The sequence below is a fragment of the Sorangium sp. So ce117 genome (assembly GCF_051524395.1).
GTDB lineage: Bacteria > Myxococcota_A > Polyangia > Polyangiales > Polyangiaceae > Sorangium > Sorangium cellulosum_B.
Genome location: NZ_CP150309.1, coordinates 9,953,401 through 10,184,086 on the forward strand (window position 1 = coordinate 9,953,401; position 230,686 = coordinate 10,184,086).

Annotated in this window: 186 protein-coding genes and 2 pseudogenes (2 of these 188 running past the window's edge); 89 read left to right on the plus strand and 99 right to left on the minus strand. The window is 70.4% G+C overall.

Annotated elements, in window-relative coordinates:
• Both WMF46_RS37275 and WMF46_RS37280 read right to left on the minus strand, forming a co-directional pair.
• A protein-coding gene (locus tag WMF46_RS37275) for a cytochrome c-type biogenesis protein (RefSeq protein WP_437981567.1) crosses the window boundary here: on the minus strand, window positions 1-54 show its beginning. The gene continues 477 nt to the left of window position 1, outside the view; the window shows 54 of its 531 coding nt (coding positions 1-54); the start codon lies at window positions 52-54; the stop codon falls past the left edge of the window.
• A gap of 86 nt (window positions 55-140) precedes the next feature.
• Window positions 141-368 (minus strand): hypothetical protein, encoded by a 228-nt coding sequence (locus WMF46_RS37280; protein ID WP_437981568.1) that lies wholly within the window; start codon window positions 366-368, stop codon window positions 141-143.
• 49 nt (window positions 369-417) lie between these two features.
• Here WMF46_RS37280 and WMF46_RS37285 point away from each other — a divergent pair, with 49 nt between their 5' ends.
• From WMF46_RS37285 to WMF46_RS37295, 3 genes are all read left to right on the plus strand, one after another.
• On the plus strand, window positions 418-864 hold the full coding sequence (locus WMF46_RS37285; RefSeq protein ID WP_437981569.1) for a hypothetical protein: 447 nt from the start codon (window positions 418-420) through the stop codon (window positions 862-864).
• A gap of 116 nt (window positions 865-980) precedes the next feature.
• Entirely contained in the window at window positions 981-1,220 is a 240-nt protein-coding gene (locus tag WMF46_RS37290) for an addiction module protein (RefSeq protein ID WP_437981570.1), read from the plus strand.
• Window positions 1,217-1,420, plus strand: a complete 204-nt coding sequence (locus tag WMF46_RS37295) for a hypothetical protein (protein ID WP_437981571.1) — start codon at window positions 1,217-1,219, stop codon at window positions 1,418-1,420. Before WMF46_RS37290 ends, WMF46_RS37295 begins: the two co-directional genes overlap by 4 nt.
• A 144-nt stretch (window positions 1,421-1,564) precedes the next feature.
• On the opposite strand, the gene WMF46_RS37300 is transcribed toward WMF46_RS37295, so the two are convergent.
• Together WMF46_RS37300 and WMF46_RS37305 are read right to left on the minus strand one after the other, a co-directional pair.
• Window positions 1,565-2,224: a peptide chain release factor-like protein gene (locus WMF46_RS37300; protein ID WP_437981572.1), complete on the minus strand. Its 660-nt coding sequence runs from the start codon at window positions 2,222-2,224 to the stop codon at window positions 1,565-1,567.
• Window positions 2,221-3,456 carry an RtcB family protein gene (locus tag WMF46_RS37305; protein WP_437981573.1) on the minus strand — a complete coding sequence of 412 codons (1,236 nt, stop codon included), beginning with the start codon at window positions 3,454-3,456 and terminating at the stop codon, window positions 2,221-2,223. Before WMF46_RS37305 ends, WMF46_RS37300 begins: the two co-directional genes overlap by 4 nt.
• 197 nt (window positions 3,457-3,653) lie before the next feature.
• Here WMF46_RS37305 and WMF46_RS37310 point away from each other — a divergent pair, with 197 nt between their 5' ends.
• The 5 genes from WMF46_RS37310 to WMF46_RS37330 all read left to right on the plus strand — a co-directional run bounded on the left by WMF46_RS37310 (window position 3,654) and on the right by WMF46_RS37330 (window position 9,411).
• On the plus strand, window positions 3,654-5,225 hold the full coding sequence (locus tag WMF46_RS37310; protein ID WP_437981574.1) for a sigma-54 interaction domain-containing protein: 1,572 nt from the start codon (window positions 3,654-3,656) through the stop codon (window positions 5,223-5,225).
• A 229-nt stretch (window positions 5,226-5,454) separates the two neighbouring features.
• Window positions 5,455-6,606 carry a zinc-dependent alcohol dehydrogenase gene (locus WMF46_RS37315; protein ID WP_437981575.1) on the plus strand — a complete coding sequence of 384 codons (1,152 nt, stop codon included), beginning with the start codon at window positions 5,455-5,457 and terminating at the stop codon, window positions 6,604-6,606.
• Window positions 6,607-6,632: 26 nt separating this feature from the next.
• Window positions 6,633-7,025: a hypothetical protein gene (locus WMF46_RS37320; RefSeq protein ID WP_437981576.1), complete on the plus strand. Its 393-nt coding sequence runs from the start codon at window positions 6,633-6,635 to the stop codon at window positions 7,023-7,025.
• Window positions 7,026-7,204: 179 nt separating this feature from the next.
• On the plus strand, window positions 7,205-8,599 hold the full coding sequence (gene zwf / locus WMF46_RS37325; RefSeq protein WP_437981577.1) for a glucose-6-phosphate dehydrogenase: 1,395 nt from the start codon (window positions 7,205-7,207) through the stop codon (window positions 8,597-8,599).
• Complete coding sequence (locus WMF46_RS37330) at window positions 8,596-9,411, plus strand: HAD hydrolase family protein (RefSeq protein WP_437981578.1); 816 nt, start codon at window positions 8,596-8,598, stop codon at window positions 9,409-9,411. Before zwf ends, WMF46_RS37330 begins: the two co-directional genes overlap by 4 nt.
• A 40-nt stretch (window positions 9,412-9,451) precedes the next feature.
• On the opposite strand, the gene WMF46_RS37335 is transcribed toward WMF46_RS37330, so the two are convergent.
• Together WMF46_RS37335 and WMF46_RS37340 are read right to left on the minus strand one after the other, a co-directional pair.
• Window positions 9,452-10,051, minus strand: a complete 600-nt coding sequence (locus WMF46_RS37335) for an HdeD family acid-resistance protein (RefSeq protein ID WP_437981579.1) — start codon at window positions 10,049-10,051, stop codon at window positions 9,452-9,454.
• Between the two features lie 350 nt (window positions 10,052-10,401).
• A complete protein-coding gene (locus tag WMF46_RS37340) occupies window positions 10,402-10,791 on the minus strand; it encodes a hypothetical protein (RefSeq protein ID WP_437981580.1) in 390 nt (129 codons plus the stop codon).
• Window positions 10,792-11,008: 217 nt separating this feature from the next.
• On the opposite strand from WMF46_RS37340, the gene WMF46_RS37345 reads away from it, so the two are divergent.
• Window positions 11,009-12,685, plus strand: coding sequence for a right-handed parallel beta-helix repeat-containing protein (locus WMF46_RS37345; RefSeq protein ID WP_437981581.1), 1,677 nt, complete (start codon window positions 11,009-11,011; stop codon window positions 12,683-12,685).
• A gap of 59 nt (window positions 12,686-12,744) precedes the next feature.
• On the opposite strand, the gene WMF46_RS37350 is transcribed toward WMF46_RS37345, so the two are convergent.
• Window positions 12,745-12,882, minus strand: a complete 138-nt coding sequence (locus WMF46_RS37350) for a hypothetical protein (protein WP_437981582.1) — start codon at window positions 12,880-12,882, stop codon at window positions 12,745-12,747.
• A gap of 1,154 nt (window positions 12,883-14,036) precedes the next feature.
• Between WMF46_RS37350 and WMF46_RS37355 the strand changes: the two genes are divergently transcribed.
• From WMF46_RS37355 to tnpA, 3 genes and pseudogenes are all read left to right on the plus strand, one after another.
• Window positions 14,037-14,627, plus strand: a complete 591-nt coding sequence (locus WMF46_RS37355; RefSeq protein WP_437981583.1) for a hypothetical protein — start codon at window positions 14,037-14,039, stop codon at window positions 14,625-14,627.
• Between the two features lie 1,682 nt (window positions 14,628-16,309).
• Entirely contained in the window at window positions 16,310-17,488 is a 1,179-nt protein-coding gene (locus tag WMF46_RS37360; RefSeq protein ID WP_437981584.1) for a DUF3800 domain-containing protein, read from the plus strand.
• A 542-nt stretch (window positions 17,489-18,030) separates the two neighbouring features.
• A pseudogene (gene tnpA / locus WMF46_RS37365) lies at window positions 18,031-18,156 on the plus strand (IS66 family insertion sequence element accessory protein TnpA); the annotation flags it as partial.
• Between the two features lie 40 nt (window positions 18,157-18,196).
• Here the strand turns inward: tnpA and WMF46_RS37370 are convergent.
• The 3 genes from WMF46_RS37370 to WMF46_RS37380 form a co-directional block, all read right to left on the minus strand.
• Window positions 18,197-18,598, minus strand: coding sequence for a hypothetical protein (locus WMF46_RS37370; protein WP_437988039.1), 402 nt, complete (start codon window positions 18,596-18,598; stop codon window positions 18,197-18,199).
• Between the two features lie 149 nt (window positions 18,599-18,747).
• Entirely contained in the window at window positions 18,748-19,653 is a 906-nt protein-coding gene (locus WMF46_RS37375; RefSeq protein ID WP_437981585.1) for a sigma-70 family RNA polymerase sigma factor, read from the minus strand.
• A 31-nt stretch (window positions 19,654-19,684) separates the two neighbouring features.
• Entirely contained in the window at window positions 19,685-20,314 is a 630-nt protein-coding gene (locus tag WMF46_RS37380; protein ID WP_437981586.1) for an NAD(P)-dependent oxidoreductase, read from the minus strand.
• Window positions 20,315-20,649: 335 nt separating this feature from the next.
• Here WMF46_RS37380 and WMF46_RS37385 point away from each other — a divergent pair, with 335 nt between their 5' ends.
• The 7 genes from WMF46_RS37385 (at window position 20,650) to WMF46_RS37415 (ending at window position 31,414) form a co-directional block, all read left to right on the plus strand.
• Window positions 20,650-22,503, plus strand: a complete 1,854-nt coding sequence (locus WMF46_RS37385; protein ID WP_437981587.1) for a hypothetical protein — start codon at window positions 20,650-20,652, stop codon at window positions 22,501-22,503.
• Between the two features lie 135 nt (window positions 22,504-22,638).
• Window positions 22,639-24,864 carry a cytochrome c peroxidase gene (locus WMF46_RS37390; protein ID WP_437981588.1) on the plus strand — a complete coding sequence of 742 codons (2,226 nt, stop codon included), beginning with the start codon at window positions 22,639-22,641 and terminating at the stop codon, window positions 24,862-24,864.
• Between the two features lie 44 nt (window positions 24,865-24,908).
• Window positions 24,909-26,192: a PAS domain-containing protein gene (locus WMF46_RS37395; protein WP_437981589.1), complete on the plus strand. Its 1,284-nt coding sequence runs from the start codon at window positions 24,909-24,911 to the stop codon at window positions 26,190-26,192.
• Window positions 26,193-26,393: 201 nt separating this feature from the next.
• Window positions 26,394-27,467: a cyclase family protein gene (locus WMF46_RS37400; RefSeq protein ID WP_437981590.1), complete on the plus strand. Its 1,074-nt coding sequence runs from the start codon at window positions 26,394-26,396 to the stop codon at window positions 27,465-27,467.
• A 296-nt stretch (window positions 27,468-27,763) separates the two neighbouring features.
• Entirely contained in the window at window positions 27,764-28,171 is a 408-nt protein-coding gene (locus WMF46_RS37405; RefSeq protein WP_437981591.1) for a hypothetical protein, read from the plus strand.
• A gap of 719 nt (window positions 28,172-28,890) precedes the next feature.
• Window positions 28,891-30,216 (plus strand): glycosyltransferase, encoded by a 1,326-nt coding sequence (locus WMF46_RS37410; RefSeq protein WP_437981592.1) that lies wholly within the window; start codon window positions 28,891-28,893, stop codon window positions 30,214-30,216.
• A 67-nt stretch (window positions 30,217-30,283) separates the two neighbouring features.
• Window positions 30,284-31,414 (plus strand): polysaccharide deacetylase family protein, encoded by a 1,131-nt coding sequence (locus WMF46_RS37415; protein ID WP_437981593.1) that lies wholly within the window; start codon window positions 30,284-30,286, stop codon window positions 31,412-31,414.
• A 125-nt stretch (window positions 31,415-31,539) separates the two neighbouring features.
• Here the strand turns inward: WMF46_RS37415 and WMF46_RS37420 are convergent, their stop codons facing one another.
• Window positions 31,540-32,415, minus strand: coding sequence for a helix-turn-helix domain-containing protein (locus tag WMF46_RS37420; RefSeq protein WP_437981594.1), 876 nt, complete (start codon window positions 32,413-32,415; stop codon window positions 31,540-31,542).
• 370 nt (window positions 32,416-32,785) lie between these two features.
• On the opposite strand from WMF46_RS37420, the gene WMF46_RS37425 reads away from it, so the two are divergent.
• Window positions 32,786-33,709, plus strand: coding sequence for an SGNH/GDSL hydrolase family protein (locus WMF46_RS37425; RefSeq protein ID WP_437981595.1), 924 nt, complete (start codon window positions 32,786-32,788; stop codon window positions 33,707-33,709).
• Between the two features lie 164 nt (window positions 33,710-33,873).
• Window positions 33,874-35,211, plus strand: coding sequence for an adenylate/guanylate cyclase domain-containing protein (locus WMF46_RS37430; RefSeq protein ID WP_437981596.1), 1,338 nt, complete (start codon window positions 33,874-33,876; stop codon window positions 35,209-35,211).
• An 83-nt stretch (window positions 35,212-35,294) separates the two neighbouring features.
• Here the strand turns inward: WMF46_RS37430 and WMF46_RS37435 are convergent, their stop codons facing one another.
• Complete coding sequence (locus WMF46_RS37435; RefSeq protein ID WP_437981597.1) at window positions 35,295-36,887, minus strand: FAD-dependent oxidoreductase; 1,593 nt, start codon at window positions 36,885-36,887, stop codon at window positions 35,295-35,297.
• A gap of 92 nt (window positions 36,888-36,979) precedes the next feature.
• Between WMF46_RS37435 and WMF46_RS37440 the strand changes: the two genes are divergently transcribed.
• Complete coding sequence (locus WMF46_RS37440) at window positions 36,980-37,756, plus strand: TetR/AcrR family transcriptional regulator (RefSeq protein WP_437981598.1); 777 nt, start codon at window positions 36,980-36,982, stop codon at window positions 37,754-37,756.
• Between the two features lie 11 nt (window positions 37,757-37,767).
• Here the strand turns inward: WMF46_RS37440 and WMF46_RS37445 are convergent, their stop codons facing one another.
• The 7 genes from WMF46_RS37445 to WMF46_RS37475 all read right to left on the minus strand — a co-directional run bounded on the left by WMF46_RS37445 (window position 37,768) and on the right by WMF46_RS37475 (window position 46,570).
• Window positions 37,768-39,108, minus strand: a complete 1,341-nt coding sequence (locus tag WMF46_RS37445) for a cytochrome B6 (protein ID WP_437987983.1) — start codon at window positions 39,106-39,108, stop codon at window positions 37,768-37,770.
• 595 nt (window positions 39,109-39,703) lie between these two features.
• Window positions 39,704-40,405, minus strand: a complete 702-nt coding sequence (locus WMF46_RS37450; protein WP_437981599.1) for a thermonuclease family protein — start codon at window positions 40,403-40,405, stop codon at window positions 39,704-39,706.
• A 662-nt stretch (window positions 40,406-41,067) separates the two neighbouring features.
• Window positions 41,068-41,748 (minus strand): HAD family hydrolase, encoded by a 681-nt coding sequence (locus WMF46_RS37455; RefSeq protein WP_437981600.1) that lies wholly within the window; start codon window positions 41,746-41,748, stop codon window positions 41,068-41,070.
• Window positions 41,749-41,928: 180 nt separating this feature from the next.
• Window positions 41,929-42,717, minus strand: coding sequence for a class I SAM-dependent methyltransferase (locus WMF46_RS37460; protein ID WP_437981601.1), 789 nt, complete (start codon window positions 42,715-42,717; stop codon window positions 41,929-41,931).
• 189 nt (window positions 42,718-42,906) lie between these two features.
• Window positions 42,907-44,214, minus strand: a complete 1,308-nt coding sequence (locus WMF46_RS37465; RefSeq protein ID WP_437981602.1) for a PH domain-containing protein — start codon at window positions 44,212-44,214, stop codon at window positions 42,907-42,909.
• Between the two features lie 79 nt (window positions 44,215-44,293).
• On the minus strand, window positions 44,294-45,871 hold the full coding sequence (locus WMF46_RS37470) for a S28 family serine protease (protein WP_437981603.1): 1,578 nt from the start codon (window positions 45,869-45,871) through the stop codon (window positions 44,294-44,296).
• A 171-nt stretch (window positions 45,872-46,042) separates the two neighbouring features.
• A complete protein-coding gene (locus WMF46_RS37475) occupies window positions 46,043-46,570 on the minus strand; it encodes a hypothetical protein (protein ID WP_437981604.1) in 528 nt (175 codons plus the stop codon).
• Window positions 46,571-47,180: 610 nt separating this feature from the next.
• Here WMF46_RS37475 and WMF46_RS37480 point away from each other — a divergent pair.
• The 3 genes from WMF46_RS37480 to WMF46_RS37490 all read left to right on the plus strand — a co-directional run bounded on the left by WMF46_RS37480 (window position 47,181) and on the right by WMF46_RS37490 (window position 53,789).
• Window positions 47,181-51,497, plus strand: coding sequence for a VIT domain-containing protein (locus WMF46_RS37480; RefSeq protein ID WP_437981605.1), 4,317 nt, complete (start codon window positions 47,181-47,183; stop codon window positions 51,495-51,497).
• Window positions 51,494-52,747, plus strand: a complete 1,254-nt coding sequence (locus tag WMF46_RS37485) for a hypothetical protein (RefSeq protein WP_437981606.1) — start codon at window positions 51,494-51,496, stop codon at window positions 52,745-52,747. The genes WMF46_RS37480 and WMF46_RS37485 overlap by 4 nt, the downstream gene beginning before the upstream one ends.
• Before the next feature lie 124 nt (window positions 52,748-52,871).
• Window positions 52,872-53,789, plus strand: coding sequence for a Uma2 family endonuclease (locus WMF46_RS37490; protein ID WP_437981607.1), 918 nt, complete (start codon window positions 52,872-52,874; stop codon window positions 53,787-53,789).
• Window positions 53,790-53,847: 58 nt separating this feature from the next.
• Here the strand turns inward: WMF46_RS37490 and WMF46_RS37495 are convergent, their stop codons facing one another.
• From WMF46_RS37495 to WMF46_RS37505, 3 genes are all read right to left on the minus strand, one after another.
• Window positions 53,848-54,744: a dienelactone hydrolase family protein gene (locus tag WMF46_RS37495; protein ID WP_437981608.1), complete on the minus strand. Its 897-nt coding sequence runs from the start codon at window positions 54,742-54,744 to the stop codon at window positions 53,848-53,850.
• A gap of 63 nt (window positions 54,745-54,807) precedes the next feature.
• Window positions 54,808-55,215 (minus strand): response regulator, encoded by a 408-nt coding sequence (locus WMF46_RS37500; protein WP_437981609.1) that lies wholly within the window; start codon window positions 55,213-55,215, stop codon window positions 54,808-54,810.
• Window positions 55,216-55,612: 397 nt separating this feature from the next.
• Entirely contained in the window at window positions 55,613-55,885 is a 273-nt protein-coding gene (locus tag WMF46_RS37505) for a hypothetical protein (protein WP_437981610.1), read from the minus strand.
• Between the two features lie 92 nt (window positions 55,886-55,977).
• Here WMF46_RS37505 and WMF46_RS37510 point away from each other — a divergent pair, with 92 nt between their 5' ends.
• From WMF46_RS37510 to WMF46_RS37520, 3 genes are all read left to right on the plus strand, one after another.
• Entirely contained in the window at window positions 55,978-56,898 is a 921-nt protein-coding gene (locus tag WMF46_RS37510) for a protocatechuate 3,4-dioxygenase (RefSeq protein ID WP_437981611.1), read from the plus strand.
• A gap of 202 nt (window positions 56,899-57,100) precedes the next feature.
• Entirely contained in the window at window positions 57,101-58,384 is a 1,284-nt protein-coding gene (locus tag WMF46_RS37515) for a diaminopimelate decarboxylase (protein ID WP_437981612.1), read from the plus strand.
• A gap of 91 nt (window positions 58,385-58,475) precedes the next feature.
• Entirely contained in the window at window positions 58,476-60,659 is a 2,184-nt protein-coding gene (locus tag WMF46_RS37520; RefSeq protein WP_437981613.1) for a bifunctional metallophosphatase/5'-nucleotidase, read from the plus strand.
• Between the two features lie 32 nt (window positions 60,660-60,691).
• Here the strand turns inward: WMF46_RS37520 and WMF46_RS37525 are convergent, their stop codons facing one another.
• The 4 genes from WMF46_RS37525 to WMF46_RS37540 form a co-directional block, all read right to left on the minus strand.
• Window positions 60,692-61,255, minus strand: a complete 564-nt coding sequence (locus tag WMF46_RS37525; RefSeq protein ID WP_437981614.1) for a DinB family protein — start codon at window positions 61,253-61,255, stop codon at window positions 60,692-60,694.
• A 118-nt stretch (window positions 61,256-61,373) separates the two neighbouring features.
• Window positions 61,374-62,480: a hypothetical protein gene (locus WMF46_RS37530; protein ID WP_437981615.1), complete on the minus strand. Its 1,107-nt coding sequence runs from the start codon at window positions 62,478-62,480 to the stop codon at window positions 61,374-61,376.
• A gap of 426 nt (window positions 62,481-62,906) precedes the next feature.
• Window positions 62,907-65,000: a PPC domain-containing protein gene (locus WMF46_RS37535; protein WP_437981616.1), complete on the minus strand. Its 2,094-nt coding sequence runs from the start codon at window positions 64,998-65,000 to the stop codon at window positions 62,907-62,909.
• Between the two features lie 291 nt (window positions 65,001-65,291).
• Window positions 65,292-66,209, minus strand: coding sequence for a prephenate dehydratase (locus WMF46_RS37540; protein WP_437981617.1), 918 nt, complete (start codon window positions 66,207-66,209; stop codon window positions 65,292-65,294).
• A 91-nt stretch (window positions 66,210-66,300) separates the two neighbouring features.
• Here WMF46_RS37540 and WMF46_RS37545 point away from each other — a divergent pair, with 91 nt between their 5' ends.
• Together WMF46_RS37545 and WMF46_RS37550 are read left to right on the plus strand one after the other, a co-directional pair.
• Entirely contained in the window at window positions 66,301-66,639 is a 339-nt protein-coding gene (locus WMF46_RS37545) for a hypothetical protein (protein WP_437981618.1), read from the plus strand.
• A gap of 103 nt (window positions 66,640-66,742) precedes the next feature.
• The gene (locus WMF46_RS37550; RefSeq protein WP_437981619.1) at window positions 66,743-67,384 is read left to right on the plus strand and encodes an RNA polymerase sigma factor; all 642 of its coding nucleotides are present in this window, start codon (window positions 66,743-66,745) and stop codon (window positions 67,382-67,384) included.
• A gap of 12 nt (window positions 67,385-67,396) precedes the next feature.
• Here the strand turns inward: WMF46_RS37550 and WMF46_RS37555 are convergent, their stop codons facing one another.
• Window positions 67,397-67,843, minus strand: a complete 447-nt coding sequence (locus tag WMF46_RS37555; RefSeq protein WP_437981620.1) for a helix-turn-helix domain-containing protein — start codon at window positions 67,841-67,843, stop codon at window positions 67,397-67,399.
• Between the two features lie 331 nt (window positions 67,844-68,174).
• Between WMF46_RS37555 and WMF46_RS37560 the strand changes: the two genes are divergently transcribed.
• Complete coding sequence (locus WMF46_RS37560) at window positions 68,175-68,756, plus strand: hypothetical protein (protein WP_437981621.1); 582 nt, start codon at window positions 68,175-68,177, stop codon at window positions 68,754-68,756.
• A 48-nt stretch (window positions 68,757-68,804) separates the two neighbouring features.
• Here the strand turns inward: WMF46_RS37560 and priA are convergent, their stop codons facing one another.
• A complete protein-coding gene (gene priA, locus WMF46_RS37565; protein ID WP_437981622.1) occupies window positions 68,805-71,228 on the minus strand; it encodes a replication restart helicase PriA in 2,424 nt (807 codons plus the stop codon).
• Window positions 71,229-71,707: 479 nt separating this feature from the next.
• Here priA and WMF46_RS37570 point away from each other — a divergent pair, with 479 nt between their 5' ends.
• Window positions 71,708-72,307, plus strand: a complete 600-nt coding sequence (locus tag WMF46_RS37570; protein WP_437544903.1) for a DUF2231 domain-containing protein — start codon at window positions 71,708-71,710, stop codon at window positions 72,305-72,307.
• A 64-nt stretch (window positions 72,308-72,371) separates the two neighbouring features.
• Here the strand turns inward: WMF46_RS37570 and WMF46_RS37575 are convergent, their stop codons facing one another.
• Window positions 72,372-73,742: a serine/threonine-protein kinase gene (locus tag WMF46_RS37575; RefSeq protein ID WP_437981623.1), complete on the minus strand. Its 1,371-nt coding sequence runs from the start codon at window positions 73,740-73,742 to the stop codon at window positions 72,372-72,374.
• Window positions 73,743-73,893: 151 nt separating this feature from the next.
• Here WMF46_RS37575 and WMF46_RS37580 point away from each other — a divergent pair, with 151 nt between their 5' ends.
• From WMF46_RS37580 to WMF46_RS37595, 4 genes are all read left to right on the plus strand, one after another.
• Window positions 73,894-74,892 (plus strand): helical backbone metal receptor, encoded by a 999-nt coding sequence (locus WMF46_RS37580; protein WP_437981624.1) that lies wholly within the window; start codon window positions 73,894-73,896, stop codon window positions 74,890-74,892.
• Window positions 74,893-74,996: 104 nt separating this feature from the next.
• Window positions 74,997-75,263 (plus strand): acyl carrier protein, encoded by a 267-nt coding sequence (locus tag WMF46_RS37585; RefSeq protein ID WP_012239660.1) that lies wholly within the window; start codon window positions 74,997-74,999, stop codon window positions 75,261-75,263.
• Entirely contained in the window at window positions 75,260-77,065 is a 1,806-nt protein-coding gene (locus WMF46_RS37590) for a fatty acyl-AMP ligase (protein ID WP_437981625.1), read from the plus strand. The genes WMF46_RS37585 and WMF46_RS37590 overlap by 4 nt, the downstream gene beginning before the upstream one ends.
• Window positions 77,066-77,273: 208 nt before the next feature.
• Window positions 77,274-78,671 (plus strand): MFS transporter, encoded by a 1,398-nt coding sequence (locus WMF46_RS37595; protein WP_437981626.1) that lies wholly within the window; start codon window positions 77,274-77,276, stop codon window positions 78,669-78,671.
• A gap of 57 nt (window positions 78,672-78,728) precedes the next feature.
• On the opposite strand, the gene WMF46_RS37600 is transcribed toward WMF46_RS37595, so the two are convergent.
• The 7 genes from WMF46_RS37600 to WMF46_RS37630 form a co-directional block, all read right to left on the minus strand.
• Window positions 78,729-79,334, minus strand: a complete 606-nt coding sequence (locus WMF46_RS37600) for an HAD family hydrolase (protein WP_437981627.1) — start codon at window positions 79,332-79,334, stop codon at window positions 78,729-78,731.
• Window positions 79,335-79,708: 374 nt separating this feature from the next.
• A complete protein-coding gene (locus tag WMF46_RS37605; protein ID WP_437981628.1) occupies window positions 79,709-80,293 on the minus strand; it encodes a Uma2 family endonuclease in 585 nt (194 codons plus the stop codon).
• A 109-nt stretch (window positions 80,294-80,402) separates the two neighbouring features.
• The gene (locus WMF46_RS37610; RefSeq protein ID WP_437981629.1) at window positions 80,403-81,710 is read right to left on the minus strand and encodes a hypothetical protein; all 1,308 of its coding nucleotides are present in this window, start codon (window positions 81,708-81,710) and stop codon (window positions 80,403-80,405) included.
• A complete protein-coding gene (locus WMF46_RS37615) occupies window positions 81,707-82,624 on the minus strand; it encodes a hypothetical protein (RefSeq protein WP_437981630.1) in 918 nt (305 codons plus the stop codon). The genes WMF46_RS37610 and WMF46_RS37615 overlap by 4 nt, the downstream gene beginning before the upstream one ends.
• Entirely contained in the window at window positions 82,621-83,454 is an 834-nt protein-coding gene (locus WMF46_RS37620; protein WP_437981631.1) for a hypothetical protein, read from the minus strand. The genes WMF46_RS37615 and WMF46_RS37620 overlap by 4 nt, the downstream gene beginning before the upstream one ends.
• Window positions 83,429-84,238: a ParA family protein gene (locus WMF46_RS37625; RefSeq protein WP_272104085.1), complete on the minus strand. Its 810-nt coding sequence runs from the start codon at window positions 84,236-84,238 to the stop codon at window positions 83,429-83,431. The genes WMF46_RS37620 and WMF46_RS37625 overlap by 26 nt, the downstream gene beginning before the upstream one ends.
• A 93-nt stretch (window positions 84,239-84,331) precedes the next feature.
• A complete protein-coding gene (locus tag WMF46_RS37630) occupies window positions 84,332-84,748 on the minus strand; it encodes a hypothetical protein (protein ID WP_437981632.1) in 417 nt (138 codons plus the stop codon).
• A 186-nt stretch (window positions 84,749-84,934) separates the two neighbouring features.
• Between WMF46_RS37630 and WMF46_RS37635 the strand changes: the two genes are divergently transcribed.
• The 4 genes from WMF46_RS37635 (at window position 84,935) to WMF46_RS37650 (ending at window position 89,781) form a co-directional block, all read left to right on the plus strand.
• Window positions 84,935-87,532 (plus strand): TonB family protein, encoded by a 2,598-nt coding sequence (locus WMF46_RS37635; protein ID WP_437981633.1) that lies wholly within the window; start codon window positions 84,935-84,937, stop codon window positions 87,530-87,532.
• The gene (locus WMF46_RS37640) at window positions 87,529-88,266 is read left to right on the plus strand and encodes a hypothetical protein (RefSeq protein ID WP_437981634.1); all 738 of its coding nucleotides are present in this window, start codon (window positions 87,529-87,531) and stop codon (window positions 88,264-88,266) included. Before WMF46_RS37635 ends, WMF46_RS37640 begins: the two co-directional genes overlap by 4 nt.
• The gene (locus tag WMF46_RS37645; protein WP_437981635.1) at window positions 88,263-88,718 is read left to right on the plus strand and encodes a hypothetical protein; all 456 of its coding nucleotides are present in this window, start codon (window positions 88,263-88,265) and stop codon (window positions 88,716-88,718) included. Before WMF46_RS37640 ends, WMF46_RS37645 begins: the two co-directional genes overlap by 4 nt.
• 133 nt (window positions 88,719-88,851) lie before the next feature.
• On the plus strand, window positions 88,852-89,781 hold the full coding sequence (locus WMF46_RS37650) for a hypothetical protein (RefSeq protein WP_437981636.1): 930 nt from the start codon (window positions 88,852-88,854) through the stop codon (window positions 89,779-89,781).
• Between the two features lie 45 nt (window positions 89,782-89,826).
• Here WMF46_RS37650 and WMF46_RS37655 read toward each other — a convergent pair whose 3' ends face one another.
• The 4 genes from WMF46_RS37655 to WMF46_RS37670 all read right to left on the minus strand — a co-directional run bounded on the left by WMF46_RS37655 (window position 89,827) and on the right by WMF46_RS37670 (window position 93,967).
• Window positions 89,827-90,549 (minus strand): DUF4215 domain-containing protein, encoded by a 723-nt coding sequence (locus WMF46_RS37655; protein WP_437981637.1) that lies wholly within the window; start codon window positions 90,547-90,549, stop codon window positions 89,827-89,829.
• Between the two features lie 106 nt (window positions 90,550-90,655).
• The gene (locus tag WMF46_RS37660; RefSeq protein WP_437981638.1) at window positions 90,656-91,858 is read right to left on the minus strand and encodes a hypothetical protein; all 1,203 of its coding nucleotides are present in this window, start codon (window positions 91,856-91,858) and stop codon (window positions 90,656-90,658) included.
• Window positions 91,855-93,330 carry a tetratricopeptide repeat protein gene (locus WMF46_RS37665; protein WP_437981639.1) on the minus strand — a complete coding sequence of 492 codons (1,476 nt, stop codon included), beginning with the start codon at window positions 93,328-93,330 and terminating at the stop codon, window positions 91,855-91,857. The genes WMF46_RS37660 and WMF46_RS37665 overlap by 4 nt, the downstream gene beginning before the upstream one ends.
• Window positions 93,323-93,967 carry an RNA polymerase sigma factor gene (locus WMF46_RS37670; protein WP_437981640.1) on the minus strand — a complete coding sequence of 215 codons (645 nt, stop codon included), beginning with the start codon at window positions 93,965-93,967 and terminating at the stop codon, window positions 93,323-93,325. The genes WMF46_RS37665 and WMF46_RS37670 overlap by 8 nt, the downstream gene beginning before the upstream one ends.
• 286 nt (window positions 93,968-94,253) lie before the next feature.
• Here WMF46_RS37670 and WMF46_RS37675 point away from each other — a divergent pair, with 286 nt between their 5' ends.
• From WMF46_RS37675 to WMF46_RS37685, 3 genes are all read left to right on the plus strand, one after another.
• On the plus strand, window positions 94,254-94,985 hold the full coding sequence (locus tag WMF46_RS37675; RefSeq protein WP_437981641.1) for a transposase: 732 nt from the start codon (window positions 94,254-94,256) through the stop codon (window positions 94,983-94,985).
• A 340-nt stretch (window positions 94,986-95,325) separates the two neighbouring features.
• Window positions 95,326-97,080, plus strand: coding sequence for a thiamine pyrophosphate-binding protein (locus WMF46_RS37680; RefSeq protein ID WP_437981642.1), 1,755 nt, complete (start codon window positions 95,326-95,328; stop codon window positions 97,078-97,080).
• 125 nt (window positions 97,081-97,205) lie between these two features.
• Window positions 97,206-98,294 (plus strand): 3-oxoacyl-ACP synthase III family protein, encoded by a 1,089-nt coding sequence (locus WMF46_RS37685; protein ID WP_437981643.1) that lies wholly within the window; start codon window positions 97,206-97,208, stop codon window positions 98,292-98,294.
• 224 nt (window positions 98,295-98,518) lie between these two features.
• On the opposite strand, the gene WMF46_RS37690 is transcribed toward WMF46_RS37685, so the two are convergent.
• The 8 genes from WMF46_RS37690 to WMF46_RS37725 form a co-directional block, all read right to left on the minus strand.
• Window positions 98,519-99,838 (minus strand): peptidylglycine alpha-amidating monooxygenase, encoded by a 1,320-nt coding sequence (locus tag WMF46_RS37690; protein ID WP_437981644.1) that lies wholly within the window; start codon window positions 99,836-99,838, stop codon window positions 98,519-98,521.
• Between the two features lie 304 nt (window positions 99,839-100,142).
• Window positions 100,143-100,781: a DUF1294 domain-containing protein gene (locus WMF46_RS37695; protein WP_437981645.1), complete on the minus strand. Its 639-nt coding sequence runs from the start codon at window positions 100,779-100,781 to the stop codon at window positions 100,143-100,145.
• Between the two features lie 456 nt (window positions 100,782-101,237).
• The gene (locus tag WMF46_RS37700) at window positions 101,238-102,758 is read right to left on the minus strand and encodes a glycine betaine ABC transporter substrate-binding protein (RefSeq protein WP_437981646.1); all 1,521 of its coding nucleotides are present in this window, start codon (window positions 102,756-102,758) and stop codon (window positions 101,238-101,240) included.
• Window positions 102,755-103,549 (minus strand): ATP-binding cassette domain-containing protein, encoded by a 795-nt coding sequence (locus WMF46_RS37705; RefSeq protein ID WP_437981647.1) that lies wholly within the window; start codon window positions 103,547-103,549, stop codon window positions 102,755-102,757. Before WMF46_RS37705 ends, WMF46_RS37700 begins: the two co-directional genes overlap by 4 nt.
• On the minus strand, window positions 103,546-104,835 hold the full coding sequence (locus WMF46_RS37710; RefSeq protein ID WP_437981648.1) for an SUMF1/EgtB/PvdO family nonheme iron enzyme: 1,290 nt from the start codon (window positions 104,833-104,835) through the stop codon (window positions 103,546-103,548). Before WMF46_RS37710 ends, WMF46_RS37705 begins: the two co-directional genes overlap by 4 nt.
• Window positions 104,832-105,797, minus strand: coding sequence for an L-histidine N(alpha)-methyltransferase (gene egtD, locus WMF46_RS37715; protein WP_437981649.1), 966 nt, complete (start codon window positions 105,795-105,797; stop codon window positions 104,832-104,834). Before egtD ends, WMF46_RS37710 begins: the two co-directional genes overlap by 4 nt.
• A gap of 332 nt (window positions 105,798-106,129) precedes the next feature.
• On the minus strand, window positions 106,130-107,992 hold the full coding sequence (locus WMF46_RS37720; protein WP_437981650.1) for a tetratricopeptide repeat protein: 1,863 nt from the start codon (window positions 107,990-107,992) through the stop codon (window positions 106,130-106,132).
• A 265-nt stretch (window positions 107,993-108,257) separates the two neighbouring features.
• Window positions 108,258-110,156 carry an MYXO-CTERM sorting domain-containing protein gene (locus WMF46_RS37725; protein WP_437981651.1) on the minus strand — a complete coding sequence of 633 codons (1,899 nt, stop codon included), beginning with the start codon at window positions 110,154-110,156 and terminating at the stop codon, window positions 108,258-108,260.
• A 541-nt stretch (window positions 110,157-110,697) separates the two neighbouring features.
• Between WMF46_RS37725 and WMF46_RS37730 the strand changes: the two genes are divergently transcribed.
• Window positions 110,698-111,318 carry a TetR/AcrR family transcriptional regulator gene (locus tag WMF46_RS37730; RefSeq protein ID WP_437981652.1) on the plus strand — a complete coding sequence of 207 codons (621 nt, stop codon included), beginning with the start codon at window positions 110,698-110,700 and terminating at the stop codon, window positions 111,316-111,318.
• Window positions 111,315-111,785 (plus strand): SRPBCC family protein, encoded by a 471-nt coding sequence (locus tag WMF46_RS37735; RefSeq protein WP_437981653.1) that lies wholly within the window; start codon window positions 111,315-111,317, stop codon window positions 111,783-111,785. The genes WMF46_RS37730 and WMF46_RS37735 overlap by 4 nt, the downstream gene beginning before the upstream one ends.
• A gap of 66 nt (window positions 111,786-111,851) precedes the next feature.
• On the opposite strand, the gene WMF46_RS37740 is transcribed toward WMF46_RS37735, so the two are convergent.
• Window positions 111,852-114,098, minus strand: a complete 2,247-nt coding sequence (locus WMF46_RS37740; protein ID WP_437981654.1) for a DUF3160 domain-containing protein — start codon at window positions 114,096-114,098, stop codon at window positions 111,852-111,854.
• A gap of 461 nt (window positions 114,099-114,559) precedes the next feature.
• Here WMF46_RS37740 and WMF46_RS37745 point away from each other — a divergent pair, with 461 nt between their 5' ends.
• Window positions 114,560-114,880 (plus strand): hypothetical protein, encoded by a 321-nt coding sequence (locus WMF46_RS37745; protein WP_437981655.1) that lies wholly within the window; start codon window positions 114,560-114,562, stop codon window positions 114,878-114,880.
• 62 nt (window positions 114,881-114,942) lie between these two features.
• Window positions 114,943-116,115, plus strand: coding sequence for a hypothetical protein (locus WMF46_RS37750; RefSeq protein ID WP_437981656.1), 1,173 nt, complete (start codon window positions 114,943-114,945; stop codon window positions 116,113-116,115).
• Between the two features lie 38 nt (window positions 116,116-116,153).
• On the opposite strand, the gene WMF46_RS37755 is transcribed toward WMF46_RS37750, so the two are convergent.
• Together WMF46_RS37755 and WMF46_RS37760 are read right to left on the minus strand one after the other, a co-directional pair.
• Window positions 116,154-116,339 carry a hypothetical protein gene (locus WMF46_RS37755; protein ID WP_437981657.1) on the minus strand — a complete coding sequence of 62 codons (186 nt, stop codon included), beginning with the start codon at window positions 116,337-116,339 and terminating at the stop codon, window positions 116,154-116,156.
• Between the two features lie 24 nt (window positions 116,340-116,363).
• Window positions 116,364-118,364, minus strand: a complete 2,001-nt coding sequence (locus tag WMF46_RS37760) for a DUF2169 family type VI secretion system accessory protein (protein WP_437981658.1) — start codon at window positions 118,362-118,364, stop codon at window positions 116,364-116,366.
• A gap of 256 nt (window positions 118,365-118,620) precedes the next feature.
• Between WMF46_RS37760 and WMF46_RS37765 the strand changes: the two genes are divergently transcribed.
• The 5 genes from WMF46_RS37765 to WMF46_RS37785 all read left to right on the plus strand — a co-directional run bounded on the left by WMF46_RS37765 (window position 118,621) and on the right by WMF46_RS37785 (window position 128,681).
• A complete protein-coding gene (locus WMF46_RS37765) occupies window positions 118,621-120,531 on the plus strand; it encodes a type VI secretion system Vgr family protein (RefSeq protein WP_437981659.1) in 1,911 nt (636 codons plus the stop codon).
• A gap of 224 nt (window positions 120,532-120,755) precedes the next feature.
• Window positions 120,756-121,829, plus strand: coding sequence for a DUF2169 family type VI secretion system accessory protein (locus WMF46_RS37770; protein ID WP_437981660.1), 1,074 nt, complete (start codon window positions 120,756-120,758; stop codon window positions 121,827-121,829).
• Window positions 121,826-123,235, plus strand: a complete 1,410-nt coding sequence (locus WMF46_RS37775; protein ID WP_437981661.1) for a DUF4150 domain-containing protein — start codon at window positions 121,826-121,828, stop codon at window positions 123,233-123,235. Before WMF46_RS37770 ends, WMF46_RS37775 begins: the two co-directional genes overlap by 4 nt.
• Before the next feature lie 19 nt (window positions 123,236-123,254).
• On the plus strand, window positions 123,255-124,265 hold the full coding sequence (locus tag WMF46_RS37780; RefSeq protein ID WP_437981662.1) for a hypothetical protein: 1,011 nt from the start codon (window positions 123,255-123,257) through the stop codon (window positions 124,263-124,265).
• 360 nt (window positions 124,266-124,625) lie between these two features.
• Window positions 124,626-128,681, plus strand: a complete 4,056-nt coding sequence (locus tag WMF46_RS37785; protein ID WP_437981663.1) for a serine/threonine-protein kinase — start codon at window positions 124,626-124,628, stop codon at window positions 128,679-128,681.
• Window positions 128,682-128,759: 78 nt separating this feature from the next.
• On the opposite strand, the gene WMF46_RS37790 is transcribed toward WMF46_RS37785, so the two are convergent.
• Window positions 128,760-129,191 (minus strand): hypothetical protein, encoded by a 432-nt coding sequence (locus WMF46_RS37790; protein WP_437981664.1) that lies wholly within the window; start codon window positions 129,189-129,191, stop codon window positions 128,760-128,762.
• A 515-nt stretch (window positions 129,192-129,706) separates the two neighbouring features.
• On the opposite strand from WMF46_RS37790, the gene WMF46_RS37795 reads away from it, so the two are divergent.
• Window positions 129,707-130,912: an endo-1,4-beta-xylanase gene (locus WMF46_RS37795; protein ID WP_437981665.1), complete on the plus strand. Its 1,206-nt coding sequence runs from the start codon at window positions 129,707-129,709 to the stop codon at window positions 130,910-130,912.
• 148 nt (window positions 130,913-131,060) lie between these two features.
• On the opposite strand, the gene WMF46_RS37800 is transcribed toward WMF46_RS37795, so the two are convergent.
• The 5 genes from WMF46_RS37800 to glgC all read right to left on the minus strand — a co-directional run bounded on the left by WMF46_RS37800 (window position 131,061) and on the right by glgC (window position 136,048).
• Window positions 131,061-131,942 carry an alpha/beta hydrolase gene (locus tag WMF46_RS37800; protein ID WP_437981666.1) on the minus strand — a complete coding sequence of 294 codons (882 nt, stop codon included), beginning with the start codon at window positions 131,940-131,942 and terminating at the stop codon, window positions 131,061-131,063.
• A 92-nt stretch (window positions 131,943-132,034) separates the two neighbouring features.
• Window positions 132,035-132,793 carry an RsmE family RNA methyltransferase gene (locus WMF46_RS37805; protein ID WP_437711002.1) on the minus strand — a complete coding sequence of 253 codons (759 nt, stop codon included), beginning with the start codon at window positions 132,791-132,793 and terminating at the stop codon, window positions 132,035-132,037.
• Window positions 132,790-133,743 (minus strand): 50S ribosomal protein L11 methyltransferase, encoded by a 954-nt coding sequence (locus WMF46_RS37810; protein ID WP_437981667.1) that lies wholly within the window; start codon window positions 133,741-133,743, stop codon window positions 132,790-132,792. Before WMF46_RS37810 ends, WMF46_RS37805 begins: the two co-directional genes overlap by 4 nt.
• Window positions 133,744-133,866: 123 nt before the next feature.
• Window positions 133,867-134,562 (minus strand): metallophosphoesterase, encoded by a 696-nt coding sequence (locus tag WMF46_RS37815; RefSeq protein WP_437981668.1) that lies wholly within the window; start codon window positions 134,560-134,562, stop codon window positions 133,867-133,869.
• A gap of 217 nt (window positions 134,563-134,779) precedes the next feature.
• Window positions 134,780-136,048, minus strand: a complete 1,269-nt coding sequence (glgC, locus tag WMF46_RS37820; RefSeq protein WP_437544951.1) for a glucose-1-phosphate adenylyltransferase — start codon at window positions 136,046-136,048, stop codon at window positions 134,780-134,782.
• 465 nt (window positions 136,049-136,513) lie between these two features.
• Here glgC and WMF46_RS37825 point away from each other — a divergent pair, with 465 nt between their 5' ends.
• Window positions 136,514-137,218 (plus strand): hypothetical protein, encoded by a 705-nt coding sequence (locus tag WMF46_RS37825; RefSeq protein ID WP_437981669.1) that lies wholly within the window; start codon window positions 136,514-136,516, stop codon window positions 137,216-137,218.
• A gap of 43 nt (window positions 137,219-137,261) precedes the next feature.
• Here WMF46_RS37825 and WMF46_RS37830 read toward each other — a convergent pair whose 3' ends face one another.
• Together WMF46_RS37830 and WMF46_RS37835 are read right to left on the minus strand one after the other, a co-directional pair.
• Window positions 137,262-137,648, minus strand: coding sequence for a hypothetical protein (locus WMF46_RS37830; protein WP_437981670.1), 387 nt, complete (start codon window positions 137,646-137,648; stop codon window positions 137,262-137,264).
• A 99-nt stretch (window positions 137,649-137,747) separates the two neighbouring features.
• Complete coding sequence (locus WMF46_RS37835) at window positions 137,748-138,116, minus strand: hypothetical protein (RefSeq protein WP_437981671.1); 369 nt, start codon at window positions 138,114-138,116, stop codon at window positions 137,748-137,750.
• Between the two features lie 260 nt (window positions 138,117-138,376).
• On the opposite strand from WMF46_RS37835, the gene WMF46_RS37840 reads away from it, so the two are divergent.
• The 5 genes from WMF46_RS37840 (at window position 138,377) to WMF46_RS37860 (ending at window position 145,569) form a co-directional block, all read left to right on the plus strand.
• Window positions 138,377-140,275, plus strand: coding sequence for a chloride channel protein (locus WMF46_RS37840; protein ID WP_437981672.1), 1,899 nt, complete (start codon window positions 138,377-138,379; stop codon window positions 140,273-140,275).
• 341 nt (window positions 140,276-140,616) lie between these two features.
• Window positions 140,617-141,084: a response regulator gene (locus WMF46_RS37845; protein ID WP_012239707.1), complete on the plus strand. Its 468-nt coding sequence runs from the start codon at window positions 140,617-140,619 to the stop codon at window positions 141,082-141,084.
• Window positions 141,085-141,137: 53 nt separating this feature from the next.
• On the plus strand, window positions 141,138-142,766 hold the full coding sequence (locus tag WMF46_RS37850) for a circularly permuted type 2 ATP-grasp protein (protein WP_437544956.1): 1,629 nt from the start codon (window positions 141,138-141,140) through the stop codon (window positions 142,764-142,766).
• The gene (locus tag WMF46_RS37855; protein WP_437981673.1) at window positions 142,763-143,800 is read left to right on the plus strand and encodes an alpha-E domain-containing protein; all 1,038 of its coding nucleotides are present in this window, start codon (window positions 142,763-142,765) and stop codon (window positions 143,798-143,800) included. Before WMF46_RS37850 ends, WMF46_RS37855 begins: the two co-directional genes overlap by 4 nt.
• Before the next feature lie 23 nt (window positions 143,801-143,823).
• On the plus strand, window positions 143,824-145,569 hold the full coding sequence (locus tag WMF46_RS37860) for a class II glutamine amidotransferase (protein WP_437981674.1): 1,746 nt from the start codon (window positions 143,824-143,826) through the stop codon (window positions 145,567-145,569).
• A 199-nt stretch (window positions 145,570-145,768) separates the two neighbouring features.
• Here WMF46_RS37860 and WMF46_RS37865 read toward each other — a convergent pair.
• The 4 genes and pseudogenes from WMF46_RS37865 to WMF46_RS37880 all read right to left on the minus strand — a co-directional run.
• Window positions 145,769-146,365: pseudogene (locus WMF46_RS37865) on the minus strand (glycosyl hydrolase); the annotation flags it as partial.
• 619 nt (window positions 146,366-146,984) lie between these two features.
• Window positions 146,985-147,389 (minus strand): hypothetical protein, encoded by a 405-nt coding sequence (locus WMF46_RS37870; RefSeq protein WP_437324939.1) that lies wholly within the window; start codon window positions 147,387-147,389, stop codon window positions 146,985-146,987.
• 225 nt (window positions 147,390-147,614) lie between these two features.
• Window positions 147,615-148,241, minus strand: coding sequence for a JAB domain-containing protein (locus WMF46_RS37875; RefSeq protein WP_437987984.1), 627 nt, complete (start codon window positions 148,239-148,241; stop codon window positions 147,615-147,617).
• 5 nt (window positions 148,242-148,246) lie between these two features.
• Entirely contained in the window at window positions 148,247-148,900 is a 654-nt protein-coding gene (locus WMF46_RS37880) for an RNA polymerase sigma factor (RefSeq protein ID WP_437981675.1), read from the minus strand.
• A 161-nt stretch (window positions 148,901-149,061) separates the two neighbouring features.
• Here WMF46_RS37880 and WMF46_RS37885 point away from each other — a divergent pair, with 161 nt between their 5' ends.
• A complete protein-coding gene (locus tag WMF46_RS37885; RefSeq protein ID WP_437711015.1) occupies window positions 149,062-149,340 on the plus strand; it encodes a helix-turn-helix domain-containing protein in 279 nt (92 codons plus the stop codon).
• A 365-nt stretch (window positions 149,341-149,705) separates the two neighbouring features.
• Here WMF46_RS37885 and WMF46_RS37890 read toward each other — a convergent pair whose 3' ends face one another.
• Window positions 149,706-150,656: an integron integrase gene (locus WMF46_RS37890; protein WP_437981676.1), complete on the minus strand. Its 951-nt coding sequence runs from the start codon at window positions 150,654-150,656 to the stop codon at window positions 149,706-149,708.
• Between the two features lie 558 nt (window positions 150,657-151,214).
• On the opposite strand from WMF46_RS37890, the gene WMF46_RS37895 reads away from it, so the two are divergent.
• The 6 genes from WMF46_RS37895 (at window position 151,215) to WMF46_RS37920 (ending at window position 155,808) form a co-directional block, all read left to right on the plus strand.
• A complete protein-coding gene (locus WMF46_RS37895) occupies window positions 151,215-152,015 on the plus strand; it encodes a class I SAM-dependent methyltransferase (RefSeq protein ID WP_437981677.1) in 801 nt (266 codons plus the stop codon).
• A gap of 332 nt (window positions 152,016-152,347) precedes the next feature.
• On the plus strand, window positions 152,348-152,551 hold the full coding sequence (locus WMF46_RS37900) for a hypothetical protein (protein ID WP_437981678.1): 204 nt from the start codon (window positions 152,348-152,350) through the stop codon (window positions 152,549-152,551).
• Window positions 152,552-152,586: 35 nt separating this feature from the next.
• Window positions 152,587-153,144 (plus strand): hypothetical protein, encoded by a 558-nt coding sequence (locus WMF46_RS37905; protein WP_437981679.1) that lies wholly within the window; start codon window positions 152,587-152,589, stop codon window positions 153,142-153,144.
• Between the two features lie 173 nt (window positions 153,145-153,317).
• Window positions 153,318-153,779 carry a hypothetical protein gene (locus WMF46_RS37910; RefSeq protein WP_437981680.1) on the plus strand — a complete coding sequence of 154 codons (462 nt, stop codon included), beginning with the start codon at window positions 153,318-153,320 and terminating at the stop codon, window positions 153,777-153,779.
• Entirely contained in the window at window positions 153,779-154,840 is a 1,062-nt protein-coding gene (locus tag WMF46_RS37915) for a serine/threonine-protein kinase (protein ID WP_437981681.1), read from the plus strand. Before WMF46_RS37910 ends, WMF46_RS37915 begins: the two co-directional genes overlap by 1 nt.
• A 248-nt stretch (window positions 154,841-155,088) precedes the next feature.
• A complete protein-coding gene (locus tag WMF46_RS37920; RefSeq protein ID WP_437981682.1) occupies window positions 155,089-155,808 on the plus strand; it encodes a DUF4365 domain-containing protein in 720 nt (239 codons plus the stop codon).
• A 369-nt stretch (window positions 155,809-156,177) separates the two neighbouring features.
• Here WMF46_RS37920 and WMF46_RS37925 read toward each other — a convergent pair whose 3' ends face one another.
• Complete coding sequence (locus WMF46_RS37925; protein WP_437981683.1) at window positions 156,178-156,537, minus strand: EthD domain-containing protein; 360 nt, start codon at window positions 156,535-156,537, stop codon at window positions 156,178-156,180.
• 213 nt (window positions 156,538-156,750) lie between these two features.
• Between WMF46_RS37925 and WMF46_RS37930 the strand changes: the two genes are divergently transcribed.
• The 3 genes from WMF46_RS37930 to WMF46_RS37940 all read left to right on the plus strand — a co-directional run bounded on the left by WMF46_RS37930 (window position 156,751) and on the right by WMF46_RS37940 (window position 158,999).
• Window positions 156,751-157,323: a TetR/AcrR family transcriptional regulator gene (locus WMF46_RS37930; RefSeq protein WP_437981684.1), complete on the plus strand. Its 573-nt coding sequence runs from the start codon at window positions 156,751-156,753 to the stop codon at window positions 157,321-157,323.
• 104 nt (window positions 157,324-157,427) lie between these two features.
• Window positions 157,428-158,000, plus strand: coding sequence for a hypothetical protein (locus WMF46_RS37935; RefSeq protein WP_437981685.1), 573 nt, complete (start codon window positions 157,428-157,430; stop codon window positions 157,998-158,000).
• Window positions 158,001-158,387: 387 nt separating this feature from the next.
• Window positions 158,388-158,999 carry a transposase gene (locus WMF46_RS37940; protein ID WP_437981686.1) on the plus strand — a complete coding sequence of 204 codons (612 nt, stop codon included), beginning with the start codon at window positions 158,388-158,390 and terminating at the stop codon, window positions 158,997-158,999.
• A gap of 333 nt (window positions 159,000-159,332) precedes the next feature.
• Here the strand turns inward: WMF46_RS37940 and WMF46_RS37945 are convergent, their stop codons facing one another.
• From WMF46_RS37945 to WMF46_RS37965, 5 genes are all read right to left on the minus strand, one after another.
• Window positions 159,333-160,190 (minus strand): NAD(P)H-binding protein, encoded by an 858-nt coding sequence (locus WMF46_RS37945; RefSeq protein WP_437981687.1) that lies wholly within the window; start codon window positions 160,188-160,190, stop codon window positions 159,333-159,335.
• A 220-nt stretch (window positions 160,191-160,410) separates the two neighbouring features.
• Window positions 160,411-161,112 carry a helix-turn-helix transcriptional regulator gene (locus tag WMF46_RS37950; RefSeq protein WP_437981688.1) on the minus strand — a complete coding sequence of 234 codons (702 nt, stop codon included), beginning with the start codon at window positions 161,110-161,112 and terminating at the stop codon, window positions 160,411-160,413.
• 289 nt (window positions 161,113-161,401) lie between these two features.
• Window positions 161,402-162,520, minus strand: a complete 1,119-nt coding sequence (locus WMF46_RS37955; RefSeq protein ID WP_437981689.1) for a hypothetical protein — start codon at window positions 162,518-162,520, stop codon at window positions 161,402-161,404.
• 373 nt (window positions 162,521-162,893) lie between these two features.
• Window positions 162,894-163,571, minus strand: a complete 678-nt coding sequence (locus WMF46_RS37960; RefSeq protein ID WP_437981690.1) for an NrsF family protein — start codon at window positions 163,569-163,571, stop codon at window positions 162,894-162,896.
• Complete coding sequence (locus WMF46_RS37965; protein ID WP_437711027.1) at window positions 163,568-164,107, minus strand: RNA polymerase sigma factor; 540 nt, start codon at window positions 164,105-164,107, stop codon at window positions 163,568-163,570. The genes WMF46_RS37960 and WMF46_RS37965 overlap by 4 nt, the downstream gene beginning before the upstream one ends.
• 535 nt (window positions 164,108-164,642) lie before the next feature.
• Here WMF46_RS37965 and WMF46_RS37970 point away from each other — a divergent pair.
• On the plus strand, window positions 164,643-165,233 hold the full coding sequence (locus WMF46_RS37970; protein ID WP_437981691.1) for a hypothetical protein: 591 nt from the start codon (window positions 164,643-164,645) through the stop codon (window positions 165,231-165,233).
• 197 nt (window positions 165,234-165,430) lie between these two features.
• Here WMF46_RS37970 and WMF46_RS37975 read toward each other — a convergent pair whose 3' ends face one another.
• Entirely contained in the window at window positions 165,431-166,054 is a 624-nt protein-coding gene (locus tag WMF46_RS37975) for a superoxide dismutase family protein (RefSeq protein WP_437981692.1), read from the minus strand.
• Between the two features lie 1,299 nt (window positions 166,055-167,353).
• Between WMF46_RS37975 and WMF46_RS37980 the strand changes: the two genes are divergently transcribed.
• The 5 genes from WMF46_RS37980 to WMF46_RS38000 all read left to right on the plus strand — a co-directional run bounded on the left by WMF46_RS37980 (window position 167,354) and on the right by WMF46_RS38000 (window position 172,622).
• Complete coding sequence (locus WMF46_RS37980) at window positions 167,354-168,352, plus strand: AraC family transcriptional regulator ligand-binding domain-containing protein (RefSeq protein ID WP_437981693.1); 999 nt, start codon at window positions 167,354-167,356, stop codon at window positions 168,350-168,352.
• 123 nt (window positions 168,353-168,475) lie between these two features.
• Window positions 168,476-169,936: a hypothetical protein gene (locus tag WMF46_RS37985; protein WP_437981694.1), complete on the plus strand. Its 1,461-nt coding sequence runs from the start codon at window positions 168,476-168,478 to the stop codon at window positions 169,934-169,936.
• Complete coding sequence (locus WMF46_RS37990; protein ID WP_437981695.1) at window positions 169,926-170,564, plus strand: hypothetical protein; 639 nt, start codon at window positions 169,926-169,928, stop codon at window positions 170,562-170,564. The genes WMF46_RS37985 and WMF46_RS37990 overlap by 11 nt, the downstream gene beginning before the upstream one ends.
• Before the next feature lie 8 nt (window positions 170,565-170,572).
• Window positions 170,573-172,057, plus strand: a complete 1,485-nt coding sequence (locus WMF46_RS37995) for a hypothetical protein (protein ID WP_437981696.1) — start codon at window positions 170,573-170,575, stop codon at window positions 172,055-172,057.
• Window positions 172,058-172,202: 145 nt separating this feature from the next.
• On the plus strand, window positions 172,203-172,622 hold the full coding sequence (locus WMF46_RS38000) for a hypothetical protein (protein ID WP_437981697.1): 420 nt from the start codon (window positions 172,203-172,205) through the stop codon (window positions 172,620-172,622).
• Here the strand turns inward: WMF46_RS38000 and WMF46_RS38005 are convergent.
• Both WMF46_RS38005 and WMF46_RS38010 read right to left on the minus strand, forming a co-directional pair.
• Window positions 172,598-174,733: a glucan endo-1,3-beta-D-glucosidase gene (locus WMF46_RS38005; RefSeq protein WP_437981698.1), complete on the minus strand. Its 2,136-nt coding sequence runs from the start codon at window positions 174,731-174,733 to the stop codon at window positions 172,598-172,600. The genes WMF46_RS38000 and WMF46_RS38005 overlap by 25 nt on opposite strands.
• Before the next feature lie 279 nt (window positions 174,734-175,012).
• Window positions 175,013-175,624, minus strand: a complete 612-nt coding sequence (locus tag WMF46_RS38010; RefSeq protein WP_437981699.1) for a peroxiredoxin — start codon at window positions 175,622-175,624, stop codon at window positions 175,013-175,015.
• A gap of 603 nt (window positions 175,625-176,227) precedes the next feature.
• On the opposite strand from WMF46_RS38010, the gene WMF46_RS38015 reads away from it, so the two are divergent.
• Entirely contained in the window at window positions 176,228-177,412 is a 1,185-nt protein-coding gene (locus WMF46_RS38015) for a thiolase family protein (protein ID WP_437987985.1), read from the plus strand.
• Window positions 177,409-178,293 carry an MBL fold metallo-hydrolase gene (locus WMF46_RS38020; protein WP_437981700.1) on the plus strand — a complete coding sequence of 295 codons (885 nt, stop codon included), beginning with the start codon at window positions 177,409-177,411 and terminating at the stop codon, window positions 178,291-178,293. The genes WMF46_RS38015 and WMF46_RS38020 overlap by 4 nt, the downstream gene beginning before the upstream one ends.
• An 87-nt stretch (window positions 178,294-178,380) precedes the next feature.
• On the opposite strand, the gene WMF46_RS38025 is transcribed toward WMF46_RS38020, so the two are convergent.
• Both WMF46_RS38025 and WMF46_RS38030 read right to left on the minus strand, forming a co-directional pair.
• Window positions 178,381-179,856, minus strand: coding sequence for an ATP-binding protein (locus WMF46_RS38025; RefSeq protein WP_437981701.1), 1,476 nt, complete (start codon window positions 179,854-179,856; stop codon window positions 178,381-178,383).
• A gap of 213 nt (window positions 179,857-180,069) precedes the next feature.
• Window positions 180,070-183,873, minus strand: coding sequence for a M23 family metallopeptidase (locus WMF46_RS38030; protein ID WP_437981702.1), 3,804 nt, complete (start codon window positions 183,871-183,873; stop codon window positions 180,070-180,072).
• Window positions 183,874-184,417: 544 nt separating this feature from the next.
• Between WMF46_RS38030 and WMF46_RS38035 the strand changes: the two genes are divergently transcribed.
• Window positions 184,418-185,260, plus strand: coding sequence for a PfkB family carbohydrate kinase (locus WMF46_RS38035; RefSeq protein WP_437981703.1), 843 nt, complete (start codon window positions 184,418-184,420; stop codon window positions 185,258-185,260).
• A gap of 1,093 nt (window positions 185,261-186,353) precedes the next feature.
• Here the strand turns inward: WMF46_RS38035 and WMF46_RS38040 are convergent.
• Both WMF46_RS38040 and WMF46_RS38045 read right to left on the minus strand, forming a co-directional pair.
• Window positions 186,354-186,593, minus strand: a complete 240-nt coding sequence (locus tag WMF46_RS38040) for an MbtH family protein (protein ID WP_437544969.1) — start codon at window positions 186,591-186,593, stop codon at window positions 186,354-186,356.
• A gap of 565 nt (window positions 186,594-187,158) precedes the next feature.
• The gene (locus WMF46_RS38045) at window positions 187,159-188,121 is read right to left on the minus strand and encodes a hypothetical protein (RefSeq protein WP_437981704.1); all 963 of its coding nucleotides are present in this window, start codon (window positions 188,119-188,121) and stop codon (window positions 187,159-187,161) included.
• A gap of 238 nt (window positions 188,122-188,359) precedes the next feature.
• Here WMF46_RS38045 and WMF46_RS38050 point away from each other — a divergent pair, with 238 nt between their 5' ends.
• Window positions 188,360-188,677 (plus strand): putative quinol monooxygenase, encoded by a 318-nt coding sequence (locus WMF46_RS38050; RefSeq protein WP_437544989.1) that lies wholly within the window; start codon window positions 188,360-188,362, stop codon window positions 188,675-188,677.
• Here WMF46_RS38050 and WMF46_RS38055 read toward each other — a convergent pair.
• From WMF46_RS38055 to WMF46_RS38065, 3 genes are all read right to left on the minus strand, one after another.
• Window positions 188,658-189,560, minus strand: a complete 903-nt coding sequence (locus WMF46_RS38055; RefSeq protein WP_437981705.1) for a LysR family transcriptional regulator — start codon at window positions 189,558-189,560, stop codon at window positions 188,658-188,660. The two genes, WMF46_RS38050 and WMF46_RS38055, sit on opposite strands and share 20 nt — an antisense overlap.
• Window positions 189,561-189,680: 120 nt before the next feature.
• Entirely contained in the window at window positions 189,681-190,481 is an 801-nt protein-coding gene (locus tag WMF46_RS38060) for a hypothetical protein (protein WP_437981706.1), read from the minus strand.
• A 324-nt stretch (window positions 190,482-190,805) separates the two neighbouring features.
• On the minus strand, window positions 190,806-194,771 hold the full coding sequence (locus tag WMF46_RS38065) for a serine/threonine-protein kinase (protein ID WP_437981707.1): 3,966 nt from the start codon (window positions 194,769-194,771) through the stop codon (window positions 190,806-190,808).
• Between the two features lie 683 nt (window positions 194,772-195,454).
• Here WMF46_RS38065 and WMF46_RS38070 point away from each other — a divergent pair.
• Complete coding sequence (locus tag WMF46_RS38070) at window positions 195,455-196,051, plus strand: hypothetical protein (RefSeq protein ID WP_437981708.1); 597 nt, start codon at window positions 195,455-195,457, stop codon at window positions 196,049-196,051.
• Window positions 196,052-196,257: 206 nt separating this feature from the next.
• Here the strand turns inward: WMF46_RS38070 and WMF46_RS38075 are convergent, their stop codons facing one another.
• Together WMF46_RS38075 and WMF46_RS38080 are read right to left on the minus strand one after the other, a co-directional pair.
• Window positions 196,258-196,764, minus strand: a complete 507-nt coding sequence (locus tag WMF46_RS38075; RefSeq protein WP_437981709.1) for a LamG domain-containing protein — start codon at window positions 196,762-196,764, stop codon at window positions 196,258-196,260.
• Between the two features lie 65 nt (window positions 196,765-196,829).
• Window positions 196,830-197,120 (minus strand): hypothetical protein, encoded by a 291-nt coding sequence (locus WMF46_RS38080; RefSeq protein ID WP_437981710.1) that lies wholly within the window; start codon window positions 197,118-197,120, stop codon window positions 196,830-196,832.
• Between the two features lie 412 nt (window positions 197,121-197,532).
• Between WMF46_RS38080 and WMF46_RS38085 the strand changes: the two genes are divergently transcribed.
• Window positions 197,533-199,569 carry a hypothetical protein gene (locus WMF46_RS38085; protein ID WP_437981711.1) on the plus strand — a complete coding sequence of 679 codons (2,037 nt, stop codon included), beginning with the start codon at window positions 197,533-197,535 and terminating at the stop codon, window positions 199,567-199,569.
• Between the two features lie 13 nt (window positions 199,570-199,582).
• Here the strand turns inward: WMF46_RS38085 and WMF46_RS38090 are convergent, their stop codons facing one another.
• The 5 genes from WMF46_RS38090 to WMF46_RS38110 all read right to left on the minus strand — a co-directional run bounded on the left by WMF46_RS38090 (window position 199,583) and on the right by WMF46_RS38110 (window position 205,480).
• Window positions 199,583-200,455 (minus strand): DNA-formamidopyrimidine glycosylase family protein, encoded by an 873-nt coding sequence (locus WMF46_RS38090; protein ID WP_437981712.1) that lies wholly within the window; start codon window positions 200,453-200,455, stop codon window positions 199,583-199,585.
• A gap of 90 nt (window positions 200,456-200,545) precedes the next feature.
• Window positions 200,546-203,296, minus strand: a complete 2,751-nt coding sequence (locus WMF46_RS38095) for a hypothetical protein (RefSeq protein ID WP_437981713.1) — start codon at window positions 203,294-203,296, stop codon at window positions 200,546-200,548.
• 229 nt (window positions 203,297-203,525) lie between these two features.
• On the minus strand, window positions 203,526-204,254 hold the full coding sequence (locus WMF46_RS38100) for a phytanoyl-CoA dioxygenase family protein (protein ID WP_437981714.1): 729 nt from the start codon (window positions 204,252-204,254) through the stop codon (window positions 203,526-203,528).
• Between the two features lie 32 nt (window positions 204,255-204,286).
• Entirely contained in the window at window positions 204,287-204,634 is a 348-nt protein-coding gene (locus WMF46_RS38105; RefSeq protein WP_437981715.1) for a hypothetical protein, read from the minus strand.
• 201 nt (window positions 204,635-204,835) lie between these two features.
• Window positions 204,836-205,480, minus strand: coding sequence for a DUF2267 domain-containing protein (locus WMF46_RS38110; protein WP_437981716.1), 645 nt, complete (start codon window positions 205,478-205,480; stop codon window positions 204,836-204,838).
• A 504-nt stretch (window positions 205,481-205,984) separates the two neighbouring features.
• Between WMF46_RS38110 and WMF46_RS38115 the strand changes: the two genes are divergently transcribed.
• Together WMF46_RS38115 and WMF46_RS38120 are read left to right on the plus strand one after the other, a co-directional pair.
• Window positions 205,985-206,224, plus strand: a complete 240-nt coding sequence (locus tag WMF46_RS38115; RefSeq protein WP_437981717.1) for a transcriptional regulator — start codon at window positions 205,985-205,987, stop codon at window positions 206,222-206,224.
• Complete coding sequence (locus tag WMF46_RS38120) at window positions 206,221-206,769, plus strand: sigma-70 family RNA polymerase sigma factor (protein ID WP_437981718.1); 549 nt, start codon at window positions 206,221-206,223, stop codon at window positions 206,767-206,769. The genes WMF46_RS38115 and WMF46_RS38120 overlap by 4 nt, the downstream gene beginning before the upstream one ends.
• A gap of 62 nt (window positions 206,770-206,831) precedes the next feature.
• Here the strand turns inward: WMF46_RS38120 and WMF46_RS38125 are convergent, their stop codons facing one another.
• A complete protein-coding gene (locus WMF46_RS38125) occupies window positions 206,832-208,856 on the minus strand; it encodes a hypothetical protein (protein WP_437981719.1) in 2,025 nt (674 codons plus the stop codon).
• Between the two features lie 323 nt (window positions 208,857-209,179).
• Here WMF46_RS38125 and WMF46_RS38130 point away from each other — a divergent pair, with 323 nt between their 5' ends.
• A complete protein-coding gene (locus WMF46_RS38130; RefSeq protein ID WP_437981720.1) occupies window positions 209,180-210,292 on the plus strand; it encodes an IS1 family transposase in 1,113 nt (370 codons plus the stop codon).
• 309 nt (window positions 210,293-210,601) lie between these two features.
• Here WMF46_RS38130 and WMF46_RS38135 read toward each other — a convergent pair whose 3' ends face one another.
• Window positions 210,602-211,735 (minus strand): PAS domain-containing protein, encoded by a 1,134-nt coding sequence (locus WMF46_RS38135; RefSeq protein ID WP_437981721.1) that lies wholly within the window; start codon window positions 211,733-211,735, stop codon window positions 210,602-210,604.
• A gap of 186 nt (window positions 211,736-211,921) precedes the next feature.
• The gene (locus tag WMF46_RS38140) at window positions 211,922-212,842 is read right to left on the minus strand and encodes a LysR substrate-binding domain-containing protein (protein ID WP_437981722.1); all 921 of its coding nucleotides are present in this window, start codon (window positions 212,840-212,842) and stop codon (window positions 211,922-211,924) included.
• Between the two features lie 90 nt (window positions 212,843-212,932).
• On the opposite strand from WMF46_RS38140, the gene WMF46_RS38145 reads away from it, so the two are divergent.
• Window positions 212,933-213,826 carry an SDR family oxidoreductase gene (locus tag WMF46_RS38145; protein ID WP_437981723.1) on the plus strand — a complete coding sequence of 298 codons (894 nt, stop codon included), beginning with the start codon at window positions 212,933-212,935 and terminating at the stop codon, window positions 213,824-213,826.
• On the opposite strand, the gene WMF46_RS38150 is transcribed toward WMF46_RS38145, so the two are convergent.
• The 3 genes from WMF46_RS38150 to WMF46_RS38160 form a co-directional block, all read right to left on the minus strand.
• Window positions 213,827-214,648: a SagB/ThcOx family dehydrogenase gene (locus WMF46_RS38150; RefSeq protein ID WP_437981724.1), complete on the minus strand. Its 822-nt coding sequence runs from the start codon at window positions 214,646-214,648 to the stop codon at window positions 213,827-213,829.
• 133 nt (window positions 214,649-214,781) lie between these two features.
• Window positions 214,782-216,173, minus strand: a complete 1,392-nt coding sequence (locus tag WMF46_RS38155) for a YcaO-like family protein (RefSeq protein WP_437981725.1) — start codon at window positions 216,171-216,173, stop codon at window positions 214,782-214,784.
• A complete protein-coding gene (locus WMF46_RS38160) occupies window positions 216,170-217,156 on the minus strand; it encodes a TOMM precursor leader peptide-binding protein (protein WP_437981726.1) in 987 nt (328 codons plus the stop codon). Before WMF46_RS38160 ends, WMF46_RS38155 begins: the two co-directional genes overlap by 4 nt.
• Window positions 217,157-217,681: 525 nt before the next feature.
• On the opposite strand from WMF46_RS38160, the gene WMF46_RS38165 reads away from it, so the two are divergent.
• Both WMF46_RS38165 and WMF46_RS38170 read left to right on the plus strand, forming a co-directional pair.
• Window positions 217,682-217,867 (plus strand): hypothetical protein, encoded by a 186-nt coding sequence (locus tag WMF46_RS38165; RefSeq protein ID WP_437981727.1) that lies wholly within the window; start codon window positions 217,682-217,684, stop codon window positions 217,865-217,867.
• A 60-nt stretch (window positions 217,868-217,927) separates the two neighbouring features.
• Complete coding sequence (locus tag WMF46_RS38170; RefSeq protein WP_437981728.1) at window positions 217,928-219,472, plus strand: hypothetical protein; 1,545 nt, start codon at window positions 217,928-217,930, stop codon at window positions 219,470-219,472.
• Between the two features lie 459 nt (window positions 219,473-219,931).
• Here WMF46_RS38170 and WMF46_RS38175 read toward each other — a convergent pair whose 3' ends face one another.
• Window positions 219,932-220,852, minus strand: a complete 921-nt coding sequence (locus WMF46_RS38175; protein ID WP_437987986.1) for a transposase — start codon at window positions 220,850-220,852, stop codon at window positions 219,932-219,934.
• Window positions 220,853-221,188: 336 nt separating this feature from the next.
• Between WMF46_RS38175 and WMF46_RS38180 the strand changes: the two genes are divergently transcribed.
• Both WMF46_RS38180 and WMF46_RS38185 read left to right on the plus strand, forming a co-directional pair.
• Window positions 221,189-222,526 carry a DNA polymerase beta superfamily protein gene (locus tag WMF46_RS38180; RefSeq protein WP_437981729.1) on the plus strand — a complete coding sequence of 446 codons (1,338 nt, stop codon included), beginning with the start codon at window positions 221,189-221,191 and terminating at the stop codon, window positions 222,524-222,526.
• A complete protein-coding gene (locus WMF46_RS38185) occupies window positions 222,523-223,302 on the plus strand; it encodes a nucleotidyltransferase domain-containing protein (protein WP_437981730.1) in 780 nt (259 codons plus the stop codon). The genes WMF46_RS38180 and WMF46_RS38185 overlap by 4 nt, the downstream gene beginning before the upstream one ends.
• 36 nt (window positions 223,303-223,338) lie before the next feature.
• Here WMF46_RS38185 and WMF46_RS38190 read toward each other — a convergent pair whose 3' ends face one another.
• The 5 genes from WMF46_RS38190 to WMF46_RS38210 form a co-directional block, all read right to left on the minus strand.
• Window positions 223,339-225,114 carry a serine/threonine protein kinase gene (locus tag WMF46_RS38190; protein ID WP_437981731.1) on the minus strand — a complete coding sequence of 592 codons (1,776 nt, stop codon included), beginning with the start codon at window positions 225,112-225,114 and terminating at the stop codon, window positions 223,339-223,341.
• Between the two features lie 72 nt (window positions 225,115-225,186).
• Window positions 225,187-225,783, minus strand: coding sequence for a TIGR00725 family protein (locus tag WMF46_RS38195; protein ID WP_437981732.1), 597 nt, complete (start codon window positions 225,781-225,783; stop codon window positions 225,187-225,189).
• A gap of 278 nt (window positions 225,784-226,061) precedes the next feature.
• Window positions 226,062-227,387, minus strand: a complete 1,326-nt coding sequence (locus tag WMF46_RS38200; RefSeq protein WP_437981733.1) for a GDSL-type esterase/lipase family protein — start codon at window positions 227,385-227,387, stop codon at window positions 226,062-226,064.
• Between the two features lie 271 nt (window positions 227,388-227,658).
• A complete protein-coding gene (locus tag WMF46_RS38205) occupies window positions 227,659-228,735 on the minus strand; it encodes a formylglycine-generating enzyme family protein (RefSeq protein WP_437981734.1) in 1,077 nt (358 codons plus the stop codon).
• On the minus strand, window positions 228,732-230,686 hold the 3' portion of the coding sequence (locus WMF46_RS38210; protein WP_437981735.1) for a hypothetical protein. 1,339 nt of this gene lie beyond the right edge of the window; only the last 1,955 of its 3,294 coding nucleotides appear in the window; the start codon falls outside the window, past its right edge — the gene reads right to left on this strand; it ends in the stop codon at window positions 228,732-228,734. Before WMF46_RS38210 ends, WMF46_RS38205 begins: the two co-directional genes overlap by 4 nt.

A 230,686-nucleotide genomic window follows, 5' to 3' on the forward strand; every position in this document is an offset into this window, starting at 1 on the left:
GGCCAGCGCTGCCACGCGGTGCCAGCGCGAGCTCTGCAGCGATCGGAGACGCACCGGTCCGCTTACCTGCCGCGCGCCGTGAGGGAAGCGGGCCGGGTCACTGGCAGGCCCCTGGTCTCGCTGGATCATGGCGAAACAGGCTAGCGTAACCCGCCGCCAGGGTCGTGCGACACGATGTCGCGCTTGTCGCCCCGCAGCGATGTGCGCGCCGAGGGCCGTACAGCACGGTTCGATGAGATGCGACACCTTGACGCATTGCCCACCGGCACCACGAGCCCCCGGCCACGCTCCTCCAGGCACACGAGCTCGGCCTGGATCTTGGCCTGCCCGTACGGGCCCACGCCGTCGAGCCGCGCGTCCGGCATCATGCACCGCCCTTTGTGCTAGGCCATTTGTCGGCTACACAAGCTACCCGACATGACGACACGCCCCAAGTCGGAACACCGTGACTATCGCTGGAGGAGCCTTCTGGGCGACCAGTCGGAACAGCCTACCATCGACGAGCGTCTCGAGGCCGTTCATCACGCGTGGGAGTCGGCCGACATGACCATGACCGATGTACACGATCTGAATTTTGACGTGGCAGTTCACGACGGTATCGATGAGACGCTCAACAAGTTGGAAGAGCCGTGGCGTACGGCACTGCTCGAACAGCTCAAAGGCTGCGCCCTGACGGACCCAGCAGAGAAGCCAATTCGGATCTTCGGCGGGATCTACGGGTGCGAGCGAGAGCGCGATCCCGGCAAGGCGGCGCAGATGAGACGCGAAGTCGAAGCGCAGCGCGCGACAGAGGATGATTACTTCATGAACGTCACGCGGCCCAGGATTCGGGAGTGGTGGACCAGACGCAAGGGCGGCGAATAGCGAGTTGCTGCTTGAACGCGCAGCGGCGCCCATGCATGGCGCGTCGCGGACGTCGTCGGCGCCCAGACTGCCCCGTACGGTCGTCGGGGATGCCCAAATCCTGCTACACTCCCGAGATGTCGTCCAGGAATGCCGTGCTTGCCAAGGCTCTGCGACTTCCGCCGGAGGAGCGAGCAGACGTCGCGAAGCGCTTGATCGCGAGCCTCGACGGACCAGAGGACGAGGACGTTGAGGCTGCCTGGCTCGCCGAGGTTGAGCGACGTCTGCAGGACGTCGACCGTGGCACGGCGAGCGCCGAGCCCTGGGACGTTGTTCGAGAACGGCTCGCCGCACGTCTCCGCACGAATCGCAAATGAAGGTCGTCGTTCTCGACGAGGCAGATGCCGAGCTTACCGCCGCCGCGGACTGGTATGAGCAGGAGCGAGAGGGCCTCGGTGGGGATTTGCTGTCCGAAGCCGATCGCGTACTCAATGCAATCGCGGCGAGCCCAACCACATGGCCGCTCGTTGCGGGCAGCAAGATCGTCCGCCGGTTCCTGTTCACACGGTTCCCGTAGGTGGCCTACTTCGTCATCCGGGACGAGCATGTCCTCGTACTGGCGTTTGGCCACACGGGTCGAATGCCTGGCTATTGGTGGAACCGACTTAAATAGCGAGCGAGAGAGACTACGCCTGCCCGACAAGACGCGAGGCCGCTCCCCTCACCGCCCCTCCGCCACCACGAGCGCGCTCTTCCGCCCCACCCGATACGTCCTCACCGGCTCTCCCCGGACGATCCGGTCGTGCTCGCTCCAGCGCGCGGCCTCCCCTTCCGCGACGCGCCGGGCGGCGCGCTCCGCGAGCCGCTCGGCGATGCGCTCCACCCCGCGGCGGACGTTCGCGCGCTGCGAGCGCTCATCGGCGACACGCACCGTGATCCCGCTCGGCCGGTGGTGGATCCGGACCGCCGACAGGGTCTTGTTCACGTGCTGCCCTCCCGGCCCGCTCGCACGACAGGCCGAGATCTCGAGCTCGCCGAGATCCACGCCCACGCCCTCGCCCTCACCCGCCCCCGCGTCCGCCCCCGCGGCGTGGACCGCCACCCCCGCGAACCACCGCTTGCGCGCCGCCTTCCCCCGCCCCGCGCTCCGCTCGACCAGCGCGTGTGTCCCGAGCTCGCCCTCCAGGCAGCTCCGCGCGTCGCCCTCCACCAGGATCTCGACCGAGGCCGGCGCGTTTTCGTCGCCGTGCAGCGTGACGTCGACCACCGCGAGCCCGCGCTCCTCGCAGAGCGCCTCCATGCGCTCGGCGAGGCGCGCCACGAAGCGCCGCACCTCGATAGGCCCCCTCCCCGCGCTGATCTGCACCCACGACCGGCTCATCGCTTCACCGTGAGCACCGGCACGAGCGGCGCGACCGCCGTCGCCAGGCCGGCCTCGACAAGGCTCTCGATCACCGGCTCGATCGGCTTGTACGCGTCCGGGTGCTCCTCGAGCAGCAGCGCCGGATCGTCGCACACGACGCGGCCGCCGAGCTCCGTGCGGGTGAGCTCGCGCCGCCGGTACCTGGCCGCGATCTTCTCGCGCGCCTCGCTGCGCCCCATCTTGCGGCCCGCGCCGTGCGCGACGGAGCGCAGCCCCGCCTCGGCGTCGCACGAGCGCATCACCCACGACGGCGCGCCGCGCGATCCGAGCACCACGGTGAAGTCGCTGCCCCGGGCGGGCGCCGCGCCCTTGCGGTGCACCCAGGCCAGCTCACCGCCCACGTCCTCGCGCGCGACGTCGTTGTGGGTGAGGTCGAGCCCGCCCGTGATCGTCGACGCCCGCGAGGCCCCGAGCGCGCGCAGCATCCGGTAGGCGAGCAGGAGCCGGTTCGCCCGCGCGAAGCGGCACGCGCCGGCGAGCTCGCCGAGGTACGGCTCGGCCGCGTCCCCCTCGAGCACCGCGCCGCCCCAGCGCTGCCCGAGCGCGCCGCCGAGCCCGCGCGAGCCGGAGTGCGCCAGGACGACGAGCTCCCCCGCGGAGAGGCCGAGGGCCTCCGCCGCCGCAGGGTCCCGCAGCGCGCCGACCCGGGCGACCTCGAGGAAGTGGTTCCCCCCGCCGACCGAGCCGAGCGCGCCCTCGTAGCCTGCGCGGTACGGCGAGGCGTCCCCGCTCGGGCGAAGGCCGTCCTCCGGCTCCGCCGCCGCGAGCCGCGCGAGCGCCTCGGGCACGCCGTCGACCTCGGCAAAGCCGCGCGCGCCGCGCTCCCAGACCCGCTCGAACACCGCCCGCGGGTCGCACTCGGCGAGCGGCTCGTCGTCCATCGCCTGCCGGGCGCGCCGCTCGAGGACGTCCGGCGCCATGCGGCCGATCGACGTCGCGACGAGCCGCACGCCGCAGCCGGCGTCGCCGCCGATGAGCTCCGGGACGACCCGGTCCGCGAAGGCGAAGGCCGCGCCGATGGGGATGCCCCGCCCGGCGTGAAGGTCCGGCATGCCCACGGCGCGGACGCAGCCCGGCAGCGCGGCGACGCGCGCGAGCTGCTGAACGGCGTTGCCCTCGAGCCAGACGTCGTCGCGGGCGACCAGGCGGGCGTGGGCAGGAAGGACTGCGCTGTCGGCGGGGGCTTTCATCGAGATCTCCGGGGCGGGCGGCAAAGGCAGGCGCAAACGCGGATGAGAGTGGGAATGCCCATGGGAATGCCGAGGAGACTTGCGGCTTCCGTGCCATCGCGCGGCCCGCGGCGACGCCGGCAGAACGCCTCAACGTGGTGCGCCACGCACCAGATAAAGTGGTACATCGTGCACCACACATGGTGTACGGTGCACCAGTGAATCGCCTCCTCCTCACCTGGTCGGACGCGGGCACGCTCGGGCCGGCGCCGGCGCACCACAGCCGCCGGCCCGAGGGCGATCGCGGGCCGGTGCTGCGGCTCCTCGACCAGGAAGAGAGCCGCTACGACGCCATCGTGGTCCTCACCATCCCGGCGGGCGAGGCGCCGTCGCGGGCGCTCGTCGAGCGGGCGCGGGCCCGCGCGCCGCGGATCGAGCTCCGGGTCGTGGACGTCGACGATCCGTCGGACCACGCGAAGCTCTTCCGGGCGCTCGGCAAGCTCTCGGCGCAGCTCAAGCGCGCCTTTCCGCCGGCGGCGTGGGCGACGGACGTCCTGCTCTCGGCCGGCACGCCGCAGGCGCAGACGCTCTGGGTCATCCTGGTGCAGGCGGGGATCCTGCCGGCGCGCATGCTCCAGGTGATCCCGGCGGCGTTCGTGCCGCACCCGCACCCGCGGCCGGTGCGCGAGGTCCGGCTCGATATCGAGGGTTTCCCCGAGATCCGCGCGCTGCGCGAGGAGGTCGTGCGCCTGCGGGCCGAGGCGCGCACGCGCGACACGGTGCTCGTGGGCGAGAGCGAGCCGATGCGCTTCCTCCGCGCCCGCATCGCCCGGGTCGCCGCGACCGACGTGCCCGTGCTGATCGTCGGCGAGACCGGGACCGGAAAGGAGCTCGCGGCCAGGGCGATCCACGAGCACAGCCCGCGCGCGAGAGGGCCGTTCATCGCGGAGAACTGCAGCGTCTTCGCCGAGGGCGTGCTCGCGAGCGAGCTGTTCGGCCACGAGGCGGGGGCCTTCACCGGGGCCGCGGGGCGGCGGCGCGGCGTCTTCGAGCAGGCGCACGGCGGGACGCTGTTCCTCGACGAGATAGGCGAGCTGTCGCCGCGGGTGCAGGCGTCGCTGCTGCGCGTGCTCCAGGACGGGACGCTGCGGCGGGTGGGCGGCGAGGCCAAGATCGAGCTGGATGTCCGCGTCCTCGCCGCCACCCACCGCGATCTCGCGGCGATGGTCGAGGAAGGGACGTTCCGCGAGGATCTGTATTACCGCCTGCGCGGCGCGATCATCGAGGTTCCCCCGCTGCGCGCGCGGGGTGGAGACATCGAGGTGCTCGTCAGCGCGTTCCTCGACGAGGTGCAGTCGCGGCGCAAGGGGCGCGGGCTCGAGGTGACACGCGAGGCGCTGAGGAGCCTTTACCAGCACGCCTGGCCAGGCAACGTGCGCGAGCTGCGCGCGGAGGTGCAGCGGTGGGGCGTGTTCTGCGAGCACACGGTCGACGTGGGCGATCTCGCGCCGGAGATCGCGTCGCCGGCGGCGCGGCCGGCGAGCGACGGCGCAGGCGGGATCGCGCGAGCGACGGAGTCGGAGGCAGGCGGCGAGGAGGTCGCGCCGCTCGCGGAGGCCGTGGCGTCGGCCGAGCGCGCCGCGATCGGGCGCGCGCTCGAGGTGCACGAGGGCAATCTCTCGCGCGCGGCGCGCGCGCTCGCCATCGACAGGAACACCCTGAAGCGCAAGATGGCGGCCTATCGCCTCGGCAAGGGCGCGCCTGCGCGCTCGACGATCCGAAGAAGCTGAAGCTGCCGCCGCTGCCGAAGAAAGAGAAGAAGAAGACGAACGATCGCGGATAGCGCAAATGGCGCCCGGGCCGCCGGCGCCAGCAGCGATGTCCTCGATACCCCGAGGCTGGGCGCCCGAAGGCGCTCGAAGCCCGGAGAGCCGATGCCTACGCCAGGTGCACCCACGAGCGCGCGCGCCTGGTTCACCGCTTGCATTGCTCCGTCGAGCAAGCTGGGAGGTCGTGCGAATGCTGGCGCTCACATACCATGGGCCGAAGAACGTCCGCGTCGAGGAAAACCCGGAGCCTCGGGTTCAACATCCGAACGACGTGGTCCTGCGCGTGAGTCGCGCCACGATCTGCGGCTCGGATCTGCACCTCTATCATGGCTACGTGCCTGACACGCGCGTGGGGACCATTTTCGGCCATGAGTTCACCGGCGTCGTGGAGGAGCTCGGGGCCTCTGTGCAAACGCTGAAGCGCGGCGACCGCGTCGTGGTGCCCTTCAACATCGCCTGCGGGACGTGCTTCTTCTGCCAGCGAGAGCGCACCTCCGCGTGCGAGAACACGAACCCGCTCACCACGCTCGCCAGCGGGATCTTCGGTTATTCACACACGACCGGCGGCTACCAGGGCGGCCAGGCCGAGCGCGTCCGCGTCCCCTTCGCCGACGTCGGCCCCATGAAGATCCCCGACGACCTCTCGGACGAGGACGCGCTCTTTCTCTCGGATATCATCCCCACGGGGTACCAGGCCGCGGAGATGGGGGACATCGACCCCGCGGACACCGTGGCCGTCTTCGGCTGCGGGCCCGTGGGCCTCGTGGCCCAGCGGTGCGCATGGATCCTCGGCGCGCGCCGGGTCATCGCCGTCGATTCGGTCGGTTACCGCCTTGATTTCGCGCGCCGGCACAACAAGGCAGAGACGCTCGATTTCAGCGAGACCCCGGATGTCGTGTCCGCGCTCCGGGACATGACCGACGGCCGCGGGCCGGACGTCTGCATCGAGGCGGTCGGCCTCGAGGCGAACGGCTCGGCGCTGCACGACGTGCTGGGCAAGGCGCTCAAGCTCGAGGCCGGATCGCCCGTCGCGCTCAACTGGGCTATCCAGTCGGTCCGCCGCGGCGGGAGGGTCTCGATCGTCGGCGTCTACGGGCCGCCGTGGAACCTCATCGACGTGGGCGCGGCCATGAACAAGGGCCTGACGATCAAGACCGGGCAGTGCGACGTGAAGCGGTACATGCCCCGCCTTCTCGAGCACATCCGCAGCGGGAACATCGACCCGAGGGCGCTCATCACCCACCGCGCCCCGCTCGAGGCGGCCGCGGAGATGTACCGGGTGTTCGCGGCGAGGACCGACGGGATCCTCAAATGCGTGCTCGTTCCGCGGGGGGCCAAGTGAGCTCCGCCATCGAGGAGGAGGCGATCATGGAAGCCGAGAGCGTGCTGCCGAGGGAGCTGCCGTACTGGGGAGTCGACATTTGCCTCGAGGACAGGCCCGGCGTCCCGAGGGAGGTGCCGCCGCGCCTCCTGGAGAGCGCGCACTGGCTCGAGCCCGAGCAGCAGCCGATCGAGGGGCCGCTGCTCAGGCACCCCGGGCGCGCCCGCCCGACGCCGGTGTTCAGCACGGCATTGCCGCCGAGAGGAGCGAGCGGCGCGCTGCGCCGCATCGCCTACAAGGTCCCGGACCACCGGCTCGCCCACTGGGTCGCCCTGTTCATCGCGGATCGGGTCGACGTGATCGAGAGCCTCCCTCTCCTGTTGAAGAGGCGGGCCGTCAGGGCAGGCAAGCCCAGGCGCACGGCGTCACAGCGCGCGTGACGAAAGGCGTGCTCGCGCCGATCCAGCGTGGCACAGGCGATGCCGGATCGGGACCAGGGCCCCCGGGGCCATGGCGAGACGCGAGGAGCCGAGCGCATGCGCACTGGATGGATGGAAGCTGAAGGCCAGGGGAGCTCGGGCATGCGGCGCGTGATGTCCGGCGCCGCCGAGCAGGCGGCATGAACGCCGCCGACGCGCTCGTGCTCTTCGGAGCGACAGGCGACCTGGCCTTCAAGAAGATCTTCCCGGCGCTGGCCGGGCTGATCCGCCGCCGCAAGCTGGAGCTGCCGATCGTCGGCGTGGCCAAGAGCCCGTGGAGCCTCGATCAGCTCTGCGCCCGCGTCCGCGAGAGCCTCGAGCGGGCGGGCGCGTTCGAGGCGGGCGTGTATCGCGAGCTGTGCGCGCGGCTCTCGTACGTGAGCGGGGATTACGCCGATCCGGCGACGTTCCACCGCCTCCGCGAGCGGCTCGGCACCTCCCAGCGGCCGCTCCACTACATGGCCGTGCCGCCCGACCTGTTCGAAGAGGTCGTCAAGGCGCTCGACCGCTCCGGGTGCGTGCGGCGAGGGCGGCTCGTCGTCGAGAAGCCGTTCGGCCACGATCTGGAGTCCGCTCGGGCGCTCTACCGCACGCTCGCGAGCGTCTTTCCGGAAGAGGAGATCTTCCGGATCGACCACTTCCTCGGCAAAGAGCCTGTCCAGAACATCGTTTACTTCCGCTTCGCGAACGCGCTGCTCGAGCCGGTCTGGAACTCCCACCATGTCGAGAGCGTCCAGATCACCATGGCCGAGCGGTTCGGCATCGAGGGCCGCGGCCGGTTCTACGACGCCACCGGGTGCATCCGCGACGTCCTGCAAAACCATCTCCTGCAGGTGCTCGCGTGCCTGGCCATGGATCCACCTCCGTCCGGGGACGCCGACGCCGTGCGCGCGGAGCGCGTCCGGCTGCTGCGGGCCATCACGCCGCTCGATCCGGCGCACGTCGTCCGCGGTCAATACGACGGGTACCGCGGCGAGCCGGGCGTCGCGCCGGGGTCGCAGGTCGAGACGTTCTGCGCCGCGCGGCTCCGCATCCACACCTGGCGCTGGGCGGGCGTGCCGTTCTGCATCCGCGCCGGCAAGCGCCTCGCGGTCACGGCGACCGAGGTGCTCGTCCTGCTGCGGCGGCCTCCGCACGCCGTGTTCGAGGATGTCGGGCGCGGGGCTCCAGACTACGTGCGCATCCGGCTCGCCCCGGCGCCGGAGCTCGCCGTCGGCGTGCGGATCAAGGCGCCCGGCGAGCTGATGGCCGGACAGCCGACCGAGCTGCTCGTGGCGAGCGACCTGTCCGAGGCGCTGGGGCCTTACGAGCGGCTCCTCGGCGATGCGCTCGCCGGCGATCCGACCCTGTTCGCGAGCCAGGCCGAAGTGGAGGCGCAATGGGCCGTTGTCGATCCGGTGCTGGACCAGGCGACTCTGCTCTCGCCCTATGAGCCGGGCAGCTGGGGCCCAGCCGAAGCCGACCGCCTCGTCGCCGACCTCGGCGGGTGGCGTACACCCACCGTGGCCACCCCGCTGGCGAGGAGAGCCGCATGACCGGGATTCGCGTGCTGCTCGCCGATGTGGACGGCGCGCTCCTCACGCCCGATGGCGTGCTCACCCCCAGGGCGGAGCAGGCGGTGAGTCGGCTCCGCGACGCCGGCATCGACCTCGCGCTGATCAGCAGGCGTTCGCCGCGCGGCCTGCGCGTCCTGCTCGGGCGGCTGAGGATCACGACGCCGGTCGCCGCGTTCGGCGGCGCCATGCTGGTGCGGCCGGATCTCTCCGTCATCGAGCAGCACCCGCTGGACAACGGCGCGGCCGCGGTCGTCATCGCGACCCTGGAGCGACACGGCGCCGAGGTCTGGGTCTACCAGGGCGACGACTGGCTGGTTCGCCGCGCCGACGCGCCGCACGTCGCGCGCGAGCGGGCGCTCGTGCAGTGTGTCCCCAGGGTCGTCGAGCGCTGGGCAGGCGTCGTGGACAGCGCGGTCAAGATCGTCGGTGTCAGCGACGACGCCGAGGTGCTGGAGCGCGGCGAGTCGGACCTCCGGGGGGCCTGCGCGTTCTTCTCTGCGTCACGCCCCGTGCCTCATTGCATCGAGGTGATGCACCCGCGGGCCAACTCCGGAGAGGTCGCGAGGGCCCTCTCGGCGCGCCTCGGCCTCTCCGGCGCGGCCATGGCCGCGATCGGCGAGCTGCCCGATCATGTGCTCATGTTCAGGGAGAGCGGGCTCAGCATCGCCATGGGGCAGGCGCGCGCCGTCGTGCAGCGGCAAGCCGACTTCATCACGCTGTCGAACGCCGACGAGGGCTTCGCGCACGCCGTGGAGACCTGGCTGCTCACCACGAGCGGTGGTGGCCAGTGAGGGACGGGCGTTAAGCGCGGCCTTCGGCCCGGGGCGCCTGTCACATGCTGGCCACCGGCCGCTGTCGCGCGGCGGTGCCGATCAGCAGCATCGACGTGCCGCTGACGAGGACGTTGACGCCCACGAGCAGCCCGATCGCCCACGCCGCGGTGCTCGGCCAGCGCCACCAGATCAGGACCCCGAGCGCCAGCGCGAGCAGCCCGTCGAACAGGAGCCAGCCCCAGGCGGGCATCTCGCGATGCTGGAGCGCGCGGACGATCTTGAGGAAGCCTTCCGCGAAGAAGAAGGCCGCGAGGATCAAGGTCAGCGTGACCGTGCCCGTCAGCGGGAAGGCCACGATCAGGACACCCGCGGCGATCTGGAGCAGGGCGCTCGCGAGCGACCAGCCGGAGTTGGCCCATTGCCGGTGCTGGATGGCGTGGAGGCCCTGGAAGAGGCCGCTCGCCACCAGCACGGCCCCGATGGCGACCACCGTGACCAGCGAGGCGATCACGGGCATGAGGATCGCGAGAGCCCCAAGCACCAGAAGGGCGATGCCGAGCCCGATGAACGAGCCGCGGTTCTCTCGCAAGGTATGAGGCTCGACCAGTTGCAATCCGAAGCTCGTCGTATGAACAGGGTCCTCCCAGCGATCAGCCATGTGTGCACCCTCCTCTTCCCGGAGCTGGAGTTTCGCCGTAACCACAACCGCTATTCGAAGCCCAGCGCCTCACCGGCGTGCCCGCTCGCCGCAACGAGCGCCACGCGCTCCGCCGAGAGCGCATGAGCCGGGCGGGGCATGGCAGGGGTCGGGCCACGGCGAACAAGGTGCCGCCCCCGAGCGGTGTCAAGTGACTCCAGAGCGGCCGGCCTCGCGCGTCCGTGATCGGGTTGCTCACCCCCTCACGCCCGGGGGATGGTCGGCGGCCCTCTCCGCGGCGCGGTTCTACCAGCGATCCGCGCGGCCGGGCCGCTCAGCCGGCGAGCCAGCGCAGGAGCGCCCGCCCGCGCTCACTCGTACCACGTCGGCACGATCTCCCGCACCTCGGGCAGCGCGGCGATACGACAGACCTGGTCCCATGCCGCGTCCTCGAGCGCGCCATGGCGCGCCGTGCACTCGGCGTCTCCCGTGGGGAAGAAGTACAGGGTCTCTGCGGGCACATCGCACCTGGCGCGCCCCCTCGACGAGCCGGCCTGGATCGCGGGCGCGATGCCCCGCACGCGCGCGAGGAGCGCCGCGTCGTCCGACGGCAGGCAAAACTCCAGGGATCCATCGTTCACGCACCCCGTTTCCCGGGTGAACGCGAGCTTCTGGGTCGGGCACGTCGGCGCAGGGGGCGGAGGCCCCTCGACGACCCCGTCCCCCGGCGTGGACGGCGGCGCCGACGTACAGCTCGCCAAGCACGCTATCAGCCAATGAGAGATCGCGAATCGTCGCATGGATCCACTCCCCGTGTGCTCCGGCGGCGCACCTGCAGCCGATATCGCATGGACGCTGGACCTGTCAACCCGGAGGTCCTGCAGTTTGGGCTTGACGTCTCCAGGACGCTTGGGTGTGCTTTCCCCGGGCCTCGGCGGGCTTCAACCTCGACGACCTCGGGCTGGTGCAAAAATGAACGTGCGACTCCTTCTCTCGCTGTCCGCGCTGGGCGCGCCGCTGCTCGTCGCGACGAGCGGCTGGGCCAAGGACTACTACGTGGCGCCGGCGCCCGCCGGCGACGACGCGAACGCCGGCACCGAAGGCGCGCCGTTCGCGTCGATGGCCAAAGCGCAAAGCGTGGCCATGGCCGGCGACGTCGTCTACTTCAAAGGCGGCACGTACACGTACACGAAGGGCACCACGACCTGCTCGAGCGGGACGGCGATCATCAGCGGCGTGGTGCTGAACAAGAGCGGGAGCGCCGGCAACCTGATCAAGTACTGGGCGGCGCCCGGCGAGAAGCCCGTCTTCGATTTCGACGGCATCAAGGATTCCTGCCGTATCAAGGGCATCCTCGTCTCCGGGAATTACATTCACCTCAAGGGACTCGAGATCAAGGGCGTTCGCCAGAACAACAACCTGAACCACGAGTCCTGGGGCGTGTGGAATCAGGGCAGCAACAACATCTTCGAAGCGCTCGACGTCCACCACATCATGGGGGCCGGCATCTTCATCCAGCGCGGCAGCAACAACCTCGTGCTCAACTGCGACTCGCACGACAACTTCGACGAGCTCACGTCGAACGGCGCAGGCGAGAGCGCGGACGGCTTCGGCTGTCACGTCGGCGCCCGGGAGACCGGCAATGTATTCCGAGGCTGCCGCGCCTGGTGGAACGCCGACGACGGCTACGATTTCATCAACTCCGGCGCCGCCTGCCTCGTCGAGCGCTCGTGGGCCTGGTACAACGGCTACAAGCCGGGGACGCAGACCGGCATCGGCAACGGCAACGGCTTCAAGGGCGGCGGCTACGGCGCCGATCCGGCGAGGTTTCCGGCCGAACCCGCCGCGCACACGGTGCAGAACTGCCTCGCCGCCTTCAACAGGGCGGCAGGGTTTTACGCGAACCACCACCCGAGCACGCTCTACTTCTACAACAACACGTCGTACGGCAATCGCCCCGACTTCAACATGCTCGGGATGGATTCGAACGGGAACGACATCACCGTCGGGGTTTACCGGAACAATCTGGCGTTCGGCGGGACGCTGTTCTCGAACCGCAACGGCGCCGACGACGCGAACAACTCCTGGACGGCGGGGGGTGTCACGGTCTCGGACGCGGACTTTCAGAATCCGTCCGAAATGGGGCTGGACGCTCCGCGACAGGCGGACGGCAGCTTGCCGGTGCTCACGAATTTCCGCCTCGCGGCGGACAGCGACGCCATCGACAAGGGCGTCGACGTGGGGCTGCCCTACGCAGGCTCCGCTCCGGATTTCGGCTGCTTCGAGGCGGGGTTGGCCGAGACCGAGACCGCCGGGGCTTCCGGCACCGGCGGAGCGGGGAGCGCTGGCTCGGGCGGCGGCGGTACCGCGGATACGGGGTCGGGCGGCGCCAGCGCAGGCGGAGGAGCGGCAAGCGGAGGAGAGGCAAGCGGCGGCGCAACCAGCGGCGGCACGACGAGCGTCGGTAGCGGTGGACCCGTGGGCACGGGCGGCGATGGCGCCGATCCGAGCACGAGCAGCGCCGACGACTCGGCCGGCTGCGCGTGCACCACGCCTGGCGGCCACCGGCCGGATGCAGCGGGCTTTGCGCTCCTCAACCTCGTGCTCTGGTGCTTCAGGGCGCGCCGGAAGCGCCGAGTCCCTGCAAGTGGGTGAGCGCCGGGAGACGGATCGGGGTGGCGCGCCCACGTGGAGGCGCGCCGGCGGGACGGCGCTCAGCCAAAGACAGCGACGTTGTTCTTTACCATCAGGGCCTGGACGCAGGGTCCGAGGTACTGCTCGGGGATCTGCCACGATTGGACGATCTGGTTGAGCATCTGCTGCTCGGCGGGGGCGAGGTGCCCGTCTCCCATCGCGAGGTCGGCCGCGTTGGAGCCGCGTGCCCTGGCGTCGGGGCACACGGAGGGCGCACGGAGACGAGAGAGCTCAGGTCGATGCCCGTAAGGGCGGCGTAGGCGGTCTCGCTTGGCCGCACAGGTCGCGCGCGGTCGGTAGGTGGGGGGCGACGACGCCGAGTTTGCCGACGCGATCCTCGACCCAGCGACGCACCGGACGCGACTTGAGTCGCAGGCTCGATCGCAGCACGGACATAACCACGGCTCAGATCACCGTTGACGCCGCCCTTCCGGTGCGAGAACGGATGCGCCAATTTAGAAAAGGGAGGAAGCATGGGAGACGGCTTGAAGAAGGCGAGCGCACTCGTGCTGTGCGGCGGATTCGTGATGGTGCTCGCGTCGGCATGCGACTTGTCCTACACCTGCGACACAGTGGAGCCGGGAAGCGCGGGTGCTGGATACCCGACAGAATCCGCAGGGGCGGGAGACTACCCCAGCAACGGCGAAGAAGACGAGCCGGAAGACGACGATGTGGGCAGCGCACAGCTTGCGATGGCGGGGGGGTGCTCGCCGAGCAAGTCATGTACCGACATGTACGACGCTTGCTGGGATAAGGGTAGACCTTGCACGCGAGAAATCGAGTTCGGCAGGACTCTATGCGACATCTGTCGTGACGACTGTTACGACAAACGAGACTACTCCTGGGGCGAGTGTTATAAGTGCGGGTTTTATTGAACATGACGGACCTCACCTCCCTTCACAGAGCGACGCACGTCGCCTTCGATGCACGGACGACAGAACGCCTACTGCAGCTCGGAGCTACCAACGTCGTGCGTGCGGCCGATCGTCTTATCGTCGGACCTAACCGGCGGGATACCCTTGAACACGCTCGGGTGCGTGAAGAGTTGTGGAACTCTGATGAGAAGTGGGACCGGCTCTATTCGCCGGAAGTCCGTTGGAAGCCGCCCGTTATCCTGTGGGTGTCAGTGAGCTTACACGAGCGGGTGAACTTATGGAGGACTTGTAGCTGGTTGCGGCACCTGGGGGTCCAGTGCAGTGACGTTCTCATCGCCGAGTTCGAGTTTGTGTCAAGTACAATAGAAAGCTCTCCAGAACCATCAAGCGTTCCGCCCTTCAACTGCTCCGCGTCGGTCGCTCACTACCCTGATGAGGTGCTCCTGGATCGTCTCGACAAGGCGTGCCCTTGGCCAGCGGAACGCTACGATTGTGCCATTCACCTCTGGGAAAGCTACGCCGGTGAGAACCCGATGCCCTTCGTCGACAGCTGCATCGCCGGTGGCGAAGGCTTCCCAGAACTTGCTCCTCTGTGGGCGTTTCTCTCTTGCTTCTTTCCAAGGAAGACCACTGAAGGAGCCCTGCTCCTCAGCCGATTCGACGAACTGCTTCTCACTCTTTTGTCGGCGGAGTGGCAGACTCCGGTGGCCGTGGCCGTCCACAAATCACAAACGGGTATGAATTTGTGGCGGCTTCTCTCCTGTACAGGTGACCTGTTCTTAGGACGCCGATTGGAGCACTGGGCAGGCCACGAGTCGAGCGCGTTCGTAGAGCGCGCACCCGGCCCGAGGCCCGACATCCCAATGAAGTCGTTCGTCTATCGCCTCACCGAACGCGGGGTGCGGCTCCGAGACAAGGGGCTCGATCAGCTCTCGGACGCGCCACGCCTGCCCGTCGCCGGGACCGATGCGTACTCGCCTTCGGCCCCCTGGGTGCTGCTTGAAGACGGTCGGCTCGCTTGGCTGTGAGGGATAGCAGCGGCTCCGGCCAGAGCCTCCTCACCGGCTGCGCGGAGCGGGGCAACGTCGAGGGAAGCTCCGCCGGCTGCTTCTCCTCGGCGTCGGGTTCGGGCGCTTCGACAGATGGTTAGTTCCGCCAAGCCGACCCATCGCCGCATTTACGCTCGATCCGCTGCATGAGCCACGCGCGCAGCTATTACCGCGCGGTCTCGTTGATACCGAAGCTCCTCTTATCGAGCAGGCTTCTTGATGGCGAGGCGCCCTGCCCGGCGAAGCTGGCCATCATGGAGCGTGCTCGCTCCGCACGGGCAACGAGGGCGATGGCGTCCGGAGAGTGGCGGCGCCGTGCCGTCCGGTCAGCTGCTCGAAATTCTCACCACGGACCCCTCCCAGCACATTCGCGTCGGCCGAAGACGCCGCTGATGCCCGATCGCGGCCCCTTCCGTTCAGCCATCGAAGATTTCCAGCTATCGCTGCTCGCACGCCCAACTCACGACGGGGTAGGTCCACCCGAGGAGCGGAGCAGCGGCGCGGGGCCGGCCACAAAATAAGCGCCGAGGAGACCTGATCTTGGCCGACAGTCTCCTCGTCGTCCTCCGGTTCCAGTGCCCAGGAATCGAAGCGGTCGCAGTGTCGTCCAGAGCGCCATCGACAGCGCGCTCGACGGGACCACCGTCAGCCGGGGGGTGGACCATTTTTCGCGAGCAGAGGTGGGTCAATTCTCGCGAGCGCTGAAGCCCGACGCCTCCACTCAGAAGACACGGCGAGAGCCGTGTCTTTCTTCTTTTGTGTGCCCTGCGTGTGGCCTGGCAGATTTTGGGCAGCGCTGGATTTGGGGGGGACCGGTGTGAGCAGGGCCACCGAGAGCGGACACCGCGGGTGACGCCAGGGTATGGGGCTCCACGGCGGACACCCAGCCGGCGGGGCCGACCCCGGGTCCGAGGTCTGCGACCGGCCCCTCCAGCGCGGTCGGGCAAGCGGACGGACGCGGACCCCTTGACAAAGCAAGCACACTGCACAGTTTGAGCGTCCCTGGTGGGCTCAGACCGCAAGGGGTCGTCAGCGGTGGCTCAACTCCACCGGCGTGCGTCTGGTTCTTCGTCGTCCTCCTCGTGATCGTTCACGTTGCTGTTAGCTGGCCAACCCAGGAAGCTGCAAAGGAGGCAGGTATGACCAAGAATCGAATTGCTGCTAACTCGTTTAAAGTAGTTGCTCTTTCCACTTTCCACACATTGTGGGCGATGGGAACCAGCTACGCGGCGGGTGCCCTGGCGATCTGAGCCCACCAGACGTCCAACTTCCTTTCAACGGTCCACACCTATACGGCGCATCGAACGCCGCACCGGGGTGCTGGTTTGCTGGCGCAGCCGGGGGCCAGGCGAGCGAACACGAGGGTGCAAGCGTATAGGTGTAGGTGGGCCATAGCCGGCCGTCCCCCTCCGCTCTGCCGGCGGGCCCCCCTACCGACCGCATGCCCCGTCTTGACACGGGGCGGCATCTCCGCTGGCCTTAGATCGGGGTAGTTATGGGGGTAGCAGGAGCAGTAACTAGGACGGGAGAGACATCTCCAGGCGCGTGCGCGAAGCAGCGTGTACGGCATAGCAGCCTCCGCTGCCTTCAACGCTTTCACCACATCCGACTCCGCAGAGGCTGAAGTGAAGCAGTGAGACCCCTCCAGGAGCGCGATCAATATGACCTCGGGTATTCACGCGTTTGCTGACGAGTACGGCGATACAAACCTCGCAACCGAAAAGTCCGGCGTAACAGACTTCTTCATTGTTACGGCGATTTTGATCGAGGATCATAGCGTTGAAACGCTGAGAACTGCCGTCAACGAGATCCGCCGATCGAAGTTCGGCAATGGCGAGATGAAATCGAGTTCGATTGGATCTGACGACGTCCGACGCATCAAGGTGCTCGAGGCAGCCACCGCGTTACCCTACAAGTCATATAGCCTGGCGGTGGACAAGCGAGAACTAGATCGAGAAAGCGGGCTCGCATACAAGCGCTCCTTCTTCAAGCATCTAAACAAGCGCCTGCACGAGAGAATATACAGAATCTTCGACAACGTTACCACCATCGCAGACGAACATGGAACCGAAGATTTCATGGATGGATTCAAGAGGTACATAGATCGAGAGCTATCACCAACTCTATTTTCACGCCGACACTTCGAATTCAGAAACAGTCATTCGGAACCATTCTTGCAGCTCGCCGATCTAATCTCAGGGAGCATCGCCCGGGGGGTAGATCCCAAGAAGAAGTCGCCAAGGTCAAAGGAAATACTTGACCTGGTCGCCAAGCGATCCATCGGAATAGAATTCTGGCCGCCGATGTCGCTGCCAGAACCGGAGCAAGTCCTAGACGACCCACATCAGAGCAAGCATGACGAATTAGTGCGGCGACATGGCTTGCGTCAAGCGAGGCTATTCTTGCAAAAGCTCGCAGGAACGGGCGAACTGTCTGAAGCTCTCCAGGTGCAATCAGAAATACTTCATTTTCTTTTATTCAACGTTCAATTTGTAAGCGACTCGGACTTCGTCGCTACCGGCGCGATTGCTGATTGGCTCAAGACTAGCATCGGCCTCACGGTGCCCCACCAGCAGCTAAGGTACTATGTAGCATGCCTTCGGGACGCAGACGTGATCGTCGCAAGCAGCCCCAAGGGGTACAAAATACCTGTTTCGGTTGCGGACATGGCATCTTTCGTCGCTCACGCAAACACAATTATCCCGCCGATGCTTAAACGACTCGCTCGAGCCCGAAGCGAACTTCTCCTTGCCAGCTTGGGCGAGTTGGACATATTGCGAAACGACCACTTCGAAACATTGCGTCAACTCCTGGAGGCTGCCGACAAGGACCCGGCGTAAAATCACGTATGGTCGATACCGGCAGCCATGGTTACGCCAAGCAGGTTCATCCTATCACTCCGTCCGATCACCTGGACACCAAAACCGAATGAACCGTCGGCGACCCGGCGCACCGGTTGCACCCGGACGCAGGTTCGACAACGTCGCTTGAGGCCGCAACCGCCGCGCCGAGTTCGCCGCGCAACGGCTGCCCCCGGCGCTCGGCCTCCTCGGCACGGCCGCATAGGACAACTCACTGACCTCACCGACGTGGGCATCACCCTCGCTGGGCCCGCCGGACCCCTCTCCTTGCGCGCCTCCCCGGCCTTGGGCTGGAGCTCGGCTACGACGGCTGCGGCCTGTTCGCTGCGATCGGGCCGGCCGGGTCATGGTGGCGGGCGGCCGAGATCGGGGTGGAAGAGTAGCTGCGGCGTGCTCGCCCGACACTTCCTCGTACACCGTCCGCCCCACGGTGCACCGGCAAGTTACTCCGTACGCGTTCTGCGGACCACATCCTGTCTTCGAGCCTCTGCGCTGCGTAGAAATCCGCGCCGGAGGTGCCGATGGGCGAGAGCACACGCATCTGGCGCGACCACGTGGCGCGCTGGCACACGGGCGGGCACTACGCTCGCGTGTTCGCGGAGCAGGAGGGGGTCAATGCAGGCACGCTGTACTCCTGGAGCCGACGCCTGGGGATGAAGCGGAGATTGGAATGGCCCAACGATTACATCAAGCCGGCTTGTTGCGGAGCGCGAGCCCGATCCCGACCGCGGCCGCGCCGATCACGAACGGCAGGACGCCCATCGAGGCGCCGATGTTCACGCACTGATTGGCCTCCTCCGTGCCGGCGCGCCGGATCAACTCGCGCTGCGTGGCGTCGATCTCGACGCCGGGATAACCAAGCGCCGCTTCCACGCGGGCGATTCCGATGGATCGGCCGAGCAGCCCCACCGAGACGGCGCTGAGCCCCAGCAGCACGGCGATGGCGCCCGGGATCCAGGCCATGCCCCGCGCCTTCGTCGCCAGCATCCCCGCCCCCGCAAGGCCGATCGCGATGCCGGCTATCCCGGCCAGGAGGGCGAGCCACGCCGCCCACCCGCACGCCGTGAACGCTTCCAACACGCTCTGCATGCTGCCCCATTAACGCAGCGCCGACGCAGAGGGAAGCGTCGGGTTCACCGCATGGAACGCCTCGCTCACCCTACCGGCATCGGTTCATCGGCGGAGTCGGGCCCGCCAAGCTCTACGCGCGCACAGTGAGCGCGACGATCATCCCCGATTCATGCCGGGAGTCCACGCCGACCCAGATATCGAAGGCGGCTCAGGTCTGCGTGGAAGAACACCCGCTGGATCTTCCCGTCGGCCACCGCGAGCAGCAGCGCTGCGAAGGGTCGATCCCCGGCCCAGAACACGACTGCCGGTTGCCCGTTGAGCTCGTGCTCTTCGACCTGAAGCTCGCCTTCCCGCGCCGCCGTCGTCGCGGCCACGAACGCCGCGATGCGCGCCGCTCCGTACAGCGGCCGCGGCAGGTTGCGCTGCCGCCCGACGGCGCGGCCCTCCGCCCCTCCGTCGGTGATCATGGTCGCGTCCTCCGCAAGGAGCTCCACGAGCGCCCGCGTGTCCCCGGCCGAAGCGGCGTTCAAGAACGCTCGGAGCAGCCGCCGGTGCTCGTCGGGCCGCGCCATCAGGACGCGCCGCTCCATCGCGATGTGCTGGCGCGCGCGCTCGAGCAGTTTGCGGCACGCCGCCGCGTTGTTGCCGACCAGCGCTGCGATCTCCTGGTGCTCGAAGTCGAACACGTCGTGGAGCAGGAGCACGGCGCGCTCCGCAGGCGTCAAGCGCTGGAGCATCACCAGGAATGCCATGGACACCTCCTCGATCCGCTCGACGCGCGATATACCTCCTTCGTCGAGGTCCACGGGCTCTGGCAGCCTGTCGGCGCGGCTCTCTTCGCGCCGCGCCCTGGCGGAGTCGAGCTCGCTCAGGCACAGGCGTGTGACCACCGTCGTCAGGTACGCCTTCGGAGAGCTCGCCTCGACCTCGTGGCCTTCCCAGCGAAGCCAGGCCTCCTGCACCATGTCCTCGGCGCGCCCCATGTCGCCGAGCATGCGGTACGCGAGCACGACGAGGTCCCGACGACACGATTCGAACGCGGCGAGCCGGCGCGCTGAGGAGCTGGTCGTCATCGGAAGGATCTCGCATCCATGAGCGCGGTGTTCAAGGTGACCGCCGCCTGGCGAGCCCAACGACCTCTCGCGCGTGGGTGCGTTGCTCGACACAATCCAGCAAGAACGCCGCGACCGCGCGGAACGACATGACGGCGGCGCCCGCCGGGAGCGCCTCAGCCTCACTCCGGTAGCCCTCGTCATGCGCGTCGACCAGCCGAGGCGGCCTCGCGATCGTGAAGTTGCAGCCGCTCGCCCGGACGACGGTCTCCATCGCGACGAGATCGCGCAGGTGGTGCGTGAGGAGCCGGCGGAACAGGGCGAAGCGGAGACCTTTCACCGGAAACAGGAGCGCAGCCGACACGACGGCGATGCGCTCCACACCCGCCGTCGTCATCGCGGCCACCGTGCTGGCGGCGCACTCCGCGAGCAACGTGCTCGGCCGAAACGCCTCGCGCGCGGGCGGGCCGAGCGCCGAGAGGACGGCGTCGTGCCCGTCGAGGGCGCGCGCGAGCTGCTCGACCTGTAGCGGGTCGCCTTGGACGACGGTCAGCGCGCCGTCGCGGCGCGCGATCTTCTGCGGAGATCGAACGAAGGCGGTCAGACGATGGCCTCTCGCGAGGCCAAGGTCGAGGATGTGTTTGCCGGTCCGGCCGGTCGCGCCGAGAAGGAGGAGTCGCATGGCATCCTGAAGACCGGACGGGGGGCGAAGATGTGACGAGGATCGTGCAATTTTTCGGAGAGGGGGCGCCCCTTCGGTACCTCGGCTTCCTTCGGCCTGCCCATCCTCCACGCCGACATCGCCACCGGCCGAGCGGCGACAGCGCGGAAGGTCGCCTCTCATGTCGTGAGCGGCGTCCCCCTGACGTGGAGCAGAGCCCCCCACCCTGCGAGCCTTCGCCTCCAGCTGACCACAGGAGGCGCTGGCGCCAGCGCCGGGCACGCGACATCTGCGATTCCGCCCCGATTCCCACGAGGCAGCGCTCCGGCTACGCTCCGCGCTCCGAGGTGCACCCGATGAAGGTTTGGCGAATCGAACGCATGATCGTGATTCCAGCAGCGTTCTGCGCTGCGGCGTGCGCCGCTCCAGGCCCGAACGAAGGACCGCTCACGGCCGCGCGCGCGGCGCTCACCGTCACCGAGGGCCAGAAGCTGACCGAGGAGACTCCGGCCCTCCAGCGCGTGTTCGGGTTCGCGGTCGCGGGCAGCGGCGACACGGCGCTGATCGGAGCGCCGGACGAGAACAGCCTGACCCGCGGCGCTGCGCACGTCTACACCGTGAACGGCGGGGCCGCGACGCTCGACGCCACGCTCGTGCCCAGCGACGGCGAAAACGGCATGGTGTTCGGCCGTCAGGTGGCCCTCGACGGCAATACCGCTGCCGTCATGGCCAGCGCCAATTACGAGGTGCGGCCGTACGAAGAGCGCGTTTATGTGTTTGTCCGGAGCGACGGCGCCTGGTCGGAGCAAGCGAAGCTGACCGTCCCCGAGGATCCGGCGTTGAGCTTCTCGAGGATGGCGGTCGACGTCGGTGGGGACACGCTCGTCGCGAGCACGGTGGGAGAGGACATCGACATCGTGCTGGGCAAGGCATTTGCGTTCACGAGGACGGGCGACGCGTGGTCTCCGCGGGTGGAGCTCGTGCCTCAGGACAGCCCTCGGGGATTCGGCTGGTCGGTCGCTGTGTCGGGCGACACGGCGATCGTGGGCGCGGCGGCGGATTCGCCCGAAGGCAGCGAGTTCGCCGGCTCGGCCTACGTGTTCGTGCGGGATGGGGGCAGCTGGACGCAACAGGCGAAGCTCCTGCCGCATGACATGAGCGCCCGCGCGTCCTTCGGCTTCTCGGTCGATCTCGCCGGGGACACCGCGGCGATCGGAGCCAAGAGCGCGGTGTACATCTATACGCGGAGCGGCGGCGCCTGGACCGAGCAGGCGAAGCTCGTGCCCGCCTTGAGAGGGAGCGAGGCGACAGGGGTGCAGCTCCTGGGCAACGCCGTGGTCGCCGGGTTCGTCGGCGTGGCTGACAACAAGGGGATCGTGTCCGTGTTTCACGGAGGAGAAGGAACATGGACGGAGGCGCGGACGCTCGCGCCGTCGGATGGGCAAACGCTGGACTTTTTCGGGTGGAGCACGGGATACGCTGGCGGGGGCGTGGTCGTCGGGGCGCCGTACCACAGCGCCCCTCTGGACCGAAGCGGCGCGGCCTATGTGTACGCGCTGCCGTCCCTGGACGGCGCGGCGTGCGTGGCCGACACCGATTGCCTGAGCGGCTCCTGCGAGGCCGGCCAGTGCGCGCCCGGGGGCAGCAGCGGCGCGGGCGGCGGCGGTGATGCCGGCGGCGGCGGCTCTGGCGGTGATGCCGGCGGCGACGCGAGCAGCACTGTTGCGGGCGGCGGCGGCGCGAGCAGCAGTGTTGCCGGCGGCGGCGGCACTGGCGGTGAGGCGGGCAGCGGCGGCGCTGGCGGTGATGCCGGCGGCGGTGGCGCGAGCAGCACTGTTGCGGGCGGCGGCGGTGCTGGCGGTGATGCCGGCGGCGGCGGCGCAAGCAGCAGTGTTGCGGGCAGCGGCGGCTCTGGCGGTGATCCGGGCAGCGGCGGCTCTGGCGGTGATCCGGGCAGCGGCGGCGCGAGCAGCAGTGTTGCGGGCGGCGGCGGGAACGCGGGCAGTAGCACGGCGTCGGCCGGTACAGGCAATCCTGGAACCGACGTCGGCGGGGGTGGCGGCTGCCGCATTGGCGGTCCAGGTCAGCCGACGCGCAGCGCTTCCGCGCTCATGGCCTTCGCGCTCGCGCTGGCCGTCTTGCCGGCAAGGCGCCTCAGCGATGCGCGCCGCCGGCGGCAGGCGGCCCGGGATACGGCCCTCCCGGCCTGACACCGCAGCTCGCCCGCTGCGGGCCCTTGCCGGTCGGGATCGCCTCGCCCATGTTCCCGGCCACAAGGCCGTGTCGCGCCGCCGAGCCCGGGCGGCCGGTCCTGCCTCTCCGCGTCGCCAGCTCGTCGAGAGACAATGGACGCCTCTATCCCTGGAATCCCAGCACCGGGCGAGATCCTCGCAGAGAGGTATCGGGTCGAGCGTGTGCTCGGGCGCGGCGGGATGGGCGTGGTCCTCGCCGCGGAGCACGTGGCGCTGAGACAGCCGGTCGCGCTGAAGCTGCTGCTCCCCGGCTGCATGCGCACGGCCGACGCCGTGGAGCGCTTCCTGCGTGAGGCCCGCGCCGCCGCGTCGCTCCAGGACAGGCACGTGGTGCGCGTGCTCGACGCCGGCCTGCTCGACGCAGGCACGCCGTACCTGGTCATGGAGCGCCTGACGGGGCTGGACCTCCGGGAGGTGCTCGGCGCGCGCGATCACCTCCCCGTCGCCGAAGCGGTCGACCTCGTCTTGCAGGCGTGCGAGGCGATCGCCGAGGCCCACGCGCACGGCATCGTCCACCGCGATCTGAAGCCGGCCAATCTGTTCCTGGCGAGGGATGAGCACGGGTCGGCGCTCCTCAAGGTGCTCGATTTCGGCCTGTCGAAATCCACCGTGGATGACGGGACCGGGAGCCTCACGACCTCGAACGTGATCGCGGGCTCGATGCCGTACATGGCACCCGAGCAGGCGCTCAGCTTGAAGTGGGCAGACGAGCGCGCCGACATCTGGGCGCTCGGCGTGATCCTTTATGAGCTCATCACCGGGCACCGCCCCTTCGAGGTCGGGTGGACGCCGGAGAGCCTGCTCGCGGGCGTCGAGGCCCCGCCCGCGGCCATCCGCGCGTGGGGAGTCGACGTGCCGGCGGCGCTCGAGAGCGCGATCCTGCGCTGCCTGGAGAAGGATCGACGCCTGCGCCCACAGACGATCGTCGAGCTGGCCCAGGCGATTGAGCCGTTCGGCACGCCGGCATCCAGCGCCTCTGTCGAGCACATCCGCAGCTACCGCGCGCCGGGTGACGCCTGCGAGCGGCCTGACCGCTGCGATCCATCCCTCGCGGCCACCGAGCAGCTCTCACCCGCGCGAGGAGACAGCGGCAGCACCGGTGAGAGATCGCCCCATGGCGCCAGCAGCGCGCAGCGGCCGTCGGCCGGCGCGCAGCCGCGCTCGCACCGGTCCGTGAGCCCGCTCGTCACGTCCACCCTCCCCGAGGGAGCGGCGGACCTGCAGCACAACGCGGCCGCCAGCCCGGCCGCACCGGCGCGGCCCTGGCGGGGCTTCACCGTGATCCTGGGCGGCGCCGTCGCGGCCGCCGCGCTGCTCGCCTTCGGGCTCACCCGCATGGCGCCGACGGCGCCCTCGGCGATCGCGCCGGAGCGGCTCGCCAGCTTCGCGCCCCTGCCCGCCGGCCCGGCGAAGCCGCCGGACCCGGCCGCCGCGGCGCAGATCAGGCTGGGCCGGATGCTCTTCCACGATCCGCGCCTGTCCAGGAACCACGACCTCACCTGCGCCTCGTGCCACCCGCTCGACGCCTGGGGCGTGGATCACAGGAAGTTATCGCGCGGGAGCGGGGGTCTCGAGCCCCCGCGGAACACGCTGAGCGTCTACAACGTCGCCGGCTACTCCGCGCTGCTGTGGGATGGCCGGCAGAACAACCTCGTGGATCAGGCCAAGGAAGAGCTCCAGTCCCGGAGCGCGATGGCGTCGACGCCCGAGGGCATCGAGGCGGCGCTGCGCTCGTCCAGGGGGTACAGGCAGGCGTTCGCGCTGGCGTTTCCCGGGCAGCCGCAGGCCGTGACGTTCGACAACGTCGCGCGGGCGCTCGCGGCGTTCGAGGCCACGCTGTTCACGCGGAGCCGCTGGGACGTGTTCCTCGAGGGGGACAAGACCGCGCTGAGCGCCGAGGAGAGGGCGGGCTTCAACGTGTTCGTCGAGCTCGGCTGCGTCTCGTGCCACTTCGGGCCCGACCTCGGCGCGACGATGTACCAGAAGACCGGGCTCGTGAAGCCGTGGCCCGACACGAAGGACAGGGGCCGCTACGAGATCACGCGGCGGGACGTCGACTGGATGGTCTTCCGGGTGCCCAGCCTGCGCAACGTCGCCAAGACAGGCCCCTACTTCCATGACGGCTCGGTCTCTTCGCTGGAGGAGGCCGTGAGGATGATGGCGAGACACCAGCTCGGGAAGGAGCTCTCCGACAAGGAGGTGCACCTGATCACCCGCTGGCTCGACAGCCTGACGGGCGAGATCCCCCGCGCCGACATCGAGCTCGACGAGGCGTCGCGCGCGATCGTGCTGGAGCCCGGATACCCAGGAAAATTGTGATCCACCTTAGCCCGTGGCTGGGATAACATCGCCCTGGAAGGGTGATGGACGCGCAGAAGACCATGGCGCTCGAGGCGGAGCTGGACGCGTTGCAGAAGGAAGTGCAGCGCCTGCGCTCCCGCGTCGCCGAGCTGGAGGAGGCCGGCCGCGGCTTCCCGGAGCGCTTGCTCGACGCGCTGCCCAGCCTCGTTTACGTGCTCGATCTCGATGAGGGGCGGTACGTCTACCGGAACCGGGAGCTCGCCGATCTCGTCGGAGAGGGCGGCGGAGCCGCGGCAGGCTCGCCCCGCGGCGACGGCCTGTCCCCGAGAGTCCATCCGGACGATATCGGCCGCATCGAGGAGTACCGGGCTCGCGTGGCCGCCTCGGAGAGCGGGGAGCAGGCGACGGTGGAGTACCGCGTGCGCGGTCGCGACGGCGGCTGGCGATGGTTCGTCGAGCGAGGCGTCGCGCTCGGCCGCGATCCGGAGGGACCGGGGCGGCGGATGCTGGGGTCGGCGCACGACATCACCGCGCGCAAACATACGGAGCAGATGCTCGAGCGGAGCGAGAGCCTGCTCCATGGGTTCCTCGAATACACGCCGTCCATGATGGTCGCGGTGGACGCCGCGGGCCGGCTCCTCCTCGTGAACCGCGAAATCGAGTCGTATTACAAGATGAGCCGCGAGGAATTGCTGGGGCGGGTCGTCTACGACCTTCTCCCGCCGCCGGCGGCCGCCTCGATACGAAAGGCCAATGAAGAGGTGGCGGCCGCCGGACGCCCGGCCGCCTCCGAGCATGTGCTCGTCTTCCCGAGCGGTCCGCGCACCTACCTGTCGACCAAGTTCCCCATCCGCGACGCCGAGGGGGAGATCTACGCGGTCGGGACGATCTCGGTGGACATCAGCCGAGCCAAGCAGGCCGAGGCCGAGCGCGCGGAGATGCAGCGGCAGCTCATCGAGATGCAGCAGGCGACGATCCAGGAGCTCATCACGCCGCTCCTGCCGCTGGCGCCCGGCGTCGTCGCGATGCCGATCGTCGGGAGCGTCGACCCGGCGCGCGCCGAGCAGATCCTGACGACGTTGCTTGAAGGGATCGCCGCCCAGCAGGCCAGGATCGCCATCCTCGACATCACCGGGGTGAAGGTCGTCGACGAGCGGGTGGCGCAATCCTTCGTCGACGCGGCCCGGGCCGCGGGATTGCTCGGCACCCGGGTCGTGCTCACCGGGATCAAGCCGCAGATCGCGCAGACGCTCACGACGATGGGCGCCGATCTGAGCGGCATCGTCACCAAAGGGACCCTGGAGAGCGGCATCGCCTACGCACTGGGACGCCAGCTCCGCTGGTGACCGAGCGCGCTCCCACCGAGCGACCGGGTGTACGCGGATACGCACAAGGCCTTCACGGCATTGGCGAAGCCCGCGAGGACCTCGGGAGAGCAGGTTCCTGGCGCCCCTGACGGTGTACTCTATGGATGACATGCGCCCGCGCCCATAACGGAGCGCGGGGCGCTGTCGATACAACGTGCGATGTGACCCAGGAGGTTGCCTATGAAGCCTGGAGTGATGCCGTTGCGTGGCGCGATCGTGGTGACCATGGCCGTCAGCCTGGTCGCGGGGGCAGCGCTGGCCCGCGGCGTGCCGATGCTGGAGAGTTACGATCCAATGCCCGGTCCCTCGCCGTGGGGCCCTGACGACGAGGCGGGCGCCTCCAACACGCAGACGCCGGACAAGGTCCTCAAGGGAAAGCGCCTGATCAAGGAGGGCAAGGTCTATCGTCTGGGTCACGTCTACGAGCCCGGTATGCCGACGTTCCCGGGCAACCAGGGGCTCTCCGTGGAGGCCGGGCCGACCGCGGTCATCCAGCAGCAGGTCACGAACTCCGAGGTGATGCACGGGGAGTTCGGCCAGATGGGGACGGAGTTCGACGCGCTGGGCCATTTCGGCTACATCCCGCCCGGGAGCACGGACCCCGCCGACGCGCTCTTCTACAATCAGTTCACCGGCGCCGAGATCCTCACGGAGGACGGGCTCGCGCACCTCGGCGTCGAGCACGTGAAGCCGCTCGTCACGCGCGGCGTGCTCCTCGACGTCAAGCGCTACGCGAACGGCGGGCAGACGCTCGCGTTCGGCCAGGAGATCACGCTGGCCATGGTGAAGAAGACGCTGCGCGCGCAGAAGATGGATGAGCGCGACATCGGCGTCGGCGACGTCGTGCTGATCTTCACGGGCTGGGAGGAGAACTGGGAGCTCGGCACCGAGGGGTATTACACGCAGCCAGGCGTGGGGCTGGCCCAGCCGGGGATCGGGCTCGAGGTCGCGAAGTGGCTCGCATCGAAGGGCATCGCCTGCGTCGGGTCGGACAACTTCGGCATCGAGGTCACCCCGCCGAAGCCTCCGGTGGCGCCGGGGGTGGTCTTCCCGGTGCACCATCACCTGCTGGTGAAGAGCGGAATCTTCATGCACGAGGTGATGGTGCTCTCGGAGCTGGCCGCGGATCTGGCCGCGGAGCTCCAGGAGCGGCCCCACGGCCACAAGAGCCCCTACGAGTTCTTCTACGTCTACAGCCCGCTGCCCCTCCGGGGCGCGTCCGGATCACCGGGCATCCCGCTCGCGATCCGGTGAGCGGCTCGGCGCGCCGGCGCCGCGCGCGCCCGCGTCACCCGGCGAAGCGTTGATGCCCCTGGACCATTCTGCCAGCCGAGCGCATCCCTCGCCCCTCCTGTCCAGGGTTTGCCACTGCGCGTCAGAGCGATTCACGCTGTGGGGCTCGCCGGGCTGGTTTCCAGGACGTGTCCGAGGCGTCTCTTCCCGCGGCGTCGAAGGAACAATCAGGCCACGCCGGCGAACTCGGCAGCTCCACCCGGGGTGCCAGGCCTGCTCGCTCCGCTGCTCTGGGTCTGATAGAATGGTCGTTGGCCATGCTCGAGCTCCTCCACAACGCGCACCACACGGTGACGATCGACCCGGTTTCGCAGATCGCCCGGGTCACGAGGAGCGCGCTGCCGTCCGAGTCTGTCGCGCAGTTCGAGGAGCTGTGGATGGAGGTGAGCCGCGCGCTCGACCGGGTCGACCGCCATCGGCTGTGTCTGCTCATCGATCTGCGCGCCGCGGTGGGGCGGAACGACCCGCAGTTCGAGGCGGCGATGCAGCGGATTCGGCCGCCCGTGATGGGCCGCTTCCGGCGCGTCGCCATCCTCGTGCGGACGACCGCGGGGGCGCTGCAGATCCAGCGCCATTTCCGCGAGGACGGCATCGATCGGATGATCGGCAGCGAAGAGGCCCGGCTGCTCGACTACCTCCGAGAAGCACCGGCGCGCGTCCGTTGATGCGGGTCGCGATCGGCGCAGCCCCCCAGACGCGCGCAGCTGCGCCGTCTGCGATCCGCGTCGAGGTGTCCTCCGTCCGGCGATATCCATCGCGGTGTCCCATGCTCCGTGAGGAGACGATGATCCGGAGTCACCCCCGGCGCCGCCGCAGGGGGAACCGCCGCCAACCACGCTCCATCCCAGACCGCCCCCCGGCCTGCCCTCTACAGTGCCCAGGCGAGCCAGACGCGGCTCACCTTTCGTGACCGGCCGGCGACGATTTTTGTAACCTGGCGAAAATAAACGAATTTATGGGCCAGCGACCGCGCCGTCCGCGCGGGCTCTCGGCGAGCTCCTGGGCCGGCGAGAGCCCGCGAGAGACGTGGCCAGTCGAAGACTGGGACGGATCACCACGCCTGGGCCGCTGCCCATGTCCTTATCGAGCTTTGCGGCCCCCTTACTCCGGTCTTCCCGTTTGTTGTGCGATGTGCTTGTCAGTTCACGAATTCGCCGTATAGTGGATTCGAGTCGCGCCCTGCCGTCCGCAATCTGGTCCTGCGGCGTGTCGCAGCGCTCGTGTCGATCCGTCAGGTCCGTCCCGGTTTCGCGCTGGCGATGCCCTGGACGATGTGTTCCGTACCGGAGAAACACGGCGCGACGGGAGGACAGCGAGGCATGCCTGGCGCTCGATGAGCGGTCGAGTCGAGAGATCGACAGTCTACTCGATGGGGGAGAGGGGTATGGTGGTACAGACCGATTGCGGTATCGAGGCTCGTGATCTCAAGGATTCACGGGCCTCCCGGCGGCTCGCCATCGCGCACGTGGTGAGCAGCTTCCAGACCGGCGGCGCCGAGCAGGTGGTCGTCGATCTCGCCGCGTCCCAGCGCGCCGCGGGTCATGACGTGCTGGCGGTCGCGATCGCCGAGGATCCGGACGGCCCGCGCGCCGAGCAGCTCCGGCGGCGCGGGGTCGAGGTGCACCTCGCGCCGAAATGCCCGGGGTTCGACGCGACGCTCACCGCCCGCCTCGCCGCGCTGTTCGCGACGAAGGGCGTCACGCTCGTCCACGTGCACAACCACCTTTCGCTCATCTACGCGGCGCCCGCCGGATGGCTGCACCGGGTCCCCGTCATCCACACGAAGCATGGCGTATCTCAGGACATGCAAGGACGGAGCTGGCTGCGCCGCGCCGCGTCCGCGTTCGTCGATGCTCATGTCGCGGTGTCGCAGCCGACCGCGACGGTCGTCCTCGGCCGGCGCGAGGTCGACCCGCCGAAGCTGCATGTCGTCGTGAACGGCATCAATCTATCGCGGTTCGCGCCGGATCCGGCGGCGAGGGCGCGGGTGCGGGCCGAGCTCGCGATTCCACGAGACGCCTGGGTCGTCGGGAGCGTGGGGCGCCTATCTCCCGTGAAGAACCACGCGTTGCTCGTGCGCGCCGCCGCGACGTCGCTGCCCCGGGACGGGCGGGTGCTCCTCGTCGGCGAGGGCGCCGAGCGCGGGCGGCTCGACGCCCTCGCGCGCGAGCTCGGGGTGTCCGAGCGCGTGCTGTTCGCCGGGGAGCGCCACGACGTGCCGGCGCTCCTCGCCGCGCTCGACGTGTTCGCGCTGCCGTCCCTCTCCGAGGGCCTGCCGCTCGCGCTCCTCGAGGCGATGGCCGCTGGGCTTCCGGTCGTTGCGACCGACGTGGGCGGCGTGTCCACCGTGCTCGTCCACGGGGAGACAGGCTTCCTCGTGCCGTCCGACGAGGCAGCGCCGCTCGCCGCGAGGCTCTCGGAGCTCCACGCCAATCCCGCCCGCGCCGCGCAGATGGGCCGGAGCGGCCGGATGCTCGCGCTCCGGCGCTGCTCCGCGCTCCGGATGGCCGAGCGTTACATGGAGCTGTACGCGCTGCTGCTCCTGCGGCATTCGCGGCGCGCCGCCGCTGTCCGCCCGAGCGCCCTGCTCGCCCGGATCTGGGGCGCGGACCCGGCGCCGCGCGCAACCGCCGCCGCCCCGCACCGCGACGGCGGGCGAGCTCTCGGCGATCACCCGTCGTCGCGCTCGCCGGCGCCGCTCGCGAGCTGATCGGGCGGCGGAGCGCCGCCGTCGCCGAACGCTGCTGCTTTCAAACGCTCTCGAGGGGGGACGACTCATGTCGAACGCAATGCGATGGCTCTCCGATCTCCTGGCCTCGCCCTGGGCGACCCGGCCATTCACACCGATGATGCACGGCCATTCGACCATCATCGTGATGCATCGGCTCGCCGACCCGGATCGCGGGATCGAGGGCCTCGATCCGCGCGCCCTCCGGCGCGCGCTGCAGTTCCTGCGACGCGAGCGGTATCCGCTCGTGTCGCTCGAGCGGGTGTTCCGGGGCCTCGCGGGCGAGGAGCCGCCCATCGACCGGGCTGTCGCGTTCACGATGGATGACGGCACGATCGACCAGGCGACGGTCGCCGCGCCGATCTTCGCGGAGTTCGATTGCCCGGCCACCATCTTCGTGGTGAGCGGCTATCTGGACGGCCATCTGTGGTGCTGGTGGCACCGCGTGGAGCACGTGTTCGAGACGACGCGGCGCCGCGAGCTCAGCGTGATGGTGGGCGGCCTCCGCCACGTCATCCGCCTGCACGACGGCGTCCCGCGGGCGCAGCTCGCGCGGCGCTTCATGGAGCGCTGCAAGCGCGTGCCCGAGACCGAGAAGCTCCGCGCCATCCAGCGGCTCGCCGACGCGGCCGAGGTCGATCTCCCGGCGCGCCCTCCCGCGCGGTACGCGCCCATGTCATGGGATGACGTCCGCGCGTGCGAGGCGCGCGGCATCACGTTCGGTCCGCACACGGTCACCCATCCGGTGCTCTCCAGGACGAGCGACGCGCAATCGAGGCACGAGATCCACGTGTCCTGGGCGCGCCTGCGCGCCGAGGCCAGGCGCCCGGTCCCCATCTTCGGTTATCCGAACGGGCACGTGGGGACGGACTTCGGTCCTCGCGAGTGCGCGACGCTTCGCCGGCTCGGCTTCCTGGGCGCCGTGACCAACTGGCCTGGCGACCATGCGACGGTCAGCGGATTCCGTAGCTCCGCGGACGCGCCGTTCTCTGTGCCGCGGATCGACTTCGGCGCGGATCACCGGAGCCTCATCCGCTCGGTGTCGGGCGTCCTGCGGACCAAGCAGCTGCTGCAGCGGCAGCTCGCCCTGCGAAGCCCGGTGGCGCCTGTCGATCCGGGCCTGACGCCCGATGGATCCCAGGAAGAAGGCGAGGGCCCGCCGGCCCCGCTGGTCCAGTGATCGCGGAGCCCGCGCGCGGCCGCTCATGCAGGTCGCGGACGGCGCGGCCCCCCGGCGCGCGCCGGAGCGCCGGGCCCTGCTCGGCGCGAGGGGATCGCCTGCGCCCGAGGAGCGCGGCCGGGCGCTCACTTCTTCCGATAGGCGCCCGGCGTCGTCCCCGTGCGGCGCTTGAACGCCGTCGTGAGGTGCCCTTGATTGGAGAAGCCACACTCCAGCGCGATCTCCGCGATGGACAGCCGCTCGTCCTGGAGCATGGTCATCGCCTTCTCGATGCGGCGCGAAATGACGTACTGGTGGGGAGTCTGGTGAAAGGCGCTCTTGAACAGGCGCGAGAAATGGTCCGGCGAGTAGCCCACCAGCCCCGCCAGGTCGACGAGCCCGAAGTTCGAGGAGAGCTCGCTGTCCACGAATTTTTCGATCTGAGTTCGCTGGCTCCTCGAGAGGCTCGCGTTGCGCAGCGAGATCTCCGCCCCGGAGCCCGCTCCGTACCGCGCCGATAGGTAGGAAGCCAGCGCCAGGCAGAGCGACTGCACGTAGACGGCCCCGAAGTACTCCTGCCCCTCGGCCTGCGCCTGCAGGCGACGGACCAGGTCGACGACATGGGCGTCGACCAGACCGAACCGCGGCTCCCGCTCCGGGACCAGCACGGCGGACGGAGACGCGCAGAGCGCCAACATGGATGCTTCGGGGAAGTTCACCGACGTGCACACGGAGGGCCGCCCCCGCCACGCGACGCTGTACAGCCTGGTCCTCCGCGGCAAGAGGTCCATCATTCCCGAGAGCCGCTCGAAGCAATGCTCCCGGACCTCGCCCGAGGTCGGCTCCGCGAAGCGAATGTCGACCTGCGAGGGGCCTCCCGTCCACACCAGGACCGCATCGCTCGCCGCCTCGAGCCCCTCGAGCCGGCCGCTCTCGGGCACATACCCGATCCGGAGGGGCACCCCCACCCAGTCCGATCCGGTGAGCGCCGCGCCGTACTTTGCTGAAAACTCCGCGGTCATGCCTGGGGTCGCCCCGGAGCATCGTCGGCGTCGCGGAACACGGGGGTCAAGCCCCTCGTGCGCCAGGCATGTGAGCGCACACACACCTCTGATCGCTGGCGCCGGGTGGATCGGGTCCCGCGCGTCGGGATCCTGAAAACCTTCGCCGGGAATTTGAACGACCTCTCTGCGAGCGCCACGTACCCTTCCCTTCACTTCCTCGCAGAGGCTGTGCGGGTGGTGTGGCATTGCGCCGAGCGCCCGCCCTCTCTGCTTACAACACAATTTTCTTCGGTCGCTGACCGGGAGCGGGGCTCACATGTCTACCTCGACCTCTTCGCTGCTCGTCCGCCGTGGCGCATTCGGCACCTTTGCCCGCGGGATTCCGCTCGTGGGACTTCTCTTGGTCGGTTCCATGGCCTGCTCCAGCGCTTCCGATGGGTCGTCCGACGGCTCGGGCGGCTCCGGAGGAGGGGCTTCTTCCTCCGGCGACGCCCAGACGACGAGCGCGGGTGAGGGCTCGGCAGTCTCCTCGACGACGAGCGGAGCGAGCAGCACGACGGCGACCAGCGGCTCGGGCGGTGGCGCTTCTTCCAGCAGCTCGAGCAGCGCCGGAGGGGATGGGGGCGCGAGCAGCAGCAGCAGCGCAGCGGAAGCATCGAGCGGCAGTGGCGGCTCTCCCGACACAGGGTTCCAGCCTTGCCCTGCGACGGGCGCCTGCAAGATCCTGCCCCTCGGGGACTCGATCACCTTCGGTCTCGGCTTCGACGGCGGCTACCGGGTCGAGCTCTTCCACCTTGCCACGCAGGACGGCCACGAGGTCACCTTCACGGGCACGCAGCAGGCGAACGGCCCCGCGATGGTCGATGGCAAGCCATTCCCCCGCAATCACGAGGGCATCAGCGGAGAGACCATCCAGCAGATCGCCAATCGTATACCGACCCCGGGGCTCCGGGAGATGCCGCACATCGTGCTGCTCCACGCCGGCACCAACGACATGTATCGAGAGCCGAACGGCGCCGACACCCGCCTGGGCGCGCTCATCGACGAGCTGATCGCCGAGGCGCCCGACGCGCTGATCGTCGTGAGCAACATCATTCCTTTCCCGAGCGGCGCGAACGCGGTGAGCACGTACAACGCGAAGATCTCCGCGCTGGTCGAGGCGCGCGCCAGCAAGGGCGCGCACGTCCTCTTCGTCGATCAGTTCAAGGATTTCCCCACGTCCGAGCTCGGCGACGGGGTCCATCCCAACAAGGCCGGCTACGCCCGGATGGCGGGCCGCTGGTACGACGCGATCTCCGACTACCTGAGGTGATCCGGGCGCCAGCCCGATCGAGAGACCGCCGCCCGGTCGGGGCGCGCGGGGCGCGATTGCCCGACATCATGAGCGTTCCGTCCCCGCGCGCGGACCACGGCGCAGCAGCGGCCGATTGACGGCCACGCTTGCGTGCGCCGGCGCGCGATGTGTACGCTCGCCCGGTGCGCGCCTCGGTCGGTGAGATGCAGGAGCACGGCGGGGCCGGCCATCTCGGCGCGTCCGTGCGCGTGTTCTTTCGCGAATTCCTGACGGACACGGGCGCGCAGCGCGCCACGCGCCTGCGGATCCGGACCGCCGCTTTCGTGAAGTTCCTCGTCGCTGCACCCATCCTGGTGCCGGCGGGACTGGCGTTATCGACATTCGCGGAGCGCGCGCCTCACCCGGCGCACGCACGCTTCGTGGTGGCCGCCTGGCTCGCCATGCTGGCGGTCTCCATCGTCGCGAACGGGGCCTTGCTGGCGGTCACGCGGGGCGGAGGGCGGGACGCCTCGATCATCGCTCGCGCGCTGACGTATGTCACGCTGACCGCCGAGCTCGCATCGAATCAGCTGGCCATGCATGCCACCGGAACGCTGGTGTCGCCGTCGGCCCTGTACATCGTCATGTTCGTCGCGCTGTACCGGATCTTCCTCGACTTTCGGTTCGGCCTCTTCGCTGCGATCCTCGGCTCCTGTCTGTACTGTGGCGTGGGCACCCTCGAGCTCACCGGCGTGATCCGGCCGCATCCATTGTTCAGCCCACCTTCTCCACACCTCTTCTATGCTGAGCCCGCGGCCGCGGCGACCGTGATGGCCAACATGGCTGCCGGCATCTTCCTGGTCTTCTTTGCGTCGAACTACGCAGTGAACCAAACCGCCAAGCTCCACCGCTACCTCACGGAGTCCGTCCTCCGACGCTACCTGCCGCCGTCGCTCGTCGAGCGCGCCGCGCACGGAGAGCTGCGGATGGACGCCGAGCCCGAGCGGCGGGTGGTGACCGTGATGTTCACCGACCTCGTGGGGTTCACGTCGCTGTCGGAGAGGCTCGGCGCCGAGGCCGTCGGGCGGCTGCTCAACCGATACCTGTCGACGGCGGCCGACGTGGCGCACGCGCACGGAGCCACGGTCGACAAGTTCGTCGGGGACGCCGTCATGATCGTGTTCGGAGCCCCCGATGCCCTCGACCCGGCCGAGCAGGCGCGTCGCTGCGTCGCGCTCGCGCGCGACCTTCAGGCCACGCTGCCGAGCGTGGGTGACGGTGTTCGCCTCGTCGCACGCGCCGGCATCAACACGGGTGAGGCTGTCGTGGGCAATTTCGGGTCGCTGGCGCGCTCGGACTACACCGTCATCGGACCTGCCGTGAACATCGCCGCGCGGCTCGAGACGGCGAGTGAGCCGGGCCGTATCCTCCTTGGCGAGAGCACGGCGAAGCTGCTGGACGGCGCCGTACCGCTGGAGTCGGCCGGCGAGCTCCGGCTGAAGGGCGTGGCTGAGCCGGTGCGAGCCTTCTACGTCAAGTGAGCGGTTGCCCGTCTGCGTGCCCGGTCCTCCGGATCAATCGATCGTGAGCAGCATCGTCGGTCGACCTGGCTGGCGATGACCGCCTACGTGAGGGCGGCCAGCTCGCCGGTGCGGCGCGCGGCGGACGACACCCGCCCGAGGGCATCGGCGAGCGCGCCGCGCGGATCCGCCGGCAGATCGAGCGAGCGCCACGCCACGTAGCCGTCCGGGCGGACCAGCGACGCTCCCCCGGCCCCGAGGCCAAACGCTTTGCAGAACGCTCCTTCCTCGGATGGCCGCACCTCCGCGCCGATGCAGATGCATTCGAGCTCGATGCCCAGCTGCTCGCCCACCTGCGCTGCGGCGGGGCACCACCGCGCGTCCTCGGTGAGCAGCACCCAGCGTCGCTGGAACAGATCGAGCGTCGACAGCCGCTCTCCGCCCCTCACCACCCACGCGTGCTGCGCGCGCGTGCCGGGCTGACCCGCCCATTGCTCGGGCCGCAATGCCGGCGGGAGCCCGTCGCCGGCGCCGAGCACCGCCGTCGATCGGACCAGCTGCCCGAGCTCCATGGCGTCGTCGTCGAGGATCGGCGCGCCTCCGGCGGTCCCGCCCGCGTGCGCCTTGTAGTCTTCCCGGGTGAAGATCTGGTGATGCCGGAGCCACGCGATCGGGCGCCGCTCGGCGTCATACGTGTCGAGCAGATCCGGCGCCGACGCGCCGGAGAGGACGGCAGAGAGCTTCCACGCGAGGTTGTGAGCGTCCTCGATGCCGGTGTTCGCGCCGTAACCGCCCCGGTTGGGCGGCAGCGTGTGGGCGGCATCCCCGGCGAGGAACACCCTGCCGGACGTGAATCGATCGGCGACGAGGGCGCTGATCTCCCAGCGCCCGGTGGTGACGATCTCGATCTCCAGATCCGTCCTGCCGATCGCCCTGGAGATCAGCGCTCTCAACGTCGCCGCGTCGCGCTCCTCGTCATCCCAGAAGATCAGCACCCAGCGGCCATCGCCGTACGTGGTGAGGAATGCGCTGAAGCCCGGCTGCTCGATCGCGAACTGCGTGACCCCCGTTCGAAGGTACTCCTCGAGCGGAGCCCGGAAGAGGACGCTGCGCACCGTCCGGATGTGCCCTCTGCCGCCGCGCCCGATCCCGAGCGCCTCGCGGATCGCGCTGCGGTGGCCGTCCGCCGCCACCAGGTAGGAAGCGCGCAGCGCCACCTCTCGCCCGTCGCGCTCGCGCAGCCAGGCGGTCACGCCGCTCGGGTCCTGCTCGAAGCGGGTCAGCTCGGTCCCGAGCCTCACGTCGGCGCCGAGCTCGACCGCCCTGTCTCGAAGCCTGGGCTCGAGACGATCCTGGGCGATCGCGGCGCCCGAGCACGGCGAGCGCTCGATCGCGGGCGCCGCCTGCTCCCCGGGCGTCCACGGGACCTCCTCGAACCACGCCCCGGCCAGGCTCTCGACCCGAGCCCGGCGCAGCCGGAAGCCGGGCGGCACCTGCGGGATCTGCTGGCCCAGCCCGACCGCGCGGTAGAGCTCCAGCGTCCTCGGCGTGTAGCCGATCGCGCGTGGATGCGGCGAGCTGCCAGCGTGCCGTTCGACAAGCACCGTGCGCACACCTCGCCAGGCCAGGAACACCGCGGCCGACAGGCCGACCAGGCTGCCCCCGACCACGAGCACCGACGTCGATTCTACGTGCATGAGAACCATCCTTTGATACAGTGTATCACTACGATACAGTGTATCGAGTCGGATTTGTTGTCAACCGGCTGCCGATGCGAACAAGACGAGCGATGACCGCACGGCAGAAAAAACCGCACGCGACCGGCGCCTCCCTCATCTGGGACCGCCCGGAGCCGGCGCTCCGTCCCGCTCCTGGGCCGCTGAGCAGAGACCGGATCGTGCGCGCGGCCATCGCGCTCGCCGACGCGGAAGGCCTCGCCGCGGTGTCCCTGCGCAAGATCGGGGCATCGCTCGACGCCGGCCCGATGCGCCTCTACGGCTACCTGGACACCAAGGAGGAGCTGCTCGAGCTCATGGTGGACGCGGTGTACGGGGAGATGGCGTCCGCGGCGCCGATCCCCGGCGGCTGGCGCGAGGCCCTCCGGACGATCGCCCACCGCACCCGTCGGGCCGCCAGGGAGCACGGGTGGTTCATCGATCTGCTGGGCGGCCGTCCCCATCTGGGCCCGAACGCCCTCGCGCACCTCGAGGCCTCGCTCGCCGCGCTGAGCGGCGCTCCGGGCTTCGAGGACATCGATGCCGTCATGATGGCGGTCGGGACCGTCAACGCGTACGTGATCGGCGCCATGCGCAGCGAGGCGAACGAGCTACGCGCCGAGGTCGCGAGTGGCATGGATAAGACCGAATGGCAGCGGGCGTCGGAGGCGTACATCCGCCGGATGATCGCCACCGGCCGCTTCCCGACGCTCGCCAAGGTGGTCAAGGACGCCACCCACCCGCCGGCCGACGCCGTGTTCGACAGGGGTCTCGACTGCGTGCTCGACGGCATCGCGGCGCGCCTCTCCTGCGGCGCGGCGGCGGGAAAAGGCCCCCGCGAGCGGCGGTAGCCGCAGCCTTTCTAGAGGACCCGCAGGAACGCCGTGAGATCGGCCTTCTCCTGCGCCGTCAGCTTCGTGCCGAGCACGAGGTTGAAGAACTCCACGGTGTCCTCCAGCGTGAGCAGGCGCCCGTCGTGCAGGTACGGAGGGCTGTCCTTGATGCCGCGCAGCGGGAACGTCTTGATGGGGCCGTCCGCCGTCGCCATCCGTCCGTTGATGAGCACGGGCTTGAAGAAGCGCTCCGCCCGCAGGTTGTGCATCAGGTTATCGGTGTAGTACGGCGCGGCATGGCACGTCGCGCACTGGCCCTTGCCGTTGAAGATCTGCTCTCCGCGGAGCTCCTCCGGCGTGGCCTTCGCGGGGTCGAGGCGCCCGTTCAGCGCGAGCTTCGGCGCCGGGGGGAAGTCGAGGATCTCCTGAAACTCGGCCATCGGGTGCACCTGGTGCCCCCGGTCCAGGATGTTGATCCCCTTCTTCACGGCTATAACGATGTCGCCGTCGAAGTACGCCGCTCGCTGCTCGAACTCGGTGAAGTCCTCGACGGTCTTGAGCGCGCGCTGCGAGCCGAAGAGGCGCTGGATGTTCACGCCGCGCAGCGTCGGGGTGTCGACCCGGTGACGGAACTCCTGCGGCCTTATGTCGCCCACGAGGTGGGTCGCGTTGTTCGTGTGCCCGTTCGCGTGGCAATCGAAGCACGAAACGCCGAGGCTCGCCTTCTCCGAGCGCCGGTCCGCGGTCGCGTTGAACTGCATCTGCGGGAACGGCGTGACGAGGAGGCGGAGCCCCTCGAGCTGCTTCGGGTTCAGGATACCGTTGAAGAGCTCGTAGAAGTTGTCGATCGTGACGAGCTGCCCCTTGGAGACGTCGCCCAGGTCAGGCCGCGTCGTGAGGTAGATCGGCGGCGGGAACTCGGAGATCAGATGATCCGGGATATCGAAGTCGAGATCGAAGCGCGTGAGATCCCTCCCCGTCTGGCGCTTCAGCTCCTCGATCTGGAGCTTCGGGAAGAGCATCCCGCCTTCCGGCTGGTTCGGGTGGGGCAGCGGCAGGAAGCCCTGCGGCCAGAGGCCCTGGTCCCGGATGGCGTCGGGCGTGAGCGCGGCCAGCGATTCCCACGTCGTCCCCTTCTCGAGCTTCACACGGACGCCCCCCTGGACGGGCTTTCCGCGCGACATGGTGACCCCGGGCGCCGGGCGGTTCGCGAGGTCGTACCGCGCGTCGAGCAGCGTCTGGTGGCGCTTCATCACGGCGGGTTTGTCGGCCTTCATCCGGGCGAGCAGCGCGGCGAACGGCTCCTTGTCGTCGACCGGCAGGTAGCTCGTGCGCGGCGTGGCGGGGCCGGGCGGCGGATACGCGTTCATGGGCGCCCTCGGGCCCGTGGGCGCGACCGCCTCTGCCGTCCCCGGCGGCGTGCCGCGCGTGCTGTCAGGCTCCAGAGGTACCGCCCCCGGCGTCGAGGCGCAGTTCACGAGGCCGAGCGAGAGCGCGGCAGTGCACGCGACCACGCACGTGATATCCATTCTCTTCACAGGCATACGAGCGGCTCCTTCACGAGGGGTACGTCGTCAGAAATGGCTGGCCGAGCGCCCCGCCTCCCGGCGCGCGGAGCTCCCGCCCGGCGCACACGAATGGCGGCTCGCCGGGCATACAGCCGAGGCGCCATGGGCAGCTCCGCCCGCAGGCGACTCCTGTGCCAGGGGCGCGCCCGCTGTGCGCTCCGTTCCTGATCAGGCGCGGAGCGGGGCAATTTGCGCGGGAGATCGTGCCTCCTCGCTCGGATCGGCGAACGAGCACGCCTCGCGCCATCGCGGGTCACCGTGCCCACGGAGCTCACGAGCGCGCTCCGTCCAGCCGATGTGCGGGCGGCGCGAGGCAAACTGCCACGATCCGTGGCATCATGGCCCGCGTCGCGCCGCGTGCGCGACCGGGGCGCGAGCGCGCCCCACGGCGGTCCGTTCAGCCGCCCTGATCGCCCCGCTCCGGCCTGACGCGGAAGAACGGCGCCCTGACGTCCTTCGCCTCGAAGAAGAACACCCGATCCCAGACGGGGATCCGCTCCCGCTCCGTCAGATCGACCACCTCGCCTCGGGACAGGCTGCCGACGAGCTTCGCGCTCGACTGGCCTCGCATCCTCCACCGGAACTCGTACGGGAGCAGGACGCTGGCGTCGCCGAACATGCCGCGGCGCTCGCCGAAGCTCCGCCGCGCGGCCTCGGAGAGCTCCCGGGCATACCGGAGGTTCGGGGCGACGATGTAGGTCGTCGCAAGGCCCTCCTCCAGCATCTGCCGGTTGATGAGCCGACCGCGCGACAGGACGTATCCGAGGACGCGACCGTAGGCGTCGAACGGCTGTTCGTCCGTCTGGATCTCGACCTCGGCGCCGTCGGGGAGCAGCTCGGAGAGCCGCTCGGCGGCCAGCTCGGCCCAGTAACCTTGCGAGGCGCCGAGGAAGTGCGTCTCCGGCGTATCGATGGAGAGCATACGGACAGGATGGATCACGCCGTTCTCGTCGCGCACGCGGAGCGTGTCGCCGTCGACCGTCCTCACCACCTCGGCGAGGAACCTGTCGCTCGGCAGCTCCCGGCGCGGCCCCCGCCTCCAGGCGACAAGAGACACGTAGTCGATGAACCTCCGGAACTCCGGAAGCAATCCTGCCATCGCCCCCTCCTATGATGGATAGCCCCACAGAGACCGCCGCTCGCGCATCGTAGGGACTTTCGCCCTGCCCAGGCGGCCTGTTCCATGAAGATATAGAGAGGGCCCTGGCCCTAGGAAAGCGCTCGCCGCGCCTGACCCGGGGAGCGCGAGGTGGCCTGAAGCGCCGGTGGGATGGAGCGGGAGATTTGAACGCAAAGACGCAAAGGCGCAAAGACGCAAAGACGCAAAAAGACAAGAGGGAATACTTCCGCCTTCGCTCCCTTGGCACGCTGGCGTTCAAATCTTCTCCTGGCGCCTTCACGAGCTTTTCTCTCTTCTCTTGGCGTCTTTGCGCCTTTGCGCCTTTGCGTTCAAATCTTCTTCTCTTGGCGTCTGGACGCCTCGCAGCTCGCCCCGACACCAGACCGCAGCCGGATGAGCGCTGCTCGCCGTCCCGCTCCGGCTTGGGGCTACGCTTCCTCCGCGCTTTCCCGTTACGACGACCGACGCGATCGCTTCGGTAGATCGCTGGACGGGACCATGCATGTCTGCGACATCACGCCGCCCAGGACGCCTGCGTTGTCACCCGACGACAGAGGGATGGATCTGGTCGCCCTCGACCTTCGCGAGGTTCTCCGCGGTGACGACGTCGACTGAGCTCAGCAGCGCCCGTGCCGTGACGGTCATGGACTTCGTGAGAGATCCGGCACGAGCGTCAGCAGCTCGGTCAGCGTCGCAATCGAATAGCGCGGCTCCGGTGCAGCGCTCGGCCAGTCGTGCACGCCGCGCAGCCACACGGGCGTGAGGCCTGCGGCCGCGGCGCCAAGGATGTCGTTGTGCGGGTGGTCGCCCACGAACCATGCCTCGCTGGCGAGGCAGCCGAGCTCGCGCAGCGCCTGCTGAAAGATGCTGGGATGCGGCTTCTTCACGCCGAACGACTCGGAGATCACCACGCTCTGAAACATCGAGCGGATGCCGAGCCGCTCGAGCTTGCGACGCTGTCTCTGATCGTCGCCGTTGCTGACGACACCGAGCAAGAAGCCGCGTGCGCCGAGCGCCTCGAGCATGCTACGGAAGCCCGCATTGCCGACCGTGGCTAGCGGGTAGTGGGCGTCCCAATGGCCCGCGAGTCGTTCGAGCTCGGGCGCGCGCGTCCAGGCGAGCTCACGCTGGAGCGCTGCAAAGACGCTGCCGCGCGGGGCGTAACCCTTGCCGTCGGCCTCCACGATCAGCGCGCTCAGGCGCTCGGGAGCAACATCCGAGGGCACCTCGAAATCGAGCGCGAACTGTTCGGCGTAGCGCTGGATCGAAGCCACTCGATCCGTGAGCGTGTGATCCAGGTCGAACAAGATGGCGTGCGGCATGCGGTTGGCCGACTGTATATCATAGTAGACGCGCGGCGCACAGGAAGTGCGCGAGGCGCCTCGGATCGAGCTCGGGATGCTGCGCGGCGCGTGCTCCGACGCCCAGCACGCGGATCATCGCTTCGATGCGATACGGCCCCCTGGAAGACCGACGCTATATCAATCAATTTATCCATGCATCTAAGGGGCCGCCTGAACGAAGCGGCCTGCGGGGCGGCTGACGACCAGGCGCAGCGAGCCGTCGAAGCTCGGCTGGCTGCGCAGGGCTCCGTAGCGCCGGTCCCACTCGCCCGATGCGAGCTCGGCTCGCAGCGCATCGACGGCGCGGGCCTGCACGTCCGCGCCGATGAAGCCCCAGGCCGACTGGGCGCGGCGCACCACCGGATCGAGCAAGCGCTCCGGGCGCGCGTAGAAGGCTTCGATGAAGCCGTCCACGCAGTCGTTCGGGATCGGCACCGGCCGCACCTCCGCGTCTCCTCCGAGCAGCTCGGCGATCTGGCTGAGCGGCGGGTAGCGCGGGCGCTCCGCGGCGAGCAGCTCCGGTGCGTAGCGGGTCAGCCAGAAGCGCTCGATCCCCTCCTCGTCGAAGCTCATCACCACCACCGGCCCCTGCGTCACGCGCCGCAGCTCGCGCAGGCCTTGCGCGGCGTTCGACCATTGATGGACGGTGATCATGGCCATAGCGGCGTCGAAGGCTCCGTCGTCAAAGGGCAGCTGCTCCGCGGTGGCGATGACGGCGGGCGCCAGTTCGCGCGGGCGCTGCGCGCGCATCGCGGCGGACGGCTCGACCGCGACGACATGTCGATCGAGCGGCTCGTAGGAGCCCGCGCCGGCCCCCACGTTCAGCACGGTCCGTGCGGGACCGAGCGCGGCGTGCACGACGGCGGCGATGCGCGGATCGGTGCGGCGCTGCAGCGCGTAGCCGCTGCCGTGACATTCGTAGTCGTAGTCGCCGTGACGGGCGTTCATGTGATCTGGCTCCCTTGGTAGGTGGGTGATGTGTCTCCCGCTGTAGTGGACTGTTCGACGAGCCTTTCAACATGATCTTCGCACGGAATCTTCACATCCGCGGGCGAGATCGGCCACGGACCCAGAGCCCGTGCACCGCATCCTCGTTCATCTCACCGGCGTCGCCGCGAGCCGGTCAGATAGCACCGCTCATCCCGTCGCCTTCCGGGCCTCGCCGGCGCCGATCTCCTCCAGCAAATCATCCTCGTCCTCCCCCGCGGACACCTTCTCCAGCGCCAGCCTCAGCTTCGGCTCGGCGCTCGCCTCGGCGGCGACGCGGATCCGTCTCTCCACCGCTTCGCCCCCGTGCGGGCGCGCCGCGAGCGCCGCAGCGACGCGCTGCTCCGGCGGCGCAGAACCGTCCTCGACGATGCGCAGCACCTCTTCGAGGTCGCTCCCCGCCGTCCGGTATCCGATCCTGGCCACGAGCGACTCCAGCGCTTTCTTCCACTCGGCCAGCGGCCGGCCATTGCGCGCGATGACCTCCAGCAGCCGCGCCCGATCCTGCGTCGCGACGGCGGCCTGAGCGGCCTGAATACGCTCGATCAGCGCCGTGGCCTCGGCGGGGCTGGCCGCCGGGACGGTGATCGACCTGCCGTCCCGCAGGCCGATCTCCACAAAATAGTAGGCGCCGCCAACTCCCCCATGGGTGAGAGTGACCTGAACGATGGCCCTGTGCGGGAAGAACCGCCGCCGGAACGCGCCCTTGACCATCACCCCGTCGGTGCCGATATGCACCCAGGTCGGCGTCACCTTGGACCAGAGCCAGGCCGCGACGCCCAGCAGCGGCACGAGCCCGCCCGCTGCCGCCATCGGACCGAGGGGCGCGGTTGACCACTCCGCGATGGCCATGAACAGCAGGATCAGCAGCGCCAGCACACCCGGGGCGAGGATCAGGACGAAGATGGCCAGGAGACAGCCCGCGATCTTGCGACCGCTGGAGTCCTCGCGGTACGTGCGCATCCGCACCGCGCGCGCCTGCGCCCCCGCCCCGGCCCGCGACAAGAGGTCGATCGCCTCCTCCTCGGAGGCTTGCTCGACGGCGGCGACGCGCCCATCCGAGAACGAGAGCACCGCGGCGTGGCCGTTCGGCGTCCGCTCCGTCCAGCCGCCGGCGAGGCGCGCGAGCGGCAGGCTGCTCTCCTTCGCTCCCTCCGCGATCAGCAGCCGCTCGCCCTCGATCTTGACGCTGCCGTCGCGGAGGCGGCGCTCGCCCGGTCCGCGGTCCGCGCCGGCGAACGACAGGGCGCTGACGAAGTAGCTGCCAAGGCCGATCAGCGCGGCGAAGAGCGAGGCCTTCTCCATCCCGAGCGCGGCCAGCCCCCACGGAGCGGCGAACGTGCCGACGAGCGATGCGACGACCACGGACCCGAGGAGGCGCTTGTCGCGGCGGGCGTCCTGCACCTCGACCTTGCAGAGTCGCTCGGGCGAAGCCGCGCCGGGAGCGTCCTCGCTCATTGCTGCGGCCGCATCGCCAGGACGTGCTCCCCGTGGTCCGCGGTGGTCATCGGTCGAGGTTAACCCGGGGTCAAAGAGATCAGAGAGCGAATCGGGGGCGCAGCAGGCGCGGAGAGCGGGGGAGGCCTGCGCGCAAGGGCTGCGCCGTCACGAGCGACGGTGGCACACCCGCCCACCGGGCGAGCGTCGCCACCGCGGCTTCCCTGTCGGCCGGGGCGAGGCCGCCGATGTGCGCGCCGTGGTTGGCGCCCGGCGCGAAATAGCGATACGAGTCCACCGCCGCGCCGAGATCGAGGGCCCCGGCAGACCAGGGGTCGTTCTCGCCGTAGATGAACAGGAGCTCGCTGCCTTCTGTAGCGACCCAGCGCGCGACGTCCTCCATCGCGGCAGGCGAGAACTCCGGCTCGATGGGGATGCTCGGCAGGCGGTCGACCGACCCCCAGTCGAACGTGAGCAGGTCAGCGATATCAGCGGTGTCGGGCAGGGGGGCGCCGAGCTCTGTGTAGGATTGCCAGTAGTACGGCTCGAAGGCGAGGTACGCAGCATCGGCGCCGGCGCTCACGGGAGAGATCTGGCCGAGGGCGAGCCACAGGTCGTCGTCGGACGCCGACACATCCGGGATCTGGCCGCAGGTGGCCTCGTGCGAGTAGAGCCAGAAGTAGGATGGGAGCCATATCACAGCGCTCTCGAGCTGCGCCTCCACGCCGAACAGGTCGTAGGTCAAGCCCAGCGCGTCCGCTTCCGTCTCCGCGCGCTCGAGCATGGCCGGGCGCCGGAGCAGCACCTCGCGCCGGAACGCGGCGATGCGCTCGCGGCAGTCGGCCTCACCGACCTGGTTCAGGAAATCGATGTAGCGTGGATCCTCCACGCCGTAGCTGAGCGGAGTCACGTACGCCACCGTGCCGTCGACGTCATCGGGGTAGAAACGACGATGGTAGACGGAGGTCATTCCCCCCTTGCTGGCACCCGTGGAGATCCATCTCCCGGTGTAGATCGTGCGGAACGCTTCGACGACGCGGTGGTGATCGGCGGCCGCCGCTTCGATCGTCATCTTGGTCCAATCCGCCGGCTCCGGGCGTGACGGCGTGAAGAACCGGTGCTCGACGTAGATCTGGTTTGCGTTCAAGAGCTCAGTGGGCTCTTCGATGTACTGGTCGGGGAGAACCAGCGAGTAGCCGGTCGCGGCGAGCACGAGCGGCGCGCTCGAGTCGCGGTGGTGCAGCGCGAGCCGCTGCCGGAAGCGCTCGCCGCCCGGGGCATCGTGATCGACAGGCTGTTCGAGCTCGATGACGAAGAACCGATAGCCGGGGATCCTGGAGGCCTCTTCCGTGACCTCGGCGACGTCGAGCGCGCGCAGCTGATCCAGGATATCCACTGCGGCGCCGCCGCCGCCGGCCGACCCGCCCACGCCGCCAGCGCCGCCAGCGCCGCCAGCGCCGCCGCCCGTCGCGCCGCCGCTGCCGTCCGTTGCGCCACCGCCGCCTGTCGCGCCGCCGCTAGCACCGCCCTCGGCGGTCGAGCCGCCGCCGGTCCCGGCGGAAGATGTCGTCGAGGCGCTCACCTCTCCGCTGCCGTCGTCTCCGCAAGCGGCGACGGCCGCCAGCGCGAGCGATATCAAGAAGGCCGCGCTGCTGTTCTGCATCGTCCGGTCGGCCATCGTGGCGGCAGCGTGCCCGATCCGCGTTCGGAGCGGCGTGGCGCAGCAAGATTTCCACGTCGCGGGTGAGCCATCCCGGATCATGCGCCCCGATCACCGTGGCGGATCGACTTGCTTGACCCCACTCTTGGGCGTTGGCGGCCCTGGGTGGCGTGTCGAGGCGAGCGCCGGTTATTCACAGGTCCATGCGCCCGCGCGCACGATCATGCCCGTGGCGCAAGCCCATCGCTCCGCCGTGACGGCCTCGATGACGCAGGACATTGCTCTCGCGTCGATGTCAGGATCCTGTATCCCGACGGCGCAGCCCATCTCATCGAACTTGGCCGCTAACCCAGCGCCGCACGGAAAGTTCGTGGCGATGACGCAATCCTCGCCGATCTCCAGCAGGTGCTCCGTCGCAACATCGGCGGAGGTGTCTCCAGCTTCGCAGAACACCGGGCGCTCTGCGCAGGGCGTGAGGCCCTCGTGCGGGATGGGATCGAACTCTCCCTCCGAAGCGATGATCCCACCGAAGTCCGGGTCCCGGGCGTCATCCCAGCCTCCAGCGCCGCCCGAGACGTCCGGAATACCCGTGCCGCCGGCGCTGACGGCTTCCTCGGGGTCGATCGCTTCACAGCCGAGACAGCCCACGACGAGAATTACAAGCAATCGATGTGTCCATTGCATGGACAGAGCATAGAGAGCTTCCAGGCGGAGCACAACGCGACCCGCCGCGCAGGCCCCCCCGCCCCAACCCAGGTTGGGGCGACCCGGACACGCGGTTGGGCGAGGCGAGTCACGTCGCGGATTTTCACGCTGCCCAGGCGACCTGTTTCATGAAGATAGAGAGAGAGCCCTGGCCCTCTGAAAGCGCTCGCCGCGCCTGACCCGCGGGGCGCGAGGTGACCTGAAGCGCCGGTCGGATGGAGAGGAAGAGTTGAACACAAAGGCGCAAAGACGCAAAGGCCCCAAAAGACAAGAGAGAACATTCTCCTCCTTCGCTCCCTTGGAGCGCCGGCGTTGCAATCTTATCCTGGCGCCCTCACGAGCTTTTCTCTCTTCTCTTGGCGTCTTTGCGCCTTTGCGCCTTTGCGTTCAATTCTTCTTCTCTTGGCGTCTGGGCGGCTCGCAGCTCGTCCCCACACCAGGCGGCAGCCAGATGCGCGCCCCTCGCCGTCCCGCTCCGGCTTGGGGCTACGCTTCCTCCGCGCTTTCCCGTTACGATGACCAGCGCGATCGCTTCGTAGATCGCCGGGGGGCATGAGACGTCTGCATGCGGCCCCGCGCAGGGCTCCCGGGGGCGAGGGCCACCGCGGCGAGGAGGTCTTGGATGTCGTCGCACGAACAGGTAGAGCCGGCCGAGACGCCGGCAGAAGAGGGCGCAGCAAGGGCGGGGGCCGAGCTTGCGCGGCGCAGGCGCGGCCTGCGCTTCCGGCTCGCGCTCGGGGCGCTCGCGCTCGCCGCCAGCGTGACCGCGCTCGTCTTGACCCACGAGACGAAGCCCGAGAAGACCAGCGCCATCGGCGCGCGGCTCGAGCTGTCCTCGGGGGAGGTCACGCTCGCGGCGAACGCTCAGGGCGAAAGGAAGTCGACGGTGGTGTCCGGGATCCCGGTCCCGGTCGGGGCGAAGCTCGCGACCGGAAAGGGCGCGCGGGCGCTCGTCCGGCTCGCCGACGGCTCGGCGGTGTTCCTCCGCGCCGACTCGGAGATCGCGCTCCGCGCAGAGGGGCTCTCGATCGCCCAGGGCGAGGTCTGGCTCGACGCGCCGCCCGAAGGGCGCAGCGGGCTCACGCACGCGCTCGGGGACGTCAACGTCTCGGCGGCCGACGCCGGCCTGTCGATGAGGCGCTCGGGCGACGCCGTGAGCGTGTACGTGGCGCGCGGGCTCGCCGTCGTCGCGGCCCCCGGCGGGCGCGTCGAGGTGCACGCAGGGGAGCAGGCGACGGTCGCCGGCGGCGCCGCGCCCAAGGTCGCGCCGCTCGCCTACTGGGAGGACTGGACCGGAGGCATGGGCGACCACCGGCCGCTCGCAGGCGAAGGCAGCGGAGCCGGCCGGATCTACGGCGTCGACCTGCAGGGCGCCCCCGGGACGCAGGCGCGCACGCTCGAGATCAGCCGGCAAGCCGTGCGGGCCGTCCTGCGCGACGGCATCGCCGAGACCGAGGTGGACCAGACCTTCTCGAACCCGGGCGGACGCCAGGTCGAGGGCTGGTACTGGTTCACCGTGCCCGAGCGAGCGATCGTGAGCTCGTTCGCCGTGGAGACCAACGGCGTGCTCGTCGAGGGCGAGGTCATCGAGCGGAAGGAAGCGGCGCAGCGGTACCAGACCGCCGTGCAGACCGGCCACGAGCCGGCCCTGCTCGAGTGGGTCGACGGGCACAGCTACCGCGCCCGCATCTTCCCCGTGCCCGCCAGCGGCTCCCGGCGCGTCGTGCTGCGCTACGTGGAGATGCTCAGCGCGCCATCAGGTAAGCTTGCTTACGTTTACCCGATGCGCGCGAGCGATCCCGTGCAGATCGGCGAGTTCTCCCTCTCCGTGGATCTCGGCCAGGCCGGCCAGGGGCTGCAGATCGCGACGCTGGCCGACGCGGTGATCGAGGACGGCGGGCGGCGGGTGAGCATGCGGCGGAGCGGCTACGAGCCGCGCGCGGACTTCCAGCTCGAGGCCTCCGTCAAGACCAAGGCGTCGCCGCTGAGGGTGTCGCGCTTCGCCGCGGGCGAGGACCGCGCGGACTACGTGATGGCCAGGTACGTGCCCGACGTGGACTGGGCCGAGCTCAAGGAGCTGCCCGCCGACCTGGTCGTCGTGGTGGACACGTCGGCGTCGGCCGACGAGTCGGCGCGGCAGCAGAAGGCGGCGGCCGCCGAGGCGATCCTGCGGGCGATGTCGCCGTCGGACCACTTCGCGCTGATCGCGCTCGACTCGGCGCCGGCGGTCCTTCACCCGAAGGACGGGCTGGCCGAGGCGTCGGACAAGGAGATCTCCGCCGCGCTCACGCGGCTGGCCGAGCACGCGACGGGGGGCGCGACCGACCTCGGCGCGCTGTTCGAGTCGGCGCTCGGGCGGGTGCACGGCAAGGAGCAGCCGGCGGTCATCTACATCGGCGACGGGCTCGCGACGAGCGGCGAGGTGACGGGCGCGCGCCTCGCGGAGCGGCTCCGGCGCTCGCTCACGGGCTCGCGCGCGCGCTTCTTCACCGTCGGCGTCGGCGAGAACTCGAACCACGCGCTGCTCCGCGAGCTCGCGCGCGCCGGGGGAGGACAGGCGTTCCGGATCGACGAGGCCGAGGGCTCGACGTCCGAGGTGCTGCGCCTCGCCGGCGCGATCAAGACGCCGACCATCACCGATCTCGCGATCGACCTCGGCGCAGGGCTCGACGAGCCGATGCTCACCGCGAGCGGCAAGGTGTCGCGCGGCGAGGAGGTGGTGCTGCTCGCGCGCACGCACCACGCGCTGCCCACGAAGGCGATCGTGAAGGGGCGGCTCGCGGGGAAGGAGTACACCCGCGAGCACCCCATCGAGCTCGATCGGGGCGTCAGCGCGGCGCTGGTGCCGCGCTTCTGGGCGGCCGAGAAGATGCGGCGGCTGCTCGCGGACGGCGACGACATCGAGGCGCACCGGGGCAAGGTGGTCGAGCTCGGGCTCGACTACGGGCTGATCACGCCGTTCACGAGCACGCTGGCGCTCGAGAGCGAGCAGGCCTACGTGAACCAGGGGATCCGGCGGCGGCGCTCGCCGCTCCGGGGCGAGCGGCTGACGGCGCTCACGCCCCAGCGAGAGCGCGAGCTCGCGGCGCTGCTCGCGCCACCCTCCGCGGCCGTCGCCGCCGGGTGCTCGCGGAGCGAGCCGAGCGCGGCCTACGAGGAGAGCTCGGCGAAAGAAGGCGGCCACGGCGCGAGGGCGCAGGCCGCGGCGCCAGCGCCCGTGATGGCGCCGGCGATCGCGGAGCAGGGCAACGAGCGGGACCAGGGCCTCAAGGGAGATGTCGCCGCGCCCGGCGCCACGCTGGCGGCCCCGCCCCCCGCGCCCGAGGCGGCGCGCCCGGCCGAGGAGGCGGAGCAAGAGCCCCTGCAGCAGAAGCAGGAGGCCGCGGCGAACCAGCCGGCCGCCCCCCACCGGCTGGCTGCGCCCATGAGCCCACCGGCGGCCGACAAGCTGTCCGAGCTCGCCGCGATCAACTCGACCGGCCTCAAGCGCGCGACGGGCGGCGGCGGTACGCTCGCGTCGTCCGACGCCATCCCGCGCCTGGAGAAGGCCCGCAACACAGCGCCCGCGGCGGCGCGCCCCGCTTCCCGGACCTCCCCGCCGCCGAGGCGCCCGCAGGTCGCGATGGCGCCGTGCAGCGACACCGCGCGGCGGCCGCTCGCCGAGCGCATCGTCGTCTGGTCGAAGCGCCTCGCCCGCGCCACGACGGCGGAGCAGCTCATCGCGCGCTACGAGGGCGCGCTCACGACCTGCGAGCTGCCGGACTGGCGATCGAGGGCCGCGCTCCTCTCGCTCCTCCAGGCGAGGGTGTCCACCGAGGGCGGCGCCGAGGCGCTGCTCGCCCGGTTCGCCGGCGAGCCCGAGGCGCAGCGGTTCATCGCGCACGCGCTCCTCAGGCGGAGCGTGGACCCCGCGATCTCGGCGGCTGTGCGGCGCACGCTCTTCGGGGGCGTCGATCCCAGGGCGAGCTGGGCGCTCCTCGACGAGCGGCTCGCGGCGATCCCGGCGGTGGACGATCGGCTCGCGCTGGTGCGGCAGGCGCTCACCGACCGGCCCGACGATCCGGAGGGGGAGATCCGGCGGGTGCGCCTGCTCGCGGAGGCGGGCCGGAAGGACGAGGCGCTCGCCTACGGGCGGCGGCTGCGCGACCGCGGCTTCATGAGCCCGGCGCTCGCGCTCGATCTCGGCGACGTGCTCGCGTCGAGCGGCTTCGAGGCGGACGCGCTGCGCACGTACTCGGAGGTCGTCGAGTTCGATCCGACGAGCCCCGCGTCGCGCGCGATGCTCGGCGACGTCTACCTCCGGCACGGCTGGTACGCGGCGGCGTACCGCCAGTACACGACGCTCACGGACCTCGCGCCGGCCGAGCCCCAGGGCTGGCTGCGGCTCGCCGCGGCGGCCGCGGGCAGCGGGCGCGTCGACGAGGCGCTCCGCATCCAGCGCAAGGTCGCCGGCGCGGAGGGCACGCCGGGGCCCGACGATCCGCGCGCGTGGGCGCGGCTCCTGTCGGCGGCGCGCATCGGCCGGCTGCTCGCCGGGGGCGGCGGCGCGGCCCCCGCGGCCGGCGCCGAGGCCGAGAGCCTCGCCCGCAAGCTGAAGGAGCTCCAGCTCTTCAGCGGCCCCGGGGCGCTGCGCGTCGTGCTCTGGGAGGACTACGCCGCGGAGCTCGCCCTCGCGGCGCGGGACGGCCAGGTGGACGCGGCGCTCGGCGACGGCACCTTCGCGCCGGCGGTCGGGCTCGCGGCGGTGCAGCTGCCTGCCCCGGAGCTCGCGCGCCTCGAGTGGCGCGTCCGGTTCCGCAGCGATCCGCCGGGGAGGGACGTGCGCTTCGTTGTGACGACGATCGTGTGGGATGGGGCGTCGTTCCAGGTGACGAGCGCGCCGGGGTCGATCGGCGCGAAGGACCGGGAGGTCGCGCTGGCGAGCGGCGCGCTGCCATGATCGACGTCTCGCTGCTCGGCTGGCTCCTCGTCACGCTGACGTCGCCGCTGGCGCTCGTCCTGCTGCTCGTGGCGCTCGGCTCGGTGGCCTACCTGGGCGTGACGGCGCTCGAGGCCGCGCCGCGCCGGCGCGGCGCGCGCGCGGTCGGCACGGGCGCGGCGGCCTGCGCGCTCGCGGCCGGGATGGTCGGGCTGCGCGTGGGCGCGGGCGCGGGCGCGACCGTCCCGACGGCCGCCGTGGGGATCGCCGCCGCTGCCGCGATCGGGGCGACCGCGGCGTGCGCGTGGACCTTCGGCGCGCGCGCCGCGGCGGCGCTCGGGGCGGCGCGGGCCCGCCGGAGCGCCGCGGCGCTGCGGGCCGGCGACGAGCGGCGCCGGCTGCTCGCGGCGAGCCAGCGCGCGTACGCCGAGGGAGACGACCTCGCCGCCGAGACGGCGGCGGCCGACGACGCCGTCGCGCGGCTGCGCGCCGCGGTGGGCTCGCTGGCCGGCGCGCACGCCGCGCTCGAGGCGAAGCGCGCCGGCGCGCAGGACGCGCCGCCATCAGAGGAGCGACCGGAGGCGAGCGGGCTCGCCGAGGACCTCGCGCGCGCGTGCGACGAGGCCGCGCTGAAGCTGTCGATGGGCCAGCGGGTGCTCGCCGCCGCGGAGGCCGCGGCGCTGCGGATCGCGTGCAACGCGCCGCTCCGGCGGCTGCTGCGGCGGCGACCGCGCGAGGCCACGCAGGCGCTCGCGACCCTGGGCGCGGGCGCGCTCGCGCCGGCAGCGGCGTCGATCGAGGCGTTCCTCGGCGAGGTGCGGGCGGCGCGCGCCGAGGTCGTGGAGATCGCGGAGCGGCGCGCGCCGGGCGCGCCCGGCGCCGTCGATGGTGCGACCGGTCCAGAGGGAGCGGAGGGCCCGGCGGCGCTCGCGTTGCGCGAGCTCACCGCGATGGAGTCGGCCTACGGCGCGCTGCTCGAGCGGCTGCGCCTGGCGGAGCTCCACGCTTCGGCGCGCGCCTCAGTCGAGCAGGTCGAGAGCGCCGCGGGCGCGCTCTCCGCGACGGCGAGGGCGGCGGCGATCGACCCGGCGGCGATCGGCGCGCTCGTGACGGAGATAGCGCGCGCCGAGTCGGCCGTCGCCGCCGCCGCGCCGGAGGCCGGGGGCTCGCGCGCGCTCGCCGAGACGCTCGCCGCGGGCTCGGTGGCGCTCGATCGGAGCGACACGACGTCGCTGGCGGAGCTCATCGCAGCGCTGCGCGAGCTCCGCTGAGGCGAGGAGCGACGGCCGCCCCTGAAAATCACACGCAAAACGATGCCTGGCCGTAAGGGGTGCCCTTGGCGCGCGGCGCCCTGGGAGCCTCCCCGAGCGAGGTCGGTTGAGCTAGGCTTTGCATGTGGTTCGGGCCCTCCCTGCCGGTTATCTCTTCGACCCTGCCGACCCGCGCGCGCCGACGAGCGAGCAGTGGGCGCGGATGACCCCGGCCGAGCGCGCGCGCGTCGTCGACATGCTCCCTGCCGAGGTCCCGCTGGAGCTCATGCCTCCCGAGGGAGACGCGCACCGCAAGGCGAAGCGCGACGCGCTCGACGCCCTGGACGGCTTCTTTCGCCGCACCGCCCGCAAGATCTACCTCTCTTCCGAGCTCGCCGTCTTCTACCCCGGCGAGCCGCGGTTCGCGCCCGATCTTCTCGCCGTGGTCGACGTCGAGCCCCACGAGCGCATGCGTTGGGTGGTCGACCACGAGGGCAAGGGGCTCGATCTCGTGATCGAGGTCCACGTCGCCGGCAGCCGCACGAAGGATCACAAGCTCAACGTCGACCGCTACGCCCGGCTCGGCATCCACGAGTACTTCCTCTTCGACCGCGCCCGCCTGCGCCTGCACGCCTACAGGCTGCCCGCGGCCCAGGAGAGCGACCCGTCACGCCCGCGCGCCTACCAGCGCATCGTGCCTCAGGCTGGCCGGTTCGCCTCCGAGGTGCTCGGCCTCGATCTGCTGCTCGACGGCCCTCGCCTCCGCTTCTTCGCGGGCAACGCCCCTCTCGAGGACGCGGACGAGATGATCACCCGCCTTGGCGGGATGCTTGATCAGGTCATCTCCCACCAGGAGGACGCGCAGCGCATCGCCGAGGAGCTGGCCGCGGAGCTCGACAGGGAGCGGCGCCTGCGCGAGGAGGAGCAGCGCCTGCGCGAGGAGGAGCAGCGCCTGCGCGAGGGGGAGCAGCGCCTGCGCGAGGGGGAGCAGCGCCTGCGCGAGGAGACAGAGAGGCAGCTGGCGCAGGCGCGCGCGGAGATCGAGCGGCTCAAGTCCCGCTGAGCGCCTGGCCGGCGAGGAGGATGGCCGCCTGAGCCCTCCTCGCCAGCCACGCCGCTCATCACCCCTTCAGCTTCGCCGCCAGGAACCGCCGCGCCTTCTCCCACGCGTCCGCCGCGGCCTTCGTGTTGTACCGCTCTCCCGACGGGTTCGCGAAGGCGTGATCGGCGTCGTACCGGAGCACCTCGTGCTCGATGCCCGCGTCGTGGAGCGCCTTGTCGAAGTCGTTGACGACCTCGGGCGGGATGCCCTTGTCCTGGTTGCCGAAGATGCCGAGCACGGGCGCCTTGATCGCCTTGAGCTGCGCGGGGTCGGTGACGAGCCGGCCGTAGTAGATCACGGCCGCGTCGAGCTCGGGCTCGTTCAGCGCGAGCTTGAGCGACCACGCGCCGCCGAAGCACCACCCGATCGAGGCCGTGCGCGGCGCGAGGACGCGCGCGTCCGTCGTGAGGAAGCGGTGCGCCGCGCGCACGACCTCGATCCCCTTCGCCTCGTCGACCGCCTTCATCGCCGCCATCGCGTCGTCCGGCGTGGTCGCGACCTTGCCGCCGTAGAGGTCCACGGCGAGCGCCGCATACCCGTCCTCCGCGAGGCGATCGGTCCAGTGCTTGATGTGCTCGTTCAGGCCCCACCACTCGTGGATGACGACGACGCCCGCGATCGGCGGCTTCGCGTCCCGCGGCAGGCTCAGGTACGCCTTCGTGCCAGCCACCTCGACCGTCTGTCCTCGCGCGGGCGGGGCCTTGTCCGCCCTGAGCTCGTGGAGGGCCTTGAAGTCCTCCTCCGAGAGCAGCCCGGTCGGGCCGACTTCACCGGGCGCGCCGGACGACGCCGGCGCGGCGGCTGCGGGCGGCGGCTCGACGCGTGGCGCGGGAGACGAGGCAGAGCAGGCGGTCGCGGCGAGCAGCGCCAGCGACGCAGCCACGCGGAAGCGGCGCATGTGGGACAGGAGCGTCATGGCCCGCACCCTACCAGCTCGGAGCGGTGCGCCGGAAGCCTCGCCGCGAGGCGTCGCGCCCGCCTACGTCGCGACGCGCAGGCCCAGCTGGCTCGACGCGACCCCCCGCCGGACGGCGGCCGCCAGCGTATCCGGGGCGAACGGCTTGGCGACGAACGCATGGGCGCCGAGCCGGAACGCCCGCTCCCGCTCGCGCGGCGAGGACATCGACGACACGATGACGACCGCGACGTCGCGATGGTGCCGGCTCTGCCGGATGAAACGGATGAGCTCCAGGCCGTCGATGTCCGGCAGGTGGATGTCGATGATCACCGCGTCGTAGGCGCCCCCGTGCATCCGCCGGAGCGCCTCGAACCCGCTCGCCGCCTCGGCGACCTCGACCGCCGGCCCGAGCTCTGGCGCCCCCTCCAGCGCGGCTCGCATGTACGTCCGCATCGCGGCGGAGTCGTCGATGAGGAGGATGCGGGTCATGCGGCGGGTCCGGATCGAGCTCTCGAGGGGGCGCCTAGTACACCACAAACGGCAAAATCGGAAGCGTTTGTCGGCCCTCCGACAGGAAAGCGCGTCCCCGGCGGCGCCCCTGGGCCCTCCAGGCCCGGCTGCGCGCTGGTCAGGTGCCCCGCGGCGGCCTCCAAGGACCGGCCTGGCCCCTCCTCGAGCCCGTGCCGTGATCACATCGGCGCGTTCCGGGAATTCGTCTGAGTCACACAGGAAACCTTGTGCGCACCGCGCGCACTGCACTTCTTCACCAGAGCTGCTTCGATGAGAGCCCTGGCTCTGCCACGATAGAGCTGGACGGGGCGAGAGCTTCTCATTCGCGGTACGTCGCTCCGCTACCGCGCACCTCGGCGCGTCGCCCGGATCTTACTTAGGAGGGCCAAGCCCGTATGTCCTTGAAGCACTGCCTCACCGTGAACAGCGGGTGGGGCAGCCTGTCCTCGGGCAGCTTCGGTACCCGTGCTCCCCGACCCCTCCTCGGCGCGCTCATCCCGTCGCTCGTCATGGTGGCGTGCCAGTCCGAGACCGGGAACAGCGATGACGCGCCCGATGACGATGACGCGGCGTCGACGAGCGCCTCCTCGGCGACCAGCGGCGCTGGCGGCGTCGACCACGGCCCCACCGTCAGCCACGGCGCCGGCATGGGCAGCGCCGGGGCGGGACGCCGCTCCCTGTCCGGTCAAGCCAGGGTGGTTGCACGGGTCAGATCAGCGACTCATCGAAGGAGACCGTTGTATGCGCAATAGCCAAGGAGCCGTGCCGCGAGAGCTGCTCGACTGGGTCTTCAACCGTCGGCAGCCTCTCGTCAAGCTCGGGGCGTTCGCCATCACCAGGCCCGTACTCGTGTCCTGCAGGGAGGACGACGAGAGGGGCGGCGACCTGAGCGGGAGCGGCACCGGCGGCGGCGGGGGCACGGGGAGCGGCCCTGGTAGCAAGGGCAGCTGCGCCGCCGGCCCCTTCGCCACCAGCTCGAGCAGCGCCGGCGGCGGCGCGGGCGCAGGCGGCGCCGACGCGCTGGATCCGTCGATCTTCGAGGGCGCCGGCAGCTGCCGACTGACCGCCAAGGACATCGGGGGTCCGTTCTTCATCGACAACAGCGAGATCCCGAACGACATCAGCCTGTTTCGCAGCGACATCCGGGACGACCACCCCGGCTGCGAGCTCCGGCTCCATGTCCGCCTGCTCGACGCCCGGAACAACAACGAGCCCATCCCCGACGCCGAGGTCTACCTCTGGCACTGTGACGCGGATGGACAAACCAGCGGCTCCGAGCATCAGAGCCCCTCCACGCCGTCCACGGGCGCGGCCGAGCACACGCCGGAGAGCCAGGATCGGTTCTGCCGCGGCGTGCAGCTCTCCGATCGCAACGGGATCGTGGGCTTCAAGTCGATCTATCCCGGGTCGGACGCGGGGCGGCCGGTCCACGTCCACATGGTCGCTCGCATCAACGGAGCCACGACCAGGCTGATCACGACGCAGCTCTATTTCGACGCGGACCTCAGCGCGGAGGTCTTCGAGAAGGAGGCGGCCTACGCGGCTCGCTCGGCGAACCTCCCGGCATCCAGCCTCGATCCGCCGCCAGGCAACGTGATCATGCCGACCACGTACACCTCGGGGCTGGTCACCAGCATTCTCAACATCATCGTCGATGCCTGAGCGCACGGGTGTCCCGCCCAGGGGGCCGTGCGTCACGCCCCGGCTCGACCCGGGCCACCCCTCGGTGAGCCGGGACGGCGCCTGCCCGCTGCCCGCCGAGCGTCACGAAAATTCGAGGAAACAGGGCACCTCTTCCGTTCGCCGCGCCGGCGCGGGGCGGACAATCGCCCTCCGGGGCGCCAGACTGCGGCAGGGAGGTTCCATGAGCGACACGGATCGGCTGGATCCCGGGAGCATGGCGCGCGCGTTCCGCGAGGCGCGGCGCCGCGGGATGGATGTGGAGCCGGCGGTCCTGTTCCACGATCTGGGGCGCATGCGGGCGCGCATCGGACGGATCGGCGCGGCGTTTCCGCCGGGCGCCCTCCACACCGTCGCGATCAAGGCGAACCCCCTCGTCGAGGTCCTGCGGGCGGCTGTCGACTGCGGCGCGGGGCTCGAGGCGGCCTCCCTCGAGGAGGTGAAGCTCGCGCTCGCCGCCGGCTGCCCACCCGACCGCATCGTCTACGACTCTCCCGCGAAGTCCCGCGCCGACATCGCGGAGGCGCTCCGCCTGGGCGTGCGGCTCAACGCCGACAACCTCGACGAGCTCGGACGCATCGACGAGCTCGTCCGTCACGGGGGGGTGGCCAGCCGCATCGGATTGCGCATCAACCCGCAGGTCGGGGCCTCGAGCATCGCCCTGACCAGCGTCGCGGATCGGCGCTCCAAGTTCGGGGTCCCCCTCGAACAGGCGGACGCGGTGCGCGCCGCCTTTGCGCGGTACCCGTGGCTCGCCGGGCTGCACGTGCACGTCGGCTCGCAGGGGTGCGCGCTCTCGCAGCTCATCGACGGGATCGGCCGCGTCGAGGCGCTGCGCCAGGAGCTCCGGCGCGCGATGGGCCCGCTCGCCGCCGGCACCATGGATATCGGCGGCGGCCTGCCGGTCGCCTACCGGAGCACGGACCGCCCCCCGGCGCTCGAGGACTACGCGGCCGCGCTGCGGCGCGAGGTGCCGACGCTCTTCGAGGAGGGGACCACGCTGATCACCGAGTTCGGGCGCTGGATCCAGGCGGGCTGCGGCTTCGCGGTCTCGCGGGTGGAGTATGTGAAGAAGGACTCGGCCGGGCGCACCGCGATCCTTCACCTCGGCGCCGACTTCCTGCTGCGCCGCGCGTATCACCCGGAGGACTGGCACCATGACTTCATGGCGCTCGATCCCGAGGCCGAACCCAAGGGGGGGCCGCTCTCGCCGTGCACCCTCGGCGGCCCGCTCTGTTTCGGCGGCGACGTGCTCGCCCGCGAGCTCGCGTTTCCGGAGCTGTGGCCCGGAGATCTCGTGCTCATCCGCGACACGGGGGCTTACACGCTGAGCATGTGGTCCCGCCACTGCAGCCGCGGCATCCCTGCTGTGCTCGGCGTCGACGCCGACGACCTCCGGGTCCTGCGCGAGCGCGAGCTGCCAGAGGACGTCGTAGCGTTCTGGAGCCGCGGCCGCGGCCGGCCATGAGCCCGCCGCGCGGCGTTCACATGACCGTTTCCAGGGGAATCCAGCATGTGGCACCATGGAGCGGCGAGCGCTGCGGCGTGGAGGAGCAGAGATGAGATCGAGTGGAGCTTCGTGGGTCCCCGGGCGATGCGCACAAGCGTGGCGGGTCACGCTCCTCGGAGCCGCGCTGTGCGTGCCGCCGGTCGCCAGCGCGGGCTGCGGCGATGACGGGGCGACGACCACCGCGTCGGTGTCCAGCGGCAGCGGCGGCGGCGGCGCGACGGGTACCGGCTCGGGCGGCGGCGCTGCCGGCTCGGGCGGCTCCGGCGGCTCCGGCGGCGACGCAACCGGCTCAGGTGGCTCCGGCGGCAGCGGCGCTGCCGGCTCCGGCGGCTCCGGTGGCACCGGCGCTGCCGGCTCGGGCGGCTCCGGTGGCACCGGCGCTGCCGGCTCCGGTGGTTCCGGCGGCTCGGGCGGCAGCGGCGCTGCCGGCTCGGGCGGCGCTGCCGGCTCGGGCGGCTCCGGTGGCACCGGCGCTGCCGGCTCCGGCGGCGCTGGCGGTTCCGGTGGAACCGGCGCTGCCGGCTCCGGTGGTTCCGGTGGTTCCGGTGGCACCGGCGGCTCGGATGGCACCGGCGGCACTGGCGGCTCCGGCGGCGCTGGCGGCTCCGGCGGCGACACCGTGAGCGTGCAGATCATCGCCTTCAACGACTTCCACGGCAACCTGGAGCCCCCCACGGGCAGCAGCGGCAGGATCACCGTACCTGCCACACCCACCAACACCACCGTGGACGCCGGCGGCGTCATTTACCTGGCGTCCCGCGTCGCCGCGCTCCGCGCCACGAACCCGAACACCGTGGTGGTCTCGGCCGGCGATCTCATCGGCGCGAGCCCGCTCGTGTCGGCGCTGTTCCACGATGAGCCGACGATCGAGGCCATGAACCTCCTCGGCCTCGACATCAACGGTGTCGGCAACCACGAGTTCGACAAGGGCACAGCGGAGCTCCTCCGGATGCAGTACGGCGGGTGCAGCCCGGCCGACGGCTGCACGGACGGCACCTTCTTCCCGGGCGCGAACTTCAAGTTCCTCGCCGCCAACGTCGTCGTGGACACGACGAGCGGCAGGACGCTCTTCCCGCGCTACGACATCCGCGAGTTCGACGGCGTGAAGGTCGCTTTCATCGGCATGACGCTCGAGGACACGCCGTCCATCGTGACGCCGATCGGCGTCGCGGGGCTGTCGTTCATGGATGAGGTCGACACGGTGAACGACATCGTGCCGGAGCTCCAGGCGCAGGGCATCGAGGCGATCGTCGTGTTGCTCCACGAGGGAGGGCTCCCCACCGGCCTCTTCAACGAGTGCCCGGGCCTCTCTGGCCCCATCGTCGACATCGCCACGAACATCGACCCCGCCGTGGACGTGATCGTCTCAGGGCACACCCATCAGGCGTACAACTGCATCCTCGGCGACAAGATCGTGACGAGCGCGGCGTCGTTCGGCCGTCTGGTGACGGACATCGATCTGGAGATCAGCAAGAGCACGGGCGACGTGACGGCGAAGACGGCGAACAACGTCATCGTGACTCGCGAAGCGCCCGACGCGGGCGTGAGCACCCTGGTGACGCGCTACAAGGACCTCGCGGCGCCGCTGGCCAACGTGCAGATCGGCACCATCACCGCGACGCTCGACCGCACGGTCCCGGCCATGGGCGCCGGGCTGTTCACGATGGGCACGGTGATCGCCGACGCCCAGCTCGCCGCCACGCGCGACCCGAGGACCGGCGGTGCCGAGATCGCGTTCATGAACCCGGGCGGCGTCCGCACGGACCTCACCTATGCGGCCTCGTCCACCGAGGTCAGCGACGGGGTGGTCACGTTCAGCGAGGTGTTCGCGGTGCAGCCCTTCGGCAACAGCCTTGTCGTGATGACCCTCAAGGGGGCGGAGATCGACACGCTGCTGGAGCAGCAGTTCCGGGTGGATGCGGGGGGCGTGCTGCGGAGCGTGATCCTGCAGGTCTCGAACGGCTTCACGTACACCTACAGCCAGAGCGCGCCCGTCGGCGCGAAGGTCGACAACGCCTCGATCCGGATCAACGGCGTACCGATCGAGGCGGAGCGGACCTACCGGGTGACGGTGAACAGCTTCCTGGCGACGGGCGGAGACGGCTTCACCGTGCTCAACGACGGCACCGATCGGCTCGGCGGCGCGCTGGATCTGGACGCGCTGCGGGACTACTTCGCGGCGAACTCGCCCATCTCCCCGCCCGCGCTCGACCGGATCACGATCGTGCCCTGATCGGGCCTCCTGGAGCCGAGCAAGCTCGCCCCCTAGCTGCGCGGCCTTCGTGCGTAGAGGAAGCGTGCATAGCCGATCTCGGCGGCGTTCTTGGTGAGCTCGACGTTGGCCCACGCGACGACGTCACCGAACGGGCGGTCCTGGAAAGGCCATCGCGTCCGTCGTGTCGAGCGCAGATCGTCGTCGGTAGCCTGCTCGAGCACCGCTCGCCACTGGCCCTGAAGCCCTCCGAGCCACGCGCGCACGTCGCCGGCGTCGCCAGGCCACGTCACGTCCTCGCGCGTGAGCGCGCCGTCGCCGAAGGCGTGGTCGAGCGCCATGGACCACCAGAAGCCGAGATGCCACGTCAGCCACGCGATGCTCGGCGGGCCGAGATCGTAGCCCTCGTGCTCCGGCCAGTCGGCGCGCCACTGGCCATCGGGGGTTTGACGAACGTGCAATCCCTGGTCAGCAGGGCGCCACAAGCACTCTTCGGTGGAGAGCCCGTCGAGGTGGAAGCTGGTGAGCTGCCAGGCTATCTCGAACTGCCGTAGCAAGTAGCCGCCGACCTCGCCGGGCATCGACCGGGGAGCGGCGTCAGGGCCATCATGTCTCATGGCCCCGACCCTAGCATGCCCGCTGTCCCTCATCCTGCCCGCGCCGCGCACCGAGATACGACCGCGCGGCCGAGCAGGCCCTTCCGTACTGTTCTTTGAGGGAGCGAGCCCGCCCTGCCTAGCCCGGATTCACCGCGATCTGCATCTGGGCGATCACGATGTCCCCTTCCATCACGGCCTTGGCACGAAGGCCGCTGTTGCCCGCCTCGTCGGCCTTGATGGCGCCCTGGTAGTAATTCGCCAGGTTGCCGGTGGTGCGCGCCTTGTACGGCTCGTACTTGGTATGGACGGAGTCGGTGAAGGCGGGATCGAAGTAGAACTGCGTCGTGAAGATGTGGTCTCCACCCTGGTACGTGGTGCGACCCTTCGACATCGACCCCTTCTTGAAGCAGACGAAGTGGATGTGAACGTCGCGGCCGTTGTACCAGCCGGGGAAGATGCTGCGGAACGAGACGACGCCGTTTGCGTCCGTGGTCTGCACGCCGCGGCAGAAACGGTCCGTGTTGTTGAGATCGTTCTGCCCCGGCCTACCCGCATAGGGCGAGTCGGGCTTCTGCTCGCTGGCAGCACCCCTCGTCCCGAAGCCGCTGTAGAACCCCTGCCCGTCCGTGTGCCAGATGTAGACGTCCACATCGGCCAGACCGACGCCCTTGCCATCGCAGCTGGGCGCGCTCAGGTCGATCACGCGCAGGTGGAGATGCATCTCCACACCCTCCGGGGCGCTCTCATTGTAGCGACCACGAATGTCCTGCCGGATCAGGGAGATGTCGTCGTTCTTCTCGAGCTCGTGAATGAAGAAGGGGCCCTGACCGGCGCCGTCCGTCTTGTTGATCGCCCTGCACGTCGGCACATCGTCGAACGGCGGTGCCTGGAGGCCGTCGCCGCCGCCGCTGCCGCCACTACCTCCCGCGCCTCCCGTGCCCGGCTCGGAGCCGCCCTCGCCCGAGCCGCCCGTACCTGCCGTGGTGGAGGTGGCCGGTCCCGCGCCGCTCGAGCTCGACGTGGCGGTGCCGGGGTCGGACCCGCCGCCTCCGGTACCCGAGGCCGTGGTCCCATTGCCCCCGGAGCTCGCAGAGCCCCCGCCGGCGCCGCTGGGGTCCTCCGACTCGCTGCCATCTCCGCACGACACGGTGACGGCAATCACGCCCAACCCCAGGAGCGCCTGCCGCCGGTCAACGACCTTGAACAACGGGCCCTGGGTCTCGGTATCTCGTTCCTTGCTCATAAAGCAGCTCTCCTCAGGTGGTCGATGACCTGTCCGTCCGGCGGACAAGGCGCCGAAAAGGCGGCAACATCTTCCCAAGAACGGCGACAGTAAAGCATGGCGGCGCGGGGCGTGGAAGATGGGACCCGAGCTGATCCCATATTCCCGCCTTCATGTAGTTATCCTCTGCTGTTTCACGCGCATCGGCGCGTCAGGTATCGAGGGTGACGAGGGCCTGCGCGCCACCCTGGATCCACGTGCGAAGAACCTCGATCAACGCCGGGAATCCCATGGCTCAGGCCGGCATCGGTCGCTTGTTGCACGTCGCCTTGTAGAAGGCCCCGCAGGCAGCGGCTGTTGAGTAAGACGAGGCATCCTTCGATGCATGAGTGCGCTGTGGATACAGCGCACTTTTCCAGGAGGGATGTGAATCGCGCAAGCGACCTTTCACCGCACCATCGCGGGCAGCGGTGGCCACGCCATCCGCTGCTCGGCCGCGGGCGCGGGCGAACGATGGATGGCGGGCGGCGCCGCGAACGACGCCTCCGGCGTGCCGCCGCCGGCCGCGGTCTTCTTCGGCCACCAGTCCATGCTGAGGTGGATGTGGTGGTGGTGATACGGCCACCCCTCGCCATACGCCATCCGGTCCGAGAAGCTCGCGAGCTCGTCGTCGGTGATCTTCCGCCGATCCCGGGCCGGAAGGGCGTTCAGCCTGGCCGCGGTCCTCGACAGGAATGGCGCGATGACCTTGTCCACGCCGATGACGCGCGTGCGGGGCGAGCGGAACAGCCTGGCCATGAAGAACGCCTCCCGCTCGAGGTCGACGATGTGCTTCCGCTTCGCCGCCGAAGAGCAGTACCCGTCCTCGTGCTTCGACCCGTCTCCGCAGATGATCTCCCCATCGTTCGATCCGTCCGTCTGGAAATAGGCGATGTCGATGTTGCCACCCTGGTCGTGCGTCGACTCGGGGTGACGGGGGCTGTCGATGTCGTAGCCGGGCGTGACGCCGTTGATCTGGCAGACGTCGATCAGCGAGAGCGGCGTCGTGCCCGGGAATGCATGCAGCGTCTCCGCGAGGGCGTCCCGGACGAGCATGATGAGCTCGCGCCGGGCAAAGCGGTAATTGCTGAACGTCTCCCAGATGTAACCGCCGCCGACCACCGAGTCGTCGAGGTCGGGGAACGGGAACGGCAAGAGCCCGCCGCCGCGCTCGCCGAAGCCGGCGCACTCGTCGAACGAGAAGCCGGCGTCCACGCAGCTCGGGCCGTCGACATACGGAGTCGACGTCACGTCCAGGCCATAGACGTTCTGCGCGCCGTCGTGGCCGACGACCCGGACGAAGTACTCGGCGCCACCCCGCTCGGAGTAGAACCCGTAGAACTCGGTGTCCGTCTCCTGATCGCGGTACGAGTACGGGTACTGCGCGCCGTCGCGGGCGCCGAGCAGGCGGCCCACGCCGTCATAGACCACCAGATCGATGTCCCCGGCGGCCTGACGGAACCGGATGCCCACGCGGACGATGGTCCGCTCCGGCACCACGATCTTGAACCAGTCCTCGTCCCCCTCGCAGAGGGTGATGTCCTTCGTGACGCCCATGGGCGCTGTCACCGCGGCTCCCAGGTCGTCGTTGGGCTCGAGGGCGTCGCCCTCGGCGCCGCAGGCGGAGGGGCCCTTGCGGCACGCGCCGCCATCGCAGGAGCTGCCCTCCGGACACCAGCCGGACGGGACGTCAAGCGAGCACGCGACATCGTCCGATACGCAGAGCTCCCCGAGGCAGGTCGTGCCCTCCGGGCAGGTCGACGCGCCGTCGCAGCCGGCGTAGCAGGCCGACCTGCCCTCGCCGTCGACGGTGTGACACACGTAGCCAGGCCGGCAGTCGAGATCGCTGCCGCAGGTGTTCATGCACACGGACGAGCCGCCCTCCGCCGCGGGGAAGCAGCCCGCGCCTGGCCCGCACTCGTCGTCGCTCTCGCAGTCGAAGGCGAGGCAGTACCCCTCCACCCAGCCGTTCGGCGCCGAGGGATCCTCGTCACGATAGCAGGTCGCGCCGCGCAGCGAGCACGCCTCGTCGGCGTCGCAGGCCGCGCCGATCTCCCCCGCGCCGACCGTGTCCTCCGCGCACGCCGCGCCGCAGGCCGCGTTGCACCCGTCGCCGCGCCGGGGAGAGCACAGGCCATGACGGCTCTGCACGCCATCGCAGGTCTCTGGATCATAGAGGGGATAACACACCCCCGAGTCGGTCAGGATGTCCGTGTCGAAGCAGCGAGAGCCGGGCGCGCAGCCCTCCTCGCTGTTCGGCCCCGTACACAGCCCCTCCGCGCGCTGCATGCAGATGCCGAGCATGCAGACGGCCGCCTCGCCGTCGCAGTCCGCATCGCAGCTGCAGCTCGCGCCGGCGGGGAGGCGCTTCTGGCTCGCCCCGCCGCTCTGCACCTCGCTGTCGACCGTCAACTCCGACTCCCATGGGTCCACATCACACGCTTCCAGAGAACCCATGAGCGCCGGCACCACCACGAAGAGCCATCGCCAATGTAGATCCATGACACCCTGCCTAGTGAGGAGTGCGAGACCGCACCTGCCGAGCGTTCTAGTCACAGGCGAGGGGTAAGTGGTTATTGAAAAGAGCGTATGAGTCACGCGGGATACCCCGCGCGAAGATATTCCCATCTTCGCAGCGGCGTTGTTCTCCCCGCGCGTGGGGGCGCCCACGCGACGAGCGGCTGGCGCGCGTCCGCCGCGGTGGGCTCGCGGTCATCCGACGCGCCGGCCGCGCCGCGCGTACGTCCGATGACCGCGCGGCTCGGCGATCGTCATCGGGTCGGCCCGGGGCGCCTACTCGTACTTCTGGCTGACGCGGAACGAGCCGAGCGAGCGTACGCCCGTCGCGTGCTGCTCGAGCAACGCGAGGGCTTCCTTGAACGCAGGCTCCTCCGTGCTGCCCTCGCACTCGACGAGGAAGAGGTACTCTTCAGGGCTGTCCGGCAGCGCGCGAGAGACGATGCGCGTGAGGTTGATGTGGTGTCTCCCGAGCGCGGAGAGCGCCGCGACCAGGGCGCCCGGGCGGTGGTCCAGCCCGAACAGGAGCAGCGTCCGCCCCCCCGAGGCCGGCGGCTCCGCGGCCCTCCCGACGATGAAGAAGCGCGTGATGTTCTCGCCCTTCGCGCCGAGCTTCGGCACGAGGATCTCCAGCTTGTAGATGGCCGCCGCGCCCTTGTTGCCGATCGCGCAGGCCTCGCCGTCCTGCGCCGCGCGCTCGACCGCCTCGGCGGTGCTCTCGGCCTCGAGGATCTGCGCGTCAGGGTAGGTCTCGCGCAGCCAGTCGCCGCAGTGCTTGAGCGGGACGAAGTGCGAATAGATGCGCTTCGGCGCCACGCCCGCCCTGCCGAGGAGCGACAGCGTGACGTGCAGCGAGAGCTCCTCGCACACGGCGAGCGCGGCGCCCGTGCCCTCGCGGCGGATCAGCTGATCGACGGTGTCGTAGATCGGGCCGCCCAACGCGTTCTCGATCGGCACGACGCCGTAAGTCGCCGCGCCGCCGGCCACGGCGTCGAACACCTCCGAGATGGTGCGCCGGGGCGTGAGGTCCGCGCTCGCGCCGAAGCGCCGGGACGCGACCTCGTGGCTGAACGTCCCGGGCCGCCCGAAGTAGGCGACCCGCCGGCGCGGCGCCGGGGCCCCTGCCGCGTCGCTCTCCGCGGGCGCCGCGTCGTCGCCGCGCGCCGTCCCTGGCTTCCCCGCGTCAGCCGACATGAGCGATGGGCGCCTCGCCGGCGCCCGCGCGGACGGTCGCGATGCGCCCCCCGCAGGGCGCGCCGCTCCGCCGTGGGGCCGGCATCCTTCGATGGAAGCTGTGCATCGAGCGCCGCCTGTCTACCGGCGCGATGCGGCGGCGTCCAGCGAGGAAAGCGGCGGCGTCTCGCCTGTCTCGCTTGCCTACCCGCGCGATGCGGCGCCCGCCGCCGCGGTGCACCAGGCAGCCGCCGAGCCCACCCGTGCGTCGATCGCGCCCCAGCAGCCGGGCGGGAGCACCATCGTTGCCGACGATGCCGGAAGGCCCCCTGACGCGGTTCAGGTGAGGAACGATCGTTACATCCCGAGAACCATCGTCAAGCGGCGCTTTCCCGAGCGATTCGGCCTGCATGCGCGCAATTGCGCAGGCGGCGGGTGGCGCAGGAGATAACCACACGTACACACACTCAACCACTTTTTCGATCGAATTTCGCCTGTGATCGCCCCGACCAGTTTTTGCAAGTTCCGTTTCTTGTGATAACGATCGTTACGCGATGTCGGGAACGGGGCGTGGAGGCCACGGTTCAGGGCCGCCGAACGACAGAGAAGGCGCCTACTGGCGGATCTTCAACAAGAAAACGATCGTGCTCGTGCGCCGATGGCTTCGCCTTCTGGGGGTCCCGCGGCGGGATCGCTGGGACATCGCCCAGAACGTGATGCTCGCGGCGCATGAGAGCTTCGGGAACTACGATCCGGAGCTCGGGCCGTCCGACCGCTGGCTGAACAAGATCGCTGTCCACGCCGCGTCCCACTACGGGCTGCGCGAGCGGCGCCGGAGGGAGGACCCGTTGCCTGACGACTTCGACGCAGAGCTCGACGAGCCCTCGGCCGAGGAGCAGATCATCTCGGCGTGCGACCGCCTGTTCGCGCGCGCGGTCCTGCGCGAGCTCGACGCCGAGTTCGGCGCGATCCTCACGGCCCACGACATCGAGGGCGTGCCCATGGCGGACTTCGCGAGCCGGGCGGGAATCCCCCTCTCGACGGCGTACAAGCGGCGGAGCCGAGCGCTCGCCGCGTTTCAGCAGCTGGCCCTGCGGCGCCTCGCGTCGATGCCCGGAGCAGAGGCGCCGGACGGCGGCCGGCCGGAGTCCGGCGCCGGGCCGCCTCGCGTCGCGGGCTGGTCCGCGCGGACGTGACGGCTCAGGGGCTCATCGCCCGCGGCGGTTCGACGACGAGGGGGCGGAGCCGCGCGACCCGCGCTCCTCGGGTCGAGGCCGCGAGCGGGGACGCGCGCGCTCCGGATCCTCGTTGATGAGCGCGAGGATGGCCTGCTTCTTCGGCGAGTCGTCGGGCTCGATCAACAGGAAGAGGAGCGCCTCCTGGAGCGCCTCGGGCGCGCGATCGAAGCGATCGGCGACGACCGCGGAGACCGGGCTCCTCCCGTCGCCGGGCAGGAGGAGCCGAGCATCGCAGTTGAGCCCCTGTGCGATGAGCGCCAGCGCGCCGAGCCCGAGATCGCGCTCGCCGCGCTCGACCTGTCGCAGGTAGGTCGCCGAGAGGCGCGCTTTCTCGGCGAACTCGGCGTAAGTGAGCCCGTGCAGCTGCCGGAGCACGCGAATGGCTCGACCGACCTCCTTGGGAAGCGCATCGCTCATGGCCGGCGCAGCCTATCAACTCCCGCCGCGGCCGGAAAAGGACGATCGCACGCTTCACCCTGCATTCGCGGGGGCGCACGTCGATGTCCGTTACTTACTTTAACTGATTCAGCTCCTCCAAGAGCGCCCGGGAGTGCGAGTTCTCGCGCTTCTCGATCGCTATGCCAGTGAGGAGGGGCGCTTGGCCGCCGCTCGGGTCGACGCGGGGTCAGCGTCGGTTGCGTCGGTTGCAGCCGCGGGGCGCTTCTGTCATTCCTGGCGCGTTCGCTGGCAGGATGTGCGCTGGTTCGAGCGCGTGTCTCGACCCCTCCGGGGGACGGCAAGGGGTTCGATGATCCGTCTGGAGCTTTCAGGAGAGCACACCCGGCTGCACTCGACGCTGTGCGCCCAGTGCCCGCAGGGCCCCGCGGGGTGCTGCGTCAGCCCGCCCGAGCTCGACTGGACGGACATCGGGCGCATCGTCTCGCTCGACGGCCGCGGCTGGCTGCTCGAGCAGATCGCCGCAGGCAACCTGCTCCCCGTGAGCCGCGGACTCGAGCTCCGGCGCGTGCGGAAGCGGGAGGAGCGCACGGCCCCGCGGCGATCGAAGTGCGTCTATCACGGCGCGCGCGGCTGCTCCGTCCCCGCCGAGCGGCGGGCCGCGACATGCAATTACTTCCTCTGCGAGGACGCCTTCGCCGAGCGCACGGACGGCCAGGCGGATCCTGCGTCCGCCGAGAGCCGCCGGGCGCACGCGCTCCTCCGGGACGTCTACGGCCGCTGGGACCGTGAGCTCGCCGAGGCGGTCGCGTCCCGCCCGGAAGGGCCGACGTGGGACGCGGCGTTCCTCGACTGGCTGGGCGCGGAGTTCGAGCGGCTCTCGCGCGCGTCGCGCGACGCGCTCGGGGAGCTCACCGCGCGTGGCTCTGGATAGAGAGCGCCGCTGGCGCAGCGAGCGCGCCCGTCTCCCGGGGATCGCCCGTCACAGCATGGCGACCGGATCCACGTCGATGATCACCCGGGCGTTCCGGTCAAGGCCATCCCTTATCAGCCCGGTCAGCGCCGCGAGCGCCCCCCGGAGCGGACCGCGATCGCGCGCCCGGAGGAGCACCCGGAACCGGTAGCGCCCGCGCAGCCGCGCGATCGGCGCCGCCGACGGGCCGAGCACCTCGACGCGCCGGGCGGCCCCCTCGGGGCAGGTGCGGGCGTGGGCCGCGAGCTTCGCCGCGGCGCCGCGCCCCACGCTCTCGTCGACAGCGTCGATCCGGAGCAGCGCGAGGCGCGTGGCGGGCGGATAACCCACCTCCTCGCGTTCGCGGATCTCCCGCTCGAGAAAGCCAGGCACGTCGTGCGCCGCGGCGAACGCGATGGCCGGGTGCTCGGGGTTGCGCGTCTGGATGAGCACGCGGCCGGGGCGGTCGCGCCGCCCCGCGCGCCCGGCCACCTGCACGAGCAGCTGGAAGCCGCGCTCGGCCGCGCGGAAGTCGGGCAGCCCGAGCGCGGCGTCGGCGTTCACAACGCCGACCAGGGTCACGTTGGGCAGGTCATGGCCCTTCGTGACCATCTGCGTGCCGACAAGGATGTCGATCTTGCCCTCGCGCATCCTCGCGAGGATCGCCTGCGAGCGATCCTTGCCGGCGACGTCGCGATCGAGGCGCGCCACGCGCGCCTCCGGGAACGAGCCGGCGATCGTGGCCTCGAGCCGCTCGGTGCCGAGCCCCTCGAGCAGCAGGTTCCGCGCGCCGCACGCGCCGCAGCGGTCCGGCAGCGGCCCCGCATAGTCGCAGTAGTGGCAGCGCAGCCGCCCCCCCTCCGGCCGCTCGTCGAGCGGCGCCGCGGGCGCGGGCTCGCCGCCCGGCGAAGGCGGGCGCATGTCGCGGCGCCGCCCGCGGTGGTACGTCAGCGCGACCGAGCAGGCGTCGCACGTGGTCAGCGTCCCGCACGAGCCGCAGACGACGCTCGGCGCGAAGCCGCGGCGGTTCAGGAAGAGGATCGCCTGCTCCTTCGCCGCGAGCGTCTTCTCGAGCGCGCGGTGCAGCGGCAAGGAGATCAGCGGATCGCCCGAGGGGCCGGCGCGGAAGCGGCGGAGATCGACGAGCGAGACCTCGGGGAGGCTGGCCTCGCGGTGCGCGCGGTCCGGCAGGCGCAGCTCGGCGAGCTTGCCGCGGCGCACCAGCGCGACGGACTCGATGGAAGGGGTCGCGGAGCCGAGCACGCACACCGCCCCCGCGCGGTGGGCGCGGAGCAGCGCCATGTCGCGCGCGTGGTAACGCACGCCCTCCTCCTGCTTGAACGAGCCGTCGTGCTCCTCGTCGACGAGGATGAGGCCGAGGTCCGGCACCGGCGCGAACAGCGCGGAGCGCGCCCCGATGGCGACGCGCACCTTGCCGACGTGGAGGCTCGCCCACATCGCGTGGCGATCGGCGTCGCTCAGCCCGCTGTGCAGCACGGCGAGCTCGTCGCCGAAGCGGGCGCGGAAGCGCGCGACGAGCTGCGGGGTGAGGGCGATCTCCGGCACCATGACGAGCGCGCCGCGGCCCCGGTCGAGGCAGCTCTTGATGGCGCGCAGGTACACCTCGGTCTTGCCGGAGCCGGTCACGCCGAAGAGGAGGAACGCGCTCGGCCGCGGCTCCTGCCCGGCGGGCCGCGGCTCCTGGTGGGTGCTCGCGGGGTGCTCCCCTCCCCCGGACGGCGCGAGCGCCGCGAGCGCCGCGTCGATGCGCGCCGCGGCCTCGGCCTGCGCCGCGTTGAGCTCGGGGGGCACGTCGCGCTCCTCGGCGCGGCGGAAGAACGGGTCGCGCGGCGGCTCGCGCTCGTCCAGGGCGACGAGGTTGCGCTCGGCGAGCTTCTTCAGGGCGCTGCGCGCGTTGCCGAAGCGCTCCTCGATCCGCGCGACCGGCTGCTCGCCGTTCGCCCGGAGCAGCGCGAGCACCGCCGCGGCCTGCCCGCGGAGCGTGCCGGGCTCCTCGACGACGTCGGTCGCGCTCGCGTACGCGACCTTGCGGCCGCCGACCTGCTTGGCGCGGCCGAGGTCGAGGACGCCGCCGAGCTCCCCCTGGGCCTTGAGCGCGCGCACCTGCTCGCGCTCGATCGCCGGCAGCGCGAGGCGGAGCACCTCGCCGATCGGCGCGAAGTAGTAGGCGGCGAGCTCCTGCAGGAAGGCGAGCAGCTCCGCTGGCAGCGCCGGGCGCGCGTCGACGAGCGCCGCGAGCGGCTTGATCTTGGACGGGTCGATGGCCGCGGTGCGCTCGCTGACGGCGAGCACCACGCCGAGCAGCTTGCGCCGATGGAACTCGCAGAGGACGCGCGCCCCCGGTCGGACCTCGCCGGCGAGCGCGGCGGGGACCTCGTAGGTGAAGGCCTGCGAGAGCGGGACGGGCACCGCGACGTCGGCGAGGAGGGGCATCGCTCCGGGAAGGCCGCGCGCAGCGCGGCACGGGCGAGATACCAGAGAACGCCGCCCGGGACGAGGGACGCAGGGCGTGCGCGCGGGCGCCGCGCCGGGCCCGAAAGGAAAGACTCCAAAAAAAAAAGCGCCGCCGGGGCCTCGGGGGGGGGAAGGCCGCGCCGGCAGCGCTGGCCGGACATAGAGCACCGTCCATGCCATCCGTGGGATTCGCGATTCGAACGTATTTCACTTCAGATGGGGCGCTCGCTGATTTCGAACCTGAAATTTCGGCAAAACACCATTGCAGAAGCGCACTGCGCGGCCTGCTCGAGCGTCGCAGAGGCACGCGCCGCGGGAAGGCATGGGAACGCCCGACCCGCTCCCGCGGGGTCCGCCGATTGCCCCGGATCCGGTCAGGGGTTCACCGCTGGACGGTCGGCGGGGCGGGCGCCATGCGCTGGAAATCCGCGCAGCCACGCGCCTCGGAGGAGGGGAACATGATCGGAACCGCAGTCTTGGGGGGAATCGAGGAGCAGGACTGGATCGACCGGATCGCGGACCCGCTTCAGCGCGGCATCCAGTCCGTCCTGAGGCGAGCGCCGACGGTCGCCAAGGTGCTGCATGGCAAGTTCCTCGGGCACCCCTTGCACCCGGTGCTGGTGACCATCCCCATCGGTGCCTGGTCCTGCGCGCTGGTGCTCGATCTCGCCGGCGTCGGCCGCAGGCGGCGTCGTCTCCACCGGGGAGCGGACGCGACCGCGGCCATCGGCCTCGGCGGGGCGCTCGTGGCCACCTTCGCCGGGCTCGCCGACTGGAGCACCACCCTCGGCCCCGCGAAGCGGATCGGCTTCGTCCACGGCGCCGTGAACCTCGCGATCGCCGGCCTGTACGGCGCCTCGCTCGCCTCCCGGGCGATCGGGCTGCGGCCGCTCGGGATCGCGCTCTCGACCGCGGGGTTCGGCCTCGCGGGAGCGAGCGGCTGGCTCGGCGGAGAGCTCATCTACCGCTACGGCGTCGGCATCGGCACCGACGCGTGCGAACGGAGGCCGGAGATGCAGGTGCCCGTGCCCGAAGCGCCGATCGCCGACGCGGGCTGACGGCGAGGGGCGCCGGCGCGCCGGACGGGAGCGAGATACGACGTTCTCCTCGCCCGAGCGGGCGCTAGCGCGCCGCGAGATAGCAGCCCGCGATGACGAGCGCGGCGAGGGCGAACAGCAGCGCGCAGTGCACGAGCCATGGCACGAGCCTGCGCTGCTGCGGTCGAGCGAGCGGAGGCTGCGCCCTGGCCCAGGGCGGGGGCTCGGCCAGGGCCAGCGCGGCGGGCTCTGCGCCCTGCGCGCCGATGTCCATCGCGCTCGGCGTGTCGGCCTCCCTCGCGCTCGGCGCGATGGCCGCGGCCGCGATCGGCTCGATCACCGCAGGCGGACCGAGCTCCAGCGCGCGCACCGCGCGCTCGCGCGCCCGGCGGGGCGCGACCAGCTCCGCGCCGAAGTTGTCGCGCAGCCACGCCCCGAAGCGCAGCGGGCTCGCCGTCAGCTCGGCCGCCGCCGCGTAGGCGGCGATGTCCTGGAGCATCGCCGCCGCGCTCGGGTAGCGCTCGTCGGGCGCGACCGCGAGCGCCCGCGCCACGATCGCATGGAGCGCCGCCTCGTCGGGGAGCCCGCGCTCCACGAGCGGCGGGATCGACGCGCGCCGCGCGAGCTCGAGCAGATCGCCCCGCGCCGCTTCCTTGGAGAGCGCGGCGCCGGGGCTCGCGCTGTACATCCGCCGGCCGGCGAGCAGCTCCCAGAGCAGGATGCCCGCCGCGAAGACGTCGGATCGCGCGTCGAGCGCCTCGCCCCGGGCCTGCTCGGGGCTCATGTAGCCGGCCTTGCCCTGCAGCGCCTCGTCCATGGCTCCGCAGCGCTCGTGCGCGCGGGCGATGCCGAAGTCGCAGAGCTTGATCTCGCCCTCGAAGCTCAGGAGCACGTTCGACGGCGAGACGTCGCGGTGCACGACGCCCTTCCGGTGGGCGTACGCGAGCGCCTGGAGCGCCTCGGCGATGATCAGCAGCGAGAACGCGACCGGGAACTTCACCTTCTGGCGCGCGCAGCGGCGGAGCAGCTCGCGCAGGTCGAGGCCCTCGACGTACTCCATCGCGATGAAGAGCGAGCCGTCCTCGCGGCAGAGGTCCTCGACCTGCACGATGGACGCGTGGCGCAGCCCCGCCGCGAGCCTGGCCTCGCTCGCGAGCATCTCGACGAAGCGCGGGTCGTGCGCGAACCTCGGGGCGACCTCCTTGATGGCGACGAGGCGCGCGGCGCCGAGGTCCGTGCGCACCCGGGCCAGGTAGAGATCGGCCATCCCTCCCTGGCCGATGTGATCGAACAGCGTGTAGCGGCCGATCTGGCACGGCAGCAGCCGCCCCCCGCGGGGCGCCGCCCGGCGGCGGGGTGTCTCCTCGCGCGCGGCGCCGAGGGGGAGAGCGGGCAGGCCGGAAGGCGGGTACGGGAGCGTGCCTCCGCGACGCACATCGAGGCGATCGATCTGCACGAGCCGTCGTCGCAGACTTCGCCCGGGCGGGCCAACTAAGTGGACGCGGCGCTGTTCAGGCCCCGGGGCGCGCAGCTCAGGCGCGGCGCAGTCCACGTCAGTTCAGGTCAGTTCACGTGCAGCGCGCGCGGCGGCGGGCTACATCCGGCGCATGGCGTTCAGCGCAGGCTGGGGACCGGCCTTTGCCGGGTCGTTCATCCGCATCGTCGACGACCGGGGGCGCAAGCACGAGTGGCGCTCCCCTCCGCGGCGCATCGTCTCGCTCGTGCCAAGCGACACCTACTCGCTCCTCCGGCTCGGCGCCCGGGATCGGCTCGTCGGCCGCACCCGCTACTGCGTCGCGCCCGCCGAGGACGTCGAGGGCATCGAGCTCGTCGGCGGCACGAAGGACGCCGACGTCGACCGGATCGCCGCGCTCGAGCCCGACGTCGTCGTCGCGAACCAGGAGGAGAACAGCAAGCGCGACATCGAGCGCCTCGACGCCGCGGGGCTCCGGGTGCTCGTCTCGTTCCCCAAGCGGGTCGCCGACGGCGTGGCGCACCTCGCCCGGCTGGCGCGCCTGCTCGGGCACGCCGCGGCGAAGCCCGGCGCGCCCGCCACCTCAGCGAACGTGGAGCACGGCGCCCCGGGCCAGCCGCCGCAGGCCGCGGCGCGCGAGCTGGTGGCGGCCGCCTACCGCGCCCACGCCGCGGCCGAGGCGCGGCGCCGCGAGCGCCCGCCGATCCGCGCGTTCGTCCCGATCTGGATGGACCCGCTGATGACCGTCCACGGCGACACGTTCCTCTCCGACATGCTCGATCTCGTGGGCGCGCAGAACGTCTTCGAGGATCGGCCCCGGCGCTACCCGCTCGCGGCCGACCTGGGCAAGGCGCCGCCGCTGCCCCCCGAGCGCGTCGAGGGCCGCGACCTCCGCTACCCCCGCGTGACCCTCGACGAGGTGATCGCCCGCGCCCCGGAGCTCGTCCTGCTGCCCGATGAGCCGCACGCCTTCACCGACGCCGACGCGGCAATATTTCGCTCCCTCGACATCCCCGCTGCCCGCCGGGGCCACGTGATCAGGTGCGACGGCAAGGACCTCATGTGGTACGGCGCGAGGGCGCTCGAGGGGCTCAGTCGGCTGCGCGAGATCGTCGACGCCGCCCGTCCCTGATGCACGCGCCAGCGTCGGGTCAGGGGGTGCGACGCCGAATTCCCGCGTCCTTGCGGCCGAGCAAGCCCCTCCTCGCCACGCCGCAGTTGGGGTAGGAACGTAGGATGACGTGGACACGGGAGACGTTGCGGGCAGAGATCATCCAGCTCCTGGAAGGACACACGGCCGGCGAGGTAAAGATCGAGGAGTCGAGCCACCTCGTCGCCGACCTCAGCCTCGACTCGCTGGGAGTGATGGAGATCGTCGCGGATATGGAGGATAAGTTCGACCTCTCGATCCCCGACGACATGTTGCGCGAGGTCGACACGGTCGCCGACGTCGTCAAGGCCATCGAGCTCCGGCTCAAGAACGAAGGAAGGCTCTCGGGATGACGGCTGTTTGGAAACCGCGGACGGTCGCGCAGGCGATCGAGGACGCAGCGGCGAGCACGAAGACGGGCTATCGCTTCATCGAGGAGTCCAGCGAGAACGAGCCGTTCTTCACGCACGGGGGCATCGAGCGGGCCAGCGCGCGCTTCGGCGGCGCGCTCCAGGCGCTCGGGCTCCAGAAGGGCGATCGCGTCGCGTTGATCCTGCCGGACAACGCCGACTTCATCTTCGCCTTCCTGGGCGCGATCCGCGCGGGCGTCATCCCGGTGCCCATCTACCCGCCGACCGGCCTCGGCAAGCTGACCGGCTACCTCGAGAACACGCTGCACATCGTCGCGAAGAGCGGCGCCAAGGTGCTGCTCACGAGCGCCGAGATCAAGCGGATGCTCGGCACGATCCAGGCGCAGGCGCCGGAGCTCGAGCAGATCGTGGCGGTGGAGGGCCTCCGGGGCGCCCGCGAGGAGCTCAAGCCCGTCAAGGTCGAGCTCGACGACGTGTGCTTCCTCCAGTTCACGAGCGGCTCGACGTCGCGCCCGAAGGGCGTGGTGCTCACGCACGCGAACCTGGCGGCGAACGTGCGGGCGATCGTGGATCTCGGCCTGGCGGTGCGCGAGTCGGTCGACACGGGCGTGTCGTGGCTGCCGCTCTACCACGACATGGGGCTCATCGGCTTCGTGATCGCCCCGCTCTACTACGTCAACACGATCACGTTCCTGCCGCCGCTCCTGTTCCTGAAGCGCCCGGTGCGCTGGCTGGAGACGATCACGCGCCACCGGGGCAACGTGTCGTTCGGCCCGAACTTCGCCTATGCGCTCTGCGTGAAGCGGATCCGAGAGCAGGAGATGGCGGGGCTCGATCTCTCGACGTGGCGGGTCGCCGGGTGCGGCGCCGAGCCGATCCGGGCCGACAACCTGCGCGCGTTCGCCGAGAAGTTCGCGCCGGTCGGCTTCGACGAGAAGGCGTTCGTCTGCTCGTACGGGATGGCCGAGAGCACGCTGGCGGTGTCGTTCAGCGCGCTCGGGGCCGGGCTGCAGATCGACGCGGTGGACGGCGAGACGCTCTGGAAGGAGGGCAAGGCGACGCCCGTCCCGGCCGACAGCGAGGGCGCCTCGTCGCTCGTGCAGTGCGGGTCGGCGTTCGAGGGGCACGAGATCGCGGCCTTCGCGTCGGACGACGCGGAGAGCGCCCGCCCGCTCGGCGATCGCGAGGTCGGGGAGCTCCGGCTGCGGGGCCCGAGCGTGATGCCCGGCTATTTCAACGATCCGGATCTCACGAAGGAGGCGTTCGCGGGCGGCTGGCTGCGGACCGGCGATCTCGGGTACCTCGCGGAGGGCAAGGTCTATATCTGCGGGCGCTCGAAGGAGGTCATCATCGTCAACGGGCGCAACTACTACCCGCAGGATCTCGAGTGGGAGGCGAGCCGCGTCTCCGGGGTCCGGAAGGGCAACGTGATCGCGTTCGGGACGATGAAGCCGCACAACGACCGCGAGCGCGTGGTCATCGTCTTCGAGACCCCGGCGTCGGACGAGCAGGAGAAGCAGGCGCTGAAGGGCGAGGTGCGCCGCGTCGTCCAGCAGGCCATGGGGCTCACCGTCGATGACGTGGTGGCGGTCGGATCGGGCATCCTGCCGAAGACCTCGAGCGGGAAGCTCCAGCGGAGCAAGACGCGGGAGCTCTACGAGAACGGGGAGCTCTTGATCCGCAGCTCGTCGCGCGAAGGGGACCGGCTGGACGCGGCGAAGGAGTTCGCCAAGAGCCAGATCAACTTCTTCCGCCACGCGATCTTCCGCGGGCGCGGAGGATGATCCTGGAGGGGGCTCGGAAGGGCCCCCTGGAGATCTCCGGGTCTGCCTTACGGCAGCTGACCGCGGCTCTCGCTGGTAGCTCTCAGGACAGCAACACGTCACTGCGCGCGCTTCGACCTCACGGACGGAGTTCGAGCGAGCGGGCGCGCGGGGGAAGCGCGAAGGCATGGCCGCTCGCGCGGGGGGCCATTATCGTCGAAGGGCGTCCATGCCCGTGTGGCTCAATCAGCTGCTGCCGATCGTGCTGCTGCTCGCGGCCATCGCGGTCGTCATGCGGCGGCTGCCGAAGATCGATCTAGGGCACTCGGAGGAGTTCCGGCGCCGGCGGTTCTTCAACTGGTTTCCGCTCGGGCTCACGTACGCCTTCCTCTACATGGGGCGGTACAACCTCTCCGCCAACGCGCCGGAGCTCGACGCGCTGCACCTCGTCAGCAAGCACGAGTTCGGGAACATCGACGGCTGGGGCTCGGCCGTTTATGGGGTCGCCTTCCTGCTGAACGGGCCGCTCACCGACCGGTGGGGCGGGCGCGCCACCATCCTGATCGCCGCGGGCGGATCCGCGCTCATGAACGTCCTGCTGGGCGTGGCCGTCCGTCTCGCCCAGGAAGGGCGGCTCGACCACGGCGCCGCCATCACCGCGATGACGGTGCTCTTCTCCGCCAACATGTACTTCCAGAGCTTCGGCGCCGTATCCATCGTCAAGGTCAACGCGCCCTGGTTCCACGTCCGCGAGCGCGGGATGCTCGGCGGCGTCTTTGGTATCCTGATCTCGCTCGGGCTCTACTTCGCCTACGACTGGAGTCGATTCATCGCCAAGCACCTGCCGATGCCGTGGGTGTTCCACGTCCCCGCCCTGCTGCTGCTCGGTTTTCTGGCGCTCGACGTCTTTCTCATCCGCGACACGCCGGGCCAGGCGGGGTTCCGGGACTTCGATACAGCTGACGCGTCCTCGGGCGACACCGGCGAGCGCTCGGGGGCGATCGCGGTCGCACGGCGCATGTTCTCGCAGCGGGTCATCTGGATCATCGTCGCGATCGAGTTCTGCAGCGGCTTCCTCCGCAACGCCGTCATGAAGTGGTACCTCATCTTCGCCGACAAGACCGGGCTCGCGGGCTTCGTGTCGGCGCACTGGGGCGTGCTCCTCTGCATCGCCGGCATCCTGGGCGGCGTGTTCGCCGGCTTCATCTCCGATCATGTCTTCGATTCGCGCCGGGGCCCGGTGGCCTCGGTGCTGTATGCAGGCCTCGTGCTCGGCGCGGTCGTCGTCCTCTTCACGCTGAGCTTCCCCATCGCCGGGTGGACCGTCGTGTTCATGTCCCTCTGCGTGATCGGCGTCCACGGCATGCTGTCCGGGACCGCGAGCATGGATTTCGGCGGGAGGAAGAACGCCGGCGTCGCGACTGGCATCATCGACGGCTTCGTCTACCTGGGCACCGCGGCGCAATCGTTCCTCTACGCGAGCATCCTGCCCTCGGGCGACGCGGCGAAGCACCCGGGGAACTGGATGCCTTGGCCCGCGGCCATGCTCCCGGTCGCGCTCGTCGGCTTCGCGCTGGCGACGCGGGTGTGGAACGCGCGGCCGCAGAGGCAAGCGGCGGCCCACTGACGCGCGGCCTCCACGCGCGCCAGGCGAGGTATCCCCCGCCGGCCCGCTCCGCCCCGCTCACCCACGCTCGGCGGCGAGCGCCCGGGGATCGACGAAGACCCACGGCATGCCCGCCGCCTGCGCGGACTGGATCCCCAGCGCGGCGTCCTCGAAGACCAGGCACCGCGCGGGCTCGACGCCCAGGCGCCTCGCCGCCTCGAGGAACGGGTCGGGCGCCGGCTTGGGCCGCGCGTAATCCTCCGCCGCGACGACCACGTCGATGTACCCGCGGAGGCCCAGGAACTCGAGCGTCTGTTCCACCGACGCCCGTGGGCTCCCCGAGACGACGGCGCGCTTCACGCCCGGAGGAGCGTCGCGCAGCGCGGCCACGACCTCAGGCACGCCTCGCACCGTCGGTATCAGGCGGTGGTACGCCGCCTCCTTCGTCGCGAAGACCTCGGCCACCGGCATCCGCAGCCCGTACTTCCCGTTCAGGCGCTCGACGATCCGGTCGGTCGGCATACCCGCCCAGCCGTAGAAATCTTCGCCGGAGAACTCGCACCCATGCGGGGCGAGCGCCTCGAGCCAAGCCTGATAATGGAGCGGCATGGAGTCCGCGATCGTCCCGTCGCAATCAAAGAGATAGGCGACAAACGAGCCCGAGGGGAATACGAGTCCTGGCATGGGCCGCACCTGTTAGCATATCGGCAGGCCTCCCGCCGGTGCACCGGCCATCCCGAAGAGCTCGCGGCTCAAAACCGCATGCCCCCGCGCCGTCGACCCGTGCTTCATGGCGTAATACGCGCTCTCGTGCGTGATCGGCGCCCGCAGCACGGTGGAACGCGCCCGTCTGCGCCGCCTCCCGCACGAGCGCCAGCGAGCGGCGGAGCAGGGCATCTCCGAGCCAGCCGGAAACGAGCCTCGCCGGGCACCAAGAAGCGTTCCGGCGGTCGGACCGGGTAGGCGCCAGTGACGCGCCCTCCGTCCGCAGCCCGATCCACGCACCGCCGTACTTCCGGTCCGCACAGCACGGTCGAGCCGAGTCGCCGGGCCTCCGCTCAGCCCGCCTCGCCCTGTGCGAAGACGTCCCGATATACCTCGTCGAGCGGGAGACGGCACCCGATCGACGACAGCTCCGCGACGCCGCTCTCCCGCACGTCATGGAGCGTCCAGGTGCCATCGTCATTGCGGCGCAACACCTCGACGCGCCTCCTCTGGTACGAGACGAGCACGTACTCGCGCAGCGAGGGGACGGCCTGGTAATGAGCGAACTTGTCGCCACGGTCGTAGGCCTCGGTGTTCGGCGATAACACCTCCACCAGCACGACTGGGTTCAGAATGCTGTTCTCGTCCTGAGGATCGCGCTCCAGCCCCCCGCACACCACGCTGACGTCCGGGTACGTCGCGAGCCCTGTCGCCGGGATACGCACCCGTACATCGGAGTTGTACACACGGCAGCGTCGCTCGAGCAGCTGGCTGCGGAGCACGCTGGCCACGTTGACCGCCATGAGCCCGTGCTCCGGCGTGCCCCCGGCCATCGCGAAGATCTCGCCGTTCACATGCTCGTGCTTCGCCTCGCTCGCCTGCTCGCGGGCGAGGTACTCGGCGAACGTGAACGTCAGCTTTCGCGCGGGCTCGGCCATGGTCGACCTCCTTCCTCGTAGTCTAACGCGCTGTCACGCGGCGAGCGAGCCGCCCTTCCCGCCGGCTCGGACGACGATGCGCCAGCAACAGCGGAGGGAGCGGCTGCCGTCACCACCTGTCCTCGACCGCCTCCACCCGCACCTCGCACGCGCCATCCCCCCTGAGGGGCGACTTCGTCTCTTGCACGCGGAACCGCGTCCCCATCTTGAACAGCCCACCGTACGTCTCGGCGTCGATCGGCCGCACCGTCCCGAAATCGACGCGGTGCAGGAGCTGCATGATGGCCAGCGCCGTCCCCTGCTGGAACAGGAGCCGCCCCCGCGCCGTCGACCCGTGCTTCATGGCGTAATACGCGCTCTCGTGCGTGATCGGCGCCCGCAGCACCAGAACCCGGCCCGGCTGGAACTCCGGCGCGGAGAGCGCCCCCCAGCCGAGCGCGCGGGCGAGCCCGAGCAGCTGCTCCAGGCGCTCGTGCTGATCCCTGCCCACCGGACCGCACGCCGCCTCGAACGACGAGGACGAGAGCATCCCCCCGAGCAGGTGGAACGCGCCCGTCTGCGCCGCCTCCCGCACGAGCGCCTCGAACACCGGGACTAGCTCGGGAGACCGCCGCTCGATGAGGTGCACCGTGTCGAACGTCTTCTGATCGATGTACCCCACCGGCAAGAGCGCCACGTTCACCCCGTACGCCGAGATGAGCCCGCGCTCGTCGGACCGCAGCGCCCCGAGCTCCTCGAGCATCGCGCCCTCGACGCGCTGCGCCCGCGAGAGCGGCCCGCCCTCGGGCTCCCAGCGCACCCGCGCCGCCTCGATCTGCTTGCGCGTCAGCGCCTCGCCGAAGCGCGGCCGCTCCGACCGCCGCGTCAGCAGGAAGGTGCAGGCCGCGTCGCCCCGCGCGACGCACGTCACCTCGTCGGCGTCGAGCCGCCCCCAGTCGGACGGGAACGCGAGGCTCGCCGCAGCCGCGCAGTAACCCGAGGCGAACGCGTCCACCGCCAGGCGGTTCTGGATCCGACCGCCGTACTTCGCGAGGAAGCTCGTCCCGTGGAAGAGCGAGTCCGCATGCACCGCGCCGCCCTCCGCGCTCACCTCGAACCGCAGACGCCCCTGCCCCATCGCGGCGAACAGCTCGCCCGCGAGCTCGAGCTTCTCCCGCGGCGACGCCCCGTGGCGGTCCTCGTACAGCGGCCCGAGCAGCGCGTGCGCCGCCTCGAACGCCGCCTGCCGGCGCACGCCGCGGCTCTCCCCGCCGAGCGCGTCGAAGATCGTCTGCTCCAGGAAGAGCGCGAAGTGGTGGGAGTGCGCGATCACCAGCTGATCGGCCACGTGGAGCAGCCCGTGCGGGACGATCGGGCCGACCAGATCGCCGAGCGGGCCGTCGATGCGGCCCCGCAGGCCGTGCCGGAGCGCCGTCACAGGAGCCTCCGCAGCGCGGCGCGCTCCAGGCCGAGGATGTCCGCGACCGCCGTCTCGACGAGCACCATCGCCTCCGCGCCGAGCCCGTCGGGGTGCTCGAGCGCGAGCGGCGTCAGCCCGGCGCGCAGGGCGAGCCGGAGCCGCGCCACGTGAGGCTCGGGCGCGCGCGCCTCGAGCAGCGCGAGCAGCCGCTGGATCCGCGCGACCTCGGCCGACGGCGGATCGACGGGCGGCGGCGTCCCGCTGGTCCGGCGCGACGGGATGCTGGACGAGCCCCTCGGCGGCGCCGATCGCGCGACGCCCCGCACGAGATCGTCCACCGTGTCCGCGCTGAGCGGCTCCTCGAAGAGCCCCGACGGGTCGCTCAGCATCTCCTCGGGCGGCTCCTCGAGCGGCAGCTCGGGCGCGAGCGTCGCGGCGAGCCGCTGCGCCACGAGCCGCGCCATGCCGAGCGGCATCGTGCCGTCGAACAGGCTCGCGACGACGCACGCGCGGACGCGGCGCAGGAGGACGGTCCGGCCGCTCAGCTCCAGCGTGACCACGGGGTCCGGGAGCTCCTCGGCGCGGCCCTGCGAGCGCGGCGGCTTGCTCGACGACCGCGCGCCGCGGCTGCGGGCGGGGCGGATCGAGCCCTCCCGCTCCGGGACGAGCCGCTGCGCGGCGAGCTGGCTCCCGAGGTACGCGTCGCGCAGCCCCGCGGCCACGTCGCTCGGAGACAGGGCCGCGCCCTCGCGGACGAACACGGCGTGGACGCGCGCGTCGCCGAGGTGGAACACGACGATGGCGTCGAGGCCGCCGACGCCGTAGCCGATGCCGTCGAGCGCGATCGGCGCGAGCGGGTCGTCGTCGTCCAGCGCGCCCGCGCCGGCCGCGACGCCACGACCGAACGAGGGCTCGCCGTGCTCCGCGCTCACCCGACGACCCCGACCGCGGCGTCGATCGCGTGCCGGCACGCGATCCGGACGGCGTGCGCCTCGCGCGGCGTGAGCGGGCCCGGGCGCATCAGGCCGACGATGTACGCGGCGGAGCGCACCTGGAACCCGATGAGCTGGAAGAACGGCCCGTCGCCGACGCAGAGCTCGAAGCGCTGCGACGGGGCGCCGGGCAGCGCCGCGACGAGCGAGCCGATCGCCGATGCGATGAGGCCCGAGGCGGCGAGCCTCGCCTCCGTGTCGCGGATCGCGCCGGCGAACGGGAGCCCGGCCGCGTCCGCGAGGAACACGTCCGTGGCGCCCGTCGCTTCGGCGATCCACTCGATCACCCGCTCGCAGCGCGCGACCGGCCCGCCCGCGGCGGCGAGGTCCGGGAAGCGCGGCGCGCGGCCCGCCGAGAGCGCCTCGATGGCGCCGTCGAGCCGCTCCTCGAGGGGCTCGCGCGCCGCCGCGAACGAGGGCGGCGAGCCCAGGGGCCGCAGGTCGAGCGGCGACCCGCGCCGCGAGTCGACGTCGTCGGCCGACGAGGGCAGCGCGCCCCGGAGCCCGAGCTCGCCGCCCACGCCCGCGCTCGACAGGGGCAGGAGATCGCTCGAGGGCGCGAGCTCCTCGAACGACGGCGAGAGCGGCGACGAGGACATCGGCTCCGGCTCCGCCCGCGAGGACGGCGGCCGGGACTCGAACGACACGAGCGGCTCGGCCGCGGGCGCGACCGACGTCGCCCGCGGCCTCCGCGACTTCGACCGCTTGACCAGCGCCGCCGCGGTGACGACGGCGCCGTCGACATCAAAGGAGGAGCGAGATCGGGCCATCGTCATCGTCCGGCGAGGTGGGGTCCAGGCGAACCAGCACGTCGTTCGCGAGCTGATCGAAGACGCGCGCGAGCGGCGGAGGGCGCTTCTGCATGAGCAGGAGCGGCGCCCCGCGGAGAGACGCCTCGAGGAACGCCTCGTCGCGCGGGATGACCGTGTCGAGGATGATCCCGTCGGGGAACTTCGTCCAGAGCGTCTCGGCGACGTCGAGCGACGCGGACGCCTGCCGGTCGAACATCGACAGCACCATGCCGAGCAGCGACAGGTGCGGGTTCTTCTCGGCGCGGACGCGATCGATCACCGCGAGCAGCTGGCCGATCGAGCGGAGCGCGAGCGGCTCGGCCTGGAGCGGCAGGAGCGCGTGCGTCGCGACCTCGAGCGCCCGCGTCGTGACCTTGCCGAGCCCCGCGGGGCAATCGACGACCACGATGTCGAAGTCCGGCGAGAGCCGCGCGAGCACGCTCGGGAGCACGGGCCCGCGGGCGAGCGCGTCCTCGAAGCCCGCGACGGTCGTGGGATCGACCCGGCCGACGGTGAGCACCTGGAGCTGCGGCTCGCGCGTCCGGAGCAGCACCGACTCGAGCCGCTCGGCGCCCGTAAGCAGCTCCGCGACGCCCGGCCGCGCGCGATCCGCGAGGCCCAGCGACAGCCCGAGGCTCCCCTGCGCGTCGAGCTCCAGGATCAACGCGCGGTTGCCCGCGCGCCCGAGGGCGAGCCCCAGGTTGAGGGAAATCGTGGTCTTTCCGACGCCGCCCTTCTGGCTCGCGACCGCGATGACGTGCATGGACTCCCTGACGGCGCGCAGTCATGGCGCCCGGGGGCCATCCTACCAGGACAGGTGCGGCTGAGAACTAGTCCCGTCCCCGACGAGCGCGAACTAGAGCAGCGAGATCCGCTTCATCAGCGTGCCGCACAGATCGCTCTGGGGGTTGCGCTCGCGCTCGATCTTGAGACCCGCGCGGAAGATCTTGTCGGCGCTCTCGACGTTGCCGAGCACGACGTGGCAGAGCCCGAGGAGCTCGTGGTCGCCGGGATCGCCGTGGATCGACACGAGCTCGGTCAGCGCGGGGACCGCCGCGCGGTGGGCGTCGGTCATCGCCTCGGTCGGCGTCGACGGGACGCCCTTGGCGAGGATCATGAGCCGCAGCACCTGGCGCTGATCCTCGGGGCGCTGCTTGAGGAACTCCGGCTTCTGGAAGAGGTCGCGGTATCCCTTGTAGGCCGCGTCGAGGTCGCCACCGCGCGCGAGGGCGACGATGGTCTTGACCGCCTGGACGAGCGTCTCATTCGGCATGACGAGACGATACACGGCCCCGCGCCCCGCGGCGAGACCGCCGCTGCACCGGCGCGACTTGTCGCCGGAAAGCCGCGCGCATGAACGCCGCGCGCTTCCGTCACCGTCGTCGGCGCGCGCTGCGCGGCGGTGCGGCGCTTGCGGCGCCGCTGTGCGGCGTGGTAGTCGCGTTGAGCTCGGTTGCTCATGCGCAGGCTGTCCTTCTTCTGCTGCCTCTCCGCGGCCGCCCTCGCCGCGCCTCTAGCGCTCGGGCAGCCTGAAGCGCCCGTGGCGCCGCAGATCCTCGAGCACGTGGATCCGGAGTACCCGCCCGAGCGGCTCGCGGAGGGCATCGACACGACGGTCACGCTGTTCGTCACGGTCGAGAAGGACGGCACGGTCAGCGACGCGGTCGTGGCCGAGTCCGGGGGCGCGGCGTTCGATGACGCGGCCATGAAGGCCGTGCGGCGGTGGCGTTTCTCGCCGGCGATGCGCGGCGGCGCGCCGCTGCGGGCGCGGATCCGCGTGCCGTTCCACTTCGCGCCCGGCCCCCACGAGGAGCAGCCCGCGCCGGCGCCGGCCGAGCCCGCGCCGTCCGCGTCCGCGCCGGCGCCGCCGCCGAAGGCCCCGCCGGCGCCGGTGGAGGAGTTCGCCGGCGGCGTCGCCGGCCCACACGCCGTCGCCGAGCCCGGCAAGCCGATCGAGATCCACGTGCAGGGCCGGCCGACCCCGCCGCGGCGCGCGTCGAGCGACTTCCGGATCGGCCGCGCGGCGCTGTCCGCCGCGCCCCACGCGACCGCCGCCGACCTGCTCCGCACCGCGCCCGGCGTCCACATCGCGCACCCCGAGGGAGACGCGGTCGCGCAGCGCATCTTCCTGCGCGGCTTCGAGGCCGAGCACGGCCAGGACATCGAGCTCCGGGTCGGGCCGATCCCGCTGAACCAGCGCTCGCACGTGCACGGCCAGGGCTACGCCGACCTCGGCGTGATCATCCCGGAGGTGGTGCGCTCGCTGCGCGTCGTCGAGGGCGTCTACGATCCGCAGCAGGGCGACTTCGCGATCGCGGGCAGCGCGTACTTCGACCTCGGCGTCGAGGAGCGCGGGCTCCTGCTGAAGGGCACGCTCGGCTCGTTCGGCACCCGACGGCTGCTCGCGATCTGGGCGCCCGAGACGCAGTCCGAGGACACGTTCGGGGCCGCGGCGGTGCGCGCCACCGACGGCTTCGGCGACGGCACGCGCGGGGCGGTCTCGGGCGGCGCGATCGGCCAGTACCGCGTGCCGCTGCCGGACGAGTACTCGGCGCTGCTCCACGTGGCGGCGCACGGCGCACGCGCGAACCTCGCGGGCGTGCTCCGGCGGGACGACATCGAGGCGGGGCGCGTCGACTTCCACGGCGCCTACCCCGACGTCTCGGCGCGCTCGCAGTCGGCCGCGGCGACCCGGCTCCAGCTCGCGCTCCTCGTCGAGCGGGCGGACGACGACGGCTCCCGGAAGAGCGCGTGGCTCTGGACGATGGCGTCCGGGTACCGGAGCCGGATGAACTTCACCGGCTTCATGCAGCGCTCGCGCGAGCGCCCCGCGTGGACCGGCCGCGGCGACCTCTTCGAGCAGTCGAACCACGACGCCGCGCTCGGCGGGGGCTTCACCTACAGCACGCCCGAGGCCCCGGTGACCTCCTGGCTCACCGGCCAGGCCGCGCTCGGCGCCGAGGTGCAGACCGACTGGATCGATCAGGCGCAGAACCTCGTCCAGCAACCCCAGAACGAGACGTGGGATCGGCGCATCGACGCCTCGATCCAGCTGACCGGCATCGGCGTGCACGGCGACGTGCTGCTCGAGCCGGCGCGCTGGGCGCGCCTGCGCGGCGGCCTCCGCGCCGATCTGCTCGTGTTCGACGTGGACGACCGCCTCGGCAACTTCATCCCGGCGGCCCAGAAGGAGACGCACATCGTGGGGTTCCGGCGCACGGCGGCGGGCGTGGCCTTCGGTCCGCGGGCGACGCTGGAGGTCGATCCGCTGCCCCGGCTGCGCCTCTCGGCTTCCTACGGCCACGGCTACCGCTCGCCGCAGGCGCTGTGGCTCGAGGACGGAGAGAACGCGCCGTTCACGGCCGTGAGGAGCTACGAGGTCGGCGCGACGTGGCGCCCCGGCGGGGGCCTCAGCGCGACCGCGGCCGCTTACGAGACGCGCCTCTCCGAGGACGTCGAGGCCGACCCGACCGAGGGCGGGAGGATGCGCCTCATCGGGCCGACGACCCGCCGCGGGGTCGTCCTGTACTTTCAGGCGGCGCCGAGCCCCCTGCTGGTCTCGACCGTCAGCGCGACGTTCACCCACGCCACGAAGGACGCGCCGCCCGCGCCGACGCCCGAGGACCCGAGCCCGTCGTACGTCCCGGGGGAGCCGCTGCCGTTCGTGCCGCCCGTGGTGGTGCGCGCGGACCTCTCGCTCCGGCGGGAGCTCGTCGCGATCGCCGGCGCGCCCGTCGAGGGGCGGCTCGGCTACGGAGCGACGTTCCTCTCGCCGCAGCCGCTGCCGAGGGCGCAGCGCGCCGCGCCGGTCTTCGTGATGGACGCGTCCCTCGCCTTCCGGCGGCGCCTCGGCGCGGGGGGCGGCGACGCGCCGTCCCGGCCCTGGGTCGAGGTCGGGGTCGAGGCGCAGAACCTGCTCGACGCCGAGTACGCCGACGCCGAGTACTCGTTCGTCTCCAGCTGGCCGACCACGCCGGTCCCGTCGCGGCTGCCCGCGCGACACATCAGCGCCGGGCCGCCGCTGACGATCCTCGGCAACGTGACGCTCTCCCTATGAACGACCGCCTGGCAGCGCCGAGCGCCCTCCTCCTGCTCCTCGCGGCGCCCGCGATCGGCTGCGCCGACACGAGCCAGCCCGAGGTCTCCTACGACGCGATCGCCGAGGCCGCGCCGCCCGGCGCGATCGCCGCGCGCGCGTGGACGGTCGAGCTCGAGGAGGCGACGGTCGCCTTCGGGCCTGTGTACTTCTGCGCCGCGTCCGGCGGTGCGGCGACGCTCTGCGACGCCGCCGTCGCCGAGATGATCTCGATCGCGCGCGTCGACCTGCTCGATCCCGCCCCCCAGCCGCTCGGCCGGGTCCACGGGTTCGAGGGGCGGATCCAGAGCGCGTCGTTCGATTACGGCGTCCACTGGTTCCTGACCGAGGCAAAGCCCACGCCGGCGCCCGAGGCCCCCGGCGGCCACTCCGCTCGCCTGCGCGGGCGCGCGACGCGGGGCGCGCGGGTGCTCGACTTCGTGGCCGAGGTCGACGCCGTCCCGCAGAACCCGGGGCAGAACGCCGTGCCGAGCATCGGGCTCGATGCGCGCGTCGGCGCCGAGCCGGTCCGCCTGGTGGTCCGCTTCGACGTGGCCGCGTGGATCGCGCGCGTCGACTTCGACGAGCTGGCCGCGGGCGGCGCGGCCGAGGTCGCGATCGCGCCGGGCTCGCCGGCGCACAACGTGCTGGTCAAGGCCATGACCGCGCAGCGCCTGCCGGAGCTCCGCTGGATCGACGCGGCGGTCGCGCCATGAGGCGCCGTCGCGGCGGCGCCGCCGCCGGCCCGGCGCGGGCGCTCCCCCGCGCCGGCTGGGGCGCCCGCTGGCTCGTGGCGCTCGCGTTGCTCGCGCAGCTGTGCGGCCTCTCGCACGCGCTGCTCGTCCGCCACGCGCGCTGCGAGCACGGCGAGCTCGTGCACGTCGCCGCCGCCGCGCTGCACGAGACCGCGCGCCGCCCGCCCGGAGCGGAGGTCGCCGAGCGCCGTTCGCCCGGAGCGGAGGTCGCCGAGCGTGCCGCGGAGGGCCACCTCGACGACGACCACTGCGATGTGTTCACCCTGCGCGGCCAGCTCGGCGCGCCCGTGCACCCCGTGGCCGAGGCCACGCTGCTCGAGGTGCTCTGTCCGGCCTCGCTCCGGTCCTCGTCCGAGGTCCGGCCCATCCCGCTGCTGATCCTGGCGCCGAAGAGCTCCCCGCCCGCCGCCTGATCCCCCTCGGCCTCATCACAAGAGACGACGCGGGCGCAGGGCGCGCGACGCAGCGCGGGCCTGTGCTCGCCGGGCGTGCCCGTGCGCGCTCGCTCGGATCACGGCGGATTCCGGACGATTCAGGAGCTCGATCATGCAGAGAATGAGAGAAACAGGGTTCGTGGTGGCGGCCTGCGCGCTCGCGCTCGTCGCCGGGTGCGGCGACGACGGCGCGACGTCGGAGACCGGCACGGTGCAGGTGTTCGTGGAGCCGGAGGACACGATCCCGGAGGGCCTCGAGCCGGGCACGGGAGAGGAGAACATCGCCGACGGCTGGAAGGTCACGTACACGCAGTTCCTCGTGACGGTGGGCAACGTGCGCGCGGGGCGCACGGACGCGGGCGAGACGCTCGTCGACCCCTCGGTGTTCGTCCTCGACCTCAAGAACGCCCCGGCCACGCGGTACGTGATCGCGGAGTTCCAGGACGTGAGCGCGGTGCGCTGGAACCACTTCGGCTTCGACCTCCCGAACGCGCGTGAGGGGGTGAAGACGTTGCCTCCGACCAAGGAGGACGACGTGGCCCTGATGGTGGAGAACGGCTATTCCGTGTTCTTCGAGGGCGTCATCGAGAAGGAGGGCGGCGAGTCGTGCCCGCCGCCCGGGGACACGTGTGTCCCCGCGGAGGAGGTGCGCTTCCGCTGGGGTTTCTCGGCCGGGACGTCGTTCGACGACTGCGCGACCGAGGACGGGATAACGGGCTTCGGCGTGCCGACCAGCGGCACGGTCGCCGTGAAGCCGACCATCCACGGCGATCACTGGTTCTTCGACAACATCACCACCGGCGTGGAGCTGACGAAGCGCTACGCGCAGTACATCGCCGACAGCGATCTCGACGGGGACGGCGAGACGACGATCGAGGAGCTCAAGCAGGTGAGCGCCACCGACGTGTTCGGCGACGAGTACAACATCACCGTGCCCGGGGACCCGATCGAGACGGCGTACGACTACGTCGTCGCGCAGGCGCGTACGCTCGGCGATTTCCAGGGAGACGGCGAGTGCCCGACGCGCACGGTGCTGCCGTGATCGGCTGAAGGCGGCGGGCCACGCCGCCCCACGATGCTCACGGCGTTATGCCGGGCCGATCTGACAATCGCTCGTACACCCGTCCCCATCCGCCGTGTTGCCGTCGTCGCATTGCTCCCGCGGCGGCTCCACCACGCCGTCTCCGCACACCGCGCCCGCGCTCCCCGCTGCGCGGAGCTGGCAGTCGCTCGAGCAGGCGTCTCCGTCAGCCGTGTTGCCGTCGTCGCACAGCTCCCACTCCGGGTCCACAACGCCGTCTCCGCACACGGCGCCAGTCCCCGCCCCGCCCGCGCCCCCCGCTCCGAGGAGCTGGCAGTCGCTCGAGCAGGCGTCTCCATCCGCCGTGTTTCCGTCGTCGCACTGCTCCCACTCCGGGTCCACAACGCCGTCTCCGCACACCGCGCCGGCGCTCGCCCCGCCCACGGCGCTCGACCCGCCCACGCCCGCTGCGCGGAGCTGACAGTCGCTCGAGCACGCGTCTCCATCCACCGTATTGCCGTCGTCGCACTGCTCCCACTCCGGGTCCACAACGCCGTCTCCGCACACCGCGCCGGCGCTCGCCCCGCCCACAGCGCTCGACCCGCCCACGGCGCTACCTCCGGTCGTGCAGTCCGTCGAGGAAGAACAACATTCGACACACGCCCCCGTGCCCGAGCTCTCCTCTGGCGAGTCGACCCCTTCGATGAAGCGCACCTCGCACGCGGCCTGCATCAAGAACAGCCCTGCGACGGCGAGCAGCGGACGGCGTGAAAGAAGATGATGACGCATGACTCTCCCTCTCGAAGCGAAGCCGGGATGTGCCTCGCTCTGGTAAGTGGGCGCGAGCTCCTCTCCGTGGCTCACCAAAATCAACGATTCAGAAGGATCCGGCGACTCAGAAGCTCACCTGCAGGCCGAGGCTCGGGAGCAGCGCCGGGCGCCCCATGCGGCCCACCTCCACACCGGCGATGGTGAAGACAGGCTCTCTTGCGAGCACGAAGACGTCGAGCGCCGCGTGGACGGCGAGGTAGGGTAAGACGCGGACGCCGACGCCGCCCCCTGCGGAGACGCCGGCGGCGAACCAGCTCTGACGCCGGTCGTGATAAGGAGGGTTCGCCCGGCCGGCGACCGTCACATGGTAGACGCCCGCGCCGAGCGAGATCACCGGATGGATCCGCCACGCCTCGGGGCCGGCGGCGTACGCCAGGCCGATCATGGCCGCGGTCTGCCGCAGCGCCACGCGCCCGCCGGGAGCGTCGAGGTTCCTGGCCACGACGGCCGGCACGAGGGTCCCGCGCAGCGAGACGCTCGCCGTCAGATCGTGCCCGACGCGGAAGTAGGGCCCGGGGACGATCCCGACGTCGCCGGCGAGCGCCGCGAGCCCCGCCTCGACGTTCAACCGGCGTTCGTCGGACGTGGGCGCCGTGGGCGCCCGGGGCGCGGCGCTCCCGGGGTCGGGTCGCCCGGGCGCGGGCGACCCGCGCGCCACCCGGGATCCGCCCGCGGGCGCGGCCGGCACGCGCGCCGCCGTGGATCGCTCGGCGGGCGCGACCGCCGCTCGCGGCTGCAGCGGCGCCGCGTCGAGCGCGATGGCCTCGCGCCCCGCCGGCGCGGCCGCATCGGCGATCCATTGCGCCACCCGCTCGGGCAGCTCGCGCCGCTGCTCGCCGCTCAGCTCGAGCAGGCTGGCCCGGAGCAGCTCCGCCGACCGCACGGCGAGATCGCTCGCCGCGTTGCTGGCGCCGGGGACGCCGAGCTCCACGCGGCGGACCAGCGTCTCCTTCGTCGCGTGATCCGCGATCCACGCGTCGGCGACGGCGCCGCCGTCGGTCTCGAGGATGGCGATGGCCGCGAACACGCCGCCCGCGCCCTCGATCTGCGCGCGCCCGTCGACGCCCGGCGCGCCCTCCAGGGAGCGGACCGAGAAGCCCACGGCGCGCAGCTCGCCCTCGAGGCGCACCGTGGCCTCCTCGACGACCTTCCCGGCGTGCGGCGCGCGCACCACGATCACGCCGATCTCCTCCGCGGCGCTCGCCCCCCGGGACACGAAGAGCGCGGCGCACAGCGCAAGGACGACCCCGAACCCGCTGCGCCTCATGGGCGGCGGAGGATCTCCGCCGCGGCGGCCGCGAACGCCCCGTGCGGGTGGCGCGCGAGGTACTGCTCGGCGATCGGCTGGGCCGCGCCGTCGCCCTGGGAGGCGCGCAGCACGATCATCTTCCGCCCGAGCGCCTCGGCGGCCAGCGAGCCGGCCGGCGACTCGGCGAGGTACCGATCGTACCAGTCGATGGCCGCCGCGGGCGAGCCCGCCTCCGCCATGCGACCGAGGAGGAACGCCGCCGAGCGCGCCTCGGGCGAGCCTGGGAAGCGCGAGCGCTCGGCGAGCAGCGCGCGCCGCGCGAGGTCGTTCCGCCCCGTGTAGCGCGCGGCGTCGGCCAGCGCGGCGATCTCGGGGAGCGGGCTCGCGGCGATCGTCGCGTCGATGCCCCGCGCCTCCGCCACCGCGATCGCCCCGGCGAAGTCGCCACGGGCCACATGCTCGCTGCAGCTCCCCGAGGCGGGCGCAGGCGCCGCGGGCGCAGCGACCGCAGCCGAAGCTGGCGCGAGCGCCACCATCGGATCGGTCGTGACCGGCGCTCCCGCCGCAGCCGGCGCTCCCGCAGTGACCGGCGCTCCCGCCGCGGCCGTCGCTCCCGCCGCAGCCGGCGCTCCCGCCGCGGTCATTGCTCCCGCCGCGGCCGCCCCGCCCGTCTCTACCGGCGCCCCGACGTCCTCCAGCATGCCCATCTCGGCCGGCGCCCCGGCGTCCTCCAGCACGTCGGGGCTCGCCGGCGCGCCGGCTTCGTGCAGCGCGCCGCCTCCTGGCGCGCGCGCGCCGGCGGCGCTCAGGTCCGCGATCGTGAGCTCGCCGCGGACCACGTCGGCGACCAGGCGCTGGCCGCCCTGGAGCGCGACGCCGCCCGCGACGAGCGGGCCGCGGACCACGACCGAGCCGCTCTGCATGGTCAGCTCGAGCCGCTCGCGCTCCCAGCTCAGGTCGAACTCCGTGCCCGTCACCCTGACGGTGAACGGCCCTGCCGCCGCGACCCACTCGGCCTCGGGCAGGTGCGCGACCCGGAAGCGCGCGGCGCCGCCCTCGATGTGGATCTGCGCGCCGCGCGCCGTCACGGCGGCGATGCGCCCGCGCGCCCCCGGGGCGAAGCGGACGGTCGTCCCCTCGCTGAAGCGCGCCGTCGCCCCGCTGGTCCCCCCGCGCACGTAGGTGTCCGCGAGCGCGGCGCCGTCGGCGCGGTCTCCCGGCGCGACGCCGTCGACCTGGTACGACAGGCGCGCCGCCGGCCGCAGCGCCCAGAGGCCCAGGATCACGAGCAGCGGCGCCAGCGCCGCCGGCAGGAGCCAGCGCCGCCGCGGCGCGAGCGGCAACACGGGGCGCTCGACCTCGTCGATCAGCCGCGCGCGGCCGCGGGCGAGAGCGCGGCCCGTCGGCGAGGCCGCCCCCGCCTCGCGCGCCAGCGCCGCGAGCCGCCGCAGGGCGACCTCCGGGGGAACGCCGGGCCTCGGATCAGCCATCGCTCGCCTCCTCCACGGGCTCGACGTACGCCGCGAGGAGCGGATCCCGCTCGGCCATCGCGTGGACGCGCGCGGTCACCTTGGCCAGGTGGCGCTTGGCCGTGGCGAGGGACATCCCGCTCGCCTGCGCGGTCTCCGCGAGCTCCAGCCCCTCGATGTGGCGCAGCACGAAGAGGAGCCGCGCCCTGTCGTCCAGCCTGTCGAGCAGCGCGTAGAGCCGCGCGACCGCCTCGCGCGCGCCCTCGTCGACGCCCTCGGCCGGCTCGTCCGGCAGCGCGCCGCTGTCGGTGAGCGAGAACCAGCGCCGGAGCCGCCGGCGCCGCAGCGCCGACCGCGCGACGCGCACGGCGATGCCGAGGAGGAACGGCCGCAGCGCCGCGGGATCCCGCAAGTTCTTCACCTCGCGGAAGAACTGCAGGAACGTCTCCTGGGCGTGGTCCTCGACGTCGCCGCCCGGCCCGAGCACGCGGCGGAGCAGGCCGTGCACCACAGCGCCGTAGCGGTCCCAGACGGCGCCGGCGGCGCCTGGCTGGCCCTCGGCGGCCGCGCGCGCGAGGCCGGCGTCGTCCAGACCGGCCAGGGGGCTAGCGCGGACGAGGGTGAGCCGGGGGGCGAGGGCTGCGCTGGGCAAGACCACGGGATCTGGAATAGGTGGTCGCGAGGGGGTCCCGGTGGCTCACAAAAGCGACGGGGGCGAACGCCGCGCGCACCTCGCGAAGGGCGCTCCGGATCTCTCGACGGGAACGGGACAGGCGGCATCGAGGGGGGAGGCTGACGCCGGAGCGCCGGCGAGAAGGACCGGCCAGGGATCGCGGGGTCGGAGAGCGGCGTCTCTCCGGCGCGGAGACGGGTGCCACTCGTCTTTTCTTGGAGGAACGAATTTGCGGTAGCGAACCGTCGCGATCCGCCCCTTCTCCAGGGATTTGGGGGGCACCAGACCACCGATCTCACCCGTTGGAAGGCATGGGCCCAACCCGAACAAGACCGACGAGGGGCGCGAGCGGCTCGTCCGGTATTGCGCGCGTCCCTGCTTCGCTGTGGAGCGGCTCAGCATCCTCCGCGACGCTCGGGTGGCCTATCAGGTGAAGTACCCGCGGAGAAAAGGAACGCATTGGATGATGACGCCGATTGTGTTTCTCGCGAGGCTCGCCGCGCTGGTGCCGCCGCCGCGCCATCCGCTGGTGCGCTACCACGGTGTGCTCGCGCCGCATGTGAAGCAACGCAGCGTCGTGGTACCGAAGGCGACGGCAAAGGCGTGTAATGGCGATCAGCGCGCCGGAGCTGATAGCGCGGGCAGCGATGACAAGAAGACGACGAACACGCCCATGCCGACGAGGCCGGCGCCGAAGCGGCGGGCGAGAGCCATGGCGAAGCTGTCGCGCAGAGGAGACGAGCGAAGCGAGGCGGCGCCGTCGGCAGTGTCGGAGCGAGGCGCTCGGCACGTGGCGGTTGGGGCGCTCCTGACGATGGTGCATGGCGAGGTCGAGCGCGAGCGGGTGTCGACTGCGCTGGGCGCTGTGCTGCCCTGGGCTGATGTTGGATTCGTGTCGGAGGGGATCTGGAATGCCGCGCGCGGTACCCGGCGGACCCCGCGTGACGAAACCGACAGAGAGGGACGCTGCTCGACGACGTGGCCGGGGGGAAGTCTGCCCTGAGGTGCGTGCGCCGGCCATCATGACGCGCCGCGAACCGCGACGGCGGCCGTTTGGACGAGCTCAGTAGGGTACAGCTATACGGTAGGATGCCTTCCGCTTGGTGCTACGTCGCGGTAATCCCGCACGTTTCAGGCATGGAAGACCTGCCTGAGCGCATTGTCCTGGACCACGTTGTGTTCTACACGTTTGTATCAGCTGCCAGATGCTGGCTACTCGTACAGCAATTCTGTGCAACTTCTCTTTCTCTTTTCTTTGACGACGGAGCCATCCTGTGGTCGCACACCTCGAATCCTTGTGCCCTCATGCCTCATCGAGCGCATCCATCGACGCGGCCTCGCCCGTGAGCGCGCCGTGCTCCGCGCGCTCGCCGTTGCCGCCGCGAACCGTCGATGTCCTTGCCGGTATCCTCGCCGACATGGGCGTACGGACCGTCTTCGGCCTGCCCGGCGGCACGATCGCCCCCGTCTATGACGCGCTCCTCGACCGGCCCGAAATCCAGATCGTCACCACGCGCCACGAATCGAGCGCGGTCTTCGCCGCCGCCGGCCAGGCCCGCGTGACCGGGAAGCTCGGCGTCGTGCTCGTCACGTCGGGGCCGGGCATCACCAACGCGATGACCGGGATCGCCGCGGCCCATTGCGAGGGGCTCCCCGTGCTCATCCTCGTCGGCGAGGTGTCGCGGCGGGCCGTCGGGCGGCGCGCGCTGCAGGAGGGCTCGCCGCATCACCTCGACGTCGTGGCCATGACCCGCAGCATCAGCAAGAGGTCCATGGAGATCCCGAGCCCGAGCGCGGCGCCGGGAATGCTGTGCGAGGCGATCGCCGCGGCGCGCTCGGGCCGACCGGGACCGGTGGTGCTGACGCTCCCGCTCGACGTGGCCGCCGCCCCCGCGCCGCCGGCCCCGGTTCGTGCCGCGGAGCCGACCTCGTTTCAGGTGCCGCCGGAGGCGATCGAGGAGGTGGCCTCGCTCGTGCGCCATGGATATCGCGCTGTCCTGCTGGCGGGCTCGGGCGTGCGTGGCGGCAGGGGAGCACAGCGGCTCCTCGCGTTCGCCGAGCGCGCGCAGATCCCCGTCATCACCACGCCGAAGGGCAAGGGGGTCTTCCCGGAGGATCACCCGCTCAGCGCGGGCGTCTTCGGGCTGGGTGGCCACCCCTCCGCGACGGCGTTGCTGGAGTCCGGCGTCGACGTGCTGCTGGCGATCGGCACCAGCCTCGGCGACCTCGCGACCAACGACTGGAGCAAGCTCCTCGAGCCGCGAAGGGCGCTGGTTCACGTCGACGTGGACCCGAGCCGGATCGGCCGCGCTTATGCGACGCACGTCGGCGTCGTTGCCCCGGCCGCAGCGTTCCTGGAGCAGCTCGCGGAGCGGATCCCACAGGCGGCGGAGCGGCGCACCTTCGGGATCCGCCGCCATCCAGAGCCCGTCCTCGGCGCGGCGGGCGCGGAGGACCGGATCGCGCCGCACCGGGCCTTGCGGGAGCTGCAAAGGGCGCTGCCCGCGGACACGATCTACACGGTGGATATCGGCGAGCACCTCGTTCACGCCGTCCACCACCTCGAGATCACGCGCCCGGATGCGTTCGTCGTTTTCCTGGGGCTGGGATCCATGGGCTCGGGGATGGGCGCTGCGCTGGGGATCAAGCTGGCGAGCCCGGATCGCGCGGTCGTCGCCGTCTGCGGCGACGGCGGCTTCGCCATGGCTGGCACCGAGGTGTCGACCGCCGCCGCGCTGGGGCTACCCCTGATCTACGCCGTCATGAACGACGAGCGGCTGGGCATGGTGGAGCTGGGGAACGAGGCCATCTACGGCCGCACCCCGCGGTTCTCGACGGGACCCCTCGACGTCGTCGCGATTGCGCGCGGGCTGGGCGCGGAGGCGCTCACGATCCGGCGTCCCGGTCAGCTGCTCGCGTGCGCCTCCACCCTCGCCGCGCTGCGCGGGCCGATGGTGCTCGACGTGCGCATCGATCCGACCGCACGTTTGCCGGTGAGCGGCCGATTCGCGGCGCTCGGCAACGTCGCGCGGAGGGGAATCCCAGGAAGGAACGGGGACGGCGGGCCCCATGTCCTGTCCGCGTCCCGTTCGGAATGATGGTGGCGCTCCTTGCAGCGTGAACCCCAATCTCAACGTCTCGGTGGACATTCATGCATGAACAAGAAGGTCCTGGCCACGGGGGTGGTTCCGCGTCCTCTCCTCTTCGCCGGGAGGGGCGGCCGGTGAACCGCGTCCCATCGGTTGGCATCCTCGGAATCGGCGTCTTCCTGCCCGAGGAGGTGCGGACGAACGACTGGTGGCCCGAGCCTGTCGTCGAGCGCTGGCGGGCGCAGGCGCGCGAGAGCTTGCTGCGCCCGGAGCGCGAGCCGGAGCTCCCGGACCTCGGGCCCGGCGCCCGGGCGATCCTCGCGGGCATGGCCTCGGTGGAAGCCGACCCGTTCCGCGGCGTACGCGAGCGACGCGTCAAGGCCCCCGGCACGGAGGCGTCCGACATGGAGGCGGCCGCCGCGCGGCGGGCGCTCGCCGCGGCCGGGGTGTCGCCGGGCGAGGTGGATCTCCTGCTCTCCAATAGCCAGCTACCGGACTACCTCGGGCAGCCGACGGCCGCCCGAGTGCACCACCTGCTCGGACTCTCCCCGCGCTGCTTCACCTTCGGCGTGGACGCCTCCAGCAACGGCTTCCTCTCGCAGCTCAGTGTGGCCGAGCAGCTCGTCCGCAGCGGACGGGCCCGCTGCGCGCTGCTCGTGCAGTCCTCCGGCTGGCAACACCTCGTCCCGAGAGAGCTGGCCCATTCCGCCTGGTTCGGCGACGCTGCCACGGCCGTCGTGGTGGGGCCTGTCCGCGACGGCCTGGGGTTGCTGGGTCAGGCCCACGGCACGGACGGCACCCTCTTCGAGGCGATGGTGGTGGGCACGCCCGGGGGACGCTGGTACGAGGGCAAGCCGGTGACGCTTTACCCGGCCGAGCTCCGGCAGGCGCGCGAGATGCTGATCGGCATCGCGGATCGCGGAAAGTGGGTGCTGGACGCCGCGCTGACGGAGGCGGCCCTGGGGCCCGAGGACGTCGGGTTCTATGCCTGCCACCAGAGCACCGCGTGGTTCAGGGCGGTCACCCAGGCGTTCTTCGGGCTCACGAACGCGGCCTCGTACGATTTTTTCCCACGGACGGGCAGCCTCTCGGCCTGCAACATCCCCTTCGCTCTGGCCATGGCCGAACGCGAAGGCCACCTTCAGGAGGGGGACGTGGTGGCGACCCACGCCGGCGGAAGCGGCATTTGCTTTTCCTCCGTCGTGCTGCGCTGGGGTCGATGAGCCATTCACGCCGGCTCGGCATACGCGCCGCGCGGGCGCGATGACGGAATCCCGCAAGGCGCCTGGAACCACGACAACGCGACGAAGCCAGTAGGGTACAGCGATACGGCAGGATGCCTTCCGGCGGCGCGCGCGGTGCTCCTGTTCGCCAGGCTTACGAGCGCTCTCACCGAACGGCGCGCGCCTCCGCTTGGGCACAGGCCGCGCGTCTTGCACGAGCTGGTCTATTTTGTCGTCACACAGGACACGTCGTCCGCCGGAGAAGTCCAGTCCCCCACCTTTGACTCTAGCTCTTGAGACGGGTAGTACATCACGAAATTATAACACATCTCATCCAGCGTCCGGTCCCCGAATTCCACGGCACTGTTGCCCGGGTTGTCCCACGCGCAACGCGTCCTCACGGTGTCGCCGCCTCGAAGGATGGTATCGTTATCGTACCAGATCTGGTTGTCGAAGTTCCACGGATCGGCGAGCCCCAGGTTGCTCGGCTCGCTACCGTCCGTGGGCACCGTGTTGCTCGACAGGTGCTTGCCGAGGATGTGCATGTGCGGCATGACACCGATTACCGAAAGCGCCCCCATATCCGGCGGGAACTGGTAATCGCAGCTCACGTCGAGCGAGCCGTGAGGCGGGATGTTGATGTCTTCTGTGCCGAACATGAAGATGCCGGCGTCGTTGGGGCGGAGCTCCGTCGTCGTGCAGACGTCGAAGCCGGTGCTGTCTTGCTGCCCGTCGAGGCCCTTGATGTTGCTGTAGTGCACCTGGATTGTGAAGTGTGCCGTGCCTTCCAGCGGGAAGCCCGCCTCTAGCGGCAGCTCCGTGGCCTCGCCGCCGGGCGCCCAGACGGCCAAAAGAGGCCCCATGATGTCGCCCCCATCGCACGGCGTGGGCGTCGAGGGAGACGCCTCATCCGCCTTGAAGAGCAGGATATGGTGTACAATGGTGCTGTTGTCGATGCGGGGCGCGACCCCGACGAGGTGTCGTTTCTGGCCGATCTCTACATCGACCCCATAACACATATACTGGTCCTGGACGTCCTTCGGCATGACGTAAGGCGCGGACGGCGCTAGCAGGACATCCGGTGTGCAGCTCAGGGTCGGAGGGTTGATGGTTCCGCCGCCGCCCGGGTCGACGCACGTGTCTTTACCGGCCGGCATGCCGGCGGCGATCCATTGATCGAAGATCGCGAGCTCCGCGGCGGTCAGGGGCTCGGTTGGGGGCGGAGGCATGGGGCGCGCGGTGTCGCGGGCGCGTGCGGCGACGAGCTCGTAGACCTTCTTGTTGGGATCGCTCACCGCGGGCGCGACCAGATCGCTCCGGTCGACCAGCGGGAACGGCGCGCCGAACTTCGGGGACGCCCCGTGACAGGTCTGGCACTTCGTGGAGAGGATCTTGTCGACGTCGCACGGCAGCGCTTCCGCGTTGCCGTTCCCCGGACCGGAGCCGGATGAGCCGCTGCTGCCCTTCTCGGCGTCGCTGCACGCGACGACCACGAGAGCGGATAGGAAGGACAGCACCGAGAACAAATAACGACTACGATTCATGCGAGCTCCTCGGGAAGGGCGGTCGAAGACCGAGATTCCGAAAAACGCCGTCGAATTGGGTGGAAGAAGAACGCGCGCCGCGAGCTCCCGAGAACAGCGGGAGACTTGGCGCGTGAGAGCACCGGCGACCCAGGTCTACGGACGGGCCGGCGACCTGGCGCCGGTGCTACTTCGGTGAGTGCCCGCCCGCTCTGAGATCGTTCAACGGTGCGCTCACGCGGAAGGTATCGAGGCGCTCGCGCGCCAGGAGGCGCGGTGCCGTCTGGTCAAAGCTCGGCTGCGGACCAGGGTCGCGCGCGGGGAGTCAATGAGGGGCAGGGGCATCCCGGTCGGCGGCCAGCAGTGCCGTGATCCGGTCGATCCCCGCACGGACGCCGGCGCCATGGTCGGAGGCCAGGTAGCCGAGGCCGGCGACGTTCAGCGCCAGCGTCAGCCAGAACACGACGCGGAAGGAGCGCTTGCTGGATTTGTGGCGCAGCAACTGCTGCGCATACAGCGCGCCTGGCCAACCGCCGACCAGCGCCAGCAGGTGCAGGGTCTGCTCCGGCGTGCGCCAGGCGCCGCGCTCGGCGGCGCGCTTGTCCTTGTAATAGACCAGCAGCGTCACCAGGCTGGCGCCGAGGTAGAGCCAGGGCAGCACACGCGGCACCCGCCCCAGGGCGGCCAGCGCTGTCACCAGCGCGAGGAAGGGCAGCGCCACCAGCAGGGCGCGGCTCGCCGGGCCCAGGCTGACGCTGGCGCCGGCCAGTTCGACGTCCTCGGCGCGGACGCGGCCCTGCGCGTCGCGAGCCGCACGATAGCGGACCGTGGCGCCCACCGCGGGGCGCTGGCCGCGCGGCAGCGACTTGATGTGCACAAAGGCCTCGGGGCCGCCGTCGGCCGGCGCGATAAAGCCAAAGCCCTTGTCGTCCAGCCAGCGGACGACTTTTCCGGTGTTGCGCATGGGGTCTCCTTGAAGTACGGGCGCCGGGTCAGCTCGGTGCGACGAGGCCGTCAGCGGCCCCACCGGGGTCACCGGATGGGGCCGTGTTCCGTACACCATCATAACGCGGCCAGCGGGGGCGGCGGCACATCAAGCGGAAGCACGTCGCGGTGATCCCAGGGGTTTCAGGCGTGGAAGACGTGCACCATCGCATAAGGCCCGTTCTGTCAATGGGCTCGTACCATCGGACTGCACGAGTCAGGAACGGCTCCGAGAATCTTGACGTTGCGGAACGCGTTTGCGTGTCCTGTCCGCCCCGAGCTCCGTCTGCTTGGCGCATCCGCGCCAACCCACGACGTCGATACCCTTCGACATGGGCCGACGGCCTTGGAACGCGCGTTCCACCTCAAGGCCGGTCGCGCCGCCAAACGTGCGAGCCCCGACGGCCGGCCCGCGGGGGGCCCAGCGCAGAAGAATTCAGCGCCGCAATTCATCGAGGAAACGGGCGGCCACCGCGGCCGGCGAGCCCTTCTTCTCGTCCACGGCCGCGTTCATCTGGCGCATCTTCTGCGCGTCGATCGTCCCCGACAGCCCGCGCAGCGCCTCCAGCACCTCCGGGCGGGTGCGCGCGAGCCGATCGCTCACCAGCACGAGCGCGTCGTACGGCGGGATGGCCTGGCGATCGTCCTCCAGCAGCACCAGATCGTCGACGATGATCCGCCCGTCGGTCGAGAAGGCGGTGATCACGTCCACCTGCTCCGCCCGCAGCGCCTCGTAGAGCAGCGATGGATCCATGCTCCGCGCCTCGCGGAACGCGAGGCCGTACACGCGCTCGATGGCGCGCCACTCCGGCCGCTGGAAGATCTCGTAGTCGCCCCCCACCCGCAGCGATCGCGCGCGCGCCCCGAGATCGCTGATGCGCCGGATCCCCAGCCGCTCGGCCTCGGCCCGCCGCATGGCGAGCGCGTAGGTGTTCTCGAACCCGAGCGCGGCGGCGACGTGGACGTTGTACCGATCGAGCAGCTCCCTCTCCACCGTGGCCAGTACCGACGCGCGGTCCGCGCTCTCCGTGCTCCGTCTCAGGACGTTCGCCCAGAGGGTGCCCGAGTAGTCGACGTAGACGTCGATCTCGCCGTTCTTCAGCGCGTCGAACACCACCGTCGATCCGAGCGATCCCAGCGTCCGCGCCGGCACGCCGGCGACGCGCTCGATCCTCCCGGCGACGATGGCGGCGAGGATGTACTGCTCGGTGAAGGTCTTGGCGCCGACGGTGATGGACTCCTGATCGCGCGCGAGGAGGGCGCGCACGACCGGGGTGGCCGCGAAGACCGCGAGCCCGGCGAAGCCGCCGAGACACAGCAGCACGAGGCGCCGGCTGTGGCGCGTGACGCCGGCGAGCAGGCCACGCACAAGGCCGTCCAGCACCAGCGCGAGCCCGGCCGAGGCCACACAGCCGATCAGCACGGCCGTGGTGTTGCGCGTCTGCAGCCCGCTGAAGATGTAGTCACCAAGGCTCGGCGCCCCGACCGGCGTGGAGAGCGTGGCGGTGCCCACCGCCAGCACCGCCGCCGTGCGCACGCCGGCCACGATCACCGGGAGCGCCAGCGGCAGCTCGACGCGGCGGAGCTGCTCGCGGGGCGTCATCCCCACGCCGCGCGCGGCCTCGATCACCGCCGGATCGAGGCCCGAGAGGCCGGCCGCCGTGTTCCTGAGGACCGGCAAGAGGCTGTAGAGGAAGAGGCCTATCAGCGCCGGCAGGTAACCGATGCTGCGCGCGCCCAGGGCTGCGAGCACGGGCACCATGAAGGCCAGGAGCGCCAGGCTCGGGATGGTCTGGACGACGCTCGCCACGCCCAGCACCGGCCCCTCCAGGCGGCGCGATCGCGTGACCAGCACACCCAGCGGGACGCTCACGGCCACGCCCAGCGCCAGGGCGACCAGCGTGAGCCCAAGGTGGGCGGCGAGGTAGCCCGGGAGGAGGGCGAGCTGCTCCTTCACGAAGCGTCGCCTCCCGCGATCGTTCGCGCGGGCGCGCCCGCGATCAGCGACTCGACGGCGCGCGCCTGCTCGAGCGGGCCGCGCACCAGATCGGCCACGTAGTCGTCGGCCGGCGCGCGCACCAGCTCGCGGCCGGGCGCGAGCTGCAGGAGGCGCCCGCCGCGCATGACGCCCACGCGATCGCCGAGGAGCAGCGCCTCGACGACGTCGTGCGTGACGAAGATCGCCGAGAACCCCAGGCTCCGGCGCACCCGCGCGAACGATCGCTGGAGGCGCTCGCGCGTGATCGGATCGAGCGCGCCGAACGGCTCGTCGAGCAGCAGCACGCCCGGCTCGGCCGCCAGCGCCCGCGCCACGGCCACGCGCTGCGCCTGGCCGCCGGAGAGCGCGTCGGGCCGCCGATCGCGGACCTCGGCTGGATCCAGCTCGACAAGCTCCAGCAGCGTGTCCACCCGACCACGGATGCGCCTCGCGTCCCAGCCGAGGAGCGCCGGCGTGATGCCCACGTTCTCGGCGACCGTCAGGTGCGGGAAGAGCCCGAGCCGCTGGAACACATAGCCGATGCGGCGCCGGAGCGCGTGCGGCGGCACGGTGGTCACGTCCTCGCCCTCGACGCGGATGCGACCCGAGCTCGGCTCGATGAGCCGGTTCGTCATCTTCAGCGTCGTGGTCTTCCCCGATCCCGACCCGCCCAGCAGGACCACCAGCTCGCCCGGCCCGACGCGCAGAGAGACGCTGTCGACAGCGGCGATTCCATTGTAGCGCTTGGTCACCTGCTCGAGCTCGATCATCGCCGCCGAGAGCGTGGCTCCTCGCGTACGACCCGGAAGCTCGAAAAGACATAGGGATAGTCCCGGCGATACCAGTTGCGAAAGCTCGGCCGGAGGAACCCCTCGTCGGTCGCCCACGAGGCGCCGAAGACGACGTCGTGCTCCCCGTCGAAGAAATCCGCCGAGTACCCGGGGTACGTGCGGGCGTACGCGACGAAGCCGGGCAAGGGCGCGAAGGGCGTGGACGTCCACTCCCAGCCATTGCCCACCAGCTCCTCGACGCCGAACGCGCTGGCGCCGTCCGGGTGGCTGCCCGTCGGCACCGGCGACCATCCGCGAAAGCCGAACTGGCCATGACGCGGCTCGCCCGGCGCGTGCCCCCACGGACGCGCGCGCACACCGCCGCTCGGCTCGCCGAACGCGGCGCGGCGCAGCTCGGCCTCGGTCGCCAGGCGCCCACCGCGCCAGACTGCATAGGCGCGCGCCTGCTCGCCCGAGACCTGCGCCGGCCAGCCCGACGCGACCTCGAAGGAGACCGGCCCGAAGATCGTCTTCACCGCCAGCCCGCCTCCGCGGCGCACGAACGTGCGGGGCGTGAGCGCGGCCCGCGCGCCGTCTTCCATCGCCTCGAGGAAGGCCAGGTAATCGCCGTTCCGCACCGGCAACGAGTCGATGGTGAAGCCCGGGACATCGATCTCCGCGCGCCCGAACTCGTTGTCCCAGCCGAACGGGATCGCCTCGAAGTCCACGCCGATCACCACGCGGCCCGCCGGGACGTGCCGGGGCTCGGCCGCGCGCCCCCCGCCGCCCACGAACGCGGGCGCGCCGTCGGGGCGCCGCGCGACGCCGCGCTCCTGGAGCATGTACATCAGGGTCTCGTGGTGCATCCGCTCGTGCTCGATCACGAGCTGGAGGATCCGCCCCCGCGCGCCGAGCACGTCCTCTGCGCGCGCCAGCACGTCGGGGATGCGCGCCAGCACGGCGCGGCGGACCTCGTCGCGGTACGCGATCACCTCGGCGATCGCCGGCCACGCGTCCCTCGACGCGGCGCGGGCGCCGCCCTCGTCGGCCGGATCGATCCCGCGCTCGAACAGCACCTCGAAATCGCTCCGCATGGGCCCGAGCCCGAGGACGCCTCGGCCGATCTGGTTCCACGCGAAGGCGGGGAGGTGCCCCAGGTAGAACGAGAAGGGGTGTCGCAGCGCGATGGGCCGACGCCCCATCGACGCCTCCGGGACGAGCGCGAACAGATCGTCGCTGCGGCGCCACGCGGCGGCGAGGAGCGCCTCGAACGAGGCCTCCGTCACGCGTCGTTCCGCCGGAGCAGGGCCAGCGCGAAGAGCTGCTCGGGATCGGTGTGCCACGAAGACATCACGAGCCCTCCGGCCCGGGCCGAGGCCTGGAGCGAGTCGCGCGTGAACTTGCAGCTCACCTCGGTGCGGATCTCGGCGCCGCGCTCGAGATCGAGCCGCAGATCGAGCGCCGGGATCTGCACGCGCATCCGCCGCGTGGCCACGAGGCGCATCTCGATCCACGCCCGCGCCGCGTCGTAGAAGGCGCGGTGCACGAACGCGTCGGGCGCGAAATTCGCCCCGAAGCGCCGGTTGATCACGCGGAGCGCGTTGCGGTTGAAGGCCGCCGTCACGCCCTCCGGATCGTCATACGCGGCCTCCAGCCGGGCCGTGTCCTTGACCAGATCGGCGCCGACGAGGAACGCGTCCGACGGCTCCATGACGCGCGCGACCTCGCGGAAGAAGGCGCGCCGCTCGTCGGGGTAGAGGTTGCCGATGGTGCCCGCGAGGAAGACCACGAGGCGCCCCCCGCCCCGGCCGAGCCGCGGCAAGTCGGTGGTGAAATCACCGATCACGCCGCGGAACGTGTACTCCGGGTAGTCGATGCGGAGGCGGCTGATCGACGTCTCCAGGAAGAGCCCGTTCACGTCCAGCATCGTGCACGTCTCGCCGCCGCCCACCCACCGCCAGGCGTCGAGCAGGATGCGGATCTTGCGGCCCGCGCCGCTGCCCAGCTCGACGATGCGCCGCGGCCGGACGGCGCGCAGGATGTCTCCGGCGCGCTGCTCGAGGATGCCGATCTCCGTGCGCGTCGGGTAGTAGACCCCGAGGTGGGTGATCTGCTCGAACAGCTCGCTCCCGAGATCGTCGTAGAAGTAGACGGGCGGGATCTCGGGCAGCGATCGTGTGAGGCTCTCGCGCAACCGAGCGCGCTCATCGGGTGAAGGGTACGCGTCCTCCGCGAATGTGGAGCTCAACAGGACCTCCTTGAGGGAGCGCTGGGCAGGGCGTCCATTGGGAGGAGAGCGGCGGACGTCAAGCATGGATCCCCGGCGTGCCGCCGTGGACGATGCTCGGTGAAACCCGGGCAGCGCGGGCGTACTCAAGGGGTGTGCAGAAAACGGGGGCCGGACAGGTAGAGCCAGTAGGGTACAGCTCTACGGTAGGATGCCTTCCGCCTGGTGCTACGTCGCGGTAATCCCAGGCGTTTCAGGCGTGGAAAACCTGCCTGATCGCGTGAGGCGCGTTCTGTCAATGAGCTCATACAGTCGAACTAGCAGCATTTGCGGGTTCGATTTCGCTTTGCGATTCAGCTTTTTGATGCCTCGGAGGACGAAGCCGGAACGCAGACATCTGTGCCCGTTTCAGCTTTCCCATCGTCGAGATTCTGCTGTTGGCACGCCTGAGCCGCCGCACGCCCTTCCTCGACGAGGCGCTGGAGCTCACCGTCCGCAGTGAGCCCCTTGAAGCGCTCGTCGAAGAGCACGGCTTCGGCCCAACTGGGCGCAACAGCGAGGGCTTGCCTGAGATCGGCAACAGCCTCAGCGCGCTGGCCCAGCAGAGCGTACACCGCGGCGCGGTTATACCATGGGCTCGCGAAAAGGCCTGCCAATATCGAGTGCTCTGGAGGCGCCTGCACGCTGCATTCGATGGCCGCGGTATAAGCGTTGATCACGTCGTCGTGACGACTGAGCTCGAACAGCACAGTGCCCAGGATTTCCCATGATCGCGGTTCGTCCGGGGCGGCGGCGACGAGGCGGTCAGCCGACGCCAGTGCTTCGTCGAGTCGACCCACATCGCGGAGCGCTACGGTGCGCTTGCGGAGAAGATCCACCAGCGTCCAGTCTGCTCTCAGATATCGGTGATCGAGGGCGCGGACGCAGTGATCCACCGTCAGCGTGTCCCTGACATCGAGGAGCGTGAGCGCGCGGTCGAAAGCCTCGACTATTTCACCCGCTGGATCGAGGAGGACGGTGGGAGTCTCCTCGAGCGTCGAGGCTTCGAGCAGGGCTGTCCCGAGAAGGAACCACAAGGTGGGCGAGCGTGGCTCGATCGCGACCGAGCGTCGCAGCGCCTCGACGGTGCCCGCATAATCACCCGCGTCACTGGCAAGCACGGCGCGCTGGAAGAGAAGCGCTGCATGCTGGCCCGAGCCTGGAGCGAGCAAGCCCTCGAGCACTTCCGCCGCTTCGACCCGCCAATAGTGGCGATAGAGCGTGGTGAAATTCTCGGTGATCGCGGACGGTGCCTCTTCCCCAGCGAGCCCTCCACCCGGTGAGAGCGCAGTACAAAGGTCTTCTACGAGAGAGCGGACCTCCACGGCCTTGTCGTCGTCATGCTTCAGGCGGGTCAGCGTGGTGAGCGCGTTGGCGTACGCCATCCAGGGGCCACCTCCCCATCGCCGCGCGAGCTGGCGAAGCGGGCGGAGGCTCTCGATCTCCGTTGTGGTGGACTCGAGCAGTGCGTTCACCGTCCGGTCGAGATCGGCGAGCCTCCTCTCCTTCAGCGCCGATCGCGAGAGGTGCGCAAGCATCAACGGATCGATTATCCAGACGTGCTCGCCGGTGTCGTCCTCGATAGACTCGATGCTATGGAAGTCCAGCACCGCGCGGTATCCAGCTGGCAGCGTCAGGACCTTTCCCAGCCAGGGGCGCACGCGGAATATCTCTGAAACCGTCGTCATGACGATAGCCTCCTCCGTTCCGGCGAGATCGCGCAACGCACCGATGGTCCAGCCGGAATCCTGGGGATCGCTCGGAACCATGCGACGTAGACAGACGCGGAGTGACCTCAGACCACTCTTCTCCATCCTTACCAGGGCACGGAGCGGCGCGCTTGACCGCTTGGCACCGACACGCTTCACGACCGCCTCTTGCTCGTTGAGAATTCGCAGGGCTTGGTCCGCCCCAGGAACGGCATCGCGTGGTGGGCTGCCCTTGAAATCCGGCTCGTGCACGACGAGCTCGCCACCCACGTGGCGCAGCGTGAAGGGAATATCTCCGAGCTCCACGGTTGCCCCATCGTTCAGCGCAGTACCTCCCTCGTGGCACCTGGCCACGACATCGAGAAGCATCTCAGCTTGCAATTCGAGATCGGCGCCACAGCGGACGACCACCTGGGAAGCGCCGATCCTACGTCGGAACTCTCTGGATGCGTATTCTTGCTGGCTCATCTTTGGCTTCCCTCAGCTGTGCTCGCCGAAGCGCAGAAATCGAATACCCGTAGGGTACAGCGATACGGTAGGATGCCTTCCGCTTGGTGCTACGTCGCGGCAATCCCAGGCGTTTCAGGCATGGAAGACTCCGCGAGGGGGGCGAGGCGGGGCACGGGGAGTCGGGGGAGCCTCACGCCTGAACGGGTGACACCTGGGTGATCGGGAAGCGGGCAAGCCGTGCTGCTCGCGAAATCCGCCGCGGTTGAGGCACCGTGAAGCCGCGTCAGCGCGGAGTCCGCCGCGCGCGCCGGCGGCGGGTCGCGGCGGCCAGCGCAAGGAGCGCGGCGCCCGCGATCGACGCGCTGGCGCGCCCGCTCTGCCCGGGCGTCGCGCAACCGCAGCCGCCGTCCGAGCCCGCGTCCTTGGAGTCGCCCGGGGGCGCCGCGCCCGCGCCCCCCTCGCCCGCGCTGCCCGCCTCGCCGCCCGTGCCCGAGGACACACCCTCGCCGCCGCCCCCGCCGGAGGACACGCCCTCGCCGCCGCCCCCGCCGCCCCCGCCGGGCTCTCCCTCGAAGCGGACGGTCGCGAAGTTGCCGTAGCTCTCGCCGAGCGGCGGCTCGCCCTGGCAGGAGACGAACTCGTAGCCCCATGTTGGGTGGAGCGAGAACGCGCTCCCCTGCGGCGGGCCCACCACGTCGAGCTCGAGGACGACCGTGCGCTGCTCGCCCGGCGCGAGGTCCCCCGCGTCGACGCCCGCCATCAGATCGCCCGCCGCGACCGGCGCGCCCTGCGCGTCGCCCGCGACCCCGTCGGTCGTGAAGCTCTGGAGCGCGAGCCCACCCTGGAGCGGGACCTTGAAACGCACGTTCGTCGCCGCGGCCTGCCCCTGGTTGTCGAGCGTCACGGTCACGGTGAGCGCGTCACCGACCTCGACGACATCCGCGCTCGTGCGGAGCGACGAGGCCCCGCCGGTGAAGCTCGGCGCGTTGACGTCGATCTGGAACGCGGCGAGCGTCGGCATGAACGAGTCGCCCGTCGTGATCGTCCGTATCACCGCCGACCGCTGCCCCGCGACGAGCTGCCCGCCCGCCGAGCTCACGGGCACCGTGGTGACGTCCCACCCCTGGCGCCCGCCGGAGACGTTGACCCCGGCGATCGCGTCCTGGTTCGCGCTGCCGAACGTGCCCCGCGTGTCGAGCCTGCCGTCCGCGTCGTTGAGCTGCGAGCAGAAGAAGTTGTCGGCGGGGTTGTTGCCGCCCGACAGGCTCACGAACACGTCGGCCGCCGTCGGCGCGAGCAGGAGCTGATCGCCGGTGAGGTCCGCGTCCCCCTCGATCGCGCTGATCGCGACCTTCCCCTCGATCGGCCCCGAGGGCGGCGCGCAGAAGCCGCTCACCACGTAGTCCTGCTGGGTGTCCTCACCGACGAACGATCCGCCGACGAGCACCGACAGGTTGCGCACGGGCTGCGTACCGTCGCGGTACGCCACGACGAGCGTCCACCCGGCGGCGTTCAGCGAGTTGTTCGTCTCGTTTTGCGTGCCCGGCACGCCGCGCACCTCGTACGCCCCGGCGCCGTGGGCCTGCACGAACGCTGTCACGTTCGCCGACCGCAGGTAGTAGTTCATGGAGAACCCGCTCGCGCTCACCCCGGCGAGCGTCACCGAAGTCACCTCGTCCGGCGACGCGGCCATCGACGCGCCGCCCGTGCTCAGCGTCACGGGGGTGCCCAGGAACGCGGTGACATCGTCGCCGTATTTGTAGCTGCCGCCCCAGATGAGCTCCGCGTAGAGAACGTCGAGCTCGTCCGGCAGGACCAGCTCCGCCGCCGACCCGTTCTGCCTCCAGTCCGCGGTGGTCCCCGCGGGCCATGGGTTCGCGGCGTTCGGCGGCGTGTCGTCGACGCTGCCGTCGAGCGAGAGGAACGTCCCGATCGAGCCCTCCGCGCCAGGCCCGTTCGCATCGAGTTGCTTGCTGAGCCCCAGCGTGTTCCCGGTGGCGACGATGCCGCCCGGCGCCGTCGTCGTGAAGCGGAGCTGGGTCGCCGAGGCGGGCTGGGCGTGCCCGAGGCCCAGGGCGGCAAGCCCGGCGAGGGCCGCCGTGCGGGGGCGCAGGCGACGCATCGTTGCCTTCGTCTCCAGCAGCCGCGCGGCCCACCGATTCCATCGCGCTCGATTCGTCATGGCTCCTGCCGCCCTGGATCGGGCCCACCGCGCAGAGGCCACGCCCTCCGCGCTCCGGGTGTGCTGCCGGCCCCGCGTCCGCGCGCAGGATACCCGCGCGACGCCGGGCGCTCCAGGGCGTCCACGCGAAGGGTGGGTGTCGTACCTACGAACACGCGGAGACTGCCCTCTACCACGCGCTCGGGAGCCTGCCGGAGCCCGAATGGCTCACCCACAAGTGCTCCTGAGGAGGCAGAATAACTAGAGCGACAAACGGGTTGAACCCACGAGAAAAAGCAGGAATTTCACAGGGAGACGGGGAGGCGGGGAGCGAGAGACGGCAAGAGACAGAAACTCATTTTCTCTTCCTCCCCGCCTCCCTGTGAGCTCGGAGAGCGGAGGCTGCATAAGCGCCGAGGATCAATGACGGTGCAACCTATTCCGCGCTCTAGCGGCAGAGCGCCCCGGGTCCTTCGCGGTCGCCCGCACGCGCTGCAACGCCGGCACGCCGGCACGCCCGTCCTACTTGACACAGTGTAAACTGTGCCCCATGCTTGACACCATGTCAAGCAAGGACGGGGAAACCCGCGCTGTGATCCTCGAGGCCGCGCGCCGGCTGGTGACCGAGCCGGGGCGTCGCGGCGTCTCGATGGCGGAGATCGCGTCGGCGGCCGGGGTGTCGCGCCAGGCGGTCTATCTGCACTTCGAGACAAGGACCCAGCTCCTGGTCGCGCTGGTGCGCCACGTCGACGAGGTGCATGGGTTCGCCGACCTGGTCCGAAAGTGCGAGCGCGCCCCCGACGCGCGCGCGATCCTCTCCGAGTTCATCGGTGCGTGGGCGGGCTACGTCGCCCACATCACCGACGTGGCGCGGGCGATGCGGGCGGCACAGGCCACGGACGAGGACGCGGAGCTCGCGTGGCGCGACCGCATGCGCGGTTTCACGGGCGTCTGCGCGGGCTTCGTGGCGCGGCTTCAGGCCGAAGGTGCGCTGGCCGAGGAATGGCCGGCGTCGGATGCGGCGGACTTCCTGGCCACCCTCCTGTCGATCGGGAACTGGCAGGAGCTCATCGAGGAGCGGAGCTGGTCCCGGCCGCGCTACGTCCGCGCGATGCGTCGGATCGTGGAGCAGAGCCTGCTCAGGCCGATGGAGATCAAGACGGCACCGAGGAGGCGCTCGTGAGCGGCGCGCAGCCGGAGCTCCTGGCGCAGGGCTCGGTGGAGATCGGCCGGCCCCTGCGCGAAACGTTCGCGTACGTGTCCAACATGGAGAACTTCCCGGCTTGGTTCCCGGGCGTCGCAGCCATGCGCGAGCTCGACACGCTGGAGCACGGGCAGGTCGGCAAGCGCTACCAGGAGACCGTGCGCATGCCCTTCGGGCGCACCGGCACGATCGACATCGAGGTGAAGGAGGCGCGGGTCGGGGAGCGTCTGGTGACCGAAGGCGAGGGCTTCCTCCTGCCCCGCATGAGCGTGGACTTCGCGGCGCTCTCCGACGACGAGACGCGCGTCGCGTGGCGCATGGTCAGCCGCAATCAGCGGTGGTGGTTTCGCTGGATCGTGGTCCCCCTCCTGCGCCGCGTGATGCGCGGCCGGGCGCGCGACGGGCTGCGTAAGCTCCGCGAGAACCTGGAGCGCGCGCGGTCGTGAAGGGTGCCAACGTTCGAGCGCACCTCGGCGCAGCCCTGCGCGCCGAGGCCTGGCCCGTGCCGGTTCCTACTCCGCCAGCACCGGCGCCATCCACGGCACATCGGTCGGCGGATCCTGATACAGCTTCTGAGCCCATTCCTGGTCGGTGAGTCGGGTGAAGCCCTCTGCCAGGTGCTCGTGGTAGGCGAACACCGCGCCCGCGTACGCGCGAGGACCCTGACAGGTATCGACCGTCATGACCATCATGCGTGGATTTCCGGTGCCCACGTGCAACACCGACGGAGATCGCGGGACCGGCAGGTCGCCTCCGATGTCCGTGTGCACATCGGCGATGGTCGGGTCGCTCTTCAAGCCGTCGACGGGATCGAAGAACAGATCTTTGTACCAGCCCGTTTGCCAGGGGTCACCGCTGCCACCGCCCTCGATGTGAATTGCCTGCTTGATGAAGGTCAGGTGCTCTTCCGAGTGCGGCATGCCCGTCCGCTGCGCTTCCGCCATTTCACTCAAGGTGGTCGCGATACGTGACAGGGTGCCGAAGTAGGCGCTCACCTGGTTCGCCAACGCGTCGTTCCCGTTCAAGCTGAAATCGAGGGTATCGACCAGGGCCTGGCCCTGGCCGGCGAACCTGGCGATCCGTTGAAACAGCTCGGGGTAGGGCTCGACGTACGCATCCGGAAAGTCGCAGCCCTGGCTGCCGGTATACGACTGCTTGGCATACAAGATCGTGTCGTGCCTGAGCTGCGCCCACGATCCGAGCTGAGTGTTCAGCAAACGGCGCCCCCACGCCTCGCTGCGCGCCACGCTGGGTAGGCCCTCCGCGGCTGGCCCCAGGGTCGTGGCGTTCGCCGAGAGCGTCTGCAGCGCCCCAAGCCAGGACGTGTACAGGCTGCCTTCCCAGTACGATGGAGGGTGGGCGTCGGCGATGACGCGAACGGCCGCCAGATCGCCGGCGTAGTTCCATTCTTCGAGCTCACGCGCGAGCAGGCTCACCGCGTGATCGTTCTTCAGGGCGGCGAACGCGGCGTCGAGCGGGTTCGGGACCACGCGCGTCGCTGTCCGGTCGTACACAACGTTGGAGAACACGTGGCTGTCGATCACGTAGCGCTGCCCGAAGAACGCGAAGCTCGCGTTGAGCGGGAACGTGGAATCGCCGCCGTTCTTTCGCATGATGTGACTCGCGATGCGCTGCTCGCCGTAGCGCCCGTCGATGATCGCCTGAGCGATCGTCGAGTCATCGAGGGCAGCAAGCCCGCTCGCATCGGACACCCCCAGGCCTTGCAACAGCCCGTCCAGCTCGGGCACGATCATGTAGTCGTGCTCACCCACGAACGCGGTGACGGTCCGATCGATGCCAGACCAGTCTTCCAGCGCCGCGGCATCCATCAAGTCACGCAGCGCCAGCGCTGCCTCGAGCTGACGGCGCCAGAAGACGCGCGAGCCGTCGGGCATGGTCTCGATGAGCCGAAAATCGATGCGTCCCATCCACATCATGGCGCGGAAATAGCGCTCGAGCGCCACCGTGTCCGTGTAGTGGCCCCGAGGCTTGAACTGGGAGAAGTCGAAGCGGCGCGGAACGCCGAACATGGACTTTTGCTGTTCTCCGTCGGCCGCTTCGGCGTGCGTCAGGAAGGACGCGATCTCAGCGTTGCTGGCTCCCGCCACGGGGGCGCTCGGCGCTCCCATCAGCAGGCTGCGCGCGACGGTCAGGTAGAAGTCCGCGTCGGCTGCCGCCTGCTGCGAGAGCCCGGAATCTCCGGCCGCCAGGCGAGCACGCATCGTGTCGAGCAAGCGGGTGACACGCGGGATCAAGACGGCCTGTTCCAGGGCCTGCAAGATGTCGTCGTACGAACGGTGCATGGCCTCGAGCACCATGTCGCCGCTCACGAAGACCGGCAAATCGTGCACGTAGATGGCAGCGTAGGCGTAGGGAAAGCTGGGATAGGCAAGTCGACTGGAAACCACGAAGCCGTTCGCGGCCAGGACCTCGAGCTCCGCGTCATTCAGGCCCAGCTCTGATCTCTGGATCAGATCGAGGTTCTGAACGTCCGTGAGACCGTAGCCCAGATCGTTCGAAAACGAGACCGCGTAGGCCTCCTGGAGGGATGCCGCGTCGTGTTGTTTGGCGGTGGCCACCTGGGCTTCGACTTCGGTCGCGGCGACCGAGCTGAGCTCGAGCTGCACCTGGGTTCCGACGTCTGCAGGACGCTCGTCGCCGGGACCGGCAGGGCCTGGTCCCCCCGGTTCGGTGGAACCGGAACACGCCGCCAGCAATCCAACGCTGACCAGGGTGGAGAGAATTCGTTGGGTGTGCACGGATTTTCCTGCTCCTTTCGCGACACGGGGGCTGGTGTGCCAGTGTGCCAAACCCGGATCGTCGTGCCGCGGCCCCAGGCCAAACGACGCTCGAATTGCGGGTTTCATCCACTCCATGTGTGCCAACGCCACAGACAGGCAACCGGCGTGCCAGCCCTCCGAGTCGACAAGCAGCTTCCGGGCTTCCTGCTGGCCACTTCAGTGCCGCGGGTGTGGGTGTTGTACGGCGCCAACGGTTGCACGGGAACGCTCACCGCGGAGCTCGCCCTGGCGCGGAGCCTCGCTCCGGTCCTTGCTGGGCGTGGAGGGCTCGGCGGCGGGGTCCTTCCGTCGTTGGCGCGAGGGGGAGGCGCGCTCGGCGAGGTCGGGCGCGCAGGATCGGCCTTGCTCGTCTTATCGTGCTTGACACGGGTTGACGAAGCCGTCGTAATTGCGGCGTGCTGACCATCCGGCGCGAGCAAATGAAGCTCCTGGCCCGGCGCTCGGACGCCGAGCTCATGCCGCGCCTGCTCGAACGCGTGCGGGTGATGTATCCGGAACAGGTCTGGAGCACGAACGACGAGACGCTGATTGAGCGCCTGAAGGCGCAGCTCCAGCGGGCGGCGGGCCACGGGCTTCACCTCGAGGCCCACGTGACCAGCTATGTGGATCTGTGCTTCGAGCTCGGCGACACGTTCGAGGAACAGCCGGAGTACGCGGCGCTCGTCGCCACGCTCCGCGCCCCGAATGTGACCAGCGAGGCCAAGGCGCAGGCCATCGCAGACGAGCTGGTGATCGGGTAAGCGATGCGACGACGCCCGATCGCGGCTGCGTGGGCAAGTGTCGCTGCGGTTCGGGTGCGCGCGTGCCGTTGAGCGTGGCGGTATTGGTGCGGGCAGCCGCGCGCTGCCAGCGGCGCATCGACCGGATCGACCAGGAGCTCGTCCGTCTCGACCACACGACGGCCCCGCCCGGCAACACCGACTGGCCCGCCGAGCGCCAGCACATCCGCCGTGTGCTCAACAAGGCGCGAAGGAGCCAGAACGAGCGGCGCACCCTGCTCCGGCGCCTGATCAAGGTCGAGCAAGGTGAAATCGCGCCCCAGTACGCAGACCGGGCCTGGCTGTATCGCCGCAAGTTGCTCATGGGCTTGGCCAGAAACCACGCCCGCTCGAAGCCCATGCAAGGCCGGGCACGCGACCTGCTCGACATCGTCCGCACCTGCGTGGTCGAGCACCGAGAGGCTCTGTTCGGCCAATGGATGATCGCCAACCTCCGCGAGCTCAACACCGCGCGACGTCTGGGCCAGGATCGACGCTTCATCTACGCCAACGAATGGGATCGCGGTGTCTATCGCTTCCCGGAGCGGTCGTGGATGGCGGACGCGCCTGTCGACGACGACCACCCCGCCCACTCGATCACCATGAACTTCGCCAACACCGAGGACTTCAGCCCGTCCGCCGCCCTCGAGGATCTGTTCACCTGGGACGCCCATCCCATCGCCATCGAGTGCATGAGCGCGCTGCACATCTGCTTCTTGCGCGCCTTCATGAAGACGGTCGGCACGGCGGCGCTCGACGAGGTCACCGAGGATATCGTGCAGGTCGCCCCGGGAAACGAGGGCAGCGTGAGCAAGCTGCGGGTGGCGCTGGCCGTGGACTCCGTCGACCAGCTGCGCCCCGGCGATTGGGTGTATTTCTACAATCATCCGGACTACGTCAAGCGCCACTTCGACAGCTCCTTCGCCACCTGGCAGGGTGCCAATGCCGTCTACCTCGGCAACGTCAGCGGCGAGCCGCGCTTCACCACGTTCGATTCGGAAGACCCGGCGTGGACCGAAGCCGAGTTCGTGACGTTCCTGCGGAAGGAATACAACCGCAAACCGGACGGCCCGAACAGGGGACAGCTGGCAAACAGGTTCCCCCAGCTGGATTCGTCCGACGACATCCCCGGTCTGCGTTGCCCGAATCCCGAGCAGCAGGGCCGGATCAGCCCGGTCTATCGCATCGACGTCAAAGAGCTGGCGCGCTGGCGCTGAGGCGACGTCGAGCTACCCAGGGAGCTTGGCAGCATTCGTCAGTCATGAGCTGCCCTTATGACCAACGCCTCCAGAGCCCGCCGCATGGGCTCACGCAACCCGCTCCAGATGACCTGAAAATAGAGCATCGCGTGCTCCTGGTCGAGCCGGCCACGCGCAACGAGCGCGGCCTTGAGGACGGTGATCCCGTTCGGCCCATTGCCGTGCGCCACCGCCGAGAGCACGGCCAGCTCGGCGTCCTTCTGCCTTCAAGCTTCGTCCGCCTTCCGCATTGCAGCCCGCACCGCTGCCGCCGCCTTCTTGTCTTTCACGATCCTCTCCAGCCACACCCGCCGGATCCGCATCATCGACTCATCCGGCAGGCCCAGCTCGGCCAGTGCCGCCTGGCCCTGCCCCTGCTCGGCCGAGATCACAAGCTGTGCGTACTCGCCCGCTGTGATCGGCCCGCGCTCCTTCTCGAGTGCCGCCACGTAAGCCGCGTCGTACGCTGACAGGAGCTTCTTCTTCCGGCGCGCGATCTCGTCCTGGATCTCGTCAAGCCGCTGTTCGTGCAGCGACTGCCAATTCTTCGGCGTGAGCTTCTCCGCTTTGAGGATGGTGTCGCAGTCCGCCGGCCGCTGCGCGAGCTTGGCCGCAATGACTGCGCAACGCTCGATGGGGTAGGCCGCGAGAGGCGGTGCGGGCTCCTCCGGCGCGGGGAGCGGACCAGGCTTTTCCGCCTGGGTGTCAGGCTCGGGCGCCTCCTCTGCCGAGGGCTCCATCGCCCCCATGTCTGGCATCGCCAGTGGGCCGAGCATGGCAGGAGGGGCGGGTTCCTTTGCCGTCAGGGGCGGAGACCTCGCATCGCGCTCAGGCGCAGGCGGCGCGTGCAGCGCAGGCGACAGCGCTGGAGGGATCGCGACAAGCGGCGGACGCAGCACCTCGTCAGGAGCCTCTGCTGGCTCCGCCCCTCGCGGCGAAGACTCTGCTTGGTGACGTAGCGCAGGCTCAGCTCGCTCGCCCTGCACGAATGGCAACGCGGGTTTCGCGGCGATAAGTGAAGCCGCGCTGGTGGCAGTGGGCGCATCGGCGGGCGGCTGCGCCGGGCTCGACGGGGGAGCAGGTTGGCCCGCGGGCACTGAGGGGAACGGTAGGGCCGGCCGGGAGACGGCGAGATCCTGATTCACGTCCAACGGCAGGGTGCAGGCCTCAGGGTCATCCTCGTTGTGCACGGCGCTATCGCCATCGTGCGCCTGGTCGTAGGGCGCTTGGAGCCCGATCTCGCTCATCGCGCCGCCGCCGGCCCGGCCGCTCGCGAGCCCCACTCCAGAACTGCTGGCCACGCCCTCGCTGTCGTTACTTACGAGGGTCTGATAAGGCTCCTCCAGCGCGACCAGGATCAGCCCGGCCTCTTGCGGCTCTCGGAGCGGGACCTGGCCGCGCCAGGTCACCGTGCAGATGCAGCGGTCGGTGTTGATCCAGAGCAGATCGGGCCACATGGCGACGCCCTGCAAGGGCTCGCCGGGGCGGTCGACGTAGGCGCGGGGGTGGAGCCCCGGGAGGCTCGTGACGAGGTGCGGGTGCTCGGGGTGGAGATGCTCGAGGATGAGCCGCTCGTCATTGCGGAGCGCGGTGGTCTGCTGGTCGACCGGCGCGGCGTTGAAGTAGCTGACGTCGAGGTCCGGGGGCAGGGGCTGACGGTGCCAGTCGTTGCCGGGGAACGTGGCCGCGTAGCGCCCCAGCTTCTGCCGGCGGGTGGGCCATCCGGAGGCAACGGGTCCAAATCCCACGGGCTCGATGACGTCGTCCGGCCCGATGACGACAACGCCTGGACGCTGGAGGTTGGGGAGGTTGCGTCGCCCGTGGATGTCGCGAGCATGGGGGGGCATGCCGACGGGGTTGGAGGTGTCGGGGCCGCCGCCCGCGTACTCCCAGAGCAGCGGCATCCTGGTGAAGCGCGAGCTCTGATCGAGGACGCCGTGCTGCGTGAAGCTGCGAGCTCCGTAGACCTCGATGGCCTTGTCGATGTCATTCACGATCACGCGGGCAGTGAGGGATCGGACTGCCGTGCCGTTGGGCGAGAAGGCGTGGCCAACGAGGACGACGTCCGCCCGGGCGCGGTGGGGGACGAAGTCGGAGGCCGCATAGAGACTCCAGCACGCGTCGTCGCGCCAGTGGCGGTCGGATAGGTGGAGCGGCTCCTGCTCGGCCGCGAGGGCACACACACCGGGGTACAGCTTGAACGTGCTTTTACAGACGAACGTCTGCATCCAGGCGCCTGGATGGGGTTGCCACACGACCAGGCCAACGGGGAGCTGCGAAAGGGAGACGACCTTCACTCCGCCGGCGATACTGCAACCATCAACACGAGGCGTCAATGTGTGGGCGTTCGACCGTCTGAACGGCCGCACCGGCGGAGCCCTGAGCGTACAATGCGCGCGGGCCCCTCTTGCGGACAGGGATGGCTGCCGGATAGCATCGGCTGTCCGCTCTACAAGCGCAGGGTAGACCGGGCTAGGAATGCCCATGGCCGACACGCACCCGAGCATGCGAAACAAGGGAACCGGACTGAGCTCGGGGGTCTACCGAGTCGAGGCGCAGATCGCGTCGGGCGACATGCTCGATGTGCGTCGCTTCCAGGTCAACGAGCGGATGTCCTCGCTCTTCGAGGTCCAGATCGTCGCCGTATCGGACAACCCGGATATCGACTTCGAAGCCGTCATCGGCCAGCCCATGACCTTCACCGCGCACGCGAATCAGACCCGCGTCTGGTCCGGACTGTGCAGTCACCTCCAGCAGGTGGCCGTCGAGGAGCGCTACCTCTCCACCTACGAGCTGACCCTGGTCCCGCCGCTCTGGCTCGCCACCCAGCGCCGCAACTACCGCATGTTCCAGCACAAGTCGGAGGTCGACATCGTGCTGCAGCTCCTCGGCGAGTGGGGCATCTCCCCCACGCGGCGGCTTGCCGGCGAGTACAAGAAGCGCAAGTACCGCGTCCAGTACGGCGAGAGCGACTACACCTTCATCAGCCGCATGCTGGAGGACGCCGGGGTGAGCTTCTACTTCGACAACGACGGAGAGAGCCGGCTCGTCCTCGACGACCGCCCCCAGGCGAACGTCGCCCGCGTGCCCATCACTTACCGCGATCACCCGACCGACGCCGACCGCGAGCACGTCACCAAGGTCGTCGTCGGCCGCCGCCTGCGACCCGGCAAGTACACGGTGCGCGACCACGACCACCGGAGGCCCGCGAACTACAAGCTCCTGGCCACCGCCTCCGGCGCCGGCCCCGTGGAAGATCAGCTGGAGCGCTTCCATTATGTGCCTGGCGCGTTCCTGTTCGAAAGTCAAAAGGGTGAGAGTTCGCCGACAGCCGACGATCAGGGCAAGTACCGCGCGGACGAGTCCGAGGGCGAGGCGCTCGCTCAGCGTCGGCTGGAGGCGAAGCGCGCCTCGGCACGGGAGATCGTGTTCAAGACCAACGTCATCGATCCCGCACCGGGCGCCGTCCTCTCGTTCCTCGAGCACCCGAAGAGCGAGCTCGGTCCCGACAAGAAGCTGCTCGTCCTCGAGTCCCAGCTCTCCGGCGAGGTACCGGCCGAGTGGGAGCACTCCTGCGTCGCCGTGAGCGCCGACGCGCCCTACCGACCGCCGCTGCGCACGCGCAAGCCCCGCGCGCAGGGCGTCGAGAGCGCCACGGTGGTCGGTCCGCCCGGCGAGGAGATCCACGTCGACGAGTTCGGCCGCGTGCGCGCCCACTTCCACTGGGACCGCGAGAGCAAGATGAACAACGACTCGTCGTGCTGGATCCACGTCAGCCAGCCCTGGGGCGGCGCCGGCTTCGGCGGGACCAACCTGCCGCGCATCGGACAGGAGGTCATCGTGGACTTCCTCGGCGGCGATCCCGACCGGCCCATCATCGTCGGCCGCGTGTACACCAACCTCCAGAAGTCGCCCTACTCGCTGCCCATGAACAAGACGCAGAGCGGCTGGAAGAGCAACTCGAGCCCGTCCACGTACGGCTACAACGAGATCATGTTCGAGGACAAGGCCGGTAGCGAGCTCGTCAGGATGCAAGCCGAGAAGGACCTCCACAAGCTGGTCAAGAACGATCAGGAGACGACGATCGGCCGCGACCGGACGACGGGGATCGGCCACAACGAGGACGTCACGGTCGGCAACAACGCCACGAAGAGCGTGCTGAATAGCCTGCGCGAAGCGGTGGGGATGATCCGCGCCCGCGCCGTGGGTGTCGACGAGGTAGTGCAGATTGGCCGGAATCAGACCATCGACGTCGGGGAGAAGATCGAAATCACGTGCGGCAAATCGAAGTTCGTGATGGACAAGGACGGCAACATCACGCTCAAGGGCGTTAGGATCCTGGTCGATGGGAGCGAGCATGTCCAGGTCTTCGGCGATCCGATCGATCTCAACTAGCCCTGAATGCGGTCGCAGAGAGCGGTTCGAGCCCGGAGCTTCATGCCGAGCCACATCCCGCGGCGTCCCGTCCGGTGTCGTCCTTCTTGGTGTCCATGCAGGGACCAAGATCGAGTTCGTCATCGATCCTACCTGAGCAGTGCCATGCTGGCCGTGAATCGAACCGCCTTTGCTGCGACGCACCTCATCGACGGCACCCGCGTCGCCGTCCACCGCCGCTAGCCATGTTGGCCGCCAACGCGACCCCCTTCGCCGCGCTAGGGTTCGAGCAGAAGCACCGTGACGGCGCAGCCATGGCCGTCGTCGCGGTAAGGGGCACGCTTCTACTCTCGCCCGAAGGCCGGCTGTCGATCGCCCCCGATCAATCCTTGATCCTCGCCGACGAGTACGAGGGTGATCCGCATGCGACACCGATGCTCCGGGTCGGCCTGCTCATCCCTTTCAAGCCCGCGGCCGACGTCACCCTCCTCGCTGATGGCCACGCCCCCGGGGGCGTGGCCGCGCACGTCTGGCAGGTGGGCGCGCGCGTCGGGGAATACACGCGCTTCCTGAGGGCGTATGCGCCGCGCGCGTTCGAGCCGGACGCCGGCGGGTTTCGGCTTTCCACGGGAGAGCCGGCGGCCCGCGCGTCCATCGACTACCGATCGGCCGCCGGCGGCGTCGTCATCGGCGATCCCGAGGGCAACGTCGACGCGCGCAACCCCATCGGCCGGGGCGTCCTCGATCGCCGCCACACGCCGGCCGATCGCGCCTACCCCGCGCCCACCATCGACAGCGAGGCCGAGCCTGTGGGCGACCCGGCGGCGCGGCCAGAACCGCAGGGCTTCGGGCCCGTGCCGCCCTGGTGGCAGTTTCGCAGCCGCTTCGCCGGCACCTACGACGACGCCTGGCTGGCGACTCGCCACCCTCAGCTCCCCGCCGATTTCGACTATCGCTTCTACCAGACCGCGCACCCCGGCCTGGTCTTGCCCGGCCATCTCCGCGGCGACGAGCGCGTCGAGTTCCAGGGCCTCACGCCGGGGGGCGGCGCGCTCGCGTTCACGCTGCCCGGCCACTCGCTCTGGGCCTGGTTCAAGTGGGAGCGGGGGCGCCGCGTCCCGGTGCGCCTCCACCTCGATGGCATGCACATCGATGTCCGCGGCGAGCCGCCTTGGTCTGTCCAGCTCACCTGGCGCGCCTGGGTGGCCATGTCGCAGGGCTTCGATCGTATCGATCTCGCTGCCGCGAGCCTCGAAGAGGCCGCGGCGCTGCCGTGGTGTGACGAGCGAGGGCTCGTGAGCCCGGGGAGCGACGCATGAGCATCCCGCGCGAGGGCAGCCGCGACATAGGCGAAGGCATCATCGTCTCGACCTGCCCGGATGTCTGCAAGACGCCGGTCGGCCCGGCGCTCGTCCCCATCCCTTATTCGATCTACGCAAGGCAGAACCAGGCGGCCGTGGACACCGCGACCACCGTGCTGCAGACCGGCGATCGGTCGCACAACATGGGATCGAAGGTGACGACGTGCCAGGGTGATGAGCCGGGCAGCGGGCTCGGGGTCAAATCGGGCACGGTGGGCAGCGTCTGCGAGCCCAAGACCTACTCGCCCACCGTGCGCATCGAGGGCAGAAACGCGATCCGCCACGACGACGCCTGGTGGATGAACGACCGCAACACCGAGGGGAAGCTCATCTTCGTGCGGGACACGCGGGTGATGAGCACCAGCGACCGCCCGGTCCAGGTCGCCTTTCTCGACACGACGGGGGCCTACACGGGCACGGGCACGGCCACGACGCCGGGGAGCGCGCCCGCCGCGGGGCCCATGGGGGCGGCCGCCAGGCTCAACGCGCTGCTCGGCCTCGGTGCGCTGGGAGCAGGCCTCGGGGAGATGGCCGGTCAGTATTACATCGGCAATGAAGGCATGTTCGCCCGGAGCATCGATCAGCACCTTTATGGCCAGATGAGCGCCGACCAGCGGAGTGCCGCGTATGGATCGAGCGGCTGGTACTGGAACCAGGTAGATAGCACCAACAATCAGCTCTCGCTCAAGGCGGGCACCCTCGTCGACTTCCGCCAGATGACGCCCGAGCAGCTCGAGCAGCTCGTGAGGCAGCCGTGGCCCTCGGCCGAGAAGATCCGGCAGAACGCCGAGCGCCTGCGGGCGCAGCGCGCGCGACAGGAGGAAAATGCGCGGCTCGCCGCCGCAGCGGGCAACGTGCGCGTGACGCGCGAGCGAGACCGGCCTTGCAACGTCGGCCCATACAGGACTATCCGCGGCACGTGCGAACCCGGCTACCAGGCGCACCACATCGTGCCCGACTACACCCTTCGTTATGGCACGAGGGCCGAGGGCGAGGCGGGGATGAAGCGCATCCCCAACTTCCCGTCATTCGGCGACGGGCCCGCCATCTGCCTCCAGGGCAACGCCGGCGACGACGGATCGGAGCACTGGGAGGCGCACGGCGTGGACGCAAGCATCGCCCAGCTGGGCGTGAACGGCACGCCGCCGGGGACGACCGCCATCGGCAGCATCATCGACGTCTCGGAGAATCAGGTCGTCAACCTCCGCCGGGAGTGCGAGGCGCAGATCCGCGCCGCGGTGCAGGCGGGCTTCGCCGGGGTTGACCGCGCGCAGCTCGGCCGCACCACCCTCATGCCGACCGTGGCCGGGAGCCCGCAGTACGAGGCGCTCAGCACCGGCATGCGCCCGGGCGGTCGCTACTGAGGTCGAGGGAGACATCACCATGACGACGCCGCTCACCTTTACCCGCGCCAAGGCCGCTGCCGCGGACTTCCTCTGTGTCGCCGGCGTGCCAGACGGCCAGGAGCCCTTCACGCCGTTCACCCGGCTCTGCCGTTACGATGCCGGCGATGCGGGGCCGGTGAAGTGGTTCTACGACGACCTCCAGGTCGCGGTCACCTCGATCGCCCGCTTCACCCCCGCGCCCGGCGCGCCGACCTCGTTCTGCGTGCTCTCCGCCGAGGGAGACGTCGTGCTCGCGCGGCCACCGTTCCCGCGCGAGAAGATCCCCGGCGCCGGCATCACCTCGCCCGACGCCGAGCGCTGGGGGCGCCTCGCGCGCCTCCGCCCTGTCGGCGACCACCTCTACGCCTGCGGCGACGGGGGGCAGGTCTATCGCCGTGTCGGCGGAGACTTCGGCGCCGGCCGCTGGGAGCACCTCGATCGCTCGCTCTTGCAAGATCCCGAGGAGCGGGCCCGGGCGCTCCTGCGCGCGCCGAGCTCGGCGGCCGCGGAGCACAAGGTCTTTTACTGCGTCGACGGTCCACGCGAGGACGAGATCTACGTCACCGGGACGCGCGGCACGATCCTCGTCTGGGACGGCGCCACGTTCACCGCTCTCCCGCCCGTCACGGCCGCGGCGCTGGTGAGCATCTTCGTCGAGGACGAGAAGCGCATCTGGATCTGCGGGCGCGAAGGCACGCTCCTCCGCGGCAACCGGCGCGAAGGCTTCCGCGCGGTCGCGGTCTCGGGCCGGCGCCAGATGTTCACGTCGATCACCAGGCACGACGGCCGGATCTACCTGGCAAGCGGCGCCAATCCGCGCGGCCTCTTCACCTACGAGCGCGGCAGCCTCCGGCGCGTCTCGACCGGGCTCGTGCCCGAGATCGAGGACGCGCACACGGTCGACAGCGTCGGCGGCGCGCTCTGGGTCGTCGGCTCGAAGGACATCGTGCGCCTCGAGGGCAGCCGCTGGGAGCGGATCGACCACGTCGACAACGCTCCCATCCGTTGACACTTGACGGTCATCGTCATCGGATGATGTGCGCGTGGTTAGCGCGGGATGCCCCGCGAGCGCTGACGTCTCGGCGCCGGAAAGGTCCTCGCGGAACATCTCGACGAGGGCGTTGTGCTCGAGCGTCGGCATGACGCTCGACCTCGAGCACACCCCATGCCGGCGCGAAACGACTGGAGAACCCGAGGAGAGCTCAACCTCAGGGGGTGGCGGCGCCATGGCGGAAAGTAGTAGTCGCCCCCATCAGAGCTCACGGCACCTCCGCGCCAAGGCCGCCAGCTCAAAGCGGCGCCGCGGCGGGGTTCTCCGCTGCGGCGCCGCGCCCTCGACCTCGCTGCACCCCTGCCCCATCCTCTCGCCATGCTGCCCCCAGCCAGCGCACGGCCGGGCGACCTCCTCGCCCAGCGCTTCGTGATCGAGCGCCAGGCTGGCCGGGGCGGCATGGGCTTCGTCTACCGCGCCCTCGATCGCGCCCGCGGCGAGCCGGTCGCGCTCAAGCTCCTGGCGGGCGAGGGCGACCGCCAGGAAGAGCGCTTTGCCGCGGAGTGCGGCATCCTCGCCGGCCTGAGCCACGCTGGCATCGTGCGCTTCGTCGCCCAGGGGGTGACCGACGCGGGGCAGCGCTGGCTGGCCATGGAGTGGCTCGATGGCGAGGACCTCGCCGCGCGGCTCGCGCGCGCGGACCTCGGCGTGGACGACAGCGTGGCCCTCGCCCTCGCCGCGGCCGAGGCGCTCGCCGCGGCGCACGCGCGCGGCGTGATCCACCGCGACATCAAGCCCTCGAACATCTTCCTTGTCGGCGGCGACCCGCGCCGCATCAAGCTCATCGACTTCGGCATCGCGCGCCTCAGCGGCGCGACGAGCCTGCACACCCGGACCGGCGTGGTGATGGGCACCCCGGGCTACCTGGCCCCGGAGCAGGCCCGCGGCGAGCGCGCCGACGCGCGCGCCGACGTCTTCGCGCTGGGGGCCGTGCTCTTCGAGTGCCTCACCGGCCAGCCGGCCTTCGCGGGGGCGAACGTCCTCGCGGTGCTGGCGCGGCTGCTGCTCGAGCCCGCGCCGCGGGTGCGCGAGCTCCGGCCCGACGTGCCGCCGGCGCTCGATGCGCTGGTCGCGCGCATGCTCGCCAAGGATTCGGCGGCCCGGCCAGCGAGCGCCGCCGAGGTCGCCGCGGCCCTGCGCGCGCTCGGGGCGCAGGGCGGCGAGCCGGCGCCGGTGCCCGGCGCGGCGCTCACCGCGGGGGAGCAGCGCGTGCTCTCGCTGGTCATGGCGGCGCCAGCTGGCGCCGCCGGCGCGGACGGCGACGAGACGCTGCCCTCCAAAGTGCCGGCGGGCGCCGCCGGCGCGGCCGGCGAGACGCTGCCCTCCGAGGTGCCGGCGGCGCGGCAGCGGCGCCTCGAGGCCGCGATCTCCCGCCTCGGCGGCCGGGTGGACCAGCTCGCCGGCGGCGGGGTGCTGGTGAGCCTCCAGAGCAAGGGGAGCGCGACCGATCAGGCCGCGCGCGCGGCCCGGTGCGCGATGGTGCTGGGGCCGCTGCTCGATGACAGCGGGGGCGCGGCGCGGATCGCGGTCGTCACCGGGCGCGCGGAGCTCACCGGGCAGACGCCGGTCGGGGATCTCATCGATCGCGCCGCCACCATGGTGGCCAGCGCGCCGCCCGCGGCAGGCGTCGCGATGCTCGACGAGGTGACCCGGGCGCTGCTCGACCCCCGCTTCGAGGTGCGGCGCGGCCCGGCCGGCTTCGAGCTCCACGGCGAGCGGGAGGCGGGCGGGGGCGCGCGCACGCTGCTCGGGCGAAAGAGCCCGTGCGTCGGCCGCGACCGCGAGATCCGCGCGCTCGTGGACCTCTTCGAGGAGTGCGCCGGCGAGGGGCTCGCCCGGGCGGCGCTGGTGACCGGGCCGCCGGGCATCGGCAAGTCGCGCCTCTGCGACGAGGCGCTCCAGCGCATGCGCGCGCTCCGACCCGACGTGGAGATCTGGACGGGCCGCGCCGACGTGGTGGGCGAGGGCGCGCCCTTCGGGGTGCTGGGCGAGGCCATCCGCTGCGCGACCGGCGCGCTGGCCGGCGCGCCGCTCGGCGAGCGGCAGGCGCGGATCCGCGCACGCGTCGCGCGGCGCGTGCCCGAGGCCGAGCAGCGCCGCGTCGCCGAGATGCTCGGCGAGATCGCGGGCGCGCCATTCCCCGACGAGGAGAGCCCCGCCCTCCGCGCGGCGCGCCAGCACCCGGCGGCGATGGCGGAGCATATCGGCCGCGCCTTCGAGGACTTCGTGGCCGCCGAGGTCGAGGCCCGGCCGATCCTGCTGGCGCTCGACGACCTGCACTGGGGCGACCTGCCCTCGGTGCGGCTCGTGGGTGAGGCGCTGCGCCGGCTCGAGGATCGGCCGCTCTTCGTGCTGGCGCTCGGGCGCCCCGAGGTGCATGAGCGCTTCCCCGGGCTGTGGGCCGAGCGCAGCGTCCAGGAGATCCGGCTCGCCCCGCTGCCGCGCCGCGCGGCCGAGCGGCTCGCCCTGCACGCGCTCGGCGACGCCGTGGGCGCGACCAGGATCGCCGAGCTGGTCGAGCGCGCGGCCGGCAACCCGTTCTATCTGGAGGAGCTCATCCGCGCGGTCAGCGAGGGGCGCGGCGAGGCGCTGCCCGAGACCGTGCTGGCCATGGTGCACGCGCGGATCGGCGCGCTCGATCCGGCGGAGCGGCGGGTGCTGCGCGCGGCCAGCGTCTTCGGCGAGGTGTTCTGGGCCGGCGGGGCGCGATGCCTGCTCGGCGGCGATCTCGCTCCTCAGGCCCAGGGCGGTCCCCCGCCCGGGGGCGATGACGTGACCCTGCCCCTGCCCGCGACCGGCGCGGCGACCTGGGTTGGCGAGGCGCCGCACCTGCCCTGCGGCGAGCCCGCCTCGCCGGTGAGCGGAGCGCTCGCGTCGCTCGTCGCGCGGGAGGTGGTCGAGCGCCGCGCCGAGAGCCGCTTTCCGGGCGAGGAGGAGCTCGCGTTCCGCCACGCGCTGCTGCGCGAGGGCGCGTACGCGACCCTGACCGACGCCGATCGCGCGCTCGGGCACAAGCTGGCCGCGGCGTGGCTCACGGCGGCGGGCGAGAGCGATCCCGGGGTGCTCGCCGAGCACCTGGAGCGCGGCGGCGAGCGCGCCCAGGCGGCGGCTCGCTACCTGGAGGCGGCGGAGCTGCTCCTGCGCGGGGGCGACACAGCGGGGGCGATCGAGCGCGCGGAGCGCGGCGTGCAGTGCGGCGCCGAGGGCGAGCTCCACGGGGCGCTGAGGCTCGTGCAGTGCGAGGCGCTCCGCTGGTTAGGGGAGAAGGATCGGGCTGGCGCTCTGGCAAAGCAGGTGCAGCGCCTCACCCGACCGGGGAGCCGGAACTGGTGCCTGGTGACGGCCGAGTTGCTATGGCAGGCGTTGGAGGAGCGCTCGGCGGAGCGCATCGAGCTGGTCGCTGGAGATCTCCTCGCGATCGACCCTGACCCCGAGGCGGCCGCAGCCTTCGCGCAAGCGCTGTGGTTCGCCTGGTCGTGGCTGATGCTCATGGAGCAACGTGAGCTGGCCGAGGCCTACGGCGCGCGGCTCGATCGCCTCGACGAATCGCTCGGCTGCCGAGATCTGCTTGTGTCCGGCCAGCGGCGCATGAGACAGGCGGATGAGGCGCGCCTCCTTCACGGCGACGCCTGGGCGGCGCTCCAGCTCCTCCGCCAGGCCGAGGCCGCGTTCGACGCGGCAGGGATGCGGCTGCCGGCGGAGGCCGCGCGCGTGAGCATCGCCCGGGCCTATGTCGAGCTCGGGGTCCACGACCGCGCCGAGGAGATGCTGCGCGCCCTCCTGCCCGAGGGGAGCTCCCGGGCCGACCTGAGCGGACGCACGGCCCGGTGGTGGCGCGCGGCCCTGCTCTACGCGCGCGGCCTGCTCGACGAGGCGATCACGGATATCGCCGACCTCGCCAGCGCCGGCGCGGCACAGCAGGGTCGGTTCCTGCAGAAACAGACGCGCCTGCTGCACGCGGGCCTGCTCTACCGGCGCGGCGACCTCGCTGCGGCCGAGCGCGAGGCGCTCGCGGGGCTCGAAGGGCTCCCAATGCCCTCGATGGCCCATGACTGGGCGAGAACGGTGCTCGCGCAGGTGAGGCTCGCCCAAGGCCGCGCCGCGGAGGCCGCGGCGCTCGCTGAGGACGTCGTGGCGCGCCTGCAAGCGCTCGGGCTCAGGCTCCCGGAGGGGATCGGGCTCACGCTGGTGCACGCCGAGGCGCTCCACGCGGCGGGGTCGACCGACGCGGCGCGCGCGGCCCTGGCGGCGGCACGCGCGGACCTGCTCGCGCGCGCGGACCGGATCCCGGACGTGGAGATCCGGCGGTGCTTCCTCGAGAACGTCCCCGGGAATGCTCGGCTGCTGGCGCTCGCGGAGGCGTGGCTCGGCTGAGGCCTCAAGCGCCGTGCGACCTCCGCGCCTCCGCGACGGTCGCCGACACCGAGCACGAGACGAGCAAGCCTCTCCTCATCACCTGACGTCGATCCCTTTTTCTCTCAGGCGCCGGAGGATGTCCTGACCGTTCATCTCCCAGAGATCACCCGGGTCGATCTCTCGCGTTTGGCCGTCCCTCCCCTTCACAATCCACACCTCGATCTCGCGATTCTTTCTATCCCTGGCGGTGCCAATCGCGACGGACTCGACCTCGGCGAGACGAAATCCCTTCACGCTCGGCGCGAACCAGAACCCCGTGGTCTGCTCCAGCTTCTCGTCGTCGAGGACGACCCGATCCATCGCCAGCATCGGCGCGAAGAGGCCACCCGCTACCGCAGAAACCCCGAATGCGATCAAGGCAACCACCAGCGGCTGACGCCTCCACAGGAGGAGCACGCCGATCGACGCGGCAATCACCGCGACGGCGATCGCGATGCCGGGCACATAGCTTGGGAAGCTGTAGATCATGCTGTCTTACCTGACGGCGTTCTACCGCGAGACCCGAGCGAATGTAAGAACGCCGAGCGCGCCATCCCACGGAAGCCCCCGTGGAGGCTACGTCGGAGCGCGCAAGAGCTCTTTCGCGGACGCAGCGCCGAGGACCAGGCCGGCGCCTGCGCCGAGGAGACCCGAGATGCCGAGGCCCGCGCGTGAGCGAGCCCGCGGCGTCTCCTGCTCGCCGGTGCAAAGGAGATGCGTCTTTCAGGTGCACAGAGCGGCGTGGCGCGCCGCACCCGCCGGGGGAGCGCCGCGAGGGTGCGGCGCGCCGCGTCGCTCCTCACGCTGTTCGCCCGCGCTCGTGACCGTGGAGGATCGCTCCACCGCACGGGTCGTGATAGATCCGAGAGGCAAGGGGAACTCCAGGGGCCCGTCTGTCTGGCGTGCGTGGCGCTGGGCGCATGCTCTCTACCTCGCGCTGCTCCCCTCGGCTTTCCCGCTCCGGGAGTCACCGGTCACGATCCTTCAGCTTGCGGGTGGTTGGCATGAACAAGAACCGTTCTTCTCGATGGCTGTGCGGCACGACCTCGATCGCACTCGGGATCGCGGCCCTCTCCGGCTGCTCTGGCAAGGTGGACAAGGCTGACGATGGCCCGAGCGGCTCGTCGAGCGCTGGCGGCACGACGGGAGCGGGGGGCCATGGCGCCAGCGCCGGCGCAACGGGCGCCGGCGGAGCCGGCACGGGCAGCACGGGCGCTCTGGGCTCTGGTACGGGCGGCTCCGGCGACGGCGGCAACGGAGGCGCCGGAGCCGCCGGTGGCGCTGGACCGAGCAGCTCCGGGGCCGGCGGTTCCAGCGACGGGTCGGGTGGATCGAGCGGCAGCACCGGCAAGTTCGTCGGCAACATCACGACGAAGGGCCAGGTGCGCGACGGCTTCATCCAGCACTGGAACCAGATCACGCCCGAGGTTGAGGGCAAGTGGCCCTCTGTCGAGAGGAGCCGCGGCGTTCGAGACTGGAGGGGGCTCGACGCAATCTACGAGTACGCGCAGGACAACGACATCCCCTTCATGCAGCACAGCTTCGTGTGGGGTGCCACGCAGGCGGCCTGGCTCACGAGCCTCCCCGCGGAGGAGCAGCGGCAGGCCGTGAGGGACTGGATGCAGGCGTTCTGCGAGCGGTACCCCGACACGAAGTACATCATCGTCGTCAACGAGCCGCCGCCCCACACCACGCCTACCTTCATGAACGCCATCGGAGGCGGCGGCGAGAGCGGCTATGACTGGATCGTCAACTCCTTCAAGTGGGCTCGCGAGTTCTGCCCGGACGCGACCTTGATCCTCAACGACTACAACAACATCGAGTACGAGAGCGATCACAACCACTTCATCGAGATCGTGAAGGCGGCGCTGGAGGCGGGCGCCCCGATCGACGGCCTCGGCGCGGAGGCCCACGACGCGTACAAGATCAACACCAGCACCGTGAAGGGCTACATCGACAGGCTCGCCGCCACGGGCCTGCCCGTGTACATCACCGAGTACGACATCAACCTCGCGGACGACGACGAGCAGCGCAGGGTGATGGAGGAGCAGTTCACGATGTTCTACAACCACAGCGCCGTGAAGGGCATCACCCTCTGGGGCTACGTCGTCGGCTCCACCTGGAGGGACAGCACGGGCCTCCTGCACCCGGACGGCACGATGCGGCCGGCAATGACCTGGCTGATGGACTTCCTCGGTCGCGGCGAGTGATCTCCCTCGCACGACCGTGCCGCGGCGCTCCTTGGCGCGCACGAGCGTGACATACGTCTCGGGGTCAGAGACGGCATCGCCGGAGCGCCTCTATGGCGGGCTGTCGTGGGGCGAGGACACGCTCGGTATCTAGTTCTGACCCGCGGAATCAGCGCGCCTCGTGCTCTCGCCAGAAGGCGAACGCCTCGTCCAGGTACACCTCCTTCGCGCCGTGGCCGAACGGGTGCTCGGCGACACGCACGGGCCAGCCCGCGCCGCGCAGGACGCCCGCGAGGGCGCGGGCCGAGGCGCCCACCGTGTCGTGGGCGCCGAAGCCGATGTAGAACGGCCTCGGCGCGAGCATCGCGAGCTCGGGCGTCGCGCGGCCTCCCCCGCCGGACATTGCGCCGAACCCGTCGGCGTCGATCCCGCCGCGCAGCGCGAGCGCCGCGGCGAAGTACGCGCCCGACGACGAGCCGGCGACGTACACCCGCAAGAACGAGGCGCCGGCGCTCTCCTCGAGCCTCCTCCGCTTCTCCGCGAACAACGCGACGAACGAAGCTGCGTGCTCGTCGTACGCCCGCCCGCCCGTCGGCCAGCCCCACCAGCTCGCGTAGCCCTTCGGCGCGAGGCCGACCTTGCCGCGCGGCATCAGCGCGGCGACGCCCGCGCGCCGTGCGGCGCGGGACACGACCGTCTCGAAGTTGGTCTTCTGCTGGCTCTCCTTCCCCGGCGGGACAATGCCGTGGAGATAGAGCAGCAGCGTCCGGGTCGGCGCGTCGGGCAGGACGTAGCAGGTCTCCTCGTCGAGCGCGTCGACGCCGTCGATGCACCAGTCCGTCTCGACGCGAGGCGGGCGCGCTCGGGGCCACGGCGCCGGCTCAGGCGGCGCGGTCGCGGCGGCAGCGACGGTCGGGGTCGGCGCTGCCGGCACAGGGTCGGGCTCCACTGGACCGAGCGCGGCCCCGTCGCCCGCCGGCGCGCGCGCGCTCCTCGGAGCGTCTGCCGTGTTGCTGCACGCGCAGAGCGCGACCGCGAGCGCGCCGAGCAACGCCGCGATCCACCGCGCCGCACCTCGCGACCACGAGCCGCTGGCGCTGCGACCAGCGCTCGCCAGCGCGCCGCTCGCCGACCGCCGCCCCATCACCCCGCGCGCGCGTCGCTCACCGCGATCAGCGCCCCGAGCGCCGCCGCGCACACGGTCTCCGTGCGCAGCGTCAGCGCGCCGAGGCGCACCCGCTCGAACCCGAGCGCCGCGCACATGCCGAGCTCCTCCGGCGTGAACCCGCCCTCCGGCCCGACCGCGAACGCCGCCTCCATGCCCGGCGACAGCGCGGCCAGCCGCGCGCCGAGCGGCGTCTCCGCGTAGGGATCCAGGCACATCCCCAGCGCGCCGCCCTCGGTCGACGGCGCCGCCTGCGCCTCGGCGAGCGCCGCCGCGAGGCTCATCGGCGCCTCCACCCGGGGCGCGTCCCCGCGGCCGCACTGCCGCGCCGCCTCGACCGCGATCCGGCGCCAGCGCTGGCTCTTTTCCTCCGCGGGCCGCGCCACGCTCCGCGCCGAGATCGCCGGGATGATCCGCGTCGCCCCGAGCTCGGTCGCGTCGCGCACCACCGCGTCCATCTTGTCGCCCTTGCCCACGGCCTGGATCCACGTCACGCGCCGGCCTGGCCGCAGCGCGGCCGGGCGGGGCGCGTCGATGCGCGCCTCCGCCCCGCGGCGGCCGATCGACTCGAGCGTGGCCTCCGCCTCGACCCCGAGCTCCGGATCGAACACGACGAACCGATCCCCCTCGCGGAGGCGGTGCACCCGCACGACGTAGCTCGCCGCCTCGGGCGGCAGCGCGATCACGCCGGCCGCGATGGCGCCGAGCGGCACCCGCAAGAGCCCCGGGCCGCTCATCCGGGCGAGGACGCCGCGCCGCCCGGCGCGCGGAACAGGAGCGCCACCCAGCCCTCGCCGCCCGCGTCGCCCCGCCCCGCCCTGCGATCGCCGCCCGGCGACGCGGGATCCGGCCGGGTCGCGACGTGCTCGAGCGGGCGCGGCAGCGACGTGTACCGCGCGATCAGATCGTCGCGCTCGCTCTCGAGGATGCCCGACAGGATCAGCCAGCCGCCCGGCTCGAGCACGCGCGCGAGCTCCGGCGCCAGCGGCCGCAGCACCCGCGCCTCGATGTTCGCGACGACCCACGGGAACCGCCGCGTCACCCCCTCGACAACGCCGGCGCTCGCCTCGATGCGGCCCTCGAGGCCGTTGCGCGCCGCGTTCTCGAGCACCACCTCGATCACGTCCTCGTCGTTGTCGATCGCGACCGCCCGCTCCGCGCCGAGCAGCAGCGCGACGAGCGCGAGGATGCCGCTTCCCGTGCCCACGTCGAGGATCTCGCGGCCGCGGAGCTCCGCCGCGTGCTCGTCGAGCAGCTCCGCCACGAGCGCCGTCGTCGCGTGGAGCCCCGTGCCGAACGCCCTGCCCGGCTCGAGCAGGAGCACCCGCTCGCCCTCGCGCTCGGGCGCGCGCTCCTCCCACGGCGGCACGACCGTGATCGTGGGCGTCAGCGCGAACGGCGCGAAGTGCTCTTTCCACGCGTCGCGCCAGGCGTCGCCCACCACCTCCTCGAGCCGCGCGGCGAGCGGCGGCGACAGCTCCCCGAGCGCCGTGATGGCCTCCATCGCCTCGCCGTGCGCCTCGAAGCTGGCGACGAGCGTCACCTGGCCCGAGCGCGCGCCGCGGACGAGGGTCTGCTCGTCGCGCTGCTCGACGCCGCTGGCACCCAGCTCGAAGAGCAGGGCGCCGATCTCGTCGGCCTCCGGCTCGGGGACATCCACTGCAACGAACGGGTATCGAGGCTCCACCTGGCTTGCTCCGTGACGGGCCGCCGGCCTGGAGAGCGGCCGCGGCGCGGACGGGAGCCTAACGAAATTCCCGCAGAGAGGCGCGGCCGATCGCGCGGAACCGCTGGAAGACGCGGAGCATTTTTAACGTCCCACGTAACGGCGCCGCGCCGGGACCGAGACCAGAACCTCGTTGCGCGCCGGCGGCGGCGGGACACGCTCGCCGTCGTGGAGCACCATCGCGGTCAAGCGCCCCCCGTAGACCGCGCCGGTGTCGATCCCGGTCGCCCACGCGTGCATCTGCGGCTCGCTCCGCGCGTTGTGGCCGAACACCACGTGCGGCGGGCCCTGGTACGTCTGGCCCCACAGCGTCTTGCCCCCGCGGCGCTCGACCGGCTCGCCGTAGCGGCCGAGGCAGCGCACGTACATCAACGTGTGCGGATCCTGTCGCTCGATCGGCAGCCCGGGGATCAACCCTGCATGGACCACACGCAGCCCGTGCTCCGGCAGATCCAGCCAGTACGGCAGCGTCTCGAGCCACGCCCAGTCCCGCTTGCGCAGCTGCTGCGCTGTCTCCTTCGAGAGCTCCCCCAGCGGCTCGCCGCGAGGATCGCTCCGCCCGGCACGCCAGCGGAGCAGTCGATCCTCGTGGTTGCCCCGCACGGAGATCGCGCCGACCTCCCGGAGCAGATCGAGCGTTCCGCACGGATCAGGTCCGCGCACGATCAGATCGCCGACCATGACGACCCGATCGCCCGATACGAGGCCCACGTGCTCGATCAGCCGCGCCAGCTCATCCCGGCAGCCGTGAACGTCACCGATGATGATCGTGCGCGGCATCGCACACCCAACGTAGCAGGGACGCCCGTTCCATGGGGGGCGCCCAGGCCCGTCCCCGCGGACGCGGCAGGACCGCGCGGCCCGGCCGGCGAGCGCGCCGCGATCGCCACGCGCCGCCGCGCGCCGCCGCGCGCCGCGATCGGAATTTTACATGCAATTCAGGAGAGTTACGCGCCGGCCACCCGGACGGCGCCGCGCTGGGCCCTGGTCAGGCGCATTACGGGGAGTCGATCTTGGCGCGCTTCGGGATCACGACGATCCCGCCCTCGCTGACGAACCACTTCTTGCGGTCCTCCTCGAGGTTGAAGCCGATCTCGGCGCCGGCGGGGATCTCGACGTCCTTGTCGATGATGCAGCGGCGGAGCTTGACGTGGCGCCCGATCTTGACGTCCTCGAACAGCACGCACTCCTCGATGTGGCTGAAGGAGTTCACGCGGACCCGGTTCGAGAGCACGCTCCGGTGGATCCTGCCGCCGGAGATGATGCACCCGAGCGAGACCAGGCTGTCCGTTGCGATGCCGACGCGCGCGTTCGCCTCGTCGCGGAAGACGAACTTGGCGGGCGGGTCGTGGCTGATCCCGGTCCGGATCGGCCAGCGCGGGTTGTAGAAATTGAACGCCGGCTGGATGCTGACGAGATCCATCTGGGCCGCCCAGTACGCGTCGATCGTCCCGATGTCGCGCCAGTACCCCGCGCCCTCGTCCTCGCCGGGGACGAGGTTCTCGTGGAAATCGTAGACGTAGACGCGGCTGCCGCTCTGGACCATGCGCGGGATGATGTCGCGCCCGAAATCGTGCGCGCTGTCCTCGGTCGCCGCGTCGTGCTCGAGGACGTCGAGCAGCGCCTTCGTCTTGAAGATGTAGTTGCCCATCGAGGCGAGGCACATGCCCGGCCTGCCGGGCATGCTCGGCGGATCCTGCACCTTCTCGTGGAAGGCGAGGATGCGCCCCGACTCGTCGCACTCGATGACGCCGAAGGACCGAGCCTCCTCCTTCGTCACCGGGATGGCGGCGACGGTCACCTCCGCGTCGCGCGACAGGTGATCGTGCAGCATCTGGCGCACGTCCATCTTGTAGACGTGGTCGCCGCCGAAGATGCAGAGGTGCTCGGGCGACTCGTCCGTGATGACGTGCTGGGTCTGGTAGACGGCGTCCGCCGACCCCTTGAACCAGCTCTTGCCCGTGCGCTGCTGCGCAGGGACGGTCTCGATGAAGCTGTCGAGCATCGGCGAGAGGCGCCAAGCTCGGGCGATGTGCTCGTCTAGCGACGCGCTCTTGTACTGCGTCAGGATCTTGATGCGGTGCAGCCCGGAGTTGACGAAGTTCGAGAGGACGATGTCGATGATCCGGTACCGGCCGCCGAACGGCACGGCGGGCTTCGCCCGGTCGTGCGTCAACGGGCCGAGCCGGCGGCCCTCGCCGCCAGCAAGGATCATCACCAAAACCTTCGAGGCTTCGAAAGCGGTGCGCAGGGTCGTCTCGCGCATGGGACGGAGAGGGTACTCGATCGATGTTGCCATCGCGAAGAGCGGAAACACGTCCTTCGCGTATTCGAGGCAACCCCGGGACCGGGAGAACGCCGCGGAGGCCCGCGCAACCCGGCCTGGCGGCGCCGGGCGGAGCCCGGGCGGGTCGCGCGGCGCGCCTCGCCGAGCCCGCCTCTCGCGCCCTCCCGCCCCGCGATCGGGCGGCGCCGGCAGCGGCCCGTCGCGCTCTACCGTCCTCCGCCCGCCCTCCGCCGCGGCGCGCTGCCGCGCGACGAGGATCGATGAAGAGAGGGGGACGTCTCCGTTTCTCTTTACGATCGACTCGCGGCCGTGTTAGCCGTTTCCGCCGTCGCGCGCGCATGCGAGAGGCGCCTGACCCGCACGCGGCGCACCGCTGTCCGAGGGCTATTCCAGCGCTGGATCTTTCCTGCTGGAGGTGCCCGTCACGCTGACCTTGGAGATGCCATGAACGCCCGATTCGGTCGAACCCTCCTCGCCGCTATCCTCCTCGTCGCGGGCACTTCAGGGTGCGGAACGGACGAGCAGCCCTACACGGCAAAGCCCGCCTTCAGCGGCCGCAAAGCGACCCTGCCCGCGGTGCCGACGCTGCCCGCGAAGAACAAGAAGCAGGGTGACGCTTACACGGTCTGGGGCGTCACGCACGACCTCCGGAGCCGCGTCCACTTCGAGGAAGTGAACGGCAAGAAGCTCTCGATCGTCGGCTACATCGTCAAGACGAACCTCGCGGAGGCCCCCACCTGTGCCGTGCACAAGACGGGCAAGGGTGACCCGCCGGACTGCAAGGCGCCGGTCCCCAGCTTCGCGATCGCCGACGAGAAGGGCGAGACGAAGGACATGATCGACGTCATGGGCTGGGCGTCGAACTTCGCGCAGATCTACAGCATGATCGAGGCGATCGACAAAGCGCCGCGCGGCAAGGAGGGCGAGGCGAAGCTCACGGACGAGTTCTGGGGCCAGGAGCTGCCGAACCCGATCCCGGCCGTCGGCGCGAAGGTCAAGGTCACCGGCACCTACGGCGTGACGTTCACGAAGTCGACAGGCGGCGCGGCGGCCAACCCGAAGTACGGCATCCTGTCCGCGGAGCAGATCGAGTACCTCGAGCCGCCGCCCGAGAAGGCCACCCTCCCCGGCATGAAGCGCAAGCCCTGACGCGGCCGCTGGCGGCGGCGGCGCGCCGTCGCGCCGCGCCGCTTCACGTCAGGATGGACCGGATCCCGCTGCTCGGCTCGGTCGCCGCCGACTCGAAGACGGCATCGACGAGCAGCCGCCGCGCCGACGCGTCGTCCGCTTCCCGGCGATCGACGCGCACCAGCGACGCCGGCGCCTGACGGGTGATCGCGTCGAACACCTCCCGATCGAACCGGTACAGCTCCTCCCCCACGATCACGGCGTACAGCTGCGACGCCGCGCTCGTCGCCCGGAGCGAGCGCAGATCGCACTCGCGCACCGTCACCCCGAGCCGGGCCCCCACTTCCCGGCACACGGCGACGAGCTCGGCAGGACAACCGGCCACGATCACGAGCGGAGCGGGCGGAGCGCTCGGGACCACAGCCTTGCGCGGCTTCGTACCGTCCTCCATAGGCGCCTCAGCGTAGGCCACGAGTCGAGTACGCCGGCAAGGGAATTGTTTCGTCAGGCACCACCGGCGAGCCCGCCTTTTTGCGCGAGACAGCGGCGATCAACGCACCCCCGCTCCCTGCTGGATGTGCCACCCCCGGCCCTCTGCCACGCCGATGAAACGGATCCGCCCCGACCGCTCCATGTCGTCGACCAGCTCCTCCGCCTCGAGCTGCGAGATGTCGATCCGGTCGCAGAGCACGTCCCGGAACCGGGTCTTGCCCTGCACGTAATCCTCGTCGATCAGCGGCCCGAGCGAGCCCGCCAGGATCTCGGCGGCCAGCTCGAGCGCCACGACGGGCGTCACCACGGTCTCGGCGGTCGTGCGGACGCTCTCGTCCGTCGTCTGGACGGCCGCGTCGCCCATCGTGACGCTCGCGTCTCCGGTGATGAGGGTGTCGTACTCGACGGTGCTCCGATCGGTCGTCATGACTCCACCTCGTCCGGGCTCGGGCGGGTCCGGATGCCGCGCCCGCGCCAGGCTTCCTTCCTCGCTCATGGAGCGCGGGAGGCCCGAGCGGAAGCCGCGCGGAGGCCGAACGGAGGCCGAGCGGAGGCCGACGCCGCGAGGGCGCCTCCAGGGACGGCGATCCTGGCGGCGATTTCAGGCGGCAACCCGCCGAAGATCAGGGAAGCTACCGCTCCTGCCAGGCCCATCGCTCGACGGGGGAGGCCCTGGGCCACGAGATCATGATGTCGTCCCGCGAGCACTCCCCGTCACGCCCCAGCCGCACGGGGGCAGCGCGCACGCCGCTCCCCCGCGCGCAGGGGCTGATCCCGTTCCAGCTCGTCGGTCGGGTGCTGCTCCACGCGATCCTCGTCGGCGTGACGGCCGGCATCGCCGGCTCGCTGTTCTTCGCCGCCCTCGAGCTCGCCGAGCACGAGCTCTTCATCGCGGTCACCGGCTACGAGCCGCTCCGCGCCAAGGGCGAGGCGGTGCTCTCGAGCGCGCGCATCGGGGCGTTCCGGCCCTGGCTCGTCCTCGTCCTGCCGGCGTTCGGCGCCCTCGTCGGCGGGGTGCTCACGGCGAAGCTCGCGCCCGAGACCCGCGGCGGCGGCGGCGACGCGTTCATCCGGGCGTTCCACCACATGGGCGGCCACGTCCGCAGCCGCGTCCCGGTGGTGAAGGCGCTCGCCTCCATCTTCACGCTCGGCTGCGGCGGGTCCGGCGGGCGCGAGGGGCCGACGATGCAGATCGGCGGCGCGCTCGGCTCGATCATCGGGCGCGCCCTCCGGGTGGACACGCGCGAGCGGCGGATCCTGCTCATCGCCGGCGCGGCCGCGGGCATGGCGGCCGTGTTCCGGACGCCGCTCGGGGCCGCGCTCCTCGCCGTCGAGGTGCTGCACCGCGACGACTTCGAGGCCGACGCGCTCATCCCCTCCATCCTCGCGAGCGTCGTCTCGTACTCCGTCTTCATTTACTTCTTCGGCGAGTCGACCCTCTTCGCGCACGCGCCCCGCTACCCGTTCATCCCGAGCCACCTCCCCCTCTACGCCGCGCTCGCGCTCGTCGTCTCGCTCGTGGCCACGCTCTTCCTCCGGACGCTGCACGCCGTGGAGCACACGGTGCACCGGATCCCGCTGCCGCCCTGGGCAAAGCCCGCGCTCGGCGGCCTCGCGCTCGGCGCGCTCGTGACCCCCCTGCTCATGCTCCTCGGGCCGCGCTTCGCCAGGCCGGGGGAGGGGTTCGGGATGCTGGGCGCGGGGTATGGCGCGGCCCAGATCGCTATCACGGGGGCTTCGTGGCTGCCCGGCGGGTGGACCGCGGTGCAGCTCCTGCTCGTGCTGCTCGCCACGAAGATCGTCGCGACCTCGCTCACCGTCGGCTCGGGCGGCAGCGCGGGGGACTTCGGCCCCTCGCTCGTGCTCGGCGCGCTCACGGGCGGGGCCTTCGGGCGCGCGGCGGAGCTCCTGCTCGGCGACCCGCGCATCGACCCCGGCGCGTTCGCGCTCGTCGGGATGGGCACGTTCTACGGCGGGATCGCGCACGTGCCGATCGCCTCGCTCGTCATGGTCTGCGAGCTCGCCGGCAGCTACGACCTGCTCGTGCCGCTCATGCTCTGCGAGGGCATCGCCTTCGTGGCGCTCCGGCACAGCACCCTGTACCGCGCGCAGGTCGCGACCAAGCGCGAGTCCCCGGCGCACCGGGGTGAGCTCATCGTCGACGTGCTCCGCAGCATCCGCGTCGCCGACATCGTCATCCGCAGCCGCCCGTTCGTGTCGTTCGAGGCGCGGACCCCCGCCTCGATCGTCGTCGAGCGCATCGCGGCGTGCGAGTGGCAGGACACCTTCCCCGTGCTCTCCGAGGACGGCAAGGTCGTCGGCACCATCGACGCCGAGATCCTGCGCGCCACCGCGACGAGCCCCGAGCTCTCGGGGCTCGCGATCGCGCACGATATGATGGCGAGCCCCGCCTCGGTCAGCGAAGCGGAGGACCTGCACCACGCGCTCCAGGTGCTGCTGGAGCTGCGCGTGCGAGAGCTCCTGGTCACCGACGCCGAGGGCAAGATCGTCGGCATCCTGGACGAATCCGACGTCACGCGCGCCTACCACGACGCGACGGCGGAGCTGGAGAGCGCGGGACAGTAGGAATCTCGGGACAGGCGAGCGACGACGACGCACGACGCACGACGCACGGCGGACGCAGGACGCGCTCGTCCTGGAAATTCGGGAATGGCCAGCTTTCGCGCGTTCGCGCGGCCCCGCGGCGAACGCGCGCGTGTCATGGGCGTGCGCGCGCGGATGTCCTGGTCGCGCCGCGCGCCCGATCGTGGTTCGGGCGTAATGACGCAAGCGTGCGGCCCCCACCGCTTTCGGGAGTCTCCTGAGCTTTCAATCTTGGATTCCACGCAGCGACGGAACGGAGCGCGTGGGGAATACTCTCGTTCATCCGGAGAATTCGCGGTCCGGAGAGCGCAGGGGAGAACGGCATGCTTGTCGATACGCTCGGAGGTCGGACGGTGCGGCGCAACGCAGAAGTACGAACACGATCGAGCGCGCCGAACAGCCGCGCCAAGCTCGTGGTCGTCGTGGACGACGAGCCGAACATCCAGGAGGTCGTGAGCATGATCTTGGAGAGCGAGGGCGGCTACGAGGTGCGCTGCGCCTCGAACGGCGAGGAGGCGCTGGCGTTGCTCGACCAGATCGCGCCGCCGGATCTGCTCGTCGTCGACATCATGATGCCGGTGATGGACGGCTGGGGCCTGCTCACGGCGCTCCGGCACAACGAGAAGACGGCCCGTATACCAGTCATTGTTTCATCCGCGTCTTCAAAACATGACGCGACGAGCCTCGGTGTCGCTCGGGTGCTGCCCAAGCCCATCGACTACGACGCCTTCCTCGCCGCGGTCGACGAGCTCACGCGCTCCAGAGAGCGGCAAATCCTCGACGCCGAGTAGGCCGAGTCGATCAGCCGACGGCGCCACTGCCTCCATCGCGGCAAAAACCGCAAATGGCCCATGGACCTCCAGGGCCGTCCGGCGGTAGCTTCACTCCAGTGTTGTTAGAGAACCCGGGTGCCGGCCTCTTCGCCGGCTACACTCCCCTCCCCGGCGCCTACGACGAGCTGTTTGGTCGAGACGGCGCTCCTCGCCCCGAGTTCCTGCGCACTGCCACGCTCCTCGGCGCGCTCGCGCCGAACGAGTTCGCGCGCGCGCAGCACCTCGCGGAGCTCGCCCTGCTCAACCAGGGCGTCACGTTCTCCGTCTACGCGGATCAGCGCGGCGCGGAGAAGATCTTCCCGCTCTGCCTCGTCCCCCGGATGCTCTCCGCGGCGGACTGGGCCCACATGGAGCGGGGCCTCGAGCAGCGCGTCCGCGCGCTCGGCCTCTTCCTCGACGACGTCTACGGGGACCAGCGCATCCTCAAGGAGGAGCGCGTCCCCCGGGACCTCGTGCTTGGCTCCGGGCAGTACCTGAAGCAGGTCCACGGCCTGCGGCCCCCGGGCGGGGTGCGCATCCACATCGCGGGCGTCGACATCATCCGCGATCCGGCCGGGACCTTCCGGGTCCTCGAGGACAACCTCCGCACGCCGTCCGGCGTCTCCTACGTCCTGGAGAACCGGCTCATCAGCAAGCGCGTCCTGCCGCACCTGCTGGACAAGGCGCGCGTGCAGCGGGTCGACCATTACCCGGCCCGGCTCGCCGAGACGCTGCGCTCGGTGTCGCCCGCGAGCCCGAGCGGCACGAGCGCCGTCGTGCTCACGCCGGGGCCCTACAACTCGGCCTATTTCGAGCACAGCTTCCTCGCGCGCACGATGGGGCTCGAGCTCGTGCAGGCCCCCGACCTGTTCGTCGATCAGGACGAGGTCTTCGTCCGGACGACGCGCGGCCCCCGCCGGGTCCACGTCATCTACCGCCGCATCGACGAGGCGTTCCTCGACCCCGAGGCCTTCCGCCCCGACAGCATGCTCGGCGTGCGCGGCCTGATGCGCGCCTACGCCGCCGGCAACGTCGCGCTCGCGAACGCGCCCGGCAACGGCGTGGCCGACGACAAGGCCGTGTACCCCTTCGTGCCGGAGATGATCCGCTACTACCTCGGCGAGGAGCCGGTCCTCGAGCAGGTCCCCACCTACCTCTGCATGCGCGACGACGACCGGCGCTATGTGCTCGACCACCTCGATCAGCTGGTCGTCAAGGCGGTCGACGAGGCCGGCGGCTACGGCATGCTGATGGGGCCGCAGTCGACCGCCGCGCAGCGGGACGAGTTCCGGGCGCGCATCCAGGCGACGCCGCGCCGCTACATCGCCCAGCACCGGATCGAGCTCTCGACGAGCCCCACCTGGGACCCGACCACGAAGACCGCGGTCCCGAGGAGGCTCGACCTGCGCCCCTACGTGCTGACGGGCCGCGACGGCTCGTGGGTGCTGCCCGGCGGGCTCACGCGCGTCGCGCTGGTGGCCGGCTCCTACGTCGTCAACTCGAGCCAGGGCGGGGGCTCGAAGGACACCTGGGTCCTCAAGGGCCCAGGGGAGAACGGGCAGCGCACGCCCTCGGTCGGCGGCTCCGACGCGAGCCCCGCCGCCGCGAACAACGACCCTCCCGGCGCAGCGCCGGGACCTGCCCCCCCGGAGGCCCCGTGATCTCCCGCGTCGCCGATCACTGCTTCTGGTTCGGCCGCTACCTCGAGCGGACCGAGAACATGGCCCGCATCCTCGCCGTCACGCAGAACCTCGCGCTCGACGCCGAGATCCCGACGCAGCAGTGCTGGCTGCCGGTCATCATCGTGGCCGGGCAGAAGGAGCACTTCGGGGCCGAGCACGGCGAGGAGGCCGCGGCCGACGGCGAGCTCGTGCAGCGCTACATGAGCTTCGACGAGGACAACCCGACGAGCCTCCGCAGCTCGATCTCGGCCGCGCGCTGGAACACGCGGTCGATCCGGGAGGTCGTCAGCCTCGAGGTGTGGGAGACCGTCAACGAGCTCCACCTCTGGGTGAACAGCGACGAGGCGCGGGAGGAGTTCAGGTCGAGCCGCTACGCCTTCTACCGGCGCGTACGCCAGCTCACACAGCTCTGCCTCGGGCTCACGCAGAGCACGATGCTCAACGACACGCCGCTGGATTTCATCTGGCTCGGCGTGCTGCTCGAGCGCGTCGGGCAGACCGCGCGCACGCTCGACGTGCACCACCACGCCCTGACCAACCTGCCGCCGCCGCCGCCGTCGGAGATGAGCGCGCAGGCGCAGGGCGCGCTGCGCAGGCAGCACCGGGTCGTGGAGACGGCGCTCTGGCTCTCGCTCCTCCGCGCCTGCTCCGGGTTCGAGCCGTTCATGAAGCTCAACCAGGGTCAGGTGAGCGAGCAGGCTGTCGCCCAGTTCCTCCTGTACGAGCCGCGCTTCCCGCGCTCGATCCGGCACTGCGTCCACGCGGCGTTCGCGCGCCTCTGCGAGATCCGGCCGCCGGACAGCGTGGCGCTCCCCGGCGGCGAGAGCCTCGAGCGGCTCCAGCTCCTGCACCAGTGGGTGGCCGACAGGGCCACCGAGCCGTTCGACCCGATGGCGGTCCACGCGGCGCTCACCCATGTGGTCGACGAGACGGCGATGATCTGCGACGGTATCGGTCGTGAGCTGCTCGGTTACGGGCCGCCCGACAGCAACCCCACGGTCACGAGCCAGTAGCCGCCAGAGTCGCCGACGTACCCATGCCGAATCTCCTCGCGATGTCGTTCGAGGGCGAGCTCGCCCCATGTTTCGATCTCACCTGCCTGCAGCCCGGACGCAAACTGCCTGACGGCTGGGGCATCGGTTACTACCCCGGCGGCGAGCCGAGCGCCTCGGTGCTCAAGGAGCCGGCGCCGCCGCAGGGGAGCATCCGCAGCGAGCTCGTGAAGGCGTGGGAGCACCTCGAGTCGTCGCTGCTCGTGCTGCACATCCGCACGGCGACGTGGGGCAGCGTCAACGACGCCAACACGCAGCCGTTCAGCCGGAGCTGGGGCGGGCGTGACTGGCTGTTCGCGCACAGCGGCAGCCTCGTCGACCGGATCGAGGTCGATCCGAAATCGCTCTTCCAGCCGGTCGGCTCGACGGACACGGAGCTCATCCTGTGCGAGCTCATGCGCTGGATGGCGTCGGAGAACCTCCGGAGCATCGGCGACATCGATCCGGCGGTGCTGCGCGACTGGTTCGACGAGATGAACGAGCACGGCCCCCTCACGACGGTCCTGGCCGACGGCCGCGATCTGGTGGTCTACGCGGATCGCGATCGCGAGGGGGACGCGTTCCTGTGGGAGGTGCTGCCGCCGTACGAGCGCCTCGCGTTCGGGGACGACGATCTGGAGGTCGACCTGACGCGCCGTGGGGTCAAGAGCCGCAAGGGCGTCATCGTCTCGTCGGAAGAGCTCAAGGTCCACGCGGGCGGGCGGGCGGCGTCCTGGAAGCGCGTGCCGCCGGGGCACCTCGTGGTGCTGCGGCAGGGGGCGCTCCGGGCCACGGCGTCCCCGCGCACCGACCGGCGCAAGCCGTCGTCGTCCACGCCGCCGCTCTCGTCGCGCCCGGTCCGGCGCCCCGTGCACGCGGCGATCCGGCGCTTCCAGGTGGTGCACCGCACGTCGTACCACTACGCGACAGCGGTGGAGCGCAGCACGCACCTCCTGCGGCTGACTCCTGCGCACGACCGGCTCCAGTCGCTGCTGCACAACGAGATCGAGGTGTCGGTCGAGGGCCAGCAGCGCGAGTACGACGACGTCTTCGGCAACCGCGCGCGGCGGGTGCTGCTCGACACGCCGTTCCATGATCTCGTCATCGAGTCGAGGTCGCGGGTGGAGCTGCTCGACACCGATCCGCTGAGCTTCCGCCCGCTGCGCGCGCGGTCGACGATCCCGCTCGTGTGGATGCCGTGGCAGCGCCAGATCCTGCAGCCGTTCCTCCTGCCGCCGGAGCTGGCCGAGAGCGAGCTCTCGGAGCTCATCGAGTACGCGATGACCTTCGTGGAGCGGAACGGCTACGATCTGCTCGACACGCTGCTCGACCTGAACGCGTCGATCTTCGAGGAGTACGAGTACAAGCAGGGGTCGACCAACCTGTTCACGACGGCGTTCGACGTGTACGCGAACCGCCGCGGCGTGTGCCAGGACTTCACGAACCTGTTCATCTGCCTGACGCGGCTGCTCGGCGTGCCGTCGCGCTACGTGTGCGGGTACATCTACACGGGGCCGAAGCACGAGAACCAGCGGCAGAGCGAGGCGTCGCACGCCTGGGTCCAGGTGTACCTGCCGGAGATCGGGTGGAAGGGCTTCGACCCGACGAACGGGATCCTGACGCAGACCGATCACATCCGCGTCGCGGTCGGGCGCAACTACGTGGACGCGACGCCGACCTCGGGCACGATCTACGTGGGTGGCGGCGCCGAGCGCCTCGCGGTCGACGTGCGGGTCGAGCCGATCGATTGAGGGGCGGCCGGCTCAGGGACGCGGGTGGTAGGGTACTTTGGCTGAAGGTGGGGGCTTTTGAACCGCTAAGACGCCGAGGACGCCAAGAAAATAAGATTCTTGGCGTCTTATGGCGCCTTGGCGGTTCCATCATGCCGGCCCGGTCGGGGTAAACTGTGCTGTCCGCGGTGATCTGCCAGTAGGTCTGCGCAGAGGCCGTCTCCATGGCGAGGAGCACCCGGCCGAGGTTGTCCACGTCCTTGTTCTCGAGCGCCTCGCCGAGGAGCTGCATGCTGTACCACGCGTTGACGGCCTCGGAGGTCGACTCCTGGTTGCGGCCGTCCGCGAACGGGAACAGCCCCGACGCCCACGAGCGGCCCCTGAACCAATCCATGCTCCGGAACGGCGTGAAGAACGTGCCCTTGGTGCTCGGGTTCGCGATGTCCCGGACGAGCCAGAGCGCCTTGTCCCCGTACTCCTCGCGCCACGCCTCATCGCTCTTCGCCAGCACGGCCGCGGCATAGAGGAAGTAGCCGTAATGGAAGTGGTGATCGTTGTAGTAGCCCTGTCCGAAATCGGCGGAGTCGCTCTCCAGGCCCTTGGTCGTCACGAGGCCGCCCCAGGTCGTGTCGTAGACGAGGGGGTTGTCGTTCTCACCCTTGAGCCACGGGTTGATGCGGGACTTGAGCCGCGCCGTGAGCTCCTCGGCGAGATCCGTCTTGCCGACCACCTCGGCGTTCTGCGCGAGGCGCGCGAGCTTCGCGATCTCCTTGCCCCCGAAATAGGGGTCTTCCCCGGCGATCGTCTCGTCGGGCATGAACCCCTTGTCCTCCTCGAGGGCCGCGATGATGTCCTGGCCCCACTCGTCACCAAGATCTTGGCCCACCTCGGGCTGCCGACCGCGCCGCCCCCGCGCGCCGCTGCGCGTGACCCAACCGACGGGCAGATGACGTTCGACTTCGACGCCGCGTAGCCGCGGCGAGCCACAACGTGCTCCGCTACGATGGCGTGGTGGCCGCGGTGCGTCCACGGCTCGGCGTCGCGGTTCATCCGGAGCGCGATGACCGTTGCTCTACCCGACGGCGTCACGCCCTCTACCCTGGTTGCGTCGACGCTCCACGTGAAGTGATCGCTCCAGCGATGGAGGCGCGGATTGAAGAGCGGCACGATCTCTCCCGTCAGCGGGTCGACCGATTCCGTGGCGCCTGCCTTGAACTCGTTGCATGGGCGGCATGCGAGGCATACGTTCTCGAACGAGGTCGGCCCGCCCTTCGAGACCGGCGTGATGATCGTAAGTCAGGGGAATTCCGTTATTGGCCTCGCTTGTCAGGCAGTATTGACAGCGGCGCCGATCGGCCTCCTCGATACGAGAGCGGAGCAGTTCGGAGACGTAGGTTGACACCGCAGTCCGTCTTCCATCTCGTGGAGGGCGCGCGCTACGGCGAAGCGACGGCGTGCCCGCGCCATCGCAGGAGCGCCGCAGCGTGGGCCTTGCGGAGCATGAACAGGTCGCTCTCGTGCCGGAGACGCTCGAGCTCGATGCGCTCCGCCGGCGTGAGGAGCCCCTGGGTGTTCCGGTCGAGCAGCTCGTCGTAACGCGCGAGCTCTGCTTCGGACCTGTGGTTCTTCGCGATTTGCCAGAGCGCCTGGTCGTCCATCTTGTCGAGGCAGGCGAGGTCGACCTGGAACTCCGGGGGCGCGTCGTCCCAGGCGGGAGGGCTGCCGAGGCTCAGCGCGCGTAGCATCACGGCTTCGAGCGGCTGTCGGGTCGCGAGCGCAGTCCCCCTCAGCCGCTGGTAGAGCGCTTCGGGGAGAGCGAGGGTGACGGTGGCGGTCGACATCGCGCTGGGACGCGGGAGGCAAGCTCGCCTCGCCGTCGAGCCTAGCACCAGGAGCACCCCGGCTCCTCCCCGGCCAGCCGCGATGAGGAGAGCGAACGCGCGGCGGGGCTGCCGGCCGGGGCGATGCGCCGGAGGCTTTCGGCTGGATGCGCGGGGGCGGGGGGCGCCCCACCGCAGCGGCGCTGCGCGCCGGCGGCGGGGCGGGGCGCTGCGCGTGGCGAGGCCCTACTCGTGGACGGCGGCGTAGCGGCCGCTGGGCGTGACGATGACGTGGGCGGTGAGCGGGACGTGCAGCTCTGCCGAGAGGTGGCGCAGCTCCAGGGTCATGTCTTCGTCCTCGCGGGTGGGCGTCGGGTCGCCGCTGGGGTGGTTGTGGGCCAGGACGAAGCTCTGGGCCGCCATGTCCAGCGCCGTGCGCAGGACGGTCGCGCGGTCGATGGTGAGCACGTCGGCGCCACCGCGGGCGAGCAGGCGCGTCTCGCGGACGCGGCCGTGGCCGTCGAGCGCCGCGATCCAGAGCTCCTCTTGGACCAGGGAGGCGAGCCTCGGGCCGAAGTACCGCGCCACGCGGGCGGCGTCGTTGAGGAGCGCGCCCCGGCGCGCGCGGGCGGCGTGGTAGCGGCGGCCGAGCTCGAAGGCGGCGGCGAGCCGGGTCGCGTCGAAGAGGGCGATCTGGGTGCGCTCGGCCAGCGCCGCGGGCGAGAGGCGACCGAGCGAGGGGAGAGCGGCCGTGCCGAGGATGCGCGGGCCGACGCCGGGCAGGCCGAGCACCATCTCGAGCAGGGCGGCCTCGGTCGCGGTCGGCAGCTCGGCCGCCGTCTCGGCGGGGGCGTCGACGGGGGCGCGGCTCATCGGGCTCATCGGGGCCACCTCCGAGAGCGGGTGAGGGCGCGGGCGAAGAGGCGGCGCGCGAGGCGCAGGCGCGTGGCGACCGTGGGGCGCGGGAGCGAGAGGGAGGCGGCGATCTCGAGCGAGGAAAGGCCGGTGGCGGCGAGCGACAGGATCTCGCGCAGCTCGGGGCGGAGACGGTGGAAGGCGCGGAGCAGGCCGCGGGCGACGAGGCGGGCCTCGGGCGAGGGGGCGGCGAAGGCGGAGAGGCGGTCCGGGTCGACCGCGGGGAGCTCGTGGCGGCGGTGGGCCTTGTCGCGGTAGTGCGAGGCCTGCCGCGAGGCGATACCGGCGAGCCAGCGGCGGAGGGCGTCGGCGGGAGGAAGCGCGGGGGACGGGCGGAAGCGGCCGGCGCGCAGGCTGCGCCAGGCGCCGAGGAGGGTGTCCTGGGTGAGGTCGTCGAGATCGGCGGGGAGAACGCCGCGGGCGCGGAGGGTGCTGCGGATGAGCGGGCGCTGTTCGAGGAGCGCAGTGGGGTCGAGGTAGACGGCGGGGTAAGAGGGCTGCTGACGAAGGGGTTTGGGCGGACGGGCGAGCCGGTTGAGGGCAGCGTGGCGGGGACGGCGACGGGAGGGCGGATCGATCTCTTGGCCCTGGTCAGGGCGTAGACGTACGGTTTCCATGTCGGACCTCGTGTATGCGGGGTTCGGCCACGCCTCCGGACGGTGCCAGCCGTCGCGGGGGCACTTTGTGTTTTGTTCAGGGTACGTGCGAGGCGCGATCCGAGTCAAGGAAAGTCGCAATCCACGACTACTTTTGGCCCTCCCAGGTTCAGCCCGTGGCGATGGAACCCATCGAGACTGATACGGTTTTTCGGTACATCGCGGCGAACGTGCAGCGGCTTCGGGTCAGGCGAGGGCTGACCCAAGACGAGCTGGCGGCAGCGGCGGACGTGAGCCCTGGCCTTCTCCATCGCCTCGAACGCGCCAAGACCAACGTCAGCGTCGCGGCTCTTGTAGCGATCGCCAATGCCCTCGGCGTGACACCAGCAGCACTGTTCCGGCCGGCCGCGATGCCGGAGACGACGCGCGGTAGGCCGCGCAAGCGTCCTGCCGGCCCTTGACGGCCATCCCTCGCTGCCCGCAGTCGACCGCCTGCGGCTATCTCCGGTGCTCCTCACCGTGACGCAGAACTGGCGCATGCTTTGCGCAGACGCTGCACCGCGCCGCGGCGAACTCTACAGGCCGTAGCAACTTGAGGGCCCCAGCCGATGACTGGCCGGGCCATTGCAGGGCCACTTCTTCGCTTCGGAGGGGTAGGGCATCGAGGAACCGCTCGCGCCTTCGTCCATTGGAGAGCCCGCTCGGTCCTGCGCTGGCCTCCTTGACAAGGTGGGCCAGCCGTCGGCTAGGCTACTTTTCCACGATGCATGGGGGCGGCACGAGGGGGTGGGGGCGGAGTTCAAGGCGCTCCACGCGGAAGCGGCGGTCAGCGGTCGAGAGGACTGATTACGCCGAGAGGGCCGCGGTCGACGATGTGGGTGTAGATCATCGTGGTCCGCACATCCTTGTGGCCGAGCAATGTCTGGATCGTCCGGATGTCGGTGCCCGCCTCGAGCAGGTGGGTCGCGAAGCTGTGGCGGAGGGTATGGCACGTCGCGCGCTTGGTGAGCCCCGACGCCCGTCCGGCATTGTTCACGGCCCTTTGCACCGCCGATTCGTGCAGGTGGTAGAGGACCTGTCGACCCGTCGCTGGATCGGTGCAAGGGCGAGAGGCGGGGAAGAGGTACTGCCAGGGGAGGCTCGTGGCTGCTCCCGGCATCTTCGCTCGCAGCGCGTGGGGCAGGTCGACCTCGCCGCGGCCAGCCGCGAGCTCCTTCTTGTGCCGTTGCGCCACGGCGTCGAGCTGGACCTGCAGCTCGTCGCGCGCCCGAGCGGGGAGCAAGGCCGGCCGGTCGTGCTGTCCTTTCCCGCGGCGCACCATGATTTGCCGTCGATCAAGGTCGACGTCTTTGACGCGAATCGAAAGCGCTTCGAGGAGGCGGAGGCCGCTTCCGTAGAGGAGCTCGCCGATGAGTCGAAAAGGTGGGATCAGGTGCTCGAGCAAGGTGAGCGCGTCCTTTCGCGAGAGGACCGTGGGGAGGTGCTCCGGCCGGCGGGCACGCTCGAGCGCTTCGAGCCGGGGTATCTGCAGGTCGAGGACCCGCTTGTAAAGGAAGAGGAGCGCACACAGCGCTTGGTTTTGCGTGGACGCCGCGCTGCGGCGCGCGACCGCAAGATCGTTGAGGAAGGCCGTGACCTCTTCCGCGCCCATCTGCCGTGGGTGCTTGCCGTGATGAAAGCGAATAAATGCCCGGATCCAGTGGACATACGCCTCTTCGGTACGCGGCGAGTAATGCAGGCGCCGGATGGTGGCGCGCACGGCTTCGATGAGGGTCATGGGGGTGGTTCCCAGTGGTTAGGGCCGGTTCGTCGGACCCGCATTGACCCTCATCGGCGCAGGGCGGGCGCGAGTTGCGGAGGCCAGCGGATATTTAGGCCGCACATCCGTTGCCCGAGGCAATCAATCGCAGGCACGCATCTTGCTTCGCGGCACGCCGTCGCCGTCCGAAGCCCCTCAACGGTGATATGTAGTTGTGCAGCGGCGGCCTATCTCCGGAGATGCGCAGATAGCCTGCGGAAGCTCGCGACCTATCCGCGGGGATATCTAGATATGCTGCGGGGTGCCGCGACTCATCCGCGAGAACGTGGTGATCGGGCACCGCGGTTCGCAGCCTACATGTAAAAAATGCGAAGATATGTCGCGCGGCACAGATGATTGCGACGTTCGGCGGACGAGGGACCGCCATTTGCTGCTCGGCGTGGGGCGGCTCACACATACCGGTGACCTGAGGCGACGGCTCGCGCTGGTGCTCAGCATGGCGCTTTCTCTGGTCCCGAGGTTCGACGACGGAAGAAGCGTGACGCCCAGGGCGACACGGGTGTAAGACAAGCAGAGATGGGATCACCCGCTGATACGCTGCGCAAGTACGACGCTGTTGAGTCGGCCCTCACCGCACCGGTCAGCGAACGTATGCTCGACCTAGCGAACCTGCGATCCGGAATGCGGCTGATCGATCTCGCGAGCGGCTGCGGGGAGCCGGCCCTGCGGGCTGCGCATCGCGTTGGAGTGCACGGCTCGGTGCTGGGCGTAGACGTCTCGGAAGCGCTCCTCGCCTATGCCCGAGAGAAGGCGCAACGCAGCGCCCTTTCGAACCTCGAGCTCCGCCTTGCGAACGCCGAATCACTCGACGGTCTGCCCGGCGAAGCGTTCGATGCTGCCACCGCGCGATGGGGATTGATGTACATGCGCGCTCCAGCAAAGGCCTTGATCAATGTCCGTCGCGTCCTCAGGCAGGGCGCCCCCTTCGTGGCCGCGTTCTGGGCGGAGCCCGAGCGCGTCCCCTGGGCGGTGCTCGCTCGAGGCGTGCTCGCTCGATATCGGGATGTCCCGTCGATCAATCCGGAAGTCCCCGGCCCATTTCGCTACTCAAACCTCTCGTTCATCGAGCGCGATCTCAATCATGCCCGCTTCACACTGGAGCACGTCGAAGAAATCGACGTCCCGGTCATCGAAGCGCCGACCGGCGCTGGCATCGTGAAGTGGGTGCGTGACTTTGGTCTCACACCGCTCGCCGCCGAGCTGCCCGAAAGCGAACATGCCCGCTACGAATCGGACCTTGCTCGCGAGGCCGAACAGCTTTGCTTGAATGGCGTGATCCGACTCGGAGGTATTACGCGCCTGGTGGTCGCGCGTTGAGCTTGGAACATACTCCCACCATTCTTTGGCAGGTGCGTAGTGCCGCGCGCGAGGTGATCGCGTTGGGCGCCTGGCTAGTCGAGCCGGAGCGGAGCACGCGCCGTTGAGTACTGGGGCTCACGGCGGTGCTCGACGCATCGATACCCCAGGAACTCAAGAGACTTACCGCCGGATGACGAGGCAAGCAACGCCGCCGAACTCGGACGTTGAAGCTGACGTGGCCCTCAGTCGCTGCGCTCCTTCGGGTCCACGCAGCTTAACGCCAGTCGTTCGGCAGATGAGCGTCGGCGCAGGCCATGCTCGGGCAGCGCGACCGTAACGAGGAGGAGAACATGGCGAAGCTCACTTGGGAGTGGATCGACGACGAGTGGCCGCACGGAGGGAACCCCGACGGTTTTACCTACCGCGCGAAGGTAAGAGGTGGTTGGCTGGTTTCGGTGTGGGCCGGAACGCCGTCCGAGCACGAATCCGGTGGTGGCCTGGCGTTCGTTCCAGACCCCGATCACGCATGGGTGGTCGATACAAGAAAGGCGTGACAGCAACGCGGTTCTCGCAAGGGAGTGGCGTGCCGATGACGACTCTCGATCCCCTCGAAAGGCTCCGACCCAGCGCCAAGCCGCGCATGATGGACCTCGTCCAAGAGGCAGGAATCGATGTCGCGCCATGGGCGTTTCGAGCAGATGGGAGGCCCGTTAAGGCTCCGGCCGCGAACCCCGCCTACTGCTACGAGTGGTGCATCGTCGATAACGACCGTGTTGTGGTCAGCCTGTGGTTCGAACTCATGAGTCTTGAGGACGGCCGCGTGGTGCAGCGAGTGAACATGCGTGATCTTCGGCGACGTGTCGAGCGAGCGAAGCACCTTGATGCAGGCACTCGCACTGCGAATGTGCGTCGTGCCATGGCGGTTGACTCGGCCGTCTTCCGAGCGTTCCGCGAAAGGCTGCCGGTGCACGTCGTCGTGTGCGACGGCGACAGACGCGACCTCGACGACGTTGCCAGACGAGATCCATCGAAAGTCGAACGACGATTGCTGGACGATTCTCCCTGGCACGTCACGGCATACGACATCCCCAGCGGTGACACCGTAATTTCGCGGGATCAACCGCTTCTGATCGGGAAGCCATCCTGATGAACCTGCCGAACAAGCGGCTGCTGCCGGCGGTGCACCTGGGCCGCGCTCCGCGCGGCCCGGCGCCCCGCGCCAGAGCCGCAGTCGTTGGGCAGCCTGACCCTGGTGCATCGGCGAACAGTCCGGCGGCATGTCGGTGGGCAACAAGCACGATCAATCAGAGGCAAATTCAAATGACGACCAAGATCCTCGGCATCAACTGTACCTCGGCGGCGGTCTTCTTCGCCGAGACGACGAATCGAGAAGCAGACTTTCGGGTCCTCGACTGCAACCGCCTCAACTTCTCGCTCGACACGGTGACGGACATGCTGGCCCTGGAGCACGCGACCCGGACCGTGCTCGAGACGGCCAAGAACAACGGTACCGCCAAGATCGCCATCTTGAAGTGCTTTTCTGGGCCTCACGGATCGTCTGTCGAGGCAATCAAGGCTGAAGGCGTGGTAGAGCTGATTGCGTCTCAGCTTGAGATCGAGTTTATGAGGGTCGCTCCCCAGTCGCTTCCCAGTGCACTCGGCTGTGCCAAAGGCGAGAAGTGGCAGCAAAAGGCCAAGGATCTGTTCAATCCGGATAAGGTGTGGAAACACTGGGCAGGAACCGACGGCGCGGTCTCGGCTGCATATAAGGCTGCCCTGTAATGCAACTGCCGGCCAAGTTCGAGAACGTCGAGCCGCTGTCGCCGGGTCAGAATGCGCTCGTATTTCGTGCAACCAACGCCTTGCTGAACCGCGTTGTGTTCCTGAAGATTTACGCGCTTCCCAGCGACGATCCGCTCTCCGCGCTCCGCGAGCCGCGCCTCCTTCAGACGCTGAATCACGACCACCTCGCGAAAATCTACGGTGCGGACACCATCGATGCAGACGAACGGAGCCACATCTGCCTTGAGATGGAGCTCGTAAGGGGTGGATCCCTAAAGGACCTGATCGACGCGGCGCAATCCTCCGGGGAATGGCTCAATGTCCACGATGCCATCCGGTTGGTCGCAGATGCTGCCGCCGGGCTAGGACACCTTCACGACAACGGATTCGTTCACCGCGACGTGAAGCCGGCGAACATCATGGCCAGGGACAGGGGAAAACGCCGATCCGGCGTCATCACCGACCTCGGGCTCGCGAGCCGCCTGAATGCGAGTGGGCGGGCATTTGCGAGCAGGCACGCACGCGTGTACCGGCCGCCCGAAGTTTGGAATGGCATGGGCTACACCGTGAAGAGCGATATCTATCAGTTGGGAATCGTTCTCTTTCAGGTGCTCGGAGGCGATGTTGCCTATGACCTCGGCAAGCTGGACGATCCGGCTCTTGCCACGGCAATCTCAACTGGCCGCTTCATGGTGTGGGACTCCCTGCCGCCGCACATCTCGCGGCCGCTCCAATCGGTGATCAAGACGGCTACGGCCGCAGATGACAGGGAGCGCTATGGGAGCATGTCGCACTTCTGTGTCGCGTTGAACAACGTCTGCGCCAAGCAACACAACTGGGCGTATGTTCGCGAATCCGATGGCGGATTCCTGCTTCGCCGCCCTGATGGCGCAAAGGAACTCAAACTTGTGGTTCGCAGGACTGCTCCAAACCTGTTTGAGGTTCAGCGTTTCAAGAGCGCTTCTGCAGCATTTCGCCGTATCGGCAAAGCGGAATACTTCCAACACCCCAACCTGTCGCATTGCCAAGACTTCCTTGCCGTTCTACGTGAATCATGGTGATGAATCATGGTAACGCCAGGAGTGGTCGCGTGCGATTCTGGGGGGCTGCCCAACAAGGCGGTGGATCCGACGGTTCGGGCAGCCTCGCTTCGCTTCAGCAGCCCGGCCCGCGGCTCACCGCCAAAGCGTTGGGCAGACCCGCCCCCTGACAGACGCGTTAGGCACTTGCCAACACTCTGGATGGGCATCCCGCTACATCGTATCCGGCTGTTCCTGTCGCTCAAAATCGACGAAGTGTATAAGGTGCTATGCCCGGATTTCAGGAATCAAACGCTATCGGCCTCGCAGGTGAGTATCTGGTCGGAGCAGTGGTAGCGCGTGCCTTGCGATGGCCCTACCGTATGCAACCGATCGCCGACATGGGCGTTGACGGCGAGATCGAGGTGATTGACCCGCAGGGGCGATCTACAGGACGTCTTATCAAGGTTCAGGCCAAGTCGACTGAACGGGTCGGCGAGAGAACCCGATACGTGAAGCGAGAGCACTTTGAGTACTGGCGCGACCTCGCAGTGCCTGTTGTCGTTGCGCATCCAATTGTCGAGGAAATGAGAGTCCTTTGGTTCGAACTCAAGCATGGTCGATATACAGAGCAAGCCGTCGCCTTCGACCTAGATTCGGCAAACGAACTCTCCGCACAGAGTGCGCACAGGCTATCCGAGCTTGCAGTCGAGCGACATCACCTCTTTGATCCTTCTCTCGGACTAATTCGGAAGGTGCTGGAAGACACCATTCTTCACGACGCGATCTACGATGAAGCGGGCCAGCTCGACTACACGCCGCACGAGGACCTCGACACGGTTGAGAATCTCCAAAAGTACGGAAAGGTAATGGAGCGCTGGGCGGAACTGGAGAAGCTCGACTCACTTGGATCTTGGCTCTCTCCCAGAGCAAAATCACAACTTACGCGCCTTCGTGGACTCGTAGACCACACGACCCGGCGATTGGAACAGCGCCTTGGGATTCGCTGACTAACGCTTGTGCATGCTCCCCTTGGTGCAACGCTGGCAAGCCCGGCCCTGCCCGAGAGCTGGGCGTCGCTCAGCCGCCGGATTGCACGAGCACTCTACACGGGGCTGCCCAACTGGGTGTTGAACGCCGACGAAGCCCTCGCTGCGCTCGGGCTTTCGCGGGTTAACACTGCTACGTTAGGCACACGGACGACAACGGAACGAGGACGCGACTGAGGACGCACATGTGGAGATGTCGGTGTTCATCCCGTCCCGCGCAGGATCGGTGAAGACCGCGGCCACCTGATCGCCGGCGTCCAGCGGGTCTTCACCGGCATCGGACGCGGATTTCACCGGTGAACTTCACCTACTTCCCGCCGGTTGCCCAGATCATCGACAGCTCTCGGATGTGACGCGCTCCTCGACGACGTACGCCCAGTACCGCGACCGATCGAGGAACTTCTCCTCGTCCGCGACGACCCGCTCGCGGGTGCCTGGCTCGAAGATCTTCCCGAGCCACGCCTGCAAGGCGGCCCTGTCCGGAAACACGGTCTCCGTCACGACGTCGAAGCCGATCGCGGCATCCTCCATGTTCAGCGCGTCGCCTCGCTTCAGGTAGCTGCGTTTGTACACCGCGGGAACGGGCGCCAGGCTGCAGATGAACGGCACGTGCTTGTTCTCGTAGTAGTCGACGAAGTCGCGCACATCCATGCCTTCCCTCCTGGTGAGAAAGGCGAATAGCTTCACCATGTCGTTCCTCCTCTTCGCCCTCTTCGCCGGATCGAGCCCCGGCGAAGAGGGCTCTCCGGCCGAGCTCATCGGCACCCGGGCCAGGTGAAGACGTGGCCAGCTCAGGCCTCCGGCCGCGCGGCTCCGGGAGCGACCGGATGGTTTTACGATACAGAGTGTATCCAGTCAATCCAGTTCGCCTCGATCCGGCCGTCTCGGTGTAGGATGCGGGCGATGCCGAAGCTCTGGAACGACACCCTCGAGTCGCACCGCCGGGAGGTCCGCGACGCCATCCTCGATGCGGCCGCAGCCATCGCGACCGAGCGCGGGGTGCCCGCGGTCACGATGTCGGAGGTCGCGGAGCGCACGGGCATCGGACGCGCGACGCTCTACAAGTACTTCCCCGACGTGCAGGCGATCCTCGTCGCGTGGCACGAGCGGCAAGTCGGCCGCCATCTCGCAGAGCTCCTCGCCGCGCGCGACAAGGCGGGCAATCCGGAACGCCGGCTCGAGATCGCCCTGGGCACCTACGCCCGCATCACCCACGAGGAGCACGGGACCGAGCTCGTCGCCCTGCTGCGCCACGGTGAGCACGTCACCAGGGGCTATCAACAGCTCAGCGAGTTCCTCCGCGACCTGATCGCGGAGGGCGCGAAGCGCGGAAGGCTCCGCGATGACGTCCCCCCCGCCGAGCTCGCGAGCTTCTGCCTGCACGCGCTCTCGGCGGCCAGCAGCATGCCTTCCCTGGCGGCGGTCCGCCGGCTCGTGTCCGTCACCATGGCCGGCCTTCAACCTCCGAAGCGCTGAGCCGCCGCCTCGTCGTACCCGCCCGCCAGCGGCCACCGCCGCGCCCCCCGCGCCCGGCGAGAGGACACCGAACGGATCGCGGCCGCGTCACCCTCGGCGCCCTCTTGGACGCCGCGCCGCCCTTGCCACCGACGCTCGGCATCCCGCCCTCGCACGGGTTCACCACGGCAGGCCCACCCCTGCGACAGGACGACACGCCGCCCCGCAGCCCGCACGGCCGCGATGACGATGCGGCCGGTCTGCTGGTCCGCAGGCATGCTGCCGACGCCGACGTAGACGGGCGGCTCGACGGCGGCGAGGAATGCTCCCAGCTCGGTTACGAGCGGGCCTGCCCCGCGGCTGGGCTGCACGGCCACAGGGCCGTGGCGGACCTTGAACCGACGGCCGGGCTCGGCGCGGTGCACTCCACCGACGCGCCGCGGCTCGTAGTGCGCGTGGGCGATCCGCAGGATCGCGCGGCGGCGTCGGCCGAGTTCCTCGTCGAGGAGGACTACGAGGAGCCATTCACGACGACGGACGACGCCGTGCTCGATCGTGCGCTGTTCACCATCACGTTCGAGCGCGACGGCGACCGCGTTCACCTGACATTCGAGGACTCGGGCGGGCAGGACTGGGCGTTCGTCGCGATGCTGCCCCAGCTCTCGGGCGACGATCCCACGCTGCGCCCCTCGTCTTGAACCGCGAGCAGGCTGCTGGGGATGATGCCCCGGTGCTCTTCCTGGACGCCGGAGCTCAGGCACCGCGGCGGGCGGGCCGGCGCGGCGGCGTGATGGGGGCGAGGGGGTGTCCGCCGGGGAAGAGCACGGCGGCGGCCGAACGCGAAATGCGGGCCGCGACCGAGATGCTGTGGCATGCCACGTCGCGGTGAGCAGCAGGTCCACGCTGCGACGGAAAAACTTCGCTCCGGCAATGTCTGCTCTCGTGGTGAGCCGGTCCGAAGGCAATCTGCTACTGCCATTGGTGAAACCGATGATTCGTTAGAACGATGCTGGAGTTCTCTGCGCTGCCGGAAGCTCCGTTCGTGGCCTTCGCGATAACCTCGAACTCTTCATAAAGAATGCCCGGTGCGCCAGTGGGTGCTGTCCGTCCCCTTCGACCTGCGTGCCCTCGTCGCCACCAAACCCGACGTGCGGACGGCCGTGGGGCGCATCTTCGCGGAGGAGATTGCGCGCGCCAAAAAGCGCCTCTCGAACGTCGCGCGCAAGGGCAAGGACGACGACGAGCCGTTCGCCGACAAGCCGAGCCGCTTCGCCGCGTCGTACGACGGCTTCGACGTGCACTGTGCCGTGCGCATCGCCGTGAACGACGACGCGGGACGGGAGCGTCTGCTCCGGTATTGCGCGCGCCCGCCCTTCGCGACCGGCCGCATCGAGGTGCTGAAGGACGGGCGCGTGGCCTACCTCATGAAGACCGCGCGTCGCGGCAGCACGCACCGCGTGATGACGCCCATCGAGCTCATGGCCCGGCTCGCGGCCTTGGTACCCCCACCCTTCTACCCGACCATCACCTACCACCGCGTCTTCGCTGCCCGCTCGACGTGGCGCCCCCTCGGGACGCCGAAGCCGCCCGCGGGCGGCTCGCGGCCCGCGAAGAAAACAAGATCTTGGCCTACCTCGGGCTGCCGACCGCGCCGCCCCCGCGCGCCGCTGCGCGTGACCCAACCGACGGGCAGATGACGTTCGACTTCGACGCCGCGTAGCCGCGGCGGGCCACGACGTGCTCCGCTACGAGGGCGTGGTGGCCGCGGTGCGTCCACGGCTCGGCGTCGTGGTGGCGATCGGGGGTTCTACGCCACCGTCGACGCCCTCAGCACCGCGGAGGACGGGCCCCGGGCACGGCCTGGCCGGCAGCGACGCCCTCTCGCTTCCTACCCGCCGCCGCCCCGATCATCGGCGCGCAGGGCCACCTCGAGGAGGGCGAGTCGCAGATCTACCTGGTGCGCGCGGAGGCCCTCGAGGCGTACGGCGCGCGCGAGGAGGCCCACGCCACCATCGGAGGTCCGGACTCGGTCAGGGAGAGGGCTGAACCGGGGTGAGCTGCTCCCCGCGCGCCGCGAACGCTGCCGCGTGCTCCGCCGCCCACTGCGCGAACGTGCGGGCGGGCCGCCCGGTCACCTGCTCGATGGTCGGGACGACGGTGGTGCCGATTTCCGGCGTGTTCCCGTAGATCTCCACGAAGAACTCGATGGCTTCGGGCGGGAACCCCGCCGCCGCCCACCGTTCGCGCGCCTGCTGCTCCGTCAGCTCGACGAGCTTGATCTCGCGCCCGGCGGCGGCGGCGAGGAGGTCGATCTTCTGGCGCAGGCTGAGCACCTCCGGCCCGGTGAGGGTGTACGTCTTGCCGGCGTGGCCCTCCTGGGTCAGCGCCGCGACCGCGACGGCGGCGATGTCGGCCTCGTGGACCACCGCGCTCAGCCGGTCGCAGAACGGCTCGCGCACCAGCCCCTCGCTGCGGATCGACGCCGCCCATTCGAGGTGGTTCGCCATGAACTCCACCGGCTGGAGGAACGTCGAGGCGATTCCGCCGGCGGCGACCGCCGCGTCGAGCGGGGTGGGCGAGCCGCCGAGCAGCACCGTGATCCGCCGCACCCCGCCCTGCCTGGCGAGCGCGACGATCTGTTCCCCGGTCTGCAGCGGCGCGTAATCGTCGCCGCCGAAGTTGATCAGGTGCAGCGCCTCGACGCCCTCGAAGGCGGCCGCGAACGTCTCCGGCGCGGCCAGGTCGCCGGCCACGGCCTCGACGCCGGCGGGGAGCTTCGCCTTGCCCGGGTTGCGGCTCAGCGCGCGGACGTGGTGACCGCCCTCGGCGAGCTGCTTGACGATCTCGCGGCCGACGGTGCCGGTCGCGCCTGTGACGAAGATGTTCATGAATTTTTCCTGTACCAGTGTAAACGTCGCCGGTGTGCCGGCGGCCCCGGCGGTTGTGCTCGAGGTCTCGAGCTGGGGTTCCGTGCCTGGGGGGAGGGTGAACGACGTCTGGATCGCCGCGGGCTCCCTCTCGGCGGTTGCACCCGAGAGCCTGCGCCACCCCTCCTGACAACCCGTGGCAGCAGCGAGCGGACGCGATCGCGCCGCGTCCTCGCCGGCCTCACGCCGGCGCGCTGCCCTCGCGCTCCCAGGCCTCACGCCACTCCTTCGTCAGCGTCCGGCGCGGCTTGCCGTAAGGCTGCGCGGTGAGCGCGAGGCTTCTGATGCGATCGGCGCGGAAGTGCCGGAACGACGCGCGCAGGCAGCACCACGCCGCGATGATCTGCTTGCCGTCGTAGTACGCGATCTGCACCGGCCAGACGTCGCGCTCGGAGCTGTGCCCCGACTCGCTCTGGTAGCGCATCGCGAGCGCGCGCTCCTTGCGCATCGCCTGCCGCACGAGGCCGAGCACGGGCTGCGGCGCGGCGCCGGGCCCGTGGAGCACGACGGGCCAGAGCCCCGTGTCGTCGATGCGACCGCGGAGGTCGTCGGGAGAGGCGGCCGCGATCTTGGCCACCGCGTTCACCGCGGCGCCCGCGAGGCCCTCGTCGGCCTGCGAGCCGACCCAGCGCGCGCCGAGGACGAGCGCCTCGAGCTCCTCCGCGGTGAACATCAGCGGAGGCAGGAAGAAGCCGGGCCGCAGCACGTAGCCGACGCCCGCCTCGCCGTCGATCGGCGCGCCGAGCCTGATCAGCGTCTGTACGTCGCGGTAAATCGTGCGCACCGAGACGCCCTGCTCCTCCGCGAGCTGCGCCGCGGTGATCGGACACCGATGGCGCCGGAGCGCGTCCATGAGCGCGAAGAGGCGCTCGGTCCTGTCCATCGCCGACGACGATCGCAGGACGAGCAGCCCGTGTCGAGCGCCCGCGCGCCGCTGCGCGTGACCCAACCGACGGGCAGGTGACGTTCGACTTCGACGCCGCGTAGCCGCGGCGAGCCACGACGTGCTCCGCTACGAGGGCGTGGGTTTGCCCTCGGGCGCCTCGATCGGGGTAAAGTGCAGGGGTCCGTCGAGGAGCGCTCGAGCGCCCTGCGCGCCTCGTCGGGATTGCTCCCCATCAGGCTGCGGAAGTCCTGTTGTCGCATCCGTAGAACGAGGCGCGCGCTGCCCTTCAGAGCTGCTGCACCCAGGTGTTGCAGGAGGAGAAGCCGACCTCGATCGGGAGCACGCCCGCGCTCAGCGAGATGTTGTTCGCGGTGCCCACGAACTGCCCGCTGGTGGTGAGGATCTCCGAGGTCTGAAAGCCCACGATCTCCCCGGCGGCCACGCTGACGACGAGCGACTGCCCCTGGACACCGCTGAACGGCACGTCCAAGAGGGAGAAGCCGCCCCACGCGCCGATGCTGATGTTGGTCGCCACGCCGGCGCAGGTCGTGAGATAGCAGCCAAACTCTCCGTCACGGCCATAGACGACGCCGGTCTCGGCTCCCAGCGTCGCGCCGGCCTCGATCCCCACGCCGAAGCCGTAGGTCATCGTCGTCCCGCTCGACCAGGCGGCGCCTGCCAGCGTGGCGTCATAGAGCTCCTGGCAGCTGTTGACGTCGAGGTTCTGCAGCCAGCACACCGGCCCCACTCCCTCGTAGCCCGTCTCGCACTTCGGATAGCAGAGCGCGCCGTTCTGGTCTTGGTCAGCGCGGCAATGGGGCGTGACGCCCGCGCCCCGCCCATAGGAGCTCTTCCCGAAGATGTGCGCGTTGATCCGGCAGGTGCAACCGTCGTTGGTGTAGCCGGGCGGGCACACGGAGCACCCCTTCGCGAGGGTGACACCACACTTATCGTACCAGGGGCACGACGAATTGTTGGCGCTGATGATCCGCGCGTCGCGACGGCAGGTCGCGCCGTCGTCGGAATAACCGGCAGGGCAGACCTGCCAGCAGACGGGGCCGACGCCCACATAGCCGCTGTTGCACTTGGGGTAGCACAGCGAGCCCTGCTGCTCGAAGCCTGGATCGCACGTATTCAGCGGCACCCCAGCGCCGCGCCCGTACGACGTCGCCGGAATGGCGACGCCGCTGGCAGTGACGCCGCCGGCGACTTGACTCTCGGAGCGGAAGAACTTCGCGATCCGGCCCTGCGGGGCGGTGAGGGCTTCGCGCGACTCGCCGATCTCCCCGGCCTCGCCGGCCTCGCCGTCAGTGGCCGTGTCCTCGTCGGTCACGTCTGCGCCGGCGACGCAGCCGGCGAGCGCAGAAGCGATGAAGGAGATCGAAGCAACGTGCGAGAGATTCATAAGCCTACGCTTGGTCATGTGGCCTCCTCGTGGTTGACGTGACCTGCGGGGCCATGGCGCGCTGCGAGGCGTCGCCGGCCTTCATCGAAGCGTGGAGCTATCGCCGCGCCGCCTCTCGGCGAGGCACGGCCCCGCGGTCCACATCCGTGTTTACGGATCGCCGACGGCGTGCGTTTCAAGAAAAGCGACGAGCTGGCCGAGGAGGCGCCGATCCTGCGAGTCGCCCTGTACGTGCCTCGCGACGCGCCGCCCACGACGGAGTCACCCGACCTGGCGGCGCGATGATGGTGGCCCGCCGCCCGTGGTGCCCGAGCCGAAAGGTGAGCGCCCCGGGAGGATGCTGGCGGGCGCGAGGGCGGCTACGCTGCCGCGATCATGCCCGCGGCGGGCGGCTCGGCGGCGGCATCAGCCACCATCCCACGACGGCGCCCACCGCAGTGACCACGAGCACCGGCAGGAGGTGGCCGAGCAGGAGGTGACGAGGCCCCGTGACCGGGCACCACAGATCGGTGAGCCCCCAGGCGAGAGCCCCCACCGCGGCGCCGAGCGCAGCGCCCGTGACCGCGGGGTGTCGTGGATCGGTGCCGCGGCGCGCGAGCAGGAGCAAGGTGAGGGGGAGCGCGGAGGTGATCAGGCACAAGAGGAGGCAGCGCAGCCCGAGCCTCGCCGGCGCTTCGGCGACGGCGCCGAGGGCGCCGCTCCAGCCGAGCTTCCAGCCGAGCAGCAGGGCCGGCGCCGAGGCGGCGGAGGCGATCAGCGCGCCGCGCGGGCGGCCGAGCGTCGAGCGCCCGCGGGCGAGCGAGATCCAGAGCGCAGAGGCCGCGATCGACAGCGCGCCGGCGAACGCGCCGAGAGAGAGAACGCCGGGGCGCTCGAACGGCGCGTCGATGACGGAGACGACGAGCAAGTAGGCGGCCACCATGCCGATCGCCGCGCCCGCGATGAGCCAGGCAGCGCGCCGCTGCGCCTCGCCCCGGGTCGGGGAGGGCTCGGCCTGTGCGGCTGCGAGGACGCGCCGCTTCAGATCGGGCTTGAGATCGGGAGGCGTCATCGCACGAACTCCACGAGATCGTCGCCGAGCATCTCGCGAAGCGCGGTCATGGCGTAAAACTTCCGCATCTTGACGGTGTTGACGGTCGTGTCGAGCACCTGCGCGGCTTCTTCCAGCGACAGCCCGTCGAGGGCGACCATCTCGAAGGCCACGCGGTTTTTGGCGGGCAAGGTCTGGAGCGCGCGGTCCAGGCGGCGCAGCAGCTCTCGGGGCGCCAGCTGCTCGTCGAGCGCTCCGCCCGGGCTCGGGACCTGCTCGGAGCCGTCGTCGGCGCCCTGGAGCGCGTCGAGATGGGCGCGCCGCGCATGATCGACGGCCAGGCGCCGTGCGATCGCGAACGCCCACGGCGCCACCTTGGACCCGCGCACGAAGCAACCGCGAGCGCGGTGGATCTGAAGGAAGCACTGCTGCAGCAGATCCTCGGCGTGCGCGAGGTCGCGCGTCCGGCGCCGCAGGTAGGCGAGCAGCCGCGGGGCGAGCGCGTCATAGAGCCGTTCGAAGGCCGTGGCGGCGCCGGTCACGGCGTACTCTTCCATTGCATCGTCGGCCGACATGCGCGCCTGGACGACAGGAGACGCCAGCGTTTTGGTCTTGTCAAGCTGGGGTCCTGGCGGCAGCCGAGCGGAAATTGGCCCTCCTCAGAACAATTTGCGGGTGAGCCCTTCGGGCTCCGGCAGGTTCCCGAGCGCGTTGTAGAGGGCGATCTCCGCGTGTTCGTGGGTGAAGTCACGTGGACGGAGGGCGTCAAACCGCAGCTCGTCAGATGGCTGGGGGCATCATCGCGCCTGCGGCCGGCGTCGTCGAGAATCTCGGATTTTAACGCCAGGCGCCGAGGCCGCCAAGAGAAGAAGGGGAGGGCCGTCCCGGCATTCCCCCTCTTATTTCCCTGGTTTCTTGGCGCGGCCCGCACCCGGCGATCCGCAAGATGGATTCGTTCAAGGTCCGCATCGGCGCCTGATCGCCCGTTTTGCTGGGAGTGGAGGATCCGGGGGGGCTCGCCACGCTCGCCGAGCTCTCGGCTGTCAGCGTGGGAGGCGACGGGGAGGATGCCTGTATGTTACAGCGGGTATCATGATACAGTCGAGGAGCCTGTTCACCACCGTGGTGATCGCGGCAGCGAGCGCCGGGCTGAGCGCCTGCTTCCGGGCGAGCCCGCCGTCCGCGTGGGCCCGCGGCGGAGCCTTCGTGGAGGTCTCCCAGGCGGAGTGGATGGACGGGAGCTCCAGCGTCCAGATCTCGATGAACGGCGAGGTCACGGCCAACGGCGCGCACCTCTTCACCATCGATCGTGCCGGCCGCGTGACGCGCTCGGCCAGCTCCAGCATCACGGGCGACGAGCAGCCCTACGCGCTGCTCGATCCGAGCGGTTACCTCATCGGGCCGAACGACGAGCGCTGGGGGTTCGTGGGCGTCGAGCACGCGTACCTGCCCGGGAAGACGACGCCCTGGATCGTCATCAATCCAGCAGGGTACGTCATTCACTACGACGAGGATGGGGCCGAGATGGCGCACGGCGGGGGGAGGTGGTACGGCTGCCGCGTCAACCCGCGGACGCAGCAGTCCTGCACCCTCGTTACGTACCTGATCCGCCTCGAGAAGAGGCTGGCAGACGATCGCGAGCGGATGCGCTCGAGCATGCCGCGCTCCGGGGACAGGCCCTGAGGCGCTCCGCGTCGGACGTCGTCGAGCGCACCGTCACCCTCCGCCGTCAGGAGGTCACGGGGATGCCTCCGAAGTAGAGACTCCGAGCGTCGCCCGGGGGCTTGTCGCACGCACGCCGCGCGCCGGCCGGGCCCAGAGCGAGCCGGTCGGAGGGGGATGCGCCCCTGGAGGCCCGGACGGAAGCGCTGCGCGGAGGGTTACTCCAGCTCGATGAGCCCGCAGGCGATGCGGCCGCCAGCTTGCGGGTCTGCCGCGGCGTGCACCACGATCGCGTACTTCGTCACGTCGGTGGCCTCATCGCCACCGACGGTCCAGATATCGGTACCGCGCTTGACCAACTGCGTGCCCTGGCCAGCCTCATCGCACATGAAGCTGCCGAGCCCTTCGCCGTTGGGGATCCAGTGGGCGCCCGCAGCGTCACCGTTGTTCTCGCAACTCTTGTTCTGGTGGATGTGAGCGGAGTGCTCGCCGGCAGGGCAGCCGGACACCGTGATGGTGAGCGTCACCTCCTCTCCGGCCTGCGTGAACGTCGCAGTTCCGGTCAGACCGCTCGAGTTCAACCCCTGGAGCTCCGCCTCGGCCCGCAGGGACTCGCCGCCGCCGCTCCCGCCGTCGCCGCCGCCGCTCCCGCCGTCGCCGTCGCCGCCGCCGCTTCCGGACGCAGAGGTGCTCGTCGAGGCGTCACCGCCGCCCGAGCCGCTCGCGGCCGACGTGCTCGCGCCGCTGCCGGAGCCAGCGGACGACTCACCGTCATCCCCGCACGCGGCCAAGAGGGCACTGGCACCAAGGGCGAACAACGAGAGCTTCAACCATCGTGACATAAGTCTCCTTTCCTCAGCGCGACCCGAGCGGGCAGGCAATTGCCCCGGATGCGGCCAGGCCATCGAGGGGGGCCAGTATGTCTCAACATGGCGAGCGTCCAAGCAGCTTTGCTACAAAAATCACGCACCGATCGACTTTTTCGCGGGGAATTGCGCTACTGGTAGAAGGATAGGGTCCTGCTTCCCGAGCTCGGCGCTTGAGCTCGCCGTGAGCTCGGCGCTTGAGCTCGCCGTGAGCGCTATCCAGCCTTGAGCGCCCCGGTGAAGAAGGCTGTCCTGGCAGCGAGGCGTCTCGGTCATTTTCGTGCCGCCGTAGGCATCTCGTGAGGGCGTGTGACCGGCCCCCCCGATCGTAGGAAACGGACGCGGGCGGCATCTTCATGGCCGAGGCCGGTATCCTACCCGACCATCACCAACCACGGCGTCTTCGCTGCCCGCTCGACGTGGCGCCCCCTCGTGACGCCGAAGCCGCCCGCGGGCGGCCCGCGGCCCGCGAAGAAAACAAGATCTTGGCCCACCTCGGGCTGCCGACCGCGCCGCCCCCGCGCGCCGCTGCGCGTAACCCAACCGACGGGCAGATGACGTTCGACTTCGACGCCGCGTAGCCGCGGCGAGCCACGACGTGCTCCGCTACGAGGGCGTGGTGGCCGCGGTGCGTCCACGGTTCGGCGTCGTGGTGGCGCTCGGGGGTTCTACGCCACCGTCAACGCCCTCAGCACCGCGGAGGACGGGCCACGGGCACGGCGTGGCCGGCAGCAACGCCCTCTCGCTTCCTACCCGCCGAGGTGGGCGAGGACCTCGGGCGCGTCCTTCCTGCGGAGCCACAAGGAACCGTCGACCGCCTTCGTGCCGTTCGCCAGCTCGACCACGTGAGGCTCTTTGCGAGCGACGGGCGGCGCGGGCGTGGAGGGCGCCTCGGCGGCGGGGGCGGCGGATCCGACGCGGCCGCGGGCGGCGCGACGCCGCAGCCGGCGAGCAGGGCTACGAGGAGATGCTGGAGGTGCAAGGACCGGATCGAGATGCGGAAGACCCTACCGGTGTGGCGCTCAAAAGTCCTGCCAGCCGCGCGCGGCGCGCTTGTTCCTTCGGGACTCCGTGGCATCCTTGAGGCACCCGATGCGCCACTCTTCGAACAGTCCGCGCGACGCCGTCCGAAGGGCCATGGGGAAGCTACACGTGTCGAGCGATGGGGCTCCAAGAGCCCACGCGACGTCCCCCGACGTCCATGCACGGGCAGCCAAGCGCGGCGACCCGCTACACGCCGGGAGGTCCATCAACGCGATCCGAATCTCCCCCTTCGTGCGGTACGCCTTGCGCACCGGCTGGTCCGAGGACGCGCTCGTCGACCTGTGTACGCGCCACGGCGTCAGTCGCGCCGCGGTCGACAGCATCACGGCCCGGGTCCCGCGGGACGGCGCCTTCGCGCTCGTCCAGGAGATCTGCGCCGCCAGCGACGACGACAACCTTGGCCTCCACCTCGCGCTCGAGGCGAACTGGAGCATTGGCATCCTCGGCGTCCTCGGCATGAGCCTCACGAACGTCCGCGAAGCGCTCGAGATCTGCACCGACTATCTTGGCCGCTTCAACGCGAATCCGTCGACCACCACCACCTTTTACGTGGACGAGAAAGGTCTGCCCCACATCCGCCTCGGCCCCGCGCCGCCGGAGCCGGCACCGCCGCGCCATTTCGTCGAGACAATCATGGCTGCCGGCCTCCTGTTGCTGCGCCGCTTCACGGGTGCGCAGATCAAGGCCCTGTGGGTGAGCTTCCGCCACGCGGCGCCCGCCGACGTTACCGAGCACGCAGCGCTCTTCGGGACGACCGATCTGCGCTTCCGAGCGCCAGCGAACGAGTTCGTCCTCCCGACGTACGCGCTCGATCTCCCGCACCGCACCGCGGATCCAGCCCTGGCGGCGTACATGCGAAGCCAGGTGGATGCGATGCTCGAGGCGATGGGAGGAGTCGATCTCGCTGGCGCGGTCCGAGGCTGCCTGCGCGAGGCGCTCGAGCAGGGCGCCAAGCCGTCGATCGGCCACGTGGCGCGCAGCTTCAAGACGACGGGCCGCACGCTGCAGCGGCGCCTCGCCGAGGCTAGCGTCCAGTTCACCACGCTCCTCGATGAGGTCCGCTGCGCGTGGGCCATGACGCTTCTCCGGCATCCTGACGCCTCCCTCAAGGAGGTCGCCGCGCGCGTCGGCTTCTCTGACGTGCGCTCGCTGCGCCGCGCGTTGAAGCGGCGAACCGGCCGGACCCTCACGGAGCTCCTGGGGCACGATCACGAGGACGCCAGCTCGTGAGCGCCGCTCTCGTCGTCGCCTGTTCGGCGTTCTAGACGGCTCCCGGATCGAACGGCGCATTCGGTCCGCATTTTGACGTATCGTGTCCTGGCACGGCGTTCCCGTCGAGCCCACCTTCAGCGCATGAGACCTAGCCATCCGACGCTGGTCGCCACGTCGGTCGTGCTCACCGCGCTGTTCAGCATCGGTGATGCGTCCGCCCGGCCTCCAGCGCCTCAACTGTTCTGTGAAAATTATCCCAACGACCTGCTCTGCGCGGCCAGCGGTGTCAGTTGCACCTTGTGCCATACCCGCACTGAACCGCCTGTCGCCTGGAACTCCTACGGCGACGATGTGCGGTCGGCCTTCTCGAAGTCATCGACGTCGGACGAGACGTTCGCGGCGGCGTTGCCCTTGGCGCTCGCTGCCGTGGAGAACCGCGACTCCGACAAGGACGGCGCATCCAACCGCGACGAGATCGCGGCGGGCACGCTTCCAGGAGACGCGGCCAGCGCCCCGCAGGGCGAGGCGACCTGCAGCCCCGCGCAGGTCCCCATGACGTACGACGTGTGCCGCTATGACGGCCGGTATGCGCTGCGAAAGGTGATGCTCGATGCGTGCGGTCGATCGCCGACGCCCGCGGAGCTCGAGGCCGTGGCCGGCACCCCGCCTGAGCTGCAGCCGGATGCCGTCGCGGACGCGCTCACCGCCTGCATGCAGAGCGAGTTCTGGCGAGGGCGCGAGGGCGTGGTGTGGAACATCGCTCACGCCAAGATCCGGCCCACCATCTTCGTCGATGAGCCAGTAGAGAACACCGACGGCAGCTACACCGGCGAGGAGGACTTCGACTACTTCCCCGATTATGCCCTCTTCGTGTATACGCAGATCGATGGCCACGATAGCCGTGATCTGCTGAATGCCCGCTACTATGTCCAGCGTTTGATTGTCGACGGGCGCTCCGTGTACAAGCCGGTCGACGAGCTGCCGGGGAGGCAGAAAATGCCGACCGAGCGCCGCGCCGGCATGCTGACCACACGCTGGTTTCTGCTGTTCAACAACATGTTCACCGCGCTGCCGCGCACCGCCGCCGCCCAGGCCTACCGGGTCTACCTCGGCCTCGACATCGCGCTGGGCGAAGGCCTCCACCCCGTGCCCGGCGAGCCCGCTGACTACGACGACAAGGGCGTCGCCGCCCCGACCTGCGCCGGCTGCCACTCGACCCTCGATCCGCTCAGCTATCCGTTCAGCCGCTACGACGGCGTGACCGCCGCCGATTTGTCCGAAAAAGGCCGTTACCTGCCGACCCGACTCGAGGACTTCTATGACCCCTTGCTTCCGGGCGTCAGCGCGATGCCAGAGGCAGGGATGCTGCTCGGGAAACCCGTGAGCTCGCTGATCGAGTGGGCCGAAGTCGCGACGAGCAGCTGGGAGTTCGCGGCCTCCCGCGTCGCCGACTACTGGCAGGTGTTCTTCCACGCCGAGCCGTCCGGCGCGGAGCTCGCCACATTCGACGCGCTGGTCGAGGCATTCCGTACCGAGCACGGCTTCGCAATCGAACCCATGTTGCGCGACCTCGTTCGCACGGAGGCCTTCGGTGTACCGTAATCATTCGACGCTCTTCCGCGCCGCGGCGCCGTCGCTCTCGCTCGCCCTCGCCGTCTCTGCAGCGTCGTGCGCCGGCGACGAGCCCGAGCGCGGTCCAGCTCCCGCGGCGCAGCCCGCCGCACGGCACGCCCGCGTGCACTTCAAGGGCGGGACGCGCCTGCGCAACGATCTCGCGCAGCTGCTCCAGCTCGACCCGGATGAGGTGTGCAACGAGTTCGGCACGAAGTCGTGCTCGGAGAGCGTGCACACGGTGGCGCTCGGCGGCCTCGACCCCTATCGGAACCAGATCTTCCAATCGTCCCCGACGACCGGGCTGGGCACGACGCTCATCGTCGAGCGCACGGCCCTTCAAGCCTGCCGGCAACGCGCCGAGCGGGATATCGCCCGAGGAGAGGAGAATCCTCTGGTGTGGCGCGACGTGACGACCGCTCTGGGCCGAGCGTCGAGCGTCGATGCCCTCTATGCCTCGGCGCTCGGCCGACCGCCGACGGCGCGTGAGCGCGACGGCTTCGAGTCGCTCTACGCGCTCGCCCTGGCGGAGGGGCCCGACGTCGCCGAGGCGGAGACGGGCTGGGCGACGCTCTCCTGCTTCGCCGTCGTGACGAGCATCGAGTTTCTTTTCTACTGAGGAACGCTATGAAACAAGTCCAATCGAAGATCGGGCGGCGGCAGCTTCTCCGGTGGGGCGTCGCGGCAGGCGGGGCGTTCGGACTCGCGAGCCTCGTCTCCTCACGCGGGCGCGGGGCGGGCATACCGCCGCGTTATCTGCTCGTCATCGGCGCTCATGGCGGCGCCTCCATCATCGACAGCATGCTCGCCGTACGCCACAGCGAGTCGGCGCGCTGGGAGACGATCAACACGTTTCCGGACAACGAGGTGAAGGGGTTCGACGGCTCGCCGCTGCGAGCGGTCGACATCGAGCGCCCGACGTCGGGTCCGTTCCCCTTTCCGCTGCGGGCGAAGCAGTCGCCGTTCGTACAGGCCCATCGCGAGCAGATGCTCGTGGCGACGCTGACCGGATCGAGCGTCAATCACTTCGTCGGTCAGCGCCGCTCGATCACGGGCAACGAAGCGTGGCGTGGGCGCACCCTGCAGGAGTGCGTGGCGATGGAGTACGGCGATGACTTCGCAATTCCTAACATCAACATGTCCTCCGGAGGCTTCGTGGACCGCGGACACGACGAGACGCTGCCGCCGCACTGCTTCTCGGAGCTGATCGCCCAGCCCTCGACCTGGTTCCTCGGGCTCGACGCGCGCAAGGGCATCAAGACGGCTCCGGCGTCGGCGCTGCTCGACGAGGCCCGGCGGCTGCGCGACGAGCAAATCGAGCCGCAGAGCCCGTTCCTCCAGGCGTTTGGCCAGGCCGAGCCGCTCCGGCTGTGGGCGCAGCAGCGCGCAAAAGCGCGGACGAACCTCGAGGCGCGCGGTCTGCTCGAGAAGCTGTGCCTCTTGCAAGACTCGAAAGACTACCCGCTTTCGGACTACAACGTCGAAGCATCCCCTGAAGCAGCGATGCTGCGAGAGACGTTCCCGCTGCTCGACACCGATCCTTTCGAGGCGCAGGCGGCCTTGGCCTACCTGCTGTTCAAGAACCAGGTCTGCGTGACGGCGACGATATGGCCGACCACCCGCGTCCTCGTCGACGAGGCCACCGACACCCTCCTCAATGCGCCGGTCGCCTTCGATTTCGCTCACAACTATCATCGCTCGATGCAAGCCGTGATGTGGAGCCGGGTCCTGAATGTCACCGACGCGCTCATCCGGCTCCTCAAGCAGACGCCGGCCGACGACAGCGGCGCGTCGCTGTGGGACCGCACGCTGATCTACGTCGCGACCGAGTTCGGGCGCACGAAGACCCGGGTCGGCGGTCAGGACGATTTCGGCACCTCGCACGATCTGAACAACGGCGTTCTACTGGTGTCGCCGATGCTCAAGGGGAATCGCGTCCTCGGCGGCGTCGATCCCGATACGGGCCTGACCTATGGGTTCGATCCGACGACGGGCGCGCCGGAGGAGGGGCGGCAGACCAGCGAGGCGGAGATCTTCAGCGGGATCCTCGACGTGATGCGCGTCGACACCTCCGGCAGCGGGCTGCCCGCGGTGACGGCGTTGCGAGGCTGAGCTCGCGTCACGCGGGAGCGCGTGAGGCAATCTAGGTTGCGGGCGGACAGTGCTCTGGTAGCCCCCGCGCCACATCGAGAACGCGTTGCGGGTAAACGCAGCCCACGGCGCTTGGGCGCTTGGAAAAGCGGGAATACCAGCCGCCGTGCAGCCGCCGCTGACGCCGATGCCAGAGGCCACGGCGCTGGAGCTGGAGCTGCTGCTGGCGCGCCGGCGCCAGTTGATCACCATGCTAGTGGCCGAGAAGAATCGGCTCTCGGGCTTGGTTGGGCCCCGCCGCGTCGCACGCGTCGTCAGCAGCATCACCCGCATTATCGAGACGCTCGAGAAGGAGCTGAAAAAGCTCGACGACGAGCTCAAGGACAAGATCGAGCAGAGCCCGCTCTGGCGCGCGAAGGACGAGCTGCTGCGCTCGGTCCCCGGCGTCGGGCCCGGCGCCTCGCAAAGAACACGGCTGCTTGGCGGTTCCATCATGTCAGCCCGGTGGGGGAATTCCCCCACCACCGGGCTGCGGGGCGATCGATTGCGAGGGCGGCTAACTCAGGGCCGCGTGGCGATCCAGTAGAGGAGCGCGGTCCGGCTGAGGCCGTCGTCGAGCGCGGTGAGCGCCTGCGCGTCCTCCCAGGCCGCCTCCTTGTCGACGGTCGCGTGCGCCGCGATCAGGAACGCCTTCCAGGGGTCCTCCGCGTCCGCGGTGGTCTCCGAGATCACGGGCCACGCGTCCTGGACCCAGTCCTTGGAGATGAGCGACTCCGAGATCGGCGTGATCGGGAGCAGCTGGATCCCATAGACGTACTCGGGGTTGGGACCGAACCACGTCCCGAAGTCGGCCTTCGTGGACCAGAGCACGCCGACGGCGCCGTTGTTCTTGAACGGCTCGGGGTAGACGGTGCTGTCCGCGGTCACCTGCCAGTACGTCTGCGCCGAGGCCGTCTCCAGGGCGAGGAGCACCCGGCCGAGGTTCTCCACATCCTTGTTCTCGAGCGCCTCACCGAGGAGCTGCATGCTGTACCAGGCGTTGACGGCCTCGGAGGTCGACTCCTGGTTGCGGCCGTCCGCGAACGGGAACAGCCCTGACGCCCACGAGTGGCCCCTGAACCAATCCATGCTGCGGAACGGCGTGAAGAACGTGTCCTTGGCGCTCGGGTTGGCGATGTCCCGGACGAGCCAGAGCGCCTTGTCCCCGTACTCCTCGCGCCACGCCTCATCGCTCTTCGCGAGCACGGCCGCCGCGTAGAGGAAGTAGCCGTAGTGGAAGTGATGATCGTTGTAATACCCCTGGCCGAAGTCGGCGGCCTCGTCCGTCAGGCCCTTGGTCGTCACGAGGCCGCCCCAGGTCGTGTCGTAGACGAGGGGGTTGTCGTTCTGGCCGTTGAGCCACGGGTTGAGGCGCGACTTGAGCCGCGCCCTGAGCTCCTCCGCGAGATCCGCCTTGCCGACCACCTCGGCGATCTGCGCGAGGCGCGCGAGCTTCGCGAGCTGCTTGCCCCCGAAATAGGGGTCTGTCCCGGCGACCGCCTCCTCGGGCATGAAGCCCTTGTCCTCTTCGAGGGCCGCGATGATGGCCTCGCCCCACTCGTCCGAGGCGCGGCGCGGGGCGTCCCAGCCGATCGTGCTGAGCGGGTACTCGAGCTCCCAGCTCGCGCCGGAGATGCCCTTCATCTGGCCGATCACGGTCGGGTACGAGACGTCCGCCGCCTTGAACATATCGAGGTGATCCAGATGGTGCGGCAGCGCCATGGTCAGGAGATCGCCCTCGCCCTCGGTCTTCCAGACGAAGCGCACTCTGGCCTCGTCCTCGGTGACCGAGGCCTCGATGTCGCCGCCGACGGGGATGACGGCGGCGTGGTCGTCGAGCACGGCCGCGGCGTTCGGCCCGGGGACGAGCGCGAGGCGGAGCGAGCCCTCGTACGGCTCGTCCGCCGTCATGGAGAGGGCGTCCCACTCGAGGCTGATCTCGGGGAACGCATAGAGCACCCACGTCTGGCCGTTGTTGAGCGAGATCTCGAATCGGTCGCCCGTGACCGTGGTGGGGCTCGTCGACCCGCCGTTGACCTCGGTGATCGCCACGCCGTCGCCGGCGCGGACGGAGGGGGCGAGCCCGTCGTACGTGGCCGTCACGTACGGCATCCCGTACACGATGGGCGCCGTCATCGTGCCGCCCTGCGCCGCCCACTCCACGGTGACCGAGAGGAGATCGGCCGACTTGACGGTGTGGCCGGAGAAGGCCTGGCGCGCGCTGAGCGCGAGCTGCGTCAGGTCCGCCGAGGTGACGGCCGTGCTCTCCACCACGACGCTGGGCCGGGAGATCGACAGCGCCTGTCCGACCGCCTTGAGGTCGTACGGCGCGGCGTTGATCCGCTGATCACCCTGGCCGAGCGCGAAGTTCATCCAGGTGGCGTTCGTGGGGAGCGGGGCCTTGAGATCGGCCAGCACGGCGCCCGGCGCGAGCGGGTGCTCCGCCTCCGTGAACTCCGGAGCGACGTCCGACAGCGGCTTGCTGCGGTCGAGATCCCACGTCTCGACCGGCACGCCGCCGGTGCCGCCGGTGCCGCCGCCGCCGTCCCCCCCGCTGCCTCCGCCGCCGTCGCCCTCGGTCACCTTGGGCGGCGGCTCATCGTCGCCGCACGCGGCGATCGCGGAGAGGCAGCTCAGCAAAGCAAAAGTCCGTAGCATCGGATGCTTCAACATCATAATCCAGCTCCCTCGCTCCCTCGCTCCAGCGCTCATCGCTCCACCTGCCCCGAAGCGGATCGAGAGATGAGCCCTGGTGTCGTGGTAGTTTCATCGATTTGCAAGCAACGGTACAGATTCTTTCATGAAGCGCCGGGCCCGTCCAGCTTGGCGAGCCCGCCGTCCCCGCGCCGGAGGCCCTCGCGATGCCATCCATCAGGCGATCGACAGCCCGCACGCCGCGAGTCGGCTATGTCGTTGTCCGACGGTTCCTGGGGTCCTTTATCGCGTCTTCGCAGGCGCCTTGGCCGCGCTCTTCGCAGGCGCCTTGGCCGCGCTCTTCGCAGGCGCCTTGGCCGCGCTCTTCGCGGGCGCCTTGGCCGCGCTCTTCGCAGGCGCCCGTGCTCCAGGCGCGGGCGGCGCCTCGCCTCTGCCGCCTCCGCGCACGAGCGCGAGCACCTCGTCCGCGTGTCCGTCGACCTTCACGGCGCTGAAGGCGTGCTTCACCGCGCGGTCGGGGCCGATGATGAAGGTGCTCCGGATGGTACCCATCACCTTCTTGCCGTACATCGACTTCTCGCCGTAGACCCCGTAGGCGTTGTGCGCGGCGAGATCCGGATCGCTGAGGAGCGTCACCCCGAGATCGTATTTGTCCCTGAACTTCCGGTGGCGTTCGACGGAGTCGCGGGAGACGCCGAGCACGACGGCGCCGGCCTCGGCGAAGGCGCGCAGGGCCGCGGAGAAGGCCTGGGCCTCCCGCGTGCAGCCGGGGGTGTCGTCCTTTGGATAGAAGTAGAGGACGACCGTCTTGCCCGGGAAATCCGCGAGGCCCACCGTCTTGCCGCTGTCGCTTTCGAGAGAGAAATCGGGGGCACGATCGCCTGCATTCACCATCGCTCGTTCGCTCCTTGTCCGCCCGGGCGCAGGGAGGACAGCCCCCCTTCCCCATCGGCGCGCACGATATCACGCGACGTCCCCGGCGTACCACATAGCGCCCCCCGGCCCGCGCCAGCGTCGCCGCGCGCCGCGCCCAGTCGGCGGGGCCTCGGCCCGGAGGGCGCGGGCGCTCAGGGCCAGCCTGGATCCGGCTCGGGCGGAGCTTGGATTCCGTCCGAGAGCGGCCGCACGACGACGGCGCTCTCCACTCCCCGTTTCCCGCGCCTGCGCGCGGCCGCGGCGCCCTTCCCGCGAGGCGCGGCGCGCGGGGGCGACGGACGACTGCGTGGTGACATACGATCTCGGGGGGATCGCGAAGAGCCCGGTCGCGAAGAGCCCGGCCGGCGGAGCGACGGAGGGGGCGCTCGATGATGATGTGAACCCGCGAACCGCGCGAACCGAACGAACCGCGCAGGCAACCGCGCGCGCGACCGCGCAGGCAGCGGAGCGTCGCCGGGGCCGGCTTGCCCCCCCAGGGCAACCGAGGTACCCAAGGCACATTCGCAAGGCGCATGGCTGGCGTCATCGAATGAAATGGCATCAGCGCTGCTGGAGGAGATCATGACCCTGCCCGTCCCCGTGTACATCGTCGCAGCGGCCCGGACGCCGATCGGCGCGTTCCAGGGCGCACTCTCGCCCTTGCCCGCCCCCCACCTGGGTGAGGTCGCCATCCGGGCGGCGCTCGAGCGGGCAAAGCTGTCTCCGGAGGCGGTCGAGGAGGTGTTCCTCGGCAATGTCCTGTCCGCCGGTATCGGGCAGGCTCCGGCCCGGCAGGCCGCCATCTTCGCCGGCATCCCGAGCAAGGTGCCGGCCACCACCGTGAGCAAGGTCTGCGGCTCGGGCCTCCAGGCCGTGATCTTCGGCGCGAAGACGGTGGCGCTCGGCGACGCGGACGTCGTCGTCGCCGGCGGCATGGAGTCGATGTCGAACGTGCCCTACTACCTCCCGCAGGCGCGCTCGGGCTACCGCATGGGCGACGGCAAGCTCGTGGACGGCATGATCCACGATGGCCTGTGGGATCCGTACGGCAACTTCCACATGGGCACCGCGGGCGACGCGTGCGCCAGGGAGCACGGCTTCTCGCGGGAGGCGCAGGACGAGTACGCGAAGGAGAGCTTCCGCCGCGCGGTCGCGGCCCAGCGCGAGGGGCTCTTCGCCGCGGAGATCGCGCCCGTCTCCGTCCCGCAGAAGAAGGGCGACGCGGTGGTCGTGAAGGAGGACGAGGGCCCGCCCGCCGGCAAGCCCGAGAAGTTCGCGTCCCTGAAGCCCGCGTTCCAGAAGGACGGGACGATCACCGCGGCCAACGCGTCGTCGATCAACGACGGCGCGAGCGCGCTCGTCCTGGCGAGCGAGCGGGCCGTCAAGGAGCACAAGCTCACGCCGCTCGCGCGGATCGTCGGCTATGGCGGCGCCGCGCAGGCGCCCGAGTGGTTCACGACGGCGCCGGCCGCGGCCATCGCGAACACGACGAAGAAGCTCGGCATCCCGACGGACCAGATCGACCTCTTCGAGGTGAACGAGGCGTTCGCGGTGGTGGCGCTCGCGGTGAACAAGCTCTCCGGGCTCGACGCCCAGAAGGTCAACGTCCGCGGCGGCGCGGTCGCGCTCGGCCACCCGATCGGCGCGAGCGGGGCGCGCATCCTGACGACGCTGCTCTTCGCCATGAAGGACCGGAACGCGAAGCGCGGCCTGGCCACGCTCTGCATCGGCGGCGGCGAGGCGCTCGCGGTCGTCGTGGAGCGGTGATCCGCCCGCAGCCCGTCGGGCCCGGCGTGCGCGGCGTGGAGGCCTTCCCCGCGCGCACGCCGACCCTGCCGCCCGCGACCCACACGAACAGCTACGCGCTCGGCGGCGGCGAGGTGCTGCTCGTCGAGCCGGCCACGCCGTACGAGGACGAGCGCCGCGAGTGGCTCGCCTGGGCGCGCGGCTTCGCCTCCCAGGGGCGGTCGCTCGTGGCGATCGCGGTGACCCACCACCACGCCGACCACGTCGGGGGCGCGCGCTTCTTCGCGGCCGAGCTCGGCTTGCCGGTCTGGGGGCACGCCGAGGCGGCCCCGCGCCTCCCGGGCGTCCCGCTCGCGCGCCGCCTCGCGGACGGGGAGGTGGTGCGGCTCGGCGGGCCGGAGCCGACGGCGCTGCGGGTGCTCCACACGCCGGGGCACGCGCCCGACCACCTCTGCTTCCTCGACGAGGCGCAGGGCGCCCTGGTCTGCGGCGACATGGTCGCCGGCGAGGGGACCATCCTGATCGATCCCCGGGAGGGCGACATGGCCGAGTACCTCGCGCAGCTCGATCGGCTCGCGGGGCTCGGGGCGCGGGTCGCGCTGCCGGCGCACGGCGGGCCGATCGGCGCGCCGGAGGCGCTGTTCCGGCGCTACATCGCGCACCGGCTGGGGCGGGAGCGGCTGGTGGTCGCGGCGCTCGAGGCGGCCAGCGAGGCCGGCGCGGGCGGCGCAGGCGGCACGTCGATCGAGGCGCTCTTGCCGGTCGTCTATGCGGACACGGCGCCGCTCGTCTGGCCGCTCGCGCGGCTGAGCCTCGAGGCTCACCTGATCAAGCTGGAGCGCGAGGGGCGGGTGGTGCGCCGCGAGGATCGATGGCGGCGCGCGGCGGGGACGGGCGCCTGACCGCACGGCCGGGCGGAGCGGGGTCACTTCGTGGAGGCGTCGCCCTTCGCGCGCCGCGCGTCGCGGCCTCGTGCACCGCCTCCCCCATCAGGACGCGCGCGGCAGCTCGACCCGGAACACCGAGCCGGCGCCCGGCTCGCTCTCGACGAGGAGGCGGCCGCCGTGCGCCTCGACGATGCGCTTCGCCACGGCGAGCCCGAGGCCCGTCCCCGGGATCGCGCCCGCCGACGCCTTGAGGCGCTGGAACGGCTCGAAGAGGTGCGCCAGATCCGCCGGATCGATCCCGACCCCGCGGTCGCGAACCGCGATCTCGGCGCGGCCGCCGCCGCCGTGGACCGCCACATCGACCTGGCCGCCGGCGGGAGAGTACTTGAGCGCGTTCGACAGGAGGTTGTTGAGCACCTGCTGGATCCGCGTCGCGTCGCAGCGGACGAGCACCGGCGCCTCGGGGAGCGAGAGCTCGATCGGGTGCTGCGGCGAGACCGGGCGGTAGAGCTCGGCCGCCTCCTGCACGAGCTCGCGCAGGTCGCGCTCCTCGACCCGGAGGTCGAGCTTGCACGCCTCGATCTGCGACGCGTCAAGGAGGTCCCCGACCATGCGCTCGAGGCGATCGACCTGCCGTCCGACGAGCGCCATGGTCCGCTGCACGCGCGGCTCCGACGGGGGGCCTCCGTCGCTGAGGAAGCCGACCGACAGCCGCAGCGCCGAGAGCGGGTTCCTGAGGTCGTGCGCCACGCCGCCGAGGAACGCGAACTGCGCCTCACGCTGGCGCTCCAGCGACTCCGCCGTGCTGTTGAAGGCCCGCGCGATGTCCCCGAGCTCGCGCGGCCCGACGAGCGGCGCGCGCGCGGCGCGGTCCCCCGCGCCGTAGCGGCCGATCGCCTCCTGGATCACGACGACAGGGCCGTAGACGAGCCGCCGCGCGCTGATGAGGACCAAGGACGCGCCGGCCATGAAGAAGATGACGGCCGCGACGCCGGCGGTGGTCGCGCGCCGGCCCAGACGCTCTATGAGCGCCTGGGACGCGCGGGCCTGCTGGAGGTTGATCTCGACCAGGCGGTCGAGGGCCTTGAACGCGTCGTCGAAAGCGAGCGAATCGGTGGCCAGCGCCGGCGCGTCCGGCGCAGGGGGCGAGCCGCCGGCATCGCCGGCTCGACGCCCGACGAGGTATTCGTCGACGCGCCGCTCTGCGTCGACGAGCGCGCCGCTCTCGTCCTGGCTGCTCACGTAACGGTGAGCCTCCGCAAGGCCCTCCCTTAGCTCGATCTCCCACTCGTGGAAGGTGGAGATCGGCCCGCCGCTGGCGGCGCCGCCGCCGCGGTGGATCTGATGGGCATCGCGGAGGAGGTCGATCTGCAGGCTGTGCACCAGGCGGACGCTCTCGATCGCGTCGCCGAGGATCCCGGTGGCCTGCTGCATGGTCGCCGCGGCGGCCATGAGCGCGGCGACCACGGCGATCGCCGCGCCCGTGAGGAGAAATGTCGCGATCCCGAGGAGCGCGCTCAGGCTCGGCTGCCTCGAGGAGCCGAGCTCTGGCGCGCGCCGCGCCGCTGCTGATTCCATGGCGTCGATTGATCCGATTTCGCGTCCGAGGCAACTCGTACGCACCGCCGCCCCCGAGCGGCGCGGCCCTCCACGCTCGCCCGCGGGCGCGGCGCGTCTCCGCGGCGGCTGGTGACGGCGCCATGGCGGAGGGTGGAGGCCGGCCAGGCGGCAGCGCCGGCGAGCTCGGCTCAACAGCGCTGGCCGAGGATGGGCGGCGTCACGGCGCGGGTGTCACTGGCACGCCTGGGCGGCCGTGTTCCGGCGGAGCCCGCAGGCGAAGGTGCCGCCGCCGCAGCTGAAGACGCTGCAGTACTCGTGCACCTCCCTGTACCCGTTGGGGTAGGTCTTTACCTCGCAGTCCGCAGGGCTGTAGTCGCACACCTCCTGGCAGCGGATCGGGCCGGTCGTGCCGTCGTTCGCGTCCGTGCACGGCCGCTCGTCGAGCTGGGTGCTCGCCGTGAACCCCACGTCCGCCTGATCATCGAAGTGCCCCGTGCAGAAGTGCGTGTCGGTGACGGTGCCCTCGAGGTAGCTCCGGAGGTCCGGCGAGAAGAAGGGCACCGGGTTCGGCGCCCTGTTGTCGGCGACGCGGCGGACCTCGAAGTGCAGGTGATCGTTGCCTGGCCAGTCCGACGATTCGCCGATCTCCTGCCCCGGGACGACGAGATCGCCCTCGGCGACCAGGCTCGACGCGGCGTGCCCGTAGATGACGTACACCGAGCCATAGCGGATCGTGAGATCGATCTGGGAAGGCGCGCCCTGGGCAGTGGGGTACCTGCCTGTGCAGGCGTTTCGCCCGGCGCACATGACCATTCCATAGCCGACCGAGTACAAGGGGCTGCGCGCCGGGACGAAGAAATCGAGCCCGCTGTGGTTGCCGGAGGTGTGCGTGTAATAGACGGTCTGGAGCACGACCGAAGTGCACGTATGGCCGAAGTACTGCCCCATGGGCGGCGCATCCCCGTTCGGCATCGTGGTGGGGTGATTGCAGAACGTGGGCACCTTCGTGCCGCTGAGCTCGTCGCCGGGCCCCACCTCGCCGCAGCCGGTTGTCGGGTCCCCCCCGCCGCCGGCGCCCGAGACCGACGCGTTCGTGATGGTCGCGCCGTCGTCGTACAGGCTGGTATCCAGCTCGAGCGGGTACGTGGGCGCCGCGCTGCTCGTGTGGAACACGGCCCCGTTCTTCAGGTAGCGGACCTGGCCGCTCTGCACCTCGACGCGGAAGACGTCGCCGGCCTGGTAGGTCCCGAAGTAGCCCTGTCCAACCCCTTGCTCCACGACCTCCAGCCCCCCGTCGCCGCGCAGGTAGATCGCGTAATCGATGTCTCCGTACCCCTGATCGGCGTCGCCGTGGCCAAGGCCCGCCATCTTGTACCGGTTCGTCTCGTTCGTGGAGAACTCCACGTACCCGTCGCCCGACGCGATCTGCTGGACCGACGAGGCCCCTGCGTGCCAGCCCCAGCCGGCGGCGCGCGTCAGCGAGCCCCCGCTCGCCGGCGCATGGCGGACGTTCTTCCAGAACCCCGGCGGCATGCAGCTCGTGTCCCCGGTCGCGCAGCTCACGACCTGGGCGCCGGCGATGGTCGCGCTCTCGTGGTTCAGGCTGGTGTCGAGCCTGAGCGGATAGGTGGGCGCCGTCAGGCTCGTATGGAACGCCAGCCCGTTCTTGCGGTACCGCACCTGGCCATTGAACACCTCGACACGGAAGACGTCGCCGGCCTGGTAGGTCCCGAAGTACCCCTGTCCAACCCCTTGCTCGTAGATCTCCAGGCCTCCATCGGCGCGCAGGTAGATCGCATAGTCGATGTCCCCGAAGCCCTGATCGGCGTCGCCGTGGCCGAGGCCCGCCATCTTCTCGAGGTTCGCCTCGTTCGTGGAGAACTCAGCATAGCCGTCGCCCGCCTCGATCTGCTCGGCCGACGAGGCCCCGGCGTGCCAGCCCCAGCCGGCGGTGCGCGTCAGCACGCCTCCGTTGGCGGTGGCATAGCGGACGTTCTGCCATAGCCCGGGGGGCATGCAGCTCGTGTCCCCGGCCGCGCAGCTCATGACCTGGGCGCCGGCGACGGTCGCGCCTTCGTGGTTCAGGCTGGTGTCGAGCCCGAGCGGGTAGGTGGGCGCCGTGGTGCTCGTGTGGAACACCATCCCGTTCTTGCGGTAGCGCACCTGGCCATTGAACACCTCGACGCGGAAGACGTCCCCGACCTCGTAGGTCCCGAAGTATCCCTGTCCAACGCCCTGCTCGTAGACCTCCAGGCCCCCGTCGTCGCGCACGTAGATCGCGTAATCGATGTCCCCGAAGCCCTGATCGGCGTCGCCGTTGCCGAGGCCCGCCATCTTCTGGAGGTCTGCCTCGTTCGTGGAGAACTCCACGTAGCCGTCGCCCGCCTCGATCTGCTCGGCCGACGAGGCCCCGGCGTGCCAGCCCCAGCCGGCGTCGCGGGTCAGCAGGCTTCCGTTCGCCGTGGCGTAGCGGACGTTCTTCCATTCCTGCGGCGGCATGCAGCCCTCGTCCCCGGCCGCGCAGCTCATGATCTGGGCGCCGGTGACGGTCGCGCCCTCGTGGTTCAGGCTGGTGTCGAGCCCGAGCGGATAGGTGGGCGCCGTGTTGCTCGTGTGGAACACCATCCCGTTCTGCCGGTAACGCACCTGGCCATTGAACACCTCGACGCGGAAGATGTCGCCCGGCTGGTACGTCCCGAAGTACCCCTGTCCAACCCCCTGTTCGACGATCTCCAGGCCTCCATCGGCGCGCAGGTAGATCGCGTAATCGATGTCCCCGAAGCCCTGATCGGCGTCGCCGTTGCCGAGGCCCGCCATCTTCTCGAGGCTCGCCTCGTTCGTGGAGAACTCGACGAACCCGTCGCCCGCCTCGATCTGCTCGGCAGACGAGGCCCCGGCGTGCCAGCCCCAACCGGCGCTTCGCGTCAGCACGCCTCCGTTGGCGGTGACGTAGCGGACGTTCCGCCACAGCCCCGGCGGCATGCAGCTCGTGTCCCCGGCCGCGCAGCTCGCGACCTGGGCGCTGGTGAGGGTCGCGCCCTCGTGGTTCAGGCTGGTGTCGAGCCCGAGCGGGTAGGTGGGCGCCGTGGCGCTCGTGTAGAACACGAGCCCGTTCTTGCGGTAACGCACCTGGCCGCTGAACGCCTCCACGCGGAAGACGTCGCCGGCCTGGTACGTCCCGAAGTAGCCCTTCCCGTACCCCTGCTCGACGATCTCCAGGCCTCCATCGGCGCGCAGAAAGACCGCATAGTCGATGTCTCCGAAGCCCTGATCGGCGTCGCCGTTGCCGAGGCCCGCCATCTTCTCGAGGCTCGCCTCGTTCGTGGAGAACTCCACGAACCCATCGCCGGCCTCGATCTGCTGGACCGACGAGGCCCCGGCGTGCCAGCCCCAGCCGGGGCTACGCGTCAGCAAGGTCCCGTTCGCCGGGGCGTAGCGGACGTTCTTCCAGAACCCCGGCGGCATGCAGCTCTCGTCGCCGGCCGTGCAGTTCGTGACCTGGGCGCTGGTGACGGTCGCGCCCTCGTCGTGCAGGCTGGCGTCGAGCGCGAGCGGGTAGGTGGGCTCCGTGTCGCTCGTATAGAATACGACCCCGTTCTTGCGATAACGCACCTGGCCATCGAACACCTCGACGCGGAAGACGTCGCCGGCCTGGTAGGTCCCGAAGTAGCCCTTCCCGTACCCCTGCTCGAGGATCTCCACGCCCCCGTCGGCGCGAAGGAGCACCCCGTGCTCGATGTCCCAGAACGATGGACTCTCATCGCCGTGGCTCAACCCGGCGATCTTGGTCCGGTTCGCCTCGTTCGTGGAGAACTCGACGAACCCGTCGCCGGCCTCGATCTGCTGGACCGACGAGGCGCCGGCGCTCCAGCCCCAGCCCGGGCCGCGGGTCAGGGCGCCGCCCGACACCTCGACCTCGACGGCGTTGTTCCAGAAGGCGGTGGCGCCCTCTGCAGCCCGCGCGTCTCTCGCGCTCGCGATGGTGCTCCCGACGGCGAGCGCCGCGAGGAGCGCGCCTTTGCAGAGCCTCCTCATGATGCGCCCGTCCTCCCGCGGCCCGCGACGAGCGCGGCGGCGAGGCATGGCGCAGGGTACCGGATGGATCTGTCGAATGCGTGTTGAAGCACGGTGTTGATCTCCTCTGGACATGGATCGTTGATGAGAAGCCGGGCAGACAAAGCCCTCTGGCCAGCGCGCCGCTGCCGGTAGCGCGTCGCGCGTCGCGCGGCCGTCGCGCGTGCGTCTCCGTTCACCAGCGCGCGACGGCGGCTGGCCCTGGCGCGCAGGAGGGCGCGGATCGGGTGTGGCTCGACGGCCACCCCCGTTCCTACGCCGCGGCCGTCCGGCTTCTGACAGGCACCGATCCTCTTTTCCCGCACGCGCCGCCGGCCATGCCCGGCGAGGGGCGTCGCCGGGCGTGGCGGGCATGGCCGGCGAGGGGCGTCGCGGGCATGGCCGGCGAGGGGCGTCGCCGGGCGTGGCGGGGAGCGCGGGGGGCTGGGGAGGCGGGCGTGCTCCGGCCGGGGGGCGGCCAGGAGGCGCCCGCGCGGCGCGGCGCCGCCGTGCTATGTCGAGCGGCATGGCAGCGCCGCGCATCGCCGTCGTGGGTCACGTCGAGCACGTGACGCTCGGCCGCACCGAGGGTGTCCCCCAGCCGGGCGACATCGTTCACCTGCTCGACGCGCGCTTCCTGCCCGGCGGGGGCGGCGGCCTCGCCTTCGCGCAGCTCTGCCGGAGCGACGCCGAGATCCACCTCTTCACCGCGCTCGGGCACGACGCGGCGGCGCGCGCCGTCGAGGAGCGCATCCGCGTCGCGCCGGGGCACGTGCACGTGCACGCGGCGGTGCGCGCCGTGGACCACCCGCGCGTGGTCGTCGTCGTGGACGCCGAGGGCCGTCGCACCATCATCGTCACCGGGGCCCCGCTCCAGCCCGCCGCGAGCGACCTGCTCCCGTGGTCGATCCTCGCGGGCTGCGACGCCGTGTACTTCACCGGCGCCGACCCCGACAGCCTGCGCCTCGCGCGCGCCGCGCGTCGCCTCGTGGTGACCGCCCGCAGGGGCGCGGCGCTCCGGGCGGCGGCGATCGCCGCCGACGTGGTCATCGGCAGCGCCTCCGATCCGCGCGAGAACGCCCCGCTCGACGCGTACGACCCCTGCCCCGGCGCGCTGGTGCTCACCGACGGGCCGCGGCCCGTCCGCGTCCTCCGCCCGGGGAGCGCCGCGCTGGTCGACGCGCCGCCCGCGCCGGACCGCGTCCTCGGCGAGTACGGCGCCGGCGACAGCTTCGCTGGGGCGCTCACCTTCTATCTCGCCCACGGCCTCCCCGTCGAGGAAGCCTGTCGCCTCGCTGGACCGCACGGCGCCGCCGTGCTGCGCGGGATCGATCCGCTCGAGACGCAGACGGCGCTTCTCGCGCCGTGACTCGGGTCCACCTCCGCGGGGCGGGATCGCGGCGCTCGTTACCTAGAGCGGTTTTCAGCTGAGCCTGGTACGAGCGTCGCAGAGCGGCGGTCACCCGCACAGGAGACGGGTCCAGATCGGCGTTTTCGGCGCGGAAGCGCACTCCAGTGCGCTGAGCACCGAAAACGTCGAGATGGGCCCGTATCCGAAGCGGGTGACCGCCGCTCTAGATGCAGCACCAGGGGTAGAGCGTTGATATAACCCATGTCTTGTCGTGCTTGCAGCGCATCGCCCCACCACAGTTGCCGCCCCCGGCGTCGTTCTCGCAAGCATAGCCGACAGCATCGCACGGTTCGCCTGGGCTGGCGCCCTCGCACGGAACGCAGCTCACGCTGGCCCCAGAGCATCCGCCGCACGCCGATTGCTCCGTCTTGAGCCAGGCTGCCGGCCGCGCTGCGCAGCTGCTCTGAGTATCGTCGGGATCACCTTCATTGAGTTTGCATTCGAACACGAGGACGCAATCGCCCGTCGTGTACGTGCAGATCTTCCCGATCTCAGGACACGCTGTCGACTCGACAAGCACCTCGCTCGGGCACCCGGGCGAAACCGTCGTCTCCCCGGTCGGCGCGCCGCCTTCCCCAGCCGGCGCGCCGCCTTCCCCAGCCGGCGCGCCGCCTTCCCCAGCCGGCGCGCCGCCTTCCCCAGCCGACGTGCCGCCTTCCCCGCTCGGCGCGCCTCCGGACCCACCCGCTGAAGCGCTCTCAGCGTCGATGTCCACGTGCGGAGAACAGCCGATGAACAGGGGCACGACGAGGGCAACACCGACGAGAGAGAGATGACGCATCCGCTCCTCCGGGTCTGCCCTCAGCAATTGCCGTTCCGCGGCGATCCTTGCCTTGTTTCATGCAGCTACGTCGAGCGTGGGAGTTCCCCTCTGGCCCAGGTTGGCACGCTTCGGCAGGCCCCCATGGCGCACGGACCTCCGTCCAGCCAGCGTGCTCCTGATCCAGCCTGCCCGGTCCAGCCTGACCAGGCTACCGGGCGGACGGCGCGGACTCCGCTTTCAGGGCCACGTCGCCCCTGTCATCGCCGCCATCCTCGCCTCATGGCGGCGTCAGGAGAGCCACTCCGCGCGCGCTCGGGCGACCTCCGCCGGGGCGCATCCCTCCTCCGGGGCGCGCAGGCGCTCCCATGCCTGCTCGATGTAAGCGAGGCACTCCATGATGGAGCCCTGCTTGCCGGCCTCCCGCGACCCGCTCGGGATCGCGCGCTCGACAGGGAAGACGGTGTACTGCTTCTCGTGATCGACGACGACGCGATAGGTGGCTGCGTCCTGCTGCTCTTCCTGGTTCATCTTCCCCTCCGCGGGTCGGGCCGATTGCGCTGCGGGGTCGCACCATAACCTCGGTCCCCGCGCCGTCGAGCCGGAATCTCCGAGCACGGATCGCAGGATCAGGCCGTCTCCGCCCGAGACGGCATCACGCCGGGATCGATGCCCGTGTCACGACATCGCGCCAGCGAGACCGATGGCCCACGGATCCGCTCCACCATCGATCGACGACTCACGCCGCGGGAACAGGCAAGGAGCCTCAGCTCATGTCTTGTCGTGCTGGCATCGCAGCAGGCCGGAGCGGGAAGGGTGGGCGCGGCGGGCGCGGCGGGGGAAGGAGGGTGGCGAACGGCAGGTCACCCCGTGGACCTGTCCGAGCTTGGCGAGCCTCGCGTCGCTCTCGTCCTCGACGCCATCGTCGAACAGCCAGTCGAGCGTCGCTGTGATCTCGTCGAGGACGAGCTACCCGCGCTCGAACGGGCTCGCCTTCCTCGGGTCCACGGCGAGCATGTAACGCGTGCCCGCCTCCACGACGACGCGCTGGAGCGAGAGGATCTCCTCGCCTGTCTTCGCCATCGGCGCGCTCCAGTCAGGAGAGCACGTCGGTCGCAGTCTTCGCCCCGAGGACGTTATCGATCCAGCGATCGAGGACCGCGATGTCCGCGCATGCGTGGATACGCGCGCTCTCGTTCGCGGTCAGCGCGATCCCTGCACGCGCAAGCAGCCGCAGCAGAGTGTCCCTCTTGCCCTTGAGCTCGCCTTCACGTAGGCCCTTGAGCTCGCCCTCACGTAGGCCCTTGAGTTCGCCCTCGCGTAGGCCCTTGAGCTCGCCCTCACGTAGGCCCGCGAGCTTGCTGCGATCCATCAGCTCTCGCACGAACGGAAACCTCTCCTCGCCTTCGATCTGCCGTTCCATGACCAACGCCTCCAGAGCCCGCCGCATGGGCTCACGCAACCCGCTCCAGATGACCTGAAAGTAGACCATCGCGTGCTCCTGGTCGAGCCGGCCAAGCGCAACGAGCGCGGCCTTGACCACGGTGAGCCCGTTCGGCCCATTGCCGTGCGCCACCGCCGAGAGCACGGCCAGCTCGGCGTCCTTCTCCGCCTCGGCTGGGTCGGTGATCTCGGGGACGACGGCCGGGCCGAGCACCAGCGGTTCGACGTGGCCGAGGCCCAGGCCGAGGTCGATGCTCTCCGCCGCCCAGGAGGCCACGCCGACGTCCGGTGCGACCACGAGGACGACGGTGCCGCAGCGCTTCCTGGCGCGCACGACCGTGACATACGTCGGCCACGAGAACTTCTTGTCTGGATCCATGTCGCGCTGGACCTCGACGACGATCGCAAGCACCAGCGCGCCGCTCGCGTCTCGAAGCTCGAGCACCAGGTCAGCGCGGAACTCCACCGGGATGAGCTGGTCGAGCGACGATTCGACGACCCCGACCGAGGTGTGTGGCGGCACATCGAGGTGGAAGAGCGTCGCGAGCCAGTGGGGCGCGAGCTCGGGGTGCTCGCGGAACATCTCGACGAGGGCGTTGTGCTCGAGCGTCGGCATGACGCTCGACCTCGAGCACACCCCATGCCGGCGCGAAAACACGGCAGAACCCGAGGGGCGCTCCACCTCAGGGGGTGGCGCCGCCATGGCGGAGGGTCGCGGCCATCCCTCCGGTGAAGCGCCCATCCACGGCGCTGATGGATCCATCCAGAACATCGAATGGTCGGCCGGACGCCGATCGTTACAACTCTCTTCACCGAAACGCGGCGCGCCGTGCGCCGCCGAAGAGGAGGATCTCATGACCGCTGCTTCCCCGACCGCCGTGACGCTCTCCCTCCTGGCCCGCATCGAGGCCAAGCCCGGCAAGGAGGCCGAGGTCGAGGCGCTCCTCCGCTCCGCCGTCGGCCTCGCCGCCGAGGAGCCGCGGACGATTCACTGGTTCGCGCTGCGCATCGGGCCGTCGACGTTCGGCATTTTCGATACCTTCGCGGACGAGGTGGGGCGCAAGGAGCACCTCGCAGGCCGCATCGCGGCAGCGCTCATGGCCAAGGCGCCGGAGCTGCTCGCCGCGCCGCCCGTCATCGAGCACGTGGACATCATCGCCGCGAAGGGTTGACCGGCCGCGCCCGGGCAGCGCGCGAGAGCAGCGCGTCCCAGAAGAGCTGCAAGCCCGGCGCCGGCGTGCGATCGCCCGAGCGCACCAGCGCGACGGTGCGACGGAGGGCCGGGTCGACGAGCGGGCGCTGAGACGCGCCCGTCAGGAGCACCGAGTGCTCGGGCATGAAGGCAAAACCCAGCCCCGCGTGGACCAGGCTCTGGACCCAGTCCTCCCGATCGGTCCGGTACGCCGCGTACAGGTCCACGCGCCGCGCGGCGCACACGCCCGTCACCTGCTCGCGCATCTCGCAGGCGAGCCGATCGAGGTAGGGCTCGCCGTCCAGATCCTCGAGCCGCAGGCCCTCGCGCCCGGCCAGGTGGTGGCCGGGCGGGAGGACCACGACGTAGCGCTCCTCGTAGAGGGGCGCCACAACGCACCAGTCCGGGACAGCGTCGCCGAGGTTCGAGACGATGACGTCGACCTCGGCCTCCTCCAGCCGCCGCAGGAGCTCACCCTGCACGGCCACCACGATCTCCAGCTCCACCCCCGGCGCCTCCGCGCGGAACGCCGCCAGCGAGCCCGCGAGCCGCGCGGGCCCGATGGTGCAGAGGATGCCCACACGGAGCGGCACCTGCTTGAGCCGCCGGTGGTTGTCCGCGATCACTTGGACGGCCTGCATCTCGTCCCGCAGCCGCTGGAGCCGCGGCAGCACGCGCTGCCCCAGCGCCGTGAGCTTGGCGCCGCCGCGCTCGCGCAGGACGAGCGGCCCGCCGAGCTCCTCCTCGAGCTTCTTGATGGCGGCCGTGAGCGCGGGCTGCGAGACCGCGCACCGCTCGGCCGCGCGCGTGAAGCTGCGGGTCTCGGTCACCGCAAGGAAATACCGGACCTGATGCATCTCCATGGCCGCGCATCTTCGCCCGGCGACGCCGCCCGCGCCAGGGAGGGCGGCGCGTTCGCTCGGCTCCGATCAGGGCTGCCGAGGTAGAAGACGACCGGCGGCCCCCCCTCGGGAGGGCAAGGGTCACCGCAGCGCGGTGGTGATCACATAGCGCGTCTCGCCGAACTCCGGATCATCGCATTCCTTGTAATACTCCCCGGAGCGGTTGAGCTTGCCGCAGTACTCCTTGCAGCGCCCGACGATCTCGATCATCCCGCAGCCATCGAGATCGCCGTCGGCGCCGAGCTGGCCCGCGGCGCAGTCGCGCTTCGCCGCGCGCGCGACATCGACGTTCGCCGGGTTGTAACAGGCGCGCAGGTACGGCGTCTCCGTGAAGAGGTTCCCCCAGAAGGCCCCTTCGACATGAGGGTAATCGTCGAGCTCGTCGCACCCGACCTCGTGATGCAGCGGGTTCTGTCGGGAGCGCATCGAGATGCTGACCGAGACTCCATAACGGTTCGTGTGGGCGGCGAGGCACGCGGAGACCATCCGCTTGCCCTCGTCGTCGAGCGGGCGCCGGTCCCACCGGGGCGCGAGGCCGAGGTGTCCGGGATAGACCTCCTTGTGGGTCGCGCCCGCGCGGTCGGTCCAGGAGAAACGGAACGACTGCGACTCCTTGAGCGCGCAGCTGACCGTGTACTTCACGAGCGACCGGAAGAGATCGCCCCTCGCGCCAGGATCCCTGAGAGCGGAGGCCGCCACCGGGCTCAGCGCGTTCACGCTGAGCGCGTTGACGCTCAACGCATTCGCGCTCAGCGCATTCGCGCTCAGCGCATTCGCGCTCAGCGCATTGCCGGTCGCGAGCTCGTCAGCGCTCGATCCGAGCTCCTCTGTTTCATCCGCCGCTTCGAGCGCCTGCTCGGGCGCGACGCAGCCGGTAGCCACGAAGAGGATGCCTGCGCACCCAAGTACAGCCCTGGTTTTCACGTGATGAGACCTCAGGTAGCGAGCCAAGGGGAGCGCCCACGCTCCCCGATCACAGCACGCCCTCCGGCGCGTCGCTCAACACAACGACAGCCGGGAACTCTCCACGTCAACGATCAGGGTACGGCAAACCACTTCGACTGTCAGCCATTAAATTGCACGTCCTCCGCGGATTCCTCCGTGGGACAGCAACAATTAGTCACGTTCCGTCACGTTCCGTCACGTTCAGTCACGTTCGGCCACGTTCGGCCACGTTCAGTCACGTTCAGTCACGTTCGGCCACATTCAGTTCCGGCGGTTCCGCCCAGCTCCGACCCACTGCGATGCGAGCTCCAGGGTGCGGGCGTTGTCCGGAACGTGTGAGAGAAAGCGCCCGCGCCACTCGGGATCGCGGACGCCGGCGGCCCGGTCGAGCAGCTTGTCGCGCGCCGAGGAGATGGCGACCGCCGCGCTGGCCGCGTCGCCGACCGCGGAGAACGCCTCCGCGTGGACCAGCCGGATCATCGACTCGCCCTCTTCGATCCCGCCGAGCGACTCGAGCGCTGCCAGGGCCTCGCCGGCGGCCGCGAGCGCCTCGGCGGCGCGCCCCAGCCCGATCAGCGCCCGGGCGCGGATCGCCATGGCCGTGACGCGGAACGGCGACGCGCTCTCCAGCGCCTCGGCGAGGCGCGCCTCGCGCTCCGCGCCCGCGAGGTCGCCGGCGAGCAGGGCTATCTTTGCGAGGTACGAGCGCGACACCACCTCGGCGCGCGGGTCGCCCAGCCGCTGGCTCGAGGCGAGGGCCGCCTCCTCGACGGCCCGCGCCTCGGTGAGCCTGCCGCGGTAGGCGAGGACCTGCCCGAGGCTGGCCTGCGCCGCCGCCGCCACCTCGTGCAGACCCATCCGCTCCGTGGCCTCCAGCACGGAGCGGAGCGCCGCCTCGGCGCCGCCGAAGTCGCCGAGCTCGCCGTAGGAATAGCCCAGGTTCGCGCGGGTGATGCACGCGTTGCGCCGGTCGCCGACCTGCTCGAATGCCACGAGCGCGGCCTCCAGGCCGGTGACGCAGGCGCCGGGATCGCCCCCGCTCATCGCGCGGAAAGCGCGCGCCTGGTGCAGCCCCGCGGCCACCTCGGCCCCCGTGCCGGCGCCGGTCGACGCCCCGTCGCCCATGGCGCGCTCCACCTCCGCGATGAGCCCGTCGACGATCGCAGGCCGTCCGGCGAAGGCCAGGGTCGAGGCGCCCATGCAGAGACAGGTGCTCCTCGCGCTCTCCGCGCCCTGCGAGGCGGTGACGACGACCGCCGCGCCCATCCACCGCTCCACGCGGTCGAAGCCGCCCAGCTTGCTCGCGGCCGCGACGGCCTGCGTGACGGCCGCGAACCACGGCGCCGAGCCGGGCGCGAGGTGCCGCGCCGCGTCCGTCCCCCGCTCCTCGGCCAGCGCGAGGTCGCCCCGCCATATGTGCGCCTCGGCCTGGACCAGCCGGAGCGCCCCCACCACCGCGGGCTCCGGCGCGCACTCGAGCCCGCGCTCGGCCCGCGCGATCGCGGCGCCGAGATCGTTGCCCTCCAGGGCGTGCTGCGCCGCGCGCAGGTACGCCGCCGCGGCCCGCGCGGGCACGGCGCCGCGCTCGAAGTGCTCCGCGAGCGCCATCGCGTCGGGCTCGCCCGCGCCCTCCAGCCAGGCGCCCGCCAGCGCGTGGCCCAGCCGCCGGTCGGCCTCCGTCAGCATCCCGTACGCCGCCTCGCGCACCAGCGCGTGCCGGAAGCGGTACTCGACCTCTCCCCGCAGCCGCCCGGGGCCGCGCCGGTGGACCACCTCACGGCGCTCCAGCTCCGAGAGCCAGCGCGTCACCACCGCGCCCCCGAGCAGCGCGCTCACCGCGCTCGGCCAGAACGCCTGGCCGAACACGCTCGCGGCCCGCAGCACGCGCCGCGCCTCGGCGTCGAGCGCCTCGATGCGCGCCTGCACCATCGCCAGCACCGTCTCCGGCAGGTCCGCGCCGTGGCCGGCCGCCACCGCGCGGACCTGCTCCTCCAGGTAGAACGGGTTGCCGTCCGCCCGGTCCACCAGCGTGGCCACGAGCTCCGCGCTCGCCTCGTCGCCCAGCGCGGCCCGCACCAGCCGCTCGCTCGCCCGGCGCGTGAGCGGCGGCAGCATCATCTGGTTGCCGAAGCGCCCCTGAGACAGCCCCGGGAAGGCCTCGTGCACCTCGGGCCGGGCCAGCCCCAGCACCAGGAACGGCAGATCCCGCAGGCTCCGGAGCGCCGCCTCCACCATCGTCAGGGTGGGCAGGTCGCCCCACTGCAGGTCCTCGAGGATCAGCAGCACGGGCTGCCTCGCGCACTCGGCCCGGATGAACTCCTCCCACGACAGCCGCAGCTGATCGCCCATCAGCTGCCGGTTGCGCCGCGCCGCGCCGACCCGGATGTCGTCGTCCGGGAACGGCGCGCCCAGGAGCTCGCCAAGGAAGGCGCTGACGCGCCCGACGTCGAGCTCCGGGTGCCGCTCGACCCGCGCCCTCACCTTGCGCCGCCGCTCCTCCAGCGGCTCGCCGTCGACGATGCCCATCGCGCTCCGCAGCGCGCGCGACAGGAGGCCGAACGCCGAGCCCGAGCTCATCGGGTCCCCCTGGCCGATCCACACCTCCACGGGGGCGCCGTCCGCCAGGTCGGCGCCGCCCCCGCCGCGCGCGCGGTCGGCCGCTCGCGTATTGCGCGCCGACACCGTCTCGAGGAACTCCTGCCGCAGCCGCGATTTGCCCATGCCGGCCGCCGCGACCACCAGCAGCGCGCCGGAGGTCGACTCCTCGGTGCTCCGATCGAGCTCCGCGGTCAGCACCGCGAGCTCCCGCTCCCGCCCGAAGCACGCCACCGGCTTGCCGAGCAGCGCCGGCGCCGACGTCACCCTGAGGTCGTCCCGCGCCCCGTGGAGGAAGCGCGCGCCGCCCTCGCAGCTCGTCTCGAACCGGCCGCCCAGCAGCCCCGCCGTCACCTCGTCGATGCGCACCGCGGCGACCGCGCCCGGCTCGCCGCGCGACGGCAGGAGCTGGACCGCCCGGTCGATGAGCTCGCCCATCGGGATGCGCGACGTCAGCTCGGCCCGGCCGGTCACGAGCGAGACCTGCGCGCCGCCGAGCAACGCGCGCAGCGAGAGCGCGCAGCGCGCGGCCTGCGCGGCGAGATCGGTGGCCGCCTCGGCGCTCGTCAGCACCAGCAGCGGCGATCTCGCGTCGATGAGCTCGATCTGACCCTGGTAGCGCTCGGCGAGCGCGTAGAGCTCGTCGGCGCGGCCCGTCGCCCGCGCCTGCTCCTCCTCCTGCGAGCGCGTCACGTCCTCGGGCGCCGAGCGCTCGTGCGCGAGCACGAGGCACGTGACGCGCCGCTCGCTGCTCGTGAGCTCCAGGACGGGCGCCAGCGCGGCAGGGTGGGCGCCGTCCGCGGCGCCGGCGCGGCTGAGGTCGATCGCGCGGAGCTCCTCGGCGACGACCGCGCCGTCGCGGGGACGCCCGTCTGGCTGCTTCGCGAGCATCCTGGTGACGAGGGCGTCGAGGTCGTCCGGCAGGTCGGGGCGGACCTCGCGGAGGCGCGGCGGCTCGTCGAGCAGCACCTTGACCATCACGGCGAGCGCCCCGGCGCCCTGGAAGGCGGCGCGCCCGGTGAGGCACTTGAAGAGCACGCAGCCGAGCGCGAACACGTCGGCGCGGGCGTCGACGCGCCGCTCGCCGCGCGCCTGCTCGGGCGCCATGTACTCCGGGGTCCCGAGGACGGTGCCCGGCAGGGTGAGCTGCTGATCGATCCGGAAGCGCGCGATCCCGAAGTCGAGCACCATCGCGCGATCGAGCCGCCCCTCGACGAGGACCAGGTTGCTCGGCTTGAGGTCGCGGTGCACGACGCCCTGCCCGTGGAGGGCGCCGAGCGTCTCCGCGATCCGCGCGACGACGTCGACGCTCTCGGCGGGGGTGAGCCCTCGCCGCGCGATGCGCTCGGCGAGCGTCTCCCCGGCGAGCCACTCCATCACCAGATACGGCTTGCCACCCGCCGCGACGCCGTGGGCGATGTACCGGACGACGCCGGGGACGCGCAGCGCCGAGAGCGCCTCCACCTCGCAGGAGAAGCGGCTGAGCTCACCCTTGTCGGCGCGGCGAAGCACCTTGAGAGCCACCGTGTCGCCGCTTCGCCGGTCGCGCGCCCGGTAGACGTGCCCCATCCCGCCCGAGCCCGCGAGGCCCTCGATCTGGAACCGCTCGTCGACGATCTCTCCGACGCGCATCAACGGCCGTGAATCCAGCGATATCACGCGCGCCGCCCTCCTGGTCTGGATACAGGCCCGGGATGGTATGGCGACTCACCTCCGCGGCGGTCGCGACCGGATCGACCGCGCGATGCGGCGCGTCAGCGCTGGAGTCTCACGAAGAACACGCCGGGGCGCCCTGGGAGGACCGGCTCCGCGGACGCGCTGGCCGACCGGCGGCGCGAACGAGGGGTTCTCGACGGATACGCGCGTGTGCCCAGGCCGTCCGGGTGGTGCGCCGAGCGCAGGTAAGCCATCGACGACGAGGGCGCCCGTGATGGGCGAACGGCTCCCCGGCGCCGGAGAGGGCGCCCCGGGTGCCGTGTTCTGCGGGCTCGGTTCAAGGCACCTGAAAGGCATCCAAGGGCGCATCGCGCCCTGTCGATAAGCTACGTAGTCGCGTCGTGTCGATGGGTCGGTCTGGCGCATCGCGGACCTCGTCATCGCGCCGGCGAAGAGACCTGCCTGCGCCATCGACGAAGGCGAGACCCCGCCCACGGCGCCCAGGGTGGGCGCGCTCGAGCGGCAAGGAGGCGGCGCGCGCCCGGAGGGCGGCCCAGAGGCGCGCTCGCCGGCGGCCCGGCACCTCCGGCCGCTGCGTGGCGTCAGGACGTCTGCGCGGTGCGAGCGAGGACGGAGACGGCGCTGGGCGGACATCATGAATGAAGTTTTTCTCTCCTGACGTTATCTTCGCCTCCGCGGCGTTTGTGATGAAGATCTTGTCCCCCGACGCCGTCTCCGCCTGGGTGGCGTTCGCGAGCTGGCTCGGCGACCAAGGTGGGCTGTTGACTTCCACCCGCGGAGCTGCAATGTCTCTCGCTGCGCTTGCCCTTACCCACAGGAGACGTCGGATGTCGATGAGCAAGAAGCTGATGAGTGCCGTGTTGATGACCGTCGGCATTGGCTTTGCTGGAGCCGCGTGGGCCGCTGGCGGGACCGCGGACCTCCCCGCATCCGTCGCCGAGAAGAAGGATTTCGGCTGCGGTGCAAAAGGACAGAAGGCCTGTCCGATGCAGGGCTGGATGAAGTCGGTGATGCAATCGGCGACCACGAGCGGCGACGCCGCGAAGATCGCGGAGGCGCTGGAGTACGTGGCGAAGCGGCCGCCGAAGGGCATGGACAAGTGGGTCGCGATCTCGAACGACGGCATCGCGAAGGCCAAGAAGGGCGACATCGACGGTGCCAAGGCGAGCTGCAAGGCCTGCCACGATCTGTACAAGGCGGAGTACAAAGAGAAGCTCCGCGACGCCGCTTTCTGAGGCGCTTCTCTCCTCTCCCGCCCTCTTCCCTCCCTCCACTCTTCCTTGCGCGCGCCGAGAGCGCGCCTTCTTGCGGCAGCCCTGGCCGGTCGCGCCGGGGCTCGCCTGCCGCTGTGCGGCGCCGGCCATGAAGCCGGCCCGCGGCGGCGGCCATGAGCCGACCCGCGGGCCAGAGCCCCCGTCGGGCGCGCGCCGGACGGCGCAGATCAGCAGCCGCCGCCGGCAGCCGCGCAGATCTCCTGGGGCGTGAGCGTCCGGCCGAAGATGCGGAGGCTGTCGAGCAGCCCGTTGAACTCGTCTTCCCCCGAGGGCTCGTCCGAGCCGATGTGGACGGGCTGTTCGCCGGAGGCGATCACCGGGCCTGAGGGGCTCCGATCGACCTCGACGCCGTTCACGTAGAGGCTCTGCGTCTGGCCGTCGGAGAGACAGGCGACGTGCGTCCACTGCCCGGGAACGATGGGGTAAGCCACGTTCCGCTCGACGCCCATGGTGCAGCGGATCTGTCCGCCCGGCATCAGGAAGAGCGAAGGCTTCCCGCCGCTGTCGATCACGGTGTATCGCCGCTTCTCGGGGAGAGAGGCGGGGTTGATCCAGACATCGATGGTCATCGCGGAGGCGGTCCATGCGGCGTCGTGGCGGAAGTAGAGTTTGCTCCCCATCGTCACCGAGAGCGCCTGCCCGGCCCGGCCAGGCGCGTAGTGCAGGCTGCGCACCCGCTCGGGCGTGAAGTGATGCTGCGAGGCGTCGTCGGGGTTCCCCTCGAACGCGAAGCACGCGATCAGCGATGGAGCCGCCGCCCCGCACAGCGGCTTGGGAGCGCCGCCGGGCTCTTCGACCTGAGCGCCGCCGGGTTCTTCGACCGGATCCCCGCCGGGCTGTTCGACCTGATCGCCGCCGGGTTCTTCCGTCGGCGTTCCGCCGGGTTCTTCCGCCGGCCCGCCGCCCGGCTCTTCGACGGGAGCGCCGCCAGGCTCTTCGACGGGAGCGCCGTCAGGCTGTCCGGCGATGGCTCCGCCGGGTTCTCCAGCGGGAGCGCCGCCAGGTCCTCCGGGTTGAGCTTCGGATTCACCTGAGCCGCCTGTGCCTCTCGTGTCGAGGGCGCAGCCAGGCAGCGACAGAAGAAGCACGGCGACGCCGGCCAGGCGATGTGCAGAGTGATAAGATTTGCAAAGCATGCTGCGTTTCCTGCGGGGCGCTCAGCGTAGCTCAGAACGCCGCTCCCTGTCACCGTGCCTCGCACAAAGGCTCGACTCACGCCGCACGACGATGCAGTGAGAAGAAAAATGCACCACAGCGGCGCAGAAGAAGAGGCGCGGAGTGCATGGCGGTCGCTCGCTGCTCTCTCCTGTGAAGCCTCCGCGTCTCCTGGTCGCGTTCGAGCAAAGAGAAGACCGTGAGCGCGGACGGGTCGGCGTTTTTTACGGTGGTGGACGACAAGTAGACTGTTGCTCGACGTCGTGCTCCGGTTCATGGACGGATTCATGGACCGACACAGGGCTCCGCTCCTGCTGCTCACGGCGACGTGGCTCCTGGCTGGCTGCGACAGGGAGGCCCCCCCACCTCGGCCGGACGCGACGCCTGACGGCGGCGGAGGAGGAGGGGCGGCCGCGCCGGGGTGCGCGGCCGGCGAGCGCACGACCGATTCTGGGTGCGAGCCCGCGGGCATCCCGCCCGAGGCCTGCGGCGCCGGCTTCACGCCGGGCGACCGAGCGTGCGCGCCTGTCCTGCCGGATGCCCCCTGCCCTGCGGGGACGATGGCCGTGCCGGGGGAGACCGCCTGTCGCGAGGTCGCGCCGTGCGGTGAGGCGCCATGGGGCGACATCGCCCTGGACGAGGAGACCCAGCACGTCGACGGCGCCTATGCAGGGGGCGACTCCGATGGCACGCCGGAGAGGCCGTGGACGACCGTCGGCGAGGGCCTCCGCGCGGCCGCGCCCGGAGCGGTCGTCGCGATCGCCGCGGGTACGTATCCAGAGGACGTGATCGTCGACAAGCCAGTACGGCTGTGGGGGAGGTGCCCGGCGCTCGTCGAGATCGCCGGGGCGGGGCCGGACACGGCCGCGGCCATCGACGTCGGCGCGGGCGCCGACGCGGCCGAGATACGGGGCGTCGCGATCCGCAGCGCGGGGCAAGGTATCCTGGTCTCGGGCTCGATCGGCGTCGTGATCGACGAGGTCTGGGTGGCCGGCGCGGGCGCCCAGGGCATCAAGGTGGACAACGAGCAAGGCCCGGCGGCGCTCACCGTCCGTGGCTCGCTCGTCGAAGGGGCCCATCGGGTCGGCGTGCACAGCGCGGGCGCCGAGCTCGCCCTCGAGTCGTCCGTCGTGCGAGGAACCCTCGAGTCCGGCGAGGTCGAGGGGACGGGCGTCGGCGCGAACAGGGGAGAGGGCAACACGGCCGCCTCGATCACGATACGCGCATCCCTCATCGAGCAGAGCCACGGAGTCGGCCTGTACCTCATCGCCTCCGTGGCGCTCGTCGAGGAGAGCGTGATCCGCGACAGCACCGGAATCGACACCAACGCCGCCGGGATGGGCGTGCTGGCCATCCGGAACAGCCGGGGCCAGCCGAGCCAGGTGACCTTCAGGCGCAGCGTCCTCGAGGCCAATGAGGAGGCGGGGATCTGGGTCCAGGGCTCGTCCGCCGTCGTCGAGGATACGGTCGTGCGCGACACGCGGCCTTACCCGGACAAGCTGGCGACGGGGTGGGGCATCTACATCGCCGCCGACCTCGAGGAGGGCCTGCGCTCCGAGGCGACCCTGCAACGCGTGGTCGTCGAGCAGAGCCGCTACGTGGGCGTCGCCATCCTGAGCTCCGACGCCTCGCTCGACGGCGTGCTCGTGCGCGACACCCTGCCGCGCGACGGGGACGGGAAACACGGCGTCGGGCTCGCGGTGGCCTCCCGCGGCGCGCGGCGCGGCGACGTCACGGCGCGCGGCTCGGTGATCGAGGGGAGCCGCACCGCGGGTGTCTTCATCGAGGGCGCCGACGCGACGCTGGAGCGGGTCGCGGTCCGCCGCACGCTCCCGCAGGCGTCGGACGGGCGTTTCGGCCGGGGGATCGAGGTCCACGCGCTCGACGCGCCGGACGGGCGGAGCGGCCTCGTGCTCCGGTCGTCGCTCGTCGAGGAGAGCGTCGATTCGGGGCTCGCCCTCTTCGGATCTGTGGCCACCCTGGAGGAGACGACGATCCGCGGTACGCGGAGCTCAGCCGATGGGCTCCAGGGAAACGGCGTCACGATCGTCAAGGACCCCGGCGACTCGGAGGCCACGTTGACCGGCGTGCGCATCGAGGCGAGCGACGGCGCCGCCGTCGCGAGCTTCGGCGCCTCGGTGGCGCTCGCGCGCAGCACCATCGAGTGCAACTTCATCGATCTCAACGTCGAGGCGGAGAGCGGCACGGCGGGCAAGATCACCGACGGCGGCCAGAACCAGTGCGGCTGTCAGGGCGTCAGCGTCCCGTGCAGGGCGAAGAGCGCGGGGCTCGCGCCGCCGGAGCCGCTGCCGGAAGCGCTGTGACGCCAGCCTCGCCTCAGCCCGGCTCCCGGCGGGCGCGGCGCGGATCCCCCACTGCGCTCCTCCGCGCCTCGGGCTGGCAGGCCGGGCAGAAGATCGCGTCGTGCCCGTGGACGCTCGCGCGACGGAGCTTGTCGCCGCAGCGCGGGCACGGCTGGCCCGGGCGCCCGCGGACCTTCAGGAAGTCGCGCAGCCGCTCGTCCAGCGCCGGCGCGCGCCGGGCGATCGTCCGGGTCGCGTCGCCGAGGACACGGGCGATCGCCACGTGCAGGCGGTCGGTCTCCTCCTCGGAGAGGCTCTGGACCGTCGCCTTCGGGTGGATCCTTGCCTCGAAGAGCACCTCGTCGGCGTACGAGTCTCCCATCGAGTCGAGCGCCGTCCCGTCCATCAGGAAATCCTTGGCGAGGTCGCGCCGCCCGCGCGCGGCGGCGCGGAACGCCTCCTGCGTGAACACCCGGGGATCGAGGACGTCGAGGCCGACGCGCTGGAGCCCGGGGATCCTGTCGAAATCGCCCCGCGCGAGCACGTAGACCTTGCTCATCTGCACGTCGTCTCGGACCCTGAGTTCGCGGCCGTCCCCGAGGGTCAGCGAGAAGGCGAGATCGGTCGGAATTCGCGTCTCTCCTGGCCGCGTGATCGAGAACCGCCCTGCCAGCATCGGGGAGATCACGAGATCGAACGCACGCGCCCCGTCGAGCTCGAAGACCACGGCGTGCGCCCGCCGCGCCACGCGCCGGATCGCCGCGCCCGGCAAGAGCGCGTCGAGGCGCTCCGGGAGCAGGACGTGCAGCACCACCGAGTTCTCGGCCCGCGCCGCGGCCACGGCCGCGCCCGCGAGCTCGCGCGCGAGGATCGGAACGACGTACTCCAGGTCCGGGCGCTCGGGCACGCCTCCAGGATACAGATCTCGCCGCGAAGATCGCGCGACTTCGGGCGAGGCGCGAAAAAGAGGCGCGGCGGCGCGCTGATCACGCGCTGATCACGCGCTGATCCGCGGGGACTCCTCGCCGAGCGCGGGCTCGCCGGCGTCGCCCCGCCTCGGCCGCTGCGCCCCCTGGATCACGAGATCCTGGCGCCGTGCGAGCGCGTACACGACGCGGATGAGCGCCGTCTTGAAGGCCTTCTCCGGCGGCGGGTTCAGGTGCACGACCCTGCGCTCGCCCGGCGGCGCGACATGGCTCGCGCCCCGGGGCTCGCCCCGCTGCGCGACGGGGCTCGCGCCGCCGGGCTGGTCCTCCTTCGGCTCCTCGACCTCCAGCGCGATGGGGATGGCGCCCCGGGGCTCGAGCGCCGACCGGATGTCGTCGAAGCGGAGCTCGCCGCCCGCCTGCCCCGCCGCGTCGGGCGGCGGCGCCTCGATGCGGACGAGGTCCTGCCCGCCCTCGCCGAGGAGCTCATCGTAAAGAGCCGTTACTCCCGGCACGAAGGCGCTGTGGACCATGAAATAGTTCTTGATGCGCTCGGTGCTGACGAGGCTGACCCGCACGGCCAGGCCGCACTTGTCGGGGGCAAGGAGGCTCCGGACGTGCTCGCCCTTCGCCACCGAGGAGAACTCCGCGAGCACATGCAGCGCCCCGCCGTGGGCGAGCTCCCGGCTCGCCAGCGCCCGCGCGAAGCGGATGACCCGCATCGCCGTGCGGGCGTCGCGATCGAGCCCCTCGGGCTCGCTCAGGAACACCGCCGCGGAGAGCGGCGCGCCGCGCGCCACGCAGCGCACCGCGAGCGAGGCGAGGTCGTGCCCGTGCTGCGTGTACACCGTCGCGCTGCCCCCGCGCGGGAGCGAGAGCATCGCCCCGTCCGAGCCCGGCGGCGCGCCGCCCGGGCCGGGCGTCACGCCGAGCGAGGCGAGCCGATCGGGGAGCGGCATCCGCTCGTCCCCGCGCTCCCCGAGGACCAGCGTCACCTCGACGCCCGGCACGAACCGCGCGAGCGCGTGCAGCAGCGAGGGCAGCGCGGCGCTGTACCCGACGATCAACACCCGCTCGATCTCGCCGAGGTGCAGCGAGAGCTTCGCCGCCCACGCGTGCGCCGCCGTCGCGCCGTCCGGCGCCGCGGCGCGCTCGATCCCCCGCCCCCTGTAGAGCTCTCCCCCGTAGTCCAGGAGCGGCGCATACGTCGCCGATACGCCGATGAGCCCCCTGAGCCGCTGCGCCGGCACCCGGCCCGCCCGCGCGCCGAGGGCCCACGCCGGCGACCCCTCGGGCGGATCGAGCAGCGGATTCAGCCACGGCACGAGCCCCTCGACCGACACGAGCTTGCCCTCCTCGCGCTTCGGCACCGCCGCCTCGTCCCCGAGGAACACCCCGGCGAGGATCACCTGCTTCTCGTAGGCAGCGCGCGCCATGTCCGAGAACGAGAGCTCGTGCTTCGGCGCCTTGCCGAGCTTGCCGACGGCTCCGGCCGCCTCCTCACCCAGGAAGATGTGCGTGTAGAACTCGGAGCCGTCCGCGGTCATGAGGTCGGTGTAGAGGGACTCCACGCCTGGCGTGAGCAGGTGCTGGCAGAGGAAGAAGCCGAGGAACCGCTGCATGTCGAGCGGATGTGTCCCGGGCCCGCCCACCTCCTGGATGAGATCGCGGTTCTTGCTCTCCTGCACCTCGACGAACACGTGGCCGTGCGGGTTCTGCGCCCGGAACGAGGAGAGCGTCATCGCCGTCAGGGCGTCGGCGTCGGGCCCCGCGTCGGGCCGCGCGAGGATCAGCGCCCGCTTCGCCTCGGCGGCGCCCACGAGCTCGAGCGCCTCCGGCTGCGCGCTGTCCCCTTGGCGGTAGCTCACCCAGCGCATCCCCGGCGCGTAGAGGTAGGCGGGCGGGTCGTCCTCGGTGCCGAGGAGCGCCATCCGCGGCAGGGCGTGGCGGGTCGGCGGGGGCCCGCGGCGGATGAGCCACAGCCAGAGCTCCGCGAGCCGGATGCTCCGGAGCGCGCGGTGGCGCTCGTACAGCCGGACGAACTCCTGCACCAGCATCTCGGCCTCGTGCACCGGGCCGATCACGAGCGCGTGCCCCGCGTAGCGGACCGGCCGCCGCCGCGCCGCGCGCACGACCTGGTCGACCACGTTGGCGCCGATGCCGATGATGAACGACGTGATGAAGACGCCCACCATGGTGAGGCCGAGCGAGACGACGGCCACGATGGGGTGGACCCGGAGGTTCTCGACGAGGTTGTCGGCGCTCTCGATCTGCCGGAAAGACCACCAGATCCGGTCGATGAAGTCGGTGTCCGGGGTCGGGCCGCGGCCATCGTAGTCGTGCGTGATCGCGAGGTGGCTGAGCAGCACGGAGGAGCCGAACGCGAGCCCCCAGACGGCCAGCGTGACGAGCCCGAACTGCTCGAGCAGCTCGCGCCGCGTCATGATCGCGTAGAGGTCGATCGCGATCTCGCGCGTGAAGCGCAGGAGCAGGAAGAGCCGCGAGAGCCGCAGCATGGGGAGGGCGTGGGCGGCGTGCGCGTCGAGGAGCCGCTCGAGCGGCAGGAAGCTGACCCAGGCGATGATGTCGAAGGCGAAGAGGAGCACGTCGAGGCGCGACCGCCCGTCCCCGCGCTGGTGGAGGAGGACGGCCCGGAAGAGGAGCTCGACGCCGAAGATCGCCAGGAAATACGGGCGGAGCTGCTCGTCGAGGCCCTGGATGGGCAGGACCGAGACGAGGATCAGGAGCGAGATCGCGGCCTTGACGGGGCGGGTCTCCAGCCCGCCGGCGAGGCGGTGGAGCAGGGGCAGGCGGGGCGCCATGGGCGGCAAGGATAGGCGACCTCGCGCGCGGCTGCTGTAAGCTCGCCGGGTGCCTGCTCGCCGATCGCGCGCCGGTCACGCGCGCGGAGGCCGCGGCGGCGCTCGCGAGGTCGGGTCCGGGCTCAGAAGATCAGAAGAACGCCCAGCCCGCGGTGGCGCTCAGGCGCAGCGGATCGATGGACGGCGAGAGGGCGGGCGCCGCGGTCGCCGGGCGACGGACGACCGCACCTCAGATCGCCGGCGGCGTCCACTGACGCACGGTCGGACGAGCGAAGGTGTAGAGGGCGTCGATCGTGCGACGTGGAGGAGCCCGAAGGTACGTTGCGCGGTGAATCGACCACGCGTGGAAGATACACGCGTCTCCGGCGCGCAAGGCGACGCGCGCGGCGTTCGGCATGTCCGGCGTGGTCCGGTCGGCGCCCCTGCGGATCCGGAGCTCGTCCGGGGTGTCCCAGCGGGCGTGGGAGCCGGGGACGATCTCGAGCCGATCGTCGTCTTCCAGCGCCACCCGGAAGTGGACCGATGTCGTCGTCGCGACGATCGCGCGCTCGATTTCTGGATCGGATTGGCCGAACTGGCTGTCTCGGTGCCAGTCCCCGTCCCAGTCGCGCCTCGTCTGCTCGTGGTAGTAATGCGCGTCCTTCAGGCGCGGGGCGTCTTCCTCTCCCGAGCGCGACAGGCCGGCGAGCAGCTCGCAGACGCGCCGGGAGCCGACGAACGCGGAGATGAGCTCCAGCGCGAAAGGATCGTCCTGAAAGCAGGTCGCGCCGTCCGTGAGGAGCGAGATCCTGGGGGTCGAGTGACCCGTCTCCCGAGAGAGCGCTCGTGTGCGGAGGAGCGCGGCGTCGCACGCGCGACGGAGCTCGGCGCGCTCGGCGATGTCGAGGAAAGCGCGCATGATAAAGAAGCCTTGCGCGCGAAAGGCGTCGATTCGATCTCTCGTTGATGTGCTCATCATGACCTCGCGACACGGGGGATCGCGGAGATCACTCAATGGATGGCCCGAGGCCCACGCATCGCCAGGGCGACGAGGGGGCTTTGAGGGAACGGCCGCGGGCGATGGCGGCTCGAGACGACGAGACACGCGAGCCGGCCCGCGATCTCGAAGGTCGCGAGCGCGGCCGGCGCGCCGAAGTAATCGATCGGCACGAGATCGATGTTTCGCGCCGCCTTCGGCGTGGAACGCTCGTCGAGGATCTGCGCGAGCGCCTTCTGGTAGCTCTCGCCGGTCCGGGCCATCCTGGCGCGGACGTCGGCGCGCAGCTTCTTGTGGTGGTGGCGGTTCCCCATCGGCCCTGTCCAGGTGATCTGCCGAGATCGGTCCTTGTCGGCCGGCACCGACGGAAGAGCGGCAGCATCACGAGCGAAGACCGCCGAAGGGCAGCGCCCTCTTCGCCCCTCGCGGAGCCGTGCCGGCGGCGAGCGAGGAGCCGGGCTCGGAGCAGCCCGTGAGACGAAGTGTTCGCGGGAGCACGGCCGCTGTCAAGCAGGCGCCGGAGGCCCTCGCGCCGGGTGGGCCGTCCACGCGGCGCGAGGGCCTCAGCGCTGCGTCTCGCTGACGGGGTGCTCGGGGCCGGGGCGCCCGTCAGCCAGCGTCTCTCGGAGGCGCTCCTGCGTCAGCCCCGGGCTGCTCGACAGCTTCGTATCCGCGTGGGGATCGTCCGATCGGGCGACCGACTGCGCATGGGCCGTCTCGGGACGCGCCTCGCTCAAGGGGTGGCGGCTTCCAGGCCGGCCCGTTGCGAGCGTCGAGCCCTGGCCGGTCTCGGGCGGAGACACGGCGTGCGCCGGCCGCGGCGGGGGCGCTCCGGCCGAGCGCGGCGCGAAGAGGTCCGCCCAGTCGGGCAGGTGCCGCTGGAGCCGCACGCGCTCGGCCTCGGGCAGAGCCTCGCCGATGACCTGGCACACGGCCTGGGCGTGCTCCATGCCAAAGCCGCGCGGCGCGCCCTCGCGGCGGGCGATGCGGTCGTAGAGCTCGTCGCGATCGAAGTCGCCCTGGTACGTGGCGCCGCGCACCACGGCGGCGACCGGACCCGGCAGCCCACCGGCGACCGCGGCCGCCTCCTCCACGAGCAGCCGCTCACCGAGCGTCCGTGCTGTCACCGCGATCGCACGCTCGGCGTCATCGCGGCCCTCGAAGCCGGCGCGGCGCTGCACCTCCTCGACGAAGCGGTCGTAATCCATGAGGGGCCTCCTTCGGGAGAGGATCCTTGCGAGGCCCGTGCCAGGCGCGTGCCCGGGGAGGAGGGTCCGGCCGGCAGCAACCTGGCAACCTCAACCTGGGTCCGGCCGGCGACCTCAACCTGGGTCGGTCGTCCCACCCCAACCTGGGTCGGCGACCTCGGCCGGCGACCTCAACCTGGGTCGGTCGTCCCACCCCAACCTGGGTCGGCGACCTCGGCCGGCGACCTCAACCTGGGTCGGGTCGTCCCAACCTGGGTCGGTGACCTGGTGGTGGCCTTCTTTGCAGAAGACTGGCCTCGTTTGAGTCCGGGCCTCGCGTGAGCGGCTAAGTTCGGCGCAAGTGACCCCCGCGAGCGCGCCAACGCTCCGGGGGTCGTGGCCGAAACCTCACACAGCGAGGTCCCGACAGTGCAACTGTACTTGATCCCCCCGGACGGTGGGCAAGGGACCGGTGCGTCCAAGCGCCGCGGTCCCCGTTCCACGTCCTTGACCGATGCGGAGGCGATGCGCCTCCGTGCCGCCCTGCGCAACTTGCGCGGGCTGTTCGGCAGCTGGCCATGCCTCGCCGCCGCCATGGGCGTCCCGAAGACGACCATCACCAACTTCGTGTACGGCTCGAACCCGGGCACGACGCACGGGCTCGCCGCGAAGGCTGCGCGCGCCGCCGGAACCACGGTCGAGCGGCTCTTGGGCCGTCCAGCGGCAGCCGATCGCTGCCCGTACTGCGGCCGGGGTGCCCCATGAGCGCGTGGGGCCCGCACGCTGGCCCCGCTCGCGTCCTGACCATCACCGAGATCGCCGCGCAGGAGCCGCTCATCCGCAGCGCCCTGCGTGGTCTCGGTGTACGCGCCGTCGATCTCGACGACGTGTGCCAGGACGTCGTGCTCGGGGCGTGGATGAGCGCGCAGGCCGGGCGCTACAGGCCCGACCGCACGCGCGAACCTCTGGACGCGCTCAAGCGCTGGCTGTTCGGAGTGTGCCGTTTCCACTGCACGCACTACCACGAGCGCGCCTTCCGACGTCGAGAGGTGCCGGTCGAAGACCCGTGGGCGACCACGGGCGAGGAGCGCGTGGAACCCGGGCACGTCGGCGAGCGCATCGACGCTGCCGAGGCGCTCATGGCGATCGCCGGGATGCCGCTCTGGGCTCGCGAGGTGCTCGTCCTGGCCGCTCTCGGCCACGGCGGCACCGAGATCGCCGATCTGCTCCGCATCCCGCTCGGCACGGCGGGCAGTCGCCTGCGGCTCGCGCGGGCCCGCCTCGCTCGGAAGCTCAGACGGCAGCGCTGAACGCGCCCCACCCCAGCCGAAGCCGTCGCCGATGCATGCGGCGCCCTCGCAGCGCAAGCGCCTCACACAAGGCCGGCCTTTTCAAAGAAGACCTTGTTGCGACGCTCCGCGTCCTGCTGAAGCTTCCGATAGGAGATAACCTCGATGTACAGCTTATAATTTTCGTTGTGCATGTACCCAAAAAAGCCTAGGCGATCCGGCGTTGGACGCAGTTGATGCAAATCCGCATACCCCCTCACCTTCTCAGTGAGATCACACAAGACGTAAGCGTACATTGGCACATCGGATGCCCAATCGATCGGTCGCCCGCGCGGGTCCTTCACGGTGCCCGACCTCAGCAGCTTAGCGTAGTCCATGACCTGCTGGATCGGGTTCTCATTGTCAGTGTACTCGGTACGGCACGGCTTCTTAAATTCAATCAAGACTATCGATGAGGCGGCACGATCAGGAAGCTCGTCCGAAAATGCCGCCATCTTTACAAACACGTCTGGCAGCCTTTTGTTGGCCCGCTTCGTCTTGGGGTCCCTCCATGTAAACTCCTTGTCGGACACCAAGAACTCATGAAAAACTAGCCTCTCGTCGACAAGCCATAGATTCTGGCCAATAAAGCCAGGCTCTTCGGACGTTGTCCGGCGAGGCATGATGAGGTCATGCACGCGCTCTTCGTTCTGGTACGCGCCGTCCTTAATGGACAGACACTCGCCTAAGAAGTCGAGCACCACTTTCCTGTATGCGACATACTGTGCAAGCGCTGCTTTGCCAAAGTGGTTAACGTTCGCCAGGTATTCCTGATGCGCCACCAGTCTCTTGTCGATGTCGTCGCCGTTCTTGGCTGCGCCGCGAAGCTTTCGTCCAGCCTCGCGGATGCGCGCCTCTTCTGCGTAGTATACCCCGCTTAACGCCTCATCAAGCTCGCGGTCAGTTATGTTCGGCTTCATGTCTTCGACATGCCGATCTAAGAAGGGCACCAGGGCGAGGAACCTGGGAGCGCACTGATGAATGTAGTCGATGGCGCGCTTCTTCTTCGCTTCATTGAGGGCCGCAGTGAACGGGCGAAGGCGTTCGCGCACCTTTGCCACCGTGGCGTCCTGAATCTGCTCCCAGTTCAGAGATGCGGACGGGAGGTGCCCGCTCTCGTTTTCGCCCTCTCGGTCAATGTTGAAACGGTGGCGCACATAGTCGACGCTATTGTCGAGGTACTTGCCTTCGGCATACGTAGACCACACAAATTCGCCCCGCTCATCGCTCAGGCGCGCAGGCAATCCAAGCCGCTTTCGCAAATCGTCAGACGTCACCTGGCGATCGTGCGCGCAATACCGGATCCTGTGTGCAGGAGCGCGACCAGAGTACAGGCGCACATGGTGGAGCGTAAACGACTGCCCACTCACAGCAAGCGTGTCCGCCGTAGAGAGTGGCTTGTACTCGGCTTCAAAAATACTTTGCAGATCGTGCGTTGTTGTGCCGTCAGTGATCTCGATCCGTGGCGCGCTGCCATTCAGCAGAAGCAGCATGAAGTGCTCTATCGTGGCGATGGCCACATCGTACACCTCGATGGGGAACGCCTCCGCATATTCCTTCTTCTGCTGGATCAACTGAACAGACGTCTCGAACGTGGCCCCATCGGACTGGGACTCTATTTCTCCGCCAGCAATTCCGGTCTTTGGCGCGAAGGAGAACGAGCGCTCCACCCATTTCCCATCGGCAGCGATGTATCTGCTGCTGATGCGCGCCGATGAGTACGCCTTAAGCCACAAGAATCGGCCAACGCCCTTCCCCCCAATGGCGGCCTTGTGCAGGCTCTCAGATCTGTTGAAAGAGCGGAAATTGACCGATGTGAAGCCAGCGCCGTTGTCGACAATGGTGACCCCTGTTATCTTCGCTGGCGTGCCGTCGGTTTTGTCGAGAGCGATTTGTGTCGCCTCTCTCTGCAATAGCACTCTTATTCGCCCTTGTGACGGAGCGATGGCATCATTGAACTTGATCGACTGCACCGAGTTCATGACGGCCTCGAATATAGGCATAAGCACGCGGCTGGTGGGCAGTTGCAGACGCTCAAGCTTGCCTTCAAGGTCCAGGGCGAGATCCATGTCCGATGCCTCCGCGCACGTCGCGCGCGGGCCATGATTCACAGATCTTCGACGTGGGGCAAGATGGCGGCTCATCGGCACACCTCCGACGCGGAGGAACGCGCGCCGTCGGCTGTGACATACCCCGTCCTGTCGGCATCTGCCGCGCACTGAACCGAGCGGTTTTCCTCGGCAAAACCGCTATAATCAGAGGACCTTAGACGAAAACGCCCCGCCTCCGGATGGTACCCGGAAGCGAGGCGGCAGAAGCCGAGCGGTGCGACCCGTCCGACGTCCTGGCAGACCGGATCGTGGGCCCTCCGCCGGGGAAAGGCAAGGGTCCCGTGGCGAACGTGCTCCCACGCGAGCGGCAGCTTGCCGTGCTCGCGGCCTTGGTAGACGGCAACAGCGAGCGCGCGGTCAGCCGGATGACCGACGTCAGCCGGGCGGCGATCAGCCGCTTCGGCCTCGCTCTCGGCGCCGGTGCGCAGCGCCTGCATGACCGGCTCGTGCGCGGGCTCCGCTGCGAGCTGATCCAGGCCGATGAGGTGTTCTCCTACGTCGGCAAGAAGCAGGCCCGCGTGACCGAGAAGGACGCGCCCGGCATCGGGGAGACGTACTCCTTCGCGGCCATGGATACGGCATCTCGCCTCGTCATCGCCTGGCGCGTCGGCAAGCGCGACATGGAGACGTGCAGCGCCTTCATCAAGGACCTTCGGTCGCGACTCCTGATGATGCCTCAGTTCACCACGGACGGATTCGCGCCGTACATCGCCACCGTCGCGGAGCACTTCGGGCTCAGCGTTGACTTCATGCAGACTGTCAAAAACTACCGCACTGGCTCCTACCGCGGACCGGACCACCGGTACGAGCCACCGCGCGAGCCGTTCATCACGAAGCACACGATCTACGGCGCGCCGGACGCGAAGAAGGCGTCGACAGCCTACGTGGAGCGGCTGAATGGCACCACGCGCCACCTGCTGGGCCGCATGAGAAGGCTCTGCTACGCCTTCAGCAAGGCGCCAGAGCACCACCGGGCCGCCGTCGCCCTGCACTACACCTACTTCAACCTGTGCTGGACCGTGCGCACGCTGCGTGTGACCCCCGCGATGGAGGCGGGTCTCACCGGGCACGTGTGGGACCTGGAAGAGCTCCTGGACGCCATCCTGTCCGAGCCCGCGGGCGAGAAGCCGCAGGCTCAGCCCCTGGAGCACCGGCAGCCGGAAGCGCCTGCCAGGCCGTTGCCCGGCGGCCGCGGCTTCCTGCGGCTCGTCACCGCGCCGACGCCCGCACTCCGCCGTCCGACCGTCCAGCCGGATCCGCCGCCCCTCGCACCGGTCACGCCCGTTCATGACGCACCTCCGCCCGGCCCGGTGCAGCTCGATCTGCTGTCCTGGCGACCGAAGCCCCGAGCCCCCGAGCAGCTCTCCCTCTTCCCGGAACCCCCGCGCGAATGAAGGCCACTTTTGAAGACTGGCCTTTGAAGGCCACCACCCCGGTGACCTCGGGGTCGGCGACCTCAACCTGGGTCGGGTCGTCCCGCCCCAACCTGGGTCGGCGACCCCGGGGGTCGGCAACCCCTACCTCAACCTGGGTCGGCGACCCCGGGGGTCGGCAACCCCTACCTCAACCTGGGTCGGCGACCCCGGGGGTCGGCGACCCCGACCTCAACCTGGGTCGGCGACCCCGGGGTCGGCGACCCCGACCTCAACCTGGGTCGGCGCCCCCCCAACCGGCGAGCTTAGCCCCAACCTGGGTCGGCGACCTCAACCTGGGTCGGGGCGCCCGCCTCGGGTCGCCTCGCGCAGCGTGAGCCCGATGCAATGCTTCAGACCCGCCTGGAGGTCGGAAAGCGTCGTGATCTCGGCAAGATCGATCCCGAGCGAGACGATCGTCTGGGCGACGCTCGGCCGGATCCCGGTGACGACGCCCTCCGCGCCGAGGAGCCGGATCGCGCGGACGAGATCGACGAGGTAGCTCGCGGTCTTCGTGTCCACGGCCTCGACCCCGGTCAGGTCCAGCAGCGCATAGCGGGCCCCGGTGCGCACCACCGCCTGGAGCAGGCTGTCCATCACCTCGGCCGTCCTCGCGCTGTCGACCACGCCGATCATCGGGAGCGCCAGCACGCCCTTCCAGACCTGCAGGATGGGTGTCGAGAGCTGGCGGATGACCTGCTGCTGACGCTCGATGATCGCCAGCCGCTCCCGGAGCTCCCTCTCCGCGCGCCGCGCCTCGGTGAGATCGAGAGTGATGCCGACCACCGAGTCCACCTCGCCCCCCTCCCCCCGGACCGGGACGAACCAGTTCTCGATGGGCTTTCCGTCCGCTTCCATGACGTTGTGCATCGGCTCCCCTCGAAGCGCCCTGCGCAACCCCCCGGTCTCGTGCTCCTTGTAGATGTCGAAATTGTTCAGCCCCACGAGCTGTCCTGGCTTCATGCCGGCCGCCGCGAGCGCCTTGCCGTCGTAGTAGGTGAACACGCCGCTGGCATCGCAGGCCCAGACGACGACATCGAGGTTCTCGACGAGGGCACGGAGGATGTGCTGGTGCTCCGCCTGACGCCTGGACGCCTCGAGCTCGGCCGTCACATCGCGGCCGACGCACACCACGCCAACCGCCTCGCCCCGCGCATCGAGCACGCGGTGATGAACCCACACGACGGCCACGTCGCGCCCGTCCCTCCGGGTGTGACGCAGGCGCTGCTCCCCGCTGTCCTCGTCGAGCAGCCGCCGCCACAACCCCGCGCCCTCGGGGACAGCGAGCAGCTCGGCGATGGATCGACCCATCGCCTCCTGCCTCGAGAACCCGAGCTGTCGCCCGGCGCTCTCGTTCCACGCCGTGATCGCCAGATCCAGCCCGTATTCGACCGCCGCGAGCGGCGATCGCGCGAGAGTGTCCACGTGTGCGCTCATGTTCAGGTGCCCCGCCCGCGATGCGCCGGCGGCCTCGGCTGTGCAGCCTAACCTCACGACCTGTCGGCAAATCAAGCCTTAAGGGGCGCCCGCGGGCAGGCGCGGATCACATCTCGTCGCGGCGCCGCCGTGGGTCCAACACGTGTGTAATGTTCGCGACAACCCGATGCCGCGCTAGCCCTCACCGGCGCGGCCCGCGCGCGCCTTGAGCTGCACCCGCAGCGCCTCGACCACGTGATCGCGCAGCGCGACGGTCTTCCTCGGCAAGTGCTGGCCGCTCGGGAACACGAGGAAGACCCCGCCCGTCGGCGCCGTCCAGCGCGGGAGCACGCGGACGAGCGCTCCGGCGAGCACGTCCTGCTGGACGAGGAAGGTCGGGAGCAGGCCGATCCCACCGCCGTTGCGCACCACCTCGCGCGCGAAGAACCCGTCGTTCACGAGCCACCGGACGCGGAGCCGCGCGCGGGCGCGCGACACCTCGTCTCGCCCGAACGGGCTCGTCTTGATCAGCGACACGCCATCGTGCCCCGCGAGATCCTCCAGCGTCCTCGGCGTCCCGCGCGCGGCCAGGTACGCGGGCGAGGCGTAGAATTGCAGGTGCAGCTCGCCCACCTTGCGCGCGACCAGCGTCGAGTCTCGCGGCTGCTTCGCGAGGAACCGGAACGCAGCGTCGTACCCCTCTTTCACCAGATCCACGGGCTGCGTCGACAGGTCCATCTCGACCGTGATGCGCGGGTAGCGGCGGCAGAAGGCAGCGAGGATCTCCGCCAGCACCTCGGTGGCGAAGTCCGCCGTCGCGGTGAGGCGCAGCGTGCCCGACGGCTCGTCCTCGAGCTCCGGGAGCCCCTCGATCGCCTCCGTCAGCGCCTTGAGCCGCGAGCCGAGGCGGTCCACCAGCGCGTGCCCGGCCGTCGTCAGCGCCACGCTGCGCGTCGTCCGCTGCAAGAGCCGCACGCCGAGCGACGCCTCCAGCGACGCGACGCCCCGGCTGACCGTCGACTTGGGCACCCCCAGCCGGCGCGCCGCCTCCGTGAAGCTCGCCGTCTCGGCGACCGCCGCGAAGAGGGAGAGGTGGTTCAGATCCATTGTTCCCATTCCGGCACACAGTAGCCAGTTTCTGCGTGTTGCACCAGATTCGAGACAGAGGCAAACATCCGCTCCACCTCGTCACAAGGAGCTCTCACCATGTCTCAGCCTCTCCTCGTCACCGGCGCGAACGGCCAGCTCGGGCGGCGCGTCGTCGATCTCTTGCTCGCGCAGGGCGCAGGGCCGCTCATCGTCACGACCCGGCACCCGGAGAAGCTCGGCGAGCTCCGCGCCCGCGGCGTCGAGGTGCGGCGCGCAGACTTCGATGCTCCCGCCTCGCTCGCGGAGGCGTTCGCCGGCGCGGCGCGCCTCCTGCTCATCAGCACCGACGCGCTGGACCGCCCGGGCCGGCGCATCGCGCAGCACCGGAGCGCGCTCGAGGCCGCGGTGAAGGCGGGCGTGCGGCACGTGGTCTACACGTCGCTGACCAACCCCGGGCCGGGCTCGCCGGTCACGATCGCGCCCGACCACCAGGCCACCGAGGACGCCCTCGCGGAGAGCGGGCTCGGCGCGACCGTCCTGCGCAACAACCTCTATACGGACTTCCTCGTGCCCTCGCTGCGGCGCGCGCTGGCGACGGGCCAGCTGGTCGCAGCGGCCGGCGACGGCAAGGCCGGGTATGTCACGCGCGAGGACTGCGCCCGCGCCGCGGCCGCGGCGCTGGCGGCCGATTTCGACGGCAAGCGCGTGCTCGATATCACCGGGCCGGCGGCCGTGTCCCAGCGCGAGCTCGCGCAGATCGCCTCGGCCGTCACAGGCAAGTCGATCGACTACGTCCCCGTGCCGCGTGATGCGCTGGAGCAAGGCATGCAGAAGGCCGGGATGCCCGCGGCGATCGCCGGGCTGCTCGCCTCCTTCGACGAGGCGATCGCCCGCGGAACGCTCGATGTGGCGACGAGGGCGGTGGAGGAGCTCACCGGCAAGCCCGCGGAGGACGTGCGGAGCTACCTTGCGCGCCACCGGGCAGCGCTGCTCGCGCCGGTCGAGGCCTGATCAGGCGGGAACGCCGATGGCGAGCGTGTAGACGACAGACTCGTTCACCCCATCCATGCCGAGGAGATCGTCGATCCCGCGGTCATAGTAGCCGCCCAGCGGAACGCCGCCGAGCTGAAGCGACTGGGAGGCCAGCAGCACGTTCTGCGCAAGATGCCCGGCCTCGATCAGCGCGAACCGGTACCCTCGGAGGCCGTACTTGAACCGGTTTCGCCTGAACATCGCCGCGATCAGCAGGACCACGCTCGCGCCCATCACGATCCCGGGAGCGACCATGGAGCCGCCTATCTCCTCCCGACAGTCGCCAGCCCGCACCTGCTCCAGGGCGTGCTGGAAGGGGTCGTAGTGGTACACGCCAGAGGCAACACCGTCGACCCCGAGGACGGCGCAGTAGAGATCCAGGGGGTAAAGCGCGCCTCCGGAGGGGACGGTCCGCATCGTCATCGGGCTCGCGGGGATCGTGTGGGTGATGCCGTACCCGGCGTACACGAGGCTCGAGAGCGCCTGCGCGTCGATTCGCGCGCCGCTGAACTGGCGGATCGATCTGCGCTCCCGCAGGAGCGCCGTCAGGCCCACATCGGGCAGCGCCGGTCCTGGCAGTCGAATCGCCTCGCCGAGCACATACCGCTTGGTTGACCTCGCCGTCGAGCGCTGGAGCTGCGCGCTCGTCTCCAGGAGCGCCCTACCAGCAGCCTCCTCGCCGAGGATGCCCGGATGGAGCTTGGAAGCCTCATGGTATGTCTCCGCCGGATCATCGAGCTCCACCTGGTCTCCATAGACCAGCTCCGCGACATTGACCGTGGCCGCATCGGCTTGACTCAATTTCATCATGTCCCCCAGTTGACCCAGTCAGCGCGCCACGGCGCCGTGCCGCCGTCCAGCGCGATCCGTCTCTTCAGCTCGTTCAACGACGGGCGCCTCGGAAGACGCCCGCTCGTCCTTCTCTCGCATGAGCTCACGGGAACGGGTGCGGATGGACGTTGATGTCTGCAAACGAGAGCGGCCGGTCGCGGAGCCCCGCCTCGTACGCCGCATGATAGAGCCGCTTGCCGCCGAGGAACCGCGCGGTGTGCGGCGCGTCGAGCCGGCAGAGCTCCGGGCAGATCACGCGCACCACCCACAGCCCGGCGTCGCGCACGTCCGGCGAGGTGATGTCGACGAGGTACGCACCGACGCCTCGCCGCGCGAGCGCTCGCACGGCCGAAGCGGTCTGACCGAGCACGTCCGTACCCTCCAGGGGGGGCACGTCGCCGAGGTAGCGCCGCTCTCTGCTTCGATCGAGGAACGCGGAAGACGCGGAGTTCTCTCGCAGCGCATGGTAGAACGCATGGTCGTCGAACGTGCGGACTTGATGCGCCTCCAGCGCGCACCGTCCCCTGGGCAGAGCGCTCAGGAGCTCCTTCGCCAGCACCCTGGTCTGGAAGGCCTCGCGCAGCGCCTTCCGCGCAGCCTCCTGACCGGTCGCCGCGCTGGCAGCGCCGACGGTCAGCGCGGGCTGCCCGGCCAGGGTGCATCGCGTCACGCCGATGGCGGTCGGCACGCGGAAGAAGACGCTCGCGTCGAGCGCGGCATAGTGAATGCCCGCTGGGACCGGAACCACGCGCTCGTCATGACGAAGCGAGTCGTCTCCCTGCCAATCCAGGAGCGGCAGCTCCAATCGGTTGTTCCATGCGAGCATGAACGCGTCGCGCTCGATGACCTCCATCAGCGCGCTGAACGCCGCCTCTTCCAGCGTACCGCCCAGCGCGGTCCCGCTGCTCGTCGCATAGGCGATCTGCGGCTCGCCGCGCGCGAGGTGTGAGCCCATGAACGTCAGCTGGGCCGGCAGCCACGCGGGCATCCCATCCTGGATGGACCAGCCACGCGCCCACCGGACCCGGGTGCCGGAGGTGAAGGGCACATAGGGGAAGTCGCTCGACGCGTACTGCGATGGATGAAACAGGGCGAAGCTCTCCGGCTCCGGCGCTGCTCCGTCCAGCTCCTCATACGAAGAGAGCACAAGATCCCCCGCAGGCACGTAAAACGACGAATATCGCTCGACGGCTTCGGCGACCGCCGCCACCCAGGCCGCCTCTCGATCGGGATGCACGGCGCTGGACATGACCTCGCTCGGCGCGCCGACCAGATCCGACATGTCGCCCGTGCGGGCGCCAACGTTGAAGAAGCGGCAGTCATCCGGAGCGCGGAGCAGCTCCACGGTGTCGCGCACGACGCCCGTATAGGGAGACACGAGGGTGCGCAGCCTGCGGGCGATCTCGGCGAGCGGCGTGCATTGCGCACGCCTCGGCGTGACGTGACCACGCGCCAGCTCGTCGCCTGGGGAGCGGAGCGGAGCAAACATGTTCATGGCTCGGCTCCTGCCTGCAGGGCGTACCAGGGGCTGGGGGCGCTCGCGGCGACGGCGGCGCTGCATGCCGAGCACCGGGGTACGCGGTACGCCATGTGCGTGTCGCTGCGGACGGTTTGACCTGGGTTGACCGCGTAAAACCGCCCTGGCAAGAGCGGGTCCCGCGAGACGATCCAGCGGGCCACGAGCAATGCGGCGAGGCCGCTCACGATCGCCAGCATGGCGCAGGGCAGCGGGAAGCTGGGCGTGCTGCGCTCCAGGGCCCAGTATTGTCCGCGATACGCGACGTTCGAAGCGAGGCGCAGCCGGTAGCACTCGTAGCAGCAGGTTGCGTGCGGAAGGTAGAGCGGGCCTACCGCGTAGAACCGGCTGTCATACGCGAGCACTTGCATCCAGGGGAACCGCCGGCGCAGCGCTTCCGCGTTCCAGCGCGCCACCCAATCGAGCTCGCCTCGATCCGGAGCGACCACGACGAGGTCCGCCGAGGCCAGGTCGCCCGCGTCGGCATCGAACGACCTCCGCTGCACGCCCCTGATCCCGGAGAGGCTCACCTGGCGCGCGATCTCGTCGGCGAGAACGCCGGCACCGACGACCGCCACGCTGGCGTCGCTCAACCTTTGCTGCGTGAGGGATTCCGGCTCGTCATCGCGGTATGCCGCGTGGAAGCGGGCCGATTCCCGGACGGGCCGCGGCGCCGAGGCCCCGACGGGAGAACCGCTCGTGAGCACCCCTTTCTCGGCCAGCAACCGCAAGGCGTTCACCGTGGCGGGCTCGATGGATTTTCCCATGTACTCGATCACTTGCTCGACCGTACGCGTTCCATCGAGGATCGGAAGCAGCACCGGCAGCAGCTCGCTCGCGGCTTTGCCTTGAAAGCAGAGCGCCCTCTCTCCGTGCTGGAAGATCACCGCATCATCCGTGATCGCGACCCGATACCAGGTCTTGACACAGGGGAACTCGGGGACGTCGTCTAGCTTGTTCATACTCGCTCGTCAGCTTCTTCGCGCTGCGGAGCTGGCGGCGAGGCCTCACGCCGCCAGCGCTGGCACGCACGACGATGACCGGGGCAGAGCCCGTCAGGAATCAATGGAGCGCCGAAGGAGGCTCCTTATCTGACGAGGAGCCCCAGATTTCAGCCGCCGATCGCTCGACACACCTTCGTCAACGACGGCTCGGCCGACAGCCTCGACATCGAGGACGCCTGCGCCGAGCTGGCTCTCGGCGAGGCCCTCTCCCAACGCGAGGTCCTGGAATCGTTCGATCAGCTGTCGGTCATGTTCGATTCCTATCTTCCGTCGGTTACATCTGGGCACCGTCGCAAGCGATGTGCCAGCCGCGAGGGTATGCCCGATCTCGCCTCGAGACCCATGAACCGCAGAGAAGAGCGGGCATTCTCGCTCGGCCACCGCAGGGCCGGCCGAGCGAGCTGGAAGACAAGCACGCGCAACCTCCTGCGCGATCGAGCAATGCCCCACCGGCGCGCTGCGCGCCCGGTGGGAGACGCGCTTGTGTCAGCCAGGATCGCCAACCTGCGCGGCGGCGCGAGCCAGACGGGCGAGCGCCTCGCGCTCCTGCACCTCGCCCACGGAGACCGGCAGCGAGAGCGCCTCCTCGACCTCGGCGTGCCCGCCGCTGTAGAGCGGGCGAACGGCCCCTGGGAGAGCGCGGTGCAATCTGCTTCGCAGATTTCCTGAAATTGGACGCGAAACTCCCTTACGCTGGCCTCCCGGGATCTGCCTGGAGGAGGAATGTTCATGCGTCGATGGTCCGTTCTGCTGTGCGCTTCAGCTGTCGTTGCATGTGGTTCGGGGGACGACTCGCCGGGGAACGATGCGTCGGGCGGCGGCGACATCAGCTCCGGGGGAGGCGGAAGCGCGGGAGACGGGGGAAGCGGCGGGGACGGGGGAAGCGGCGGGGACGGCGGGCTCCCTCACGCGTTTCGCTATGGCGCCAACCTCGGCCACCGCAACGTGGACTGGGGCGACGACAAGGAGGCCACGCTCGCGGCGCGAGCGGGCGTCCGCAGCCTCCGCATCAAGCTGCCAGCGGCCCATTTCGCGAGGTGGGGATACGAGATCGAGGTCGGGGACATTCAATCGTACGCGTCCCTGGGCATGGCGGACCATATCGGATTTCTCATCGGCTCCGAGTCGGTCGATCTGACGGTGGCGCCGGCCGGCGCGGAGGACTGGCAGAACGAGTACTATATCCCGAAGAGCCTTTACGAGCCGATCTTCTCGGCCGATGGAACGGTGAATCCGGGCAATGCGTGGGCCTCCTACGTGTATCGCACCGTCGACGCCTACAAGCCCTGGGTCAAGCTGTGGCACGTGTGGAACGAGCCCGATTGGGTAGCCGACTGGCGCGTCACCGAGACGTGGAGGACCGAACCGCCGAAGGCCGCCGATCTCCCCCGGTTCAACGGATCGATATTTGACTATATACGAATGCTGCGCGTCACGAAGGAGGCCGCGCGCAAGGCCGATCCGAACGCGCGGATCGCGACGGGGGGGATCGGATACCCCTCGTTCCTCTCGGCGATCCTGCGCTACACCGACAACCCCGACGGGGGGGCGGTCACGCCAGATTACCCGGAGAAGGGCGGCGCCTACATCGACGTGCTCGATTTTCACTATTACCCGATCTTCAGCCCGAAGAGCTCGGATGCGTCCGTCGACGATTTCCTCGCGTCGAAGGACGCTTTCGCCGCGACGCTCGCCGACGCCGGAGCGGAGGTGCAGGGGTGGAATGTCTCGGAGAACGGCGCGCCGCTCGCGCGGACGCCGGAGTACCCGGAGGTGGGGAGCCCGGAGTACGCGCGAAACTACCTCATCAAGATGATGACGATGGCGCAGGCGCACGGCATCGGCGGCGTCGACTGGTTCATTCTATCGAACGGCGAGGACGGGAGCGACGACGTGTTCGCGCACATGGGGCTCTACAACGATGTCGGCGCCCTCGCCAGCGTGGATGAGGCGACGAAGACCGACCTCGGCAAGGCGTATACCACTCTCAACGAGGTCCTCTTCGGCACGTCCTACGATGACAGCGCGACCAGGGAGCTCGCGCTGCCGGGGGGCGCTCGGGGCGCCGTGTTCACGAAGGACGGCAAGCGCCGGCTCGCCCTCTGGGCCGTGACCGCGAGCAGCACGGAGGACGCGTCCGCGAGCGTCGAGCTCGCGACGGCAACGGGGTTCGAGGTCCACGCGTGGGACGGCGCGAAGACCTCCGCCGACGCGATCGGCGGCAAGGTGACGCTCGCCCTCTCGGGCAGCCCGGTGCTGCTGATCGAGCGGTGACGGCTGACGGCGGCGACCTGACCCAGGTTGCGGCAACCCACTCCGGCGGCGACCCGACCCAGGTTGGGCCCGACCCGACCCAGGTTGGGCCCGACCCGACCCAGGTTGCGCGCCTACCCGCCGGCCCCTGGTTGAGCTGCGGCAACGCAGTAATTCAGCCCAGCTGAACTCTACTCATGACACGATCGGACCCCGGCCAGGCGAGCTTAAAGCCAAGCTGGGCTAATTGTTCGTTTTCCGGCACGAAACTCCCCGTTCGATCACGCAGAGCCGATCGCAACCCGTCCGTCCCCACTCCTACGCATTCGGAACGGCATCGTCCCTGCACGTCCCATTGCGTACAGTGCCGCACGACGATCTGCCGCCTACACCGCCGGTCCCAGACGGAAACGCCCCACGACAAGGCACGGATGCCCTCGCCCGTCCCGCCCGCCTTCCTGCAGCGCCGCCGCTGTGGCTCTACATCGTGAGCACGACGTCGGCCACGCTGGCCCCGTGAAACGTGCACATCCACCACGTCCCCGCGGGGAATACGGCGTCGCGTAGGCCAGCACGCCATCGCTCGAGTGCCGCACGGTACAACGTTCGAAACGCACGCACAGCGGCACCAGCGATTCGCCACGCATCTCCCTGCTCGCGACCCACCGCGAACGTCGGATTGCCGTCGCGCAGCGGCTCGAAGCTCGTCACGCGCTCGTAAGGGGACACCTTGCTGACTCTCTCGGCGCCCAAGAAGTGACGTCCTTGCCGCTGCACCTCCGCGCGGGCCCGGGCTTCCTGTCGCTCGAGCTCGGCAGAGACGTCCTGGCGAAAGCCCTCCGCGCTGTCCTCCTCGATGGCCGGCGGCAGCGCGAGCGAGACCGTCACCTCCTCGGGCCACTGGGGGTTTTCCGGGTCGAGATACACCGAAGGCCGTGCCGCGCGCAGCACGCCGCGACCGAGCTCGTCCACATCGACCTTGGCGCCCGGCCACTCGCGAGCATGCTGCACCAGGCCAGCGGCGACGGGATTCGCCATGACATAAGCGATCTTCTCCACCACCGCCGCGCGCGTCAGCAGCCGCACCACGCTCGTGGCCTCGTGGTCCCATACCGGGCCTTCCCACCCGCGAAGCACCTTCGTGCCGAGCGCGACGATGCGATGGAAGAATTGCAAGAACCGCGGCAGGACGCCCCTCGAGTCGGTCACGACCAGGTGCAGATGCGTTGACATGGCGCAGAGCGCATGGACCTCGATGTCGTAACGGCGGGTCGACACGGCGAGGACGTAGACCAGGAGCTGGGTGATTGCCGCATCCGGGCGGAAGAGCAGGTGCCGGCGCAGGACGCGACGGGTGATGAGGTAGGTGGCTCCGGCAGCGATCTCGCGGGGCTGGCTCATGACAGGCGCAATAAGACAAGCGCCGTGCCAGAGATTTTCATCAATCATTTCGCTGCTCGACCAAGCTTCATGGGTGGCGGCCGCCTGGCGGGCCGCCACCCGAGCTGGAGCCGACTACTCCTAGCCCGACCAGGGTTGCGGTTAGTCCGACCCAGGTCGGGACGCCAACCTCGGTCTGCCAACCTGGCCCACCGCCAACCTGGGTCGGACCCGGCGCGCCACCAACCTCGGCGCGCCACCAACCTGGGTCGGCCCCGCCGGTACCCCAACCTGGGTCGGATCCGGGTCGGTCGGTCGCCCCCAACCTGGGTCGGGTCGTCATGGTAGCGTCCGTTCATGGAGCTCCGCCTGCGCGGCCTCACCCACCTCGATCCGCTCGCCGTCCCGCTGCCCCACGGCACCGAGGTGACAACCCGGGTCGACCGCGTCCTCGGCGAGCGCCGCGTCCCGCAGGGCGCCATCGGGCGCGTCGTCGGCTCGGCGGGCGCCGAGCTCGACGTGATGCTCGTCGGCGTGGGCGTCGTCCGCTACCGCCGCGACGAGCTCGTCCCGCGCAAGACCGGCCAGGTGCGGCACGCGGAGCGGCGCAGCGCCGCCTGGGACGCGCTCCTGCCCGCCGTCGTCCTCGAGGCCGTCGTGGGGTCGCGCGCGTGGGGGCTCGCGAACGAGGGGTCCGACACCGACCGGCGCGGCGTCTTCGCCCTCCCCTTCCCCTGGACCACGGGCCTCGCCGAGCCCCCGCGGGACCTCGTGAGCGCCGACGGCAGCGCCTCGTACTGGGAGGTCGAGAAGGCCATCCGGCAGGCCCTGCGCGCCGACCCGAACACCCTCGAGCTGCTCTTCGTCCGCACCGCCGAGGCGCGCGACGAGATCGGCGCCTGGATCCTCGAGGCGCGCGACGCGTTCGTCTCCTCGGCCATCTACGGCAGCTTCGGCCGCTACGCGCTCTCCCAGCTCAAGCGGCTCTCGCAGGCGCATCGCCTCGCCGAGCACCGGGAGCGCGTGCTCGACTGGCTCGCGAACGACCCCGCGATGTCGCTCGACGACGTCGCCCGGAAGCTCGCCGCCATCAACCCGCGCGCCGCGCCGACCCAGGTTGACCGGGAGCTCCAGGCGAAGGAGTACATCAAGCAGCTCTACCGCTCGCTCCACGACCAGGGCTTGCTGCCCGCGCGCGACTTCGCCTCGCTCGCGGCCTTCGCCCGGGCCGACAGGACGTCGCTCGACCTCTCCCGCGACCTCCGCCCCAAGAACGCCTACAACCTGGTTCGCCTCATCGCCACCGCCATCCGCTGGCTGCGCGACGGCGAGGTCGACCTGGTCGTGCAGGGCGATCTCCGCGACACGCTCCTCGCCATCAAGAGCGGCGCCTGGCCGCTCGATCGCACCATCGAGCTCGCCGAGTCGATGACGCCCGAGCTGGAGGCCGCGCGGCTCGCAACCAGGTTGCCGCCGCACCCCGACGTGCCCCGCGCCGACGTGCTCCTCCGGCGGGTCCGCGAGGAGATCGCCCGCCGGCACCTCGCGGCGGAGCCCGGCCCCCTTGGCAAGGACGCTCCCCCCGCGCCGGTCGCAACCTGGGACGACGGAGACGCTGCCCCCACGCCCGGCAACGACCCCACGCCCGGCGACGACCCCGCGCCCGGCAACGAGGAGAGAAAGGACGACGGATGACTCCCCAGGTGCTCGAAGCAAAGCAGCAGGAGGTCGCGGCGCGCGTCATCGCCGAGGAGGAGGCCAAGCGTTCGCACCTCGTCATCGCCCTGAGCGGCGCGCACGCGTACGGCTTCCCCTCGCCGGACAGCGATCTCGACCTCAAGGCGGTTCACGTCGAGCCGACCGAGAAGCTACTCGGCCTCCACCGCGGCAACGCGAGCCCCGAGCGGATGCAGGTCATCGACGGCGTCGAGATCGACTACACGTCGAACGAGCTCCACCCCGTCCTCATCGGCGTCCTCCAGGGCAACGGCAACTACATCGAGCGGATCCTCGGCCCCCTCCAGCTCCACGTCGATCCCGACCTCGCCTCGCTCCGCCCGCTCGTCGCCGCCGCGCTCTCGCGCCGGATCTTCCGCCACTACGTCGGCTTCGCCACGAGCCAGCTCCGGGCCTGGGAGGCGGGAGGCCGCTCGTCGGCGAAGAAGCTCCTCTACGTCCTCAGGACCACGTTGACCGGCGCCCACGCCCTCCGGACGGGCGAGATCGTCACCGACGTCACCGCGCTCCTCGACCTCTACGGCTTCGGCGCCGCGCGCGAGCTGGTCGAGGCCAAGCGCGCCGGAGAGCAGGCGCCGCTCGCTCTCGACGTCGCCGAGCGCTGGGCCGAGCAGATCGCCCGCGCCTTCACGACCCTCGAGGCGGCCCGCGACCACGCCGTGCTGCCGGAGGAGCCGCCCAACCAGGGAGAGCTCAACGACTGGCTGCTCGCGCTGCGCAAGGCGCGGCTCTGAAGCGCGGCGAGGGCTCGCGGGCACGCCAGCCCGGTCTCACCGCGGCAGCGAGCAGCCGTCCCCGCACGCGTTGCGGCCGTCGCCGCACTTCACTGAGCGCCCCTGCCCCACGCAGGTCACCTGGCATCCTCCCCCGGCGTTGGAGCACGCCACCGCGCACGAGCCCATGCACATCACCTGGCACCCTCCGACCCGATTGCACCTCACGACGCTCCCGTCGCCCACGACGTGGGCGCACTTGTTCACGTCCTCGCAGGTGATCGAGCACCCTGCGCCGCAGGTGACCTGGCACGTCTCCGCGTTGCGGCAGTCGGTGGAGCAGCCGTCAGCGCACGTCGTGTTGCACCCCTTGCTCCTCGCGCAGGAAGACTGGCAGTCACCGGCGCAGTGGCTCGCGCAGCTCTCTCGATCGGAGCAGCTCGGCCTGCAGCCGGGCGCGTCGCCGCACGTCAGCAGGCAGCTCACCGGCACGTTTCCCGGACTGCCGCCCGGGCAAGTGCAAGGCACGCCCGGCGGGCAGCCGGCGGGGTCGACAGCGAGCGCCGCAGCGCTCCGGGCCCGCGCGGCATCCGGGAGGGACACCGGCGCGCCGCTGTCGCCAGCGTCGCCGGCGCCCTTGTCGCGGGAGGGCCAGAGCAGCAGCACCATCCCGACTCCCACGCAGAAGAGGAGCACCCCCACCCCGCCGACGACGGCGATCTGCGTCGCTCCCGGCGCGCGCGGCCTCAGCCCCAGGGGCGCGGCCACCGCCGCCACCGGATGATAAGGCTGGCCCGGAGGAGCCCCCGTCGACGCGGCCACCGCCGCCGGCATCACCCCCCCCGGCGGGCTCGCGCTCGGGAACTGCGCCCCCACCGGCGGCCCGTCGGGGATGGCCCGGCCGTACGCGCGCGTGCGCTCGTCCATCTTGGCCAGCTCCCCCGTCGCGAAGGGCGGCTCCTCGCCCCGTCGCAGCGCGCGCACGTCGGCGAGCATCGTTTGCGCGTCCGGGTAGCGACGCTCGACCTGGAAGGCGAGCGCGCGGTCCACGACGCGCGCGACCCGCGGATCCACGCCCGGCGCCACCGTCGACAGCGGAGGAGCCGGCGTCGTGCTCCTCCTCACGAGGAGCTCTCCCTCGGTGAGCCCATCGTCGTCGTGGACTCGACGGTTCGCGAGGACGGTGAACATCGTCGCGCCCACCGCGTAGAGGTCGGCCCGCCCGTCCACGTTCCTCCCCAGGATCTGCTCGGGCGCCATGTAGCTCGTCGTGCCCAGCACCGCGCCCGTCCGCGTCTTCAGCCCCGAGCCGCCCTGCTTCATGCGCGCGATCCCGAAATCGAGCACCTTGAGCCGCCCATCGCGGGTCACGAAGAGGTTGTCGGGCTTGATGTCCCGGTGGACGATCCCGGCGTCGTGCGCTGCCTTGATGACCTCGAGGAGCGTGTCCATGTGGGCGAGGAGCTCGATCGAATCGATCGTACCGAGCCGCAACACGCGCTCGCGGAGGCTCTCTCCGTCGAGCAGCTCCATGACAAGGAACGGCTCTCCTCGCTCGGTCACGTCGATGTCGTGGACCTGCACCGCGGCCGGGTGCCCGAGCCGCGCGGCGGCGAGCGCCTCCTGCTCGAAGCGGGCGCGGAGCTCCCGGGACACGGCGCCCTCCGGGTGCAGGATCTTGATGGCCACGCGGTGCCCCACGTGATGGGTGGCCGCGTAGACGGCCGCCATTCCCCCCGCCCCGATCAGCGCGTCAATCCGCCATTTTCCGTGGAGGATCGTCCCGACGCGGGCTCTCAGCCGCTGGATCTCGTCCTCTTCCGCTTCCGACATCGGCGCGGAGGCTAGCACGGGCTGCCGCGCGGCCGGCTCGCGCGGAGGCCGCGCCGCGCGCGCGGCGCCCTGTCACGCCCCCCGGCCGCGGCCGCGGCCCGCCGTCTCCCACGCCGTCGCCACCGCCTCTTCCGCGCTCGCGACCGACACGATCCGATCCGAGCGCCGGTCGTCCACGCGCCCTCCGGCGAGCTGCCTCGCCCAGCCCCCGCTCGCCGCGAGCGCGAGCACCGGCTTGCCGAGCTGCCAGGCGACGGCGATCTCGCTCAGCGTGCCCGCGCCGCCGCCGACGACGACCACCACGTCGGCCATGGCGACGACCAGGATGTTACGCCCGATCTGCATGCCGGTCGGGATGACGATGTCCACGTACGGGTTGGCCGTGGACGCCTCGTACCCTGGCAGGATCCCCAGGATATCGCCGTCGCGCCACGTCGTCGCCTCGCGCCCGCCGCGCGACACGGCGGCCATGACGCCCCCCAGCCCCCCGGTGACCAGCCGGAACCCCGCCTCCACGGCGCGCCGCCCGAGCTCGACGCACACAACCTCGGTCGCCGCGTCCACCGCGAGGCCATTGCCGATCACCGCCATCACGGGGCGGCGCGGCACGTAGGGAGCGATGTCCCGCTTCGTGTCCTCCTCTTCTCGCTCGTCCCGATCGTCGTCCATCACGGCTCCCGCTCCGGCGCCCGCTATTTCTTCAGCCGGCCGAGGAGCTGATCACCCAGCTTGGGCTGTTCGATCTTCCCGAACCAGATGCTCCACCCTGGAGGGCGCGGGCCGGCCGAGCTCACCCGAGGGCAGTGCTCCCCGGGTCGCCGTTCGTGCGCCAGATCGAGCTAGCCCCCGCGGCCGCGTGGAGTCAAGGCTCGCGCCGGCGCCGCGAGGACGCTCGATCGCGTGGCCGCGTGGTCGCGTGGTCGCGTGTCGCCCGGCGTGCGGTCGCGCTACCGCTGGGCCGGGTAGAGGCCGTCCACGGCGTCGGCCCAGAGCTTGTTCATGGCCACCCGTCCGGCGAGATCCGGGTGCACCTTGTCGGTGAACCGGTCGGGGTGGTCCTTGAACCACGTATACAGGTCCGGCCCAGGAGGGAGGCCGTTCTCCTCCGTCAGCGCGTCGATCGCCTCGTTGAACACAGGGACCGCGTCGTGGTTGCCGTCCGGCGAGAACGGGATGTGCGCGAGCACCGGGACGCGGCCCGCGGCCTCGATCTTGTCGATGATCTGCTGCAGGTTCGCCTTGAAGGTGCTCGGGTCGGTCTGGCCCCAGGAGTCGTTGGTGCCGTAACCGATGGCGAAGTAGTGGAAGTCGGGGTTCAGCTCCAGGACATCATCGATGCGATCGAGCGCGCTGGGCTTGTCGCTGCTCTTCGTGAGCTCGCTCCCGATGCCGCCGTTGATCATCGCCGGATAGTGGGCCGGGTGCGCCGCGTGCACGTTCTCGGCGAAGCTCGGCTGCGTGGCCGGGGTGTCGCGGTCGTAGGCGTACGCCGTGATGCTGTCGCCGAGGAAGAACCACGTGTCCTCCGCGCCCTTCGAGATGTCGTGCACGTCGATCTCGTCGAGCTGCACGCCGGTGTCGTCGGTCGTCGCGGGGGCCGCGGTCACGACGAGCCGGACCCAGCTCTTGCCGCCGAAATCGAAGCTGTGGGCGCGCGTGCGGACCGGGTTCTCGGTCACCTCCGCGACCTTCGTCCAGGTGCCGTCCGAGCCGTTCGTGGAGTCGCTCGACGTCTCCACGCGGTAAGCGCCCGGCGCCCCGTATTGCACGTCCGTGTAGTTGTAGTTGTACGAGGCCGTCCAGCTCAGGAGCAGCCGCTCGTACCCGGCGCCGACCTGGATGGCGACCCAGGCGGGCGCGGCCGAGGTGGGCTTGCCCGCGATCCAGGTCCCCGCCGACCTGTACTTGCCGTCGTTGATCACCGACGCCGTCCCCGCCGAGGCGAAGGCCGGCCTGCCGCGGGAGATGATGGGATTGGGCACGATCCCCTGCGCGTCCGCACCGCCACCGGTGCCGCCGCCGCCGCCGGTGCCGCCACCGCCGCCGGTGCCGCCGCCACCCGTGTCCCCGGCGCCGCCCGTACCACCGCCCGCGCCGCCCGTGCCCTGCGCGGTGGTGCTCCCGGAGCCCCCGGAGCTCGCCGACGATCCGCCCGTGCCCCCGGAGCTCGCTGACGAGCCGCCGCCGTCGTCATCCGAGCAGGCCGACAGGAGGACTACCGCCCCCAGCGTAAGGGCCAGGAGAGGTGACTGGTGAAATGAACGAAAAGCCATCGAAACTGACCTCCAGCGCCGGGCACTCTGGGGCAGTTCGGCGCCACGATCAACCACCTCCGTCATCGATCCACGCCGACACAATGAACCGGTAAAGTCCAGTTCGCTGCGCCACACATCGCGGCAGCCCACGAAAGTGCCTCGGCGAGCGAAACTGTAAACTGAAACGGTAAATATCCAGAGATGTTACCCGTCGCGACGGGGCACGGCAGGTCCTCGCGACGGATCGCCCGATGAGGCCCTCCGCCACGAGGCGCCCGGCGGCCGGGCCTTACTTGATGGTCCGGACGAGACGGAAGCCGACGCCTCGGTGCACCGCGTCCGACGCGGGGTAATTCTGGCTGGCCGCTCGCAGCTGAAAACGCGAGCCCGCGGCGTTGCTGCCTCGGGTCACGCGGAGATCTGTCCCGTCGGTCCTCAGGGTGATCTCCGTGGCAGGGTTCGTCACTGGCCCCTCGGCATCGTGAAAGACGGGTCGATCGCTGGTCCACTCGACGACGTTGCCGAGCATGTCGAACAAGAGCCAGCGGTTGGGCCGCTTCGTCCCCACGGGGTGCGTACGCGCTCCCGAGTTCACGTCATACCATGCGATGGGCTCGAGGTTCGGCTCGGGGTCGTAGCGCGCGTCCGGATTCGCTCCGGTGATGTCACCTCCGTAGTAGGCCGTCCTCGTCCCCGCGCGCGCGGCGTACTCCCATTCTGCCTCCGTTGGCAGGCGATAGCCCTCGCACTCGTAGACGCTCGCCGCGTCGCCCGCGAGGCCCACGCGGCCGCAGATCACGCCGCGGCCCAGCTCGCCTTGACATTCGGAGAGCTCGAAGCAGGGCGCGAGGGGCGGCTCGTGACGTGCGGAGAGCAGGTTCGCGAAGAGCAGGGCTTCGAACCACGTCGCATACCGGAGCGGACACGCGTCGTCCTCGCAGGTCGCCGTACCATCCTGGACCTTCACCGGCTTCTCCGGCATGAGCTCGACGAGCTCCGACCACTGCTTGCGCGTCAGCTCGAACTGCCCGATCTCGAACCCGCGCTCGAGCGTGACCGCCCTTGGAACCTCGGTGTACTCACCACGCCAGAGCTCGCTCTCCGGCGAGCCCATGATGAAGCAGCCCGGCGGAACGCGACACCAACCATTCGCGCATTCAGCCACCACCGCTGGATGCCGGCACACGGATCCATCGGCGGAGGCGACCTCCCAGCCGGTCACCTCCGGACCGACCGGATCCATGTTGCTGGCAGGCACGACGGGCGGCTCCTGGTGCTCCGTCCCAGGCTGGCAGCCGAGGGGTACGACCAGGAGAGCCCAGAGAGCGACGCCGATCGCGCACGTCATCGGACCGTTCGTATTCATGGCACGTTGCTGACCCCGAACTCGTCACCCAGGTTTTCGAAGTTCTGCGCTGCCGCCGGCGTCTTGAGCCCTACGGTCACCAGCAAGGCGACGCCGTCGACCAGGCTGTCGTGACCCAGTCCGCCATTCCAGCTGACGCGCTTGCCGGTGCAAGGTTCGACGTTCTCTTCCGATTCACTGCACGCGGCGAGGTAGGCGTTGAAGAGATCCTTCATCTTCCAGCGCAACTCCGGCGTCGGATGGTTGTCGACCCCGTAGAGGAACTCCAGCCAGTCGTACTCGGTGCCGAACGAGAGGAGGTCGGGGGACGAGCTCCCGTCGACGCAGTGCGTGTTGCGCCACCGGACCGCCTGCTTGCAGCTCACCGGGATCGGCGGCTGATTGATGTAGAGGCCGGTGTCCTCATCGAGCGCGCAATCGGTCACTCCCGGCACGCACTCCGTGTTCGAGATCGGCTTGTAGTAGACGAACGTGCAGTCGGATTCCATGTCGGCGTTGAAGGCCTTGGCCGCGAAGTACTGAGCAAATCCCTCGACCTGCGCGGCGTTCGGCTCCTCCAGCGATTGCAGGCAGTGGAGCCGCTGATCGGGGGGGACGCCATCGCAGCGGCAGAGCGCCAGCTGATCGGCTTCGCCCGTGCCGCAGCCGTACTCCGGATTCATCAGCCCTTGACCACTGCCCTGAATGAAATGACCGAACTCGTGCGCGACGACGTACTTGAAGCGGGTCGACGAAGCGGCGAGTCCATCTGGCTCGAGAAACAGCGTGTCGCCGCTCCTGCAGCTCGTCTGGAGCTGCTCCCCCGTGCAGGGATCGTTGATCTCGCAATATTCGTCGACGACGATCTCGATTCGACCATTGCCCTCGTAGCGATGATCGATCATCGCACGCACGATGCCGAGCTCCCCATCGCTCTCGTGTTCACGTTTGAGCATCTGGCTGATCGCCGCGCCGGCTCGGGTGATCGAGTTGTGCTCGACGAAGGCCGGGCGGAGGGGCGCCGGGGGCATCGTGGGCCAATCGATCTGGCGGGCCGAGCACGTCGCGTCGGTGACGCTCCCGAGGTCCTCCGCGTAGATCGCGCACATGGAGGCCGGCCCGCTCTGCCCGGTTTGCCGCACGACGACGTTGGCCCCGGTGAACGCTGAGCCGTTCATGGCGCAGTGGGTCCCCGAAGGGTCCAGGCAGTGCTGGCTGATGACGCGGGTCGCGATCTGGAGGTCGGTGCCCAGCTGCCAGTGCGAGCGGACGGGGAGCTTCTGCCTCGGAACGCAGCCGTCGCCGTCGAGCACGCCGCCGCGGTCGAAGAGCACGCCGGTCGAGTTCGACATCGTGATCTGGTAGCGCGCAAAGCTCGCCGGGACCGGCTGCATCTCCTTGCCGGGAAGGTAGTCCTCGCTGCCGATGCCAGCCCAGGGGCCAGAGTCGACGAACTGCGCGTTCCAGTCGAAGCAGATGTCCGGGCTCACGATCGGCGTCGCGGTGAAGCACATGCGGCCGCCGTCGATGCACGTCTCGTTCGCGCCGGTAGCGCCGGTATACAGGTCGACGTCGAGCTCGTAGTCCCGGAGGTCGTCGTCCCCCAGGCAGAACCATGCGTCGTCGTCGTCCACGTCGACCGAGACGTGGACGGTGGCCCGCTCGCGGGCGACCTGCACCGTGCCGCTGCTCGTCTGCCCCTTGTCCTGGCCGTCGATGACGAGCTTGGCGACGAACGGATCGACCGTACCACACAGCCCCTCGCCCTCATCGAAGTTGAGCGAGGTGACCGTGAACGTGAAGGCGGCGGGGCCGGCCTCCTCGTTGCTCGTGTTGCCCACCTGCGGGCCCACGAAGTCGCCGTACACCTCCGAAGCCAGGTGGGACGTGGCAGACGTCGTCACCTCCGGCGCGAGCTGCACGCTCAAGGACGCGAGCGACACGCCCGGGCGCTCGATGGGGACGAGGGCGA

Bases quoted from the DNA above. Each gene is read 5' to 3' on its own strand.
- WMF46_RS38145 (WP_437981723.1), top strand. From the start codon at position 212,933: ATGTCTCAGCCTCTCCTCGTCACCGGCGCGAACGGCCAGCTCGGGCGG.
- WMF46_RS37645 (WP_437981635.1), top strand. From the start codon at position 88,263: ATGAGGCGCCGTCGCGGCGGCGCCGCCGCCGGCCCGGCGCGGGCGCTC.
- WMF46_RS37360 (WP_437981584.1), top strand. From the start codon at position 16,310: ATGACCTCGGGTATTCACGCGTTTGCTGACGAGTACGGCGATACAAAC.
- WMF46_RS37915 (WP_437981681.1), top strand. From the start codon at position 153,779: ATGCAACTGCCGGCCAAGTTCGAGAACGTCGAGCCGCTGTCGCCGGGT.
- WMF46_RS37850 (WP_437544956.1), top strand. From the start codon at position 141,138: ATGGCCCATGGACCTCCAGGGCCGTCCGGCGGTAGCTTCACTCCAGTG.
- WMF46_RS37720 (WP_437981650.1), bottom strand. From the start codon at position 107,992: ATGAGCCAGCAAGAATACGCATCCAGAGAGTTCCGACGTAGGATCGGC.
- WMF46_RS38170 (WP_437981728.1), top strand. From the start codon at position 217,928: ATGCGTCGATGGTCCGTTCTGCTGTGCGCTTCAGCTGTCGTTGCATGT.
- WMF46_RS37790 (WP_437981664.1), bottom strand. From the start codon at position 129,191: ATGATCTACAGCTTCCCAAGCTATGTGCCCGGCATCGCGATCGCCGTC.
- WMF46_RS37330 (WP_437981578.1), top strand. From the start codon at position 8,596: ATGACCGGGATTCGCGTGCTGCTCGCCGATGTGGACGGCGCGCTCCTC.
- WMF46_RS37640 (WP_437981634.1), top strand. From the start codon at position 87,529: ATGAACGACCGCCTGGCAGCGCCGAGCGCCCTCCTCCTGCTCCTCGCG.
- WMF46_RS38140 (WP_437981722.1), bottom strand. From the start codon at position 212,842: ATGGGAACAATGGATCTGAACCACCTCTCCCTCTTCGCGGCGGTCGCC.
- WMF46_RS38155 (WP_437981725.1), bottom strand. From the start codon at position 216,173: ATGAACATGTTTGCTCCGCTCCGCTCCCCAGGCGACGAGCTGGCGCGT.
- WMF46_RS37420 (WP_437981594.1), bottom strand. From the start codon at position 32,415: ATGACCGCGGAGTTTTCAGCAAAGTACGGCGCGGCGCTCACCGGATCG.
- WMF46_RS38030 (WP_437981702.1), bottom strand. From the start codon at position 183,873: ATGAGGAGGCTCTGCAAAGGCGCGCTCCTCGCGGCGCTCGCCGTCGGG.
- WMF46_RS37415 (WP_437981593.1), top strand. From the start codon at position 30,284: ATGTCGAACGCAATGCGATGGCTCTCCGATCTCCTGGCCTCGCCCTGG.
- WMF46_RS37350 (WP_437981582.1), bottom strand. From the start codon at position 12,882: ATGGGAGACGGGCACCTCGCCCCCGCCGAGCAGCAGATGCTCAACCAG.
- WMF46_RS37535 (WP_437981616.1), bottom strand. From the start codon at position 65,000: ATGGATCTACATTGGCGATGGCTCTTCGTGGTGGTGCCGGCGCTCATG.
- WMF46_RS37745 (WP_437981655.1), top strand. From the start codon at position 114,560: ATGAAGCTCCTGGCCCGGCGCTCGGACGCCGAGCTCATGCCGCGCCTG.
- WMF46_RS37560 (WP_437981621.1), top strand. From the start codon at position 68,175: ATGATCCGTCTGGAGCTTTCAGGAGAGCACACCCGGCTGCACTCGACG.
- WMF46_RS37470 (WP_437981603.1), bottom strand. From the start codon at position 45,871: ATGGCCGACCGGACGATGCAGAACAGCAGCGCGGCCTTCTTGATATCG.
- WMF46_RS37775 (WP_437981661.1), top strand. From the start codon at position 121,826: ATGAGCATCCCGCGCGAGGGCAGCCGCGACATAGGCGAAGGCATCATC.
- WMF46_RS37805 (WP_437711002.1), bottom strand. From the start codon at position 132,793: ATGAGCGGCCCGGGGCTCTTGCGGGTGCCGCTCGGCGCCATCGCGGCC.
- WMF46_RS37785 (WP_437981663.1), top strand. From the start codon at position 124,626: ATGCTGCCCCCAGCCAGCGCACGGCCGGGCGACCTCCTCGCCCAGCGC.
- WMF46_RS37655 (WP_437981637.1), bottom strand. From the start codon at position 90,549: ATGCGTCATCATCTTCTTTCACGCCGTCCGCTGCTCGCCGTCGCAGGG.
- WMF46_RS38110 (WP_437981716.1), bottom strand. From the start codon at position 205,480: ATGGATTACGACCGCTTCGTCGAGGAGGTGCAGCGCCGCGCCGGCTTC.
- WMF46_RS37440 (WP_437981598.1), top strand. From the start codon at position 36,980: ATGACCGCACGGCAGAAAAAACCGCACGCGACCGGCGCCTCCCTCATC.
- WMF46_RS37510 (WP_437981611.1), top strand. From the start codon at position 55,978: ATGCGCAATAGCCAAGGAGCCGTGCCGCGAGAGCTGCTCGACTGGGTC.
- WMF46_RS37380 (WP_437981586.1), bottom strand. From the start codon at position 20,314: ATGCGACTCCTCCTTCTCGGCGCGACCGGCCGGACCGGCAAACACATC.
- WMF46_RS37630 (WP_437981632.1), bottom strand. From the start codon at position 84,748: ATGCCGAATGAGACGCTCGTCCAGGCGGTCAAGACCATCGTCGCCCTC.
- WMF46_RS37390 (WP_437981588.1), top strand. From the start codon at position 22,639: ATGGACGCCTCTATCCCTGGAATCCCAGCACCGGGCGAGATCCTCGCA.
- WMF46_RS37485 (WP_437981606.1), top strand. From the start codon at position 51,494: ATGATCGACGTCTCGCTGCTCGGCTGGCTCCTCGTCACGCTGACGTCG.
- WMF46_RS37910 (WP_437981680.1), top strand. From the start codon at position 153,318: ATGACGACCAAGATCCTCGGCATCAACTGTACCTCGGCGGCGGTCTTC.
- zwf (WP_437981577.1), top strand. From the start codon at position 7,205: ATGAACGCCGCCGACGCGCTCGTGCTCTTCGGAGCGACAGGCGACCTG.
- WMF46_RS38175 (WP_437987986.1), bottom strand. From the start codon at position 220,852: ATGAGCCAGCCCCGCGAGATCGCTGCCGGAGCCACCTACCTCATCACC.
- WMF46_RS37400 (WP_437981590.1), top strand. From the start codon at position 26,394: ATGAAGCCTGGAGTGATGCCGTTGCGTGGCGCGATCGTGGTGACCATG.
- WMF46_RS38185 (WP_437981730.1), top strand. From the start codon at position 222,523: ATGACTCCCCAGGTGCTCGAAGCAAAGCAGCAGGAGGTCGCGGCGCGC.
- WMF46_RS38125 (WP_437981719.1), bottom strand. From the start codon at position 208,856: ATGGATCTCGCCCTGGACCTTGAAGGCAAGCTTGAGCGTCTGCAACTG.
- WMF46_RS38180 (WP_437981729.1), top strand. From the start codon at position 221,189: ATGGAGCTCCGCCTGCGCGGCCTCACCCACCTCGATCCGCTCGCCGTC.
- WMF46_RS38100 (WP_437981714.1), bottom strand. From the start codon at position 204,254: ATGATGAGCACATCAACGAGAGATCGAATCGACGCCTTTCGCGCGCAA.
- WMF46_RS37395 (WP_437981589.1), top strand. From the start codon at position 24,909: ATGGACGCGCAGAAGACCATGGCGCTCGAGGCGGAGCTGGACGCGTTG.
- WMF46_RS37435 (WP_437981597.1), bottom strand. From the start codon at position 36,887: ATGCACGTAGAATCGACGTCGGTGCTCGTGGTCGGGGGCAGCCTGGTC.
- WMF46_RS37305 (WP_437981573.1), bottom strand. From the start codon at position 3,456: ATGAAAGCCCCCGCCGACAGCGCAGTCCTTCCTGCCCACGCCCGCCTG.
- WMF46_RS38160 (WP_437981726.1), bottom strand. From the start codon at position 217,156: ATGAACAAGCTAGACGACGTCCCCGAGTTCCCCTGTGTCAAGACCTGG.
- WMF46_RS38055 (WP_437981705.1), bottom strand. From the start codon at position 189,560: ATGGAGATGCATCAGGTCCGGTATTTCCTTGCGGTGACCGAGACCCGC.
- WMF46_RS37890 (WP_437981676.1), bottom strand. From the start codon at position 150,656: ATGACCCTCATCGAAGCCGTGCGCGCCACCATCCGGCGCCTGCATTAC.
- WMF46_RS37520 (WP_437981613.1), top strand. From the start codon at position 58,476: ATGAGATCGAGTGGAGCTTCGTGGGTCCCCGGGCGATGCGCACAAGCG.
- WMF46_RS37620 (WP_437981631.1), bottom strand. From the start codon at position 83,454: ATGGCCCGATCTCGCTCCTCCTTTGATGTCGACGGCGCCGTCGTCACC.
- WMF46_RS37555 (WP_437981620.1), bottom strand. From the start codon at position 67,843: ATGAGCGATGCGCTTCCCAAGGAGGTCGGTCGAGCCATTCGCGTGCTC.
- WMF46_RS37455 (WP_437981600.1), bottom strand. From the start codon at position 41,748: ATGCCGCACGCCATCTTGTTCGACCTGGATCACACGCTCACGGATCGA.
- WMF46_RS37880 (WP_437981675.1), bottom strand. From the start codon at position 148,900: ATGGAAACCGTACGTCTACGCCCTGACCAGGGCCAAGAGATCGATCCG.
- WMF46_RS38015 (WP_437987985.1), top strand. From the start codon at position 176,228: ATGACCCTGCCCGTCCCCGTGTACATCGTCGCAGCGGCCCGGACGCCG.
- WMF46_RS37830 (WP_437981670.1), bottom strand. From the start codon at position 137,648: ATGGAGGACGGTACGAAGCCGCGCAAGGCTGTGGTCCCGAGCGCTCCG.
- WMF46_RS37500 (WP_437981609.1), bottom strand. From the start codon at position 55,215: ATGACCCGCATCCTCCTCATCGACGACTCCGCCGCGATGCGGACGTAC.
- glgC (WP_437544951.1), bottom strand. From the start codon at position 136,048: ATGCGCGAGACGACCCTGCGCACCGCTTTCGAAGCCTCGAAGGTTTTG.
- WMF46_RS37460 (WP_437981601.1), bottom strand. From the start codon at position 42,717: ATGAACGCCCGTCACGGCGACTACGACTACGAATGTCACGGCAGCGGC.
- WMF46_RS37690 (WP_437981644.1), bottom strand. From the start codon at position 99,838: ATGAATCGTAGTCGTTATTTGTTCTCGGTGCTGTCCTTCCTATCCGCT.
- WMF46_RS38035 (WP_437981703.1), top strand. From the start codon at position 184,418: ATGGCAGCGCCGCGCATCGCCGTCGTGGGTCACGTCGAGCACGTGACG.
- WMF46_RS38040 (WP_437544969.1), bottom strand. From the start codon at position 186,593: ATGAACCAGGAAGAGCAGCAGGACGCAGCCACCTATCGCGTCGTCGTC.
- WMF46_RS37870 (WP_437324939.1), bottom strand. From the start codon at position 147,389: ATGTCGACCGCCACCGTCACCCTCGCTCTCCCCGAAGCGCTCTACCAG.
- WMF46_RS37625 (WP_272104085.1), bottom strand. From the start codon at position 84,238: ATGCACGTCATCGCGGTCGCGAGCCAGAAGGGCGGCGTCGGAAAGACC.
- WMF46_RS37320 (WP_437981576.1), top strand. From the start codon at position 6,633: ATGGAAGCCGAGAGCGTGCTGCCGAGGGAGCTGCCGTACTGGGGAGTC.
- WMF46_RS37900 (WP_437981678.1), top strand. From the start codon at position 152,348: ATGGCGAAGCTCACTTGGGAGTGGATCGACGACGAGTGGCCGCACGGA.
- WMF46_RS37975 (WP_437981692.1), bottom strand. From the start codon at position 166,054: ATGTCACGATGGTTGAAGCTCTCGTTGTTCGCCCTTGGTGCCAGTGCC.
- WMF46_RS37945 (WP_437981687.1), bottom strand. From the start codon at position 160,190: ATGAACATCTTCGTCACAGGCGCGACCGGCACCGTCGGCCGCGAGATC.
- WMF46_RS38025 (WP_437981701.1), bottom strand. From the start codon at position 179,856: ATGGAATCAGCAGCGGCGCGGCGCGCGCCAGAGCTCGGCTCCTCGAGG.
- WMF46_RS37825 (WP_437981669.1), top strand. From the start codon at position 136,514: ATGAACGCCCGATTCGGTCGAACCCTCCTCGCCGCTATCCTCCTCGTC.
- WMF46_RS37550 (WP_437981619.1), top strand. From the start codon at position 66,743: ATGTCGGGAACGGGGCGTGGAGGCCACGGTTCAGGGCCGCCGAACGAC.
- WMF46_RS37590 (WP_437981625.1), top strand. From the start codon at position 75,260: ATGACGGCTGTTTGGAAACCGCGGACGGTCGCGCAGGCGATCGAGGAC.
- WMF46_RS37965 (WP_437711027.1), bottom strand. From the start codon at position 164,107: ATGGAAGAGTACGCCGTGACCGGCGCCGCCACGGCCTTCGAACGGCTC.
- WMF46_RS37585 (WP_012239660.1), top strand. From the start codon at position 74,997: ATGACGTGGACACGGGAGACGTTGCGGGCAGAGATCATCCAGCTCCTG.
- WMF46_RS37660 (WP_437981638.1), bottom strand. From the start codon at position 91,858: ATGAGGCGCAGCGGGTTCGGGGTCGTCCTTGCGCTGTGCGCCGCGCTC.
- WMF46_RS37815 (WP_437981668.1), bottom strand. From the start codon at position 134,562: ATGCCGCGCACGATCATCATCGGTGACGTTCACGGCTGCCGGGATGAG.
- WMF46_RS37410 (WP_437981592.1), top strand. From the start codon at position 28,891: ATGGTGGTACAGACCGATTGCGGTATCGAGGCTCGTGATCTCAAGGAT.
- WMF46_RS38190 (WP_437981731.1), bottom strand. From the start codon at position 225,114: ATGTCGGAAGCGGAAGAGGACGAGATCCAGCGGCTGAGAGCCCGCGTC.
- WMF46_RS37650 (WP_437981636.1), top strand. From the start codon at position 88,852: ATGCAGAGAATGAGAGAAACAGGGTTCGTGGTGGCGGCCTGCGCGCTC.
- WMF46_RS37530 (WP_437981615.1), bottom strand. From the start codon at position 62,480: ATGAGCAAGGAACGAGATACCGAGACCCAGGGCCCGTTGTTCAAGGTC.
- WMF46_RS37845 (WP_012239707.1), top strand. From the start codon at position 140,617: ATGCTTGTCGATACGCTCGGAGGTCGGACGGTGCGGCGCAACGCAGAA.
- WMF46_RS37695 (WP_437981645.1), bottom strand. From the start codon at position 100,781: ATGCGCAACACCGGAAAAGTCGTCCGCTGGCTGGACGACAAGGGCTTT.
- WMF46_RS37595 (WP_437981626.1), top strand. From the start codon at position 77,274: ATGCCCGTGTGGCTCAATCAGCTGCTGCCGATCGTGCTGCTGCTCGCG.
- WMF46_RS37525 (WP_437981614.1), bottom strand. From the start codon at position 61,255: ATGAGACATGATGGCCCTGACGCCGCTCCCCGGTCGATGCCCGGCGAG.
- WMF46_RS37795 (WP_437981665.1), top strand. From the start codon at position 129,707: ATGAACAAGAACCGTTCTTCTCGATGGCTGTGCGGCACGACCTCGATC.
- WMF46_RS37920 (WP_437981682.1), top strand. From the start codon at position 155,089: ATGCCCGGATTTCAGGAATCAAACGCTATCGGCCTCGCAGGTGAGTAT.
- WMF46_RS38045 (WP_437981704.1), bottom strand. From the start codon at position 188,121: ATGCCGACGCTCGAGCACAACGCCCTCGTCGAGATGTTCCGCGAGCAC.
- WMF46_RS38200 (WP_437981733.1), bottom strand. From the start codon at position 227,387: ATGGCTTTTCGTTCATTTCACCAGTCACCTCTCCTGGCCCTTACGCTG.
- WMF46_RS38050 (WP_437544989.1), top strand. From the start codon at position 188,360: ATGACCGCTGCTTCCCCGACCGCCGTGACGCTCTCCCTCCTGGCCCGC.
- WMF46_RS37970 (WP_437981691.1), top strand. From the start codon at position 164,643: ATGATACAGTCGAGGAGCCTGTTCACCACCGTGGTGATCGCGGCAGCG.
- WMF46_RS38195 (WP_437981732.1), bottom strand. From the start codon at position 225,783: ATGGACGACGATCGGGACGAGCGAGAAGAGGAGGACACGAAGCGGGAC.
- WMF46_RS37335 (WP_437981579.1), bottom strand. From the start codon at position 10,051: ATGGCTGATCGCTGGGAGGACCCTGTTCATACGACGAGCTTCGGATTG.
- WMF46_RS37960 (WP_437981690.1), bottom strand. From the start codon at position 163,571: ATGACGCCTCCCGATCTCAAGCCCGATCTGAAGCGGCGCGTCCTCGCA.
- WMF46_RS37405 (WP_437981591.1), top strand. From the start codon at position 27,764: ATGCTCGAGCTCCTCCACAACGCGCACCACACGGTGACGATCGACCCG.
- WMF46_RS37730 (WP_437981652.1), top strand. From the start codon at position 110,698: ATGTCAAGCAAGGACGGGGAAACCCGCGCTGTGATCCTCGAGGCCGCG.
- WMF46_RS37950 (WP_437981688.1), bottom strand. From the start codon at position 161,112: ATGGACAGGACCGAGCGCCTCTTCGCGCTCATGGACGCGCTCCGGCGC.
- WMF46_RS37600 (WP_437981627.1), bottom strand. From the start codon at position 79,334: ATGCCAGGACTCGTATTCCCCTCGGGCTCGTTTGTCGCCTATCTCTTT.
- WMF46_RS37760 (WP_437981658.1), bottom strand. From the start codon at position 118,364: ATGCAGACGTTCGTCTGTAAAAGCACGTTCAAGCTGTACCCCGGTGTG.
- WMF46_RS37765 (WP_437981659.1), top strand. From the start codon at position 118,621: ATGGCCGACACGCACCCGAGCATGCGAAACAAGGGAACCGGACTGAGC.
- WMF46_RS37985 (WP_437981694.1), top strand. From the start codon at position 168,476: ATGAGACCTAGCCATCCGACGCTGGTCGCCACGTCGGTCGTGCTCACC.
- WMF46_RS37385 (WP_437981587.1), top strand. From the start codon at position 20,650: ATGAAGGTTTGGCGAATCGAACGCATGATCGTGATTCCAGCAGCGTTC.
- WMF46_RS38010 (WP_437981699.1), bottom strand. From the start codon at position 175,624: ATGGTGAATGCAGGCGATCGTGCCCCCGATTTCTCTCTCGAAAGCGAC.
- WMF46_RS37280 (WP_437981568.1), bottom strand. From the start codon at position 368: ATGATGCCGGACGCGCGGCTCGACGGCGTGGGCCCGTACGGGCAGGCC.
- WMF46_RS37925 (WP_437981683.1), bottom strand. From the start codon at position 156,537: ATGGTGAAGCTATTCGCCTTTCTCACCAGGAGGGAAGGCATGGATGTG.
- WMF46_RS37445 (WP_437987983.1), bottom strand. From the start codon at position 39,108: ATGAACGCGTATCCGCCGCCCGGCCCCGCCACGCCGCGCACGAGCTAC.
- WMF46_RS38115 (WP_437981717.1), top strand. From the start codon at position 205,985: ATGCGCCTCCGTGCCGCCCTGCGCAACTTGCGCGGGCTGTTCGGCAGC.
- WMF46_RS37540 (WP_437981617.1), bottom strand. From the start codon at position 66,209: ATGTCGGCTGACGCGGGGAAGCCAGGGACGGCGCGCGGCGACGACGCG.
- WMF46_RS37285 (WP_437981569.1), top strand. From the start codon at position 418: ATGACGACACGCCCCAAGTCGGAACACCGTGACTATCGCTGGAGGAGC.
- WMF46_RS37450 (WP_437981599.1), bottom strand. From the start codon at position 40,405: ATGGCAGGATTGCTTCCGGAGTTCCGGAGGTTCATCGACTACGTGTCT.
- WMF46_RS37370 (WP_437988039.1), bottom strand. From the start codon at position 18,598: ATGCAGAGCGTGTTGGAAGCGTTCACGGCGTGCGGGTGGGCGGCGTGG.
- priA (WP_437981622.1), bottom strand. From the start codon at position 71,228: ATGCCCCTCCTCGCCGACGTCGCGGTGCCCGTCCCGCTCTCGCAGGCC.
- WMF46_RS37725 (WP_437981651.1), bottom strand. From the start codon at position 110,156: ATGACGAATCGAGCGCGATGGAATCGGTGGGCCGCGCGGCTGCTGGAG.
- WMF46_RS37315 (WP_437981575.1), top strand. From the start codon at position 5,455: ATGCTGGCGCTCACATACCATGGGCCGAAGAACGTCCGCGTCGAGGAA.
- WMF46_RS37375 (WP_437981585.1), bottom strand. From the start codon at position 19,653: ATGACGACCAGCTCCTCAGCGCGCCGGCTCGCCGCGTTCGAATCGTGT.
- WMF46_RS37290 (WP_437981570.1), top strand. From the start codon at position 981: ATGTCGTCCAGGAATGCCGTGCTTGCCAAGGCTCTGCGACTTCCGCCG.
- WMF46_RS37580 (WP_437981624.1), top strand. From the start codon at position 73,894: ATGGCGTTCAGCGCAGGCTGGGGACCGGCCTTTGCCGGGTCGTTCATC.
- WMF46_RS37860 (WP_437981674.1), top strand. From the start codon at position 143,824: ATGCCGAATCTCCTCGCGATGTCGTTCGAGGGCGAGCTCGCCCCATGT.
- WMF46_RS37570 (WP_437544903.1), top strand. From the start codon at position 71,708: ATGATCGGAACCGCAGTCTTGGGGGGAATCGAGGAGCAGGACTGGATC.
- WMF46_RS37930 (WP_437981684.1), top strand. From the start codon at position 156,751: ATGCCGAAGCTCTGGAACGACACCCTCGAGTCGCACCGCCGGGAGGTC.
- WMF46_RS37885 (WP_437711015.1), top strand. From the start codon at position 149,062: ATGGAACCCATCGAGACTGATACGGTTTTTCGGTACATCGCGGCGAAC.
- WMF46_RS37995 (WP_437981696.1), top strand. From the start codon at position 170,573: ATGAAACAAGTCCAATCGAAGATCGGGCGGCGGCAGCTTCTCCGGTGG.
- WMF46_RS37515 (WP_437981612.1), top strand. From the start codon at position 57,101: ATGAGCGACACGGATCGGCTGGATCCCGGGAGCATGGCGCGCGCGTTC.
- WMF46_RS38120 (WP_437981718.1), top strand. From the start codon at position 206,221: ATGAGCGCGTGGGGCCCGCACGCTGGCCCCGCTCGCGTCCTGACCATC.
- WMF46_RS38085 (WP_437981711.1), top strand. From the start codon at position 197,533: ATGGACCGACACAGGGCTCCGCTCCTGCTGCTCACGGCGACGTGGCTC.
- WMF46_RS37875 (WP_437987984.1), bottom strand. From the start codon at position 148,241: ATGAGCCGCGCCCCCGTCGACGCCCCCGCCGAGACGGCGGCCGAGCTG.
- WMF46_RS37300 (WP_437981572.1), bottom strand. From the start codon at position 2,224: ATGAGCCGGTCGTGGGTGCAGATCAGCGCGGGGAGGGGGCCTATCGAG.
- WMF46_RS37770 (WP_437981660.1), top strand. From the start codon at position 120,756: ATGTTGGCCGCCAACGCGACCCCCTTCGCCGCGCTAGGGTTCGAGCAG.
- WMF46_RS37465 (WP_437981602.1), bottom strand. From the start codon at position 44,214: ATGAGCGAGGACGCTCCCGGCGCGGCTTCGCCCGAGCGACTCTGCAAG.
- WMF46_RS37955 (WP_437981689.1), bottom strand. From the start codon at position 162,520: ATGAATCTCTCGCACGTTGCTTCGATCTCCTTCATCGCTTCTGCGCTC.
- WMF46_RS37605 (WP_437981628.1), bottom strand. From the start codon at position 80,293: ATGGCCGAGCCCGCGCGAAAGCTGACGTTCACGTTCGCCGAGTACCTC.
- WMF46_RS37545 (WP_437981618.1), top strand. From the start codon at position 66,301: ATGGAAGCTGTGCATCGAGCGCCGCCTGTCTACCGGCGCGATGCGGCG.
- WMF46_RS37835 (WP_437981671.1), bottom strand. From the start codon at position 138,116: ATGACGACCGATCGGAGCACCGTCGAGTACGACACCCTCATCACCGGA.
- WMF46_RS37505 (WP_437981610.1), bottom strand. From the start codon at position 55,885: ATGCCGGCGCCGTGGCTGACGGTGGGGCCGTGGTCGACGCCGCCAGCG.
- WMF46_RS37635 (WP_437981633.1), top strand. From the start codon at position 84,935: ATGCGCAGGCTGTCCTTCTTCTGCTGCCTCTCCGCGGCCGCCCTCGCC.
- WMF46_RS37705 (WP_437981647.1), bottom strand. From the start codon at position 103,549: ATGATCGAGCTCGAGCAGGTGACCAAGCGCTACAATGGAATCGCCGCT.
- WMF46_RS38070 (WP_437981708.1), top strand. From the start codon at position 195,455: ATGAAGTTTTTCTCTCCTGACGTTATCTTCGCCTCCGCGGCGTTTGTG.
- WMF46_RS37905 (WP_437981679.1), top strand. From the start codon at position 152,587: ATGACGACTCTCGATCCCCTCGAAAGGCTCCGACCCAGCGCCAAGCCG.
- WMF46_RS38065 (WP_437981707.1), bottom strand. From the start codon at position 194,771: ATGCGCGTCGGAGAGATCGTCGACGAGCGGTTCCAGATCGAGGGCCTC.
- WMF46_RS38095 (WP_437981713.1), bottom strand. From the start codon at position 203,296: ATGGCGCCCCGCCTGCCCCTGCTCCACCGCCTCGCCGGCGGGCTGGAG.
- WMF46_RS37895 (WP_437981677.1), top strand. From the start codon at position 151,215: ATGGGATCACCCGCTGATACGCTGCGCAAGTACGACGCTGTTGAGTCG.
- WMF46_RS37480 (WP_437981605.1), top strand. From the start codon at position 47,181: ATGTCGTCGCACGAACAGGTAGAGCCGGCCGAGACGCCGGCAGAAGAG.
- WMF46_RS37495 (WP_437981608.1), bottom strand. From the start codon at position 54,744: ATGACGCTCCTGTCCCACATGCGCCGCTTCCGCGTGGCTGCGTCGCTG.
- WMF46_RS38205 (WP_437981734.1), bottom strand. From the start codon at position 228,735: ATGAATACGAACGGTCCGATGACGTGCGCGATCGGCGTCGCTCTCTGG.
- WMF46_RS37295 (WP_437981571.1), top strand. From the start codon at position 1,217: ATGAAGGTCGTCGTTCTCGACGAGGCAGATGCCGAGCTTACCGCCGCC.
- WMF46_RS38005 (WP_437981698.1), bottom strand. From the start codon at position 174,733: ATGCTACGGACTTTTGCTTTGCTGAGCTGCCTCTCCGCGATCGCCGCG.
- WMF46_RS37780 (WP_437981662.1), top strand. From the start codon at position 123,255: ATGACGACGCCGCTCACCTTTACCCGCGCCAAGGCCGCTGCCGCGGAC.
- WMF46_RS37665 (WP_437981639.1), bottom strand. From the start codon at position 93,330: ATGGCTGATCCGAGGCCCGGCGTTCCCCCGGAGGTCGCCCTGCGGCGG.
- WMF46_RS37840 (WP_437981672.1), top strand. From the start codon at position 138,377: ATGATGTCGTCCCGCGAGCACTCCCCGTCACGCCCCAGCCGCACGGGG.